We start from the raw sequence: 229,001 nt of genomic DNA, 5'->3' as shown, positions 1-229,001 counted from the left end.
CGCGCCGATGCGGATCACGAGCTCGCGTGCGGCCGCGCGCGGCTTCGTCACGCGCTCGACGCGATAGTCCTCGGGGGCGTGGCAGACGATCGCCGTCATCTGCTGCGTATCGTTGTCTCGATTCGTCATGGTTTCGGTTTGCCTGACTGGGTTCGATGAAATGGGATGCCGGATGAAGCGGCCGGCGAACAGGCGGCGCTCGCGCGCGACGCGCGTGCGCCGCGTCCGCCGCTTCCGCCGCGCAAACAGCAACTGCTGCCGCTCGCCGCGACGCGGCGCATCACGGGCATCACGTGCGTTGCGCGCGTCGCCGCCGCGTGCGTCACTTGCGACGCTCGCGGCCGATGTAGATCGCGAGCAGGATGATTCCGCCCTTGATCACGTTCTGCACGTACGGATTCACGCCGATCATGTTGAGGCCGTTATTCAGCACGCCGAGCAAGAGCGCGCCGATCAGCGTGCCGACGATCGCGCCGCGGCCGCCCGCGATCGACGTGCCGCCCATCACGACGGCCGCGATCGCGTCGAGCTCGAAGCCGACGCCCGCGTTCGGCTGCCCGCTCATCAGGCGCCCGGTCAGCACGACCGCGGCGAGCGCGGACGTGAGCCCGGCGAACGTGTAGACGACGAGCTTCACGCGCGCGACGCGCACGCCGGACAGCCGCGTCGCGTGCTCGTTGCCGCCGATCGCGTACACATAGCGGCCGAACGGCATGCGTTCGAGCATCAGCCACGCGAGCGCGTAGACGACGAGCATCGTCAGCACGGGCATCTGCACGCCGAGCACCTTGCCGCTGCCGAAGAAGCGGACCCAGTCGGGCAGCCCGTCGATCGGATAGCCGCCCGTGTAGATGAGCGCGACGCCGCGCGCGATGCCCATCGTCGCGAGCGTGACGATGATGGGCGGCATCCCGGCGAACGCGACGAAAAAGCCGTTCGCCGCACCGAGCGCGACCCCGACGCCGACGCCCGCGGCGAGCGCCGCCGCGCCGTTGATGCCGGCGACGAGCAGCCCCGCCGTCAGCGTGCCGGACAGCGCCATCACCGAGCCGACCGACAGGTCGATGCCGCCCGTCAGGATCACGCAGGTCATCCCGACGCCGATGATCGCGTTGATCGACACCTGCCGCAGCACGTTCTCGAGGTTCGCGGCGCTCAGGAAGCTGTCGCTCGCGAACACCATCGCGATGCACACGACGACGAGCCCGATCAGCGGATAGAACGTCGTCGAGCGCCTGAGCGCGCCGAATGCCTGCCGCACGCGCGCGCCGGCGGGCGGCGGCGCGTCCGGGCTCGCAAACTGCGCGGCGGGCGCGGGGGGAGGAGACGACGACGGCGTCGTCTGGTTACGCATGTTCATGGTTCGCTCCGCGTGCGTCTGAAGTCGCATAGGTCATCACCGTGTTCGGCTCGATCGCGTCGCCGTCCAGCACCGCTTCGATGCGGCCCTGGCGGAACACCGCGACGCGGTCGCACATCCCGACGATCTCCGGCAGCTCGCTCGAGATCAGCACGATCGCGTAGCCGCGCGCGGTCAGCTCGCGCATCAGCTGGTAGATCTCCGCCTTCGCGCCGATGTCGATGCCGCGCGTCGGCTCGTCGAAGATCAGGATGCGCGCGTGGTGGTTGATCCAGCGCGCGATCACGACCTTCTGCTGGTTGCCGCCCGACAGCGTGTCGACGCGCGTCTCCGGCGTCGGCGCCTTCACGCCGAGCCGCTTCATCAGATCGAACGTCGTGCGCGTCTCGGCCGCCGCGTCGACGAACCAGCGCAGGCTGCGGTGCTGGCCGAGGTTGTTGATCGCCACGTTGTGGCGAATCGAGAACTCGGTGACGAGCCCTTCCGTCTTGCGGCTCTCGGGCAGGAGGCCGATGCCCGCGCGCAGTGCGTCGGCGGGGTCCGCGAGGCGCACCGCGCGGCCGCGCACGCGCATCCGCCGCACGCGCGCGCGTTTCGCGCCGATCAGCGCGAGCGCAGTCGACGTGCGTCCCGAACCGACGAGGCCCGCGAAGCCGAGGATCTCGCCTTCGCGCAGCGTGAAGCGGTTGACGGGGCCGTTCTCGCGCACCTGCAGCGCGTCGACTTCGAGCACGGGCGCGGCATCGCGCGCCGCGGGCGGCTTCGGCGGAAAGCTGTTTTCGATCCGCCGGCCGACCATCATCTCGACGAGCGCGCCGACATCGGTGTGCGCGACGTCCGTCGTGCCGACGTACTGCCCGTCGCGCAGCACGGTGATCCGGTCGCACACCTCGAAGATCTCGTCGAGATGATGCGAGATGAAGATCATCGCGACGCCCTGCCGCTTCAGCTCGCGCATCACGCCGAACAGGTGCGCGGCTTCGGCGGGCGTGAGCGTCGCGGTCGGCTCGTCGAGGATCAGGATCCGCGCGTCGAGCGACAGCGCCTTGCCGATCTCGACGAACTGCTGCTGCGCGACCGACAGCGCGCGCACCGGCGTCGACAGATCGATCGCGATGCGAAGCCGCGCGAAGATGTCCGCCGCCGCGCCGCGCATCCGCGCGCGGTCGCGCAGCCCGAACCGGCCGCGCCACTCGCGGCCGAGGAACAGGTTGTCGACCGCGTTCAGGTCCGGAATCAGGCTGAACTCCTGGAACACGATGCCGACGCCGGCCGAGATCGCATCGTGATAGTTCGCGAAATGCCGCGCCTCGCCGTCGATCGCGATCGCGCCTTCGTCCGGCCGGTAGATGCCGCAGAGAATCTTCATCAGCGTCGACTTGCCCGCGCCGTTCTCGCCGAGCAGCGCGTGAATCTCGCCGCGCGCGACGCGCAGATCGATCCCCTGCAGCGCGACGACGCCGGGAAACCGCTTCGTGATGCCGGCCAGTTCCAATATCGTGTCCATCGCTTCCTCGCTCGCGCTCATGCGCGCCGCCCGCCGCCGCGTGCTCCCCGGCGCGGTGCGGCGCACGCGCCTCGCGCATGTCGTCCGCTCACCAGCTGAAGGTCTTCGCGTTGTCCTTGTCGATCAGCTTCACGTCGACCGGAATCGCCTTCGGCACATTGGCGCCCCACTTCTTCGCGAGCCCGATGCCGATCGCGAGGCGGATCTGGTCGCGCGGGAACTGCGCGGACGTTTCGACGAACTTCGAGTTCGGCTTCTGGATCGCGGCGATCGCCTCGGGCGCGCCGTCGACGCTCGTCAGCTTGATGTCCTTGCCCGACGCCTCGATCGCGGACAGCGCGCCCATCGAGCCGCCGTCGTTGACGCTGAAGACGCCCTTCAGCTTCGGATGCGCCTGAATCATGTTCTCGGTCACGGCGAGCGCGCTCGCGCGTTCCTGCTTGCCGTTCTGCACGTCGACGATCTTCACGTTCGGGAATTTCGCGAGCGCCGCGCGGCAGCCACGCACGCGCTCGAGGATCGGCACGACCGGAATGCCGTCGAGGATCGCGACTTCGCCGCCGCCTCCGATCGCCTTCGCGAGGTACTCGCACGACATCGCGCCCGCATCGAAATTCTTCGAGCCGACGAACGAATCGACCGGGCCGTTCGCGTTCGCGTCGACCGCGACGACGACCGCGCCCGCCTTCTTCGCCGACACGACGGCCGACTGGATGCCCGTCGAATCGGTCGGGTTCACGAGCAGGATGTCGATCTTCTTCTGCAGCATGTCCTCGACGTCGCTCACCTGCTTGCTGACGTCGTGATGCGCGTCGGTCACGATCACCTGCGCGCCGATCGACGCGGCCGCTTCGTTGAGCGCCTTTTGCATCGTCACGAAGTACGGGTTGTTGAGCTCCTGGAACGTCATGCCGATCTTGAGCGGCGCCGCGTGCGCGACGCATGCGCCGCCGAGCGCGAGCGCGAACGCCGCGGCGCGCAGCGCGCGCGCGGCCGGGTTGCCGGAAACCGGCGTCGAGGAAGCGGTAAGCATCATGGTTGTCTCCGTTTTCTAGGTATGCGCGCGCCCCGCGCGCCGCGGAAGCGGCGCGCCGGAATACGCGTGACTGCTGGGTTGCTCGGGAACGCGGTCCGGCTCAGCCGGACAGCAGGACTTCGGGGATCGGACGGGTAGCGCCGCGCGCCTGCGCGGCGGGCACGATCGCCGGCGCGCCGGCGATGCCCGCGCCGCGCTTCGCGGCCGCCTCCGACGCGTCGCGGCTCGCGTCGTTCAGCGCCTGATAGCGGCGAAAGCGCGACGGCGACATTCCTTTCACCGCGAGGAACTGGCGATTGAAGTTCGACAGGTTGTTGAAGCCGCTCTTGAAGCAGATGTCGGTGACGCTCGCGTCGCCGTCCATCAGCAACTGGCAGGCCAGATTGATGCGCATCCGGTTCACGTACTGGACGAACGGCAAGCCCGTGTGCCGCCGGAAGTAATGCGAGAACGCGCTCACGCTCTGTCCGGCGAGCCGCGCGAGATCCGTCTCGCGCAATTCGTTCGCGAGGTTCTTGCCGATGTACGCGAGCACGTGATTGATGCGGGTCGACGCGAAGCTCGACGGATCGGCCTGATACGCGGGACTCGCGAGCAGTTCGCGGTCGGTCGCGTCGACGAGGATCTGCAGCATCGACAGGAACAGCACGATGCGCCGCAGCCCGCGCGCGTGGATCAGCTCGGCGAAGAGCGGCTTGACCGCATCGCTCGTGCGCGCGCCGAACTGCACGCCGCGCCGCGCGTCGGCGAGGAGTCCTTCGACGTGCCGCCACTCGATGAAGCTGTCCGCGCAGCGCGCGACGAACGCCTGGTCGAACTGCACGACGAGATTGCGCTCGGCGATCGTCCTGCCTTCCGGCACGTCGCTGACCCAGTTGTGCGGCAGGTTCGGCCCCATCAGCACGAGATTGCCGGGCCCGAATCCGCCGACGTAGTCGCCGACGAACATCTGGCCCGTCGTCTCGACGATCAGATGCACTTCGAATTCCGGATGAAAGTGCCACCGCACGGTGCGGTACGGGTAGCCATGCGACCACGCCTTGAACGACTCGCCGCGGCGTACGTCGACGACTTCGAGATCGGGCTGCACTCGCTCCTCCTATTCTCCAGACCACGGCGCGCGCGCCGCTCGTCCGATGCGGCGGACGCATCGGTCGACGCTGTCCGCCGTTCGTCTCGTGTAGTGCGAACGATAGTCGCCGGACATGCGGCCGGCCACTAAAAATCAGACACCAGACTGGTATTTTTTTGAATTCGGATGAATGCGGAGGCCGTAGGCGTCAAATTTGGTGCGAAGCAGCAGGTCTTGCGCGCATCCTGCGGCGCGGCAACGCATCGCCGGCTCGGCCGTTCGGCGGGATGACCTGACGATGCCGGGCGCTCCGATCTCCGTCATCGCGAGAGCACGATCGCCGATAAGCAATGCGAGTTTTATTTTGTTTCCAAATTCCGGAATTAAGCCGACAAATCCGGATTTCAATTTTTCAACAAAGATAAATCGTCCATTCGAGATAAATTATCGAATTCGAAGATATAAAACTGCTTCCATGGAGAAAAGAATATTCCGATTGAATTTCTTGCGAAGTGATGCTATAAACCTAACGCCGGGCGCCTTACTATCATGAAAGGCGGTCGGCTAAATCGATATTTTTTAGGAGATTAAAATGGTTCGACTTTTGGCGAAGCTTCTCCACATCACGATCCAAGGCTCCAACGGCGTCAGCCTGGATGCGGTTTCCTCGACGCACGGCACGCCGGGCTTCCAAACCCCGGACGCCCGCGTCATTTCGCGCTTCGGATTCAATTAATTAGCGTCTCGTAAAGCCGATGGGGCATTTCGCCCCATCGGAAAACCGACCATGATGCTAGCCCGCCATTGCCATATCGCGGTATTCGACCAGGCGATCGTCGCGCTCGATATGCGGCGGTCACGATATTTTCTTTATGACGAAGCATGCGCGAGTGCTTTTGCCGACCATTATCTGGATTTCAAGCCGGTCGATACATCGCGCGCATTGAAGCCGTTGATTGACGACCGGATCATCGTCGCCGAATCGCCGGAGCCCGCCCGAAGCCGCATCGCCGATTACCGCGCGTGGCGCTTCGACGCATTCGAGTCGGGCATATGGGCAAGCCGGGTGCTCGGCGAGCGGAGCACTTCCCGTTTCGAATGGCTGCCGTTCTGGCGCATCGTGCGCAGCGCGGCGTCGCTCAAGATGCGCGGTTTTCACGCACTTTCCGCACTCGATCGGCTCGACGCCCGTCCCGCGAACGCCGCGTCCACGGACGGCGACGGCTCGTCGCAAACGGTCGAGCGCTATCTGCGCGCGTCGATCTGGTCGCCCTTTCGCATCACATGCCTGCAAATGTCGCTCGCGCTCGCCACGCATCTGAGGCGGGAGAGCGTGCCCGCTCAACTCGTGATCGGCGTGAGGCCGATGCCGTTCATCGCCCATGCTTGGGTCGAAGTCGACGGGCGCGTGTGCGGCGACGAACCGGACCTGAAAAAGAGCTATGGCGAAATCTATCGAACGCCTCGACCTGACGAACGCGCCGCCCCGGTCGGGCTGGCGGCTTGAACGGCGCGCGTGGACGGACGCGGTCGGATATCGCGGTCTGCTGTCCTGCAACAGCGGACCCGATCGGCCGATCGGCGCGACGTTGCTCGAAGTCGGCGGCCGCGCGTACCTCCGCGACGCGCACTCGAGCCTCGATCGCGCGCTCGCGCGCGCCCGCACGCTGACCGACGCGCGCGACGTCGTCACGCGCGGCGTCTGGGGCGCCTACATCCTCGTGCTCGACGAAGCGGCGACCGGTCGCCGGCTGTTCCTGCCCGACCCGCTGCATTCGGTCCGGCTCTATTACCGGGCGGCCGGGAACGGTCGCGTCGACGTCGATCCGCAGGCGGCGAACCTGCTCGACGGCGCGCCGATCGACTGGAACCTGGACTACCTGATCGAATTCGCGTGCACGCAGTTCGGCCCGCTTGACGAAACGCCTTTCGCGTCGGTCCGCGCCGTGCCGCCCGGATGCGCGCTCATCGTCGACACCGACGGGCGATGCACGATCGAGCGCGCGTGGCTTCCGCGCACGGGCGCCGTTGGCGACGTCCGCGCGTCGTGCGCGGCGGCGCTCGACGACGTCTATTCGAGCATTGCGCGCAGCCATCCGAACGTATGCGCCGCGCTGTCGGGCGGCGTCGACTCGTCCGCGGGCGCGATCTTCCTGCGCAAGGCGCTCGGCGCAGATGCGCCGCTCGCCGCCGTCCACCTGTTCTCCACGTCGTCGCCCGACTTCTACGAGCGCGACATGGCGGCGCGCGTGGCCGATTCGATCGGCGCGGAACTCATCTGCATCGACATCGATCGTCATTTGCCGTTCTCCGAACGGATCGTGCGGACGCCGCCCGCCAGCCTGAGCCAGGACATGCTGTTTCTCGGCATCGACAAGGCGGTATCGGGCGCGATCGGCCCGTCGTCGGTGCTGCTCGAAGGCCAGGGCGGCGATCTGCTGTTCAAGGCGGTGCCGGACGCGAACGCGGTGCTCGACGCGCTTCACGGCAAAGGATGGTCGTTCGCCCTTCGCACGGCGGAGAAGCTCGCGATGCTTCACAACGACTCGATCCCGCGCATTCTGCTGATGGCGGCGAAGATCGCGCTGAGAAGACGGCTGTTCGGGCAGGACGCTTCGGTGTCGCAGCAGACGATGTCGAAGCTGTTCGCGTCGCGCGGGGCGGCCGGGCAGGCGCGCACCCGCACGCCGCGGGATCTCCGCGCGGACACCCCGTCCGACGAGTCGATCTCGGTGCTCGACCGGTTCGTGTCGATCATGACGCCCGTCACCGACGCCGCGTATACGAGCCGGCTCAATCCCTATCTCGCGCAACCGGTCGTCGAGGCGACCTTCGGCCTTCGGAGCTACGACAGCTTCGATCACCGGAACGACCGGATCGTGCTGCGCGAGATCGCATCGGCGCACACTCCCGTCGACGTGCTGTGGCGAAGGACCAAGGGATCGTTCGGCATCGGCTTCGTGAAAGGGATCGTGTCGCATTACGACGCATTTCGCGAACTGCTCCGCGACGGCGTGCTGATGCGAAGCGGCAAGATCGACGAAACCGAACTCGAGCACGCGCTGAAGGCAGTGCGCGTCGGTCAGAACGCGGCCGCGATCAGCCTCGCGCTCGTCGGGTGCGTGGAGGTTTTTTGCGCATCCTGGCAGAATTTCGTCGCGAACCGGCGCGTTGTGGCATGCTGACGAAGCGTTTCGCCGCGCCCCGCGTGACGCTCCCGCCATTGCATCCGTTCCGGCGGCGGATCGCGCCGCCGCGCGCCGAAACGCCGTTTCTCCCGTCCCGAACGCCGGTTTTCCGGCACGATTGCGAATCGACATGAAGCTTGCCGCGCTACGCTCGTTGGCGGACGTCGTCCGCCTGATGTTCGACAAGGAAACGAATGCGAGAAAGCTGATCGCCGCCGGCGTGCTGATCGAGGCGCTGACATCGACTTTCATGCTGCTCGGCCCGGTCACGTTGAAGCTCGCGGTCGACGAGATGTCGCACGCGCATTTCGACGCCGTGAAGGCGTCCGTCGACATCGTGCTGTTCGCCGCGCTGTGGTCCGCGTCCGCGATCTCGTCGATCATCCTGCTCGCGTATACCGGCCGGATCGTCAACGCCGTGTCGAACGCGCTGCTGCGCCGCGCGCTGCACGCGCAGCTCCCGGCGCTCGCCGGCCGCGCATCGTCCGACAGCGGCTATGTGCAGGGTCTCCTCGAACGCTTGCCGTACAGTCTTCAGGTGATCATCGAAGGCGTGCTGTGGAAGATCACGCCCGTCGTGATCCAGCTCGCCGTCGCGCTCGTGCTGATTTCGCTGCTGGTGCCGCTACGCTACGCCGCGATCCTGTTCGCGGTGCTGGCCGCCTATTTCCTGTTCTCCCACTTGTCGGCCGAGCAATACGAGAAGAGCGCGGCCGCGACGAGCGAGGCCGCGGGCGCGCTGTCGACCGCGCTCGGCGACGTGCTCGCGAATGCACCGCGCGTCGTCTACAACGGCGCGGTGCAGCGGGAGATCGACTACGTCGCGGCGAGAGCCGGCGCGCGGCTCGATGTCGGCTGGCGGCGGTCGTGGCTGCTCACGCGCGCGGCCGTCTATCAGTACGGCATCATCGCGTTCGGCATGGCGGCGATGTTCGTGCTGTGCGTGCGCGACATCGCGGCCGGCCGGATCACGCTCGGCGATTTCATGCTGCTGCAGACCTACGTGCTGCAGTTCGCGCTGCCGCTCGGCGCGTACGGATTCGTGCTCCGCCAGGCTGGCGCGGCGCTCGCGAACGTGCGCGAAGCGCTCGAGATCGCCCCCCGGGCGGCCACAGCCGACGCTGTCCGCCTGCAGCCGGGCGGCTCGGCCGCGCACGTCGCGGTCCGCCGGCTAGCGTTTCGCCGGGCGGATCGCTTCGCGATCGAACCGATGTCGTTCGACCTGCCGGCGGGCAGCTACACGGCGATCGTCGGACACAACGGCTCGGGCAAATCCACGCTCGCGAAGATCGTCGCCGGGCTGCTGCCGCCCGACGACGGCGTCGTCGCATACGACGACGTCGACCTGTACGGCGTCGACGACACTGCGCGCAGCGGCTTCGCGCTCTACGTTCCGCAGGACGTCGCGCTCTTCAACCGACCGCTGCGGGAAAACGTCCGCTATTACCCGTCGACGCTCACCGACGACGACGCGACGCGACTGCTCGAACGCCTCGCGTTCCACAAGGACGGGCGGCGCATCGACCTCGACGGCGATGTCGGCGAAGGCGGCGCTCGCCTATCGGGCGGCCAGGTGCAGAAGGTCGAGCTCGTCAGGTTGATGGGCGTCGACGTCCCCGCAATCGTCCTCGACGAAACGACGTCGGGCCTCGATCCGCAAAGCGACGCGCTCGGCATCGCGATGCTTCGCGAGCGTCTTTGCAGGCGCACGACGCTCGTGCTGATCACCCATCGGATCGCGAACGTCGAGGCGGCCGACCAGGTGCTGTTCCTGTCCGCCGGGCGGCTCGTCGCGGCAGGTCCGCATCGGCGCCTCATCGATACCTGCGACGAATACAGGACCTTCTGGCGCCGCCAGCCCGAGCCTGCGGTGTCGAACGCATGACGCCCGGGCATCCGTGCGCGGCGGCCGCCGCCGAATCGCCAAGCGCAAGCCGGTCGAGCGCGATCAGTAGATGAACAGCCGAATCGTCGCCGTCCCGGTAAACGGCCCGATCTTCGGTGCGCCGAACGACTTCAGCACCGCATCGAGCACGACGTTCTGATACGACACGTTCCCCGGCATCTGCGTGAGCACGAACTGCTGGTTGAACGGAATCGCATTGCCGTTCTTGTCCTCGATGCCGATCCCGAAATTGCTGTCGCTCTGCGGCACGAGCAGGCCGTTGCGCACGATCTGCGAGGTCTCGAAGTAGCCATCGACGCGCACCGGTATGCTGCATTTCTTCGTCAGCGCGAGGCTGAACTGCTTGCGCGGCGCAGCAGGAGAAAAGCCGTTGCCGGACGCCTGGATCTGCCCGAACTTCACGATCCCCGGCTCGGGCGTCACCGTCACGTCGACCATGCACGGCGTCGGCTTCAGGTTCTGCAGGCCGCTCAGCCGGTACTGGAAGCTCGGGTTCGTGTTGTTCAGGCCTTTCTCGCCGTCGAACTGGAACACCGTGTACACGTCGCTCGGCGGCTGCACCCACGCGCCCTTCTTGCGCACGACCACCTGGTACGTGATGCTGATCGGAATCTTCGGGCACCGCTTCGCGTTGAAGTCCGCCTGCGAGCACGGCGGCACGGCGAAGCCCGTCGGCACGCCGGTGCCGGGACGGCTGCCCGCGCCGAAGTGGTCGACGCCCTGATAGCGGATGCCGATCTCGAGCCCCCACGCGGCCGGATTCTTGCCGTCCGGATTCGCGTAGAAGTAGATGTTGTCGACGATGCTCAGATTGCCCGCGCCGCCGAGATCCTTGTAGCAATAGCCGTCCGTCGTGCGCGGCGACGAAATCCAGATCACGTAGCCGTCGGGCGCGTCGGTCGGATACGACGCGACGTTGCCGATCGGCTCGGTGAGCGACGTCTGGCCGCTGTTCGTCAGGCAGCGCACCGCCCACGCGGGCTGAGCGAATGCGACGAGGAGCGCCGCGCAGGCCCACGCGAGCCAGCCGGGCATGCGTCGCGGCAAGAAGCGAGTGAACGCGCTCATCGCTTCACGCTCCGGCACGCATTGCCGTCGCACGCGTACTCGACCGTCACCTGGCCGCCGTAGTCGTCGACGTGCGTGACGTGGAGGCCGCCGCCCGCCGACGCCGAGAACGGCACGCTCGCCGCGCCCTTCGGATTCACCATCACCGGATCGAGCGGCTGCGGCGTCTTGTTCGCGCCCGCCGCGAGCGCAACGACCGTGATGTGATACGGCGTCGGGTTGTCGAATACGAGCTGGTGCGCGGCCGGATCGACGCGCAACGTCATCGGCAGCGTCGGGTCCTCATCGCGCGCGGGCTGGACGCCCGCCGGCCGGTAGAACAGTTTCATCTGCGTGTGCAGCGCGATCTGCAGCGCGTTCGGCGTGCCGGTCTTCGGCGGCACCTCGCGGATGTTCAGATAGAACACCGATTCGCGATCGGCCGGCAGCGCGGCGCCCGGCATCCGCGCGATCCGCAGCACGTTGCGCTCGCTCGGCTCGACGCGCTGCAGCGGCGGCACGACCATCAGCGGCGTCGTGATCTTGTTGCCGTGCTCGTCTTCGAGCCACGACTGCACGAGATACGGATACGCATCGCTCTTGTTCGAGATCGTCACGATCGCGGCCTGCTCGCCTTCGTTGAGGATCACGCGGGTGCGGTCCGGCACGATCGCCGCGTGCGCGGCGCCCGCGAGCGCGGCGAGGAGCGCGGCGGCCATGCGCCGTGCGTTCGAAGCGGAAAGGCATCGTGTGGTCATGTTCATCATCGTGTCGAGTCGGTCAGGTCGGTCAGCGCGACGCGTGCTGCGTCGCGGATTCGCAGCCGACGGGCGCGGGCGTGCCGTCGAGCTGCAACGTGTCGGGAAGCGCGGCGGGCGTGCAGATCGTCTTCGCGCCGGCGCGCACGACGAGCTTCGCGCGCGGCTGCACCTGCGTCAGGTACGCGGCCCCTGCCTCGCCGACGATGCCGAGCTCCTTGCCGGTCTCGGCGTCCTGCACCGACGCGCCGAACGGCACCGGCGCGCCGTCGTCGCCCGTCAGCGTGACGAACACGTTGCGCCCGCGCGCCGCGTTGAACTTGATGTAGCCAATCGCGCCGTCCGTCAGCACGGTGCGCTGGATCGGGTTCGTCACTTCGGTGTCGAGGCCGAGCTTGTCGACGCTCACGGTCGCGTCGTACACGTTGTACGGCGATACGCCGTCGATCACCGCGTAGCCGCGCGAATCGGTGCGTGCATACGAGCCGGCGAGCGGCACGCCGGGCACGCCGTCGGTCGATACGAGCAGACGCGTGTCGCCCGCGTTGCCGTTCGCGTGCGCGGTCACGCCGTAGCGCGTCGCGACGAACGAGCCGTCGACTTCGAGCGACGCCGACGCGTACGCGTTCGCGACCGTCGACGCCTGCGCGGTCAACTGGTAAGACGGCGTGCGCTGGCGGAAGCTCGCGTTCGCGGACGCACGGCCGTCGGTCGCGCCGCCGTACACCTGATAAGTGCGGCCGTTCATGCCGTCGTAGATGTAGCCCGCGTTCACGCTCGTGCCGCCCTGGCCCGTCGACACGCTCGACGTGAGCGTCTGGCGCTCGCCGAGCGGCAGCGTCGCCGTTAGCGACACCTGGTTGCCGCCGCCGCCCGCGCCTTGCGTGCGGAACGCGGAGAAGCTCATGTTCACGCTCTTCAGCCCGCCGAGCGAGAACGCGCGCGTGAGCGTCACGCCGATCCGCTGATCGGACGGACGCGACCAGTAGGTCGTCTGGTCGTACGAGAAATAGGTCGACGTATCGCCGAAGCGCTTGGACAGCATCGCCGAATAACGCTGCTTGCCGTTCGCGAGGCCGGACGCGGTCGGGTCGCCCGAGAACTGCTGGAAATTCGTGTAGTCGCGCTCCGAGAAGCGATAGCCGAAGAAGCGCACGTCGGCGTCGAGCGCGTCGAAGTGCTTCGAATAGTTGATGCGATACGAGTTGCCCTGCTTCGTCTGGCCGTTCCACCAGAGCGTCGCGCGCGCGTGCGTGATGTCCGCCGACAGCGCGCCGAAGCGGCCGAAGTCGCGGCCGATGCCGAACGCGACCGACGTATAGCCGGACGCCGCGATGAGACCGCCGTACACGGTCACGTCGAACGGCAGCCCGTACGCAGCCTCGGCAAAGCCGAACCACGGCGTGATGCCCGCGCCGCCGAACGTGCGCGGCTTGCCGATCGCGGTCTTGTAGCGCAACTGGCCTTCGCGCGCGAGAAACGGCACCGATGCGGTCGCGACCTGGAAGCGCTGGACGGAGCCGTCCTCTTCCTCGACGACGACGTCGAGCGTGCCCTGCACGCTCGTATTGAGATTCGACAGCGCGAACGCGCCGGGCGACACCTTCGTCATGTACAGCACGCGGCCGGCCTGCATCACCTTGACGACCGCGTTCGTGCGCGCGACGCCCGCGACGAGCGGCGCGTAGCCGCGCATCGACGGCGGCAGCATCCGGTCGTCGCTCTTCATCGCGACGCCCGACATCGAGAACGTGCTGAAGATGTCCGAATCGACGTAGATCTCGCCGAACGACAGCGTCGACTGCAGCGACGGCAGCGCGCGGTACGCATAGAGCTGATTGAAGCGGAACGTGCGATCCGCGTAGACGGAGCCGCCCGCGTTCGTCTGCGCCTGATAGTCGCCGCGAAAGCGCCACGCGCCCCAGTTCGCGCCGATTGTGCCGTACGCCTGCACCGAGTTGTTCTGCTGCGCGCCGCCGCCGAACGCGTGATTCGCGTTCGCGAGCAAGCGATAGTCGAGCATTGCGCCGTCGACGCCTTCGCTCCAGCGCTCGGGCGGCAGGTACGACGCGTCGGTGAATTCGAGCGCGGCTTGCGGAATCGTGATCTTCAGGCGCCCTTCGCCCTTCTGATAGCGGATCGTCACGCCTTCGATCGCGGCGAGATCCGCGCAGCGGCCGCCCATGAAGCGCGGCATGTCATTGACGAGCGACTGCTTCAGGCCGAACTGCGCAACGAGTTCGGGCGTGATGCATGCGCGCGCGCCGTCCCCTTCGTGCTGCGCGACGAATTCGACCTGCTGGAGGCCGTAGAACACGTCATTGACCTGCACGTCGAGCAGATACGTGCCCGGCAGCGTGAAGTCCGCCTGCGAGAACTGCGACAGGTCGACGTCGTTCGCGCCGTCGATGCTCAGGAACGACGAATTGAACTCCGTCGCCTGGGCATGGCTGCCGGCGACCAGCATGGACACGCAGAAGAAGGAAGGTCTGATTCGCACGCCGACTGACTGAAACGGGATAGGGATCGCGGAAAAAACGGGACAGCGAAAGGCATCGCGCGAAGAAAGGGCGCGCGCCCTTCCCTCGCGATGCGGCTCGGCGAGCCGCGCCGGCTTACTGGTAGCGGACCGTGAAGTTCGCGACGCCGTCGGCCGTGCCCGGCGTGACGCCTGCGGCGGTCGATTCGTACATCGCGGCGAAGCGCGCGACGCTCGTGCCGTTGCTCAGCACGACCGGGCCCTTCTGCTCCGCGCCGTTGTCGAGGTATTCGCCCGACGCCGATTGCAGGCGGATGCCGACGTTCTTCGCCGAGCCGACCGTCGCGATCAGCTTCGGCTGCGTTGCGTTCGACGTGCCCGTGAACGTGAAGTACGCGTTCTGCGCGACGCTCGTGTCGCAATCGACCAGCTTGATGTCGAAGTTCTGCGGGGTCGACTTGTCGCCGGCTGCCTTGAACGTGTTCGCAGGGACGAAGCCGAGACGCACGGTCTGATCCACCGAACCCGCGTCGATGCCGCATGCGCCCGCGACGATCTCGCCCGTGAAGTTGATGGTGCCGGTGCCGGCGGCGAACGCCGACGTGGACAGCGCGGCGCAGGCGGCGGCGGACAGGAGTGCTTTTTTCATGGCTAATTCCGTAACGTGACAATGAGGGTTTGACGATTTGTCGGACGTATTCGCAATGCGTGGAAATGCATCGCAATGCGCTGGCCTTGGCTCGTCGCGACGAATCGCATTATCAAGATGAATCAGAAAGCATTTTGTAAAACAATGTCAAACAATTGCATTACATTAAATTTTCCAACTGCTTGCTAAACGTTTGCCTGCCGAACGATTTTTCGCCCTTTTGCGGCGCTGGGCACATGTGCCGGATTGAATTCAATTCATTGTTTTTATTGATATAAATTCGTCACATCGATCTACTTCACTTGTTGCCGCAAGCGGCCTGCGACATCGCCGCGAGGCATCGAAAAATCAACGTTTTCCCGACATTTCCATAACGGTTGTTAAATTGCAACATTGAATATCTCTTTCGGTTGATTTTGAGATATCGATTGCATCGGGAATTTATGGCGCAATCGTTTGCGTTCCCGCGTAATCGCTCATTTCATATATTTCCATTTATCGCAATCACGCGAATACACATGAATTTGAATTTATTTGGCAATTGAAATGCAAATTCATATTTATGAGATAAGTAAGTTTCCGATTTCATGCGCGCGCAATCGTTTGCCAATTGAAAACGAGCATGGGGGAAACGTTTGCAAATGGACATCGGGCAATAAGGCCGGCGGATTCGGTCGGGTACCGCCCTCGCCCCCCGCTCGAACCGAGCAGCCTCGATGGTCGGCGAATGTGATTGGTCGGCGCGGCGGCGGTCGTCGAATCGATTCGATCGCCGCGCTTGTCGGCGAGATGGCGGCCTGCCGGCACGATCGCGCTCGACGGCGCCGAGCGACAGGCTTGCGAGCATTCGAGCGCCGTCGCCGAGTTCGGCATGGCAGCGATGTGGCCGGATCGATCGCCACGAAAACGCGCCGGGCGCTTTACGTCGATGCCGGGCGGCGGAGATGGAACGGGTGAACGCGAACGTGTGCGTGTCGCGAGGTCGAGCGATTTATTGATTTGCGCAGCGGAACCCGCGGCGGCTCGCGAGCGCGGGTCCTGCGGGCAATATGGAAAGATCGAGGCCGCTGGACGACGGGTGTCGTCCCTCGGGAATCGTCATCGGCTCAACGGAAACCGACGCAACGGAACCGTGGTGCGGACGAGCGATGCGCTCCTCGTTGGGGCAACGCTTCACGGCCGGTTCGGTGAACGCGACGCGCTCGCGTCCATTGCGCATCGGCGCATCACACATCGAATCGGCGAATCGGCGAATCGGCGAATCGGCGAATCGCCAAATCGAATCCGCTCTTCCGGCCGATCCTGCATTGCGCGTGGACGACGACGCGCGCGCCGCCCTGCCGGCCCCGGCAAAATGCGTATCGAAGCGAGCAGGCGTGCGCGGCCCGCTCGCGCTCACGCGCAGGCGTCGCCGCCGCCGCACGCGGCGCGCGACCATCCTCCGCCGAGCGCGCGATACAGTGTGATCGCGTTCGTGAGCCGCAACTGCTTCAAGCGAATCAGTTCCTGCCCGGACTCGAACGTGCTGCGCTGCGCATCGAGCAGTTCCAGATAGCTCGCGACGCCGCTGCCGTAGCGCCGCTCCGCGAGCCTCAGCCGCTCGGCGTCCGCGCCGTACACCGCCTGCTGCGCATCGAGTTGCGCGTCGATCTGATCGCGGGCCGCGAGCGCGTCGGCGACTTCGCGGAACGCGATCTGGATCGTTTTCTCGTATTCAGCGACCGCGATGTGCCTGCGCGCGTCGGCGACGTCGAGGTTCGCGCGATTGCGCCCGCCCGCGAAGATCGGCAGCGTGAGCCGCGGCGCGAACGTCCACACGCTCGCGCCGCCCGAGAAGAGTCCCGCGAACGCGTCGCTGACCGAACCGATCTCCGTCGTGAGCGCGATGCGCGGAAAGAACGCGGCGCGCGCGGCGCCGATGTTCGCATTCGCCGCGACGAGCCGCTGCTCGGCCTGCCGGATGTCCGGCCGCTGCTCGAGCAGATCCGACGACAGCCCCGGCGACACCGCCGCGACCGCGAGCTCGTCGAGCGCGGGCGCATCGGCGCGCAGTGTCGTCCCGAAGTCGCCCGCGAGCAGTTTCAGCGCACTCGTCGCCTGCGTGTGCTCGCGCTCGAGCGCCGCCTTCGACGCGCGCGCCGACGCGACGAGCATCTCGGCCGTGCGCAGCTCGATCGCCGTGCCGGTGCCGGCCGCATAGCGGCGCTGCGTCAGCGCATACGTCGCGTCGCGTGCGGCGAGCGTGCGCCCGGCGAGCTTCAGCTGATCGACGAGCGCGCGTTCGGTCACGTACGCGGACGCGACTTCGGCAATCAGGCTGATGCGCGCCGCGCGCTGCCCTTCGGCCGTCGCGAAGTACTCGGCGAGCGCCGCGTCGGACAGGCTCTTCACGCGGCCGAACAGATCGATCTCGAACGCGCTCACGCCGACGCCTGCGCGATACAGCGTGCTCGTCGCGCTCTCGCGCAGCACCGGGTCGTACTGGCGCGTGCGCTCGTAGCCGAGATTGCCGTCGATCGACGGCAGCCGGTCCGCGCGCGCGACGCCATAGAGGCCGCGTGCTTCCTGAATGCGCAGCGTCGCGATCCGCAGATCGCGGTTGTTCACGAGCGCCGCGTCGATCAGCGCGCGCAGCGACGGATCGGTGAAGTACGCGCGCCAGTCGTCGAGGCGCATGTCGTGCATGTCGTGCGTGTCGTGCATGTCGGCCGCTTCGTGCGCGTCGCCGGCCTCGCGCGTATCACGCATATCGCGCTCGCCACGGTCGGCCGCTGCGGCATCCGATGCCGCGGCGGCCGTTGCCGTCGCGTGTACGCCCCGCGACGCGCCCGCCGCCGAGGGCGCGTAGCGCGCGGGCACGGGCGCCGCCGGCCGTTCGTAGCGCGGCGCGAGCGTGCAGCCCGCGACGAGCGCCGCCGCGAGCGCGATCGGCCACGCCCGCCGCGCATCCGGCTGTCGCAGGCGGCATCGCTTGCCCTGCAAGGGCAGACATTTCATCATCACTTGGTCTCCAGTGCCGCGTGCGCGCTGCCGCGCCGGCGCGAGCCGACGTCGAACACGCGGCCGACGCACACGAAAAAGAGCGGGACGAGGAAGATCGCGAACAGCGTCGCGCTGATCACGCCGCCGAGCACGCCCGTGCCGATCGCGACCTGCGCGCCGGACGCGGCGCCCGTCGCGAACGCGAGCGGCAGCACGCCGACGCCGAACGCGAGCGACGTCATCACGATCGGCCGCAGCCGCAGCCGTGCGGCTTCGAGCGCCGCGTCGGCAAGCGACATCCGTTGCGCAACCAGATCCTTCGCGACCTCGACGATCAGGATCGCGTTCTTCGCCGACAACCCGATCGTCGCGATCAGTCCCACCTTGAAGTAAATATCGTTGGGCATCCCGCGCAGCGTGACGCCCGCCACCGCGCCGATCACGCCAAGCGGTACGACGAGCATCACCGCGAACGGAATCGACCAGCTCTCGTACAGCGCCGCGAGCGCGAGAAACACGACGAGCACCGACAGCGCAAACAGCATCGGCGCCTGCGCGCCCGACAGCCGTTCTTCGTACGACTGCCCGGACCACGCATAGCCGACGCCCGCCGGCAGCGTCGACGCGATCCGCTCGATCGCCGCCATCGCCTCGCCGCTGCTGTGTCCCGCCGCGGCCGAGCCGTTGATCGTGAACGACGGGAAGCCGTTGTAGCGCGTCAACTGCGGCGGGCCCATCGTCCAGCGCAGCGTCGCGAACGCGGACAGCGGCACCATCTCGCCCTTCGAATTGCGCACGCGCAGCTTCGTCACGTCGTCGGGATCGAGCCGGTGCCGCCCGTCCGCCTGCACGATCACGCGGCGCACCTGCGCGCCGTGCATGAAGTCGCCGATGTATTCGGAGCCGAACATCACCGCGAGCGTCGCGTTGATCTCGTCCATCGACACGCCGAGCGCCGACGCCTTCGCGCGATCGATGTCGAGCTTGAGCTGCGGCGCGTCCTGCGTGCCGGCGAACATCAGATCGGTCAGCACGGCGTTCGCGTGCCCTTCGGCGAGCAGCCTCTCGCGCGCGGCGACGAGCGCCGCGTAGCCGAGCCCGCCGCGATCCTGCAGACGGAAATCGAAGCCGCCCGTCGAGCCGAGATCGGGCAAGGCGGGCGAATTCATCGCGAACACCGTCGTGTTCGGCGTGCCCGCGAAGCGTTCGTTGATCCGTGCGACGATCGCCTGCACCTGGTCGTGCGCGCGCTTGCGCTCCTTCCAGTCCTTCAGCGTGACGAAGATCATCCCGCCGTTCGGCCCTTCGCCGTACAGGTTGAAGCCGCCGAGCGCGAACGTGTACGCGCTCGGCTCCTTGTTGCGCACGTATTCCTCGACGCGCCGCACGCTCTGCATCGTCTCCGCGAGCGGCGTGCCCTGCGGGCGGATCACCATCACCATGAAGTTGCCCTGGTCCTCGTCCGGCAGGAACGCGGTCGGCAGCTTCATGAGCAGCAGCACGGCGCCCGCCGTCAGCGCGCCGTACACGACGAGCCAGCGCAGCGGACGCTTCAGCACCTGGCCAACGCGCGCTGCGTAGCGGTTCGTCGCGCGCGCGACGAAGCGGTTGAACCAGCCGAAGAAGCCGCCCTTCTCGTGATGGTCGTCGGCGACGGGTTTCAGCAGCGTCGCGCACAGCGCGGGCGTGAGCGACAGTGCGAGGAACGCCGAGAAGCCGATCGACACCGCGAGCGCGAGCGCGAACTGCCGGTAGATGTTGCCGACCGCGCCGCCGAAGAACGCCATCGGCACGAACACCGACGTCAGCACGACGGTGATCCCGACGATCGCGCCGCTGATCTGCTTCATCGCCTTCACGGTCGCCTCGTACGGCGGCAGTTTCTCCTCGACCATCAGCCGCTCGACGTTCTCGACGACGACGATCGCATCGTCGACGAGGATGCCGATCGCGAGCACCATCCCGAACATCGTCAGCACGTTGATCGAGAAGCCCGCGGCGAGCATCGCGCCGAACGTGCCGAGCAGCGCGACGGGCACGACGAGCGTCGGGATCAGCGTCGCGCGGAAGTTCTGCATGAAGAGGAACATCACCGCGAACACGAGCACGCCCGCCTCGACGAGCGTCGTCACGACCTTGCTCATCGACACGCGCACGAACGACGACGTCTCGTACGGAATCTGGTACGTGACGCCCGCCGGGAAGAACTTCGACAGCGCGTCCATCGTCGCGCGCACGCGCTTTTCGGTCGCGACCGCGTTCGATCCCGCCGCGAGCTTGATGCCCATGCCGGTCGCCGTCTTGCCGTTCACGAACGACGGATAGTTGTAGTCGTTGCCGCCGAACTCGATTTTCGCGACGTCGCGCAGATAGAGCGTCGAGCCGTCGGCGCGCGCGCGCAGCGCGATCGCGCCGAACGCGTCGGGCGTCGACAGCGGCGCGTCGGCGAGCACGGTTGCCGCGATCGGCGCGCTGTCCGGCACCGCGCTGCGGCCAATGTCGCCGATCGTCACGCGCGCGTTGTGCGCGCGCACGGCCGTCGCGATGTCGGATGCCGTCAGATTGAGCGCCGCCATCTTGACCGGGTCCGGCCAGATCCGCATCGCGTATTCGGCGCCCCAGAACTGCACCTTGCCGACGCCTTCGACGCGCCGCAGCGCCTGCACGACGTTCGCCGACGCGTATTCGCCGAGCTGCACGGCCGACATCCGTCCGTCTTCCGACGTGAGCGACACGACGAGCTGGATGTTGTCGGCCGCCTTTTCGACCGAAATGCCGTCGCGCCGCACGGGTTCGGGCAGCCTCGCCTCGACGGTCTTCAGCCGGTTCTGCACGTCGACCGCCGCGAGATCGGCGCTCACGCCCTGCTTGAACGTCAGGTACAGCGACGCCTGGCCGGCGCTGCTCGTCGCCGACGTATACAGGAGGCCGGGCACGCCGTTCATCTCGCGCTCGATCACGGCCGTGACCGATTCCTCGACGACCTGCGCGGACGCGCCCGGATACGTCGCGTAGATGCTGACGACGGGCGGCGCGATGTCCGGATACTGCGCGACGGGCAGCGCGCGAATCGCGAAGATGCCGCCCAGCATGATGAATAGCGAGATCACCCAGGCGAACACCGGGCGATCGATGAAGAAACGAGCCATGATCGAGTTGTGCTTGTCAGGTTTGGCGCTTCGCGGGCGCGGCGGCCGCGCCCGGCCCGGAGGCCGGTTGCGCGGGCGCGTCGCGCTCGACCGCCTTCACGGTCGCGCCTGCTTCGAATTGCGCGGCGTCGTCGACGACGATGCGCTCGCCGCCGTGAAGCCCGCGCGTGACGATCCAGTCGCGGCCTTTCATCTGCGAGGCCTCGACCGTCACGTCGCGAATCTTTCCGTCCTTGTCGACGACCTTGACGGTCGTGCTGTCGGCGGTGCGCAGGAGCGCGTCGCGCGGCACGAGGAACGCGTCGCGCGCGATCGCGCGCTCGAGCGTGATCCGCACGTACGCGCCCGGCAGCAGCTCGCGCTCCGGATTCGGAAAGAGCGCGCGCATCGCGACCGTGTCGGTCGACGGATCGACCGCGAGATCCGCGAACAGCAGCTTGCCCTTGCGCGCATACGTACTGCCGTCCGGGCGCACGAGCGCCACCTCGACGTCCCGCTGCGCGATGCCCGCCGCGCGGCCGCTCTTCACCGCGCGCCGCAGCGACTCGACGTCGGCGGCCGGCTGCGAGAAGTTCACGTAGATCGGATCGAGCTGCTCGACGGTCGTGAGCGGCGTCGCCTGGTCCTGGCCGACGAGCGCGCCTTCGGTGACGAGCGCGCGGCGCGCGCGGCCGTCGATCGGCGCGGTGACGGTCGCGTAGTCGAGCTGCAGTTGCGCACGCGCGAGCTCCGCGCGCGCCGACGCGACGGCCGCCCGCGCCTGCCGCTCGTCGGCGAGCGCCTCGGTGTGATCGCGCTCGCTGACCGCCCGGTCGCGCACGAGCTCGTCGTAGCGGCGCCGCTTGTCGAGCGCCGCGAGATGCGCGGCCTGCGCCTTCTCGAGCGCGCCCGCGGCCGCATCGCGCGCCGCCTTGAACGGCGCGGGATCGATCTTGAACAGCACCGCGCCGCGCTTCACTTCCTGTCCTTCTTCGTACGTGCGCGCGGTCACGATGCCCGCGACCCGCGCGCGCACCTCGGCTTGCCGGTAGGCGTCGAGCCGGCCCGGCAATTCGACCGAGAGCGGCACCGACGCTTTCTTCGCCGTGACGACGGTCGCCTGGCGCGGCGCGGCCGCCTCGCCGCCGCCGTCGCGCTTGCCGCAGCCAACGGCGACGAACGCCGCGACGGCGAGCGCCGCCCACAAGCGGCGCATGCGCGCCCATTCGTATTTCATTGTTTTCCTCGCGATTCGTTCGGCCCGGGACGAACTTGGGGGCCGGTCAGGGAGATCGATTATAATCAGTCGCGACTGATTAAATAATGTCGCTTGATAGAATGTCGCAAGAAAACGACAAGCAATAGAAAGGGAGAGTCGACCTACATGGCCCGCAAGACACGCGAAGAATCGTTGAACACGAAGAACCGGATCCTCGACGCCGCCGAGCTCGTGCTGCTCGAAAAAGGCGTCGGACAGACCGCGATGGCCGATATCGCGGAAGCGGCCGGCATGTCGCGCGGCGCGGTCTACGGACATTTCAAGGGCAAGCTCGAAGTGTGTGTCGCGATGTGCGACCGCGCGTTCTCGCGCGCGGTCGAGGGATTCGAGCTGTCCGACGAGCGCCCCGCGCTCGCAACGCTGCGCCTAGCCGCGTCGCACTACCTGCATCAATGCGGCGAGCCCGGCTCGATGCAGCGCGTGCTCGAGATCCTCTACATGAAATGTGAGCAGAGCGAAGAAAACGCGCCGCTGCTGCGCCGCCGCGCGCTCTACGAATTGCAGGCGCTGCGGATCACGAAGGCGCTGCTGCGCCGCGCGGTCCTCACAGGCGAACTCGACGCGTCGCTCGACGTGCATCTCGCGGGCGTCCATTTCCTGTCCCTGCTCGAAGGCATCTTCGGCTCGATGATCTGGACGACGCGGCTGCGCGGCGACCGCTGGGGCGATGCCGAGGCGATGCTCGACGCGGGCGTCGATGCGCTGCGCGCGTCGCCCGCGCTGCGGCGCGCCCAAGATTGCACGTCACGCGCGCCGGCGCGCGCAATTGCGCACTGAGTGCGCCGACTATCCGCCCCTACATAAAATCGTCAACCGTGCGGAACAATTGCGCGCGCCGCGCGGTCATTCAAGTTGGCGTCGATTCATCATATGGGTTTGAAACCTCGAGAGCCGAATCGCCGTTCGGAGCGGACATCGTCCGCGTCGTTGGGCCGAACGGTGCGCAGCGGGGCGCGGTCCGGTCGTGATCGCGCCCCGCTGCGTTGAACGTCCAGGCGCTGCCGCCCGCTTCGGCGCGAGCCTTTCCGCAGCCGCCCGCCCACCCTCTTTCGTTTCGAACCGCCTTTTTCAAGGATGTGGACACCGTTGGCCAAGCCATTCGCGCATACCGTTTCCGTTTCTTCCGGCGATCCCGCGTCCGCCGCCGGATCGCCGGCCCAGGCCGCCGCCCCCCGCTCGTTCAAACGCAAGCTGCCCGCGGCGAGCACGCTCGCCGCGCTGATCGCATTCGGTCTCGCGGCGCTGCCTGCCGTGTCGAAGTCGCCTGATGCGTCGACCGCGAACGCCGCACGCACACCGCAGCGCGTGCTCGCCGACGCGCCGTTTCCGAGCGCGCAGCGCTTCGTCACAAACGAACTCGAGCGCATGATCGCCGAGCAGGCGCCGCACGCCGATCCGCTGCAGGCACACGCCGATCGAACCGATCCGGCGGGCGCCGACTCGACGCCGGGCCTAACGCGGCCCGGCCTGGCGCGGCCCGGCCTCTTCGCGTCGCTCGCCGAGCATCGCAACGAACTGCTCGGTTACGACGGCCGCGCGTTCTCGCTCGCGGATTCGGTGCTCGCGCCGACCGACGGCGGCGTGCGCTCGGGAGCGATCGAGCAGACGCTTGCCGACACGCTCAATCAGATCGACATCCCGCCCGAAGTGCGGATCCAGATCGGCGACCTGATCTCCGACCGCGTTCATTCGCACGCGAACGCGCAGCCGGGCGATCGCTACCGGATCGCATTCGACGCCGCATCGGGCAAGCCGCGCGTGACCGCGCTCGAGCTGCGCGTCGCGGGCCGCAAGTTCGGCGCGATCTGGTTCAAGCCGCCGGGCGCGGCGGGCGGCGCGTATTACGCATTCGACGGCCAGCCGCTCGACGCGCCCGCGCTCACGATGCCCGTCGTCAGCACGCGAATCAGTTCGTATTTCGGCGAACGCATCCATCCGCTGTCGCACATCCTGCAAATGCACACGGGCGTCGACCTCGCCGCGCCGACCGGCACGCGCGTCGGCGCGGCGGCGGCAGGCGTCGTGTCGTTCGTCGGCTACGATCCCGGCGGCTACGGCAAGTACGTCGTGATCGATCATCCGGACCGCACGTCGACCTACTACGCGCACCTGTCGGCGTTCGCGCCGGGGCTCGAAGCCGGGATGACGGTCGCGCAGGGGCAGCGGATCGGCACGGTCGGCTCGACCGGCGCGGCGACGGGCCCGCATCTGCATTTCGAGGTCCGCGTCGACGATCAGCCGGTCGATCCGCTCGTCGCGCTTGCCAACGCGCAGAACACGCTGTCGGCGATGCAGCTCGACGCGTTCCGTCGCGTCGCGAGCGAAGCGCGCTTCCGGCTCGCGTCGAGCGGCGCGCGGCCGCTCGGCTTCGCGCAAGTCGACGCGCCGCTGTGGGCCGAGTTCGCGACCGATACGTCGACGCTGCGCGCGATCTTCAACACGCACTACGCGTCGTCGTGACGATGCGGTAGCGCAGGAGCCGCGCGCGTCGGCGCGCGAGGCTTCGATTCCGCCCGAGATTCGAGCGGCCGCGTCGTCTTCGGCAAATGCTTGCGCCGTCGTGCGATCCGCCACGCGCATCGCTCTCGATACGGCAATGCGCCGAAACGCCCGTGCAGACGCTGCCCGCGGCACGAACACGTCCCGCGCCCGCACGCCTTCCGCCGGGCGACGCTATCGCGCTATCGCGGCCCGCTCGACGCCGGCTGCGCGGCCGCCGCGCTCGGCGTCTCGCCGCCTTGCGGCGATCCGCGCCGATCGCGCGCGAGCAGCCACGTCGCCGCGACGTCGAGCGCGGTGCAGAGAATCAGATAGATGACGCCGACGAACAGAAAGACCTGCGCGGGATACACCATCAGCCGATTGTTGACCTGCGTCGCGACGAACGACAGCTCCGGCACGCCGACGATATACGCGAGCGACGTGTCCTTCACGAGCGACACCCACTGGTTGACGAACGACGGCGTCATGATCTTCACCGCCTGCGGCAGCAGCGCGTAGCGCACCGTCTGCCAGCGCGTGAGCCCGAGCGACAGGCCCGCCTGCCACTGCCCCGCGCCCGCCGCGCGAATCCCCGCATGCACCGAATGCGCGAGATACGCGCCGCCGATGAGCGACAGCGCGCACACGACGGCCGCGAGCCCCGGCACGTCGGCGTGCAATAGCACGGGCAGCAGGAAGTACGTCCAGAAGATCAGCATCAGCACCGGAATCGCACGGAAAAAACCGATCACGACGACGAGCACGCTGCGCAGCGCGCCCGTGGCGAGCGCGAGCGCGACGCCGCCCGCGACGCCCAGCGCGGCCGACGCGAGCGCCGATGTGATCGCGAGCGCGAGCGACAGCGCGGCGCCGCCGAGCGGGCCGTCCGGGAACGCGCCGACGAGCAGGTACGGCAGGTTGTTCGCGAGTATCGACAGATCCATCGTCAACGCCCCGCGAACGTGCGATCGCGACGCCGGACCGTCCACTGCGCGAGCGCCTCGACGACCGCGACCGCCGCGATGTACAGCACGGTCGACACGCCGAACGCGGCGAAGGTCCTGAAGGTCTCGGTCTCGACCTGGCGCGACGCGTACGACAGCTCGGCGACGCCGATCGCCATCGTCAGCGACGAGTTCTTGATCAGGTTCATGTATTGGCCGAACAGCGGCGGCAACGCGATCCGCACCGCCTGCGGCAGCACGACGAAGCGGAACGTCTGCAGCGGCGCGAGGCCGAGCGCGCTCGCCGCGTGATACTGGCCGGCCGGCACGCCGCGCAGCCCTGCGAGGAACTCCTCGGCGACGAACGCGCTCGTGTAGCAGCTCAAGCCGACCCAGCCGGCAACGAATTCGAACGACGGCCAATGCAGCTCGACGCCGCCCACCGCGATCGCGTGGCGCGCGTTGAGCCAGGCCATCACGGGCTCCGGCAGCAGCGACGCGACGCCGAAATACCAGAACAGGAGCTGCACGACGAGCGGCGTGTTGCGAAACGCGACGACGTAGGCGGCGGCCGCGCGCCTCGGCCACGCGCGCTTCGCATGACGCGCGATCGCCAGCGCGAAGCCCGCGAACGTCGCCGCGACGGCCGCCGCGACCGACAGGCCGAGCGTCAGCAGGAAGCCCTGCCATAACCACATCAGATACTTGGGAGCGAGCCAGGCGTCCATCTTGTCTGCTTGGGGCCGCCCGTGCGGCGGCCGCGTTTGCGTCTCGGGATTGCGCCGGCCTGCGCGCCCGCATGCGGCGCACGTCCGGTGCGAGTGCGGGCCACACGCGGTCTGCATGCGGCCCGTGCCGACCTCTGCGCGATATCGAATGCGCGCGTCGTACGCACGCCCGACCTCGCACGCGTGGCCGCCGAGCGCGGATCGCGCCCGACGCCCGCGCATCGCCGCGCGTATTCAGCGCTTGTTCAATGCTCGTTCAGCACTCGTTCAACGCTTGTCGCCGATCTTGAAGATCCGCGTGAGCGGCGTCTTCGTGCTCGGCCCGAACCACGCGTCGTAGATCCTGCCCGCGCGGCCGCCCGCTTCGAGGCCCTTCAGCGTGTCGTCGACGAACGCGACGAGCCGCGCCTCGCCCTTCGGCACGCCGACGCCCATGTAGTCGTTCGAGATCGTGAACGCCGGGATCTCGTAGTTCTGCTTGTCCGGCACGTTCGCGAGCAGGCCGATCAGCTTCGGGCCGTCCTGCGTGATCGCCTGCACGTTGCCCGCGCGCAGCGCGGCGAACGCGAACGGCGTGTCGTCGTATGCGACGATCGTCGCCTTCGGATACTTGTCGCGCAGCGTGACCTCGTTCGTCGTGCCCTTGTCCGCGCCGATGCGCAGGCCGTTCAACTGGTCGGCCGATTTCAGAACGCCCTTCTTCGCGAGGAACTGCTGGCCCGACGCGAAGTACGGAATGCTGAAGTCGACTTGCTTCGCACGCTCGTCGGTGATCGTGAAGTTCGCGAGCACGAGGTCGACCTTGCCCGACGTCAGGAACGGAATGCGGTTCGCGGGATTGGTCGGCTGCAGCTTCAGCTTGACGCCGAGCTTGTCGGCGAGCGCCTGCGCGTAGTCGACGTCGAGGCCGACGATGCGGTTCGTCTTCGGATCGACAAAGCCGAACGGCGGATTGCTGTCGAACGTCGCGACGCGCAGCACGCCCGCTTTCTTGATGTCGTCGAGGCGGTCAGCGTGCGCGGCCGCATGCGCGGCGATGAGCGAAAAACCGATGAGCCAGGTAGCGAGAGGCTTGAGTTTCATTGGCGATCTCTTGATCTCTTGTTTTGTCGTGAAGCCGGCGCGCGACGCGTCCGGCCGGATGAGCGACGCAGCGTGAAGCGCCGCGAGTCCGTCACCGTATCAGTGCATGCACCGCTTTCGAACCAAGAAATGCTGCTGACCTCAGCAGTTTTCTTGCTATTGCGCGCGGATGCGCGAAGCAAATGCGCGCGGCGCGCTATGTTGCGCGCCCCAGCGCTTGACGCTCACGCGTTCGAGCGCGTCGAACACGCCGTGCTCGACGATCCGTCCGATCACGATCACCGCGGCGAGCCCCGCGAACACGCGGTCCGTATCGAGCGCGTTGCGATTCTGGAAGATGTACCAGCCGAGCCCGCCGCCGCCCGCGCTCGCGCCGAACACGAGCTCGGCCGCGATCAGCGTGCGCCACGCGAACGCCCCCCGCGAGAATCGACGGCAGCGCGGCCGGAATCAGGATCGAGACGACGTGACGCGAGCCCGTCAGCCCGCAATTGCGGCCGACCATCCTGAGCGTCGCGGGCACCGCCTGAAAGCCCGCGAACGTGTTTAGCGGGAGCGGCCAGGGCACCGCGTGCACGAGCACGAACAGCAGGCTGCCCGTGTCGAGGCCGAACCACAGCAACGCGAGCGGCAGCAGCGCGATCGACGGCAGCGGATTGAACATCGCGGCCAGCATCGTCATGCAGATCGCGGCCGATGCGTGTCGTCACCGCCAGCGTGGTCAGCGCGAACGCACAAGCAACGCCGAGCGCATAGCCGCGCAGCAGCACCGACAGCGACACCGCGATCTTCGCCGGCAGCTCGCCGTTCGCGATGCCCTGCGCGAAGGCAAGCGCGGTCGCGCTGAAGGTCGGCAGCAGCAGATCGTTGTCGATCGCGCGCGCGGCGAATTCCCATCCGGCGATCAGCACGAACGCGATCAGCATCTTGCGCAGCCATCCCGCGTCGCGCAGACGAGCGAACGCCGACGGCCGCGCGAGCGGTGCGGAGCCGATGTCGCGCTCGCCGACGGCGGACGGATCGCCCGTCGGAACGGCGCCAGCCGGCGCAGTCGGCGCAAGCGCGATCTCATACTCGTCGCGCACGGGCGGCGCGATCCGCGCGCTCGTATTCGTGCTCATGCGTGCGCTCCATGCTCGTCGAACAACAGCCGATGGATTCGGTCCGCCGTCCGCTGAAAATCCGCGCGCCCGACGCTGCCTTCGGCGAAATGATGGCTGTTGAGCTCCGCGCGCACGCGTCCAGGATGAGGAGACAGCAGCAGAATCCGGTTGCCGATCACGAGCGCCTCTTCGATCGAATGCGTGACGAACAGCAGCGTGAAGCGCGCGTCGTCCCACAGCCGCAGCAGCTCGTGCTGCATCCGCCGGCGCGTGAGCGCGTCGAGCGCGGCGAACGGCTCGTCCATCAGCAGCACGCGCGGCTCCATCGCGAGCGCGCGTCCGATCGCGACGCGCTGCTTCATCCCGCCCGACAGCGTGTGCGGATACGCATCGGCGAACGCGCTCAGGCCCACCTTGTCGAGCGCCGAACCTGCGCGCGCCGCAGCCTCGGCGCGCGGCAGCTTCTTCGCCGCCCGCAGCGGAAACGCGACGTTCTCGAGCACCGTCTTCCACGGCGGCAATTGATCGAACTCCTGGAACACGACGATGCGGTCGGCGCCCGGGCCGCGCACCGGTTCGCCCGCGAGCGTGATCGCGCCCTCGACGGGCGCGACGAAGCCCGCGATCGCCTTCAGCAACGTCGACTTGCCGCAGCCGGACGGCCCCAGCAGCACGAAGCGATCCGCGCCGTAGACGTCGAAGCTCACCTGCTGCATCGCGCGCACAACGCGCTCGCGGCTGCGGTATTCGAGCGTCACGCGATCGACGGCGAGCAGCTTGCCGCACGCCCGCTCGCCGCATCGGCCGGATTCGCAAACAGGGTTGACGGTTCTGCCGCCATGCGCCGCACTCCATCGAGTCCCGCCGGGACGATCAAAAAAAATGCCCGCTGCGAAAGCGGGCGAGAATCCCAGTCAAGGAGGTGTCACACGAACTACGGGTTCAGATTAAGGCTCGTGGGCGCTGCGCACAACGAAGCATTTTCGATATCGATATCGCGAGCGCCGCATTGACGTCACGTCGATGTCACGCCGATGTCGCATTGACATTGCTTCGATGCCGGATGCCGGATGCCGGTCGCATAAATCGCATCGCCGCGCGGCGCACGTCTCGTGCCGAAACGCGCCGAGTGCGACCGGCCGCGCGAAACGCGACGATACACGCATCAACTGCCCTGCGCGGTCGCGGGATCGTCGAAGAAATAATCGCGCCAGGTCTTCGGCTCGTTGCGGATCGCGCCGACGCGATGCATGAACTGCGCGAGCGCGAACGTGTTCTGCGGCGCGATCTTGAACTGCACCTGCGGATCCTTGACGATATTCAGCAGCAGCGCGCGACCCGCCTTCGAGTGGTTCACGCGCAGATACGCGTCGACCGCACCGTCCGGATTCTGCTCGATCAGGTGCTGGTCACGCGCGACGTTCAACAGCAGATAGACGATGCCGAATTGCTCGGCGATCCGGATGCGCCCTTCGGCGCGGGCCGCGGGCGTGGCAAAAACCGAGGCGGCGGCGAGCGCGGCGGCCAGCAAGGCCGCGAGCGAACGTCGGCCGAAAAACGATGCGCGTGTCATGACGACCCCATGAATTCCGTCGAGACAGCGAATCTAGGGGCGCTCGCGCGCACGGGTCAACGAAGCAAATCCGCTACGCTTATCGGCTGCGGCAATAACGACGCGCACATGTAAAAACGGCGCTTCGCGATGATGCGAAACGCCGTTTGCACGCGCGCCGCACGGGCTCCCCGACGCGCCGCCGCTCTCGCTCGAATCGAATCGCGCGGCGAGCGCCGAACCGGACGGCCCCGCCGCGCGGCCGAGCCGCGATCAGGGCTCGTGGCGCAGATACCCTTCCTTGCTCGGATCGCGCATCCGCCACGACACGATGAGCGAGATCGCGCACAGCACGGTCACGTACCAGTAGAAACTCGACTCGCTGCCGACCGACTTGAACCACAGCGCGACGTACTCGGCCGAGCCGCCGAAGATCGCGTTCGCGACCGCGTATGACAGGCCGACGCCCATCGCGCGCACTTCGGGCGGGAACATCTCGGCCTTGATGAGACCGCTGATCGACGTATAGAAGCTGACGATCGCGAGCGCGACGACGATGAGGACGAACGCCGCATACGGGCTCGTCACGCCGCCCAGCGCGTGCATCAGCGGCACCGTGCCGATCATGGCGCCCGTGCCGAACAGGATCATCGACATCCGGCGGCCGATCTTGTCCGACAGCGCGCCGAACACCGGCTGCATCAGCATGTAGGCGAAGAGCGCCGCCGTCATCACGTTGCTCGCCGTCTTCGCGTGCATCCCCGCCGTGTTGACGAGGTACTTCTGCATGTACGTCGTGAACGTATAGAAGATCAGCGAGCCGCCGGCGGTAAAGCCGATCACCGTCAGGAACGCGCCCTTGTGCTGCCACACGCCGCGGATCGTACCGGCATCCTTCGCCTTGCGCGATTCGCTCGTCGACGTCTCGTCGAGCGACTTCCGCAGATACAGCGAGATCAGCGCGGCCGCCGCGCCGACGACGAACGGAATCCGCCAGCCCCACGCCTTCAGTTCGGCGGTCGACAGCGTCTGCTGCAAGATCACGAGCACGAGGAGCGCGCAGAGCTGGCCGCCGATCAGCGTCACGTACTGGAACGACGCGAAGAACCCGCGGCGGCCCTTGAGCGCGACCTCGCTCATGTAGGTCGCGCTCGTGCCGTATTCGCCGCCGACGGACAGCCCCTGAAACAGCCGCGCGACGAGCAGCAGGAACGGCGCGAGCGCGCCGATCTGCGCATAGGTCGGCAGCACCGCGATCACGAGCGAGCCGCCGCACATCATCAGCACCGAGATCATCATCGCGGCGCGGCGGCCGTGCTTGTCGGCGATCCGGCCGAACAGCCAGCCGCCGATCGGGCGCATCAGGAAGCCCGCCGCGAACACGCCAGCCGTGTTGAGCAGTTGCGTCGTCGTGTTGCCGCTCGGGAAGAACGCCGGCGCGAAGTACAGCGCGCAGAACGAGTAGATGTAGAAGTCGAACCACTCGACGAGGTTGCCCGACGATGCGCCCACGATCGCGAGTACGCGGCGCCGGACGTCTTGCCGCGTGACGGCGGCGACGGCGGTCTGATCATTCATGGATGGTCTTTTCCTTGAGGTTCTCTTGGATGGCCTGGCGGTGGTGAACTGCCGCCTTCTTGTTCGACGCACGCGGTGATACCGGTTCCACCTCGGCGTGGCCGCGATTCTAGCGAAATGTAATGTAACTGGCTGCCCGGGATCGCCCGGATGTCGAAAAAATAATTTCCGGTCGCCCGCGCATTCAGCGAAAACGCGAGCCGGATGGCTCGCGTTTCGTGCAAGACTGGGGGCCGCGCGCCGCGGCGACAGAAACGGCAACGGCGGGCGGATCGTGAACGGCGCCAATGGCGGTCGGTCAACGGCGGCGGCGGCGGCGTGCGCGCCGCGCCGTCAGAGCCGGATTTCCGGCGCCGCGTAGCGGCACTCGTAGCGCTTGCGGACCGTTCCCGTCTCGTCGACGCTTTCGATAAACACGTCGAACTGCCAGAGCCGCGCCATGTGCTTGAGCACCTCGTCGCTGTCGTTCGACAGATGGCGGTTGTCGGTCATGAAGTGGCGCAGCGTGAGACTGCGGTCGCCGCGCGTATTGACGGACCACACCTGGATGTTCGGCTCGCGGTGATGGATGTCGTACTGCCGCGACAACGCCTGCCGCACGTACTGGTAGCCGCTGTCGTCGTGGATCGCCGACACTTCGAGCGCGTCGCGCATGTCGTCGTCGAGCACCGAGAACAAGCGCATCTCGCGGATCAGGTGCGGCGACAGATACTGCGCGATGAAGCTCTCGTCCTTGAAGTTGCGCATCGCGTAGTGCATCGCCGGCAGCCACGGGCTGCCGGCGAGTTCCGGAAACCACTTGCTGTCTTCTTCGGTCGGCGACTCGCAGATCCGGCGGATGTCGCTCATCATCGAAAAACCGAGCGCGTATGGATTGATCCCGCTGTAGTACGGCTTCGTCACGGGCGGCTGGTAGATCACGTTGCTGTGCGAATGGAGGAACTCCATCATGAAGCCGTCCGCGAGCTTGCCCTGGTTGTACATCGTGTTGAGCAGCGTGTAATGCCAGAACGTCGCCCAGCCTTCGTTCATTACCTGCGTCTGCCGCTGCGGATAGAAGTACTGGCCGATCTTGCGGACGATCCGGATCACCTCGCGTTCCCACGGCTCGAGGAACGGCGCGTTCTTCTCCGCGAAGTACAGCAGGTTCTCCTGCGGCTCCGGCGGATAGCGCTCCTCCTGCTCCTCGGCGAGCTCGGGCTTCTTGCCGGGCAACGTGCGCCACAGTTCGTTGACCTGCGACTGCAGATATGCCTCACGCTCGCGCCGCAGCTCCGATTCCTTCGCGAGCGACGGCTTCTGCGGCCGCTTGTAGCGGTCGACGCCGTAGTTCATCAGCGCATGGCACGAGTCGAGCAGTTCCTCGACGCGGTCGAGCCCGTAGCGCTCTTCGCATTCGGCGACGTAGTTCTTCGCGTAGACGAGGTAGTCGATGATCGCATGCGCGTCGGTCCACAAGCGGAACAGGTAGTTGCCCTTGAAGAACGAGTTGTGCCCGTACGCCGCGTGCGCGATGACGAGCGCCTGCATCGTCATCGTGTTCTCTTCCATCAGATACGCGATGCAGGGGTTCGAATTGATGACGATCTCGTACGCGAGCCCCATCTGCCCGCGACGGTAGCTCTTCTCGGTCGACAGGAAGTGCTTGCCGAACGACCAGTGACGGTAGTTGACGGGCATGCCGACCGACGCGTACGCGTCCATCATCTGCTCGGCGCTGATCAGCTCGAGCTGGATCGGATAGATGTCGAGCTCGTACTGCTCCGCGACCTGCGAGATATGGGTGTCGTACTCCTCGATCAGCTCGAAGGTCCAATCGGACGGACACGGCAGCGGTTTGCGGTCGGCAACGTTCATACGCGCTTCCTTGAGCCCGCTCGCGGGCGCTCCTGCTCCTGGGTGCTGCTCCGCCGCGTCGGGCGACGCGCCGCACTCGTTTGCGGCAGGTTCCGATGCGTCGTCGCTCTTGCGGCGCGGCTCATAGCCGCGCGCTTCGTTATGCGGATGGCGTGTCGTCATCAGGTTTCCACGTGCTTTTCAAAGAGTTCGCGAAACACTGGATAAATGTCAGCCGCCGACTCCACTTTTTTCATCGCGAGATGCGGTTGCGACAACGCCAGTTGCGCGTACTCGAGCCACAGGTTCTGCTCTTCGGGCGTCACCTGGATGTATGCGAAGTAACGCACCTTCGAGAGGATGTCCTCGTCGAGGATCTTGCGGCACTTCGGCGAATCGTCCGTCCAGTTGTCGCCGTCCGACGCCTGCGCGCCGTAGATGTTCCACTCGGTCGGCGAATAGCGCTCGTCCATCACCTTGCGCATCAGCTCGAGCGCGCTCGACACGACCGTGCCGCCGCTTTCGGTCGAATGGAAGAACGTGTCCTCGTCGACCTCCTCCGCGCGCGTGTGATGGCGGATGAACACGACTTCGATCCGCTCGTAGTTGCGCTTCAGGAACAGGTACAGCAGGATGAAGAAGCGTTTCGCAAGATCCTTGCGCTGCTCGTCCATCGAGCCCGACACGTCCATCAGGCAGAACATCACCGCCTGGCTCGACGGCTGGGGCATCTTCACGCGGTTCACGTAGCGCAGGTCGAACGGATCGATGAACGGAATGCGCCAGATGCGCCCCTTCAGGTGATGGATCGCATCCTCGAGCTGCGCGATCTCGACGCGATGATCGCCCGGCTCCTCCTTCAGCGCGGCAAGCTTTTCCTCGAGCTCGTGCAGTTCGTTGACGAGCGGCGAGCCGAGCGCGATGCGCCGGCCGAGCGCGCTTCGCAGCGAACGCACGACGTCGATGTTGTTCGGCGTGCCCTCGGCCGCCCAGCCCGCGCGAACGTTCTTCCAGCTCGGCACGGTCAGCAGATGGGTCTTGACGAGGCGCGGCAGTTCGAGATCGTCGAAGAAGTACTGCATGAATTCCTCGCGCGACAGCTCGAACACGAAGTCGTCCTGACCTTCGCCTTCGTTGCTCGCCTGGCTGCCGCCGCCTCCGGCGCCGCCCGGCGGACGCGGGATCTTGTCGCCGCGCACGTAGTCGGCGTTGCCCGGATGCACGATCTCGCGCCGCCCGCCCGGCCCGTGCCGGAACGTCGGCTCCGCGATGTCCTTGCGGGGAATCGTGATGCTCTGCGTGCTCTGGATGTCCTTGATGCTGCGATCGCGCACCGCGTCGGACACCGCGCGACGAATGTAGTTCTTGACGCGGCGCAGGAAGCGCTCACGGTTTGCAATGCTCTTGTTCTTGCCGGCCAGTCTGCGGTCGATGATTTGATGAAGCACGCCCTGTCTCCCGCTCGAATGTCGATACGCCGGGACGCACGCCGCGCACACGCGGGGCTGCCGCGATGCGGGCGGCGTCTCTCAAGGTGCCCGCGCGCGGCCGCGCGGGCGTCGCGTTGCGCGCGTCATGACGACTTGCGCACGCGCAGATACCAGTCGCACAGGAGCCGCACCTGCTTCGGCGTATAGCCCTTCGCGACCATCCGGTTGACAAAATCTTCGTGTTTGCGCTGTTCCTCCGCCGAGCCCTTCGCGTTGAACGAAATGACCGGCAACAATTCCTCCGTGTTCGAGAACATCTTCTTTTCGATCACGACGCGCAGCTTTTCGTAGCTGACCCACGCCGGATTCTTGCCGCCGTTCGCGGCCCGCGCGCGCAACACGAAGTTCACGATCTCGTTGCGGAAATCCTTCGGATTGCTGATGCCCGCCGGCTTCTCGATCTTCTCGAGCTCGGCATTGAGCGCGGCGCGGTCGAAGCTCTCGCCCGTGTCGTGATCGCGGAATTCCTGATCCTGGATCCAGAAGTCCGCATACGTGACGTAGCGATCGAAGATGTTCTGACCGTATTCCGAATACGACTCGAGGTACGCGGTCTGGATCTCCTTGCCGATGAACTCCGCATAGCGCGACGCGAGCAGGTCCTTCACGTACGACAGATACTTCTGCTCGGTTTCCGGCGGGAACTGCTCGCGCTCGATCTGCTGTTCGAGCACGTACATCAGGTGCACCGGGTTCGCCGCGACTTCGGTCGAATCGAAGTTGAACACGCGCGACATGATCTTGAACGCGAAGCGCGTCGACACGCCCGTCATCCCTTCGTCGACGCCCGCGTAGTCGCGATACTCCTGATACGACTTCGCCTTCGGATCGGTGTCCTTCAGATTCTCGCCGTCGTACACCTGCATCTTCGAGAAAAGGCTTGAATTCTCCGGCTCGTGCAGGCGCGTGAGCACCGAGAACTGCGCCATCATCTTCAGCGTGCCGGGCGCGCACACAGCCTCGGCGAGCGACGAGTTGCGGATCAGCTTCTCGTAGATCTTGATCTCTTCCGAAACGCGCAGGCAGTACGGCACCTTGACGACGAAGATCCGGTCGAGCAGCGCCTCGTTGTTCCGGTTGTTGCGAAACGCCTTCCATTCGGACTCGTTCGAGTGCGCGAGGATGATGCCGTCGAACGGGATCGCGCCGAATCCTTCGGTGCCCTTGAAGTTGCCTTCTTGCGTCGCGGTCAAGAGCGGGTGCAGCACCTTGATCGGCGCCTTGAACATTTCGACGAATTCCAGGAGGCCCTGGTTCGCGAGGCACAGGCCGCCGGAATAGCTGTACGCATCGGCGTCGTCCTGCGCGTATTGCTCGAGCTTGCGGATATCGACCTTGCCGACGAGCGACGAGATGTCCTGATTGTTCTCGTCGCCGGGTTCGGTCTTCGCGATGCCGATCTGCCGCAGGATCGACGGATAGCGGCGCACGATGCGAAAGCGCCGGATGTCGCCGTTGTACTCGTGCAGGCGCTTGACCGCCCACGGACTCAGGATGCTCTTCAGGTAGCGGCGCGGAATGCCGTACTGCTCTTCGAGAATCGGACCGTCTTCGTCGTAGTCGAACAAGCCGAGCGGCGATTCGTTGACGGGCGAGCCCTTGAGCGAATAGAACGGCACACGCTCCATCAGTTGCTTCAGGCGCTCGGCGATCGACGACTTGCCGCCGCCCACCGGACCGAGCAGGTAGAGAATCTGCTTCTTTTCCTCGAGCCCTTGCGCCGCATGGCGGAAGTAGGCGACGACCTGCTCGATCACCTCCTCCATGCCGTAGAACTCGCGAAACGCGGGGTATACCTTGATCACCTTATTCGCGAAAATCCGCGACAAGCGCGGATCGTTGCGCGTGTCGACCTGTTCCGGCTCCCCGATGGCCGCCAGCATGCGTTCGCCGGCAGTCGCGTACGCCGATGGATCGTTTTTGCAGAGCGCGAGATACTCCTCCAGCGAGAACTCTTCCTCTCGCGTTTTTTCGAAGCGGTTCGCGAAGCTGCTGTAAATATCCATGCTACCTCCTCGCCTGAGTCTGAAGACGATCTTGCCTTCGTATAGATCATGTCGAAGCAGGACCGTTCGATTTCATCCTAAACCCATTTACTTTTTTTTTCACGAACTACTTCAACGGCCTCGCCGCGGTTTTCGACATTGCGGAAAACGCTGCTTGGAAAGCACTTTTTGCTGCTCTAGAATGGTTCTCCCGCTTCGCGCCAACGCTGCATCGGCGCTCTCCATTCAGGCAGCGGATCGTCTCGTCCGTTGACGCTCGCGCGCTCGCCGAACCGCCATCCCGCTTCTTTTCATATACGCGCGACGCGTCGTTTGCGTCGACAGCGCAAATGCGCCGTTACAAATTTTTTGCGGCGCGCGCAACGGTGCGATGCCCCTGACATCGACGCGGACGATCGCGCGAGTCGGAACGCAGTCGAACGCGCGTCGGTCATGCACGTGTCATCGAGGACGCGTGCTCGCCCCATGCCCATCTTCGACATGCGCGTTTCGACCGCGCATGCCGATACGCCGATGCCGCCCTCGATGCACATCGCGAGCCCGCGCATCGGAAAACGCGTGCCGCCCGCGCGCGACGAATGCACGAACACGCGAACGATCGCTTTCGATGCGAAAACGCCCGCTGGCGGCGGGCGTCGTCTTTTCGTCAAATTGGGGATAGATCGTTGTCCGATGCGATTCCTATCTCAAATTAGAAGGTTTCCCAATCGCTATCGCTCGCGGCAGGTGTAGCGGCGGCCGTTGCGCGCGGCGCGGGCTTTGGCTTCGCAGCCGTAGCCGCGTGCACAGGCGTCGCGGGCGATGCGGACGGCGCGGGCTTGAGCGCCGCTGCCGCCACGCTCGGCGCACCGGATGACGCGACGGACCGGATCGGCGCGACGACGCTCGCCGCCTTGTGCGCGACGCCTGCCGCCGGCCGCGTCGGCGCGTGCGAGGCGACGTCGCGCGCGTCGCCGTCGTCGACCCGGAACACCGAGACGGTCGTGCGCAGCCGCGCCGCCTGCTCGTCGAGCGATTGCGCGGCCGCCGCGGCCTCTTCGACGAGCGCCGCGTTCTGCTGCGTGACCTCGTCCATCTGCGACACCGCGCGCGACACCTGATCGATCCCGCTGCTCTGCTCCTCCGACGCGGCCGCGATTTCGCCCATGATGTCGGTCACGCGCCGCACCGCGCCGATCACTTCGCTCATCGTGCGGCCCGCCTCGTCGACGAGCGTCGAGCCCGTGCGCACGCGCTCGACCGACGTGTCGATCAGTTCCTTGATCTCCTTCGCGGCCGCCGACGAGCGCTGCGCGAGGCTGCGCACCTCGCCTGCGACGACCGCGAAGCCGCGCCCTTCCTCGCCCGCGCGCGCCGCCTCGACGGCCGCATTCAGCGCGAGGATGTTGGTCTGGAACGCGATTCCCTCGATGATCGAGATGATGTCGGCAATCTTTGCGGAGCTCTGGTTGATGTCGCCCATCGTGCCGACCACCTGGCCGACGACGGCGTTGCCCTTGTTCGCGATCTCCGACGCGCTCGCCGCGAGCGCGCTCGCCTGCCGCGCGCTGTCTGCGTTGCGCCGCACCGTGCCCGTCAGTTCCTCCATGCTCGACGCCGTCTCTTCGAGCGCCGCCGCCTGCTCCTCCGTCCGCGAGGACAGATCGATGTTGCCCGCGGCAATCTGCTTGGCCGCCGTCGCAATCGACTCGCCGCCGACGCGCACCGAACGCACCATGTCCGCGAGACTCGTCTGCATCTTCGCGAGCCCTTCGAGCAGCAGCCCCATCTCGTCGCGCCGCTCGACGACGATCGAATGACGCAGCTCGCCCGCGGCGATCGCGTCGAAATGGCCGAGCGCATCGGCGAGCGGCCGCGCGATCGCCGCGCGCAGGTTCAGAAAGCAATAGAACGCGATCGCGAGGCCGGCCAGGAGCGACACGATGCTCGCGATCCGGCTCGCCGCGTATACGCTTTGCGCATCGTTGAAATTGATGCTCGCCTGCTTGAGCTGGAACGTACGCAGCGTCTCGCCCGCGACTGCGAAGTCGTTGAAGACCGTCTGCATCCGTTTCGCGGCGGCGAGGATCCTGTCGTGGTCGTTCGCGTTGATGAGGTCGACGAATGCGTCGAGCTCGCGCTGCAGCACCTGCCGTTTCGCCGCAACGTCCTGCGCAAGGCGATCCTCTTCCGCGCTGCGCGGCAGGTCGAGGTATTTCTTCCACCACGAATCGGAAATCCCGCGCATCTGGCGCGCGCGCTCGATCGTCGGCGTCGCGTCGGGCGTGCCCGCGAGCATCACCGCGCGATCGAGCACGAGCCGCTCGCGCGCGGCGAACAGCTCGGCGCTCGCGACGTCGATCGCACTCGGCATCTGGTTCGAGAAGGTTTCGTAATTCGCGTCGTTGGCCTGGCTCATTCCGAACAGGCCGAGCGCGCCGACGACGCACAGCAGGACGGAAAGGAGCGCCATCGTGACGGCGAGGCGCGTCCTGATCGTGAGGTTCTTCAGCAGCATGGTTCTTCCTGTGACGCATCGTGAAGACGACGGGGCTGCCCGACGCAGCCCGCGGCAGCGAAACGTTTGCTCCGCCTGGCTTGTTTACGGCGCTAGACAGGAAGTCTTGATCCGTGCAGCGATCGATCTGAAGAAAATCGTGTTCGCCACATGCACCGGATCGATATTTTCTTTCTTTTTGCTTACGAGAACCGGCGCGGCGTGGCCTGCGTCACGCCGGGTCCGGCGCGAACGCGTCCAGCTCGGCGAGCGTCGGAATCGACGGCTGCGCGCCCGCCCGCGTAACCGACAGCGCCGCCGCGCGCTGCGCGAACAAGATCGCGTCGGGCGGCGCGGCGCCCGCGGCGAGCCGCGCGGCGAAGCCGCCGATGAACGTGTCGCCCGCCGCCGTCGTGTCGACGGGGGTGACACGCGGCGCCGGATAGTGGCGCGCCGCGCCGTCGGCCGTCAGCGCGACCGCGCCCTGCCCGCCAAGCGTGACGATCACGTTGCGCGCGCCCGCTGCCGCGAGCGCTCGCGCGGCCGCCTCGGCGCTCGCCGGATCGCGCACCGGCAGCCCGGTCAGCGCCGCAGCTTCGACTTCGTTCGGGATCAGGTAATCGATGAGCGGCAGCCAGTCGGCGGGCAGCGGACGGACGGCGGGCGCCGGATTCAGCACGACCGTCTTGCCGAGCCGCCGGCCTGCGGCCAGCGCCGCGCGGACCGCGTCCTCGGGCGTCTCCAACTGGCAGATCAGCACGTCCGCGGCCGCGAGCGCCGCCTCGTGCTCGGCGATCGAGTCGGGCGTCACTTCGCCGTTGCTGCCCGCGACGATCACGATCGCGTTCTGGCTCGTGTCGTCGACGACGATGAGCGCGACGCCCGTCGTCGCCGTCGCGCTGACCGACAGCGCGCCGCAATCGATCCCTTCGGCGGCGAGCCCCGCGCGCAGCGCGGCGCCGTGCTCGTCGGCGCCGACGCGGCCGAGCATCGCGACCTGCGCGCCGAGTCGCGCGGCCGCGACCGCCTGGTTGCCGCCCTTGCCGCCCGCCGCCTGCGCGAACGAGCGGCCGGCGAGCGTCTCGCCCGGCTGCGGCAGCCGCGGCGAGCGCACGACGAGATCCATGTTGAGACTGCCGACGACCATCACCCTGCCGCCGCGCGCGGGCGCGGCGCGTTCCGCCGCACGTTCGAGCGCCGCCGTCATCCGCGATACCCGGCGTCGGCCGGCTCCACGTAGACGGTCGTCGATTCGCGCAGCACGAGGCGCGGCGACACGACGCGCCGGCGCTGCGGCGCGCCCGACGCGCCGCCGCCGATCCGCTCGATCAGCGTCTGCGCGGCCATTTCGCCCAATGCGCGCACCGACTGGCCGACCGTCGACAGCGCCGGGTACGTGTAGCGCGACAGCTCGATGTCGTCGAAGCCGATGATCGAGCAGTCGGCCGGCACGCGGATCCCGCGCTCGGCGGCCGCGCGCAGCGCACCAAGCCCCATCAGGTCATTGCCCGCGAAGACCGCGCTCGGGCGCACGGTGTCGAAGAGACGCACGGCCGCGTGATAGCCGCCGATGCACGAGAAATCGCTTTCGGCGATCGCGCCCGGCACGATGTCGACGCCGCGCTCGGCCATCGCGCGGATGAAGCCGTGCACGCGCATCGCGCTCACCGCGGTCGACACGGCGCCCGTGATGCAGCCGATCTTCGCGTGACCGAGCTCGAGCAGATGCCGCGTTGCGAGATACGCGCCGCGCTCGTGGTCGATCTGCACGAGATCGGCGGCGAGCCCTTCGATGTTCCGGTCGACCACGACGAGCGGCTCACGCGTGTCGGCGAGCGTCTGCGCGAGCACCGCGTCGTCGCCCGCCGACGCGATGATGAGCCCGTCGATGCGTTTTTCCTGCAGCACGCGCAGGTAGTTGCGCTGCTTTTCCGGATCGTCGTCCGAATTGCACAGGAACACGCAGTAGCCGGACAGCGCGCATTGATCCTCGATACCACGCGCGAGCTCGGCGAAATACGGGTTCGTGCTGTTCGGCACCACGAGGCCGATGGTGGCCGTCGAGCGTGCCTTCAGCGAGCGCGCGACGGCCGAGGGCACGTAGTTGAGCTCGCGGATCGCCCGCTCGACCTTGGCCCGCACGTCGGCCGACACGGGCCGCGAATTGTTGACCACGTGCGACACCGTCGTAAACGACACGCCGGCGATGGCCGCCACATCCTTGATCGTCGCCATTCCGTTTCTCTCTGGTTCGTTGTTCTTGCTACCCTCGCGCGCGCCGGCTGCGATACGTGTCGAGCACGACGGCTACGACGATCACGGCGCCGGTGATGATGCGCTTGGTCGGTTCGTTCGCGCCGATCTGCGCGAGACCCGCCGCGAGCACCGAGATGATCAACACGCCGAAGAACGTGCTGACAACCGAGCCGCGACCGCCCATCAGGCTCGTGCCGCCGATCACGACGGCCGCGATGACCTGCAGCTCGAGGCCCGCGCCCGCGTTCGGATCGGCGGCTTCGAGCCGGGAGATCTGGAACAGCGCGGCGAGTCCCGCGAGCGCGCCCATCAGCGCGAAAACGATGATTTTATACGGGCGCGGGTTAACCCCGGCCAGTCGCACCGCTTCCTCGTTCGTGCCGACGCCGACGAGATAACGGCCGAACACCGTGCGCGCGAGCACGAATTGCGCGGCGATCATGACCGCGACCGCGATCAGGAACGCGGGCGAGATGCCGAGCGCGATCGGATTCGACAGGAAGTCGAACGCATCGCCGATGTACGCGGTGCGCGAATTCGTCAGTTGGTACGCGACGCCGCGCGCCGCCTCCAGCACGCCGAGCGACACGATGAACGACGGGATCCGCCAGCCGACCGTGACGGCGCCCGTCAACGTGCCCGTCGCGGCGGCCGCCGCGACGCCGGCGAGCGCGGCGGCAAGCGGCGGCCACTGCCAGCGCAGCGCGGCGACGCTCACGACCGACGCCGCGAGCGCGAGCACGGAGCCGACCGACAGGTCGATCCCCGCGATGATGAGGACGAAGGTCATGCCGACCGACAGCACGACGAGATCGGGAATCTGGTTCGCGATCGTGCTGAACGTGTCGTACGTGAGGAAGTGCGCGCTGAGCATCGAGAAAAGCGCGATCAGCGCAAGGAGCGCGAGCGCGAGTCCGACGTAGTTCGACAGGCCGAGCCGCATGCCGGCCGGCTTCGCCGCGACGGCGGCCGCCTGCCCGGACGGGGCGTCGGCGTTTCGGTCGATGGATCGGTCGTTCATCGTGGAAGTCCTGTGTGTTGCTGTCTCGGTGAATTGAGTGGTGAGCCGGCCGCGAACCAGGTTTGCCGCGCCCGCCCCGGTCACGCAGCAGGCCGCCTGTCGTCGAACGGATGCAATACCGCGTCGCGGCGCGCGTAGCCGGCGAATGCCGCGGCGAGGAGCACATCCTGCGTCCACTCGCCGCGCGCGAATACGGCGTCCATGCGCCCCGCCGACATCACGCCGATCCGGTCGCAGATCAGCATCAGCTCGCGCAGGTCGCTCGACACGACGACGATCGCGCGGCCTTCTCGCGCGAGCGCGTCGAGAAGCGCGTAGATGTCGAACTTCGCGCCGACGTCGATCCCGCGGGTCGGCTCGTCGAACAGCAGCACGCTCATGTCGCGCCCGAGCCAGCGGCCGATCGCGACCTTCTGCTGGTTGCCGCCCGACAGCTCCGACACCGCCTGCGCCGGGCCGCGCGCGCGAATCCGCAGTGCGTCGATCCGCCGCACCGCGAGCGCGTTTTCGCGCTGCGCGTCGACGACCCCGCCGCGCGCGACGCGCGTGAGCTGCCCGAGCGACAGGTTCGCCGCGATCGACTGCGGCAGCAGCAGCCCTTCGCCCTTGCGGTCCTCGCTGACGAGCGCGATCCCGTGACGCACCGCGTCGGCGGGCGAGCGGATCGCTGCGGGCCGCGGCGGATCGCCGATCGACACGGTCCCGCCGTCGGCCGCATCCGCGCCGTAAATGAGCCGCAAGAGCTCGGTGCGTCCGGCGCCGATCAGCCCGGAAATGCCGAAGATCTCGCCCGCGCGCACGTCGAACGACACGTCGCGCACCGCGTCGCCGCGCGACAGGCGCTCGACCTTCAGGCGCGGCGCGCCCGGCGTGCGCGCGCCGTGCACCGCCTGCTCGGCGAGCTCGCGCCCGGCCATCAGCGCGACGAGCCGCTCGGTCGGCTGTGCGTCGATCCGGTCGACGTGCACGAGCCGGCCATCGCGAAGCACGGCGACCCGCTCCGCGACCCGCGCGAGTTCCTCGAGCCGGTGCGAGATGTAGACGAGCGCGACGCCTTCGCCCTTCAGCCGCGCGATCTGATCGAACAGCAGTTCGACTTCGCGCGCAGTCAGCATCGCGGTCGGCTCGTCGAGGATCAGCGCGCGGCAGTCGCCCGCGAGGCTGCGCGCGATCTCGACCATCTGCTGATGGCCGATCCCGAGCGCGCCGACAGGCGTGCCCGGATCGAGCGCGTCGAGCCCGACGCGCGCCATCGCCGCGCGCGCGTCGTCGGCGAGCCGCCGGCGGTCGATCACGCCGAACCGGTGCGGCAGGCGGTCGAGAAACAGGTTTTCGGCAACGGTGAGCGTCGGGACGAGGTTGAGCTCCTGCATCACCATCCGCACGCCGAGCGCCTCCGCGTGCGCGCGGCTCCGAGGCGCATACGGCGCGCCCGCGAGCCGCATCGCGCCGGCCGTCGGCGCGACGAGCCCGGCGACGATCTTCGACAGCGTGCTCTTGCCCGCGCCGTTCTCGCCCGTCAGCGCAAGCGCCTCGCCCGGATGCAGCGACAGCGACACGTCGGCGAGCACGGGCTCGGCGTAAGTCTTGCCGATGCCGGTCACGACGAGCGTCGGCGCATCGGGCGTCGAATCTGGGTCGATCGAATCCATCGCGGCCCTGAAGAAATGCGGTTCACGCGATCCGCGCAGCCGCGCGGACGAGGACGCGAGGCGGCCTGAATCACGCTCCGACGTGATAACGGCCGCCTCGCGGCGATCTTGAGCGGCGCGCCGGACGCCGCCGCACCGGGTTACGGCTTCGTCACGAGGTCGACCGGGGTCGCGACGACGCCCGTCATGTCGGCCTGCTTGCGGTGCTCGGCGAGCGCCTTCAACGCCGTATCGATGCCGAACACGGCCTGCTTCGCCGCGTACTGGTCGGCGGTCGCGAGCACGCGGCCGTCCTTCAGCATCGGCTTGATCGCGTTGATGTTGTCGTAGCCGACGACGTACACCTTGCCCTGGCGGCCCGCCGCGCGCACCGCGGACACGGCGCCGATCGCCATGTTGTCGTTGCCGCACAGGAGCGCCTTCAGGTTCGGATATTCGTTGAGCATCGCGGACGCGGCCGCATTGCCCTTGTCGATCTCCCATTCGCCTGACTGGACCGACACGACCTTCGCGCCGCCCGCCTTCATCGCATCCTGGAAGCCCGCGGTGCGCTGCTGCGCGTTGGTCGTCGTCGGCACGCCCTCGACGATGCCGACCGCGTCGCCCGCCTTCAGCCGCTTCGCCAGATAGTCGCCGACCATCCGCGCGCCCTTGCGGTTGTCCGGGCCGACGAACGGCACGTTCAGGCTCTTCGACTTGAGCACGTCCGGATCGAGCCGATTGTCGATGTTGACGACGATGATCCCCGCGTCGACGGCCTTCTTCACGACGGGCACGAGCGCCTTCGAATCGGCGGGCGCGAGCACGATCGCGTCGACCTTCGACACGATCATCTGCTCGACGATGCGGATCTGGCTCGCGGTGTCGGTTTCGTCCTTGATGCCGTTCGTGATGAGATCGAACTGGCTCGCGTTGTGTTTCTGATACTCCTTCGCGCCGTTTTCCATCGTGAGGAAGAACTCGTTCGCAAGCGACTTCATCACGAGGGCGACCTTCGGCTTGTGCGCGGTCTCGGCCCGTGCGACCGAGAACGGCCCGGCAGCGGCGACGGCGACGCAAACGGCCGCGGCGGCTAGCACGCGGCGGCGGAGGCTGACATCCATGCGACTCTCCTGGCAGTGGTTGTTGTCCCGGACGGACCGAGTGTCGTTTTGGCGACGAGCAAACGTTTGCGCAAACCAAACCGACTGGGGCGTTTCGAACCTCTGCGCCACGAAGGGAATACGTCGGAAGAGACTGCCTGCGTACGGTTGGCCGCGCAAACTGCGCATCCCGGTCCTTTTTCTTCATATCGGGAGCGCCTATCGTCAGCTTTTTCTTCGTATTACGCAACGCCGATTCGGACGTTTAAGGGTTTGTTCGGAGAACGTGCGGACAGAAAACGACAGGCGGCGCGGCGGTGGCAGCCATGTGACGGGCGGCCCGCAGCGCGGTTGAGGTAGGAATCGGAGCATCGAATGAGCGCGTTTGCGCTGGCGGCTCGATGACGGCATCCGTCAAATGGCCGGTAGCGGCGACGCGTTTCACTTGTGCTCGACTTGCGCTGGCCGGGCGCGCGGCCAGCGCGAAGGCCAAGGGCCTCGATCCGGCGGTGCGCGATCGGGACATGGCGGTCGGGAAATCGAGAAGTCGGGCGGCGGAGCGGCGCAGCGCGACGACATCGCACGGCGCGAATCGCCGCCGCAACCGCCCGCGCCCGCCCCAGGCTCAGGCCGCTTCCCGCAATTGCCCGGCGATCTCGCCTTCGGACAGATGCGGCGCGAACATCTCGATCAGCCGGTACGCGTACGCGCGCAGGAACGCGCCGCGGCGCAACCCGACGCGCGTCGTGCTCGCCTCGAACAGGTGCTGCGTGTCGAGCGCGACGAGCTCTGTGTCGCGCTGCGCATCGTACGCCATCGCGGCGACGACGCCGATCCCCATCCCGAGCTCGACGTAGGTCTTGATCACGTCCGCGTCGATCGCCGTCAACACGACGTCCGGCACCGCGCCCGCGTTCGCGAACGCCTGGTCGATGTGCGAGCGGCCGGTGAAATCCTGGTCGTACGTGATGATCGGATACTCGGCGATGTCGTCGAGCGTCACGCTCTCGCGGCCGACGAGCGGATGATCCTTCGGCACGACGACGACGTGATGCCACGAATAGCACGGGAACGTGACGATGTCCGGATAGCGGTCGAGCGCCTCGGTCGAGATGCCGATGTCCGCCTCGCCGCTCAGGATCATCTGCGCGATCTGCTGCGGGCTGCCCTGGCGCAGCGCGAGATGCACCTTCGGATAGACGTCGGTGAACTGGCGGATCACCTTCGGCAGCGCGTAGCGCGCCTGCGTGTGGGTCGTCGCGACGACGAGGTGGCCGCTATCCTGGTCCGCGTACTGGCGCGCGACGCGGCGCAGGTTCTCCGCGTCGAGCAGCATCCGCTCGATCAGCTGATGGACGGCCTTGCCGGGCTCCGTGAGGCCCGTGAGACGCTTGCCGCGGCGGATGAAGATGTCGACGCCGAGCTCATCCTCCAGATCCTTGATCTGCTTCGAAACCCCCGACTGCGACGTATACAGCACGTTCGCGACTTCCGTCAGGTTCATGTTCTGCCGCACGGCCTCGCGCACGAAGCGCAATTGTTGAAAGTTCATGGGTAGCCTCTCAGGCGGTGTCTTTGTTGGTTTGAAATCGTCCGTGATCGATCCGCGCGCGGGCGCTCAGCGCGCCGGGAACACGCGCACCGCGCGCGGAACGGCCGTCAGCGCGTCGCCGACGTCGAGCGCGAGCGCGCGCCATGCGTTGCGATCGAGCTCCGCTTCGAGCACGCCGCCCGCGCGCGCGGCGAGTTCGACGCGCACCGAGCCGCCGAGCGGCACGACGCGCCGCACGTCGGCCGTGATGCCGTCCGCGCGCGCGTTAGGCGCGACGAGCTCAAGATCGTGCGGCCGCACATATGCGCGCGCCGGGCCCGCAAAATCCGCGTCGACGGCGATCGCCCCGGCCGCACCGTGCGCGACGAAGCCCTTGCCGCTCACAGTGCCGTCGAGCCGGTTCGCCGCGCCGAGGAACTCGTAGACGAACGCGCTTTGCGGATGGTCGTAGACGTCCTGCGGGCTGCCGACCTGCTCGACGCGGCCGTGATCGAGCACGACGATCCGGTCGGCCACTTCGAGCGCCTCTTCCTGATCGTGCGTGACGAAGATCGTCGAGATATGCAAGTCGTCGTGCAGCCGGCGCAGCCAGCTACGCAGTTCCTTGCGCACCTTCGCGTCGAGCGCGCCGAACGGCTCGTCGAGCAGCAGCACCTTCGGCTCGACGGCGAGCGCGCGCGCAAGCGCGATCCGTTGCCGCTGGCCGCCCGACAGCTCGGATGGATAGCGCTGCGCAAGCCAGTCGAGCTGCACGAGCGACAGCAATTCGTGCACCTTCTCGCGGATCGCGGCCTCGCTCGGCCGCTCGCGGCGCGGCTTCACGCGCAGCCCGAACGCGACGTTCTCGAACACCGTCATGTGCCGGAACAGCGCGTAGTGCTGGAACACGAAGCCGACCTGCCGCTCGCGCGCGCCGACCGACGCGACGTCGAGCCCTTGCAGCACGACCTGCCCCGAATCCGCGTGCTCGAGGCCCGCGATCACGCGCAAGAGCGTCGTCTTGCCGCAGCCGGACGGCCCGAGGAGCGCGACGAGCTCGCCCGCGGGAAAGTCGAGCGTGACGTCGTCGAGCGCGGTGAAGTCGCCGAAACGCTTGTGCAGGTTACGAACGGTGATGCCCATCTGGTTTGCCTCTTTACGAAATCGACGAAGTGACGGCGGCGCTCGGATGCGCGGCGGGCGCGGCGTCGCGGCCGTCCGCGAGTGCGGCGGACAGCCGCCGCTCGGCGAAGAGCTTGAGCGCGAGCGTGACGAGCGCGAGGAGCGCGAGCACCGACGCCACCGCGAACGCGGCCGCGAAGTTGTACTCGTTGTAGAGAATCTCGACGTGCAGCGGCATCGTGTCGGTCTGGCCGCGGATGTGGCCGGACACCACCGACACCGCGCCGAACTCGCCCATCGCGCGCGCGTTGCAGAGGATCACGCCGTACAGCAGGCCCCACTTCACGTTCGGCAGCGTCACGCGGCGGAAGATCTGCCAGCCGGACGCGCCGAGCACGCGCGCGGCCTCCTCCTCGTCGGAGCCCTGCGCCTGCATCAGCGGGATCAGCTCGCGCGCGACGAACGGGAACGTGACGAAGATCGTCGCGAGCACGATGCCCGGCACCGCGAAGATGATCTGCACGTCGTGCGCCTGCAGCCAGGGCCCGAGCCAGCCCTGCGCACCGAACAGCAGCACGTAGACGAGGCCCGAGATCACGGGCGACACCGAGAACGGCAAGTCGATGAGCGTCGTCAGGAGCGCACGGCCCTTGAATTCGAACTTCGCGATCGCCCACGACGCGCACACGCCGAACACGAGATTGAGCGGCACCGCGATCGCGGCGACGATCAGCGTCAGCTTGATCGCCGACCACGCATCCGGATCGGCGAGCGATTCGAGATAGAAATCGAAGCCCTTGCGTAGCGCCTCGAAGAACACGGCGGCGAGCGGCACAACGAGAAAGAGCGCGAGAAACACGAGCGCCGTGCCCGTGAGCAGCCAGCGCACCGCGCGCGGCTCGCTGACGGGGTCGAGGCGGCGGGCGCGCGCATTCGCGTCGGCGGCGGCGGCGCGGCGCGGATCGACGGGCGCGGCGGCGGCGCGGGTCTGAACGACGTCGTGGCTCATCGCGCGCCTCCGAGGGCCGTCGCCGCGTGCGCCGCCGGCGCCGGGCCGCTTGCGCCGCGGCTCGTGCGGCGCTGCAGATACCACTGCAGCGTGTTGATGAGGAGCAGCATCACGAACGACACGACGAGCATCACGACGGCGAGCGCCGTCGCGCCCGCATAGTCGTACTGCTCGAGCTTCGTGATGATGAGGAGCGACGTGATCTCCGACTTCATCGGCACGTTGCCTGCGATGAAGATCACCGAGCCGTATTCGCCGAGCGCGCGCGCGAATGCGAGCGCGAAGCCCGTCAGGAGCGCGGGCGTCACGGCGGGCAGCACGACGCGCCGGAACGTGAGCCAGCGCGACGCGCCGAGGCACGCGGCCGCTTCCTCCTGCTCGCGCTCGAAGTCCTCGAGCACCGGCTGCACGGTGCGCACGACGAACGGCAGGCCGATGAACGTCAGCGCGACGAGCACGCCGAACGGCGTGAACGCGATCTTGATGCCGAGCGGCGCGAGATAGCTGCCGATCCAGCCGTTCTGTGCGTAGACGGCCGCGAGCGAGATGCCCGCGACCGACGTCGGCAGCGCGAACGGCAAATCGACGATCGCGTCGACGAGCCGCTTGAGCGGAAACGCGTAGCGCACGAGCACCCATGCGACGAGAAAGCCGAACACCGCGTTGACGAGCGCGCCGCCCAACGCGGCCGAGAACGTCAGCCGGTACGACGCGAGCACGCGCGGCGACGTCGTCGCCGCGACGAACTGATCCCAGGTGAGCGTCGCCGTCTTCAGAAAAGTGGCGGCGAGCGGAATCAGCACCACGAGGCTCAGATAGGCCAGCGTGATGCCGAGCGTCACGCCGAATCCGGGCAGCGCGCTCGGCTTGCGGAAGGTGAACGTCGTCATGCGGAATGCTCTTCCAGGGTGATGCACATGGGTTCAACGGCTTGACGGACGCGCGATGCCGCCGCGTCCGTCAGCCCGATGTCGTTGTATCGCGGAACGGCGCGCCGATCGCGGCGCGCCGCCCGCCGTCGCTCATTGCGGCTTGTAGATCGAATCGAACACGCCGCCGTCGGCGAAATGCGTCTTCTGCGCATGGGTCCAGCCGCCGAACGTGTCGTCGACCGTATACAGCTTCAGCTTCGGGAACTGCTTCGTGAGCGTGGCCGGCACGTCCTTCGAGCGCGGCCGGTAGTAGTTGCGCGCGGCGATCTCCTGCCCTTCCTTGCTGTACAGGAAGTTCAGGTACGCGTCCGCGAGCCTGCGCGTGCCCTTCTTGTCGACCACCTTGTCGACGACCGCGACGGGCGGCTCCGCGAGAATGCTCGCCGACGGCACGACGATCTCGAACTTGTCGGCGCCGAATTCCTTGATCGACAGGAACGCCTCGTTCTCCCACGCGATCAGCACGTCGCCGATCCCGCGCTGCACGAAGCTCGTCGTCGCGCCGCGCGCGCCCGAATCGAGCACGCCCGCGTTCTTGTACAGCTTCGAGACGAAATCCTTCGCCGTCTGCGCATCGCCGCCCGGCTTGTGCTGCGCGTACGCCCAGGCGGCGAGGTAGTTCCAGCGCGCGCCGCCCGACGTCTTCGGGTTAGGCGTGACGATCGACACGCCCGGCTTCGTGAGGTCGTCCCAGTCCTTGATTCCCTTCGGATTGCCCTTGCGCACGAGGAACACGATCGTCGACGTGTACGGCGACGCGTTGTCCGGCAAGCGCTTCTGCCAATCCCTGTTGACGAGGCCCTTGTTCGCGAGCGCGTCGATGTCGTACGCGAGCGCGAGCGTCACGACGTCGGCCTGAAGGCCGTCGAGCACCGAGCGCGCCTGCGCGCCCGAGCCGCCGTGCGACTGCTTGAAGTTCACCGTTTCGCCCGTCTTCGCCTTCCACTCCTTGCCGAACGCCTGATTGACGTCCTGATAGAGCTCGCGCGTCGGATCGTACGAGACGTTCAGGAACGTCGTGTCCGCGAGCGCCGGCGTGAGCGCGCCGAGCGCCGCCGTCGCGCCGAGCGCGAGTGATGCGATGAGACGACGTATGCCGCCCGCCAGCCCCGTGTTGCGCTTGACCATCCGTTGTTCTCCGTAGGGGTCGTTGTTTGTGATGTTGGGCCAGTCTAACGAACAGGTTTCATCATTAAAAATAATCGTTCCTCATTTTTTAATACTCAAAAGTGGTAACGATTGCTCGATCGATGGCTATCGCGGCCGAAGCGGCGCTGTGACGCAGCCGGATCGCGGCGGAATCGCCGTGATAGCGCCGAATTTCAAGTAACGCTTGAATTTCCCCGGACACTGTATAAAAATACAGCTCACTGTCTATCCATACAGTCATGTCATGATCAAACTCACCGCCCGTCAGCAGCAAGTATTCGACTTGATTCGTCGCGCGATCGAGCGCGACGGCTTTCCGCCCACTCGCGCGGAAATCGCCGCCGAGCTCGGCTTCAGCTCGCCGAACGCAGCCGAGGAGCACTTGCGGGCGCTCGCGCGCAAGGGCGTAATCGAGCTGGCGGCGGGCGCGTCGCGCGGCATTCGCCTGATCGGCGTCGAAGATTCGCCGCACCAGTTGACGCTGCCGCACGCGGCGCTGATGCAACTGTCGCTGCCGCTCGTCGGCCGCGTCGCGGCCGGTAGCCCGATCCTCGCGCAGGAGCACATCTCGCAGCACTACGCATGCGATCCCGCGCTCTTCTCGAGCAAGCCCGACTACCTGCTGAAGGTGCGCGGCCTGTCGATGCGCGACGCCGGCATCCTCGACGGCGATCTGCTCGCCGTGCAGAAGCGGACCGAGGCGAAGAACGGCCAGATCATCGTCGCGCGGCTCGGCGACGACGTCACGGTCAAGCGCCTGATGCGCCGGCCCGGCGGCGTCGAGCTGATCGCCGAGAACCCCGATTACGAGAACATCTTCGTGAAGGCCGGCAGCGCGGAATTCGCGCTCGAAGGCGTCGCCGTCGGGCTGATCCGCCCGGGCGAATTCTGACCGCCACGCAGCCCGCCCGCGGCACCGCCCGTCTTTCCCGCCATTCGACTGGATCTGGAGAACCCTATGGAACGCCTCGCCCGCTTGCTGCCCTTCCGCCAATTCGGCCGCCTGCGCCATCTGCGCGGACGCACGCCGTGTGCGCCACTCGTCGCCGCCCAGCTGCGCAGCGAGGGCGACGCGCAGACGTCGCTGCTGCCGTCCGCACTGCCGGCATTCGCGCGCGTGTCGCTGAACGGTTCGCTCCATCACGCGGAACCCGAGCGGCGCGCGCCGGTTCGTGTCTATCACGGGCCGTCGCGCTTCATCATGGTCGGCACGGTCGATGCGATCTGCCGGATGATCGATCGCTGCATCGCCGAGGAACATTCACTGACGCAACAAGGTCTCTGATCTTCGGAGCCCGTTCGTCCGTCTCGTCGTGGAGGCCGTTTGAATTCTGCCGTGCGCCCGCAAAGGCGATTCCTGAAGCCGGTTTCGATCGTCGTCGCGCTTGTCGTCGCCGCGGTGGCGATCGTCTATGCGTATGCGTCGCCCTATCTCGCGCTCAGGCAGATGAAGCAGGCGATCGATGCGCGCGATGCGCAGGCGATCAGCACCTACGTCGATTTCCCCGCTTTGCGGATCAGCCTGAAGCAGCAGCTCACCGACGAATTGATGCGGCGCATCGACGCGCAAAAGCGCGACAATCCGCTCGCAATCATCGGCGCGCTGATCGGCTCGGCGCTTGTCGGCCCGCTCGTCGATGCTTACGCGACGCCCGACGGCGTCGCCGCGCTGATGAACGGCTTGCCGCCGCGCACGCAATCCGGACAACGGCCACCCGAGTTGAATCGACCCGCCGATCAAGCGGCGAGCCAGGCAGCGCCGGTCGCGTCTGCAGCGAGCGCGTCGGCGGGTAGCCCAGGCAATTCAGTTGCCGCGTCAAGCGACGCGACGCCTGCCGCAAGCAAAACGGCGGCGCAAGCCGCGCCGTTGCCCGTATCCGGTACGCCGTCCGCCGCCGCGAGTTCGCCATCCGGCACGTCACCGCAGACGAGCGCTGCCTACCGGCGCTTCGACGAATTCGTCGTCACGTATCGCCGCGACGACGGCAGCGCGCGCTATGCCGCGATCTTTCGCCGCAGCGGACTCTTCGGTTGGAAATTGTCGGCAGTCAATTTGCACGACGAGTGAATTTGAATCGGCCCGTCGGCCGCACGCCGCGTAAAGCATGCGTGAATGCCGGGCCCGGCGCATGCGTGCGGAAACGGCGGCGATTCAGCGGTCATTTCAAACGATACGAAACGAACCGCCGGAACCAGTCAGCCTTGCTGCTTGGCAAATCGGCTGGAACCGGTTCGATTCGTCACCCGATTAACCGATGGCGAAATGACCCGATGGTGGACATCGGCGATCAAGCGAAGCGACAAATATCGGCCGCGCCCCCGCGCGGTCGATATACGCTCCGTAGCGCCATGCGCCGATGTGTGTCGGTGGCGTAGTCAGCGTCCGGCCGTCGCCGCCGTTGCGTCCTTCGCGCTTTCAGCCTTCTGCTCCGCCGGCGACGAGCACGCGACCAGAATGCTGCACGACACGCGATCGAGCAGTTGCGTGTTGCCCGACCCCATCCACCACCGCGACAAACCGCTGCGGCAGCGATGGCCGACCACGACGAGATCGACGTTGAGCTTCGTCGCGAGATTCGCGATCTCGTCGATCGGGTAGCCGAACGCGAAATGCCCCTGCGCCTGCACGCCATGCTCGGTCAGCCAGTCGACACCCTCTTGCAAGATCTCGCGTGCGGTTTCCTCGAAGCGGCTGCACGCGACGTCGGTCAGCAAGCCGGCGCTTTGCGCGATGCTCGAGCGCATGTCGACGACCGACAGCAAGTGTGTTTCGGCTTTCAGTTCGAGCGCCAGATCGGCGCCGCATCTCAATGCCTTGCGGCCCTCGAGCGTACCGTCGTAGCACAGCAGAATTTTTTTATAGCTAGCCATCTTGGCCTCCCTAATGCGCGACCAGCGCACGAACCCATCATGCTGCGCCGCAATTCCAGATGCAAGCGCTGGAAAACGCTGATTCGCCCCGCACCGCGAACGCGCGATGATGCGATGCACGAAGCCGAGCAATGTGCGCTGTGACGAGGCAAGCGCGCTGAAGCGATGCGATCGATGCACTAGAATGGCCCGTTCGTGTTGCACGATTCCAATCGATATTCACTTGCCCATGTCCGTCGCACCGATCGATTTTCAGGCAGTCGAGAAACACTACGACGGCAAGCTCGTCGTCAACGGCTTGTCCTTTCACGTGCAGCCCGGCGAATGCTTCGGCCTGCTCGGCCCGAATGGCGCCGGCAAGACCACGACGCTCAAGATGCTGCTCGGCATCACGTATCCGGACGCAGGCTCGATCAGCCTGTGCGGCGAACCCGTGCCGTCTCGCGCGCGGCATGCGCGGCGTCGCGTCGGCGTGGTGCCGCAGTTCGACAACCTCGATCCCGACTTCACCGTCCGCGAGAACCTGGTGGTATTCGCCCGCTACTTCGGGCTCGCCGCACGCGAGGCGCGCTCGCTCGTGCCATCGCTGCTCGAGTTCGCGAAGCTCGAGAACAAGGCCGACGCGCGGGTGAGCGAGCTGTCGGGCGGGATGAAGCGGCGGCTCACACTGGCGCGCGCGCTCGTCAACGATCCCGACGTGCTCGTGCTCGACGAGCCGACGACGGGCCTCGATCCGCAGGCCCGGCATCTGATGTGGGAACGACTGCGCTCGCTCCTCGCGCGCGGCAAGACGATTCTGCTGACCACGCACTTCATGGAAGAGGCGGAGCGCCTGTGCCACCGCCTGTGCGTGATCGAGGAAGGCCGCAAGATCGCGGAAGGCGCGCCGCGCGCGTTGATCGAAACGGAGATCGGCTGCGACGTGATCGAAATCTACGGGCCCGATCCCGTGCAGTTGCGCGACGAGCTCGCGCCGCTCGCGGCGCGCACCGAGATCAGCGGTGAAACGCTCTTTTGCTACGTCGACGATCCGGAGCCGATCAACGCGCGCCTGAAAGGCCGCACGGGCCTGCGCTATCTGCACCGCCCCGCGAATCTCGAAGACGTATTCCTGCGGCTGACCGGCCGCGAGATGCAGGACTGAAACAATGGACACTCGCCACTACACGTCGCAGCCGGCCGTCGCGCTTCGCGAGCGCGAATCCGCGTTCGCGCTCGCGCTGCCCGCGAACGCGACCAACTGGATCGCCGTCTGGCGGCGCAACTACCTCGTCTGGCAAAAACTCGCGATCGCATCGATGTTCGGCAATCTCGCCGATCCGATGATCTACCTGTTCGGCCTCGGGCTCGGTCTCGGGTTGATGGTCGGGCACGTCGAAGGCGTGTCGTACATCGCGTTCCTTGCGGCCGGGACGGTCGGCTCGAGCGTGATGATGTCGGCGAGCTTCGAATCGATGTACTCGGGCTTCTCGCGGATGCACGTGCAGCGCACCTGGGAAGCGATCATGCACACGCCGCTGTCGCTCGGCGACATCGTGCTCGGCGAGATCGTCTGGGCCGCGAGCAAGGCGATGCTGTCGGGCGCGGCGATCATGCTCGTCGCCGGCATGCTCGGCTATGCGAAGTTTCCGTCGATGCTGATTGCCCTGCCGGTAATCGCGCTCGCCGGTCTCGCGTTCGCGAGCCTCGCGATGATCGTCACCGCGCTCGCGCCGTCCTACGATTTCTTCATGTTCTATCAGACGCTCGCGCTGACGCCGATGCTGCTCTTGTCCGGCGTGTTCTTCCCGCTCACGCAGTTGCCCGAGTTCGCGCGGCACGTCGCGCACGCGCTGCCGCTCGCGAATGCGGTCGATTTGATCCGCCCGGCGATGCTCGGCCGTCCGGCGCCCGACGTCGCGATCCACGTCGCGATCCTCGCCGCATACGCGGTGGGTGGATTCTTCGTTTGCGCGCGCCTGTTCAGGCGGCGGATGATGCGCTGATGAAACCGGCCTGCCCGGCCGGCTCGCGACGCCCGGGCGCGCGCGAGCCGAATGCCGAGCATGCGGCCTTTCGGCCGCGCCGCGGGCCACGCGCCGCGCGGCCGCGAGCTCGACGATCACTCGTCGTCGTCGCTCCAAGGCATCTCGACGTCGGTCAGGAACGCGACGGTCGCGAGCGGCCCGCCCTCCTGCCGGCCGAGCTTGCCGTCCGCGCGGTGCCATTCGACGCGAAACACCGTGCCCGGATCGTCGGCGAGCAGATACACGGTGCGCAATTCCTCCGGATCGGCATCCTCGACGGGGCCGTCGAACGACACGAGCATCTTCTGCGGCCAGAGTCCGTTGACCGGATCGTAGACGCGCTCGCCCTGCGGAATGTCGATGCTCGCGTCGACGCCGATCGTCGCCGACGCCTCGACGATCATCTTGCCGAGCGCGTTCAGCACGGCGGTCGCTCGTGTGGAGTTGGCCTGGCGAATCGCGAGATCGCCGCGCGTCAGCGCCTGTTCGAGGCGGGGATGTACCTTGTGTTTCGTCATGCGTTTTCCTGATCGCTTCTGCTTCTGAAAATGACGGCCGGCCTCGCTTCCGAGACCGGCCTGATTACGTGCGCGCGGACGGCCGGCGCGTCGGCAATGCGGTCGAATCCGTCGTGCTGGAATCGCCGTGCGGTTGCCGTCAGTCGCCGCCGATCGTGTCCAAATGGAGATCGCCAATCGCCGCGACTGCCGATCTCCGGCCGCCGATCGCGAGATCCAGCCCGGCCACGCCACAGGTGCACCGTGGCCGAAGCGTGTCGACCGAGCGCGCTAATCGAATTTTCCCGACCGATCATCGCCTCCGGATTCGCCGCCCTCAGAACCCGAGCGCGACCGCAGCCAACCCGCCGACCACCCCGAACGCGACAACGAGCGCAGCGACGAGCGCAAGCGTCGCCGGCTTGAACGAGCGCGCGAGCATCGCGAGCGACGGCACGCTGACGGGCGGCAGCGTCATCAGCAGCGCGCCCGCCGGCCCGACGCCCATGCCGAGAGACAGCATCGCCTGGATGATCGGCACCTCGCCCGCGGTCGGAATCACGAACAGCATGCCCGCAATCGCGAACGCGACGATCCAGCCGATCCCGTTGCCGATGTCCGGTCCGATATGCGGGAACAGCCACGCGCGCGCGGCGCCGAGCAGCAGGACGAGCACCAGATATTCGGGCACGAGGCGCACTGTCATGCGCGCGAAGATCTTCATCCAGCGCGCGAACGCGTTGCCGGCCGCCGCCTGCTCGGCGACGAGCTTCGCGCGCAGCGCATCGTCGACGACGCGCGTCTGCTCCCCCGCGAGACGGTTGAGCAGATAGCCGACGCCGAACACCATCGCGACGCCGAGCACGAGCCGCAGCGCGCTCCAGTGCCAGCCGAGCACGAAGCCCATGAACACGAGTGCGGCGGGATTGAGCACCGTGTTGCCGAGCCAGAACGCGACCGCGCCGCCCGGCGACGCGTCGCGCTCGCGCAGACCCGCGACGACGGGCGCCGCGCAGCACGTGCACATCATGCCGGGCAGCGCGAGCAGCCCCCCTGCCGCGACGCTGCCGAAGCCCGTGCCGCCAAGCGCGCGCGCGACCCAATGCGCGGGCAGGAGCGCCTGCACCGCCGAGCCGAGCAGAAGGCCGAGCACCATCGCCTGCCAGATCGCCTTGCCATACGCCCACGCATAGTCGAGCGCCGCCTGCAGCGACGGCTCGGGCGCGCGCGCCGCCGCGCCCATCAGGATCGACTGGCCGATCGAATGATGCTCGGCCGCGACGAACGCCTTGTGATAGTACGGAAACCATTTCACATAGAAGAGGCCCACGACGGCCAACAGGACGAACGTCGCGAGGCCAAGCGCCGGATGGGGGGTGTAGGAACGGGAACTGTTCATGCTGGTCGCCGTAAATGCGTGTGATTGAGCGTTGTTGCGCATCGATGCGAAACGTCGGAAACGGACGTATGCCGCATCGCGGCACGCCGCGGCGGATGGCAGCGCGTCAACGCCTCGATTTCGGATGCGGAATCAAACGCCCGGTTCGGACGAACCGGACCGATAACGGAAAGGCGGGATTATCGCACGCGGCGCGCGATTCTCCGATCAGGGCATATGCGGCAGCGGACGCCGCACGCCCAGCGGGACAAGGCCCGGCGACGCGCGACGCGTCGGCCGGACCGCTTCGCGGCAGCCGTTACGGCGCGGGATTCGGCTGCCGCTCGTGAAGCGCGTCGATTTCGGCGAGGATCTCCGGCGGCAGCTTCACGTCGACGCTCGCGATGTTCTCGCGCAGTTGCTCGAGCGACGTCGCGCCGATCAGGTTGCTCGTCACGAACGGGCGGCTGTTGACGAATGCGAGCGCAAGCTGCGCGGGCGACAGGCCATGCCGCTTCGCGAGCGCGACGTAGCGCGACGTCGCCTGCACCGCGTGGGGCCTGCTGTAGCGCTGGAAGCGCTCGAACAGCGTGATGCGCGCGCCGGCGGGACGCGCGAGCTCTTCGTACTTGCCGGACAGCCAGCCGAACGCGAGCGGCGAGTACGCGAGCAGCCCGATGCGCTCGCGATGGCTGAACTCCGACAAGCCGTTCTCGAACGTGCGATTCAGCAGGCTATACGGGTTCTGGATGCTGACGATGCGCGGCAGGCCGAGCTTCTCGGCCGCCCGCAGGAATTGCGCGATGCCCCAGGGCGTCTCGTTCGACACGCCGACATGCCGCACCTTGCCCGCCTTCACGAAGTCGCCGAGAACGGCGAGCGTCTCTTCGATCGGCACCGTGTACGGATCGTCGATCCACGGATACGCAGGGCGGCCGAACGTCGTCGTGCTGCGGTCCGGCCAGTGCAACTGATACAGGTCGACGTAGTCGGTGCGCAGGCGCTTCAGGCTGCCGTCGAGCGCCGCGGTCAGGTTCTTGCGATCGAACTGGTTGCCCGCACCGCGGATGTGCGTGGGATTGTGCGGCTGGCGCGCGGGGCCGGCGATCTTCGTCGCGATCGTCAGCTTGTCGCGCAGCGTCGGGCGCTTCGCGAGCCAGGTGCCGAGATACGCTTCGGTGCGACCCTGCGTCTCAGCCTTCGGCGGCACCGGATACATCTCGGCGGTGTCGATCAGCGTAACGCCCCGATCGATCGCGTAATCGAGCTGCGCGTGCGCGTCGCTTTCGGTGTTCTGCTCGCCCCAGGTCATCGTGCCGAGACCGATCAAGCTGACTTCGACGCCTGAATTGCCGAGTGTGCGGTATTCCATGCTGGGGTTCCTGTCGCTTCGGATGCAAAGACCCGAAGCTAACACATCGAAACGATTGCTTCAGAACGCGCGTGTCAAGCGTCGCTGTAGCGTCGCTCGCGGCGTCGGCGCGCCGGCGATGCACTCGCATTCGGCACACATTCGCGGTGGCTCGCTGCTCGCCCGATGTCTGACGCCGAGCGCCGGTCACCGATACGCCGCTCACGCCGGCCGCTGGATGAAGCACGTCGCCGACGCGTGCGCGACCACTTTATCGTCCGGCGTCTTCAGGGTTCCTTCGGCGACGCCGAGGCTTTTCGACAGATGGATCACGCGCCCCTCTGCGACGAGATCAACATCACGCGGCACCGGGCGCAACATCTTCACGTGCAGATCGACGGTGCCGTAGCCGACGCCCGGATCGAGCATCGTATGCACCGCGCAGCCCGTGACGGAATCGAGCACCGTCGCGGCGAAGCCGCCGTGCACGCCGCCGAGCGGATTCAAATGGCGTCCGTCGGCGCGCGCGGTCATCTTCACGTAACCGAGCTCGACGCTCTCGGACCGCATCGGGATCGTTTCGGCAATCGACGCTGCGGGCACTTCACCCGCCGCTGCAGCGCGCAGCAGTTCGAGACCGGACATGGACCACGGATTCATCGACATACTCCTCGCAGTGGTAAGGAACGCGGCGCGTCGCGCCTATTAGTTCTAAAAAAGAACTTACGATGACGCCCATTATTGGCACGCGTTCACCGGCTGTCAACACGTGAGCGACGTGGCCGTTTCGAGCGTGCGTTCTATAATCGAACGCACTTCCCCTGTTTTCACGGAAAACGATCATGAAATGGGACGACATCGGCTCGATGCCGTGTTCGGTCGCACGCACGCTCGCCGTGCTCGGCGATCGCTGGACGATGCTGATCCTGCGCAACGCATTTCTCGGCCATCGCCGCTTCGAAGCGTTCCAGACGCAACTGGGGCTCACGCGCCACGTGCTCGCGGAGCGGCTCGCGCGGCTCGTCGACGAAGGGATCTTCACGAAATGCGCGTATCAGGACCGGCCGCCGCGCTTCGAGTACCGTCTGTCGCAGAAAGGCCGCGATCTCTATCCGGTGCTGCTCGCGCTCACCGCGTGGGGCGATCGGTGGAAGGACGACGGCAACGGCCCGCCCGTCGTGCTGCGACACCGGACGTGCGGGCACGTGATGCATCCGGTGATGGTGTGCTCCGAATGCGGGGAATCGATCGATCCGCTGGACGTCGAGCCGCTGCCGGGGCCCGGCTGGATCGAGCGGCAAGTGGACGAGATCGGATGACGACGGGCAACGCACGCTCGATGAAGCACGGCGATGGAACTGCTGCGCTGGGCCGAGCGCGTGCGAACAAGCGCGGCGCAATCGATGCGCATTGCGTCGCGGAATGCCTGCCGCATCGGGATCGCGCTCGCGGAACCCGGCATACGGCCGGTTCGTCACGCTGCTTCTTGGCTCGCGTCAATCCGAGTTTGACCGCCGTCGTTCCGGCCTCGACAGCGGGCGTCTTGGACAACAGACCGCCTTCTCGCTTCCGAAGTGCGGACGATCCCGACCGCGCACGCCCACTGCACCGGCCTCCGCCGATCGAGATCCGCAACGTCCGCGATGATCGACGCGCATCACGCAGAACGCGTTGGTTCGACCGCAGATCATGACAGGGCATGCGAAGGATGTCCGCGCAATCGAACCCCATTTCGCTCGGCAACCCGATGGATTCGACGGCCGGTCACCATGATCGCGTACACGCGCGGCAACTGCCGCTCGAACATCAAGCGACATATTCGACCGCTGAAGACACTGCCCTGCAGTACCGCCGCACCTGTCGACGGCGTCCCACAAAGTCCATCCAGAAGGAATATCGAATGACACGAAAAACGAGCGCCGCGATCGAAACGGCGCGATTGCTCCTCGACACGCTCGATCAACGCGATGCCGAAGGTCTGTTCGACTATCACGGCAATCCCGAAGTCTGGAGATATCAGGGCTGGCGTCCTGCCAGCGTCGCGGATTCCCGCGATTTCATCGCACGTCAGTCGGACATCGCATTCGGCGAGGCCGGCGCGTGGTGCCAACTCGCGATTCGCAGCAAGCCGACGCGCGAATTGATCGGCGACCTCGGCATACGTTTTCCCGCAACCGACACGGAGCCGGTCGAATTCGGCATCTCGCTGAGTCCCGCGCACCAGCGCAAAGGGTACGCACGCGAAGTCATGACGGCTTGCATCGATCTCGCTTTTCGACAATGGGGGCATCGCAGACTCGTCGCGTCCGTCGATCCTCGCAACATCGCAAGCATGGCGCTATTTCAGGCGCTTGGCTTCCGACAAGAGGCGCATCACGTCGAAAGCTACTATCTGCGCGGCGAGTGGGTCGACGACGTGATCTTCGCGATGCTCGCGCGCGAGTGGTCCGCGCATTGCGACAGCGATTCGGATCGGTAGACGTGCGGCTGTCGCAGACAGGCAATGCGCATTCGATCTCGCATCGCGACCGCCGCCGATGCGCGGATTTCCGGCCGCTGCGGTCGAGGCGATTCGAACTCGGCGCGGCTTCTGGCGTCGCCAACGCGCATCGTCGCATCGTCGCATCGTCGCATCGTCGCATCGTCGCATCGTCGCATCGTCGCATCGTCGCATCGTCGCATCGTCGCAGGCGCACGTGCCTCGATCGCGTTTGAGTCCGGATGCAGGCAGCGCGAGCTTCCCCCTTCTCCCGACGTCGAAAGCAAGAAAGTCCGTTGGCCACCCGGCGTCACGACGCGCATTCGCAAGATGTCCGGCATCACGCCGCCGATCAAAAGGCGCTACGCGCAATCTGCACGAGTGCGGCGCAATCCCGAAATACGGCGATCGATTCCAAGGATTGGGACGCCGCGGCGGCCGCTCCGGTAGGCCCAAGTCCGGCACGCAAGCGCCGATCGCTCGCCCGCGGGAGCAAAGAAAAGTTGGGTGGCTCGCCTGGGCTGCTGCGGAAGCTGCGCCGCCCGCTCCGAGATAACCGAATGCCATGCGCAGAGATGATCTGGCGATAGGCAGGCGCGCGCTACCGCACATGCCGCCGATTCTGCCGGAACGCATTCGGCTTGCGCCGTAAACTGCCGAAACGAAGGCCTCGGCGCTGCCGTCGCCCATCCACGCGACGTAACCCGTCGGACGAGCGCGGCGTCCGCTTCTCGCGGGCGACGATGTCTCAACTCTTTCAATTTCGAAAGCAATCCGGCCAATTGGAGTAACATATCGCCTCTTGTATCGAGCGATCGCGCCCTGTCAAGCGCATCCAGCAAGAATTGCCTGGTGCGCGCCGTACCGGAAGGCGCGCGAACAGCCCAGGTACCAGGTCCACTGCTTGCGCGCCGGCGACCGCGCCGTCATTTGCAACACCCGCCGTGCAATTTGGACTCCTCATGAAGAAAAGACGCAACATCACCTCGTACATCGTGATCGCGATGATCCTCGGCATCGCCGTCGGTTATGGCTGCCATAGCGCATTCCCGGATCCGCACGTCGCGAAGGAAATCGCCGGCTACGTATCGCTGCTGTCCGACGTGTTCCTGCGTCTCATCAAGATGATCATCGCGCCGCTGGTGTTCGCGACGCTGACGGTCGGCATCGCGCACATGGGCGATACCGGTGCGGTCGGCCGGGTCGGCGTGAAGGCGCTCGGCTGGTTCTTCATCGCGTCGTTCACGTCGCTGCTGCTCGGCCTGCTGGCCGCGACGGTATTGCAGCCCGGCAGCCATCTGAGCCTGCCGCTGCCCGCCACCGATGCCGCCCTCGACCTGAAGACCGGCTCGTTCACGCTGAAAGACTTCGTGATCCACCTGGTGCCGAAGTCGATCGCCGAGGCGATGGCGAACAACGAGATCCTGCAGATCGTCGTGTTCTCGATCTTCTTCGGCACCGCGCTGTCCGCGCTCGGCGACGCAGGCAAGCGCCTGACCGGCGTGATCGAGGATCTCGCGCAAGTGATGTTGAAGGTCACCGGCGCGGTCATGTGGTTCGCGCCCGTCGCGGTGTTCGCGGCGCTCGCATCGACGATCACGACGGAAGGACTCAGCATCCTGCTCACGTTCGCGAAGTTCATGGGCAGCTTCTATCTCGCACTCGCGCTGCTGTGGGGCGTGCTGACGCTCGCGGGCCTCGTGTTCCTCGGCAAGCGTACGTTCTCGCTGATCCGCCTGATCCGCGAACCGTTCCTGTTGTCGTTCGCGACCGCGAGTTCGGAAGCCGCGTATCCGAAGCTGCTCGACGCGCTCGACCGTTTCGGCGTGAACCGCAAGATTTCGAGCTTCGTGTTGCCGATCGGCTATTCGTTCAACCTCGACGGCTCGATGATGTACTGCACGTTCGCCGTACTGTTCATCGCGCAGGTATACGGCATCGATCTGCCGCTCGGCACGCAAATCACGATGCTGCTTCTGCTGATGCTGACGTCGAAGGGCATGGCCGGCGTGCCGCGGGCGTCGCTCGTCGTGATTGCGGCGACGCTCAACCAGTTCAACCTGCCGGAGGCAGGCCTGCTGCTGATCATGGGGGTCGACATGTTCCTCGACATGGGCCGCTCGGCGACCAATGCGGTCGGCAACTCGATTGCCGCCGCCGTGGTCGCGAAGTGGGAAGGCCAGCTCGACGACCCGCGCGACGATGCAGGCTCCGACGGCGGCGGCGCGGCGTCGCTCGAGCCGCAGCGGATAGCGGAGCGGGTATAGGAATGACGGCCATGTGAAACCGGCTGGCTCGGTATCGTCATGGCCCGCTTCCGAGGGAAATCACGCCCGTCGGCGGCAGCCGGGCGCGCTCCGTTGCACCGCGCGTAGGTGCGCCCCTTTTTTCATCGCGCGCTTGCTCACGCGGAAGGTCGACGACTCGGTGCGCGGCTCGTGGTCCGGGTAGAAGACGTCCTCGGACAGCGTGCGGCGCGTCTCGTGAGTTTTCGTGGTTGTCATAGGTCACGCTCGCAGATTGCGCGCTCTTCGGCGCGCCATTTCACCAGGCCGGGCAGTACACGGCCGCCGGCCGTCACCCATTGCGGCCGGCCGCTATCCGACTCGTTCAACGCGCGGCACGCGCCGCGCCAGTCGCCCGCGCTGAAGCGCTTCGCGGTCGTGCTGCCGCAGTACGCAGCTGGCCCGACGTTGTAAGCAAAGCTCACCGCGGCCGCGAGCTGGTACGTGTGCCCATCCAGGACAGGGGTGCACTTCAGCACCGGCTCGGCGCGTTCGATCAGCCGTTGCTCGAGCCGCGCGCGGCACTCTTCCGGCGTGAAGCGCTGGCCGGCGCGCACGTCCTTCGTGTCGCCGTTACACGCCGTGATGATCCCGATCGGATCGGCGCGTGCGACCAGCACCTCGCCCTCGAACTTCGGGACGATAGAAAGCAAAAGGGCCGCAGTAGCGGCCCCCACAACTCCAGCGAGCGTCTTCTTCGGCACGTTAGCCATCGTGCGTCTCCAGTTCATGAAGGCGCGCCAACGACTCGCGCTCCTCCCGCTTGTCCTTGCGGTACATGTAGATAGCGTTGAGGGTGAACGTGGCCACTGCGGTCACGATACCCACGATGACGCCGATGTCGGTCAGCGTCAGCGACGACGCCAGGGCCACCTCGCTACCCGCGTAGCTAGCGACTTCGGTCGGGCTTGCTCTCATCGATTCCCCGTAATCGGGATAGGGGCGGCCAGTGACCTAGCCGATCCCCTCCCACACCACCCGGCATGCGGGTCCGCACCGGGCGGTTCTACGAATTCGGCGTTGCCGTGTCGGCCGGTCGACATAGCCTCCGAGAAGCCGAACAGGCGCTCACGCAACTGGCCGACACGCTGCCGGCTATGGTGATCGATGCCCTGCACGAGCAATTGCATCGCATCGGCATGCTCACGAAGGACATCGCCGAGATCGAACGCAGATTGACTGTTTGGCAGCGACAAAACGAAGCGGCCACGCGCCTCACAGCCATCCCCGGCGTCGGCCTGCTTAGCGCCACCGCCGCCGTGGCCACAATCGGCGATGCCTGCATGTTTCGCTCTGGGCGCGAATTTGCGGCATTCCTGGGTCTGGTGCCGCGACAAAGCGGCACGGGTGGCCGCCGAACACGAATATCACCTGGCAAACCGGGAGGCGTCCATATAAGTGCGCCCATGCTGGGCGCACCAAAAACACCCCGCTCACGCGGGGTGTTTGCTTTTGCGAGCCGGATGAAACGCCGACTCGCCCGGCCTGAACGCGGCGATCAATGCACGACGCGTTCGAACACGAACTTGCCGTCCCGCACGTCGACCGGAATCACGTCCTTCGGACCGAAGCGGCCTGCGAGAATGAGCTTCGCGACCGGATTCTCGATCTCCTGCTGGATCGCACGCTTGAGCGGCCGCGCGCCGAAGAGCGGATCGTAGCCGACCTTGCCGATCTGCTCGAGCGCCGACTCGGACACGTCGAGCTCCATGTCGAGCTTCGCGAGCCGTTCGTGCAGACGCGCGAGCTGGATCTTCGCGATCGACTGGATGTTGCTGCGATCGAGCGCGTGGAACACGACGACGTCGTCGATCCGGTTCAGGAATTCGGGGCGGAAATGCTGCTTGACCTCGCCCCACACCGCGTCCTTGATCTCTTCCTGCGACGAGCCCGACATCGCCTGGATCAACTGCGAGCCAAGGTTCGACGTCATCACGATCACCGTGTTCTTGAAGTCGACGGTGCGCCCCTGCCCGTCCGTCATCCGGCCGTCGTCGAGCACCTGCAGGAGCACGTTGAACACGTCCGGGTGCGCCTTCTCGATCTCATCGAGCAGGATCACGCTATACGGCTTGCGGCGCACGGCTTCGGTCAGATAGCCGCCCTCCTCGTAGCCGACGTAGCCGGGCGGCGCGCCGATCAGCCGCGCAACGCTGTGCTTCTCCATGAACTCGCTCATGTCGATGCGGATCAGATGCTCTTCGGTATCGAACAGGAAGCCGGCGAGCGCCTTGCACAGCTCGGTCTTGCCGACGCCCGTCGGGCCGAGGAACAGAAACGAGCCGTACGGACGGTTCGGATCGGACAGGCCCGCGCGCGAGCGGCGGATCGCGTCGGCGACCGCGTTGATCGCCTCGTTCTGGCCGACGACGCGCTCATGCAGCTTCTCTTCGATGTGCAGGAGCTTTTCGCGCTCGCCCTGCATCATCCGCGACACGGGAATGCCCGTCGCGCGCGACACGACCTCGGCGATCTCCTCCGCACCGACCTGCGTGCGCAGCAGACGCGGCCGCGTCGGGTTGTGCTGCTCGCTTTCCTCCGCCTGCGTGACCTGCTTGAGGCGCGCCTCGAGCTGCGGCAGCTTGCCGTACTGGAGCTCCGCAACCTTCTCGAGCTTGCCTTCGCGCTGCAGCCGCGTGATGTCGGCGCGCACCTTGTCGATCTCTTCCTTCAGCTGCGCGCTGCCCTGCACGGCCGCCTTCTCCGCCGTCCAGATCTCTTCGAGATCCGCGTACTCGCGCTCGAGCCGCTGGATTTCCTCTTCGATCAATTGCAGGCGCTTTTGCGACGCTTCGTCCTGCTCCTTCTTCACCGCTTCGCGCTCGATCTTCAATTGGATCAGACGGCGATCGAGCCTGTCCATTTCTTCGGGCTTCGAATCGATTTCCATCTTGATCTTCGACGCCGCTTCGTCGATCAGGTCGATCGCCTTGTCGGGCAGGAAGCGGTCGGTGATGTAGCGATGCGACAGCTCCGCCGCGGCGACGATCGCCGGGTCGGTGATCTCGACGCCGTGGTGCAGCTCGTACTTCTCCTGCAGACCGCGCAGGATCGCGATCGTCGCCTCGACGGTGGGCTCGTCGACGAGCACCTTCTGGAAGCGGCGCTCGAGCGCGGCATCCTTTTCGATGTACTTGCGATATTCGTCGAGCGTCGTCGCGCCGATGCAGTGCAGCTCGCCGCGCGACAGCGCCGGCTTCAGCATGTTGCCCGCGTCCATCGCGCCTTCGGCCTTGCCCGCGCCGACCATCGTGTGGATCTCGTCGATGAAGACGATCGTGCGGCCTTCGTCCTTCGCGATGTCGTTGAGCACCGCCTTCAGGCGCTCCTCGAACTCGCCGCGATACTTCGCGCCCGCAAGCAGCGCGGCCATGTCGAGCGACAGCACGCGCTTGCCCTTCAGTGTCTCGGGCACCTCGCCGTTGACGATCCGCTGCGCGAGCCCTTCGACGATCGCCGTCTTGCCGACGCCCGGCTCGCCGATCAGCACCGGGTTGTTCTTCGTGCGGCGCTGCAGGATCTGGATCGAGCGGCGGATCTCGTCGTCGCGGCCGATGACGGGATCGAGCTTGCCCGCGCGCGCGCGCTCGGTCAGGTCGACCGTGTACTTCTTCAGCGCCTCGCGCTGACTTTCCGCATCCTGGCTGTGCACCTGCGAGCCGCCGCGCACCGCGGCGACCGCGGACTCGAGCGCGCGGCGCGTGAGCCCGTGCTGGCGCGCGAGACGGCCCGCCTCGCCCCTGTCGTCGGCGACGGCGAGCAGGAACATCTCGCTCGCGATGAACGTGTCGTTGAGCTTCTGCGCTTCCTTGTCGGCCTGGTTCAGGAGGCTCGCGAGCTCGCGGCCGACCTGAATGTCGCCGCCCGTGCCTGTCACCTGCGGCAGGCGCGAGATCGCTTCGTTGAGCGCGCCTTGCAGCGCCTGGATGTGCACGCCCGCGCGCGACAGCAGCGCGCGCGCGGAGCCGTCCTGCTGCGCGATCAGCGCGGCGAGCACGTGAACGGGTTCGATGTATTGGTTGTCGCGCCCGGCGGCGAGACTTTGCGCGTCCGCGAGCGCCTCTTGGAATTTGGTGGTGAGCTTGTCGATTCTCATGAATGAGACCTCCATTGCGAATAGCAACCAAATGAGGATGGTTATCCGCCTTTCAAGCCGGTTTTTTATTGAGGCACAGCAAAGGGACGCGTCACGCGGGCGCGTGACGGCAACGAGAACACGCGCGGCGGCGACGCGGCCGCGCGCACGAAAGAAGCGTCGGGAATGCGCCGCGCGGCGTCAGCCGGCGACGGTCACCGGCACGCGGAGCTCGGCCGCAGGCACGATCCGCACGGGAGTGAGACCGAGCAGCGCGGCAAGCTGCGATGCCGGCTGCGAGAGCTCGCCGATCGTGTGCTTGTCGAGCTCCGCGAAGAACGCGTCGCGAGCGGCCGCGAACACGCCCTTGAGCCGGCATGCCGACTGGATCACGCAGCTGCGATGCGACTCGGATTCGTCCGCGAAGCAGCCGACGAGCGCGAAATCGTTTTCGGTCTTGCGCACGACTTCGCCGACCGTCAGCGTGGCGGACTGCGCGTTCAGGCGCAAGCCGCCGTTGCGGCCGCGCACCGTCTCGATCCAACCGAGCTCGCCGAGTTGCTGCACCACTTTCATCAAATGGTTCTTGGAAATGCCGTAGGCATCCGAGATCTCCTGGATCGTCGACAAGCCCTCGCCCCGGACCGCGAGGAACAACATGACGCGCAAAGAGTAGTCGGTGTAGTCGGTTAGTCTCATTACGAAATGGATGTTGTGTCAGTGCGATCGGCGCCCACGCGAAAAACGCGTCTGCCATTGCCGATCCGACGACCGCATCATAAGATGCAAGCTGTCAGCACTTTTATTGAGAAGGTGGCCGTTTATTATTGTGCGACAAAATCGCATGCCCGTGCTGCCGTGTTACCCGGCCCTTTTTTTAAATGACCCACGCTTCTTCCGAAATCTCCACTGTCGCCGCTGCGGCGACACGCGCCGCCGAACCGACCCCGGAGAACATTCGTGCGCTCGTCGACGCGTTCTACGAACGCGTGCGCGACGATGCCCTTCTCGGTCCCGTATTCGAGCAAAAGCTCGCCGGACGCTGGGACGAACATCTGCCGAAAATGGGCGAGTTCTGGTCGAGCCTCGTGCTCGGCACGAAGCGCTACCGCGGCAACGTGCAGGCCGCACACCAGCCGCTCGACGGCCTCGAGCCCGCGCATTTCAGCCGCTGGCTCACGCTGTTCCTGAAGACCGTCGAGGCGCGCTACGAACCCGCGGCGGCCGTGCGCTTCATGGAGCCCGCGCTGCGGATCGCGCAGAGCCTGCAATTGAGCCGCTTCGGCTGGGATTACCGGATTCCGGCCGAGCAGCAGGCCATCCTCGACCTGATCGCGCCGAAGCGGCCCGCGGACGACGACGCAGATGCGCGCCGGCCGCGCGGCGAGCCGTTTCCGGCGAAAATCATCGGCCGCGCGGCGCACGACGACGCGTGAGCGAACGGGCCGGCCGCCGGTTCCGGGTTCGCTCGAAACGACCGCGCAGCGCGCCGAAGAAGGGAAAGGAAGAAGCGAAAATTCCTGCCGGAGCCTGACGTTTAAACTTCAATATCGACGCAATCACGAGCACCCGAGCTCAGATTCCGCCGCCGCGTAGTGTCGTGACGCCCGAAAATTGGCGAGCGATCGTCCGCGGAACCGCTCCGGACGCTCGAAATCAAGCTTGCCCGCCCCTTCGCGACGGACGAAGCGATGCTGCCCCCGCCGAAGCCCGATCGGGCGGCACCGCGCCTACGACGATTACTTCGCGTTCCCCGATTCGACGCCCCAGCGCGCGAGCGCCGCATCGTCGACGCTGCGCGCGTCGACCCAGCGCTCGCCCGCGGGCGTCTTCTCCTTCTTCCAGAACGGCGCCTGCGTCTTCAGGTAGTCCATCACGAACTCGCACGACGCGAACGCGTCGCCGCGATGCGCGGATACGGTCGCGACGAACACGATCTGGTCGAGCGGATAGAGCTTGCCGACGCGGTGGACGATCGCCACGTCAATGCCCGGCCAGCGCGCGATCGCGTCGTCCGCGATCGCGGCGAGCGCTTTCTCGGTCATCCCCGGATAGTGCTCGAGCTCGAGCGTGTCGACCTGCTCGCCGTCGTTCAGGTCGCGCACCGTGCCGACGAAGCACGCGACCGCGCCCACCTTCGGATTGCGCGCGCGCAGCGCCGCGATCTCCGTGCTGACGTCGAAGTCGTCCGTCTGCACCCGTACCGTCACCATTGCCGCCTCCTGTCGAGCAGTGTTAGCGCTTGAGCGCTTACTCTGGTCGCATGCAAAGCTCAGCCGCCCGTCACGGGCGGGAAGAACGCGACTTCGCAGCCGTCGGAGATCCGCGTGCCGGCGTCCGTCATCGTGTGGTTGCACGCCATCCGCAGCGCGCGGCCCTCGGCGAGCGCCTCCGCCCACGCACCGCCGCGCGTGCGCAGCCACGCGCGCACGTCGCCCACCGTCGCGACGCCGTCCGGCACCGTCACCGTCTCGCTCGCGACGCCGAGCGCTTCGCGCACGCTCGCAAAAAACTTCAGTTCGATCTTCATCGTCACAACACCGCCCGGCGTCAGCCGAGCAATTCGGAAAAAGGAATGAAACGCACCGTCTCGCCCGCGCTGATCGCGTGGTTCGGCGGATTGTCGATCAGGCCGTCGCCCCACACCGTCGACGTCAGCACGGCCGAGCTCTGGTTCGGGAACAGGTCGAGCCCGCCCGCCGCGTTCACGCGCGCGCGCAGGAATTCATTGCGACGGTCGGCCTTGCTCTGCGTGAAATCGGCGCGCAGCGACACCACGCGCGGCGCGACCTGCGTCGCGCCCGCGACGCGCAGCAGGAACGGCCGCACGAATAGCAGGAACGTGACGAAGCTCGACACCGGGTTGCCCGGCAGACCGATGAAATAGGCTTCGCCGCCGTTCGTGCCGTTCGTGCCGTTCTTCGTGCCGTTCGCCGCGGCCGTAGCGTCACCCGCGCCGGCCGCCCCGCCGCGCCTGATCACGCCGAACGCGAGCGGCTTGCCCGGCTTCATCGCGATCTGCCACAGCGCGAGCCGCCCTTCCGCCTCGACCGCGGGCTTCACGTGATCCTCGTCGCCCACCGACACGCCGCCGCTCGTCACGATCACGTCGTGCTCGCGCGCCGCCTCGCGCAGCGCCGCGCGCGTCGCATCGAGCCGGTCGGGAACGATCCCGTAGTCGGTCACGTCGCAGCCGAGCCGCTCGAGGAGCCCGCGCAGCGTGAAGCGGTTCGAATTGTAGATCGCGCCCGGCTTGAGCGGCTCGCCCGGCATCGTCAGTTCGTCGCCCGTGAAGAACACGGCGACCTTCGCGCGGCGCGCGACCGCGAGCGACGCGCAGCCGACCGACGCGGCGAGCCCCATCGCCTGCGGCGTCATCCGCGTGCCAGCCGGCAGGATCACCGAACCGCGGCGGATGTCCGCGCCCTGCGTGGTGATCCATTCGCCCGCCGCCGGCGTGTGCAGGATGTCCACCTGGTCGCCCGCGGCCTCCGTCTGCTCCTGCATCACGACCGCGTCCGCGCCGGCCGGCACGGACGCGCCCGTGAAGATGCGCGCGGCCGTGCCCGGCTCGAGCGGCTTGGCCGGATGGCCCGCCGGAATCCGCTGCGACACCATGAGGCGCCGCTCGCCGCGCGTCAGGTCGGCAGCGCGCACCGCGTAGCCGTCCATCGCGCTCGTGTTCATCGGAGGAACGTCGAGCGGCGACACGACGTCGGCCGCGAGCACGCGGTTCAGCGCATCGAGCGTCGCGACCGTCTCGGTTTCGGCGAGCGGACGTGCGGCAGCGAGAAGCGCCGCGAGCGCGTCGGCCGTCGACAGCATCGGCGCGCGCGGCGTCTGGGTATTAGGGTGGGACATCGTCGATTGAAATTTTGACCGGATGCCGACATTGTAGCGACGGCTCCGCGCGGGTGTGGACGATCGAATCGGATCGATTCGATCGAGTGCAGCGGCCGTGCGTCGCGAGCGTGATGGCCCGCTGCGTTCGTCCATCGAAAAACGGAGCGCGTCGCCATCACGGGAAGGCGATTGCGGGCGCGATCAGCCGCGCTCGTTGCGCAACCGGAATCCACCCAAACAATACGCCAATCGACAGGTCGAGCAGCGAACACGAACGAAAAAGCCGCGACGCGAGTTCATCCGAAAGTGATCCGATGAATTCGCGCCGCGGCTTTTTTCAGTGCCTTTTGGCACCCGACCGGCATCGAGCGAAGGCACGCTGCGAAGCGCCGCGCGTCAGAGCGTCGCACCCGCCGGCTTTTTCCCTCGCACCCGCGCTGCCTGCGCGCCGCGCGCATCGCGACCGACGCGACCGCCGCCCGCCAGGCGAAGCCAGCGGCACGGCTGCCCCCCCGCCGCCGCCACGCCCGCCCGGGCGTCACGCGCCCGCATGCGCGGCGATGAAGTCCTTCACTTGCTGCGCGCTCGCGTCGACCACTTCGAAACGCTGCGGCAGCGCCTCGAGTCCGTCGAACGCGGCGGGCCGCGAAGGCTCCTGCCCAAGCGCCTCGCGAATCGTCTCGCCGAACTTGATCGGCTGCGCGGTCTCGAGCACGATCATCGGCACGCCCGGCTGCAGATGCTCGCGCGCGACCTTCAGACCGTCGGCCGTGTGCGTGTCGATCGTCGTCCGATAGCGCTCGAACACGTCGCGGATCGTCGCGATCCGGTCCTCGTGCGTGCTGCGGCCCGACACGAAGCCGAACTCGGCGACGCGCGCGAAATCGCCGCTCGCGGCGAGATCGAAGCCGCCCTTTTCCTCGACGTCGCGAAACAGCTGGACGACGCGCGCCGGATCGCGGCCGAGCAGATCGAACACGAAGCGCTCGAAGTTCGACGCCTTCGAGATGTCCATGCTCGGGCTGCTCGTGTGATACGTGTTCTCCGCGCTGCGCACGCGGTACGCGCCCGAGCGGAAGAACTCGTCGAGCACGTCGTTCTCGTTCGTCGCGACGACGAGCTTCTCGACTGGAAGGCCCATCATCCGCGCGATGTGGCCCGCGCAGACGTTGCCGAAGTTGCCTGACGGCACGGTGAACGACACGCGCTCGTCGTTGCGCTTCGTCGCCGTGAAGTAGCCCTTGAAGTAGTAGACGACCTGCGCGACGACGCGCGCCCAGTTGATCGAATTGACCGTGCCGATCTTGTATTGCGCCTTGAACGCGTGATCGTTCGACACGGCCTTCACGATGTCCTGGCAATCGTCGAACACGCCTTTCACCGCGAGGTTGAAGATGTTCGGATCCTGCAGACTGTACATCTGCGCGGTCTGGAACGCGCTCATCTTCTGGTGCGGCGACAGCATGAACACGCGCACGCCCTCTTTGCCGCGCATCGCGTACTCGGCCGCGCTGCCCGTGTCGCCCGACGTCGCGCCGAGGATGTTGAGCGTTTCGCCGTGCTTGGCCAGCGTGTACTCGAACAGATTGCCGAGCAGTTGCATCGCCATGTCCTTGAACGCGAGCGTCGGGCCGTTGGACAGCTCGAGCAGCGCAAGCGGCGCGCCGTTCTCGACGCCGAGCGTCGTGAGCGGCGTGACGTCGGCCGCGTTCCCGCCGTGGCGCGCGTTGCAGTAGACGGCCGCCGTGTACGTGCTGCGCGCGAGCGCGCGCAGGTCGTCGGCGGGGATGTCGTCGCAGAATTTCGACAGGATCTCGAACGCGAGATCCGCGTACGGCAGCGCGCGCCAGCGCGCGAGCTCGTCCGCCGACACGCGCGGATACTCGGCGGGCAAATAGAGCCCGCCGTCGGCGGCGAGGCCGCCGAGCAGGATGTCGGAGAACGTGTGGCGCTCGCCGATGCCGGCGCCGCGCGTGGAGATGTAATTCATGTCGTCCTCAGTTGAGCGCTTCCATGCGCAGCTTCGTCACCTTCGACACGACCGTCTCGAGCGATTCGATGCGCGCGATCGCCGCGTTGACGTTCTTCTCGATCGTCTCGTGCGTGATCAGGATGATGTCGGTCTCGCCGTTCGCGTCGTCGACCTGCTCCGATTCCTTCTGCAAGAGCGCGTCGATCGAGATGCCCGAATCGGCGAGGATGCGCGTGATGTCGGCGAGCACGCCCGTCTCGTCGGCGACGCGCAGGCGCAGGTAGTAGCCGCTCGTCACCTCTTCGATCGGCAGGATCGGCGTGTTCGACAGGCTGTCCGGCTGGAACGCGAGATGCGGGACGCGGTGCTCGGGATCGGCCGTGTGCAGGCGCGTCACGTCGACGAGATCGGCGACGACGGCCGACGCCGTCGGTTCGGCGCCCGCGCCCTTGCCGTAGTAGAGCGTCGTGCCGACCGCGTCGCCGTGCACGACGACCGCGTTCATCGCGCCCTCGACGTTCGCGAGCAGACGCTTCGCCGGAATCAGCGTCGGATGCACCCGCAGCTCGATCCCGCGCTCGGTGCGGCGCGTGATGCCGAGCAGCTTGATCCGGTAGCCGAGCTCTTCCGCGTAACGGATGTCGGTCGCGGCGAGCTTGCTGATCCCTTCGACGTACGCGCGGTCGAACTGCACCGGCACGCCGAACGCGATCGCGCTCATGATCGTCGCCTTGTGCGCGGCGTCGACCCCCTCGATGTCGAAGGTCGGATCGGCTTCCGCGTAGCCGAGCTCCTGCGCGGCCGCGAGCGCGGTCGCGAAATCGAGGCCGCGGTCGCGCATTTCCGACAGGATGTAGTTCGTCGTGCCGTTGATGATGCCGGCGATGTACTGGATGCGGTTCGCGGTCAGGCCTTCGCGCAGCGCCTTGATAATCGGGATGCCGCCCGCGACGGCCGCCTCGAACGCGACCATCACGCCCTTCTCGCGCGCGGCCTCGAAGATCTCGGTGCCGTGCACCGCGAGGAGCGCCTTGTTGGCCGTCACGACGTGCTTGCCGTTCGCGATCGCGCGCAACACCAGCTCGCGCGCGAGGCCCGTGCCGCCGATCATCTCGGCGACGATCGCGATCGACGGATCGTCGACGACCGCGTTGAAATCGTCGCCGATCGACACGCCGTTCGCGTCGCCGTCGAGGGCGGCGAGCGCCTTCGCGGGATTGCGCACCGCGACGCGCGCGATCTCGATGCCGCGCCCGGCGCGACGCTTGATTTCCTCCTGGTTGCGGCGCAGCACCTTGAAGGTGCCGCCGCCTACCGTGCCGAAGCCCAACAGGCCTACTTTGATCGGTTCCATGCTGCGTGTGATCTATTGAGTGAAAAAAGTGGAACGCGCCCGGTCATGCCGAGTGGCGCTTCCGGTAGCCGTCGAGGAAGCGCGCGATCCGCTCGATCGAATCGGTCAGGTCGTCGACGTTCGGCAGGAACACGACGCGGAAATGGTCCGGCGTCGGCCAGTTGAAGCCCGTCCCCTGCACGAGCAGCACACGCTCCTTCAGCAGCAGCTCGAGGATGAACTGCTGGTCGTTCTCGATCGGATAAAGCTTCGGATCGAGACGCGGGAACATGTAGAGCGCCGCTTCCGGCTTCACGCACGACACGCCCGGGATCGACGTGAGCATGTCGTACGCGAGCTCGCGCTGCTTGTAGAGACGCCCGCTCGGCACGATCAGCTCGTTGATGCTCTGATAGCCGCCGAGCGCGGTCTGGATCGCGTACTGGCCGGGCACGTTCGCGCAGAGACGCATCGACGACAGGATGCCGAGGCCCTCGAGGTAGTCGTTCGCGCGGCGGCGGTTCTCGTCCGTGAGACCCGCGACCGACATCCAGCCCGCGCGATAGCCGCACGACCGGTAGCTCTTCGACAGGCTGTTGAACGTGACTGTGATCACGTCCTCGGCAAGCGACGCGAGCGCGGTGTGCGACTGGCCGTCGTAGACGATCTTGTCGTAGACCTCGTCGGCGAAGATCACGAGGCCGTGCTCGCGAGCGATCGCGATCAGCTCGAGCAGCAATTCGTCCGAATAGAGCGCGCCCGTCGGGTTGTTCGGATTGATGACGACGAGCGCCTTCGTGTTCGGCGTGATCTTGCGGCGGATGTCGTCGGGATCGGGCATCCAGCGGTTCGATTCGTCGCAGACGTAATGGACGGGCGTGCCGCCCGACAGGCTCACGGCCGCCGTCCACAGCGGATAGTCGGGCGCGGGCAGCAGCACCTCGTCGCCGTCGTTCAGGAGCGCCTGCGTCGCCATCACGATCAGCTCGGACGCGCCGTTGCCGATGTAGATGTCGTCGAGCCCGACGCCCTTCACGCCCTTTTGCTGCGTGTAATGCATGATCGCCTTGCGCGCGGCGAACACGCCCTTCGAGTCCGAATAGCCGGACGACGTCGGCAGATTGCGGATCATGTCCTGGATGATCTCGTCCGGCGCATCGAAGCCGAACGGCGCCAGATTGCCGATATTCAGCTTGATGATTCGGTGCCCCTCTTCCTCGAGACGCTTCGCGTGCTCGAGGACCGGGCCACGGATGTCATAGCAGACGTTGAGCAGCTTGTTCGACTTCTGAATCGGTTTCACGGCGGACACGTTCCTGGGTAATGCCTGGCGGGCCTGGGGAGCGGGGATCAAAACTGGAGAGCGGCCGGTAGCGCGCTGTCTAGGAATGGCTTCTTGCGGCTGCCGGGCGCGGCTTGTGGCGGCGCGCGACAGAAACGCCGCCCGGGAGCGGCTAAAAAGTTATAATTTAGCGGATTTTGGCCGACTTTCGCAATGCACCAATCCGGCCGCGGCCTCCGCGCGGCAGCGTCCGCCACGACGGCCGCGCGCATCGCGGCTGGCGGCCCGCCCCGTTCGGGGCCGGATCGCCGCGCCGACGCGGCCTTCGCTCCGGCCCTTTTCGACACCGCGGAAAACCGATTTGAAATTACACCAGGACCCGAGCAACACGCTCAACACCGTCACCGGCTACGGCCCCGATTACGTCGACATCAACCTGCGGCGCCACGAAAGCAGCGTGATCGTGCTGCCGGGCGCGCCCGTCGTCGAATGGCCCGTCGCGTCATTCGACGCGCTCACGCCCGAGCTGTTCGCGATGCTGCTCGAGCCTCAGCCCGAGGTGGTGATCTTCGGCAGCGGCGCGCGGCTGCGCTTTCCGCACCCGCGCCTGACGGCACAGCTCACCGCGCAGCGGATCGGCGTCGAAACGATGGATTTCCAGGCCGCCTGCCGCACGTACAACATCCTGATGGCCGAAGGCCGGAAGGTCGCCGCGGCGCTGCTGATCGAACGTTAAGCGAACGTTAAGCCGCCCTGCGCTAAAACACCCTGCGGCGCTTTGCGTCCCGTTTCGCGCCGCGCCCCGCTCGCCGCGGACGACAGCCGCAATCCGCCCGATCCAATCTTACAAACTCAATACGAATCTATGAACGATATGCCGTCGAGGCTACCGCTCAATCCCGCAGCGTCCTTCTCGCTCAATCGCGCCGCGCTCCTCATTCTCGTCGCGGCGCTCGCCGTCGTCTGGTTCGCGCCGCTCGGCCTGCGCCACCTGATCCCGAGCGACGAAGGCCGCTACGCCGAAATGGCCCGCGAGATGTTCGCGACGGGCGACTGGATCACGCCCCGCTACAACGGCTACAAGTATTTCGAGAAGCCGCCGCTGCAGACGTGGCTCAACGCGCTCACGTTCGCGTGGTTCGGCATCGGCGAATGGCAGGCGCGCCTCTACACCGCGCTCGCGAGCTTCGCCGGCGTGCTGGTCGCAGGCTTCACCGGCGCGCGCGTGTTCAACCCGCGCGCGGGCTTCTTCGCCGCGCTCGTGCTCGCGACGTCGCCGTACTGGAACCTGATGGGCCACTTCAACGCGCTCGACATGGGGCTGTCGCTGTGGATGACGGTCACGCTGTGCTCGCTCCTCCTCGCGCAGCGGCCCGGCATCGGGAAGCGCGCCGAGCGCGGCTGGATGTGGCTCTGCTGGGCGTCGATGGCGCTCGCAGTGCTGTCGAAGGGCCTGATCGGCCTGATCCTGCCGGGCGCCGTGCTCGTCCTCTACACGCTCGTGTCGCGCGACTGGGCGCTGTGGAAACGCCTCTACCTCGTGAGCGGCCTCGCCATCTTCTTCGCGATCGCAACGCCCTGGTTCGTGCTCGTGCAGTCGCGCAACCCCGAGTTCCTCAACTTCTTCTTCATCGTCCAGCAGTTCCGGCGCTACCTAACGCCCGAGCAGAACCGCCCCGGCGCGATCTACTACTTCGTGCCGGTGCTCCTCATCGGCTTCCTGCCGTGGCTGTCCGTCAGCGTGCAGAGCATCCGCCACGCGCTGCGCATCCCGCGCCAGCCGAACGGTTTCTCGCCGATGCTCGTGCTGATCGTCTGGAGCGCGTTCATCTTCGTGTTCTTCAGCGCGTCGCACTCGAAGCTGATCTCGTACGTGCTGCCCGTGGCGCCCGCGCTCGCGCTGATGATCGGCGCGTATCTGCCGCTCGTGTCGCGCGAGCAGTTCCGCCGCCATCTGTTCGGCTATCTGGTGTTCCTCGTCGCCGCTGCGTTCGGCACGCTGTTCCTCGCGCGGCTCGGCGACGCGCGCACGCCGAACGTGCAGTACCTGGCGTTCCAGAAGTGGGTGTACGCGGCGCTCGCCGTCGCGTTCGCGCTCACGCTCGTCGCCGTGTGGCTCAATCGCCGCGGCCGTGCGGGCATCGCCGCTGCGGCGCTCGCGTTCGGCGCCGGCTGGCTGCTGCTCGGCACGATCGGCGGCACCGGTCACGACACGTTCGGCCGCTACAGCTCGGGCGCGCTCCTCGCGCCCGCGATCCGCGCGGAGCTCGCGAAGCTGCCGCCCGACACGCCGTTCTATTCGGTCGAGACGCTCGACCACACGCTGCCCTTCTACGTCCGCCACACGACGATCATGGTCGCGCGCCAGGACGAGCTCTCATTCGGCATCTCGGTCGAGCCGGACAAGTGGATTCCGACCGTCGCCGAGTGGGAAGCGCGCTGGCGCGCCGATCGGTACGCGCTCGCGCTGATGTCGCCCGACCGCTACAGGCAGTTGTCGGAGGCGGGCCTGCCGATGCGCGTGGTCGCACAAGACAACCGGCGCGTCGTCGTCGAAAAGCCGCAACCCTGATACCGAAGGACGCGAATCGATGAATCCCGTCTCCCTCTTTTGCATCGTCACGGGCGTGATGCTGAACGCGTGCGCGCAACTGCTGCTGAAGGCCGGCGTGCGCGCCGTTGGACACTTCGAATTCACCCGTGCGAACATTGTGCCGATCGGCTTCAAGATCGCGACCCAATTGCCGATCATCGGCGGCCTCGGCTGCTACGTGCTCTCCGTCGTCGTGTGGATCGTCGGGCTGTCCCGGGTCGACGTGTCGGTCGCGTATCCGATGCTGTCGCTCGGCTACGTCGTCAACGCGTTCGCCGCGTGGTACCTGTTCGGCGAGGTGCTGTCGGTGCAGCGCCTCGTCGGCATCGGCATCATCCTGATCGGCGTGTTCGTGCTCGCGCGCAGTTGACGCGGCCGCACGCGGCCGAAGCGCATGACGCACGTCGGGTGCACCGACAAAAAGTGACGCACCCGTTTCGGCAGCCGGTGTTAAATGCGCGTGTCGGGCAGCGCCCGACTCCTTTCACACGACAACGAGCGAAGCTTACATGAGCCAGACTTCCGTTCCTTTCCTGCCGTTCGTCAAACCCGAGATCGACGAGGAGACCATTCAGGGCGTGGCCGACGTGCTGCGCTCCGGCTGGATCACGACCGGCCCGCAGTGCCAGCGCTTCGAAGCCGCGCTGTCCGAATTCTGCGGCGGGCGACCCGTGCGCGTGTTCAACTCGGGCACGGCGACGCTCGAGATCGGCCTGCGGATCGCGGGCGTCGGCTGCGGCGACGAAGTGATCACGACACCCGCGTCGTGGGTCGCGACGAGCAACGTGATCCTCGAGACGGGCGCGACGCCCGTGTTCGTCGACATCGATCCCGCGACGCGCAACCTCGATCTCGACCTCATCGAAAAGGCGATCACGCCGCGCACGAAGGCGATCATTCCGGTCTATCTCGCGGGCCTGCCCGTCGACATGGATCGCCTCTACGCGATCGCGCGCGCGCATGGCCTGCGCGTGATCGAGGACGCCGCGCAGGCGCTCGGCTCGACCTGGAAAGGCCAGCGCATCGGCGCACTCGGCGACATCGTGTCGTTCAGCTTCCATCCGAACAAGAACATCACGTCGATCGAAGGCGGCGCGCTCGTGCTCAACGACGAAGCCGAGGCGGCGCTCGCGCAGAAATACCGGCTGCAGGGAATCACGCGCACGGGCCATGACGGCATGGACTGCGACGTGCTCGGCGGCAAGTACAATCTGACCGATGTCGCGGCGCGCGTCGGCCTCGGCCAGTTGCCGCACCTCGAACGCTTCAACGCGACGCGGCGCGCGCTCGCGCGCCGGTATTTCGACGCGTTCGCGGGCGGTCCGGCGCTCGCGCTCGGCGTCGGGCTGCCCGTCGCGGACTTCGAGAACGGCAACTGGCACATGTTCCAGATCACGCTGCCGATCGAGAAGCTGTCGATCTCGCGCGGCGAATTCATGGAGCAGCTGAAGCAGCGCGGCATCGGCTCGGGCGTCCATTACCCGGCCATTCATCTTTTCACGCTGTACCGCGCACGCGGCTTCAAGGAGGGCATGTTCCCCCACGCCGAGCGCTTCGGCGCGACGACCGTCACGCTGCCGCTCTTCACGCAGATGAGCGGAGAGGACGTGCAACGGGTCGTCGACGCCGTCAACCAGATTTGCGAACAATACGGAAAATAAGCGGACATGAGTCACCCTGAAACACGCGCGACGAATCCTGAAGTCTCGATCGTCATCCCCGTGTACAACGAGGAAGCCGGACTCGCTGCGCTCTTCGCGCGGCTCTACCCGGCGCTCGACGCGCTCGACACGTCGTACGAAGTGATCCTCGTCAACGACGGCAGCCGCGACCGCTCGGCTGCCCTCCTCGCCGACCAGTTCCGCGTGCGTCCGGACACGACGCGCGTCGTGCTCCTGAACGGCAACTACGGCCAGCACATGGCGATCCTCGCGGGCTTCGAGCAGTCGCGCGGCGAGATCGTCGTCACGCTCGACGCCGACCTGCAGAACCCGCCCGAAGAAATCGGCAAGCTGGTCGCGAAGATGCGCGAAGGCTATGACTACGTCGGCTCGATCCGGCTGCAGCGCCAGGACAGCCTGTTCCGCCGCAAGGCGTCGGCCGCGATGAACCGGCTGCGCGAGCGCATCACGCGGATCAAGATGACCGACCAGGGCTGCATGCTGCGTGCGTACAGCCGCCACATCATCGATACGATCAACCGCTGCGGCGAGGTGAACACGTTCATTCCCGCACTCGCGTACACGTTCGCGCAAAACCCGACCGAAATCGAGGTCGCGCACGAAGAGCGCTTCGCGGGCGAATCGAAATACTCGCTGTACAGCCTGATCCGCCTAAACTTCGATCTCGTCACGGGCTTTTCCGTCGTGCCGCTGCAATGGCTGTCGTTCATCGGCGTGATCCTGTCGCTCGGCTCGGCCGGACTCTTCGTGCTGCTCGTCGTGCGGCGCTTCATCGTCGGCGCGGAAGTGCAAGGCGTGTTCACGCTCTTCGCGATCACGTTCTTCCTGCTCGGCGTGATCATCTTCGCGCTCGGCCTGCTTGGCGAATACATCGGACGAATCTATCAACAGGTCCGCGCGCGACCGCGCTACCTGATCCACACCGTGCTCGAGGCGCGCGACGGCAAGCCCGGCGTCACGCTGCCGATCGAGCGCCGCGAGGCCGCGCGATGAAGCCGCGCGCCGTCGTCTTCGCGTATCACAACGTCGGCGTCCGCTGCCTGCAGGTGCTGCTCGCGCGCGGCGTCGACGTCGCGCTCGTCGTCACGCACGAGGACAGCCCGACCGAGAACATCTGGTTCGGCAGCGTCGCGTCGGTCGCGGCCGAGCACGGGATTCCCGTCGTCACGCCCGCCGATCCGAAGCGCGCCGAAGTGCGCGAAGCGGTCGCGAGCGCGAAGCCAGACTTCATCTTCTCGTTCTATTACCGGCACATGCTGCCCGCCGACCTGCTCGCGCTCGCCGCGCGCGGCGCGTACAACATGCACGGATCGCTCTTGCCGAAGTACCGCGGCCGCGTGCCGACGAACTGGGCGGTGCTGAACGGCGAGACCGAAACGGGCGCGACGCTGCACGAGATGGCCGCGAAGCCCGACGCGGGCGCGATCGTCGGCCAGACCTCGGTGCCGATCCTGCCCGACGACACCGCCGCGCAAGTGTTCGACAAGGTCACGGTCGCGGCCGAGCAGACGCTCTGGCGCGTACTGCCCGCGCTGATCGCGGGCGAGGCGCCACACCTGCCGAACGATCTGTCGCAAGGCAGCTACTACGGCGGGCGCAAGCCCGAAGACGGCCGCATCGATTGGTCGCAGTCCGCCGCGCAAGTCTACAACCTGATCCGCGCGGTCGCGCCGCCGTATCCGGGCGCGTTCGCCGACCTCGACGGCGCGCGCTTCGTGATCGCGCGCGCGCGCCTCGCGGCCCCCGGCTCGGCTGCCGCACGCGCGGCCGTCGATTTGCCGCCGGGCCTGCACGTAAGCGATAATGCGCTGTTCGGCGTTTGCGGCGACAGCCGCGCCGTCTCCATTCTCGAACTGCGCCGACAGCGCGACGGCGGCGAAACCGTGGTTTCCCCGGCGGAATTCGCTCAGTTCATTCATTCCTCCCGTCATTCATGAAAGCTAAAAAAGTCCTGATCCTGGGTGTGAACGGCTTCATCGGCCATCACCTGTCGAAGCGCATTCTCGAAACCACCGATTGGGAAGTGTTCGGCATGGACATGCAGACCGACCGGCTCGGCGATCTCGTCAAGCACGAGCGGATGCATTTCTTCGAAGGCGACATCACGATCAACAAGGAGTGGGTCGAGTATCACGTGAAGAAGTGCGACGTGATCCTGCCGCTCGTCGCGATCGCGACGCCCGCCACTTACGTGAAGCAGCCGCTGCGCGTGTTCGAGCTCGACTTCGAGGCGAACCTGCCGATCGTGCGCTCGGCCGTCAAGTACGGCAAGCACCTCGTGTTTCCGTCGACGTCCGAGGTGTACGGCATGTGCGCCGACGAGCAGTTCGACCCGGACGCGTCCGCCCTCACCTACGGCCCGATCAACAAGCCGCGCTGGATCTACGCGTGCTCGAAGCAGCTGATGGACCGCGTGATCTGGGGCTACGGGATGGAAGGCCTGAACTTCACGCTGTTCCGTCCGTTCAACTGGATCGGCCCGGGCCTCGACTCGATCTACACGCCGAAGGAAGGCAGCTCGCGCGTCGTCACGCAGTTCCTCGGCCACATCGTGCGCGGCGAGAACATCAGCCTCGTCGACGGCGGCTCGCAGAAGCGCGCGTTCACGTACGTCGACGACGGCATCAGCGCGCTGATGAAGATCATCGAGAATCTGAACGGCATCGCGACCGGCAAGATCTACAACATCGGGAATCCGAACAATAACTTCTCGGTGCGCGAACTCGCCAACAAGATGCTCGAGCTCGCGGCGGAATTCCCCGAGTACGCGGATTCGGCGAAGCACGTGAAGCTCGTCGAGACGACGTCGGGCGCGTACTACGGCAACGGCTATCAGGACGTGCAGAACCGCGTGCCGAAAATCGAGAACACGATGCAGGAGCTCGGCTGGGCGCCGCAGTTCACGTTCGACGACGCGCTGCGCCAGATCTTCGAGGCGTACCGCGGCCACGTCGCCGACGCGCGCGCGCTCGTCGAGCAGCACGGCTAAAGAGGCATCATCGCTTGGCTCGCATCGTTCTCAAGATCGACGTCGACACGCTGCGCGGCACGCGCGAAGGCGTGCCGAACCTCGCGCGCATCTTCGATCGCTTCACCGCGCGCGCGACGTTCCTCTTCAGCCTAGGCCCGGATCACACCGGCTGGGCGATGCGCCGCGTGCTGCGGCCGGGCTTCCTGAAGAAGGTGTCGCGCACGTCGGTCGTCGAGCATTACGGCGTCAAGCAGCTGCTGTACGGCGTGCTGCTGCCCGGCCCCGACATCGGCCGTCGCGCGACGGCCGAGATGCGTGCGATCCACGAAGCCGGCTTCGAATGCGGGATCCATACGTGGGATCACGTGTACTGGCAGGACAACGTTCGCGAACGTCCGCGCGACTGGACCGTGCGCGAGATGCGCAAGAGCCGCGAGCGCTTCATCGACATCTTCGGCGCGCCGCCCGTCACGCACGGCGCGGCCGGCTGGCAGATGAACGACGCGGCGTTCGAGCAGATCGACGCATGGGGCATGCGCTACGCGTCGGACGGCCGCGGCCACTCGCCGTATCTGCCCGTCGTCGAAGGCAAGACGCTCGCGCACGTACAGATGCCGACGACGCTGCCGACGCTCGACGAGATTCTCGGCATCGACGGCATCGACACCGGCAACGTCGCCGCGCATCTGCTCAAGCACACCGAACGCAATCCGCACGACCAGGTGTTCACGCTGCACGCGGAACTCGAAGGACAAAAGCTCGCGCCCGTGTTCGAGCAACTGCTCGCGGGCTGGCGCGCGCAAGGCCACACGTTCGCGACGATGGGCGACTATTACGCGACGCTGGACCGCGCCGCGCTGCCATCGTACCCTGTCGCGTGGGGCGAAATCCCCGGCCGCTCCGGCGAACTGATCGTTCAGCCCGACTGAACGAAAGCCGCCCGCCGCCCCCCGTCTCGCATCGCCACGCGCGGCCCGCCGTCCGCGCTCTTCCATAACAACAGGAGAAACACGTGTCCGTCGAAGTCGACCGTCAAGTTCCCGATTTCACCGCGCCTGCCACGGGCGGCGGGTTTTCGCTATCGGGCATCAAGGGCAAGAAGCTCGTGCTGTACTTCTATCCGAAGGACAACACGCCCGGCTGCACCACCGAGGGCTTGCAGTTCCGCGACCTGTATCCGAAGTTCGAGAAGGCCGGCGCGGAAATCGCAGGCGTGTCGCGCGACAGCCTGCGTTCGCACGACAACTTCAAGGCGAAGCTCGAACTGCCGTTCCCGTTGATTTCTGATCCCGACGAAACGCTCTGCACGCTGTTCGGTGTCATGAAATTGAAGAAAATGTATGGCAAGGAAGTACGCGGAATCGAGCGCTCGACGTTCGTCATCGACGGCGAAGGCGTGTTGCGCCACGCATGGCGCGGCGTGAAGGTGCCGGGTCACGTCGACGACGTGCTGAGTGCTGTACAAGCGCTTTGAGGCGCGCTATATTGGGCCGCAATGAATGCCTGTCCGACCCATTTTTCTCGTAGCTGCGCCGGTGGTCGAAACGATGCGTCCACGCATCTGACGCGCAGCACGACGGTTAGAGCCGAGCCGCTTGTCCCTGTTCGGGGGAGCGGCTTTTTTTATGGTTTTCGGGTCGGCCGATCCGCGCCGGCCGTCCAACGCGTCAAGGAGACGATCGAAATCTAGGCGAACCGGCGATTCGAACCCCATGTGCGCCACTGCGCGCAAACTGCGCGCGCCAAGCGTCGCAGGATGCGAACGGCGGCGCATGCCTGCGACACGATTCCTCCCGAGGGACACCATGCCTTTGCCTACTCCCCCCAGCAAGCTCGGCAGCCTGCTGCCACCCGACGAATACAAGGCGAAAGCGCGGCCTGCGAAAGCCGCGAAGCAATCCGCCTCCGGGAGCCCCGCTCACGCCGTCGCGACCGACTATCACGCGGCGAACGTAGCCGATCCGATGGTGGTTGCCGCCAATACCGCCGCACCACTGCGCGCAGTCGCACAGGCGGAAGCCGCAAGCGCCGCCGAGCCGCGCGCACGCAGGACGAAGCAAACCGCCGCGCTGCTGCAGCCGGTGCCCGCCGCGCCCAACGCCCCGGTCGCGCGCTCGTCGAAGACCGATGCGACGAAGCCCGCAGCGACCGCCGCGGCCGCACCGCGCGCGGCGGCGAAGACGCGCGGGCGCAAGGACGCCGAAATCGAGATGCAAAAGCTCTTCGTGCTCGACACGAACGTGCTGATGCACGATCCGAGCAGCCTGTTCCGCTTCGAGGAGCACGACGTCTATCTGCCGATGATGACGCTCGAGGAGCTCGACAATCACAAGAAGGGGATGTCGGAAGTCGCACGCAACGCGCGTCAGGTGAGCCGCACGCTCGACGCGCTCGTCGCCGACGGCGGCCCGATCTCGGCCGGCATTCCGCTCGCGCGCCTCGGCAGCCGCGAGGCGCTCGGCCGCCTGTACTTCCAGACGACGCTCACGAGCATCGAGCCCGTCGAAGGCCTGCCGCAAGGCAAGGCCGACAACCAGATCCTCGGCGTCGTGCGCGCGCTGCAGCGCGAGCGGCCGGATCGCCAGGTCGTGCTGGTGTCGAAAGACATCAACATGCGGATCAAGGCGCACGCGCTCGGCCTGCCCGCCGAAGACTACTTCAACGACCAGGTCCTCGAAGACAAGGATCTCCTCTACACCGGCGTGCGCGAACTGCCGCAGGACTTCTGGACGAAGCACGCGAAGGGAATGGAGAGCTGGCAGGACACGAAGACGGGCACCACGTACTACCGCGTGACGGGGCCGCTCGTCGTGTCGATGCTCGTCAACGAGTTCGTCTACCTCGAACCGCAAAACGGCGAGCCCGCGTTCCATGGGCTCGTGCGCGAGCTGAACGGCAAGACGGCGCTCCTGCAGACGCTGCGCGACTACAGCCACCACAAGAACAACGTGTGGGGGATCACCGCGCGCAACCGCGAGCAGAACTTCGCGCTGAACCTGCTGATGAACCCCGAGATCGACTTCGTCACGCTGCTCGGCCAGGCCGGCACCGGCAAGACGCTCGTCGCGCTCGCGGCGGGCCTCGCACAGGTGCTCGACGACAAGCGCTACAACGAGATCATCGTCACGCGCGCGACCGTGCCCGTCGGCGAGGACATCGGCTTTTTGCCGGGCACCGAGGAAGAGAAGATGCAGCCGTGGATGGGCGCGTTCGACGACAACCTCGAAGTGCTGCAGAAGACCGACGACGCGGCAGGCGAATGGGGCCGCGCGGCGACGCAGGAGCTGATCCGCTCGCGCCTCAAGGTGAAGAGCATGAACTTCATGCGCGGGCGCACGTTCGTCGACAAGTACCTGATCATCGACGAGGCGCAGAACCTGACGCCGAAGCAGATGAAAACGCTCGTCACGCGCGCGGGTCCGGGCACGAAGATCATCTGCCTCGGCAACATCGCGCAGATCGACACGCCGTACCTGACGGAAGGCAGTTCGGGCCTCACGTACGTCGTCGACCGCTTCAAGGGCTGGGGCCACAGCGGCCACGTGACGCTCGCGCGCGGCGAGCGCTCGCGCCTCGCCGACTACGCGTCCGACATCCTGTGACGACACGCTGACAGCCGCGCCGAGCGGCCCCAGCGCGACGCGGCGCCTGATTCGTCAGGCGCCGCTTTTTTCATTTCGGGGGTCGAATCATCTGCGAGCAGCCGTTCGTCTTGCACAACATTTACGCGCACAACTTCAAGTAATTTCTCAAGAATTCTTGCGAAAGCCCCGTCGGACGCACTACTATCGCGATTAACCGTCGTCATACGATTGGCGAGCGCAGCGCGTTCGCCCGCCTCTCATGCTGCGTCTTTCGCTGTCCGTTCTCGTGATCTCACTGCTCGCGGCCTGTTCGACCGCGCCGCAGAAGTCGGCGCGCTCGTCGTCCGGCATGGCGATCACCACGCCGCGCGCATACGCGCCGCCGCGCGGCTTCCCGAACTTCGTCGACCACAGCGTCGGTCGCGAGGAAATCTCGATCCAGGCGATGAGCCTAGTCGGCGTCCCGTACCGCTGGGGCGGCAACACGCCCGACAGCGGCTTCGACTGCAGCGGCCTCGTGCGCTACGTCGTCGACCGCGCGGCAAGCGTCAATCTGCCCCGCACAACGGCCGACATGAGCTCGATCGGCGAATCGATCGATCCCGACGGCATCGCGCCCGGCGACCTGATCTTCTTCAACACGTCGGGCCGGCCGCATTCGCACGTCGGCATCTACGTCGGCAAGCTGCGCTTCGTGAACGCGCCGTCGACGGGCGGCACCGTGCGGCTCGACTACCTGACGAATCCGTATTGGGCGAAGCGCTTCGACGGCATCCGGCGCGTCGCCGCGCCGAAGGCGAAGCCGACGCCGTTCGATGCGCCGACCTACCAGGCAAGCCGGCAGCCGGACGCCTCGCCGCGTACAGCCGTGGTGGCGGCGCCGGCAGCTCAATCGGCTCAATCGATCTACGCGGCGAATGCCGCCGCGCAACCGGTCGCTCGCGCGACCACGCCGACCACGCCGTCCGCTTATGCGGCGAATGCGAACGCGCAGTCTTCGGTGCGTAACGCCACGTCTGGCGCAGCGCCGGCTTATGCGGCGAATTCGTCGGCACCGGACGCGGCTACGCCCGCGCCCGCCGTCACGTCGACCGCATTGCCCATGCGCGCAGCGCCCGTCGCGACGGCGTCCGCCGACCCGTACGAGCCGCCGCCGTCCGCGATGTCCGCCGCGCAGCGGCAGGCGCAGGCGCAGGCCGCGGGCGCGGCGTCGCCCGCGTCGGTCGATCCGATCAACGCCGCAGCGGACGCGTTCGAGCCGCCGCCGCCCACCGCGCGCGCTGCAGCCCGCCAGGCACAGCTCGCCGCGCCAGGCAGCGTGCAGATCCTGCGCGCGTCGACTGCGCCCGGCTCCGCAAGCACCGCCCCTACTAGCACGAGCGACGACCCGATTGCTCGCTTCGCGAACGGCAGCTACTGAACGGCCGGACCGGGTCTCGCGGTCGGCGAGCGGTCCGGCAGCGTTCGGCCGCCGTCGTTCCGGCCGCAGACGAGCGCTCCGTCTTCCTCTCGATGTCGAACGGCGCGCAGATATGCGCCGGCCGCCAAGCAATGCGCGGCATTCCGCACTCCATATCGGCTCTTCCCGATCGGTCGATAACCGCTGCGGCCGTTCCTCGGTCCCTTCGCCCTTCCATTCCCGTTCCCTCGAACGGTCGAACGCCTGAACGCCAAAACAGCGACGCAAAACGCCGCACAAAACCCAGGCGCGTGCCCCGCGCGCTTCGCTCAGGCTACGCCAGCGTCCGAATCGAATTCGAAATTCCCCGCGCGCAGTCGATCACCGCGGGCGCGAGCCGCTGCTCGGCGTCGGCGAGCGTCCAGCGGCTCGACGGCGCGACGACGTGCACCGACGCGACCGGCCGCCGCTCGCCGTCGAGCACGGGCGCCGCGATCGTCATGTCGCCGATGAACAGTTCCTCGCGATTCGACGCGTAGCCGTTGCGCCGCGCGCCGCCGAGCAGCGCCTCGATCGCACCGATGTCGGTGACCGTGTATTGCGTGTGCGCGACGCGCTCGCTCGCCTCGAGCAGCGCATGCGCGTCGCCGTCGGGCAGCGCGCTCAGATAAGCGCGGCCCGACGCCGTGCAGTACATCGGAATGCGGCTGCCGATCGGCATGTGGATCGGCACGAATTTCGTACAGACGAAGCGCGCGACGTACACCATGTCGACGCCGTCCGGCTCGGTCAGATTCGTCGTCTCGCCCGTCACGTTCGTGAGCTCCGACAGGAACGGGTTCGCTACGTCGATCAGCGTATCGGCCGCCAGATAGTTGAAGCCGATCTGCATCACGCGCGGCGTCAGCTGATAGCGGCGCGTGCGCGGATGCTTCCTCACGTAGCCGAGCCGCTCGAGCGTGTAGATCATCCGCTGCGCAGAGCTCTTCGTGATCGACGTCGCCTCGGCGACCTCCGGCAGCGTCATTGTCCGCCGCTGCGCACTGAACGCGCGCAGCACCGCGATTCCCTTCTCCAGCGACTGGTTGAAAAGCGCGCCGGGGGCGTCGCGCTGATCGTTCCCCGCTTCCGGTAGCGGCCGGCGTGCTGCTTCGCTCATGGAAAGGCCCAATGGTGTTTGCTTAATCGACACACTAGTATATCGAATAACGATACGCAAAAATCTATTATCGATATTTTTGATTCGAATATGATTGCCATCACGATGTTGGTCGATTTTCAAACGGCAGTCGCTCCACGGAGGCAACCATGATCCAGTTCACCAAGCGCTTCTTCCTCGGCCTCGTCGTCGCGGCCGCCCCGCTCGTGTCGAGCGCCGCGCCGCCCGTCTACGCGGTCGGCGCGACGTCGACCGGCGTGCCGTTCACGTTCCTCGACGTGAAGACGAACTCGATCCAGGGCCTCCTCGTCGACGCGATCACCGCGACCGGCAAGGCGGCCGGCTTCGACGTGAAGATCGAGCAGACGACGTTCTCCGCGCTGATCCCGTCGCTCACGACGAAGAAAATCGACGTGATCTCGGCCGCGATGCTGAAGACGCCCGCGCGCGAGCAGGTGGTCGACTTCTCCGACACTGTCTATGCGTACGGCGAAGGCCTCGTCGTGCGCGCCGACGACACTGGCAAGTACACGACGATGGACGACCTGAAAGGCGAGATCGTCGGCGCGCAGGTCGGCACCGCGTTCGTCGACGCGCTGAACAAGAAAGGCATCTTCAGGGAAGTGCGCACGTACGACTCGATCGCGGACATCATGCGCGACGTCGCGCTCGGCCGAATCAAGGCGGGCTTCGGCGACCGCCCGATCCTGTCGTACCAGTTGCGCAGGAACCCCAATCCGAAGCTGCGCCTCGTCGACGGCTATCAGTCGACGGTCACGGGCAACGTGTGCTTCATCGTGCGCAAGGGCGACCGCGAGACGCTCGACCGCTTGAACGCGGGCCTGAAGAAGATCAAAGCCGACGGCACGCTCGCGCAGCTCGTGAAGAAATGGCAGGTCGAGTGATGCGCGGCCCGTTCGCGTAAGGAGGCATGCCGATGTTCATCCAGAACCTGCTCGACTTCCTGCCGATCCTGCTGAAAGGCGCGGTCGTCACGATCGAGATCACCCTCTGTGCGTTCATGCTGAGCTCGGTGCTCGGGCTCGCGCTCGCGCTGATGCGCGTGTCGTCGAACCGCGCGCTCTCGCATGCGGCGGCCGCGATCGTCAACGTGATCCGCGGCCTGCCGATCATCGTTCAGCTGTTCTACATCTATTTCGTGCTGCCCGATCTCGGCGTGCAGCTCTCCGCATTCCAGGCGGGCTTCATCGGGCTCGGGATCGCGTACTCCGCGTATCAGGCGGAGAACTTCCGCGCGGGCATCGAGGCGATCGACCGCGGGCAGATCGAGGCCGCGCAGTCGATCGGCATGCGCGGCGCGATGATCATGCGCCGCGTCGTGCTGCCGCAAGCATTCCGGATCGCGCTGCCGCCGTATGGCAACACGCTCGTGATGATGCTGAAGGACTCGTCGCTCGCATCGACGATCACGGTCGCCGAAATGACGCGCGCCGGACAACTAATCGCGTCGTCGACGTTCCAGAACATGACGGTGTACACGCTCGTCGCGCTGCTCTATCTCGCGCTCAGCCTGCCGCTCGTCTACGGACTGCGGCGCATCGAACGCCGTCTCGGCATCAAGGGGAAGCGATGATTCGCATTCAGGACGTACACAAGCGCTTCCACGATCAGGAAGTACTCAAGGGCGTGAGCCTTCACGTCGACGCAGGCGAAGTGGTCTGCCTGATCGGGCCGTCGGGCTCGGGCAAATCGACGCTCCTTCGCTGCATCAACGGCCTCGAGACGCACGACGCCGGCGCGATCTCGATCGAAGGCCGGCTGGTCGACGCGAGTTCGCGCGAGATCCACGCGCTGCGCACGCAGGTCGGCATGGTGTTTCAGCGCTTCAATCTGTTCCCGCATCGCACCGCGCTCGAGAACGTCTGCGAAGGACCGCTCTACGTGAAGAAGGCGCCGCGCGACGCGGCGCGCGCGAACGCGTTGCGCCTGCTCGAGAAGGTCGGGCTCGCGCATCGCGTCGACGCGTATCCGTCGCAGTTGTCGGGCGGCCAGCAGCAGCGCGTCGCGATCGCCCGCGCGCTCGCGATGGAACCGCGCGCGATCCTGTTCGACGAGCCGACTTCCGCGCTCGATCCGGAGCTCGTCGGCGAAGTGCTCGGCGTGATGCGCCAGCTCGCGAACGACGGAATGACGATGATCGTCGTCACGCACGAGATGGGTTTCGCGCGCGAAGTCGCGGATCGCGTCTGCTTCCTGCACGACGGGCGGATCTGCGAGTCGGGCCGCGCGGCCGACGTCCTCGAATCCCCACAGCATCCGCGCACGCGCGACTTCCTGCGCCGGATGCTCGGCGCCTCCGATACGGCCGCCTCTTCACCATGACCCAAGCTGCCGCAGCAGAACCGCTGCCGCCTTCGCTGTGGGCGGCGACGGCGCCGCCCGGCGTCGACACGCCGCCGCTCGCCGAATCGACGCGCGCCGACGTCGCGATCGTCGGCGCCGGCTACACTGGATTATCGAGCGCCCTGTATCTCGCCGAGCGCGGCGCGACCGTGCGCGTGATCGACGCGCACGAGCCCGGCTGGGGCGCGTCGGGCCGCAACGGCGGCCAGGTGATCCCGGGCCTCAAGTACGACCCCGACGAACTGCTGCGCCGCTTCGGCCCGCGCGATGGCGAGGCGCTGATCGAAATGGCGGGCGGTGCCGCCGACATCGTCTTCGATCTGATCGACAAGCATGCGATCGCGTGCGATGCGACGCGCGCCGGCTGGGTCCAGCCGACCCATTCGGCCGCGCTGCTCGACACGCTGCACGCACGCGCGCGTCAGTGGGAAAAGCGCGGCGCAACGGTCGAACTGCTCGATCGAGAAGCGGTCGCGCGCCGGCTCGGCACGCACGCGTTCGTCGGCGGCTGGATCGACAAGCGCGCCGGCAGCGTGCAGCCGCTCGCGTATGCGCGCGGGCTCGCTCGGGCGGCGCAGGCCGCGGGCGCGACGCTGCACGGCGGCACACGCGCCGCGCGCATCGAGCACGGCGCGAGCGGCGGCTGGCGCATCCACACCGCGCACGGGCCGGCGATCGACGCGCAGCAGGTGCTGCTCGCGACGAACGGCTATACGGACGGCCTGTGGCCCGGCCTCGCGCAATCGGTGATCGCGGCGAACAGCTTCATCGTCGCGACCGAGCCGCTGCCCGACGCGCTCGCGCGCACGATCCTGCCGGGCGGCGAAGTCGCGTCCGACTCGCGGCGGCTGTTGCTCTACTTTCGGAAGGACGCATCGGGACGCCTGCTGATCGGCGGCCGCGGGCCGTTTCGCGAGCCGCGCGGCGCGGCGGACTGGGCGCATCTCGAGCGCTCGGTGAAGCTGATGTTTCCGCAGCTGGAGAACGTCCGCCACGAATACCGCTGGGCCGGTCGGATCGCGATCACGCGCGACTTCCTTCCGCACGTCCACCGTCCGGCGCCGGGGCTCACGATCGCGCTCGGCTACAACGGCCGCGGCATCGCGCTCGCGACGACGCTCGGCCGGCATCTCGCCGCCGCGATGAGCGGCGCCGCGCGCGCGCTGCCGCTCGCCGCGACACCGGTCAGGCCGATTCCGCTGCATGCGCTGCAGCGTCTGTACATCAGCGCGGGCGTCGCGTGGTACGGGCTGCTCGACGCGCTGTCGTAACAGCGACGATCGCCTCGCCCGCGCAACGCGCGCCCATCAAAGACGATGCGCCGCAGCCTTTCGGCATGCGGCGCATCGTCGTTTTCGGCGACGCGCGGCGTCGAGCCGCGCGGTCGGCCGGATCAGGCCGTCAGAACACCCGGTGGCCGATCCACCAGCCGGCCGCCGCGATCAGCGCCGACGCGGGAATCGTCAGCACCCACGCCCACACGATGTTGCCCGCGACGCCCCAGCGCACGGCCGACAGCTTGCGCGTCGCGCCGACGCCGACGATCGCACCCGTGATCGTATGCGTGGTCGATACCGGAATGCCCATCCAAGAGGCGACGAACAGCGTGAGCGCGCCGCCCGTCTCCGCGCAGAAGCCGCCGACCGGCTTCAGCTTGGTGATCTTCTGGCCCATCGTGCGGACGATCCGCCAGCCGCCGAACAGCGTGCCGAGCCCCATCGACAGGTAGCACGCGCCGATCACCCACACGGGCGGCGCGTCGGACGTCGCGGACGCGTAGCCCGACGCGATCAGCAGCATCCAGATGATGCCGATCGTCTTCTGCGCGTCGTTGCCGCCGTGGCCGAGGCTATAGAGGCTCGCGGACAATAGCTGCAGCCGCCTGAAGCGCCGGTCGACCTTGCTTGGCGCGGTCCTGAAGTACAGCCACGACACGCCGAGCATGAACAGCGACCCGAGAATGAAGCCGAGGAGCGGCGAGATGAAGATAAACGCGACGGTCTTCATCAGCCCGTCGATGTTGAGCGATCCCCAGCCCGACTTCGACACCGCGGCGCCGACGAGCCCGCCGATCAGCGCATGCGACGAGCTCGACGGAATCCCGTAGTACCACGTAATGATGTTCCAGCCGATCGCGCCGAACAGCGCGCCGAACACGACGTAGTGATCGACGATGCTCGCGTCGATCGTGCCTTTGCCGACGGTCTGCGCGACCTTCAGGTGGAAGATGAAATACGCGATGACGTTGAATGCCGCCGCGAACACGACGGCCTGCTGGGGCTTCAGCACCCCGGTCGACACGACGGTCGCGATCGAGTTCGCGGCGTCGTGGAAGCCGTTCATGAAATCGAACACGAGCGCGACGAGCACGAGCGCCGCGACGGCCCACAAGGCGAGTTGTATCGAATGCATCGTGATCCGCTCAGGCGTTTTCCAGCACGATGCCTTCGATGATGTTCGCGACATCCTCGCACTTGTCGGTGATCTGCTCGAGCAGCTCGTAGATCGCCTTCAGTTTGATGAGCGTCTTGACGTCGTCTTCCTCGCGGAAGAGCTTCGACATCGCCGCGCGCAGCACGCGGTCAGCCTCCGATTCCCAGCGATCGATCTCCTCGCACGCCTTCAGGATCTGGCTCGACTGCTTCATGTCCGACAGCAGCGCGACGGCCGCCTGCACGTGCTGCGCCGACTGCGTGACGATGTGCGCGAGCTGGCTCGCCTCGGACGTCACCGACTGCACGTCGTACAGCGACACGGCGGTCGCGACGTCCTCCATCAGGTCGAGGATGTCGTCCATCGTCGTGATCAGCTTATGGATTTCGTCGCGGTCGAGCGGCGTGATGAACGTCTTGTGCAGCAGGTCGATCGCTTCGTGCGTCAACTTGTCTGCGGCCTTCTCGGCCGATTGCACATTCTGCTTGTGAATCTCGGCGTCCGCGAGATTGTCGATCAGAAGTTCGAGCTCGCGTCCGCCGGAGACGATGTAATTCGCGTGCGCGTTGAAGATTTCGAAGAACTTGCCCTCGGTGGGCATGAATCGACCGAACATGGGATTCCTGAAAGATGGTCAAACGGCTGTCACAAAAACCGGCGACATTGTACTGTTTTACCGTTGCCCGCCAAGCGCCCGATTGCGACGACGGCGACGAGATACAACGTTTTGCGAAATTGGGGTTTACATCCGGCGCTACTCGCCGTAGAAGTTTTGCGCCCCTGCAAAATTGTCGAACTTCGTGTATTGACCCAGGAACGTGAGTCGAACGGGACCGATCGGGCCGTTACGCTGCTTGCCGATGATGACCTCGGCCGTGCCCTTGTCGGGGCTGTCCGGGTTGTACACTTCGTCGCGGTAAATGAACAGGATCACGTCCGCGTCCTGTTCGATTGCGCCCGATTCCCGCAAGTCCGACATCACCGGCCGCTTGTTCGGCCGCTGCTCGAGCCCGCGATTGAGCTGCGATAGCGCGATTACCGGCACATCGAGCTCCTTCGCGAGGCTCTTCAGCGATCGCGAAATTTCCGAGATTTCGGTCGCGCGGTTCTCGCCCTGCGACGAGCCCGTCATCAGCTGCAGGTAGTCGACGATGATGAGCCCGAGCTTGCCGCACTGGCGCGCGAGGCGCCGCGCGCGCGAGCGCAGTTCCATCGGATTCAGGCCGCCCGTCTCGTCGATGAAGAGTTGCGCCTCGCTCATTTTCTGCACCGCATGCGTGAGCTTCGGCCAATCCTCGTCGGTGAGGCGCCCGGTTCGCATCCGATGCTGGTCGAGCCGGCCGACCGAGCCGAGCATCCGCATCACGAGCTGCGTGCCCGGCATTTCCATCGAGAACACCGCGACGGGCAGCCCGTACTCGACAGCGACGTATTCGCCGATGTTCATCGATAACGCCGTCTTACCCATCGACGGCCGGCCGGCGACGATGATCAGCTCGCCGCCGTGCATGCCGGACGTCATCCGGTCGAGATCGACGAAGCCCGTCGGCGTGCCCGTCACGTCGCTCGGATTCGCCGTGTGATAAAGCGTGTCGATCCGCTCGACGACCTGCGTGAGGAGCGGCCCGATCTCGAGGAAGCCCTGCGTGCCGCGCGCGCCGTCCTCGGCGATCGAGAACACCTTCGACTCGGCCTCGTCGAGCAGTTGGCGGACTTCCTTGCCCTGCGGATTGAACGCGTCGGCCGAAATTTCGTCGGCGACCGACACGAGCCGGCGCAGCACCGCGCGATCGCGGACGATTTCCGCATAACGGCGAATGTTCGCGGCGCTCGGCGTGTTCTGCGCGAGCGCGTTCAGGTACGCGAGCCCGCCGACGTCTTCCGCCTTGCCGGACGTCGTCAGCGCCTCGTAGACGGTCACGACGTCGGCCGGGCGCGTCGACGCGATCAGACGGCCGATGTGCTCGAAGATGATGCGGTGGTCGTACCGGTAGAAGTCGCCTTGCGACAGGAAGTCGGCGATCCGGTCCCAGGCGCCGTTGTCGAGCAGCAGGCCGCCCAGCACCGACTGCTCGGCCTCGATCGAGTGAGGCGGGACTTTCAGCGATTCGATTTGGGGATCTTTCGGCGCGTTCATGGCTTCGGATTATCGCGAAATGGGCGCGGCTTCGCCAGCGGGCGTCGGGAACGCCGAGAAACGAAAAAAGGCAGGAACCGGTTGCCCGGGCCCCTGCCCTTCATGTCGGGCGGCGTGCGCCGCCCGTAGAGACTGCATGTCGCTTACGCGTGATCGCCGATCACGTTGACCGTCACGTCGACGACGACGTCGGTGTGCAGCGCAACTTGCACGCCATGCTCGCCGATCATCTTCAGCGGGCCTTCCGGCATGCGCACTTGCGCCTTCTCGACTTCGTAGCCCGCCTTCTTCAGCAGTTCCGCGACGTCGCCGTTCGTGACCGAGCCGAACAGACGGCCGTCGACGCCCGACTTCTGCGTGATTTCGAACGACTGGCCGCTCAGCTTCTCGCCGACCGCTTGCGCGGCGGCCAGCTTCTCGCCGGCGACCTTTTCGAGTTCCGCGCGGCGGACTTCGAATTCAGCGATCGCGTCCTTCGTCGCGCGGCGTGCCTTGCGGTTCGGGATCAGGAAGTTGCGAGCGTAACCGTCCTTGACCTTGACGATATCGCCGAGGTTGCCCAGATTGGCGACTTTTTCCAACAGAATGATTTGCATTCGAATTCTCCTTATTGCGTCGCCTGATTACGCCTTGTGCTGATCCGTGTACGGCAGCAGCGCGAGGAAACGCGCGCGCTTGATCGCCGTATCCAGCTGGCGCTGATAGTGGGCCTTCGTGCCCGTCAGACGCGCCGGCGTGATCTTGCCGTTCTCGCCGATGAAGTCCTTCAGCGTTTCCGTGTCCTTGTAGTCGATCTGCTCGACGCCGGCTGCCGTGAAGCGGCAGAACTTCTTGCGCTTGAAGAGCGGGTTTTGTTGCTGACGACGCTTGTCGAATTTCTTACCAGTGGGGCGGGCCATGTTCAGTCCTTTCCAATGTCCTGCAATGCTGTGATGTGAAACACCAAGGTTCTCGCGTTACGGCTCTTTTTCGCCAGAAAACCTGTGAAGAGCGTCTCGACGCCCATCTCGCAGCCTTCCAGCTTGCCGCTCGCCTCGCCTGCCGCCACGGCCGGGATCGTCAATTCGACCTGCCGGGCGATGCCTGCTTCGACGACTTCCGTGCGATGCTGCAACGTGGCGCTTGCGATCGGAACGCCGGCGGGGGTGTACCGCACCGGTTCACGCTCGACGACGCTCGCCGTCAATTGCAGCCTGTTCACGAAAGCGACGCGCTCCTTTCCTGGTGGCTTGTTGCGTTAAGCCTGCGCTTCGGTCGGCTGAGCGGCAGCCGCCTTCTTGGCTTCTTCGCGCTGAACTTCCTTCATCATCGGCGACGGACCGGTTTCGGCCTTCTTCATCTTGACGATGAGGTGACGCAGCACGGCGTCGTTGAACTTGAACGCGTGTTCGAGTTCGTCGAGCGTCGCCTGGTCGCACTCGATGTTCATGCAGACGTAGTGAGCCTTCGCGAGTTTCTCGATCATGTAGGCCAGTTGGCGGCGGCCCCAGTCTTCGACGCGGTGGATCTGGCCACCATGCGACGTGATCGTGGACTTGTAGCGCTCGATCATCGCGGGCACTTGCTCGCTTTGATCGGGGTGCACGATGAAGACGATTTCGTAATGACGCATACACACTCCTTGTGGATTGAAGCCACCCGGGCGTCGGAACCGGTGTGACAAGTGAGAAGCCAAATATTCTAACCCGGATATGGGTCGCGTGCAAGATTCATCGATGATTCGCCGCGCGATTCGGCCGTGTTTTCAACGACTTGGGCAGGCGGCCGCTTGGCATCGCCGGGCCGGCGCGGCGTTCGTCGCGCGATCGAACTGGATCTTGACGGGGTCGCATCGCGCGCGGCGCCGTCATTCGGTTCGCGGCGCCGCGACGCGCGCGGTCAGCGCCGTCCTGAACGCCGCGAGCGCGGACGGCTCCGCATCGGTCACCGCCCACCACGTCATGCCCGCCGCGTCCCAGCGGTCGAGCGCGTAACCCTGCGACACGGTCGCGTAAGGCGCCGCCCCGCCCTCGCCCGACGGCCACGGCCGCACGTAGACGTCGATCACGTGCTGCCGGTAGCGGTACACGAGTACCGCGACGCGACGCTGCCCGATGTAATCAAGCCGGCCGCCCGCGAGCGTGAAGCCGCTTGCGCTCAGGTCGACGACGGGCGGCGCGTAGTCGAGGCGCCCGTTGAACCATGGCTTGACCGTGTGCCGGTCGGTCGAGATCACGTCGATGTCCCGCGACGACAGGCCGGCCCGCACGTGGCTCGCGACGATTTCGTCGACGATGCGCTCGGTCGCCGCGCGGCGCGTGCCGACCGTGAGGCCGGCCGCCGCGGCAAGCGCGATCGCCAATGCGACGCCCCAGCCGAGGCCGGGCAGCGCGGCGGCGCGCGGACGCGGCCAGCGGACTGCCGGGCCGGCGGGCGCGCCGCGGGGGCCAGGCCGGCTGAACCAGCGCCATGTTCGCGCGGCGGGCGGGCCGCCATCAGGAGCCCTGACGTCCGGAAGCGGCGCGTCCGGAACCGGCAATCCCGCGACGATGCGGGCGCGCAGCGCGTCCGACGCGCGATGGTATTCCGCCTGCCTCACCGCCCGACCGAGCGCGACGAGCCGGTCGCGCTCGAGGCGGCACGCGTCGCAGCCGTCGACGTGCCGCTCGACCCGCAACGCGTCGGGCGCGGAGAGTTCGCGGTCGACGTCCGCGTCGAGCAGCGCGCGCGTTTCGTTACAGTCCATCAATGGCCTCCGATGCGGTTCCGGACGGCGGCGCGCCCCCTTCGCCAGCCGCCGCGCGCGCGCTCGCCTGCGCCTGCGCGCGGCCAGCGCGCGGCGCCGGCACGTCGTGCGCGTCGCCGAGCAACGCGGCGAGACGCCTGCGCGCCCGCGCGAGCCGCGACATCACCGTGCCAACGGGCACATCGGTAACCGCCGCGATCTCGCGGTAACTCAAATCCTCCATTTCGCGCAGCACGAGCACCTCGCGATACTCGGGCGGCAGCTTCGCGAGCGCGTCGTTCACGCGGTGGACATCTTCGCTGCGCATCAGGAGCGCGAGCGGATCCTCGGCCGCCGGGTGCCAGTCGTCCGGCGAATCCGCGGCGTCGAGCGCGTCGGCCGACGCGACTTCGCGCGCGTTCGCCCGCCGCCGCCATTCGGTGTACCAGGTGTGGCGCACGATCGTCAGCAGCCACGGCCGCGCATTGTCGCCGCGGCACGAATCGAGAAAGCGGAACGCACGCATGCACGCCTCCTGCACGACGTCATCCGCGTCGCTCGCGTTGCCGCACAGCCAGCGCGCGAGGTTGTACGCGGCGTCCAGATGCGGCAGCGCGAGCGCCCGGAAGCGCTCGCCGCGCGCCGCCACGTCGCCCGTATCGTCCATGTCGCCCGCGTCACGTTCGTCGACCATCCGGCCGAATTGACCCACGTCGCCTCCCCTGGATGCGCGGCCGCCGGCCGCTCGCGTCCGGCGCACGACGCCGCCGGAAACGGCACGCACGCGGTCAAGCATCCCTACCGCCCATCGATCCAGTTTATTCCCGCCGCCCGCGCGCGGAGACGAAAAATAAACCGGGAATACTCGCCGCGCGGCGACGGTATGACAGGTACGTACCGTCACTTGCGAAGGAGCCGCCATGCCGAACCCGACCCCGTCCCTGAAGCGCCGCGATTTCCTGCGCCTCGCCGCATGTGGAGGCGGCGTCGCGTTCGCGTCCGCGCTGCCCGGCTGGAGCCTCGCCGCCGACGGCGGCGCCGATTTCTTCTTCGCCCAGCTCTCCGACGCGCACTGGGGCTTCACCGGCCCCGCGATCAACCCCGACGCGCACGGCACGCTGCCGAAGGCAATCGAAGCGGTCAACGCGCTGCCCGTCGCGCCCGACTTCGTGATGTTCACGGGCGACCTCACGCACACGACCGACGATCCCGCCGAGCGCCGCGAGCGGATGCGGCAGTTCCAGTCGATCGTCGCGCAATTGAAGGTGAAGCCGCTCCACCTGATGCCGGGCGAGCACGACGCGAGTCTCGACGCGGGCGCCGCGTACCGCGAGATCTTCGGCGACACGCACTACGCGTTCGATCACAAGGGCGTGCATTTCGTCGTCGTCGACAACGTGTCGGATCCGGCCGGCCGCGTCGGCGATGCGCAGATCGACTGGCTCGCGCAGGATCTCGCGCGGCAGCCGAAGGACGCGCGCATCGTCGTGTTCACACACCGGCCGCTCTTCGATCTCGCGCCGCAGTGGGACTGGGCGACGCGCGACGGCGCGAAGGTCGTCGACGTGCTGATGCCCTATCCGAACGTCACCGTGTTCTACGGGCACATCCACCAGGAACATCACGCGATGACGGGCCATATCGCGCATCACGCGGCGCGCTCGCTGATGTTCCCGCTGCCCGCGCCCGGCTCGCAGGACAAGCGCCTGCCGGTGCCGTGGGACGCCGCCGCGCCGTATCACGGGCTCGGCTGGCGCGAGGTGCGCGTCGGCGACGCGACGCGCGCGCTTGCGCTGACCGAGATGCCCGTCGGCGCGAAGCAACCGCAACCAGCCGTCTGAGGAGCGAGCGATGCGCCATTTTTTTTTCGATCCGCATGCGCTTCGCGGCCGGACGCCGGCGACGGCGGCGTCCGCATCGCGCCGCCGCTGGCTGCTCATCGCGGGCGGTGCGGCGCTTGCCGCGCTCGCGGGCGTCGACATGTCGCGCGTGCGCGCCGCCGAGCCGCGCGTGATCAAGGTTCACGCGCGGCGTTTCGTGTTCACGCCGGACCGGATCGCGCTTGCGCCGCACGAATCGGTCGTGTTCGAACTGACCGCGCAGGACACCGTGATGGGCTTTTCGATCCCGCAGTACGGCGTGCGTGCGGACGTGCCGCCGGGCGCGGTCGTGCGCGTCGCCGCGCAGGCGGGCGACGCGGGAACGGTTCAGTTCCTGTGCGACATCTTCTGCGGCTCCGGGCACGAGACGATGAACGGCGTGCTCGTCGTCGGGTAGCGCGGAGACCGACCGGCATCGGCTGATCGGCTGATCAATTGGCGAACTGGCGAACTGGCGAACTGGCGAACTGGCGAACTGGCGAACTGGCGAACTGGCGAACTGGCGAACTGGCGAACTGGCGAACTGGCGAACTGGCGCCGCGCGCGAAAGAACGCGCGCGCGGCGCCCGGCGCGCTCACTCGGCGCCTTCCCAATATCCGGGCCGCGCGTACACGTCGCGCAGATAGTCGATGAAATAGCGAACCCGCGCCGGCACGTAGCGCTGCTGCGGATAGACGGCGAGAATGTCGTAGTCGGGCAGCGCGTATTCGTCGAGCACGGTTTCGAGCTCGCCGCGCGCGAGCTGCTGCGCGATCTCCCACGTCGAGCGCCAGCCGAGTCCGAGCCCCTCCGACACCCAGCGGTGCAGCAGCTCGCCGTCGTTGCAGTCGAGCGTGCCCGACACGCGCATCGTCACGAGCTTGCCGTTGCGCCGGAAATACCAGCCGCGGTTCTGCCCGCCCTGCAGGTTGAACGCGAGGCAGTTGTACGCCGCGAGGTCGTCGAGCGTCTTCGGCCGGCCGTGCCGGCGGAAATACTCGGGCGTCCCGCACACGACGCGCCGGTTCGACGCGAGCTTCACCGCGACGAAGTTCGGATCGACCGCGCCGCCGATCCGGATCGACAGGTCGTAGCCCTCGCGCACGAGATCGACCACGCGATCAGTCAGGTTGAACGACATCTGCAAGTCGGGCTTGTCGGCGACGAACGCGGGCGCGAGCGGCGCGACGTGCTTGCGGCCGAACGCGGCGGGCGCCGACACGATCAGGTGCCCGCTCACCGCGCGGCGCCCAGCCACGATCTCGTTCTCCGCCTGCGCCCACTCGGAGAGGAGCCCGCGGCAGTGTTCGAGGAACGCCGCGCCGTCTTCGCTGACGACGAGCCGGCGCGTCGACCGGTATATCAGCTTCACGCCGAGCCGCCTCTCGAGCGCGTCGATCCGACGCCCGAGCACGACAGGCGACACCCCTTCCTCGAGCGCGGCCGCCGCGAGACTTCCCGCGTCGGCGACCCGCACGAAGGTTTCGATCTGCTTGAACCGGTCCATCCGCTGTCTCCTGCCCGCCCGACGCCGCCGCATGCGCCCGGCATTCGATACTTTTAGTTTCGAAATAAGCGACTCGAGCGAATCTTATCAAACCTTTCCTGCGTCCCTAAAGTGTCTTCGACACCAGCGATACCCGCGATTCGCATCGAACAAGGAGACATTTCATGGCCAGGATGAGAGCCGTCGACGCCGCCGTGCTCGTGCTCGAGAAGGAAGGCGTGCAGACCGCGTTCGGCGTGCCGGGCGCCGCGATCAACCCGCTGTACTCGGCGCTGCGCCGCTCGGGCGCGATCGGGCACGTGCTCGCGCGGCACGTCGAAGGCGCGTCGCACATGGCGGAAGGCTACACGCGGGCCGCGCCCGGCAACATCGGCGTGTGCATCGGCACGTCGGGCCCGGCCGGCACCGACATGATCACGGGCCTCTACTCGGCATCGGCCGACTCGATCCCGATCCTCGCGATCACCGGCCAGGCGCCGCGCGCGCGGCTCCACAAGGAAGATTTCCAGGCGGTCGACATCGAATCGATCGCGAAGCCCGTCACGAAATGGGCGGTCACGGTGCGCGAGCCGGCGCTCGCGCCGCGCGTGTTCCAGCAGGCGTTCCACCTGATGCGCTCGGGCCGCCCGGGCCCCGTGCTGATCGATTTGCCGATCGACGTGCAATTGGCCGAGATCGAATTCGACATCGCGACCTACGAGCCGCTGCCCGTCTACAAGCCGCGCGCGACGCGCGCGCAGATCGAGGCCGCGCTCGCGATGCTGAACGACGCCGAGCGCCCGCTCATCGTATCCGGCGGCGGCGTGATCAACGCGAACGCCGAGCACCTGCTCGTCGAATTTGCGGAAACGCTCGGCGTGCCGGTGATTCCGACGCTGATGTCGTGGGGTGTGATTCCCGACGACCATCCGCTGATGGCGGGCATGGTCGGCCTGCAGACGTCGCACCGCTACGGCAACGCGACGCTGCTCGCGTCCGACTTCGTGCTCGGCATCGGCAACCGCTGGGCGAACCGCCACACGGGCAGCATCGACGTCTATACGAAGGGCCGCAAGTTCGTCCACGTCGACATCGAACCGACGCAGATCGGCCGCGTGTTCGGCCCCGATCTCGGGATCGCGTCGGATGCGAAGGCGGCGCTCGAACTGTTCGTCGAGCTCGCGCGCGAATGGAAGGCGGCGGGCAAGCTGAAGGATCGCGGCGCATGGGTCGCCGACTGCCAGCAGCGCAAGCGCACGCTGCAGCGCAAGACGCATTTCGACGACGTGCCGGTCAAGCCGCAGCGCGTGTACGAAGAGATGAACAAGGCGTTCGGCCGCGACACCTGCTACGTGAGCACGATCGGGCTGTCGCAGATCGCTGCCGCGCAGTTCCTGCACGTATTCAAGGCGCGCAACTGGATCAACTGCGGCCAGGCGGGCCCGCTCGGCTGGACGATTCCCGCCGCGCTCGGCGTGCGCGCGGCCGATCCGCGGCGCCCGATCGTCGCGCTGTCGGGCGACTACGATTTCCAGTTCATGATCGAAGAGCTCGCGGTGGGCGCGCAGTTCAAGCTGCCGTACGTGCACGTCGTCGTCAACAACTCGTATCTCGGCCTGATCCGCCAGGCGCAGCGCGCGTTCGACATGGACTACTGCGTGCAGCTCGCGTTCGACAACGTCAACGCGCCCGAATTGAACGGCTACGGCGTCGACCACGTGGCCGTGGCCGAAGGGCTCGGCTGCAAGGCGCTGCGCGTGTTCGAGCCGGAAGAGATCGCGCCCGCGCTCGAACGCGCGCGGCAGATGACGGCCGAGTTCAGCGTGCCCGTCGTCGTCGAAGTGATCCTCGAGCGCGTGACGAACATCTCGATGGGCGCCGAGATCGACGCGATCAACGAGTTCGAGGATCTCGCGGACAAGGCCGAGCATGCGCCGACCGCGATCTCGCTGCTCGACTGATGCGTGCCGCCTTCATTGCTTTGCGCCATTGATCAGCTTCGCCGATCAATTTGATCGACTTGCCCAACTGACCGACCAGCGAGACCACCGACATGCCGAAATTCGCAGCCAATCTGACGATGCTGTTCAACGAGGCGCCGTTTCTCGACCGCTTCAAGGCGGCGGCCGACGCGGGCTTCGATGCCGTCGAGTTCCTGTTCCCGTATCCGTACGCGAAGGAAGAACTCGCCGAGCGGCTCGAAGCAAACCGCCTGCGACTCGTGCTGCACAACCTGCCTGCGGGCAACTGGGACCAGGGCGAGCGCGGGATCGCGTGCCTGCCCGATCGCGTCGGCGAATTCCGGGACGGCGTCGGCCGCGCGATCGAGTATGCACACGCGCTGAAGGTGCCGCAGGTGAATTGCCTCGTCGGCATTCCGTCGGCGAGCCAGAAGCGCGACACGACGCTCGTCACGATCGTCGAGAACCTGCGCTTCGCCGCCGCCGAATTGAAGCAGGCGGGCATTCGCCTGCTCGTCGAGCCGTGCAATTCGTACGACATCCCGGGCTTCGCGCTGAACCGCTCGGCCGATGCGCTCGACGTGATCCGCGCGGTCGGCTCCGACAATCTGTTCCTGCAGTACGACATCTATCACATGCAGCGAATGGAGGGCGAGCTCGCGGCGACGATCAGGCAGCACATTGGATCGATCGCGCACGTCCAGCTCGCGGACAACCCGGGCCGCCACGAGCCCGGCACGGGCGAGATCAACTACGCGTATCTGTTCGATCTGCTCGACGCGCTCGGCTACGACGGCTACGTCGGCTGCGAATACAAGCCGCGCACGACGACGGCCGAAGGTCTCGGCTGGCGGCGGCGGATCGCGCACGTCGACGCGAAGCACGCACGCAGCGCCGCTTGATCCGGCTCGCACGCGAGCGCATCCGCTCATTCCGAACGCACGATTCACAGGATTCACAGGAGACACTGCAATGGCAACGATCGGCTTCATCGGCCTCGGCATCATGGGCGCGCACATGGCGCGCAACCTGCTCAAGGGCGGTCACCGCCTCGTCGTGAACGGCGCGTATCCGGTGCCGGCCGACCTGCGCGATCGAGCGCAAGTCGTCGCGGATTCGACGGCCGTCGCGCAGGCGTCGGAAATCGTGATCGCGATGGTGCCCGACACGCCCGACGTGCGAAACGTGCTGTTCGCCGACGACGGCGTCGCGAAGGGCCTCGCCGCCGGCAAGCTCTTGATCGACATGAGCTCAATCTCGCCGCTCGACACGCGCGACTTCGCGAAAGAGATCAATGCACTCGGCTGCGACTATCTCGATGCGCCCGTGTCGGGCGGCGAAGTCGGCGCGCGCGATGCGACGCTCACGATCATGGTCGGCGGCCCGCAACGCGCGTTCGAGCGCGCGAAGCCGCTCTTCGATCTGATGGGCAAGAACGTCTCGCTGATCGGCGACAACGGCGCGGGCCAGACCTGCAAGGTCGCGAATCAGATCATCGTCGCGCTGAACATCGAAGCGGTCGCCGAGGCGCTGCTGTTCGCCGCGCGCTCGGGCGCCGATCCGGAGCGCGTGCGCCGCGCGCTGATGGGCGGCTTCGCGTCGTCGCGCATTCTCGAGCTGCACGGCGAACGGATGACGAAACGCACGTTCGACCCGGGCTTCCGAATCGACCTGCATCGCAAGGACCTGAATCTCGCCCTCGACGGCGCGCGCCGGATGAACATCGCGCTGCCGCATACGGCGAGCGCGCAGCAGCTCCTCGGCGTGTGCGCGGCGAACGGCGGCGGCGCGTGGGATCACTCGGCGATCGTGCGCGCGCTCGAGATCATGTCGAACTTCGAAATCGGCGAGCCGCCGAGCGACGCGAAGGTCGCCTGAGCGATCGCACCGGCGCGATCCGTCGAATCGTGCGACGCGGGGCGCGACGAAGCGCGAATGCAAGCTCGCACGCGCGTCGTTCGCGCGAGCGGGAACAGGATCGCGATGTCGCCGGCCTTCGCCGCGACATCGACGCCTATCACGACAACGAGTCGTCCGCGTGACGCTCGATGCAATCGAATGCGATGCGTGCGCGACGCATCCTCGATGGGGCGCCTCGCCGCGTGCGGCATGCACGCGACGAGGCAAATGAAGCCGCTTTCGGCTGAGAGCGGCGGGTGGGTCCGCAGCGGCACTCGGCGTCGACGGGGAAGCCTTGGTCGGTCAGACGTCGTCGTCGGGTGTCCGTCTGTCGGATTCGTCATAGCGCGTATTACATTTCTTTACGTTCGCCGAAGCGATTTTTCATGCAATTTGCAACGCGAGCGCCTACACTTTCGCGACGCCTTTCGAGAAGCTTCGCACCGCTGCGGTGCTTCTCGCGACTTCACGGCGCATCTTTTTTCAATCACCTGAAGGAGTGTTGCGATGGGTCTTCTTTCGTTCATCAAAGAGGCGGGTGAAAAACTGCTCGGCAAGAGCGACGAGCAAGCCGCAGCCGATCCCGCCGCCGCCAATCAGACGGCCGCCGATGCGATCAAGAACTACATCTCCGCACAGGGTCTCGACACGTCGAACCTGACGGTCGCATTCGACGGCGCGTCGCGCACCGTCACGCTGTCGGGCAGCGTCGCGGACCTCGACACGAAGGCCAAGGTCAAGGTGGCGGCGGGCAACGTGCAGGGCGTCGCGGGCGTCAACGACGACGACCTGCAGCCGGACGATCCGCAAGTGCAGTACCACGACGTCGTCTCCGGCGACAACCTGTGGAAGATCGCCGAGAAGTACTACGGCGACGGCTCGAAGAACGACGTGATCTTCCAGGCGAACCGCCCGATGCTGTCGAGCCCGGACAGGATCTACCCGGGCCAGAAGCTCGTCATTCCGCCGCAGTCCTGAACGACGCGCGCGCAGCGGGCATCATGAAAAAAGCGGACTTGCGGGTCCGCTTTTTTCTTGCGCGTCGATGTTTCCTCCGAATCGATTCGACGCGCGATTCGACGCGGTGCGCTGCGGCCCGCTCGGCAAGCCGCGCGCTGCGCGCGCCGATCAATACGTGTCGAATATCTGCTGCAATTCGTGCACGCCGGCGACGCCCGCTGTGAGTGCGAGCATCAGCAATACGCGCGCCTTGTACGGGTTGAGCGAGCCCGCGCTCACGAAGCCGAGCGCGTCGTCGTTCGCTGCGCCGTTGCGCATCACGTGGCCCGAGCCGACGCGCGACGCGCGCACGACCGCGACGCCCTTCGCCGCCGCCTCGGCGAGCGCCGTCTGCAGCGTCGCGTGGATCGATCCGTTGCCCGTGCCCGCGACGACGAGCCCGCGCGCGCCCGCGGCGACGCATGCGTCGACCATCGCGCGCGATGTGCCCGCGTAGCTGACGATCACCTCGACCTGCGGCCATGCCGCGCCGATCGAAAAGCGCGAGTCGAGCGTGTGCGGGCGAGTCGCGCGGCGCGCGAATTCGATGCGGCCGTCCTGCACCCAGCCGAGCGCGCCGAGTTCCGGCGAATGAAACGCGTCGACCGCGTAGGTGCTCGTCTTCACGACGTCGCGCGCGCTATGGATCCGGTTGTTGAATGCGACGAGCACGCCCTGCCCGCGCGCCGCCGTGCTGCCTGCGACCGCCACCGCGTTCAGCAGGTTGAGCGGGCCGTCGGACGACAGCGCGGTCGCGGGCCGCATCGCCGCCGTCATCACGACGGGCTTCGCGGTCTTCACGGTCAGATGCAGCAGGTACGCGGTTTCTTCGAGCGTGTCGGTGCCGTGCGTGATCACGATGCCGTCGATCGCGTCATTGGCGGCGAGCGCGTCGATCCGCTCGGCGAGCGTCGTCCATAGTGCGGGCGACAAGTCCTTGCTGTCGATGCTCGCGATCTGCTCGGCCTCGATCGTCGCGATCTGCGCGAGCGCGGGTACCGCGGCAAGCAGCCGGTCGACGCCGAGCGCGCCCGCCTGGTAGCCGGCCGTCTGCGCGGCGTCGGGCGCCGCGCCCGCGATCGTGCCGCCCGTCGCGAGGACGGCGATGCGTGGCAGCGCGCGCGGCGCCGCGCTCGAAACGTTGGGGGTATTGGAAGATGTCGGTGCGTTCATGGCCGCGATTGTAACGGCAGCGGACCACTGTCCGGCAAGGGCGGAGTTATCCCGAGTGCGCGGGCGCGCGGCCCAAGCCGCACGCGCCGGGTGTGCGGTGCGCGTCACAATCGTTCGCACTCCCGCGCGATGCGTTCGCATCGCGCCGATTCGCATGCGCCGCGCCGGCTCGCGTTATCTCGAAATAGACAGATTCGACGGCATCGCCGCGCGGCCCGGCTTCGCCCGGGTACACGGCGCCGGCATCGGGCGTCCGCCCGAAAAGCCCGCGGCGTCGAAATGTTTACAATCTTTCTAAAAACAATTCGGCCGCAGCGGTTGGCCGCATCCTGCGCCGGGCCGCCGCGCCCGCTTCACGCGAAAAATAGCGCACCGCTCGTTTTCCCGAGTATTTTGTCGTTTCAGCGCCGATTTGCCATAATGCAAACCGCGACCCGCGCAGCCGCGCGATTCGCGGCTTATCGAACAAGATGCAATTCACCCACTGGGAGTGTCCAATGAAGATCCGATCGCTGATGGCCGCGCTGCTCGTCGGCGGCATGCTGGCTTCGCCCGCGTTTGCCGCAAACAGCCAACAGGACAAGATGAAGGCCTGCAACGCGCAGGCTGCCGGCAAGACGGGCGACGAGCGCAAGGCATTCATGAAGGACTGCCTGTCGGCGAAGCCGGCGAAGAAGATGTCGCAGCAGGAAAAAATGAAGGCCTGCAACACGCAAGCCGCCGGCAAGACGGGCGACACCCGCAAGGCGTTCATGAAGGACTGCCTGTCGGCGAAGCCTGCCGCCTGACGCCTCCAGCGAATCGGCACGATGCCGCGCACCGTTTCGACGGGCGCGGCATTTTATTTTGCGGCGCACGCGTCGGCGCGCGGCCGACTGCGGCATTTGGCCGCATTTTCTTCTATGATGGCTGCAGCGCGGCCCTCCCCACTCAAAAGAATTGCCATCGGGCCGCCCTCATGACGGATGCGCACCGCGCATCAAACGGAGGCACGGGATGGCATGGAGACAAAGCCGCTGGTTCCGCCGCTGGCTGATCGTAATCGTGTTCTGGGCGGTGCCCGTCGCGATCGTCGCCGTGCGTGAGATCCGCGAGGAGATGGCCTACAACCACGCCGACCTCAAGCTCGCGCTGACGACCTGGGAACTCACCGACGCGCAACGCGCGGCGGGCGCGGCGGCGGTCTGCCGTGGCGAGCCGGACGAAGCGCGCGCGGCGGGCTGCCCTGCCGACGTGCTGGCGGCGAACGCACGCCGCCAGCAGGAGGCGCGCGACGAATTCGCGGTGCGCAGGCATACGCTCGCGAGCTATCTGTGGCATGCGTTCGTCGGCTACTGGATCGTCCCCGCCGCGTTCCTGTTCGCGTGCGGCGTGGTGATCGGCCTCGTGCGCCGCGCACTGAGGCGCCCACCCATCAAGCCGCCCGTTTCCCATCACTGAAGTTGCGCAGTACGAGACATCGTTCACCGAAGCAAACCTTGGCCCAGGACAACGCGCGCATACGGGCGCCGTCGCACAATGAAATGCGATTTGACGGTCTTTCACCTTACAGCGGTAAGGCGAAGCGATTCGCTGTGTTATAAAGTCCCGCGTGACATGCCCGTTCGCGGGAATCACGCTGATCTACACTTGATGGAGAAAGACGATGCAGAAACGCAATCTCGTGTTGAAAGCCGCCGCCGCGCTCGTCGTGGGCAGCTTGGCGCTCGCCGGTTGCACGACGACGCCGGACAAGCCCGCCACCGCCGCGACCAACGCGTCGAAGCGTCAAGCCATCGATGCAAGCGTCGACGCGACGCTGTCGCGCCTGTACTCGACGGTGCCCGGCTCGCGTGAACTCGTCGCGAAGTCGCGCGGCGTGCTCGTGTTCCCGGACGTGATCCAGGCGGGTCTCATCATCGGCGGCCAGACCGGCAACGGCTCGCTGCGCGTCGGCGGTGCGACGGTCGGCTACTACAACACGTCGTCGCTGTCGGTCGGCCTGCAGGCAGGCGCGCAGTCGAAGGCGATCGTGTTCCTGTTCATGACGCAGGACGCGCTCGACAAGTTCCGCGGCTCGGAAGGCTGGGCCGCAGGCGCCGACGCATCGGTCGCGCTCGTGAAGATGGGTGCGAACGGCGCGATCGACACGACGACGGCGACTGCGCCCGTCGAAGTAGTCGTGCTGACGAACGCCGGCCTGATGGGCGACGTGTCGATCAGCGGCACGAAGGTCACGAAGCTGAAGATCTGACGCCGACACGCCTGGCCGCCGCACCGACGGCAAGCGGCGGCCGCCGCGAAAACGGCGATGCGCTTTCATGCGCATCGCCGTTTTTTTGTGCGCCGTCCGATGGTCCGATCCGACGACCGGCCGCGCGCGGCGGGCGGCGCGATACGCGCAGCCCTCGTTCGCTCAAGACGCCGAATCGATTACCTTGAAGCGCGCGCGCTTCTGCGCGCGAATCAGCGATTGATAGACGTCGACGTATTGCTGCGCCATCCGGCGCGACGTGAAGCGCTCTTCGAAGCGCGCGCGCACGCGCTCGCGCGACAGCGTGTGCAGCCGGTTCACGGCCGCGACGGCGCTGATCTCGTCCTCGACGATGAACCCCGACATACCCTCGTCGATTACCTCCGGCACCGCGCCGCGATTGAACGCGATGACGGGCGTGCCGCACGCCATCGCTTCGATCATCACGAGGCCGAACGGCTCGGGCCAGTCGATCGGGAACAGCAGCGCATGCGCGCCCGACAGGAACGCGGCCTTCTCGTGATCGGCGATCTCGCCGATGTACTCGACATGCGGCAGCGCGAAGAGCGGCTTGATCTCGCGCTCGAAATACTCTTCGTCCGCCGCATCGATCTTCGCGGCGATCCGGAGGCGCATCCCGCAGCGCTGCGCGATCCGGATCGCCGTGTCGACGCGCTTTTCCGGCGAGATCCGGCCGAGGAACGCGAGATACGACTGCTCGACGGGCTGCGGCGTGTAGAGCGTCTCCGGCAGCCCGTGGTAGACGGTCGTCAGCCACTTCGCCTGCGGCATCGGCTGACGCTGCGCGTTCGAGATCGAGATCACGGGCGCGGTGTCGAACGTGTCGAACACCGGCTGCTGCTCGGGCAGATCGAGACGGCCGTGCAGCGTCGTCACGAACGGCGTTTCCTGACGCTTGAAGACCGAGAACGAGTAGTAGTCCATGTGGAAATGGAGCACGTCGAAGTCTCGAGCGCGGCGCGCGACGGTCTCCATCAGCAGCATGTGCGGCGCGATCCGGTCGCGAATCGACGAATCGAGCCGCAGCGCGCGCGGCCATACCGCGTCGAGCTTCGCGCGCGTGATCGAGTCGCCGCTCGCGAACAGCGTCACGTCATGGCCCAGGTCGACGAGCGCCTCGGTGATGTACGACACGACGCGCTCGGTTCCGCCGTACAGCTTCGGCGGCACCGACTCGGTCAACGGGGCGATCTGCGCAATTCTCATGGGTACGATCTCCAGTGGCGGCCAGCCAGCGAGCCGGCGTCGGGCAGCGCCCGCAAACTGTCATTATTGGCGATTGACGCGCGACCCAGCGGGCCGATTGCATTTTTTGGGGCTTGTTACAGGCGGGATACACTCGGACCAGCCGCATGTTTGCAGCCGCGGCGGGCATTGTCCAGCAACATGGTCCTTTTTGGCGATTTTCGCCGCGTTTTGCCGGGGCCCGGCGTTCGGATAGGCGGCGTCGTGGTGCGCCGCAATACGCCGTACGACGCCGCGCTTGACCGCTTCGGCCGCTTATCTCGCTTGTCGCCTCCAGCCCTCGTACCGCCGACCTTCGACACCGCCGGCCGCTCGGGACTTGCCGATCGTCACGCATCACGCGTCGCTCGCCGCTCGTGAGTGCTCAACAGGCGCTCGTGAGCCCGACCGTCGCGCCCGGTTGCCCAACTCGGTGCCATGCCGAGCGAGCGAGCGAACGAACGAACGAACGAACGAGCCAATCATACGCCCACGCCCCGCGCCCCCCACGGCCGCCGCGCCGCCCTCGCCTGCCTTGTAAGCGCGGGCGGACGCGCTCACCGCGCCGGCCACTTCCACGCCGGCCGGTCGAGCGCATCCGCATCGACGATCCGCGTCGCGCCCAGCTCTTTCTCGAGCACGATCGAATGGCTGCGCGGCTCGCGTTCGAGCGACGCGACGAGACGCGCCGCATGCGACACGACGATCACCTGCGAACGCTCGGCCGCCTGCGCGATCAGCCGGCCGAGCGCGGGCAGCAAATCCGGATGCAGGCTCGTCTCCGGTTCGTTCAGCACGAGAAGCGCCGGCGGACGCGGCGTCAAGAGCGCCGCGACGAGCAGCAGATAACGCAGTGTGCCGTCCGACAACTCGGCCGCGCGCAGCGGCCGCAACAGCCCCGGCTGCCGCATCAGCACCTCGAAGCGGCCGCGCTTGCCGGGATTGTCGATCTCGATCCGTGCGCCGGGAAACGCGTCGTCGATCGCCGCATCGAGCGCCGCGGCCGCGCCGATCTCGTAGATCGTCTGCAGCGCGGCCGCCAGATCGCCGCCGTCGTCGGACAGCACCGGCGTATGCGTGCCGACCTGGGGAAGCCGCGCGGGCGCGAGCGCGTCGGTGCGGAAATGATCGTAGAAGCGCCACGAGCGAATCCGCTCGCGCACCGCGATCATCTCCGGCGCGCCGCGCGGGTCCGAGAACTCGGTCATCATGCTGTCGAAGCTCGCGACGGGCTGCGGCACGGCCTGCCAGTCGCCCGCTTCGTCGCGCGTGCGAAGCTGCGCACCGCGCCGGTCGACGAGGAGCGTCGACGGCCGCGGCATCGCCCCGGCCCAGATGCACTCGCGCTTGACGACCGGATCGAGCCCGAACTCGGTCTCGCCGTTCGGCGGCGGCAGCCCGAGGTCGATCGCGTAGCCGAAGTCGTCGCACGCGAAGCCGAGCTTCAGGCTCACCGGCTCGCTGCGGACCGTGCCCGTCACCGGCATCTCACCCGTCAGCATCCCGCGGGAGAAGCGCTCGGGCCCCGCCCACAGCGTCGACGGCAGCCCGCCCTCGCGCGCAAGCGACGGAATCACGCGGCCTTGCGCGGTATCCGCGAGCAGGCGCAGCGCGCGATACAGGCTCGACTTGCCGCTGCCGTTCGGCCCGGTGATCACGTTGAGCGTCGCGAGCGGCACGATGAGTTCGCGCAGCGATCGGTAATTGGCGATGGCGAGTGCGGTGAGATGCGGCATCGGAAGGAAAATCGATTGAATCGGCGAATCGAAAATGAATGAAGCGAACGTGGATCGAAGCGTGTGCGAGCCGGTCCGGAGCCGGCGAGCGTCACGGACCGCTTCCGTGACGTTTCAGCCCCGCACACGATGCGCACTGCGGCACGCCCGACGCCACGCCGCCCGTCGCGACGCGCTCCGCTCGATTACGGCGCGCGCGGCGCGCTGGTCTCCGACGCCGTCGGATCGGCCGCGGTAAACGCCGCGGTGCTCGCGGCCGGTTCGAGTACGCGCTCACCCGGCTGCGGCTCGCGCGCGGCCGCGCCGGGCGTCGTCCATTCGGCGCGCTCGCGCGGCAGGCAATGCGGATAGTGCGCGTTGATGAACGCGACGAGCCCCTCGCGCACGCGGCAGCGCAAATCCCACGCGAGCGACGAATCGCGCGCGCTGACGAGCGCGCGCAACTGCATCGAGCGCTCGGTCGCGTCGGTCACCTGCAGCACCTGCACGCGGCCGTCCCATTCGGGCGCGGCGGCGACGATCCGCGCAAGCTCCGCGCGCAGCGGATCGAGCGGCAACCGGTAGTCGACGTACAGGAACACCGTGCCGATCAGCTCGGCGCTGCTGCGCGTCCAGTTCTGAAAAGGATTCTCGATGAACCACTGCAGCGGCACGACGAGCCGCCGCTGGTCCCACAGGCGCACCGATACGTAAGTGCCCGTGATTTCCTCGATGCGCCCCCACTCGCCCTGGATGATGACGACGTCGTCGAGCCGGATCGGCTGCGACAGCGCGATCTGCAGCCCGGCGATCAGGTTGCCGAGCACCGGGCGCGCGGCGATGCCGGCGACGAGGCCCGCGACGCCCGCCGATGCGAGCAGGCTCGCGCCGACCTGCCGCACGTTCGGGAACGTCATCAGCGCGGCGCCCGTGCCGATGACCACGATCAGCACCATCACGGTCCGCGCGAGCACGCGGGTTTGCGTGTGGATGCGCCGCGCCTCCAGGTTGTCAGACGTATCGATCGGATGCGCGCGGATGATCGCGTCGCCGACCGCGGCGGCGAGCCGCATCAGCAGCCACGTCAGCGACACGATCGTGCCGACCGCGGCGAGCGTGCGCAGCCCGGCCGCGTGCGGCAGCGCGTCGGCGACCTGCAGCCACAGGAATTCGAGCGCAAGGAACGACAGCAGGACGAGCGACGGCCGGTCGACGTACGACACGATCACGCTCATGAACGGATAAGGCCGCGCGATCGGCACTACGATGCGCGCGCCGATCCGGTGAATGCCCGCGACCACGAGCACCACGAGCGCCGACACGACGAGCGTGCCGAGCCAGGTATGAAGCGGCGCATCGGCAATGCGCCACAGGTCGTCGATCGTCATCATGCGCGCCGTGTCTAAGTCAGGTTCGCGGGGAACGCGTCTCCGCGCTGGGGCGGCGGCCGGCCCGGATCAATAGCTGCGGCAGGGAAACGCCTTGCCGAGCCCGAGCGACACTGCCGTGCTCGCGTTGTAGTCGGCGAGCTTCGGATTCTCCGCGATGTACTTGCGCACCGCGTCGGTCATCTGCTGCGCCTTGATGTCGGGCGGCAGGCAGAAGTACTGGCCGACGCGCGGCCCGGTCGTGCCGCCGATCGCGTCGATCGTGTTGTAGACGCCGTCCGCCGCGCCTTCGATGTACGCCGCGCACGATGCCCGCGATTTGACGTCGGTCTTCGCGCACAGCTTGTCGAGGTCGCCGGCCGTAAAGGCGGCCGCTGTCAGCGGCACGGCGAACGCGGCGGCACAAAACATAGCCCGCAACATGAATCTTCCTTATGTCAGAAGGCGAAACCGCCGATACGACGAAAGGCGCGGCAGGACGCCGCGCCGAAAACCGTTATTTTGCACTCTTTTGCGCGTTCGGCGCTGGCGCGTCGCCGATGCGCACCGTGCGCTTCGACAGGATCGCGGTCGCGTCCGGCGCGTTGTAGTGCTTCGCGAAGTCGAGCGCGGTGATGCCGAGCTGGTTTTTCAGCGCGGGATCGGCGCCCTGGTCGAGCAGCAGCGTGACGGTCGGGCCGTGGTTGCCGCGCGCGGCCATCATCAGCGGCGTCGTACCGTTCGGCGACGCGGCGTCGATGTACGCGGACTTGTCGAGCAGGTACTTGACGACGTCGTCGTTGCCGTTCGTCGCCGCGTAATGGAGCGGCGCCCAGCCCTTCTTGCTCACTTCGGCGCCCTTGTCGACGAGCAGCTTCACGAGCGGCAGATCGCCGTTCAGCGCGGCGAGCATCAGCGCGTTCTCGCCCGCCTTGTCTTCCTTGTCGAGATCGACGTTCGGCGCAGCGGCGAGCGCGGCGGCGACCTGATCGGACTTCTCGCGCGCGGCGACCACGATGAGCGGATCGCCGTTCGGCGCAATCGTGTTCGGGTCGAGGCCGTTCTTCAGTTGTTTCGAGATGTCCTTGATGTCGTCGAACTTGACGGCCTTCACGATCCCGTCGAGCGACTCCGCGTGCGCGGACGCCGCCGCGAGCACGCCGAGCCCGCCCGCGACCGCGAGCGTGCGCAGCACGGCACCCATCGCGCACTGTTTCGACAAGTATTTGATCGACTTCATTTTTTCAGCTCCTACCCCTGGTTGACTGGGCTGGCGTCGCCCGCGCGGGCGATCTTGAACAGCCGGAAAAAGTTCCGCGACGTCGCGGCGGCGAGCGCCTCGTCGGTCATCCCGCGTTGCGCCGCGATAAAGCGTCCGACATAACTGACGTACGCAGGTTCATTCGGCTTGCCGCGATACGGCACGGGCGCAAGGTACGGCGAATCGGTCTCGATCAGCAGACGGTCGAGCGGCACGCGCCGCGCGACGTCCTGCACGTCGGTCGCGTTCTTGAACGTGACGATGCCGGAGAGCGAGATGTGGAAGTTCTGCGCGAGCGCCGCTTCGGCGACGGGCCACGGCTCGGTGAAGCAGTGCATCACGCCGCCCGGCACGCTCGCGCGCTCCTCGGCCATGATCCGCAGCGTGTCTTCCGACGACGCGCGCGTATGAACGATGAGCGGCTTGCCCGTCGCGTGCGCGGCGCGGATGTGCGTGCGAAAGCGCTGGCGCTGCCATTCCATGTCGGCGATCGAACGGCCGTCGAGACGGTAGTAGTCGAGACCCGTCTCGCCGATCGCGACGACCTTCGGATGCGCGGCGAGCTCGACGAGCTCGGCGAGCGTCGGCTCCTTCGCGTCCTCGTGATCCGGATGCACGCCGACCGACGCGAAGACGTTGTCGTGATCGCGCGCGATCGCGAGCACCGACGGCAGCGTCTCGAGATCGACCGACACGCAGAGCGCGTGCGTGACGCCGTGCTCGCGCATGTTGTCGAGCACTTGCGGCAGACGGTCGGCGAGCCCTTCGAAATTGATGTGACAGTGAGAATCGACGAACATGATGAATTCCTTGCTGCGCGCGGCGGCGGCCCGGCGGATAAACCCGCGCGCGCTTACGCGTCGACGAGCCGCCTGCCGACGATCACGAGATCGCGCTCGACGCCGTCGAGCACCGCGACGCGCGGCAGCGTGCCCCAGGTCGAAAAGCCGTGGCGCGCGAAGAGCCGCAGGCTCGGCTCGTTATGACCGAAGATGAAGCCGAGCGCCGTGTGGACGCCGAGCTCGGGCGCCTTCGCGAGCGCGAGTTCGAGCAGCTTGCCGCCGAGCCCCTTGCCGCGCGCGGTCTCGTCGAGATAGATGCTGATCTCCGCCGTGTGGCCGTATGCGGGACGGCCGTAGAAATCGGAGAAGCTCAGCCACGCGATCACCCGCCCCGCTTCCTCGACGACCCACAGCGGCCGCGCGTGCGGATTGTGCGCGTCGAACCATGCGCGGCGGCTGTCGACCGTCACGGGCTCGGTATCGGCCGTCACCCGGCGCGACGCGACCGTCGAATTGTAGATCGCGACGATATCGGACAGATCGTCGGGCGTGGCGTCGCGGTAGGCAAGCTGAGTCATGGATGGCGATTCGATGGGCGAAACGGTTGGGCAGGACTACGCGAACAGCTCGCGGTAGCCGAGAAACAGCTCTTCGAACACGAGGCGCGCGCCGAGCGGATGGTTCTCCACCGCGCGCTGCCGCGTGACCGTCTTCTGGAAGCGCGCGAACGCGTTCGCGTCGAGCGCCGCCGCGCAGCGCGCGAGCGCCGCCCGCTGCGCGGGGAAGTAGCGCGGCGCGCCCGCCGCGCGCTCGGCGAGCAGATCATACAGCCAGCGCTGCAGCCAGCCGAGCACGACAGGCACGGGCAGCTTCTGCAGCGTCTCGCCGCACGCGAACGGATCGCACGCGGCGCCCGCCGCGAGCTGCGCGAGCGTCCAGTCGCGCAGCGGCCGGTTCTCGTCGCTCGCGAGCGCGAGCGCGGCGAGCGGCGCGCCGCCCGCTTCGGCGAGCAGCGCATTCGCATCGGCGACGTTCTGCGCCGCGAGCCAGGCCGCGGCCGCGTCGGGCGCGGGCACCGTCATCGGCCACTGGCGGCAGCGGCTCACGATCGTCGGCAGCAGCCGGTCGATGCGCGCGGACACGAGCAGGAACACGACGCCCGCGGACGGCTCCTCGAGCGTCTTCAGCAGCGCGTTCGCGGCCGCGACGTTGAGCGCCTCGGCCGGATACAGCACGACGACGCGCGCGCCGCCGCGATGCGACGCGATCCCGCAGAAGTCGACGAGCGCGCGCACCTGCTCGATCTTGATTTCCTTGCTGGGCGTCTTGGTCTTCTTGCCGCCTTCGTCGGCGTCGGCGGCCTTCGGCTCGTCGGCCGCGCCCGGCAGCTCGCCCGCGAGCGCCTCCGGCACGACGATCCGGTAATCGGGATGATTGCCCTGCTCGAACCACGTGCAAGCGGCGCACGCGCCGCACGGCTCGCCGCGCTCATGCGGCGCCTCGCACAGAAAACCCTTCGCGAGATGCTGCGCGAAGGCGAGCTTGCCGATCCCCGCCTGGCCGTACAGCAGCAGCGCGTGCGGCCAATGCGCGCGCAGCGCCTGTAGGCGGTTCCAGTCGTCGGTCTGCCACGGATAGATCATCGTTCGCGTCTTCCTTTCGTCACAGCGCGGCGAGCACGCCTTCGAGCTTCTTGCGGATCTGCGGAATCGGCTCGCTCGAATCGATAATCGCGAAACGATGCGGCGCCTCCTGCGCGCGGCGCAGGTACTCGGCGCGGGTGCGCGCGAAGAACGCGTCGGACTCGCTCTCGAACTTGTCAGGCATTCGCACCGCGCCGCGGCGCGCGCTCGCGACTTGCGGCTGCACGTCGAACAGCACCGTCAGGTCCGGCTGGAAACCGCCCTGCACCCAGCGCTCGAGCGCCTCGAGCTTGTCGCGCGGCAGCCCGCGCCCGCCGCCTTGGTACGCGAACGTCGCGTCGGTGAAGCGGTCCGACACGACCCAGTCGCCGCGCGCGAGCGCGGGCTCGATCACGAGCGCGAGATGCTCGCGCCGGCCGGCGAACATCAGGAGCGCCTCGGTCTCGAGATCCATCGGCTGGTTGAGGAGAATCTCGCGCAGCGTCTCGCCGAGCCGCGTGCCGCCTGGCTCGCGCGTGACGACGACGTGCTTGCCGCTTTGCCCGAGCCTTTCCTGGAGCCGGTCGCAGAACCACTGCAGATGCGTGGTCTTGCCCGCGCCGTCGATCCCTTCGAACGTGATGAATTTGCCACGCGCCATTCATTGACCTCGTATGTATTTGTCCACGGCTTTGTTGTGATCCCCGAGCGTGTCGGAAAAAACGCTCGTGCCGTCGCCCTTCGCGACGAAATAGAGCGCGGACGTCGCCGCGGGGTTCACCGCGGCGTAGAGCGCCGCCTCGCCCGGCAGCGCGATCGGCGTCGGGGGCAGCCCGCGGCGCGTGTAGGTATTGTACGGAGTGTCGGTCTGCAGATCGCGCTTGCGCAGCCGCCCGGCGTACGCGTCGCCCATTCCGTAGATCACCGAAGGATCGGTCTGCAGCGGCATCCCGACCCGCAGGCGGTTCGCGAACACGCCCGCGACGAATCCGCGATCGGCCGCGTGCCCCGTCTCCTTCTCGACGAGCGACGCAATCGTCAGCGCTTCGTAAGGCGTCTTGAACGGCAGGCCGGGCCGGCGCGCCGTCCACGCGTCGGCGAGGCGCATCTGCATCAGCTTGTACGCGCGGCGATAGACGTTCAGGTCGCTCGTGCCCTTGTCGAACAGATAGGTATCCGGAAAGAACAGGCCCTCGCCGCTGCCACGCGCGACGGCCTCGTCGGGCGCGCCGATCGCGCGCAGCAGCTCCGCGTCGCTCATCCCGGCGCTCGCGTGCGCGAGCGCGGCGTTCGCGTCGAGCTCCGCGCGCATCCGCCGGAACGTCCAGCCCTCGATCACCGTGACGACGGACTCGTTGACGTCGCCGCGCGCGACCTTCTGCAGCACCTCGTAAGGGGTCACGCCCGTCTTGAATTCGTAGTTGCCGGACTTGAGCCGGCTCGACAGCAACAGCACGCGCGTCATCGCGACGAAGAGCCTCGGCTCGACGGGCACGCCGCCGTGCGCGAGCTGCAGCGCGACGCCGCGCACGCTGCTGCGGGGCTTGATCGTGACGTCGAGGGTCGGCGCGGCGAGTGCGAGGGGCCGGGTGGCCCAGTAATAGGCGCCGCCCGCGCACGCGGCGCCCAGCAATACGACGGCGAGCGCCGCGAGCGCGGCGCACTTCTTCAGTAGGGACATGCGGAACGTGAATCAGGTAAGACTCATATAATACTTGCTCGCCTCTGCCAAAGTCAGGATTGACTGTTCCCTCATTCCATGAGCACACCGATCGCCTCCCCGGCCACGCAGGCCGCCGTTCCCGCCGCGCTGCCGGCGCTGCCCCGTCCGCCCGCCGGCGATTTCGCCGCCGCGCTCGGGCGCGGCGCGTTCGCGGTGCTCGAACAGTTCGGCATCGTCGATGTGACGGGCGCCGACGCCGCCACGTTCCTGCACAGCCAGTTGACGAATGACATCGAACATCTCGACGCCGCGAGCGCACGCCTCGCCGGCTACTGCTCGCCGAAGGGGCGCCTCCTCGCATCGTTCCTCGCGTGGCGCGCCGGCCACGACGTGCGCCTCCTCGTGTCGAAGGACGTGCAGCCCGCGGCGCAGAAGCGCCTGTCGATGTTCGTGCTGCGCGCGAAGGCGAAGCTCGCCGACGCGAGCGACGCACTCGTCGCGGTCGGCTTCGCGGGCGACGTGCGCGCCGCGCTGTCGGGCGTCTTCGACGCGCTGCCGGACGGCGTCCATACGAAGGTCGACGCGCCCGCCGGCGCGCTGATCCGCCTGTCCGACGCGGCCGGCCGCGCGCGCTATCTGTGGATCGGCACGCGCGTCGAGCTCGACGCGTGCCTGCCCGCGCTCGAAGCCGCGCTGCCGCGCGTGTCGGCCGCCGTCTGGGACTGGCTCGACGTGCGCGCGGGCGAGCCGCGGATCACGCGGCCCGCCGTCGAACAATTCGTCCCGCAGATGGTCAACTTCGACGTGATCGGCGGCGTCAATTTCCGCAAGGGCTGCTATCCGGGCCAGGAAGTCGTCGCGCGCAGCCAGTACCGCGGCACGATCAAGCGCCGCACCGCGCTCGCGCACGTCGCGGTCGACACCGACGCCGCGCACGCGGGCGTCGAGCTCTATCATTCGGACGACCCCGGTCAGCCGTGCGGGATGATCGTCAACGCGGCGGCGGCGCCCGAAGGCGGCGTCGACGCGCTCGTCGAGATCAAGCTCGCCGCGCTCGAGAGCGGGTCGGTCCACCTGGCTTCCGCGAGCGGTCCGACGCTCGCATTCCTGCCGCTTCCTTACGCGTTGCAAGCCGAAGCCTGACTGCCGCGCGCCGCCGGACGACACGCGCCGCAACGCGCCGTCCGGCCTCACCCAGCGAGGATATCGCCCGATGTGCCTGATCGTATTCGATTGGCAGCCCGACGCCACCCACGGCCCGGTGCTGACGCTTGCCGCGAACCGCGACGAATTCTTCCGCCGCACGAGCGCGCCGCTGTCCTGGTGGAGCGACGCGCCGAACGTGCTGGCGGGCCGCGATCTCGAAGGCGGCGGCACGTGGCTCGGCGTCGCGCGCGACGGCCGCTTCGCCGCGCTCACCAACTATCGCGCGCCGTTCGACATCCGCGCGGGCGCGCCCACGCGCGGCAAGCTCGTCTCCGAGTTCCTCGCGGGCAACAACGTTGCGCCGCTCGACTTTCTCGCGATCGTCGCCGAAAAGGCCGTGTTCTACAACGGCTTCACGCTGCTCGTCGGCGACGCCGTGCGCGGCGAGCTCGCGTGGTACTGCAACCGCCCGGCCGACGCGCAGCCGGCGCCCGACGCCCCCGCGCTCGTCGCGCCCGGCGTGCACGGGCTGTCGAACGCGCGGCTCGATGCGCCGTGGCCGAAGCTCGTCGCGAAGCGCAGCGAGCTCGGCACGCTGCTCACGGGCGACGCGGCCGCCCCCCTCGACGCGCTGATCGAGATGATGCGCGACACCCGCGAGGCCGCCGACGACGCGCTGCCGCGCACGGGTATTCCGCTCGAGCGGGAGCGCGCGCTGTCTGCGGCGTTCATCGAGACGCCCGAATACGGATCGCGCGGCACGACCGCGTTGCGGGTCGCGCGCGATGTCGAGGGACGGCTGAGGTTCGACGTCAAGGAGCGCTGCGACGACGACGGCTCGCACCGGATCGTGCGGCCGGGCACGTTCGAGCGGGCGTTCACGTTCGACGTCGACGAGGGCGGCGCCGCGCGGCGGTGACGGGTTCGGGACTCGGGACTCGGGACTCGGGACTCGGGACTCGGGACTCGGGACTCGGGACTCGGGATTCGGGATTCGGGATTCGGGATTCGGGATTCGGGATTCGGGATTCGGGATTCGGGATTCGGGATTCGGGATTCGATCAGCATAGGTCGCCGTATCAAAATCGGCGGTCGCGGTGAAATCGCGGCCGTTCATCGCATGCCGCCGCCCCGCGTCCAGCCTGACCGACCGGACGGCAAACGGATCGTGCTCCGTCCCGCCTTGCACGCGTCACGCGCGCCGATTCGGCGCCCACGCGCGACGCCGGACCGCTCACGGCTCGCGCGCCATCTCGATATGCTGCACGCCCGCCTCGACGAACGGCTCGCCGACGATCCGAAAACCGAGCCGCAAATAGAACGCGACCGCGCGCTGCTGCGCGTAAAGACGCACGAGCGCGTCGCCGCGCACCCGCGCTTCGGCGAGAAGCGCATGCAGAAGCCGCGAGCCGACGCCGCGGCCGCGCGCGTCGGCGAGCACCGACACCCGGCCGATCGCGCCCGTCGGCAGCAACCGCCCCGTCGCGACCGCGCGCCGCGCGCCCGCCACCCGGTCGACCAGATACGCGACCGCGTGCCGCGCATGCGGATCGTCGTCGTCGAGGTCGAGCTCGGCCGGGATGCGCTGCTCGCGCACGAACACGGTATCGCGGATTCGCGACGCGTCGCAGCCCAGCCGTGACCAGTCGCCGGTTTCGATCTCAATGCTGTCCATGTGCCGCGTCCTCGTTAGCCAGCGCGCGTCGGGCGTTGCGCACTGCGTTCACGCCCCGCGTATCCGGCGGTTTCGCGCCGCGCCGCCGGTCGCAGCCGATCGCAACCGCAAGCGGCAAAATCGATGCAGATATCGCCTGTCGAATGCCACGCCGCGGCAATCGGCCGATCGCCAGCATCCGCCGCCCGGCCGACCCTACCCGCCCTCGCAGCCGCCACGAATCTCGCTCGACCGGTGAAGCTCGTCCAGTTCGCGAAGCCCGCGCCCGGCCCCGCCGATCGCCTCGCTCGCGTTCAAGCTCAATCGCCCTCGAACGCTGCGCGCAACGCAGAAGCCGCGTCCGCATGCGCAAGACGCACTTCCGGCACGAAGCCGCCCATCTTGAAGAACTCGTGAATCATCCCCGCATACGCGACGAGCGTCACCTTGTTGCCCGCGGCACGCAGCTTGTCCGCGTACGCGTCACCTTCGTCGGACAACGGATCGTACTCCGCCGTCGCGATCCACGCAGGCGCGACGCGCTCGAACGACGGCGCGCCGCGCGTGCCGTCGAGCGGCGCGAAGCGCCAGTCGTCGCGGTCCGACGCGTCGCGCACGTAGTGCGTGAAAAACCACTGGATCGTGTCAGCCGACAGCAGATAGCCCTTCGCAAGCCGTGCGTGCGATTCGGTCTGCTGGTGCCCCGTGGTCCCCGGATAGATCAGCAGTTGCAGCGCGAGCGCGATTCCGCGGTCGCGCGCGAGCACCGCGCACACGGTCGCGAGCGTGCCGCCCGCGCTGTCGCCGCCGACCGCGAGCCGCTCCGGATCGATCCCGAAGCTCGACGCGCGCGCGTGCAGCCACACGAGCGCGTTCTCCGCGTCATCGACCGCAGTCGGGAACCGGTGCTCCGGCGCAAGCCGGTAGTCGACCGACAGCACCGCACAGCGTGCGTCGCGCGCGAACATCCGGCACAGCGCGTCGTGCGTGTTCACGCTGCCGACCGTGAAGCCGCCGCCGTGATAGTAGACGAGCGCGGGCAGCGGCTCGGCGAGGCTCGGCTCGACGGGCAGATAGAGCCGCGCGCCGAACGCGCCGCCATCGCGCGACGGCAGCCGCAGGTCTTCGACCGAGAACATCGGTGCTGCCGCGACGTCGAGGATCGGCGCGCTCTTCTCGTAGGCCGCGCGCGCCTGCGCGGGCGTCTGTTCATGATAATCGGGACGTTTCGCGCGCTCGATCATGTCGAGCACCTGCGCAATCTTCGGGTTCAGCGGCATCGTAAAAGGCAAACGGCGGGCAAACGGCGCGAACGCGCCGACGGAAAGCTCGGGACACGCGCCGTATGATGCCACGGCCCATCAGACGAGCGCGACGAGCTGCTTGCCGAAATTGCGTCCGTTGAGCAGCCCGAGCAGCGCGTCGGGTGCGCGCTCGAGCCCCTGCGCGATCGTCTCGCGGTAATGCAGCTTCTTCTGCGCGACGAGCGCGGCGAGCTGCGCGAGCGCCTCCGGCCACACGTCGAAATGCTCGGACACGATGAAGCCCTGCACGAGAAGCCGCTCGCGCAGGATCAGCGCCGGGTTCGCGAGCGGCGCCGACGCGCCGTCGTACACCGAGATCATCCCGCACATCGCGACGCGGCCGAACGGATTCATCAGCGCGAGCGTCGCGTCGAGCACCGCACCGCCGACGTTCTCGAAATAGCCGTCGACGCCGTTCGGCGCGGCGGCCGCGAGATCGTCGGCGAGCCGGCCCGCCTTGTAGTCGACGCATGCGTCGAAGCCGAGCGAATCGACGACGTAGCGGCACTTGTCCGCACCGCCCGCGATGCCGACCGCGCGGCAGCCGGCGAGCTTCGCGAGCTGCCCGACGACGCTGCCGACGGCGCCGCTCGCCGCGCTGACGACGATCGTCTCGCCCGCACGAGGCCGGATGATCCGATTCAGGCCATACCACGCGGTCACGCCGGGCATGCCGACCGGCCCGAGATACGCGGACAGCGGCACGTGCGTCGTGTCGACCTTGCGCAGTTCCTTGCCCGTCGACGTGCCGTACGCTTGCCAGCCATAGGCGCCGACCACCTTGTCGCCGACCGCGAACGCCGGATTCCGCGACTCGACGACCTCGCCCGCTGTGCCGCCCCCCATCACTTCGCCGAGCGGCTGCGGCTCCGCGTAAGACTTTCCCGCGTTCATCCGCCCGCGCATGTACGGATCGACGGACAGGAAATGATTGCGCACGCGCACCTCGCCGTCGGCGAGCGGCGCGAACGGCGTCTCGACGAGCTTGAAGTTGTCGATGCTCGCCTCGCGCTCGGGGCGCGACACGAGCAGTACCTGCCGGTTGATCTGTGACATCGCCTGCCTCCTCGTGCATCGCGGCGCGCTTTGCCGCGCGCCAATGGCAAACGGCCCCGCCGATGGGCGGGGCCGTTCGGATGCGTCATGCGTCGCTCGGGCCGGGATGCGCGCCCGGATCCGTGCGGGTGCGCTGCCGCGCGATGTCGCGGCCGACCGCGAGCCGCTTCATGTACTTGAACGTGCCGAGCGCCTTCGCGACGAAGTTGCCCGCGCTGTCGCGGACCTCGCCTTCGCAGTACGCCATCGTCGTCGAGCGGTGCAGCACGCGGCCGTACGCGCGCAGCTCGCCGCGCCCGGGCTGCATGAAGTTCACCTTCATCTCGACCGTGACGACGCCGACGCCGTCGTCGGTCAGGCTGCGCGCGGCCATCGCGAGCGCGACGTCGGCGAGCGTCATCGTGACGCCGCCGTGCGCGATGTTCCACGTGTTCATGTGCTGCTCGGCGAGCGGCAGCACGATCTCGCTCGCACCGTCCTTCGCGGATACGAGCTGCACGCCGAGCGCATCGACGAACGGGCTCTCGATCACCGGCTCGTGGCCGGTCGTGGCGGAACCGGCGCTCATCGTGCTTCGTCGACGAGGTAGTCGATGCACTCGCGGCTCTCGCGCACCGCGCCGACGAACTTCTTCACTTCCTCGTGCACCGGATGCACCTGGTATGCGTCGAGCGAAGCCTTGTCGGCGAAGTCGGAGACGAGCACGACGTCGCAGGTCGCCTCGAGACCGGGCGTCGCGACCCCGATTTCGAGAGCAAGGAGGCCCGGCACGATGCCGCGGCACGCCTCGAGCTTCTCCTTCAGCTTCTGCGCGTTCTGCGCACGCGTCGCGCCTTCGGCCGATTCCTTCAGTTTCCACATCACAATATGCCTAATCACTCTGTTCGCTCCAGTTCGCAATCGTCCGGGAATCAGCCCCGATCCCTCGCCTGGCGGACTTCACCCGGCACGTCTTGGTTCGCCTATGTTCGCTCGAAATCGCCATCGCCCGGAACAGCACCGGATAAGGGAACCGGACATCATGCCGACCTCGTCGACACGACACGATACCCGGTTTTACCGCGCTGCCCAGCGACGTCGAGATCAGGCAGGCCGAGGCAGACGACAAGCCTACCAAACTTGCCGGCTCCAATGGATTTATCGCGAACCTCGAAGTCAGCGCACCCCGCGCGACGTTCCGGCAAAATCGCGGCGATCGTCCGGCGCGTCGACGATCGCGGTTCGCCGTCGGTGGCGTTCGCGTTTCGCCAGGACGTCCCATCCGCATTGCGGATACGCGGTGATCACGTTGCGGACCGGCGCCGAGCCGGCCGGGGCGCAACAGGGCGAATTCGTCAGGCTGCCGACCGAAAACGCCCGCGCCCGCGTCGAGCGCCGCGCGCTCAGGCGATCGTTCGAGTTTCGAGATATTCGCTGCAATCAGATCAAGGTCGAGTGCGGATCGTGGAAGCACGCCGCATGCATCGATCGCTATTTTCCCGATTCAACCATAGCGAGTCCTGAGCCATTCCTTGGCCCATATCTGCGCATATGCGATTGCTTCGTCGCGCTGGTCGAATCCCTTCAGGTCGCCGCTCATGAGTACGTCGGACTCGATCCCGTCACGATCGACTTCGATGATCCTGGCGTGAGCCATATACTCGCCGTCGGCCCGCCGCGGCGTCGGGTCGATACGAAATAGTGTCGAATTGAATTGCATTCTGCCCTCCCGGTTGGCGTTGCATCGACCTTCGCGGACGCAACACTGAAGACACAGAGCCATCTAAGTCAGACGCGCTTTCCGGGATACCGGACTCACCTTGCTCGGCGGATCGGCCACGCTGCAATTGCGTCGTCGCCAATGGGAAAGACGTCGTCGTCAGTTGGACCGACGGAATCCAACATCCTTTCGTGCGAAATACGGCTCGACGGCACGATATCGCGTACGGCCCCAGCCGATCCGCCGCGATTCCTCCTACCATGTTAGGCGAGCCGCGACGTCGGCCATGCGCGGATCGCCTCGATGCTTTGATCGACGACAATGCGCCCACTCGCGCAAATCCCGAAGCCGTCGGCGAGGACCGCGCACGGGCGCTTGTCCTCAAGCGTGCAACAGCATTCCAGTGCGTTCAGCGAGCGTCCGTTGCTCGCCACGATTTGGGTCGATGACGCGCTCCGCGTCACGCAACGAAGCCGTACATGCATCACCTGCACTCGAAAATGGGAGTCGCCGACGAGCCTGAACAATATCTACAATGCCGGCAAGCTGCTCGGCGTCACTCCCCGGCAAACCCCGGACAAACCGGTGACGCCGCCGTCGCAACCGCAACGGTCGTTCCAGATGGAAGGCGTCATCGACGGGAAGACCGACCCCGCGAAAGCCAGCCTCCGTGCGCCGCTCGTCAAGTCGCCGCCGACCTACCGACGCTGCTGACGCACGCATTGCCGCATGCTCCCGGCCGCAAGCCGAATCGGCGAACCCCGTTCGCGCGCGGCCACGCATCGTGTGACGGCGCGGATCGCCGCGCCATCGCCCGTGGCGAGCATGGTCGTTCAAACGACGAAAAGCAGCCCGAGCCAGCCGCCGATCGCCGTGCAACAAGCCTGTCCGGCAGGTTTATCAAACGATGCGCACCGCCTATACTCGACGCTAATCGATAACGATTCGGCGATACGAGGCAGCGCGCAATTCGACGCGGCGGCGACGCCATCCCGACGATTCCGCACTGGGGTTTCACGATCGAAACCAAGACCAGCCCTGCGGAGGTCGCCGTGAACACTGCCTTCACCGCCCAGCAAACGCCTCGCGTCGTCGCCACGATCACGCGAATCTACGCCGCGTGCCTGCTGATCGGCTTCGCGCTCGCGCCTGCGTTCGTGATCGCGTATCTGCGGTTCTTCATCGATCCCCGCCTGACTTTCGAGAATCATCACGTCCACGAACTGACGACCGCCGCCGCGACGCTTGCCGATCTCTTCGTCACCTACGTGGCCTGGCGCTGCTATCTGTCGTCGGGCGAGCCGCTGCTGCGCTGGCTCACGCTCGGATTTCTCGGCTTCGCGCTGATCTATTCGCTGCACGGCGCATTCACCGGCATGGCGCACCACGACATCTGGCTGTTCCTGCTGTACGGACCGGCGTCGCGCCTTGTGATGTCGCTCCTGCTGCTCGTCGGGCAGTTGTCGTATTTCAAGGACGCCGATCTGCCCGCGCACCGTCGCCGCCTTGCGATCTGGCTGCCGTGGATCGCCGGCATCGTCGTCATCTGCTTCGCCGTCGCCGCGATCTCGCGATCACCGATCGCCGGCAATCCCTGGATGCACGCATCGATGGAAGGCGGCGCGATGGTCGTGTCGCTCATCAACGTCGCGCTCTTGCTCGTACGACGCATCCGCACACCGCTGATGCTCATCTATGGAATCTCGGTGACGTCGTTCGCGCTGTCGTCGGTCGCGTTCATTCTCGGCAAGCCGTGGAACCACATGTGGTGGCTCGCGCATGCGATCTTTGCGGGCGGCTTCTTCCTGCTGAGCATCGGCGTCGTCCAGGCGTTCCAGACGACCCGCTCGTTCGCGACCGTGTACAGCCAGCAGGATCTGGTGGCGCGGCTCGCCGAATCGATGGCGCGCACCGAAGGCGTGCTGCAGGAGCTCAAGCGGACCAATCAGAAGCTCCAGCATCTCGCGACCACCGATTCGCTGACGGGCGCGTCGAACCGGCGCAAGTTCATCGAGCAGATGCAGACGGAAATCGCGCGCGCGCAACACGACGGCACGTCGTTCTCGCTGCTCGCGCTCGACCTCGACAACTTCAAGAAGATCAACGACAACTACGGTCACCAGGTCGGCGACGTCGTGCTGCGCAGCTTCGTTCAGCAGTGTCTCGCCACGATTCGCCCGCACGATCACATCGCGCGAGTCGGCGGCGAGGAGTTCATGGTGCTGTTGCCGCAGATGCGCGCGGACGTCGCGCGCAAAATCGCGGAGCGCGTGCGGACGGCGATCGCGAAGACGTCGTTCGGCGTCGACAGCGAGCACACGCCCGTGACCGTAAGCATCGGCGTGTCGCAGTATGGGCGCGACGGCGATACGGTCGACGAGATTCTCGGCGTCGCCGACGAGCGGCTCTATCGCGCGAAGCGCGAGGGGCGCAATCGCGTCGTCGCCGATTAGCGCGGCGGGCGGGCGCAATCAAACGGATGGGGCGAATTTCGTTCGGCGCGGCGCTGCGGGTCGCAGGCGTCGTGCGCACACGTCACGCGCATCGCCGCGATGCGACGCGGAGCGCGAACGGCGCGCTTGCCCGCCGCATGCGATGCGACGCAGGCCGATGCCGCCCGGCTCCGGCCCGCAAGCGCCCGACGTCCCGCCGTCAAACCACTTCGAACAATCCCGCCGCGCCCTGCCCGCCGCCGATGCACATCGTCACGACGACGTACTTCACGCCACGCCGCTTGCCTTCGATGAGGGCGTGGCCCGTAAGACGCGCGCCCGATACGCCGTACGGGTGGCCGACCGCAATCGCGCCGCCGTTCACGTTCAGCCGATCGTCGGGAATCCCGAGCGTGTCGCGGCAATAGAGCACCTGCACCGCGAACGCTTCGTTCAGCTCCCACAGACCGATGTCGGACACCTTGAGTCCCGCCTGCTTCAGCAGCTTCGGCACCGCGTAGACGGGCCCGATGCCCATCTCGTCCGGCTCGCAGCCGGCGACCGCGAAGCCGCGGAAGACGCCGAGCGGCGCAAGCCCTTCGCGTTCCGCGACCTTCGCGTTCATCACGACGCACGCGGCCGCGCCGTCCGAGAACTGGCTCGCGTTGCCCGCGGTGATCACGCCGCCCGGCAGTGCCGGACGGATCTTCGCGACGCCTTCGAGCGTCGTGTCGGCGCGGATGCCCTCGTCGGCCGCGAGCGTCACTTCTTTCGTGTAGAGGCGTCCCGTCGCCTTGTCGACAACGCCCGCACGCACGGTGATCGGCACGATCTCGTCATCGAAGCGCCCCGCCGCCTGCGCGGCCGCCGCGCGCAACTGCGAATTCACGCCATACTCGTCCTGGCGCGCCTTCGAGATGCCGTAGCGCTTCGCGACGGTTTCGGCCGTCTGCAGCATCGTCCAGTAAATCTCCGGCTTGTGCGCGTCGAGCCAGCCTTCGCGCAGCATGTGGCGGTTCATCTCGTTCTGCACGCACGAGATCGATTCGACGCCGCCCGCGACGAACACGTCGCCCTCGCCCGCGATCACGCGCTGCGCGGCGAGCGCAATCGTCTGCAATCCCGACGAGCAGAAGCGGTTCACGGTCATCCCCGGCACGCTGACGGGCAGCCCCGCGCGCAGCGCGATCTGCCGCGCGATGTTCGCGCCCGTCGCGCCTTCGGGGTTCGCGCAGCCGATCAGCACGTCTTCGACGCGCGCGGGATCGAGCTTCGCCCGCTCGACGGCGGCCGCGACCACGTGGCCGCCGAGCGTCGCGCCGTGCGTCATGTTGAACGCGCCGCGCCAGGATTTCGCGAGCCCGGTGCGGGCGGTCGATACGATTACGGCTTCGGTCATCCGAGTCTCCTGATTCTGAATTCTGTGTGTCGATGCGATGAAATGGGTAACGGCGGCGTCTACGGATTGACGTCGGCGGACTGCACGCGGGCGACGCCCGCCGCCGCGAGCGACGTCCACGCGCGTGCGAGCGAGCCGTCGAGATCGATCGCGCGGGACGCGTCTTCGATCACGGCGGCCTCGAAGCCCGCCGCGCGCGCGTCGAGCGCGGACCACGCGACGCAATAGTCGGTCGCGAGCCCGCAGCACCACACGCGCTTCACGCCAAGCTCGCGCAGGCAGCCGGCGAGACCCGTCGGCGTCTTCCGATCGGCTTCGACGAACGCCGAGTAGCTGTCGACGGAGGCGTCATGTCCCTTGCGGATCACGAGCCGCGCATGCGGGATGTCGAGATCGCGATGCAGCGCGGCGCCTTCCGTGCCTTGCACGCAGTGCACGGGCCACAGCACCTGCTCGCCGTACGGCAGCGCGATCGTCGAGAACGGCGCGCGGCCCGGATGGTTCGCCGCGAACGACACATGGCCGCGCGGATGCCAATCCTGTGTCAGCACGACCTGATCGAAGCGCGCGGCGAGGCGGTTGATCGCCGGCACGACTTCGTCGCCGTGCGCGACGGCAAGCGCGCCGCCCGGCATGAAATCGTTCTGCACGTCGATCACGAGAAGGACATCGTCGGTGCGCTGCATCGTGGTGCTCCGTCAATGGGCGACGCCGCCGCACGTCACGAGTTGAATCCGCGTCCGCTCGCAGCGAGCTCGACGATCGACGGCGCGATCTGCCACGCGTCGCCGTTCGCGCGCTCCGCGTAGCCGCGCATCGCGCGCTCGACGTTGTAGAGGCCGACCGTGTCGGCGTACAGCATCGGGCCGCCGCGCCAGAGCGGAAAACCGTAGCCCGTCAGGTAGACCATGTCGATGTCGGACGCCTTCGACGCGATCTTCTCTTCGAGGATCTTCGCGCCTTCGTTGACGAGCGCGTAGACGAGCCGCTCGACGATCTCGGCGTCGCCGATCTTGCGCCGCTCGACGCCGCGCTCCTTCGAATACGCGGCGACCATCTCGTCGACGAGCTTCGACGGCTGCGCCTTCCGCTCGCCCGGCACGTAGTCGTACCAGCCCGCGCCCGTCTTCTGGCCGAAGCGGCCCTGCTCGCACAGGCGATCGGCGATCTTCGAGTAATGCAGATCCGGTTGCTCGACGTAGCGGCGCTTGCGGATCGCCCAGCCGATGTCGTTGCCGGCCAGGTCGCTCATCCGGAACGGCCCCATCGCGAAGCCGAATTTCTCGATCGCGCGGTCGACCTGCGCGGGCAGCGCGCCTTCCTCGAGCATGAAGAGCGCCTGGCGGATGTACTGCTCGACCATCCGGTTGCCGATGAAGCCGTCGCACACGCCCGACACCACCGCGGTCTTCCGGATCTTCTTCGCGATCTGCATCACGGTCGCGAGCACGTCCTTCGCGGTTGCTTCGCCGCGCACCACTTCGAGCAGCTTCATCACGTTCGCCGGGCTGAAGAAGTGCATGCCGACGACGTCCTGCGGCCGCTTCGTGAACGCGGCGATCTTGTTGACGTCGAGCGTCGACGTGTTCGACGCGAGGATCGCGCCCGGCTTCGCGACCGCGTCGAGCCGCTCGAACACCTGCGCCTTCACGGCGAGCTCCTCGAACACCGCTTCGATCACGAGATCGGCATCCTTCAGGTCGTCGTACGCGAGCGTCGGCTTGATGAGCGCCATCCGCGCGTCGAGCTTCTCCTGCGTGAGCTTGCCCTTCTTCACCTGCGCATCGTAATTCTTGCGGATCGTCGCGAGCCCGCGGTCGAGCGCGTCCTGCTTCGTCTCGAGCAGCGTGACGGGCAGCCCCGCGTTCAGGAAGTTCATCGCGATCCCGCCGCCCATCGTGCCCGCGCCAATCACGGCCACCGACTTGATGTCGCGCACCGGCGTGCCGGCCGGCACGTCGGGAATCTTGCTCGCCGCGCGCTCTCCGAAGAACGCATGGCGCAGCGCGCGGCTCTCCGGCGTCTGCACGAGCGCGATGAAACAATCGCGCTCGAACGCGAGGCCCTTGTCGAAACCTTGCAGCACGCCCGCCTCGATCGCGTCGATGCACTTGTGCGGCGCCGGATAGTGCTGCGCGAGCGCCTTCACGCTGTTGCGCGCGAACTGGATGAAGCCCGCCGCGTTCTCGTGGACGATCTCGCGGTCGCGCACGCGCGGATGCGGGCCGCTCGCCGCACCGACCTTGCGCGCGAACGCGACGGCCGCGTCGAGCAGATCGCCCTCGACGAGTTCGTCGAAGAGCCCGCTCTTCGCGAGTTGCTCGGACGGCACGGGGGCGCCCGACACGATCATGTTGAGCGCGGTCTCGAGGCCCACCGCGCGCGGCAGGCGCTGCGTGCCGCCCGCGCCCGGCAGGATGCCGAGCTTCACTTCGGGCAGCGCGATCTGCGCGCCGGGCGACGCGATCCGGTAGTGCGCGCCGAGCGCGAGCTCGAGGCCGCCGCCCATCGCGACGCTGTGGATCGCGACGACGACGGGCTTGCCGCTCGCCTCGACCGCGTCGATCACGGTGTGCAGCGTCGGCTCCTGCAGCGCCTTCGGCGTGTTGAATTCGGTGATGTCCGCGCCGCCCGAGAACGCGCGGCCCGCGCCCGTGAGCACGATCGCCGCAACCGACGGGTCGCGCCGCGCGCGTTCGAGCCCTTCCATGATGCCGAGCCGCGTCGACAGACCCAGCCCGTTGACGGGCGGATTGTTGAGCGTGATGACGGCGACGCCGTCGCGAGTCGTGTAGTCCACTGCCATCTGCCTGCCTCCATGCGTATGCGCGGCCGGTGCGGCGGCGCCAGCTTTGATACGGTCATTGTCCGCCAACGGCCGAAAGGCCGCGCGGTCGATGCGCCGTTTTCTGAGAAACAGAGGCAGGATACAACAAAAAAGAACGATCGTTCAATTTAGTGGCGGCCCGCGCGGCGATGCACGCGCGGGCCCGTTTCGCGGACGCTCAGGCGCCGACGGCCGTCGGCAGCACGTGGCCCCGGAACTGCTCGCGCAGCTTGAGCTTCTGCAGCTTGCCCGTCGCCGTGTGCGGCAGCGCGTCGACGAACGCGACGTCGTCCGGAATCCACCATTTCGCGACCTTGCCCTCGTAGAACGCGAGCAGCGCGTCGCGCGTCACGTCCATTCCGGCGCGCCTGACGACGACGAGGAGCGGCCGTTCGGTCCACTTCGGATGCGCGCACGCGATACACGCGGCCTCGGCGACGGCCGGATGCGCGACCGCGACGTTCTCGATGTCGATCGAGCTGATCCACTCGCCCCCCGACTTGATCACGTCCTTGCTGCGGTCGGTGATCTGCAGGAAGCCGTCGGCGTCGATCGTCGCGACGTCGCCCGTCGGAAACCAGCCGTCGACGAGCGGCGACCCGTCGATGCCGAAATAGCGATCGATCACCCACGGGCCGCGCACCTGCAGGTCGCCGAATGCGACGCCGTCCCACGGCAGCTCGCGGCCGTCCTCGCCGACGATCCGCATGTCGATCCCGTAGATCACCCGGCCCTGTTTCCCGAGGAGCCGCCGCTGCTCATCGACGGGCCGCTGCGACTGCGCCCAGTTGAGCTTCGACAGCGTGCCGAGCGGCGACAGCTCCGTCATCCCCCACGCGTGGATCACGCGCACGTCGTAGACGTCCTCGAACGTCGTCAGCATCGACGGCGGACACGCGGAACCGCCGATCACCGTGCGATTGAGCGTCGAGAAGCGCACGCCGGCCTCGCGCATGTAGTTGAGGAGGCCGAGCCAGACGGTCGGCACGCCCGCCGAGAACGTCACGCGCTCGGCTTGCATCAATTCGTACAGCGACTTGCCGTCCAGATCCTTGCCCGGCAGCACGAGCTTGCTGCCGGTCAGCGCCGCCGTGTACGGCAGGCCCCATGCGTTGACGTGGAACATCGGCACGACGGGCAGCGCCGCGTCGAGCGACGACAGCCCCATCGCGTCGGGCAGCGCCGCGCCGTACGCGTGCAGCACCGTCGAGCGATGCGAATAGAGCGCCCCCTTCGGATGGCCGGTCGTGCCCGACGTGTAGCAGAGCGACGACGCCTGCCGCTCGTCGAGGAGCGGCCATGCGTAATCGCCGTGTTCCGCGCCGACGAGCGTTTCGTAGCAGAGATACGGCGTCGCGCCCTTCGGCAGGTGCGCGTCGTCCGTCATCGCGATCCAGCCTTTCACGTTCGGGCATTGCGGCGCGAGCTGGTCGACGAGCGGCGCGAAGGTCAGGTCGAAGAGCACGTAGCGGTCTTCGGCGTGATTGACGATGTACGCGATCTGCTCGGGAAAAAGGCGCGGATTGATCGTGTGGCAGACGGCGCCCATCCCGCTGATTCCGTAATACGCCTCGACGTGCCGGTAGCCGTTCCATGCGAGCGTTCCAATCCGGTCGCCGCCGCCCACGCCCAGGCGGATCAGCGCCTGCGCGAGCCGTTTGGAACGCATTTCGCAATCGCGATAGGTATAGCGGTGAATGTCGCCCTCGACGCGCCGCGATACGATCTCGACGTCGCCCGCATGCCGCGCCGCATGCGCGATCAGCGACGACACGAGAAGCGGCATATCCATCATCTGGCCCAGCAACGGCTTACCCATCGTCTTCCTTCTCCCTGAAGTATTTTTCCGATACGGTCTGCTGCGAACGGCTCGACGGCGCGCGGACGGCTTCAAGCGCCCCGCGCGGCGCGGACTTACAATATCGGCTAACTTACAGATCAGCAATATGTCGTTTTCCAGAAGCGAGGCCGCACCGGCCGCTCCTCTTCCCGATCTCGCCGCGACGCTCGCCGCGCCGCGCGACGATGCGTTCCTGCAACTCGGCGCCGCGTTCCTGACGCGGCTGCCCGCCGCGCCCCTGCCCGCGCCATACGTCGTCGGCTTCTCCGGCGAAGCGGCGCGGATGCTCGGGCTCGATCCCGCGCTGCGCGACGCGCCCGGCTTCGCCGAGCTGTTCTGCGGCAATCCGACTCGCGACTGGCAGCCGGCGTCGCTGCCGTACGCATCGGTCTACTCGGGCCATCAGTTCGGCGTGTGGGCGGGCCAGCTCGGCGACGGACGCGCGCTCACGATCGGCGAGATCGAGCACGGCGGCGGCCGCTACGAGCTGCAGTTGAAGGGCGCGGGCCGCACGCCGTATTCGCGGATGGGCGACGGCCGCGCGGTGCTGCGCTCGTCGGTTCGCGAGTTCCTGTGCTCGGAGGCGATGCATCATCTCGGCATCCCGACGACGCGCGCGCTCACCGTGATCGGCTCCGATCAGCCGGTGATCCGCGAGGAAATCGAAACCTCGGCGGTCGTCACGCGCGTCGCGAAGAGCTTCGTGCGCTTCGGCCATTTCGAGCACTTCTTCGCGAACGACCGGCCCGATCTGCTGCGCGCGCTCGCCGATCACGTGATCGACCGTTTCTATCCGTCGTGCCGCGACGCCGACGATCCCTATCTCGCGCTCCTCGCGGAAGCGACGCGGCGCACCGCGGAGCTCGTCGCGCAATGGCAGGCGGTCGGCTTCTGCCACGGCGTGATGAACACCGACAACATGTCGATCCTCGGCGTGACGATCGACTACGGCCCGTTCGGCTTCCTCGACGCGTTCGACGCAAAGCACATCTGCAATCACTCGGACACGCACGGCCGCTACGCATACCGGATGCAGCCGCGCATCGCGCACTGGAACTGCTTCTGTCTCGCGCAGGCGCTCTTGCCGCTCTTCGGCCTCCATCGCGACGCGCCGAACGAAGACGCGCGCGCCGAGCGCGCGGTCGAGGACGCGCACGCGGTGCTCGGACGCTTTCCCGAGCAGTTCGGCCCCGCGCTCGAACGCGCGATGCGCGCGAAGCTCGGCCTCGAGCTCGAACGCGACGGCGATGCGGCGCTCGCGAACCAGTTGCTCGAGATCATGGACGCGAGCCATGCCGATTTCACGCTGACGTTCCGCCACCTCGCGCGCGTGTCGAAGCACGACGCGCGCGGCGATGCGCCGGCGCGCGATCTCTTCATCGATCGCGACGCGTTCGATCGCTGGGCGAACCTCTACCGCGCGCGCTTGTCGGACGAAGCGCGCGACGACGCGACGCGCGCAGCCGCGATGGACCGCGCGAATCCGAAATACGTGCTGCGCAACCATCTCGCGGAAACGGCGATCCGCCGCGCGAAGGAGAAGGACTTTTCCGAAATCGAGCGCCTCGCGGCCGTGCTGCGGCGCCCGTTCGACGAGCAGCCGGAATATGACGCCTACGCGGCGTTGCCGCCCGACTGGGCGAGCGCGCTCGAGGTGAGCTGCTCGTCGTGACGCCGCGCCGCGGGCCGCGCGACGTTGCGCGGCCGCCCCGCGGGCGTTCCGCATGAATCCATCAGGAGAATAGAAGATGTCAGGAGATCGAGACGACCGGCGTTATCCGTATCAGGAGGACGACGCCGAGCTGCGCGGCCGGCTTTCGCCGCTGCAATACGAAGTCACGCAGCATGCGGCGACCGAGCGGCCGTTTACGGGCGAGTACACGGACACCGAGGACGCAGGGATCTACCACTGCATCGTCTGCGGCACCGCGCTCTTCGAATCCGGCGCGAAATACCACTCGGGCTGCGGCTGGCCCAGCTACTTCAAGCCGATCGACGGCGAGGTCATCGACGAGAAGATCGACTACACGCACGGGATGACGCGCGTCGAAGTGCGCTGCAACCATTGCGGCGCGCATCTCGGCCACGTGTTCGAGGACGGCCCGCGCGACAAAACCGGATTGCGGTACTGCATCAACTCGGCTGCGTTAAACTTCGAGGCTAAACCCGAGCGGAAGTGAGCCTGCGCCGGCCCCGAAAGCCGGCCGGCGCGCGCGCCGCGACGGGCGTCCCTACAACGGTGGCGGGTCACGCGCCCGCCACGCAGCCGCGAGCACCATGAAATTTCTGTTCGATCTGTTCCCGATCATCCTGTTCTTCGCCGCCTTCAAGGTGTGGGGCATCTTCACGGCGACCGCTGTCGCGATCGCCGCCACCCTCACCCAGGTGGCCTGGGTCGCCTTCCGGCACCGGAAAGTCGACACGATGCTGTGGGTGAGTCTCGGCGTGATCGTCGTGTTCGGCGGCGCGACGCTCGTGCTGCATGACGAGAAGTTCATCCAATGGAAGCCGACCGTCCTCTACTGGCTGTTCGCGGCCGGCCTCGTCGCCGCGCGCTATGCGTTCGGCAAGAACCTGATCGAGAAGATGATGGGCAAGCAGCTCACGCTGCCCGATCCGGTCTGGGACAAGCTGAACCTCGCGTGGGCCGCGTTCTTCGCGGCGCTCGGCGTGACGAACCTGTACGTCGTGCGCAACTTCAGCGAATCGCAATGGGTCAACTTCAAGCTGTTCGGCACGACGGGCGCGATCGTCGTCTTCGTCATCCTGCAAAGCCTCTGGCTCGCGAAATACCTGAAGGAGGAGTGACGATGGGCGAGACCATCCTGCACGCCGCACCGGCCGAGCGCATCGCGCTCATCGAGACGCGTCTTTCCGCCGCGCTCGCCCCCGAATCACTCGACGTGCGCGACGACAGCGCGCAGCACGCGGGACACGCAGGCGCCGTCGCGGGCGGCCACTATACGGTCACGATCGTGTCGGCCGCGTTCGCCGGCAAGACCCGCGTCGCGCGGCATCGGCTGGTGTATGATGCGCTCGCCGATGCCATGCAGCGCGGCATTCACGCGCTCGCGATCGTTGCGTATACGCCAGAAGAATATCTAGAGTCTTCACGTTCTCAATAAGTCCGTCTCATTAGGAACTTCCCGATGATCCTGAAATCTCCCCGTCTGTGGGCCGCGGCAGCCGCTCTCGCAGCCGCTCCGGCTTTCGCCCAGAACATCGCCGTCGTAAACGGCACGCCGATTCCGAAGTCGCGCGCCGACGCGATGATCGCGCAACTCGTTCAGCAAGGTCAGCAGGACACGCCGCAGCTCGAGCAGGCGGTGCGCCAGGAACTCGTCAACCGCGAAATCCTGATGCAGGAAGCGATCAAGCGCGGGATTCCGAATCGTCCGGACGTAAAGGCGCAGATCGTCGTCGCGCAGCAGACCGCCGTGCTGCGCGCGCTGATCGAGGATTTCCTGAAGAAGAACCAGCCGAGCGACGCCGAGCTGAAGGCGCGCTACGACGACCTCGTGAAGAGCGCGGCGGGCCGCGAGTATCACCTGCACCACATCCTCGTCGACAACGAGCAGCAGGCGAAGGACCTGATCGCGAAGATCAAGGGCGGCGCGAAGTTCGAGGATCTCGCGAAGCAATTCTCGAAGGACCCGGGCTCGGCGAAGAACGGCGGCGATCTCGACTGGTCCGATCCGAAGGCATACGTGCCGGAATTCGCAGCGGCCGCGCAGCAGCTGCAGAAAGGCCAGATGACGGATGCGCCGGTGAAGACGCAGTTCGGCTGGCACATCATCCGCGTCGACGACATCCGCAGCATCACGCCGCCGCCGTTCGAGCAGGTCAAGCAGCAGATCGCGCAGCAGATGGTCCAGCAGAAGCTGCAGGCGTTCGAGGAAGGCCTGCGTCAGCAAGCGAAGGTCCAGTAACGATCGCCGCTTCGACACCGCATATTGCACGCGGCCGAACGTCGTAAAAAAAGCCGCTCCAAAATTGGAGCGGCTTTTTTGCATGCGGCGCAGACGAAACGTCGGTGTCGCGGCATCGCCGAATCGCCTTCGCATTCACGAGGCTCGCGCGGCGGACCGGCCGGTCGCACGAGCAGCAGAGTGCGCCTCGGCCGCACCCTTGCGGCAGCCGACCGCCCGACCGGCGCCGCGAAGAACGATGCCCCGTCTAGCGCCTGCGCTCAGCCGAGCCAGCGGCGCGCGTTGCGGAACACGCGCAGCCAGGGGCTCGCCTCGCCCCAGCCTTCCGGATGCCAGCTCATCGTCACCGTGCGATGGACACGCTCCATGTGCGGCATCAGCACCGTGAAGCGGCCATCCGCCGTCGTCACCGACGTGATGCCGGCGGGCGAGCCGTTCGGGTTGAACGGATAGCGCTCGGTCGCGTTGCCGCGGTGGTCGACGAAGCGCATCGCGACCGCGACGCTGCTTGCATCGCCCTGCTGCGAGAAGTCCGCATAGCCTTCGCCGTGCGCGACCGCCACCGGAATCCGCGAGCCTTCCATGCCGGCGAAGAAGATCGACGGCGAGCGCTGCACTTCGACGAACGACAGGCGCGCCTCGAACTGCTCGGACTTGTTGCGCGTGAACTTCGGCCACGCTTCGGCGCCCGGGATCATCGACGCGAGGCTCGACATCATCTGGCAGCCGTTGCAGATGCCGAGCGCGAACGTGTCGGGCCGCGCGAAGAACGCGGCGAACATCTCGGCCAGCTGATCGTTGAAGCGGATCGTCTTCGCCCAGCCTTCGCCCGCGCCCAGCACGTCGCCGTACGAGAACCCGCCGCACGCGACCGCCCCCGCGAAATCGGCGAGCGACGCACGGCCCGCGAGCAAGTCGCTCATGTGGACGTCGTGCGTGTCGAAGCCCGCGCGATCGAACGCGTAGGCGGTCTCCAGATGCGAGTTCACGCCCTGCTCGCGCAGAATCGCGACGCGCGGCCGCGCGCCCGTCGCGACGCTCGGAAAGGCGCCCCCTTGCGAGATGAACGGCGCGGCGACGTCTTCCGCCGGATCGAACGACAGCACGGGCGACAGGCCCGGGTCTTCCGCGTCGAGGATCGCGTCGTATTCGGCGTCCGCGCAGGCCGGGTTGTCGCGCAGCCGCGCGATCCGCCAGCTCACTTCGGCCCACGCGCGCTGCAGCTCGACGCGCGGCGCTTCGTAGACCTTCTTCGCATCGCGGTACACCTCGATCGCGTCGGTCTCGTTGACCGCGCCGATCACGTGCGAGCACGCGGACAGGCCATGCTCGCGCAGCACGCCGAGCACCGCGTCGCGGTCTTCCGCGCGCACCTGGACGACCGCGCCGAGCTCTTCCGAGAAGAGCGCGCGAATCGTCCGGTCTTCGCGGCGGCCGCTCGTCTGCTTCGCCCAGTCCTTCGCATCGCCGTAATCGGATTCGTGCTGCGCATCGAGCGTCAGCATGTCGACGTTCAGCGACACGCCCGCGTGCCCCGCGAACGCCATTTCGCAGACGGTCGCCCACAGGCCGCCGTCCGAGCGGTCGTGGTACGCGAGCAGCTTGCCTGCGCCGTTCAGCGACTGGATCGCCGCGAAGAAGCGCTTCAGGTCTTCCGGATCGTCGACGTCGGGCGCCGCGTCGCCGACCTGCTGCGTGACCTGCGCGAGAATGCTGCCGCCCAGGCGATTCTTGCCGCGGCCGAGGTCGATCGCGATCAGCACGCTCGCGCCGACGTCGGCGATGCGGCGCAGCTCCGGCGTCAGATGCCGGCGCACGTCCTCGACGGGCGCGAACGCCGAGATGATCAGCGACACCGGCGCGACGACTTCCTTCGCAACGCCATCCTCGTCCCACTTCGTCTTCATCGACAGCGAATCCTTGCCGACCGGGATGCCGATGCCGAGCGCGGGGCACAGCTCCATGCCGATCGCCTTCACGGTGTCGAAGAGCTTCGCGTCCTCGCCTTCGGTGCCGCACGCGGCCATCCAGTTCGCGGACAGCTTCAGCTTGTCGAGCGACGCGATCGGCGCGGCCGCGATGTTGGTGATCGCCTCGCCGACCGCCATCCGGCCCGACGCGGGCGCGTCGATCACCGCGAGCGGCGTGCGCTCGGCCATCGTCATCGCCTCGCCCGCGAAGCCCGCGTAGTCGAGCGCGGTGACCGCGCAGTCGGCGACGGGCACCTGCCACGGGCCGACCATCTGGTCGCGCACCGACGTGCCGCCGACCGTGCGGTCGCCGATCGTGATGAGGAACGACTTGCTCGCGACGGTCGGGTGCTTGAGCACGTCGCGCGCGACGTCGGCGAGCGACACGCCCGTCACGTCGACGCTCGCACGCGCGGCCGCGACGCGCTTCACGTCGCGGTGCATCCGCGGCGGCTTGCCGAGCAGCACCTCCATCGGCATGTCGACCGGATAGGCTTCGACGCCCGTCGCCTGATCGTCGACGAGCTGCAGTCGGCGCTCGTCCGTCGCGACGCCGACCACCGAGAACGGGCAGCGCTCGCGCGCGCAGATCGCCTCGAAGCGCGGCAGCTCGGCCGGCGCGATCGCCAGCACGTAGCGCTCCTGCGCCTCGTTCGACCAGATCTCGCGCGGCGACAGGCCCGACTCCTCGAGCGCGACCTTGCGCAGCTCGAAGCGCGCGCCCTTGCCTGCGCCGTCGACGATCTCGGGGAACGCGTTGGACAAGCCGCCCGCGCCGACGTCGTGGATGCTGAGGATCGGGTTCGCGTCGCCGAGCTGCCAGCAGCTGTTGATCACTTCCTGCGCGCGCCGCTCGATTTCCGGATTGCCGCGCTGGACCGAGTCGAAATCGAGTTCGGCCGTGTTCGCGCCCGTCGCCATCGAGCTCGCCGCGCCGCCGCCCATGCCGATCCGCATGCCGGGGCCGCCGATCTGGATGAGGAGCGAGCCGGCCGGCACGTCGTGCTTGTGCGTGTGCGCGTCGGAGATGTTGCCGATGCCGCCCGCGATCATGATCGGCTTGTGATAGCCGCGCACCTGGCCGCCGACGTTCTGCTCGTAGACGCGGAAGTAGCCGCCGAGGTTCGGGCGGCCGAATTCGTTGTTGAACGCGGCGCCGCCGAGCGGGCCGTCGATCATGATCGAGAGCGGCGACGCGATCCGGTCCGGGCGGCCGTACGGGCCATGCGGCGCGTCGGCATTGCGCTCGCCGACGGGCTGCGCGGCGTCGCGCGCGTTTTCCCACGGCTGGCGCGCGTCGGGCAAATCGAGGTTCGACACCGTGAAGCCCGCGAGGCCCGCCTTCGGCCGCGCGCCGCGGCCCGTCGCGCCTTCGTCGCGGATCTCGCCGCCCGCGCCGGTCGCCGCGCCCGGGAACGGCGAGATCGCCGTCGGGTGGTTGTGCGTCTCGACCTTCATCAGCGTGTGCGTGAGCTCGGTGTGGCGACCATAGCGCTCGGCGGGCTCGCCCGAGCCGTTCGCGCCGCGCGGGAACCAGCGTTCGGCCAGCGCGCCCCGCATGATCGACGAGTTGTCCGAATACGCGACGATCGTGCCTTGCGGGCTCATCTTCTCGGTGTTGCGGATCATCGCGAAGAGCGACATGTCCTGCGCCTGCCCGTCGATCGTCCACTGCGCGTTGAAGATCTTGTGGCGGCAGTGCTCGCTGTTCGCCTGCGCGAACATCATCAGCTCGACGTCGGTCGGGTTGCGCTCGAGCTTCTTGAATGCGTCGACGAGGTAGTCGATCTCGTCGTCGGCGAGCGCGAGGCCGAGCTCGACGTTCGCGCGCCCGAGCGCGCCGCGGCCCTGCGCGAGCACGTCGACCGTCGCGAGCGGCTTCGCCGGCAGCTCGTCGAACAGATGGCGCGCATCGTCGCGCGAGCCGACGACGCTTTCCGTCATCCGGTCGTGCAGCGCCGCCGCGACCGCCGCGCGCGCGTCGGCCGACAGCGCCTTCTTCGCGCCGACGCCCAGAATGCCGGCCTTGAGCGTCACCGTGAACTCGATTCCGCGCTCGATCCGCCGCACGCGCGACAGCCCGCAGTGCTGCGCGATGTCGGTCGCCTTGCTCGCCCACGGCGACACGGTGCCGAAGCGCGGCAGCACGACGAACGTGTCGGTCGCGCCCTTCTCGGCGGCGGGCTCGAACGGCGCGCCGTAGTGCATCAGCGCGTCGATGCGCGCGTTGTCGTCCGCGGCGAGCGGCTCATGCGCATTGACGAAATGCAGATACTGGCCGCGGACCGCGACGATGTCGCCGTCGATTTGCCGGAGCGCATCGAGCAGGCGGGTTTGACGGAAATCGGAAAGCGCCGAAGCACCGGGAAAACACGAGAAGTGAGCCATGGGCTGGACTGACGTCGATGAGTCGCGCAAGCTGGCGACGTGGGGCGTAAGGAAGGCCGTAATTATACCCGGAAGTCGCCCGCCGAACGGCCGCCCGCATGCGCCCGCCCGCATGCATCGAGCCGCGCCGCGCGCACCCGCACCGGCCGGCGCGCGTCATTTGGCGCTATCATGCGCGCTTCACCAGGCCGGGCACGGCCTGCCACGCGGATCTTCAATCGGGCCGGATGCGGCGCCTGTCATCGAATCGAACATGGATGTAATCGTCATCGGCGGAGGCATGGCCGGCATCGCCACCGCCTACCAGTTGCGCGCGGCCGGCCATCGCGTGTGCGTCGTCGAACGCCACGCGACGGTCGCGCAGGGCGCGAGCTACGGCCAGGGCGGCGCCCTGCTGCCGACGCCGCTCGACGTGTGGTTCGGCCCGACCTTCATGCGCGAGCGGCGCGCGCAGAAGAGCGGCATCGTCTACAGGCCGGGCTTCAACGGCGCGCTGCGGCGCTTCACGCGCCGCCTCGACGCGTTGCGCGAGCCCGCCGCGTTCGCCGCGCAGTACGCGAAGCTGCGGCCGCTCGTCGAACTGTCGCGCGATGCGATCGCCGACGTCGAAGCCCGCTTCGGCCTTGAATTCGAGCAGAAGAGCGGCGTGCTGCACGTCGTGCGCGAGCAAGCCGAATGGGACGACGCACAGCCCGCGCTCGACCTGATGCGCGACCTCGGCCTGCCTTACGAGACGCTCACGCCCGCCGCATGCGCGGCGCTCGAGCCGTCGATGCCGACCGAGCCCGCGTTCGCGGGTGGCGTGCTGTTCGCGCAGGAACGCACGGCGAACTGCCCGCTCTTCGTGAAGCTCGTCAAGCAGGTGCTCGACGAGCGCGACGTGCAGTTCCGGCTCGGCCGCGCGGTCGCCGCGATCCGCACCGACGCGAAGCGCGCGGCCGTCGAGCTCGCGCCCGACCCGGCCGACCCGCGCGCGGCGAAATCGAAGGAAGTCGACGTGGTCTCGGCCGACGCGATCGTCGTCGCGGCGGGCACCGAGAGCCTCGCGCTCGTCGAGCGGCTCGGCGTGCACGCGCCGCTGCATCCGGTGCGCGTCCACACGCTGACGGCGCCCCTCGCGTACGAGGAGCACGCGCCGCATCTGAGCATCGTCGATTCGGTCAAGCGGATCACGATCACGCGGCTCGGCCAGCGGCTGCGGATCGGCGGCGGCGCGGTGCTGCAAAGCGCGAAGGACATCGCGCGGCCGCTGCCTGAGCCGCTGTCGGAAGCGGCGCTCGCGCTCCTCGGCCAGGCGACGCACGACTGGCTGCCCGGCACCGCGAAGATCTCCGCCGCGCGCGCGTGGCAAGGCGCGAAGCTCCTGTCGCCGGACGGTCTGCCGGTCGTCGGGCCGACGGCCGATCCGCGGATTTTCGTCAACTTCGGCCACGGCCCGGCGGGCTGGGGCCTCGCGTTCGGGTCTGCTAAAGTGGTGGCGGATTACGTCGGCGGCGGCGCGCAGCGCGTGCCCGCCGACACGCTCGCCGCGCTGCGCGCGGAGCGCTTTGCCACCTGACGCCACCCGGCTGCACGCGGGCGGCGCGTGATCGCGAGCCGCCCATGATCGTCACTACCGATTCTCCCCTGCTTCACTCGTCCGATCCGTTCGACGCGCCGCCGATTCACGCGAGCGAGCCGCTCCTGACCGTCGCCGAGCTGCGCGGCGTCGAAACCGGGGCCGCCGCAGCGCTACCGCCGCACACGCTGATGGACCGCGCGGGCAAGTCCGCCGCGCAATGGCTCGCCACGCGGCTCGTCAGCGACCCGCGGCCCGTCTGGTTCGCGGTCGGCCCCGGCAACAACGGCGGCGACGCGCTCGTCGCCGCGGCCGAGCTGCGGCGGCTCGGCTTCGCGGCCGACGTCTGGATGCCGATCGAAGCGAAGCCCGACGACGCGCGCTGGGCGCTCGAACGCGCGCGCGCGGCGAACGTGCCGATCGACGACGCGGCGCCCGGATCGTTCGACGGCTACGGCTGGCTCGTCGACGGCCTGTTCGGCATCGGCCTCGCGCGGCCGCTCGACGGCGCGTTCGCGGCGATCGCACAGCGGATGGCGGCGCGCGCGCGGCACACGGGCCGCGTGCTCGCGCTCGACGTGCCGAGCGGCCTCGACAGCGACACCGGCGTGCACGTCGGCGCGGGGCCCGCTGTCGCGGCGACCGACACGCTGTCGTTCATCGCCGCGAAGCCCGGCCTCTACACCGGCGACGGGCGCGATCTCGCTGGCGAGATTCACGTCGCGCCCCTCGATCTCGACGCGCTCGCCGCGCCCGCGATCCGGCTGAACGCCCCCGACCTCTTCGGCGCGCGCCTGCCCGAACGCGCGTTCGCCTCGCACAAGGGCACGTACGGCAGCGTCGCGATCGTCGGCGGCGACACCGGCATGTGCGGCGCGCCGATCCTCGCCGCGCGCGCGGCGCTCTTCGCGGGCGCGGGCAAGGTCCACGTCGGCTTCGTCGGCGCGGGCGCGCCGCCGTACGATCCGCCATATCCGGAGCTGATGCTGCATCCCGCCGACGCGCTGCCGGCCGCCGCGCTCACCGCGCTCGCGATCGGTTGCGGGCTGGGCGCGAGCGAGCGCGCCGCGCGCACGCTCGCGGCGCTGCTGCCGCTCGATGCGCCGAAGCTGATCGACGCCGACGCCCTGAACCTGATCGCGAAGACGCCCGAGCTCGCCGATGCGCTCGCCGCGCGCGGCCGCGCGGGCGACGCCGCGGTCCTCACGCCACATCCGCTCGAAGCCGCGCGCCTCCTCGCGACCGATGCGGCCGACGTCCAGCGCGACCGCGTCGCGGCCGCCCGCGCGCTCGCCGCACGCTTCTCGGCGGTCGTCGTGCTGAAGGGGTCCGGCACCGTGATCGCCGCGCCCGACGGCCGCGTCGCGATCAACCCGACCGGTAACGCGGCGCTCGCCACCGGCGGCACGGGCGACGTGCTGGGCGGCCTGATCGGCGCGTTCCTCGCGCAGCGGATGCCGCGCTTCGAAGCCGCGCTCGCGGGCGTCTACCTGCACGGGCTCGCCGCCGAGCGGCTGTGCGCGGCGGGCGCGGGCCCGGCGGGCACGGCCGCGGGCGAGCTCGCGGCCGTGGTGCGCGTGCTGATCAATCGGCTGTTTTATACGCGGCCCGCCACGCCGGGCCAAGCGCCGCTATACTGATCGTCCCGCCGTAGGCGGGCTCCTCGTCCGCCCGCATGCCGCGCGCCGGCATGCGGGCGCGGCCTTCCCCGATTCGTGCTGTTTCGCTCCTGATCGCCATGACGCTGAATTCGCTCCCCGTTTGGCCCGCGCTGCAAGCGCACTACGAAGAGATCCGCGACGCGCATCTGCGCGACTGGTTCGCCCTCGCCAACGATCCCGCCCCCACGCGCGCCGAGCGCTTCACGTTCGAAGGCGGCGGCCTCGCCGCCGACTTCTCGAAGAACCGCATCACCGACGCGACGCTGCGTCTTCTCGTCCAGCTCGCGCGCGAAGCGGGCGTCGAAGCGCGCCGCGACGCGATGTTCGCGGGCGAGATCGTGAATCCGACCGAGGGCCGCGCCGCGCTGCACACCGCGCTGCGCGCGAATTCGCCCGACGCGCCGTTCCACGCGCAGGTCGCGGCCGAGCGCGCGAAGATGGCGCGTTTCGCCGACGCGGTGCGCAGCGGCGCGTGGACGGGCTACACCGGCAAGCGGATCCGCCATGTCGTGAACATCGGCATCGGCGGCTCGGACCTCGGGCCGAAGATGGTCGTCCATGCGCTGCATCACGTCGCGACGCCCGACATCTCGACGCACTTCGTGTCGAACGTCGACGGCGCCGATCTCGCGCGCGTGCTCGAGCAGATCGATCCGGAAGAGACGCTCGCGATCATCGTGTCGAAGACCTTCACGACGCTCGAGACGATGACGAACGCGCGCTCGCTGCGCGACTGGTTCGTCGCGAAGGGCTGCCCGGAGAACGCGCTCGCGAAGCACTTCGTCGGCGTGTCGGCGAATCCCGCCGAGGTCGTCAAGTTCGGCATCGCCGAGACGAACGTGTTCGAGATGTGGGACTGGGTCGGCGGCCGCTATTCGCTGTGGTCGGCGGTCGGCCTGTCGATCATGATCGCGATCGGGCCGGAGCGCTTCGACGAGCTGCTCGCCGGCGCGCACGACATGGACGAGCACTTCCGCATCGCGCCGCTCGAACGCAACCTGCCGGTGCTGCAGGGCCTCGTCGGCATCTGGTATCGCCATTTCTTCGGCGCGCAGAGCTACCTCGTCGCGCCGTACTCGGAAGCGCTGCATTACCTGCCGTCGTATCTGCAGCAGCTCGAGATGGAGAGCAACGGCAAGTCTGCGCAAATCGACGGCGCGTTCGTCGACTACCCGACGTCCGCCGTCACCTGGGGCGAGCCCGGCACGAACGGGCAGCACGCATTCTTCCAGATGCTGCACCAGGGCCCGACGCTCGTGCCGATCGACTTCATCGCCGTGCTCACGCCCGAGCATCCGTTCGCGAGCCATCATCCGAAGCTGCTCGCGAACTGCTTCGCGCAGAGCGAGGCGCTGATGCTCGGCCGCACGCTCGACGAAGCGCGCAAGATCGCCGGCCCGGACAAGCCCGAGCTCGCGCCGCACCAGACGTTCCCGGGCAACCGGCCGACGACGACGCTGCTCGTCGACGCGCTCACGCCGCGCACGCTCGGCGCGCTAATCGCGCTGTACGAGCACAAGGTGCTCGTACAGGCGGCCGTATGGAACATCAATCCGTTCGATCAGTGGGGCGTCGAGCTCGGCAAGATCCTCGGCAAGGTCGTCGAGGCCGATCTTACGGCCGCGCAAGCCGATCCGGCGAAGCACGATTCGTCGACGTCGACGCTGATCGCGCGCGCGCGAAAGGCGCTGGGTCGATAGGCAAGACGCGCGGCGACGGGCGCTGCGGCCGCGATGCGCCGTCGTCGTGCCGCTCGGTGCGCGCGATGCATCGATTCCGAGCGGCCCGGCTGCCGGTCTTAGGGTCTTGCGGTTTCACAGCATCGGCTTCTCTGCGCCGCGCAAGCCGAACGCCGTCCCACAGCACAGGCGCCCGCAGCATCGCCGAATCGGTCCGCGACGGGCAAGTTCGCCGACCGCCGGCCGATGACCGCCCGACGCACCGGCGTCAAGCCTGCGCTGCTCCCCGCGTCAGCTCGCCTCGTGCCGCACGTGATCCGCGCCGTGCAAATGCCCCGCTTCGAGCACGACCGTCGTGCCGCAGCGGCGCGCGAGTTCGGGATCGTGCGTGACGAGCACGAGCGTCGCTCCGTGCGTGCGATTCAGCTCGAACATCAGATCGATGACCGCATGGCCCGTCGCCGCGTCGAGACTGCCCGTCGGCTCGTCGGCGAACAGCAGCGCCGGACGCGTGACGAATGCGCGCGCGAGCGCGACGCGCTGCTGCTCGCCGCCCGACAAGAGCTTCGGATAGTGGCCGGTGCGCGCGCCGAGCCCCACTTCCTCGAGCAACGCGCGCGCGCGCTTCGCGGTCTCGCGCGCGCCGACACCGCCCTGCAGCTCGAGCGGCAGCATCACGTTCTCGAGCGCGGTCAGATGCGGCATCAGTTGAAACGACTGGAACACGAAGCCGACCGTGCCGTTGCGCAGCGCCGCGCGTGCGTCCTCGTCGAGCTGGCCGAGATCCTGGCCGAACAGGCGAACCGTGCCCTCGGTCGCGCTGTCCAAGCCGGCGAGCAGGCCGAGCAGCGTCGATTTGCCCGATCCGGACGCCCCGACGATCGCGACGCTGCTACCCGCACGGACCGTCAGGTCGATGCCGTCGAGAATCGTCAGTTCGCCGACGGCATCGGTGACACGCTTGCACACATTCCGTACTTCGATGATCGGATCGGTAATCTTGAGCATGAAACGCACTTTTCGCTGGAAGGTCGGCGCAACGCTCGCCGTGATCGCGACGTTCGGCGGCCCGGCATCCGCCGCAACGAATGCCGCGCCGTTGACGGACGCTCACGGCGGCAAGCCGGTGATCGTGGTGCTCGGCGACAGCCTGTCGGCCGAGTACGGCCTGCCGCGCGACACGGGCTGGGTTGCGCTGATGCGCACACGCCTCGCGGCCGAGCGGATCGATTATAGCGTCGCAAACGCAAGCATCTCCGGCGACACGACGAGCGGCGGCCGCGCGCGGCTGCCTGCGGTGCTCGCGCGGCTCAAGCCCGCCGTCGTCGTCGTCGAGCTCGGCGCGAACGACGCGCTGCGCGGCGTGCCGCTCACCGCGACCGAAAGCAATCTGCGCGAGATCGTCGCACAGGCGCGGCAGGCGCGCGCGCAGGTACTGCTCGTCGGCATGTACGTGCCGCCGAACTACGGGCCCGACTACACGCAGAAATTCCACGGCGTCTACACGGCGCTCTCGAAGGAGATGCGCGTGCCGCTCGTGCCGTTCCTGCTCGCCGGCATCGAGAACAAGCCCGACATGTTCCAGGCCGACCAGATCCATCCGACACAGGCCGCACAGCGCCGGTTGCTCGACAACGTATGGCCGGCGCTCAAGCCGCTGTTGCGCGCGTCGTCGCATTGATACGCTGATGCGCGGAGACGCCGAGCGCCGAGCGCCGACACGCCGGCCGATACGACACGCCGACACGCCGATGCGGCTTCGCATCGCGCCGCCGCCCTCGCCCGCTGCTCTGGCCATAGCGCCCGACATCGCTCGACGAATCGAGCCCCGAACGCCCGCTGAGCCGCCCGAGACTGTCGAGTTCGCAGAAATGAAACAGCCCCGCGCGATGGCGGGGCTGTTTCCTCATCGAACCGGCGCGCTCGCGCACACCGTTCGTCGTCAGTTCGAGCCGTCCTTCGCGATGTCGGCGGCCGAGCCGTAGAGCTTGACCTTCGAGCGCGCGCGCAGCGACGCGAGATACGCCTCCGTCTCGCTTTGCGCGTACACCTGCGCGAGCTGCTGCTGAGCGGCTCCGAGGCGCTGATCGTCGACGGGCGCCGCGGCCGCGACCGAATTCACGCGGAAGATCGCATAGCCGTCGCTGCCGAGATCGACACCGACGTACGCAGGCAGCGTCTTCGGATCGACCTTGTAGATCGCGCTCACCGCCGCGGGCGGCAGCCCGTGCGCTTGCGTGCGCGAGATCTTGTCGGCCGCGGCGAAGCCCGCCGTCGACTTCGACTTGCGCAACTCCGCGAGCTTCGCTTCGCCGTCCTGCTTCGCGAGGCGCGCCGCCTCTTCGGCGACCACCTTCGCGCGCACCAGATCCTTGATCGCGTCGAGCGCGGGCACGACCGACGGCTGGTGATTCGTCACGTGCGCGGCAATCAGCGTGTTGTTGCCGACGTCGATCGCCTGCGTGTTGTTGCCGTTCTTCACCGAATCGACGGCGAACACGGCCGCGAGGAACTTCGCGTTGTTGAGCGGGCTGTCGGGCGGCAGCGCCGGGTTCGGCTGCGGCGACACCGTCGCGGTCTGGACCGTCAGCTTGTACTTGTCGGCGGCCGGCTGCAAACTCTTCGCCTTCTCGTACACGGTCGACGAGAAGCCTTCCGCGTTGTCGGCGAACGCCTTCGCCGCGAACTGCTGCTTCAGGTCGGCGGCGATCGAATCCTTCACCTCCGCGAGCGGCTTCACGACGGCCGGCTTCACGTCGGTCGCCTTCAGGATGTGGAAGCCGAAGTCGCCTTGCACGACGCCGCTGATTTCATCCTTCTTCAGCGCGAACGCGGCGTCGTCGAACGCAGTGCCGCCCGCGGTCGAGCCGCGCGTGATGAAGCCGAGGTCGCCGCCCTTCGCGGCCGACGGCGCATCCTGCGAGTTCTTCTCGGCGATCTGTGCGAACTGGTCCGGATGCGCCCTCACTTCAGCGAGCAACTGCTCAGCCTTCGCCTTCGCGGCCGCCTTGTCGGCCGCGCTCGCGTCCTTCGCCGCGGCGATGAAGATGTGGCTCACGCGCACCTGCGCGTCGGTGCGGTAGTGCGCGATGTTGTCGTCGTAGTACTTCTTGATGTCGACGTCGCTCGGCTGCGCCGCCGCGGCGGCCGTCGCCTGCGAGTAGACGAGGTACTGGATCGTCGCCGTCTCGCGCGTCGCGAACGCTTGCTTGTGCGCGTCGTAATAGGCGGAGATCTGCGCGTCGGTCGGCTGCACCTTCGCCGCGTAATCGGCCGACTTCAGCACCATCGGCTGCACCTCACGCTGCTGCTCGGCGAGTTCGGTCAGGCGGCGCGCGACGCTCTTCGGCGTGAACGCGCTCGACACGATGCTCGTCGGAATCTGCTGCAGCGCGAGGCTGTAGCGCACGCGCTCCTGGTATTGATCGGGCGTCATGCCTTGCATCGCGAGCATCTGCGTGTAGCGCTCGGCATCGAATGAACCGTCCGGCTTCTTCAGCGACGAGATCACAGGATCGCCGAGGAGCGTCTGGCGCACCGCGCCGTCCGATGCGGTCAGGTGCAGGCGCTGCGTCTCGTCGGCGAGCGCGCGCTGCTGGATCAGTCCGTCGAGCAGTTGCTGACGGCGCTCCGGCGTGTCGAACGCCTTCATGTCGAACTGCGCGCCGAGCGCCTGGCGCGCCTGGTCGATCTGCTGGCGCAGCATGCCGTCGAACTCGGCACGCGTGATCTTGTGTCCGTTGACGGCCGCGACGTTCGCGCTTTCGTCGAAGAACCCACGGAAACCCTGAATGCCGACGATCCCAAGCCCCGGCAGCACGATCAGGAGCAGGAAGAACATCATCAGGCGCTGGTGATTGCGAAAGAAATCGAGCATGCGTGACGGCGTGAGCTGGACAAAACGCCCGATATTACAACAGCGGGCAAGAAAAAAGGCGAACCGGAGTTCGCCTTTCGGGATGATGGCGGAGCGGACGGGACTCGAACCCGCGACCCCCGGCGTGACAGGCCGGTATTCTAACCGACTGAACTACCGCTCCTTGGTCTTGCTTGCATGCGGGGAATGGCACCGAACCGCATGCCGAGGCGCCCGGCTCGCTCGAACCCTGGGCGGGCAAGGCGCGCACTCGGCGCACTCGGCCGGACCCAGCAGCTACCGCGACAGCGCGACAATCTGCAATGGTATCCGAAGCTGTCGTTCGGGCGCAACGGCAATTTATTTGTTTGCCGCTTGCGATTCGGGGCACGATCTACGACGGACCACGCCTCACGAATTGCCAATCGCCACTCACGGCCCCCGCCTTCCGTCGACGATGTGAAACGCGCGAGTTGCCGGCCTCATCGGCAACGGCAACCGGCATGAAAGCCAAAGCGCGAATCGCACCGTGTCGCACCGCCAACCGACCGCCGCCGCACGCCGACAATCGCCCGGCCGAGACGAGCGCGAAAAATCGCGCCGCCCGGGCGGGATCGTCGACGGTCGCCGTGCCGGCCAGCACCGCATCGAGCGGCACCGATGACGCGGCCCCGGAGAACTGCTCGAACGCCTCGTCCGTGGTACGCGTAGACGACGGCAGGCCCGCCGCCCATCATCACCACGACGCCGGCGGCGTCGAGAATCTCGCGATCGGACGCGCCCGCATGTAACGCTTCGTGCACGTAGTAGCCAATACAGTCGTCGATATAGTCGTCGCATTGCGCCGCGATCGCGATCAGCTGCTTGTCGCGTTCGTCGATCGCGCTACCCGCGAGCGCCGGCCGATGCATTCGGAAGAATCCGTCGAGCACGGGTCCGAGCGGACTATTCGCCGGCCTGCCCAGCATCACCTGAAATTCAGGTGATATTGCTCGGGATTGATTTTCCTCATCTTCGGTCTCGTGGCGGCCTGTCTACGACAGCCGGAGCATGGTCCCGGCCAGCCCGCCGCGCGTCGAGCGCCACGGCACGGCCGAGGAACCACAATCGAGGCACGGCGCTCCATGCGAAGCGCGTTCACGCGGCGTCGCCAGCATGACGAAAATGCGTTCGCCACGAAACGACTGTGTGCGGGCGGCCGGTCCGCCGAATGATGCGCGTCAACGCAGCTCGACGTCCTGCGCATTCGCGCGCGGCGCTCATCGACGCCAATACGCGCGAACGAGCTGTTCGTCGAGGCTGTATTTCAGGTCGAGCGAGCCCTGATATGCGGACTTGAGCGCCGAGCCGAGATTGCGCGCCAGATGGACGTCGGTGGTGGTCACGACCGTCGCGCCGTCGTCGGTGTCGATCGACATGATCCTCTGCATCGGGTGCCCCTCGCGCGTACGCTCCTCGTGATGGCGCAGCAACTGGAGCAGCTCGGACAGATGCTCGTTGGCGAATGGTCCGTCGATATGGAGATAGCCGGCCGGCAGACGCTCGGCGGTACGCTGACAGGCGCCGCATTGATGCTCGTGCGCGTCGTCGGGACGCGCGAGCCACTGCCAGCGCCCGGCGCTGAAGACCGCGCCACAGGTCGGGCACACCGTCGGCTCGCGCAGTTTGCGACGCATCGCATAAGGATCTTGCGCGAGCCCGGGATAAACCTCTTCGTGACTGCCTGCCTTGAAAGGCCGCGTGCGATGGTTCATGGAGACGCTCCTTGCATGACACCGAACGAATGCAACGACAACCTCAGCCTATGGCAGGTGTCCGCGCCGACGTTGACCTGAGTCAACGAAGCCATGCCGCGCATCGGGCGCTCGCGCACCGAGCGCTGCGGTGTGCGACGCTCGCGTTCATACCATGCGCGTCGCACCTTTCCCGCTCACGCAAGATGCGCCGCCGCATCACGGCGCACGCGCGCCGTGAATGCACCTCGCGCCCGTCCGAACGCAATCGCCCAGCGTTGATCGACGTCAAGCCGCAATTCGGGCCACGGCGAACAATGAACGCGTCGCCGCCCGCAAGGATCCGAGCCGCGCGAATCCGCTTCGCGCATCGTCCGTGGTCGACGACGCATACGCACGACCAACTTCGTTTTTCACCGAGTACAACAATGAAATTACCGCTCGAAATCTCGATTCAAGGCATGCCTCGCTCCGACACGCTCGAAGAGGCCGTCGCCCGCCACGCCGCCAAGCTCGAACGCTATTGCGCCGACATCATCCGCTGCCGGGTCAGCGTGATCCTCGACGACAAGCACAAGCACCGGGGCAAGCCGTTCGACGTGCACATCGACGTGACGATCCCGGGGCGCGAGCTCGTGTCCAATCGCGAATCCGACGAGGACGTGTACGTCGCGTTGCGCGACGCGTTCAAGAATGCCGAGCGGATGCTCGACGACGCGGTGAACAAGCGCCAGGATCGGACGAAGCAGTCCGTGTGATGTGGTGCGGCATCGCCGCCGGCCTCGCGCGCCACGAGCCGCGCCGCGGCGGGCCGTGAGTGCGCGGCGCCCGCCCGCACATGCGAGCCGACGACGCTGCACCCATGGCACGGCACCCATGGCATCTTGAGGCCAGCCGAACGACGCCAAACGATCGCAGCGTGGCGCCGCAATACGCGCCCCGGCGTCGTCATCGCTGTAATTCGGCGACTGGCCGGGAGCGGCGCCTTCAAGCGAGCCGCGTTTCTCCAACGGCGCCGCAAAACAAAAAACCCGCAAAGGCAATCGCCATGCGGGTTTCAGTCATTGCTGCAGTCTTCTTCGGGTTGCGTCGAACGCGTGTCGCGAAACGGAACTGGTGGGTGCTGAGAGGCTCGAACTCCCGACCTACGCCTTGTAAGGGCGCCGCTCTACCAACTGAGCTAAGCACCCGCTCCGGATTCACACCGTTCTAGACCGGGGCATCGCCCCTTCAAATAACAAGCCCATCAGTTTAGCGCATCCTTTAGTGCTTTGCCAGCCCTAAATTTAGGCATGTTCGCCGCGCGGATCTCGATCGCCTCGCCAGTACGCGGGTCGCGGCCGACGCGCGCAGCGCGCTTGCCGACCTCGAACGTGCCGAAGCCGACGAGCGTCACCGCGCCGCCCTGCTGCAGCGCGCTCGTGACGCCGCTGAGCAGCGCGTCGAGGGCACGCGCCGCCGCCGACTTCGACAGGTCCGCCTGCCTTGCGATATGTTCGATCAATTCGGTCTTGTTCATCCACGCTCCGTAGCCGGTCGGGTTGTTCGTCGCTCGGCGCGCAAGCAGGAAAAAAGCGCCGCGCGCCGCTCCCATCCATTAGAGGAAACCGAAACGAAAACGTCAAGACGCGTCCGCCGCTAGCAGACTCGCTCGCGAGCGCAACCTGCCGTCGCGTACAAAAACAATGCCCACGGCCTCGCGGCCGTGGGCTTGTCAGCGAAGCGCGAACTACCTGCGCGCACTCAGTGCTTGACGACCTCAGTCGAGCCGGCATCCTTCGCGGGTTCCGCGACGGGCGCCGCCGCCTTCGCCTCTTCCTCGGGCAGCGCGCTCGGCAGACGTTCGAGCGCGAGTTCGAGCACCTTGTCGATCCAACGGACCGGCACGATTTCGATCGCGTTCTTCACGTTGTCCGGAATGTCCGCGAGATCCTTCACGTTCTCTTCCGGAATCAGCACGAGCTTGATACCGCCGCGGTGCGCTGCGAGCAGCTTCTCCTTCAGACCGCCGATCGGCAGCACCTCCCCGCGCAGCGTGATCTCGCCCGTCATCGCAACGTCGGCGCGCACCGGAATGCCCGTCAGCACCGACACGAGCGCCGTCGTCATCGCGATGCCGGCGGACGGACCGTCCTTCGGCGTCGCGCCTTCCGGCACGTGAATGTGGATGTCCTGCTTTTCGAACGCCTCGTCCTTGACGCCGAGCCGTCGCGAGCGCGAGCGCACGACCGAGCGCGCGGCCTCGACCGACTCCTTCATCACGTCGCCGAGCGAGCCCGTACGAATCACGTTGCCCTTGCCGGGCATCACGGCCGCCTCGATCGTCAGCAGATCGCCGCCCACTTCGGTCCATGCGAGACCCGTGACCTGGCCAACCTGGTTCTCCTTCGCGGCAAGACCGAAATCGTACTTGCGCACGCCGAGGAACGTGTCAAGGTTCTCGCCGTCGACCTTGATCGCGCCCGTCGCCTTCTTCAGCAGCAGCATCTTCACGACCTTGCGGCAGATCTTCGAGATTTCGCGCTCGAGCGACCGCACACCGGCTTCCCGCGTGTAGTAGCGGATGATGTCGCGAATCGCCTGCTCGGCGACATCGATCTCGCCCTCCTTCAGGCCGTTGTTCTTCTTCTGCTTCGGCAGCAGGTAGCGCTGCGCGATGCTGACCTTTTCGTCCTCCGTGTAGCCCGACAAACGGATCACTTCCATCCGGTCGAGGAGCGGCGGCGGAATGTTCAGCGAGTTCGACGTCGCGACGAACATCACGTCCGACAGATCGAAATCGACCTCGACGTAGTGGTCGGCGAACGTGTGGTTCTGCTCCGGATCGAGCACTTCGAGCAGCGCCGACGACGGATCGCCGCGGAAATCCATCCCCATCTTGTCGACTTCGTCGAGCAGGAAGAGCGGATTGCGCACGCCGACCTTCGACAGGCTCTGCAGGATCTTGCCCGGCATCGAGCCGATGTAGGTCCGACGGTGACCGCGGATCTCGGCCTCGTCGCGCACGCCGCCCAACGCCATGCGGACAAACTTGCGGTTCGTCGCGCGCGCGATCGACTGGCCAAGCGAGGTCTTGCCGACGCCCGGAGGCCCGACGAGGCACAGGATCGGTGCCTTCACCTTGTCGACGCGTTGCTGCACCGCGAGGTACTCGAGGATCCGTTCCTTGACCTTCTCGAGGCCGTAGTGATCCTCGTCGAGGACCTTCTCGGCGTTGGCCAAGTCGTTGTTGACCTTGCTCTTCTTGCGCCACGGCAGCGCGATCAGCGTATCGATGTAGTTGCGCACGACGGTCGCTTCCGCCGACATCGGGGACATCAGCTTCAGCTTCTTGAGCTCGGCATCGGCCTTCTTCTTCGCTTCCTTTGGCATGCGCGCGGCGTTGATGCGCTTCTCGAGTTCCTCGAGATCGGCGCCTTCCTCGCCTTCGCCCAGTTCCTTCTGGATCGCCTTGACCTGTTCGTTCAGGTAGTACTCGCGCTGGCTCTTCTCCATCTGGCGCTTCACGCGCCCGCGGATGCGCTTTTCGACCTGCAGGATGTCGATCTCCGCCTCGAGCTGGGCGAGCAGGTGCTCGAGCCGCTCGATGACCGGGAACATCTCGAGGATGTGCTGCTTCTGGTCGAGTTTGAGCGGCAGGTGCGCCGCGATCGTGTCTGCGAGCCGGCCTGCCTCGTCGATACCCGACAGCGACGTCAGAATTTCAGGCGGGATCTTCTTGTTCAGCTTCACGTACTGATCGAACTGCGACACGATCGCGCGGCGCAGCGCTTCCGTCTCGGCGCTGTCGGCGTGGTCCGGTTCGAGCGGCATCACTTCGCACGAGAACTGCGTCTCCTGCTCTTCGATCGAGAGCGCCTGCGCGCGCTGCAACCCTTCGACCAACACCTTCACGGTGCCGTCGGGCAGCTTCAGCATCTGCAGGATGTTCGCGATGCAGCCGACGTCGTACATGTCTTTGTCGGTCGGCTCATCCTTTGCGGCGGTCTTCTGAGCAACAAGCATGATGTGCTTGCCGCCTTCCATTGCCACCTCGAGAGCCTTGATCGACTTCGGCCGGCCCACGAAGAGCGGGATCACCATGTGCGGGAAAACGACGACGTCCCGCAGCGGCAGCAGCGGGAGCGTAGTGCGTTCCGGCGGGAGAAGTTGGGTGCCTGACATTTCATTTCCCCATGAGTGGAATCAATTATTCGGTAAGTAAGGCCGGCACAGCGGATTGCAAGCCTTCAGCGCGTGGGAAATATTCAGTAAAAAAGTTACCGTGCGGTTCGAGTCAGAGTTACCCACAAGATAAACGAAAAAAAGCCGTTCACGATTCCATGAACGGCTTTTTTGCTCACGAAACTTCAAAGCCGATCAATTCGAACCCGCCACTTTCGGCGTGTCCTCATAAATGAGTAACGGTTTGCCGTCCCCTTCGATGACATTGTCGTCGATGATCACCTTGCCGACCCCTTTGAGGGTCGGTAGTTCGTACATCACGTCGAGGAGCGCCTGCTCGATGATCGAACGCAGCCCACGCGCGCCCGTCTTGCGACGGATCGCCTTACGGGCGACCGCCTGCAGCGCGTCCGGGCGAATTTCGAGTTCGACCCGCTCCATCGCGAACAGCTTCTGATACTGCTTGACGAGCGCGTTCTTCGGCTCGACGAGGATCTTCATCAGCGCGGCTTCGTCGAGCTTGCCGAGCGTCGCGACCACGGGCAGACGGCCGATCAGCTCGGGGATCAACCCGAATTTGATCAGGTCTTCCGGCTCAACCTCGCGCAGCACTTCGCCCGCGTCCCGCTCCTGCTTGCTCTTCACGGTCGCGCCGAAGCCGATGCCGGTCTTCTCGGTGCGGTCGGTGATCACCTTCTCGAGGCCGTCGAACGCGCCGCCGCAGATGAACAGGATGTTCGTCGTGTCGACCTGGATGAAATCCTGGTTCGGGTGCTTGCGGCCGCCCTGCGGCGGCACCGACGCCATCGTGCCCTCGACGAGCTTCAGGAGCGCCTGCTGGACGCCCTCGCCCGACACGTCACGGGTGATCGACGGGTTGTCCGACTTGCGGCTGATCTTGTCGATCTCGTCGATGTAGACGATCCCGCGCTGCGCCTTCTCGACCTCGTAGTTGCAGTTTTGCAGCAGCTTCTGAATGATGTTCTCGACGTCCTCGCCGACGTAGCCGGCTTCCGTCAGCGTGGTCGCGTCGGCGATCACGAACGGCACGTTCAGAAGGCGCGCGAGCGTCTGCGCGAGGAGCGTCTTGCCGGAGCCCGTCGGGCCGATCAACAGGATGTTGCTCTTCGACAGTTCGACGTCGTCCTTCTTGTCGAGATGCTTCAAGCGCTTGTAGTGGTTGTAGACGGCGACGGCGAGGATCTTCTTCGCGCGTTCCTGCCCGATCACGTATTGATCGAGGATGTCGCGAATCTCCTGCGGGCTCGGCAGGTCGGATTTGGACAGGCTGGCTTCGACGCCCACCGCGGCCGCTTCGTCGCGAATGATCTCGTTGCACAAATCGATGCATTCATCGCAGATGAACACCGACGGCCCCGCGATGAGTTTTTTCACCTCATGCTGGCTTTTGCCGCAAAACGAGCAATACAACAGCTTCTCGCTGTTCGAACCTTTTTTGTCCGCCATGAATTAGAGCCTCCGGACACGTGAGTTACATGATACGCCGTTTGTCCCCGATACCATGACCTGGTAAATACTCGGGAGACGGCGGCGATGTTCTTTTGCCGCAGATGCTCGGGGCGTGTGGCGGGTGCCGCGCCTATTGGGGCGGCACCCCACTAAAGCTTACGGGCGCTTGATCGACACATGGTCGATCAGCCCGTACGCCTTCGCATCTTCGCTGGACATGAAATTATCACGGTCGGTGTCGCGCGCGATGCGCTCGACGTCCTGACCGGTGTGTTGGGCGAGCAGGTGGTTCAGGCGGTCCTTCAAGTAGAGGATCTCGCGTGCCTGGATCTCGATGTCCGACGCCTGGCCGCGCGCGCCGCCGAGCGGCTGATGGATCATCACGCGCGCGTTCGGCAGCGCATAGCGCTTGCCCTTCGCGCCCGACGCGAGCAGGAACGCGCCCATGCTGGCCGCGAGGCCCATGCAGAGCGTCGACACGTCCGGCTTGACGAACTGCATCGTGTCGTAAATCGCCATCCCGGCCGAAACCGAGCCGCCCGGGCTGTTGATGTAGAGGCTGATGTCCTTGTCGGGATTCTCGCTTTCGAGGAACAGAAGCTGCGCGACCACGAGATTCGCCGTCTGGTCGTTCACTTCGCCGACCATGAACACAATGCGCTCTTTCAGGAGTCGCGAGTAGATGTCGTACGAACGCTCGCCGCGACCGCTCGTCTCGACGACGATCGGCACGAGCCCGAGCGCTTGCGCCTCGAAATCCCGCGGGGCTTGCGAAGCCAACGTGTCAAGCAATTGAGCGCGATTAATCATTCAATGAGCCTTGTCCGAGAATGAGTATTGAACGGCAGGAAACGAGCCGGAGAACGTCGCACGCGGCGCCGCATCATGAAAAAACGGCGTGCCGGCCGTCGCTCCGACAGCCGGCACGCCGCTAGAGCAACACTTATGCTTGCGCCGTTGCGCTCGCCAGTGCTTCGAAGCTTACTTCCTTGTCCGTCACCTTCGCCTTGCCCAGCACGAAATCGACGACGTTGCTCTCAACGACGAACGCTTCCATTTCGGCAAGGCGCTGCTGATTCGAATAATACCAGCGGACCACTTCCTTCGGGTCTTCGTAGCTCTTCGCGAATTCGTCGACTTCCGCACGGATCTGCTCCGGCTTCGCCTCGAGGCCGTTCGCCTTCACCAGCTCGGCCAGCACAAGGCCGAGCTTCACGCGGCGCTCGGCCTGATCGGCGAACATTTCGGCCGGAATCGGCGCATCCTTCGCGTTCGGCACGCCGCGCTGCGAGAGATCCTGACGAGCCATCTCGACGAGGCGCTGCTGGTCCTGCTCGATCAGCGCCTTCGGCACGTCGAGCTCGGAAATCTTCAAGAGCGCGTCCATCACCTGGTTCTTCACGATCGACTGCGTGCGGCGCTTCGCCTCGCGCTCGAGGTTTTCCTTGATCTCGCCGCGCATCTTGGTCAGATCGCCGTCCTCGACGCCGAGCGACTTCGCGAAATCGGCGTCGATCGCCGGCAGGTGCGGCCACTCGACCTTCTTCGTCGTGACCGTGAACTGCGCGGTCTTGCCCGCCACGTCCTTGCCGTGGTAGTCGTCCGGGAACTTCAGGTCGAATTCGCGCGACTCGCCCGTCTTCAGGCCGAGCGCCGCCGTCTCGAATTCGGGCAGCATCCGCCCTTCGCCGAGCACGAACACGAAGTCTTCGGCCGTGCCGCCCTGGAATGCGACATCGTCGATCTTGCCGACGAAATCGACCGTCACACGGTCGCCGTTCTGCACCGCCGTGTCCGCGCCGCCGTCGCCGTGCTCGCCGCCTTCGCCGCGCGCGTGGAAGTGCACGCGCTGCTTGCGCAGGATGTCGAGCGTGCGGTCGATTTCGGCGTCGCCGATCGACGTCGTCGAGCGCTCGACTTCAGCCGTCTCGAGCGCGCCGATCTTCACTTCCGGGTACACCTCGAACGTCGCGTCGAACGCGTACGCGCCCTCCGCTGCGTCCTGCTTCGGCTCGAAGCTCGGCTGGCCCGCGACGCGCAGGTTCTCCGCGCGGCTGATCGTGAAGAACTCCTGACCGATCTTGTCGCTCAGCACCTCCGCCTCGACCTGGCCCGCATACTGCTGCGCGACCATCTTGAGCGGCACCTTGCCCGGGCGGAAGCCCGGCATGCGCACGTTCTTCGCGAGTTTCTGAATACGGGCGTCGATCTCCTTCTGCACGACATCCTTCGGCAGGGAGATCGTCACGCGGCGTTCGAGCTTGCCGAGGTTTTCAACAACGTTAGCCATGGCTTCAATCGTCCTAAAATTATTCGAGCGAATCGGTTTTTCCTTGCCGTGCCAGCCTTGCGACGGACGCGCTGTCGCGCACCGTCCGTTCGCTCGTGCGAGCGCATCGGGCGCAGGCCGCGCTGGCGGCTCGCTCAGCCCCGCGTGCGACTCCCGCGTGCAACTTTCCGCATGCGACTCGTTCGGCGGCTTGGAGCAACGGCTTTGGCCGGAAGAATCGACTATTCTAGCAAACTATTTTCCTCTCACCGCGAGTTCAGGCGGTGGCGCGCCGCAGCATCGCGCACGCGGCGCCCTCCGTGCGATCCCGGACATGCGCGGCGCGGTATCCCGCAGCCGCGGGCCATCGGGTAAGCTCCCTTTTCGATCCCCGCCGGTCCTCGCGCCGCTCGCATGTCCACCGCATCCACCGTGCCCGCCCGCGCGATCCGCCCGTCATCACGAACGACATCCGGAGACACCATGCCGCAGCATTCGCCCGCGCCCGTCGTCGTCATTGCGCCCGACTCGTTCAAGGGGTCGCTATCCGCCGAACAGGTGGCGAACGCGATCGCCGCGGGCGTCGCGCGGGCGCGCCCCGACGCCGTCGTGCGGCGCTGCCCGATGGCGGACGGCGGCGAAGGCACGCTCGACGCGCTCCTCGCGCACGGCAGCACGCGCCGCACGCTGCGCGTGCCCGGCGCGTCGCTCGCGCCGCGCGACGCGGCCGTCGGCCTCATCGACGCGCGCACGGCGATCGTCGAGACGGCGGAAATCGTCGGCATCACCGATCCGGCCGGCATGAGCGCGCCCGTCGCCGCGCGCAGCACGCGGGGCCTGGGCGACGCGATCCGCGCCCTTCTCGACGAAGGCGTACGCACGTTCTACGTCGCGCTCGGCGGCAGCAGCACGAACGACGCCGGCGCAGGCCTGCTCGCCGGCCTCGGGCTGCGCGCGTTCGACGCGCACGGCCGCGAGATCGAGCCGACGCCCGAGCGGCTCGCGCACGTCGCGAGCGTCGACGTCGCCGAGCTCGACGCGCGCCTTGCCGAGACGTCGTTCGTCGCGATGTCCGACGTCGACAATCCGCTCACGGGCGAGCACGGCGCGACCGCCGTGTTCGGCCCGCAAAAGGGCGTGACGCCCGCGCAGGTCGCGCCGCTCGACGCGGCGCTCGACCATTTCGCGACGCTCGTCGAGGCGGCGCTCGACCGCCGTCCCACGGGGACTTCCGCCGGTCGCGCCCGCGATCTGCCCGGCGCCGGCGCGGCGGGCGGGCTCGGCTTCGCGCTGCACGTGCTCGGCGCGCGCTTCGAGCCGGGCGCCGATGTCGTCGCGCGGCAGATCGGCCTCGACGCGGCGCTCGCGGGCGCGAACTGGATGATCACGGGCGAAGGCCGCTCGGATGCGCAGACGCTGCACGGCAAGGCGCCGTTCGTCGCGTGCCGGCACGCGCGCGCGGCAGGCGTGCCAGCGACGCTGCTGTCGGGCGCGGTCGATGCGGCGGCGCTGCCGCAATTGTCTGGTCATTTCGACGGCTGCTTCTCGCCTGCGCCCGGCCCGATCACGCTCGACGTCGCGCTGCGCGACGCCGCGCGCCTGCTCGAGAACGAGGCCGAGCAACTGACGCGGCTGCGCTACGGCCGGGTCTGACACGCTCGGCACGTGCGGCCCGCGCGGGCGGCACCGTTGACCGCACGCCGCGATGCGGCAACAATCGGGCCCGCACCCCTCATTCAGGACACGACATGACAGGCAGCAAAGTCGGGCTCGACCAGTTCATGACCTACCGGATGCACGTGCTGAACAAGCTCTCCGACCGCGGCATCGGCGATCTGTATCAGACGAAGCTCGGCGTATCGCTGCCCGAGGCGCGGATCATCGCGTCGGTCGGCGCGTTCGGGCCGTTCTCGATCATGGAGCTCGCGCGGCGCGCGAACCTCGACAAGAGTCAGGCGAGCCGCGCGGCCGAGGCGCTGATCCGGCGCGGGCTCGTCAAGCGCAGCCCGAGCGACGCCGACGGACGCGTCGTGCTGATCGCGCTCACGCCGGCGGGCGCCGCGCTCAACCGGAAAATCATGCCGATCGCGCAAAAGTGGAACGCCTTGCTGCTCGATTGCCTGAGCGAAAGCGAGAAAGCCGCATTCAGCCGCGCGCTCGACAAGATCATCGCCGGCGCGCGGGAACGGGCGGATTGAACGCTCGACGGGCGGGCGGCCGAACCCGCTTGGTACGCGCGGGCGTCGGGTCCGTGAGTCGGGTAGTCGCGGCGGTAACGATTCGTTCGCGTTTTCTGCCGGCTGTTCGCCCACGTCGGAATTCGGAGAATCGGCTGATCGGCTGATCGGCTGATCGGCTGATCGGCTGATCGGCGAGCATCGCGGCTTCGCGTCGACGACACGCGCCCGAGCGTTGCCCGCCCCGCTCGCGCGGATGGACGCAGCGCCGTCGCGCGGCGCCTTCACGAGCCGCCCGCGTCGATCGGCCACCGCCCGCCGCACGACACGTCACAGCCCGGAATTGAACGCACGCTGCCGCAGCAGCCCGAGCACCGCGTCGCAATACGGCGTCGGCACGCAGAGCTTGCGGCCGAGCTCCGGGAACACGCCCAGAATCGGCCCGATCTCGAGCGGCCGCCCCGTCTCCAGATCCTGCAGCATCGACGTCTTGAACGCGCCGAGCTGGCGCGTCACCGCGATCCGCTCCGGACCGCTCATCCCGGCCGACAACCCGAGCCGCGCACCGATCGCGTCGGCCTCCTCCATCATCCGCAGCGCGAGCTCGTGCGTATGCGGATCGTCGAGCAGGCGATCCGCCGCCGAGCCCGTCAGCGCGCTCAGCGGATTCATGTTCATGTTGCCCCAGAGCTTCGCCCAGATGTCGGTGCGAATGTCGGCCGAGCGCTCGACGTCGAAGCCGCCCGCCGCGAGCGCGTCGGCGACGTGCGCGGTCGGATCGCGCAGTTCGGGCCGCGGCGCGCCGACGATCAGCCGGTTGCCGCGCCCGCGCACGACGACGCCCGGCTCGCGCGTCGCCGACGAAAGATGGACGACGCAACCGACCGAGCGCGCAGGCGGCAGCGCCGCGGCCGTCGCGCCGCCCGGGTCGACCGCGTCGAGCACGACGCCGTCGAGCGGCCCGCCGAAGCCGTCGAAAAACCACCACGGCAGGCCGTTCATTGCGGCGACGATGATCGTCCGCGGCCCGACGAGCGGCGCGAGGCGCGCGGCGACGCCGGGCAGCGCCTGCGCCTTCAGCGCGACGACGATGTAATCCTGCACGCCGAGCGCGTGCGCGTCGTCGCTCGCGCGCAACGCGACCGCCGCCTCTTCGCCCGACCTGCCCGCCTCGCCGACGATCCGCAGCCCGCGCTCGCGCAACGCGTCGAGCGTCGCGCCACGCGCGAAGGCGCTCACGTCCCAGCCCGCGCGCGCCAACGCCGCCGCGAACAATCCGCCGATCGCGCCGATCCCGACGATCGCCGCGCGCACCGGTGCTCGATCCATATGCATGCCTCCTCGTTCGATGAAGCGACGAGCATAGAGCCGAATAGTTGCGGTCACAACCATTTCGCGGGGCGATGCCAGGCTCGGATCGCGCGTCACCCGCCGCCGTCGCGCTCCGCGCCGATTCCTTCAGCAGCGCGATCGATCTCGCCGAGCACGCCCGAGATCTGGCTCTTGTCGTGCATCCCGAGCTTGCGATACGCGCAGCGCAGATAATGGCGCACGGTAGCGGGCGCGATCTCCATCTGCTGCGCGACTTCCTTGTGCGAGCGCCCTTCGCCGTAATAGCGGATCGCCGCGAGCTCGCGCGGGCTCAGGCGGTCGAGCAGCGAGCGAGGCCGCACCTCCAGCTGGAACAATCCGGCGACGGGCATGCAGCGCATTCGCAGCGCATCGCCCGAGTACGCCTGCGACGCATGGCGGCGCATGTGATCGACGAGCGCCGGCGGCAGCCGCGAGCCGCTCCAGTCGGGCCACTCGGTTCGCAGCACCGCGCCGAAGCCGGCGTCCGCGTGATGCAGTACGCCGAAGTTGTCGCAGATCGCGCGCACCGTCGACGCGGCCGCCTCGCTGCGCAAGCGGCTCAATTGCGCGGCGCGATTGATCGTCAATGCGGCCGCGAGGTGTGGAATGACGTCTTCGTAGCGGCGCGCGTCGTCTTCGGTAAACTGACGATTCAAGCCCTGCCGGTAGATCGACATGAACGTCGTGAGTCCGAAACGACGGTCGAGCGTGCACACGCACATGAGCTGAGCAAGCCCGTACTTGACGCACCAGTCGCGAAACCGGCCGTCGAGTCCCGGTTCGACGACCGACAGGATCGCCGCCTGGCCGTACGCGCCATGCAAGGTGCGATGCGCGAGCGGATCGCAATCGCGCACGCGCTTCCAGTCGGTGAAGAACTCGTGCGGCAGCCGGTACAGATAGCTGTTGTGCATCACGGGGCCGGTCGGCGTGTGGTTCGCGACGCCCGTCCATCCGGCGTCGAACGGCAGATAGCGCGACAGCAGCTGGAAGAACCGGCATTCGAATTCGCCGATCGACGCGCGGCTCGCAACCGCATACAGGTCGAGCAGGAACAGGCTCAGCTCGCGAGACGCCGCGCCCGGCGTCTGCGTGACGCCGTCGAAGTCGCGCCTGCGCAGCGCAAGCGGCGGCCACGCGGCGGCGTCGAGCACGATTGCCGCCGGCACGTCGCGCAGCGCATCGATGTCCTGCCGGATTCCCGCTCTGATCGCCACCACTGACCGCTCCCTTGCCCGCCCGTATCGCCGGCCTTGCGCGCTTCGATGAGCGATCGATTATAGCCGTCGGTCTTTTTTGAAAACCGCCCGCGCACGACCGCGCGAATGCCCCATCCATTTGAACGGTATCGGTGCGCTGCTGCGCCGCAGCATCCGCGCCGCCGCCCCGGGACCGCGCATACGCACCGGCGCGACGGCATTCAGGACGCCTCGAGGGTTTCCCGCACCGTTCATCTGAACGGCTTTGCAGCGGCATCGCTGCTACCGACACTGCGGATGCCTCCCACAAAAACGATCACCCGGTTTGGAGAAACGAAGCGATGAGGACGTTCAGGCACACACGCAGACGACGCGCGCTCGCGGCAACCGCGACGCTCGCCGCGCTATCCGGGTCGACGCATGCCCAGTCGACGCTCACGCTGTACGGCGTCGCCGATGCCGGCATGCAATATCTGTCGCATGCCGACGGCCAAAAAGGCGCATGGCGGCTGCAGAATTACGGAATCCTACCGTCCCAGATCGGCCTGAAAGGCGAAGAGGATCTCGGCGGCGGCTGGCGCGCGCGCTTCAAGCTCGAGCAAGGCATCAACCTGAACGACGGTACGGCGACGGTGCCGGGCTACGCGTTCTTTCGCGGTGCGTACGTCGGCATCGGCGGCCCGGTCGGCACCGTCACGCTCGGCCGTCAGTTCAGCACGCTGTTCGACAAGACACTCTTCTACGACCCGCTCTGGTACGCGGCGTACAGCGGCCAGGGCGTCCTCGTGCCGCCGTCGGCGAACTTCATCGACAACTCGATCAAGTACCAGTCGGCGACGTTCGCGGGCTTCGACGTCGAGGCGCTCGCCGCGACGGGCGGCATCGCCGGCAACACGCGCGCCGGCCGCGTGCTCGAACTCGGCGGACAGTTCACGAGCAACGGGCTGTCGGCGAGCGCCGTCGTGCATCAATCGCACGGCACGCTCGACGCCGGCGTCGACCGCTCCGCGCAGCGGCGCGAGATCGGCACGTTCGCCGCGCACTATGCGTTCGCGTCGCTGCCGCTCATCGTCTATGCGGGCGTCGAGCGCCTGACGGGCGATCTCGATCCCGCGCGCACGATCGTCTGGGGCGGCGCGCGCTATCAGACGAGCGGACGCCTCGGCTTCGCGGGCGGCGTCTATCACACCGATTCGCCGACGCCGCAGATCGGCCACCCGACGCTCTTCATCTCGAGCACGACCTATTCGCTGTCGAAGCGCACCGTCGCATACCTGAATCTCGGCCACGCGAAGAACAGCGGCCGGAGCGCGCAGACCGTCTACGAATACGACCCGACGCCGCTCGCCGGCACATCGCAGTGCGGCGCGATGCTCGGCATGTACCACGTTTTCTGAATCGAGCCTTCGAGATCACGACCATGAAAACACTGCTACAAGATTCCACGCTGCCGTCTGCGACACCGTCCGACGACGCGCCCGATTTCACGAGCGGCACGCTCGCCGCGCTCGTCGCGTTCGCTGCGATCACGCCGCTCCTGCTGCTCGTCGCACCCGTCGTCGCCGGGCAGCTCGGCGTGCAGCTCGGACTATCGGCGTCGCAGATCGGCACGTACTTCTTCGTCGAGCTGGGCGCGTTCAGCCTCGCGACGCTGCCGTCGTATCTGTGGCTCGGGCGCATCGACGCGCGGCGCGTCGCGTGGTGCGCGACCGCCGCGTTCTGCGTCGGCAATCTCGCGACTGCCGTGACGATGCCGGACTTCGTCCCGCTCCTCGCGCTGCGCGCGGTAACGGCGCTCGGCGGCGGCACGCTGATGGTGCTCTGCATGACGAGCGCCGCGGCGAGCGGCAATAGCGATCGCGTCTACGGGCTCTGGGTCGTCGGCCAGTTGATCGCGGGCGCGGCCGGTCTCTTTCTGCTGCCGCATCTGTTCGATGCAGTCGGATTGCGCGCGCTGTATGCAGTGCTCGCCGCGCTCGCGCTGTGCGCGGCGCCGCTCGCGAACCGCTTTCCGGCCGTGCCGCGCGCGCGTCCCCGGCGCGCCCGCGGCGCACGTCCGGATGCGTCGCGCGCACCGACCGCGCTCGCGATCGGCGGCGTGCTGACGTTCTATCTCGCGATCGGCGGCGTGTGGACCTTCGCGAACAAGGCCGCGGCCGCGGTCGGCTTCGACGCGCAGGCGAGCGGCACTGTGCTCGCGATCGCGAGCCTGATGGGGATCGCGGGCGCCGCGCTCGCGTCGTACCTAGGCGGCCGCGCCGCGCGGCGCGCGATGCTCTACGTCGGATACGGCATCCTCGCCGCATCGCTCGTCATGCTCGCGGCGATGCCCAACGCATCCGGCTACACGACGGCGATCTTCAGCTTCAAGTTTGCGTGGACGTTCGTCCTGCCGTTCATTCTCGCGAGCGTCGCGGCTGTCGATACGACGGGACGCCTGATCGCGACGCTCAATCTTGTGATCGGCGCGGGGCTCGCCGCCGGACCGCTCGTCGCCGGGCTGCTGCTCGACGGCGGCGGCACGCTGCGCGCGCTGTTTACGATCGCCGCAATCGTGTCCGTCGTCTCGCTCGCGGCGCTGCTGCGCGTCGAGCGCGGCGCGCATTGACGCCGCATGTCGTTTCCTCCCTTCCTTCATCGCTTCAGCTCATCGCAATGAAAAAAACCGCTTTCTTCACCGACGAACGCACTTTCTGGCACACGGGCGGCGCGCACGCGCTGTTCTTTCCGGTCGGCGGCTGGGTGCAGCCGCCGTCGAGCGCGGGCTATGCGGAATCGCCCGACTCGAAGCGGCGACTGCTGTCGCTCGTGCACGCATCGGGGCTCGCCGCACGTCTCGACATGCAAAGCGCGCCCGCGGCAACCGACGCCGATCTGCTGCGCATTCATCCCGCGCATTACCTCGAAGTGTTCAAGCGCGCGAGCGACGCGGGCGGCGGCGAGCTCGGCGAGCTCGCGCCGTTCGGCAAGGGCAGCTACGAAATCGCGGCGCTGTCGGCGGGGCTTGCGCTCGCCGCCGTCGACGCCGTGCTCGCCGAGCGCGCGGCAAACGCATTCTCGCTGTCGCGCCCGCCCGGCCACCATTGCCTGCGCGACAAGCCGATGGGCTTTTGCCTCTTCGCGAACATTCCGATCGCACTCGAGGCCGCGCGCGCGACGCACCGGGTCGAGCGCGTCGCCGTGATCGACTGGGACGTGCATCACGGCAACGGCACGCAGGCGATCTACTATGACGATCCGCACACGCTGACGATCTCGCTGCATCAGGACCGCTGCTTTCCGCCCGGCTACAGCGGCGCCGACGAGCGCGGCGCGGGCGCGGGCGTCGGCGCGAACGTCAACGTTCCGCTGCTCGCGGGCGCGGGCGACGATGCGTACCGCTACACGTTCGAGCGGATCGTGCTGCCCGCGCTCGACGCGTTCAAGCCGGAGCTCATCGTCGTCGCGAGCGGGCTCGACGCGAACGCGGTCGACCCGCTCGCGCGAATGCAATTGCACAGCGACAGCTACCGGTTCATGACGCATGCGGTGAAGGAAGCCGCGCAGCGGCACTGCGGCGGGCGGCTCGTCGTCGTTCACGAAGGCGGTTATTCGGAGGCCTATGTACCGTTTTGCGGACATGCGATCGTCGAGGCGCTGTCGGACATGCGCACCGACGTCGCCGATCCGATGCTCGAGCTCGCGATCGCGCAGCAGCCCGGCGAACGCTTCAACGCGTTTCAGCGGCAATTGATCGACGAGATGGCGACGCGCTTCGGCTACTGACGAAACGAAACCAGACGAAACGATGCGGCGCCGCGCGGCGCCGCGCCTCTTCATTCGACGTCACAAAGTTCTCGGCGAAGCGGCGAAAAATCGCGCCGATGCCGTTACACTCTCGTCCTCCTCAGTTTCGAGCGTCCAAGAATCACATGCAGTTGCAAAAGCGGCTCGCCGCCGCGTGTCTCGCCGCCGTTTTCCTGTCTGCTGCGCCGCCCGCCGTCAGCAAGACGAATTCCGAATCGCTGCTTACCCGCCTCTTCGACCTGATCGCCGACGCACTGCCGTCGCCCGCGAAGGAGGCGCCCGCCGGGCAGGTCGTCGAAGCCGCGTTTTCGCCCGACGGCGGCGCCGAGGCGCTCGTGTTGAAGGTGATCGGCGCGTCGCGCGCGTCGATCCGCCTCGCGGGCTATTCGTTCACGTCGCCGAAAGTCGTGCGGGCGCTGCTCGACGCGCATCGCCGCGGCGTCGACGTCGCGCTCGTCGTCGACAACGACGGCAATCGCTCGAAGGCGTCGAAGCAGGCGCTCAACCTGCTCGTCAACGCGAAGGTGCCGACGCGCACGATCGACCGCTATGCGATCCATCACGACAAATACATCGTCGTCGACGGCCGCCATGTCGAGACGGGCTCGTTCAACTACAGCGCAGCCGCGGCCGCGCGAAATTCGGAGAACGTGCTCGTCGTCTGGAACAATCCGGCGCTCGCCGCGCAATACCTGAAGCATTGGCAGAACCGGTTCGATCAGGGGGCCGACTATCGGTCGACTTATTGATCGGTTGTTCGTGCGGGCGAGCCGCATGCGCAGCGGCAGCGGAAGCAGAAAGCCCGGCGGCCGCTCGAACATGCGATCGCCGAGCAATGCATTCGCCAAGCGATACGTTCTCCGCGTGCAATTCCAGCCCCGCGGCGACTCGGCAGCGCACGGCGAATGGCGCCCGGCGAACTGCCGCCGCGAATCAGACGTCCGTCCACCGGTCGCGGCCTGCCCGCGATACGTCCCTTCGCGATCGATCAGATTCCAGACGGTGACATCCTCGATCCAGAAGCGCCGTCCCGACTTCGAAATCCGCAAGCCGCGATAGCCGGTCGCGAAGCCTCGCGTGCGCACCGACTCGAGCAGCCTCGCGCGCTCGTCGCGATTCGGGTGCTCCGCGGACAGATCTGCATACCTATGTGGATTCAACCCTGCCGAGCCTCCAATCCGCTGCGCGTTGACAACACCGCCCACGCATCCTCACGCATGAAGCGGTTCACCGACATTACCGCACCATCGCCTCTCACCGTGTGAAACCATCCAGCTGGCAAAATGAGCAACTCACCGGGGTGTAATTCACACTCGATCGATTTTGCTCGCTTTGCGAGTGGAAACTTCGTCAGATCTGGCCGAAATGGATCAAATCTCGCAATCTGGAACATATTGAAGCAGGCGCCTGGATATAGATATTCTGCGTCGTCCGGTCTGTATAGTACGAATCTCTTTGAGCCTATTACTTGGCCAATAAATGCATGTAAAAAAACACGATGCAAGCGAGTGCATGCGCTGAAATCCCGGCGCCCCATCCATAATTGCGGCCGCGTAAAACATTTTCGGTTCAGCAACGGGAACTCGAACATTTCATGCATGGGCCCGGGCAGTAAGCACCCGCCGCTGTAGACGCCGGACGCGTCGCCATCCAAAGTGGCATCGATCAACGCCCCCAAGGTCGACAGGCCCAGCGTGGCCCCAAGAATATCGGCATCCAGTCCAGCGAGCTGGCAGGTCGCCAAACCTTTGCTGGAGTTCGTCGAACGTCGTCCGCCAGCCCGAAGCATTGAGCATCGCCGTTAGAATCACCGGCGTCCCTCCATGCAATATCTGCATCAATTGCCTTGCATCGATGGTTGCCATTCGATGCACTTCGGTCTCGGGCGAAGCCAGATTTGTCACCTGCAAAGTCAGATCGCGCAAGCGGGTCCGGCCGCTATCCGCTTCCGGCTGCGCAGCATGAGCGATGAGAGAAACCAAAGCGCGATTCCCAGTCACCTTGACGGTATCCTCCAAGGTTGCGTATGGCTGCCCGATCAGCATACGAAATACTGCGGCGGACATTTCGACCACAGCGTCCGGCGCTTCGCACACGCCATCAAGAAATCTGATGTTTTCTGAAATATCCGCATAAAATTTTCCATCGGCTTCGTCGGACACGATGAATTGCACGATACCACCCTGATACCCCGGCAAAAAATTCCGGCTGATATGTCGACAAATAATTGATTTGAGGTTGCAAAATAATTCCATTTTTGTCGATTGATTTAAATATATGGAGCGCTGGCCGCGCGCAAAGCGTGACGCACGAGTGTACGCATCGGCGAAAGGCCGGAATACAAAGTGCGCCATATGGCAAGCCGGCCGCGCAGTCTTTCGCAAGATCAGCATGCGCAGCGCAAGCGCTTCGAATTCACCCTATGAGAACGATGGTCAATCGGGATGAACATCGACTCAAATCAAAACTCACTTCGATTCGCGCGCGTTTTCCTCAAGCGCGCGCCTCAGGCTCAACGGACGCATGTCTATCCACGTCTTTTCGATGTAATCGAGACATACCGCTTTCTTGCCACTCACGCCCACTGTTTTCCAGCCATCCGGCACTGCCTTGCAAACCGGCCAGATCGAATACTGTTCTTCATGATTGATGACAACGTTAATTCGGTATCTTCATGATCCCAACTCATTTTTCATTCTCCTTGACAAAGCTAATTTGCATATCTTTCATATGCACGATTGTGTCGGCCACACCGAAATAGTCACTGTCATGCGTCACAACGATGACCAGTTTCTTCATCGCCGCCAGTTCGGGCAGGAACCGTCGATAGAACAATTCCCGACGGCTCTTGTCTTGATCCGCAGCCCATTCATCGAAAATACAAACCGGCTTATCGTCGGCCGGCAGATTGACCAGCGCCAGCCGCTTTCGCTGCCCCTGGGAAAGGCGCGGAGCCGATTGCCAGCCGCCCGCCGCGGACAATTTGTCCTCGAGCCCAAGCAGCTGAATCCATTGGCTCAACATCGGGCTTCGTGCCGAACCGGCCGTCTCAAAGGGCATGACAAAAAAATCGCTATGGATCGCGCTGACGCACCGCCGCAGCATCAAGGCCGCATCCAGGCCGAGCGCGACATCGTTCAGCAGCACAGATCCTTCGTTCGCCGCATAAAGCCCCGATAACAATTTCGCCAGCGTCGTCTTGCCCGAGCCATTGCCGCCTGTGACGAACACGATTTTTCCGGCGGTCAACTGCAAATCGATCGGGCCGATCGATACAGGCTGCTCATTCGCGTCGACGGGTGAAGTTGACCCGCAAAAACGGACACCTATTCTTGTTGGAGAGGAGGTGCCGTCATGGGCAAGCATCGGAAAGCGTACCCGGCGGAGTTCCGGGCGCAGATGGTGGAGCGAGTGAAGGCAGGACGTACGCCGGAGGAATTGGCGCGCGAGTTCGAGCCGACGGCGCAGAGCATCATCAACTGGGTCGCGCAGGCCGATCGTGATTCGGGCGTGCGCCAGGATGGACTGACGACGGCCGGGCGGCAGGAATTGACTCGGCTGCGTCGTAAGGTGCGCCAACTCGAGATGGAGCGCGACATACTCTCTCACGCGGCTGCCTGGTTCGCCCGGGAGACGGGGGCCGTACCGCCGAAGGGTACGGATTCATGAAGGCGAACCGGGCCCGCTGGCCCATTGCCACGATGGCGCGGCTGCTGCGAGTCTCCACCAGCAGCGACTATGCGTGGCTCGTGCGAGAGCCGTCGAAGCAGGCATGCAGCGATGCGCAGTTGCTCTCGCGTATTCGCACGCTGCACACGAGCTCGCGCGGCACCTATGGCGCGCCGCGTATCCATGCTCAGCTCAAACGCGAAGGCGCACATGTCGGGCGCAAGCGAGTCGCGCGGCTCATGCGTCTGGCGGGCCTGTGCGGGGCCAGTCGCAGGCAATGGATGCACTACGCGCCTACGCGCGGGAGCACGGCGTGCCCCTGATCTGGTGCGTCGCCACTTCAGCGCCGCAGCGCCGAACGTGCTGTGGGTGGCCGACGCCACCTACATTCCGACCAGCGAGGGATTCCTGTATCTGGCCGTCGTGCTCGATGTGTTCAGCCGCCGCATCGCAGGCTGGGCAATGTCCAATCATCTGTACACGGAACTGATGCTGCGTGCGCTCGATATGGCGCTCGCGCAACGTCGCACTCGCGGAGTCATTCTGCATTCCGATCAGGGCTGCCAATATACGTCCAGGCGCTGTCGCGAGGCCGGCGTGCAGCCTTCGATGGGCACCGCTGGCGACTGCTACGACAACGCGATGTATGAATCCTTCTTCGGCACGCTCGAATCGGAAATACTCATGCGCGAGCACTTCGAGACGCACGAACAGGCGCGCGCGTCTGTTCTGGTTCCTCGAGGGCTGGTACAACCTGCGCCGTCTACACAGCAGCATCGGCTACCGTTCACCGCTCGAATTCGAAGACGAGCACACGAAAAATAAAAACGCGTCCCCGTGCGGGTTGCCCATCGCCGGGCAGCGTCGTGGTCGTGATAGGCGACCCGCCGCCCGCCCGTGGACAACCCGCGACTTACCTGCTTAACGGAGGTTAAATCGCCATATCGATTGCTACTGCACATCTGTCCGTCAAAGCGGGGCAACTTCAGACCTCGGGCGCGTCCAGCGCCTACTCAGCACCGCGTTCGCCGGCGAGCACGCTGTAACCCTCGCGTCCTCCCCACGCCCCTTTTCCGGGGCGCAGTCCCTGGCCCATCCGGACCGGATATCTGGTAGCCTTTACCAGAGGCAAAAAGGCCACGCACCTTGCGGTACGTGGCCTTCATCTTTGGTGGTGCGTGAGGTCGGACTCGAACCGACACAGGATTTCTCCCGTCAGGACCTAAACCTGGTGCGTCTACCAATTTCGCCACTCACGCACGCGAAAAATGCTGCGCCGAACAGGCTTGCGCGTCGCTGTCGCGACCGCCCGAAAAGCGCGAGCGCAAGATTTTAACCGATCTCCCTCCGCTTGTCTCTAGCGGCCGACCTCTCCCTTGCCGCGATGCTAAAATTCGTTGATGTCTCCGCGAGGCGGCCGCGACGTCGTGCCGTCGAACGGCCCCGCACCCGTCCGAGCCGATCTCGCCCCACTCGTTCCTGTCCCCGTGAATTTCGACGAATACTGCCAGCAGAAAGCCGCAGCGCCCGGCTCCAGCATCTACTATGCGCTGCGCCAGGCGCCGCTCGCGCGCCAGCCGCTCGTCGCCGCGCTCTTCGCGCTGCGACGCGAGCTCGAACAGACGGTGAAGGAAGTCAGCGATCCGACCATCGGCCACACAAAGCTCGCCTGGTGGCAAAAGGAACTCGCCGCGCTCGCGGCCGGCAATCCGTCGCACCCGGTATCGCAGGCGCTCGCCGCGCACCATCCTGACATTGCACGCGAAGTCGACGCGCTTCAGACGCTCGTCGCCGGCTACGGGATGGATCTCGAGCAGGCGCGCTATCTGGACTTCGCGAACCTGCGCCGCTACGTCGACCATACGGGCGGCACGTTCGCGGGGCTCGTCGCGCGCGCGAGCGCGAGTCGGCCGGCCGCGGACGACGCGCGCTGGGCGCAGCCGCTCGGGCACGCGCTGACGCTCGCGCAATTCGTACAGGATTTGGGGCAGGACGCGCGCCACGGCCGCATCTACATTCCGATCGACGAACTGCAGCGCTACGGCGTGACGGCGGCCGACCTCCTCAACCGCCGCTACAGCCCCGCATACACCGAGTTGATGCGTTTCCAGGCGTCGCGTGCGCGCGATGCGCTCAACACGTCGCTGTCCGGCATCCCCGCCGACGAGCGTCGCGCGCAGCGCACGCTGCGCGCGCTCGGCGCGCTCGCGCTCGCGGTGCTCAACGAGATCGAGCGCGACGGCTTCCAGGTGCTGCACCAGCGGCTCGCGCTCACGCCGATCCGCAAGCTGTGGATCGCATGGCGCGCCGCGCGGCGCCGCTGACGCGCGCCGCCCGTCACGCGCGCAACAACGGCAACGGCTCGAAGCGCTGCTGCAGGACGCTCGTCGCATCGAGCCCCCACCACGGACCGAGCACCATCGCGTAGAGCTGACGAAAGTCGACCGCGACGGGCAGGTTGCCGTTGCCATCGAGCCGCGCGAGCGCGGGCGGCGCGCCGTACAGGCCGCCGCGCACGCGCCCGCCCATCACGAAATGCGGCGCGGCCGTGCCGTGATCGGTGCCGTTGCTCTGATTCTCCCGCGCGCGCCGGCCGAACTCCGCATACGTCATCACGAGCGTGTCGTTCCAGCGCCCGAGCTCGGTCAATGCCGAGCGCATCGCGACGAGCCCTTCCGCCAGTTGCTTCAGCAATCCCGCCTGCTGGCCGGGCTGGTTCTGGTGCGTGTCGAAGCCGCTCAGCGTAAGGCGCAGCACCGCGACGCCCTGCCCCGGCATCGGCGCGCGCTGCGGCGTGTCGCACGCGGCGAGCACCTGCATCGCGGTCTTCACCGACGTGCCGAACGGCCCGGCCGGAAACGCGGTCGCGAGCGCGGGCGCGCCCGCGTGCGGACGCAGCCGGTCGGCCGCCTTGACGATATCGTTCTCCACGTCGATCACGTGGGCGAGCGCGGGATTGCGTTCGCGCAGCGACACGGGCTGCACGAGCCGCGCCTCGCGGATGAACTGCGTGGGATTGACGAGCGCGATCGCGCGCGCGCCGTTCGCGAGCGGCCCCATCTCCGCGCTGCCGAGCACGACGCCGTCGGCGGCAAAGCCGGGCGGCACGCTCGCCTGCGCGAACGCGCGCGTGAGCCAGCCTTCGCGCAGATACTGATCGGCGCGCGACGCGGTATCCCAGATCTCGATCGAGCGGAAATGCGACAGATTCGGCTGCGGATAGCCGACGCCGTCGACGATCGCCAGCCGCTCATCGCGCCAGATCGGCACGAGCGGCGCGAGGGCCGGATGCAGCGCGCTGCGCTCGTCGAGCTGCACGACCTGCTCGCGCTTGACGCCGATCGTCGGACGCAGCGTGCGGTATAGCGAATCCGCATACGGGATCACCGTGTTGAGCCCGTCGTTGCCGCCCTTCAGCTCGACGAGAATCAGCAGGTTCGAATAGCTCGCGGCGCCCGATGCACGCGCAAACGCGCCGTGCACGGCAGACGCCGCGCCGGCCGCCGTAGCCGCGAACGCGTGCGGCATCGAGAGCGATGCACCCGCGGCCCCGGCGAGACTCGCCAAGGCCAGAAAATCCCGTCGTTTCATCCTGCTTTCCTCGTTCTGCGTTCGACGCGCCCCGCAGTTCGCCGCGTCGCGCGGCATCGCCTCGTCGTCGTTTTCATGTTCGCTACTTCAGTTGATATGCTGGGTCCATTAGCAACGCCTGCAAATACGCGCTGCTCGTCGCGCCGGCCTCGATCGCCGCGACGGGCGAAATCGGCAACACCGCGTGCTGCATCTGCAGCTCCGTCGACAGGTCCGGCTGCGCCTGCGGCTTCGTCCGATACGCGGCGAGCCACGCGTCGAGATCGAAGCGCATTCCTCGACGCATCGGCGCCAGCTTGCCTGCCATGTCGTGGGAACCGGGCGCCGCGCGCATGCCGGGCGCCTCCGTCGCGCGCATCATCTGCTCGACGAATTGCTTGCGCGCAAGCAGCGTCGAGCTGTTGATCCAGATCGCGCCGCCCGGCCAGCCCTTCACGTTCGGCGGGTAGAACAGGTTCTGGCCGAGCGTGCGCAGCGTGTTCGCGAGCGGCGCGGCATCGCCATAGCCGACGTCGAAGAGCCGCACGGTGCCGGCCACGAACTCCGCCGGCGACTTGACGAGCACGCCACGATTGCGATCGGCCCAGAACGCATCCGACGACAGCAGCCCCGCGAGCGCCGCCTTGATGGCGTAGCCGCTCTGCCTGAATCGCGCGGCGACGTGCTCGACGACGTCGGAATCGGGCGTATCGGAGATGAATTCGCGCCACAGCTTCGCAACGACGAAGCGCGCGGTTTCGGGACGGGCGAGCAGGATGTCGAGCACCGCGTCGCCGTCGAAGCGCCCGGCTTCGCCGAGCACGGTCTTCACGCCGTCGTCGTGAACGTTCGGCCGGAACGCGTACGCGAGCGTATCGGGATCGAGCCCCCAGCCGGTGTACGCGCGCGCGGCCTCGGACACGTCGCGCTGCGTATAGTGGCCTTCGCCGAGCGTGAAAAGTTCCATCACTTCGCGCGCGAAGTTCTCGTTCGGCCGCCCCTTGCGATTGCTCGCGCCGTCGAGATACTGCAGCATCGCCGGATCTTTCGCGACGCCGTGCAGCATCGCGCCGAAGTTGCCGAGCGCATCGGCGCGCAGCAGCGCGTTTTGCGCCGCAATCGTTTGCGGAAACGGTACCTTGTCCTGGCCGGACGTGAAGTGGTTGTGCCAGAAGAGCGTCATCCGCTCGGTGAGCGGCGACGGCGTCACGAGCATCTCGCGCACCCACCACGCGCGCAACTCGTCGTAGCGGCGGTTGCGCAACTGCTGCTCCGCGCGCCGCTCGTCGGGCGTGAACGCGGCGCGCGCCGCGCGCGACGGCGGCAACTCGCGCACCCAGTCGGGCGGCGGCGTGACGCTTTGCGTGCGCGTGCCGGCGAGCAATTCGGCGAGCGCTTGCGCGCGCGTCATTCCGACGAAATGCGCGACGTCGCGCGGCGGCGGCGAGAAGCCGGTGCGCGTCAGCAGGAAGCGCGCGTCGTCCGCGTCGAGAAGCGTCTGCAACGAGGCCGGCATCCGGTCCGCCTTCGCCGGGGCCCGCCCGGCCGTGCTCGAATCGCTCATCGTCGACCGTTCTCCGAAAGAGGAAAACCACGACAGCTCGCACGGCGCGCGACCGTCGGTAATGGCGATTCAACGGCTCGCGACGATGCGCAGTTGACGATCGAATTGATACGGAATTTTTCAGGGCGGCCAGCGCCCGGCGACGCGCAGGATTTAACGATTCAACGCTTGTAAAGTTCGCGGACCGCGTCTTCGATGTGCTGGCGCAAGAGATGCCGTTCTTCCGGCGTCATGTGGCCGTCGCGGCGCCGCTGATCGAGATCGGGCGGGACAGCGGCCGAGCGGGAGGGAGGCTCGGCGCGATCGGGCGACGCGGCACGCGCCGGTGCGCCCTTGCCGCGCGGCATCTTGTGCGACGACGCGGCGCCGCGGTCCGGGCGCTGCGCACAGGCGAACTCCGAAGCGAGGAAGCCGACGCATGCGAGCGCCAGCACGAACGCCGTCTTCGTCGGCCGCATCACTGGCCTCGCCTCTTTCGTCGTTTTGTTCCCTTCGTCACGCGGCAACCGGCTACCTTTGGCACACGTACAAACCCTGCGAGAATCGGGCGTGCAAACCATGTAAATGTTAAGTGGAGGGAGTATCCACCGAATGTCGTCTTCGAGTAAAGGAGTCTGTCGCGACTGTCTTTACTCGGCACAATAGCGCGGGTAAATTTTGTAACTGACTGTAACCCGTCGAAAGCCGCAAGCTCGCGGTTTTTCCTAATCGCGATAAGATGCCACTCATGGAAACGAAAAACCCCTCGAAAATTCTCGTCGTCGACGACGACCCGCGCCTGCGCGATCTGCTGCGCCGCTATCTCGGCGAGCAGGGTTTCAACGTGTACGTCGCCGAGAACGCGACGGCGATGAACAAGCTCTGGGTGCGCGAACGTTTCGATCTACTCGTGCTCGACCTGATGCTGCCGGGCGAGGACGGCCTGTCGATCTGCCGCCGCCTGCGCGGCAGCAACGACCGCACGCCGATCATCATGCTCACCGCGAAGGGCGAGGACGTCGACCGCATCGTCGGCCTCGAGATGGGCGCCGACGACTACCTGCCGAAGCCGTTCAATCCACGCGAGCTCGTCGCACGCATTCACGCGGTGCTGCGCCGCCAGGCGCCCGCCGAACTGCCGGGCGCGCCCTCCGAGACGACCGAGGTGTTCGAGTTCGGCGAGTTCTCGCTGAACCTCGCGACGCGCACGCTCACGAAATCCGGCCAGGAGATTCCGCTCACGACGGGCGAATTCTCGGTGCTGAAAGTGTTCGCGCGCCATCCGCGCCAGCCGCTGTCGCGTGAAAAGCTGATGGAGCTCGCGCGCGGCCGCGAGTACGAAGTGTTCGACCGCAGCCTCGACGTGCAGATCTCGCGCCTGCGCAAGCTGATCGAGCCGGATCCGGGCAGCCCGCGCTTCATCCAGACGGTGTGGGGTCTCGGCTACGTGTTCATCCCCGACGGTGCGGCCTGATTTCTGTTTCGACGCGGCACACGCCTCCGACGCCACGCCTTTGACGCCAGTTAGACAGCCAGTCCTATGCGTATCGACCGGCGCCTTTTGACGCTCGTGTTCGGCGGGCTGTTCTGGCGCACCTTCCTGCTGATCGCACTGTTGATCGCAGTGAGTCTTGCTGCGTGGTTCCAGAGCTTCCGGGTGATCGAGCGCGAGCCGCGCGCGCAGCGCGTCGCGCTGCAGCTCGTCGCGATCGTGAAGCTCACGCGCACGGCCCTCCTCTATTCCGATCCCGACCTGCGCCGCGCGCTGCTGCAGGATCTCGAGAGCAACGAGGGCGTGCGCGTCTATCCGCGCGAAAAGACTGACAAGTTCAAGCTGCAGCCCGACGAGTCGCTGAACCGGCTGATCGAGCACGACATCCGCAGCCGCTTGGGCGACGACACGGTGATCGCGCAATCGGTCAACGACATCGCCGGCGTGTGGATCAGTTTCAAGATCGACGACGACGACTACTGGGTCGCGCTCGACCGCGATCAGCTCGACACCGTCACCGGCCTGCAATGGGCGGGCTGGGGCCTCTTCGCGCTCGCGCTGTCGCTGTTCGGCTCGGCGTTCATCACGAGCCTCGTGAACCAGCCGTTCTCGCGGCTCGCGCTCGCCGCGCGCAAGGTGGGCTCCGGCCAGACGCCGGAGCCGCTGCCCGAGCGCGGGATGGGCGTCGCCGCCGACACCAACCGCAGCTTCAACCAGATGGTGCGCGACCTCGAGCAACTCGAGGCGGACCGCGCGCTGATGCTGGCGGGGATCTCGCACGACCTGCGCACGCCGCTCGCGCGGCTGCGCCTCGAGACCGAGATGAGCCCGTCCGACCAGGCGACAAAGGACGCGATGGTCGACGACATCGAGCAGATGGACCGCATCATCGCCGCGTTCATCGACTACGCGCGCCCCGCGCAGCGCACGCCGGAGCCCGTCGACCTGTCGCACGTCGCGCGCGAGGTCGCCGCGCGGATCGTGAGCGAAGACGGCGTGCAGCTCGACATACGCCTCGCGCCCGCCGCCGTCATCGAGGCGGACGAGACGGACATGCGCCGCGTGATCGGCAATCTCGTCGAGAACGCGCGCAAGTACGGGCAGAGCAGGAAGGACGGCGTCGCGCGCATCCTGCTCGAGACGCGCGTGACGCACGCGCGCGTCGAGCTCGTCGTCGCCGACGAAGGCCCCGGCATCCCCGAGGATCAGTTGCCGCTCGTGATGCGCCCGTTCTACCGCGTCGACACCGCGCGCAGCAAAGCCGACGGCACCGGGCTCGGAATGGCGATCGTGCTGCGCCTCGTCAACCGCTACCGCGGCACGCTGCGGCTGCGCAACCGCACGCCGGACGCCGGCCTCGAAGTCACGCTGGAGTTTCCGAGCGCGAAAGCGCGTGCGGCCGCGTGACGCACGACGAATCCCTCACTCGATGATCGAACCCTATCGGCATCTTTGAAAATTCCTATGAGGTTCGTTAGTTAAAATCTATTGATAGAAAAATTTAATAGAGTTATAGTTTTCCCTATGCTGTCACGGAGACGTTGCAGCGCATCGGTAGCTTGACCGCAGGTAGCCGTTTTTCCCAACTCACACAGGAGCATCCGCATGAAAACCGTGGGCGATAAACTCGAAGCTTTCACCGTTGTAGCCGCGAAGCCGGGCTTCAACAACCATGAAGAAAATGGCCAGTCGGCCTTCGAGACGGTCACCGAAGCGTCGTTCCCGGGCAAGTGGAAGGTCGTCTACTTCTACCCGAAGGACTTCACGTTCGTCTGCCCGACGGAAATCGTCGAATTCGCGAAGCTCACGAAGCAGTTCGAAGAGCGCGACGCCGTCCTGCTCGGCGGTAGCTCGGACAACGAATTCGTCAAGCTCGCATGGCGCCGTGAGCACAAGGATCTCGACAAGCTGAACCACTACTCGTTCGGCGACGTCAAGGGCGAGCTGATCGACCAGCTCGGCGTGCGCGACAAGGAAGCCGGCGTGGCGCTGCGCGCGACGTTCATCGTCGACCCGGACAACACGATCCAGCACGTGTCGGTGAACAACCTGAACGTCGGCCGCAGCCCGGAAGAAATCCTGCGCATTCTCGACGGTCTGCAAACGGACGAACTCTGCCCGTGCAACCGCGCGATCGGCGGCGCGACGCTGTAAGCGTTCGATGCACGAAAGCCCGCAGCGCTGCGTCATGCCTGCGGGCTTTTTTAACGGCCCAATCATAGGAGATATCAATGGAATTCATCGAATCGATTAAGGCTCAGATTCCCGACTACGCGAAGGACATTCGCCTGAACCTCGACGGTACGATCTCGCGCTCGTCGCTCGAAGGCGCCGACGCGGTCGGCGCGGCGCTCGCGGCGGCGTTCGCGGCGAAGAGCACCGTCCTCGTCAACGCGATCCGCGAAGCGGGCGTGCTGTCGCCCGAGGAAATCCACGCGGCGCTGACGGCAGCTGCGCTGATGGGGATGAACAACACCTGGTATCCGTATGTCGAGATGGCCGACGACGGCGACCTGAAGACGCAGCGCGCCGAGCTGCGGATGGGCGCGTATGCGTCGCACGGCGGCGTCGACAAGCGCAAGTTCGAGATGTACGCGCTCGCCGCGTCGATCGTCGGCAAGTGCCACTTCTGCGTGAAGTCGCACTACGCGCTCCTGAAGAACGAACAAGGCATGACCGTCACGCAGCTGCGCGACGTCGGCCGCATCGCGTCGGTGATCAACGCCGCCGCGCAGGTGATCGCCGCCGAAGGCAAGTGAATGCGATGACGGTGCGATGACGGCCGTCGCCGCAACAAAAAACGCCGCGCGCATCCGTCGCGTGGCGTTTTTGTTTGTGCTCGCGCACCAGGTCGGCGGCGCGGCAGGTGCGCGCCGGACCTCCGGGTCGGTCTTTTTTTCGGCGCTTTGCGTCCTTGCGCGCAACGTGGCTCGCCGCATGGCTTGCTTCGTCGCACGTCGGATTACATCGACCGCATGGTTTGAACCGCTTCGAACGCGCCAGGCGTCTACGCCTTTTCGAGCATCTGCGGCGATTCGCCGATTCGGTGATTTCCTTCGCGCCGATCGCTTCCCGGCGCCCCGCCAGCAGCGGGGCCTCGCGCCGCCGTTCAGGCCGCTCGAACCGCCCAAGCCGCCAGGCCGCCCAGCGGTCGATTATGCCGCCGCCTCGCGCACGACGAGCGCCGCCGCCTGCGCCTCGACGCCCTCGCCGCGTCCAAGGTAGCCGAGCTTCTCGTTGGTCTTCGCCTTCACGTTCACGCGATCGAGCGGCAAGCCGAGATCGGCCGCGATGTTCGCGCGCATCGCGTCGATGTGCGGCGCGAGCTTCGGCGCCTGCGCGATGACGGTGCTGTCGACGTTGCGGATCGAAAAGCCCGACTGCGCGACGCGCGCCGCGCATTCGCGCAGCAGCGCGCGGCTGTCGGCGCCCTTGAAGCGCGGATCGGTGTCGGAGAAATGACGGCCGATGTCGCCGAGCGCCGCCGCGCCGAAGAGCGCATCGGTGATCGCGTGCAGCAGCACGTCCGCGTCCGAGTGGCCGAGGAGCCCGCGCTCGTACGGGATCGTCACGCCGCCGATGATGAGCGGCCGCCCGGGAACGAGCTGATGCACGTCGTAGCCTTGTCCGATTCTGAAATCCATGTGATTCGATCCGAGTGTGATGCGATGATGAAAATACGGTTCAGGAAGCGCGCGCCGGATGCGCGAGGATCGCTTCCGCGAGGTCGAAATCCTCCGGATACGTGACCTTGAAGTTGCGCAGGCTGCCCTGCACGACGCGCGGCGCATGGCCCGCCCATTCGATCGCGCTCGCTTCGTCAGTCAGGTCGTGGCCGTCGAGCTGCGCGCGCTGGATCGCGTCGCGCAGCATCCCGATGCGGAACATCTGCGGCGTCTGCGCCTGCCAGAGGCCGGCGCGCGGCTCGGTGCGCTCGATCGCGTCGGTGCCCGCCGGCACGCGCTTCAACGTATCGGCGACCGGCAGCGCGACAATGCCGCCGACGGGATCGTCCTTCAGCGTGCCGATCAGCGTGCGGATCAGCGCAGGCGTGATGCCGGGGCGCGCGGCGTCGTGCACGAGCACCCAGTCGGCGTCCGTCGCGCCGAATTCGGCGAGCTGGATCAGCCCGTTCATCACCGACGCCTGCCGCGACGCGCCGCCGCAGCGCCGCACCGCGAAGCGCAGGCCGGCGAAGCGGCGCGCGTCGAAATGAGAATCGTCGGGCGAGATCACGACGAGCGTCTGCGCGAACTCGCTGCACGCGTCGAACGCGGCGAGCGTGTAGTGCAGCAGCGCGCGTCCGGCGAGCGTGCGGTATTGCTTCGGCAGCGCGGAGCCGGAACGGCTGCCGGTGCCGGCGCACGGAATCAGGGCGAATAGTCGGGAGGTCACGGGAAAAAACGCAGGAAAAGATGAAATCGAAGGACGGATTTTATAATACGTCTTTCGCCGTGATGAGCCGCGCCGAGCTCGTCCCCATCCGGCGTCCGCCAACCAGCCGCTCGTTATGTCAGACAACGCCTCCCCATCGCAGTCCCCCGTCGCGCTCGTCAAAGCGGGCCAGCGCTTCGCGTTCGACGGTGCGCACGGCTCCGCCGACGCGCTCGTCATCGCCCGCTACCTCGCCGTGCATCGCGCGCAGGTGCCGCTTCTCGCCGTGATCTGCGCGAACGCAGTCGACGCGCAGCGGCTCGCGCAAGAGCTCGGCTACTTCGCGCCCGACACGCGCGTGCGCGTGCTTCCCGACTGGGAGACGCTGCCGTACGACACGTTTTCGCCGCACCAGGATCTCGTGTCCGAGCGCCTCGCGACGCTGCACGACCTCGGCGAAGGCCGTTGCGACATCCTGCTCGTGCCCGCGACGACGGCGCTCTACCGGATGCCGCCCGCGTCGTTCATGGCCGCCTATACGTTCGCGTTCACGCAGGGCGAGCGGCTCGACGAGGCGAAGCTGAAGGCGCAGTTGACGCTCGCGGGCTACGAGCACGTGAGCCAGGTCGTGCGGCCCGGCGAATACTGCGTGCGCGGCTCGCTGATCGACCTGTACCCGATGGGCTCGCCGCTGCCGTACCGGATCGACCTGTTCGACGATCAGGTCGACTCGATCCGCGCGTTCGATCCGGACACGCAGCGAAGTCTCTACCCGGTGCGCGACGTGCGCCTCCTGCCCGGCCGCGAGTTCCCGTTCGACGAGGCCGCGCGCACCGCGTTCAGAAGCCGCTGGCGCGAGACGTTCGAAGGCGACCCGAGCCGCGCGCCGATCTACAAGGACATCGGCAACGGCGTGCCGTCGGCCGGGATCGAATACTATCTGCCGCTCTTCTTCGACGAGACGGCGACGCTCTTCCACTATCTGCCCGACGGCGCGCATCTCGTGTTCGCGGGCGATCTCGACGCGGCGATCAAGCGCTTCACGAACGACACGAAGCAGCGCTACGCGTTCCTGTCGCACGACCGCGAGCGGCCGATCCTCGAGCCGCAGCGCCTTTTCCTGTCCGACCAGGATTTCTACGCGTTCGCGAAGCCGTTCGCGCGCATCGCGCTGCCCGCGCAGCCGTCGGGCGGCTGGGCCGCTCCGCTGCCGAGCCTCGCGCTCGACCGCCATTCTGACGCGCCGCTCGCCGCGCTCGCCGCGTATCTCGACACGACGGAAAACCGCGTGCTCTTCACCGTCGAATCGGCAGGCCGCCGCGAGACGATCGCACAACTGTTCGCCGAGCACCGTCTGCGGCCCGCGGGCAGCGACAGCTTCGCCGCGTGGCTCGAAAGCGACGAACGCTTCGCGCTCGGCGTCGCGCCGCTCGCCAACGGCTTCGCGGTGCCGGGCGAAGGCTACGCGATCGTCACCGAGACCGAGCTGTACGGCGCGCTCGGCCGCCGCGCGGGGCGCCGCCGCCAAGAGCAAGCAAGCAACGTCGATGCGATGGTGCGCGACCTGTCCGAGCTGAAGGTCGGCGACCCGGTCGTTCATGCGCAGCACGGCATCGGCCGCTACATGGGCCTCGTGTCGATGGATCTCGGCGAAGGCGACACCGAGTTCCTGCATCTCGAATATGCGGGCGACAGCAAGCTGTACGTGCCCGTCGCGCAACTGCACGTGATCTCGCGCTACAGCGGCGCGGACCCGGACAGCGCGCCGCTGCACGCGCTCGGCTCCGGCCAGTGGGAGCGCGCGAAGCGCCGCGCCGCGCAGCAGATCCGCGACACCGCGGCCGAACTGCTGAACCTGTATGCGCGCCGCGCGGCCCGCGAGGGCCACGCATTCGCGCTCGAGCCGCGCGATTACGTGAAGTTCGCCGAGAGCTTCGGCTTCGAGGAGACGCCCGACCAGGCCGCGGCGATCGCGGCCGTGATCGGCGACATGACGAGCGGCAAGCCGATGGACCGCCTCGTGTGCGGCGACGTCGGCTTCGGCAAGACCGAAGTCGCGCTGCGCGCGGCGTTCATCGCGGTGATGGGCGGCAAGCAGGTCGCGCTCCTGTCGCCGACCACGCTGCTCGCCGAGCAGCACACGCAGACCTTCATCGACCGCTTCGCCGACTGGCCGGTACGGGTCGCCGAGCTGTCGCGCTTCAAGTCGACGAAGGAAGTGAACGCGGCGATCGCGCAGATCAACGAAGGCAGCGTCGACATCGTGATCGGCACGCACAAGCTGCTGTCGTCGGACGTGCAGTTCAAGCGGCTCGGCCTCGTGATCATCGACGAGGAGCACCGCTTCGGCGTGCGCCAGAAGGAAACGCTGAAGGCACTGCGCGCGGAGGTCGACGTGCTGACGCTGACCGCGACGCCGATCCCGCGCACGCTCGGGATGGCGCTCGAGGGGCTGCGCGATTTCTCGGTGATCGCGACCGCGCCGCAGAAGCGGCTCGCGATCAAGACCTTCGTGCGGCGCGAGGAAGAAAGCGTGATCCGCGAGGCGATGCTGCGCGAGCTGAAGCGCGGCGGCCAGGTGTATTTCCTGCACAACGAGGTCGAGACGATCGAGAATCGTCAGGCGATGCTGGAGGCGCTCGTGCCCGAAGCGCGGATCGTGATCGCGCACGGCCAGATGCACGAGCGCGAGCTCGAACGCGTGATGCGCGATTTCGTCGCGCAGCGCGCGAACGTGCTGCTCTGCACGACGATCATCGAGACCGGCATCGACGTGCCGAGCGCGAACACGATCATCATGCACCGCGCGGACAAGTTCGGCCTCGCGCAGCTTCACCAGTTGCGCGGGCGCGTCGGCCGCTCGCATCACCAGGCATACGCGTACCTGCTCGTCCACGATCCGCAGGCGCTGACGAAACAGGCGCAGCGACGGCTCGAAGCGATCCAGCAGATGGAAGAGCTCGGCTCGGGCTTCTATCTCGCGATGCACGATCTCGAGATCCGCGGCACGGGCGAGGTGCTCGGCGACAAGCAGTCGGGCGAGATCCACGAGATCGGCTTCCAGCTCTACACCGAGATGCTGAACGACGCGGTGAAGGCGCTGAAGAACGGCAAGGAGCCCGACCTCACCGCGCCGCTCGCCGCGACGACCGAGATCAACCTGCACGCGCCCGCGATCCTGCCCGCCGACTATTGCGGCGACGTGCAGGAGCGGCTGTCGCTGTACAAGCGGCTCGCGAACTGCGAGCACGGCGATTCGATCGACGGCATCCAGGAGGAGCTGATCGACCGCTTCGGCAAACTGCCGCCGCAGGCGCACGCGCTCGTCGAGACGCACCGGCTGCGGCTTGCCGCGAAGCCGCTCGGGATCGTGAAGATCGATGCGAGCGAGGCGGCGATCGGGCTGCAGTTCGTGCCGAATCCGCCGATCGATCCGATGCGCATTATCGACATGGTGCAGAAGCACCGGCACATCAAGCTCGCCGGCCAGGACAAGCTGCGGATCGAGACGCGCACGCCGGATCTCGCGGTGCGCGTGTCGACGGTCAAGGAAACGCTGCGCGCGCTCGGCCAGCCGACCCAGCCGCGCGCGCAGGCGGCCGCGCGCTAGCGGCCGAGGCGCGCCGGTCCGGCGGCGCTATTGCCGAGCGAAATCGACGGCGACGCCGTCGATCCACGCGCGCAGCTCGTCGATGCCGATCTCGCCGCCGCTGTCGACGAGCCGGCCGATCTCGTCCGCGTACGCGATCATCGCGCGCCGCGCGCTCGGCTGCGTCGCGGCCGACAGGAATTCGGCCTTCTCGATCGCCATGCCGCGCTCGAGCGGCAGCGAGCCGCCCTCGTAGATCGCCCGCTTGACCGCGCGAATCGAGTGGCTCGGCCGGCGCGCCATGCGCTCGGCAAGCGCCTCGGCCTCCGCGCGCAATTGCTCGCCCGGCACGACGCGGTTCACGAGCCCGAGCGCGAGCGCCTCGCGCGGCGACAGCAGCCGGCCGTCGAGGCAAAGCTCGATCGCGCGCGCGACGCCGACCGTGCGCGCGAGCATCTGCGTGCCGCCGCCGCCCGGCAGCAGCCCGATGTAGATTTCCGGCTGCCCAAGAACGTGGCCGCGGTCGGCGTCGCCGTCCGCCATCACGCGCAGGTCGCACGCCTGCACCATCTCGCAGCCGCCGCCCATCGCACGCCCGTTGACGGCCGCGACGAACACCTTGTCCATCGCGCGCATCTGCGCGGTCACCTCGTGGAACAGGTTCATCTGCGCGACGCCCGCCATCGGCGTACGCTCGACGCAACGGCGTGCGCCCGGCACGCGGCTCAACGCGGATTCGACGCGCATCGCGGCGTCCGTGACGGCGGCCGGCAGCGGCACCGCCATTCCCTCGGCGGCCGCCTTGATCTCGCCGACGTCGAAATGCGTGAGGAACGCATCGGGCACCGCGCTCGCGAGGATGACCGCGCCGACGCCTGCGTCGTGCTCGAGCCCGTCGAGCACGCCCTTCAGCTCGCGCATCATCGCGGTCGTCAGAAAATTGAACGGCGGATGATCGAACGTGATCGTCAATACGCGATCCTTGCGCTCGATACGCAGATATTTCATTTTTCTCTCCCTTTCCTGCCACGCGTCGATTGCGACGCGACCGGCCGCGCCCGATGCCGGCCGCGCCCTTCCCGGCGCGCCGTCGCGAGCGCCGCGCGCCGCTGTTTCCCGCGGCGGACGCCGCGCCGGCCGCCGCGGCTCACGGCTCACGCACGTTCGCGTCATGCCCGGCCATATTAAGTTCCAAAATAGAACTAAATCAAGCCTTTTCATCGATACGATGACGTCCCCGCCAATACGCAAACGTCGGCGGCGCGCAAGCGCCCACATCCGCGCAGGCGGACGACGCGCGATGCTGCGCCGCAAAGCGGCGTGTGAGCGCGCCCCCTGTCGTTTTTGAGTATGATCTTTGCATTCCTCTGCCTCCCTGCCGGAGTTCCGCCATGTCCGTTCTCGACGCAACGGCACCGTCCGCGTCCGCTTCCACGTCGTCCACCGAACCGCTCAGCCTGTCTTGGGTAAAAAGACTCGTGTCGATCGACACCACGAGCCGCGTGCCGAATCTCGGTCTCATCGAAATGGTCCGCGACACCCTCGCCGCGGCCGGCGTCGCGTCGACGCTCACGCACGACGCCCGCGACGGCTGGGCGAACTTGTTCGCCACCCTCCCCGCCCACGACGGCGCGACCGACGGCGGCATCGTGCTGTCGGGCCACACCGACGTCGTGCCGGTCGACGGCCAGCAGTGGGACAGCGATCCGTTCAAGCCGGAAGTCCGCGACGGCAAGCTCTACGGGCGCGGCACCTGCGACATGAAGGGTTTCATCGGCGCGGCGCTCGCGCTCCTGCCCGAGATGCAGGCGGCCAGGCTCGCGCAGCCGATCCATTTCGCGCTGTCGTTCGACGAAGAGATCGGCTGCGTCGGCGCGCCGCTGATGCTCGCCGACCTGAAGGCGCGCGGAATCGCGCCCGCCGGCTGCATCGTCGGCGAGCCGACCGGCATGCGCCCCGTGATCGCGCATAAGGGCATCAACGTCTACCGTTGCTGCGTGCGCGGCCACGCGGCGCATTCGTCGCTGACGCCGAAGGGCTTGAACGCGATCGAATACGCGGCGCGCCTCATCTGCCACATTCGCGATCTCGCCGACGAATTCCGCGCGCAGGGTCCGTTCGACGAGCGGTACGACGTGCCGTTCACGACCGCGCAAACGAGCCTCATCCAGGGCGGCAACGCGGTCAACACGGTGCCCGCCGAATGCCAGTTCTCGTTCGAGTTCCGCAACCTGCCGACGCTCGATCCCGACGCGATCTTCGCGCGCATCGACGCATACGCGCGCGACACGCTGCTGCCGCGGATGCGCCGCGAGCATCCGAACGCGGCGATCGAGTTCTCGAAGGTCGCCGCGGCGCCCGGCCTCGACGCGGCCGAGCAGGCGGCGATCACGCAGCTCGTGCGCTCGCTCACCGCCGATCAGGAGAAGCGCAAGGTCGCGTACGGCACCGAAGCGGGCCTGTTCCAGCGCGCGGGCATTCCGAGCGTCATCTGCGGGCCCGGCTACATCGAGCAGGCGCACAAGCCGAACGAGTTCGTCGAACTCGATCAGCTCGCGTCGTGCGAGCGCTTCTTGCGCAAGCTCGTGCACGGCATGACGCTCGCTTGATGCGGCGCGCCGCCGCGAGCTTCGTTCCGGCCGGGCGATCGGCCTCCGTCATCGATACGCGCACGCACATGCCGACTTCAACTCACCGCCCCGCTCACCTGACGATCAACGGCGAGCCGATTCCGACACTCGACGAGATCGCCGCGCAGCACTTCGCGCTCACGCCATGGCTGACGCGCACACCGGTGTTCGAGCGCGCCGATCTGCCGTCGCTCGACAACACGCACGTGAACTTCAAGTTCGAGCTTCTACAGGCGAGCGGCAGCTTCAAGGCGCGCGGCGCGTTCACGAATCTGCTCGCGCTCGGCGAGGACAGGAAGAGCGCGGGCGTCACCTGCGTGTCGGCGGGCAACCATGCGGCGGCCGTCGCCTATGCGGCGATGCGGCTCGGCGCGAGCGCGAAGGTCGTGATGTTCGACACGGCGAGCCCGGCGCGCATCGCGCTGTGCCGCCAGTACCAAGCGGAAGTCGTGATGGCGTCGAGCCCCGCCGAGGCGTTCGAGATCGTGCGGCGAATCGAGGCCGAGGAAGGCCGCTTCTTCGTGCATCCGTTCAACGGCTATCACACGATCCTCGGCACCGCGACGCTCGGCTACGAATGGGCGACGCAAACGCCCGACCTCGACGCGGTGATCGTGCCGATCGGCGGCGGCGGCCTCGCGGCCGGCACGTCGACCGCGCTGCGGCTCGCGAATCCGCGCGTGCACGTGTACGGCGTCGAGCCCGAAGGCGCGGACGCGATGAGCCGCAGCTTCGCCGCGAATCACCCGATCCGGATGGGCGCGATGCACACCATCGCCGATTCGCTGATGGCGCCGCACACCGAGGAGTACAGCTACGAGCTGTGCCGCCGCCATGTCGACCGGATCGTCACGGTATCGGATGACGCGCTGCGTGCGGCGATGCTCTATTTGTTCACGCATCTGAAAGTGGCGGTCGAGCCTGCGTGCGCGGCCGCGACGGCCGCCCTCCTCGGGCCGCTGCGCGAGACGCTGCAAGGCAAGCAGGTCGGCGTGCTGCTGTCGGGGACCAACATCGATTCGACAGCGCTCGCCGCGCATCTCGAGCATGCGCGGCTGCATCGAACGCCGCGGCCGTGATGCCAGTTATCCCCAGTTCATGTTGAAGAGCATGTTGAAAAGCCGCGGACAAGCACGCTAACGCGTTGTTCGCGCGGCGTTTTCGGGAAGCGCCGCGAAATGCGTCGCCGGCCGGCCGGGCGGCCCGGCGATACGACGCGGTTATCCCCAGTTTTTGTTGAAAGGGCTGTTGATAAGCATGGGGCAGCCACGCTAACTGCTTGATCCGATTCGGATCGCCCGCCCCGGTGCAGCGCGTTGCACGATCGAGTCGCACCGGCTGCACGTCGCGCCGGGCGCCATGTTTTCCACAGATCGTGTTGACAGGCTTGTTGATAAGCGGCCGAACAACTGCGCAAGTGCTTGAGCGTGCAGCGCTTTGCACCGGCGCTCGCGTACGCGGCGTTGCGTGCGCGGCGCGCGGGCATCGAGCTTTGCGAGATCGCGCGGCGCACGCACGCGCACTCGCGGCTGGGCGGCTGCAAGGCCGGTCGACCACGATCATCGACGAGGATCATCCGATGCGTTCTTCGCGTTCGATTTGGATCGGCATCGCGCTCTGCGCGGCCGTCGCGTCGCTGCCGGGATGCGCGAGCGCGCCGCCCTCGGCCGCAAGCGATCCGCTTTGCGCGCACGCGGGCGGCACGCGCGAATTGCAGGCGGACTTGCTATTCGGCCGCGACGTAGCAGGTCGCGGGCCCGTCACCGGCGCGGAGCGCGAGCGCTTCGTCGCCGACGTCGTCACGCCGCGCTTCCCTGACGGCCTCACGACATGGGATACGCATGGCCAATGGCGCAATCGCGCGACGGGCGACATCGCGCGCGAGGAAAGCTTCGTGATCCGTATCGTTGCCGCCGACTCGCCCGCGACGCTCGACAGTCTCGCCGCGATCCGGCGCGCTTACGTCGAGCGCTTCCATCAGCAATCGGTCGGGCTGGTGCTGGCTCGCGTGTGCGCATCGTTTTGAGCGTACCGAGCCGACGGCGCCGCACCGATCGCGTCGCTTCCGCCAGCGCGATCGATGCGGCTCGAAACGGCTCAAAGCGACCCGAAGCGACCCGAAGCGCCCCGAACGCACGGCCTCGCAGCGGCGCTGCATCGAGCGTGTCGCACGACGTGCGTCACCCGGGCACGTCGACCTGAAGCCGCATACGCGGCGGCGCCGGTTCGACGCTTCACGAAAGAAGGCCCGCGCACGCCGCCCGCAAACGCGGCCGCGCGGCGCCGTCACCGAAGAAGCGGCCGATTCCCGATCGCGTCGACGAAAAAAACGGGCGCCGCCGGCGCCCGTCTTCATCGGGAGGTCAAGGCTTGTTGCCTTCGAACATGTCGATGATCTGCCGCTTCTCCTCCGGCGTCACCGGCGGCGGCGTCAGACCTGCCGCGCCAGCCGAGCCGAGCGCATCGTTCGCGTTCACGGTCGGGCTCGCGGCCGGGTTGAAGTCGACGTTCGCGACGAAGCCCGCGCCCGGCGTGCGGTCTGCGTAGTACAGCTCGCCGTCGATCGTCGTCAGCCCGTCCGGCATCGCCATCTGCTGCTCCGGCACGCCGGAAAGCGCGGTGCGCATGTAGTTCACCCAGATCGGCAGCGCGAGCTGCGCGCCGAATTCGCGGCTACCCAAACTCTTCGGCTGGTCGAAGCCCATCCACGCGACCGCGACGAGAGATTGCTGATAACCGGCGAACCACCCGTCCTTCGCGTCGTTCGTCGTCCCGGTCTTGCCTTGCAGGTCGCCGCGCCCGAGTGCGTTCGTGCCCGCACCGGTGCCGGCCGTCGCGACCGTATGCAGCAGGCTGTTCATCACGTACGCGTTGCGCGGGTCGACCGTGCGCGTCGCGGTCGAGCCCGCGACGACGGGCTGCGACTTTTGCAGCGTCTGCCCGCGCGCGTCGTCGACCTCGGCGATCAGGTACGGGTCGACCTTGTAGCCGCCGTTCGCGAACACCGCGTAGCCGGACGCGAGCTGCAGCGGCGTGACGAGGCCCGCGCCGAGCGCCATCGGCAGATACGGCGGCGTCTTCGCGGGATCGAAGCCGAAGCGCTGCGTCACGTAGTCCTGCGCATACGACGTGCCGATCGACGCGAGGATCCGGATCGACACGAGGTTCTTCGAGCGCTGCAGCGCGGTGCGCATCGACATCGGACCATCCGGCTGATCGTCGTCCTTCGGCTCCCACGGCTGGCCGCCCGGCACGCTCGGCGGGAAGTATAGCGGCGCATCGTCGATGATCGTCGCGGGCCCGAGGCCCTTTTCGAGCGACGCCGAATAGATGAACGGCTTGAAGCTCGAGCCCGGCTGCCGCCACGCCTGCGTCACGTGGTTGAACTTGCTCTTGTTGAAGTCGAAGCCGCCGACGAGCGAGCGGATCGCGCCGTCCTGCGGCGCGATCGCGACGAGCGCGCCTTCGACCTGCGGCAGTTGCACGATCTGCCATGCGCCCTTCGCGTCCTTCATCGCGCGCACGATCGAGCCCGGCTTGATCTTCAGCGCGGCCGACGCGCGCGAGCTCAGCGCCCCCGCCGCGAAGCGCAGCCCGGCGCCGTTGATCGTCGTCGTCGCGCCGCCGACGAACTGCACCTCGACCACCGTCGGCGACGCGGCGAGCACGACGGCCGACTGGAGATCGCCGTTGTCCGGATGATCGGCGAGCGCGTCGTCGATCGCCTCGTCGCGTTCGTCGCCCGCGGGCGGCAGCGCGACGAAGCCTTCCGGGCCGCGATAGCCGTGGCGGCGCTCGTAGTCCATGATCCCGCGGCGCACCGCCTGGTACGCGGCTTCCTGGTCAGCCGCGTTGATCGTCGTCGTGACGGTCAGGCCGCGCGTGTAGGTTTCGTCCTTGTACTGCGCGTACATCATCTGCCGCACCATCTCGGCGACGTACTCGCCGTGCACCGCGTACTGATTGCCCGGCGTGCGCGTGTGGATCTCTTCCTTCACCGCCTGATCGTACTGCTGCTGCGTGATGTAGCCGATCTCGCGCATCCGCTTCAGGATGTATTCCTGGCGCACCTTCGCGCGCTTCGGATTGACGACCGGGTTGTATGCGGATGGCGCCTTCGGCAGGCCCGCGAGCATCGCCGCCTCGGCGAGCGTGATGTCCTTCAGGTCCTTGCCGAAGTACACGCGCGCGGCGGCCGCGAAGCCGTACGCGCGCTGGCCCAGATAGATCTGGTTCATGTACAGCTCGAGGATCTGGTCTTTCGTCAGCGCCTTCTCGATCTTGTAGGCGAGCAGCATTTCATAGATCTTGCGCGTGTACGTCTTCTCGCTCGACAGGAAGAAATTGCGCGCGACCTGCATCGTGATCGTGCTCGCGCCCTGCCGCGCGCCGCCGTGCAGGATGTCGGCGACGCCCGCGCGCAGGATGCCGAGGAAGTCGACGCCGCCGTGCTCGTAGAAGCGGTAGTCCTCGATCGCGAGCACCGCCTTCTTCATCACGTCGGGGATGTCCTGGAAACGCACGAGGCTGCGGCGCTCCTCGCCGAACTCGCCGAGCAGCACGTGGTCCGCGCTGTAGACGCGCAGCGGCACCTTCGGCTGATAGTTCGTGAGCGCGTCGAGCGACGGCAGCTGCGGCCCCATCACGACGAGCGCGTAGCCGACGATCAGCGCGCCGACAACGAGGAGCGTCGCGAACAGCCCGGCGAACCACAGCGCGACGCGCGAGCCGAACGTGCGCGAACCGCCGTCGCCGCCGCCCGTGCGGCGCTCCGCGCGGTCGTCGTCATCGTCATCGGTGTAGTAGGCGCCGGCGGGCGAACGTCGTAGCGAATAATGGTGCTCGTTCGTGGCGCGGGAGGAAGACGGTCGTTTGATAATAGGCATGTCGGATTGGCGGCGCACGAGGCGCGCCTCGAACGCATGCGAGGCGCGTGCGCGGAACGATAGACGTAGCGTCGTGGAGCGTATCACGTCGACGGATCCCGGCGCGCGTCGGTCCATACGGCGTCCGGTCCGCAGCGTGACAGCGCATTTTAATGAAATCGACGGGCGCCCTTCAGGATTTTTTGTAAAAAATCCTCGAATTCGTTGCGGCGCGCACCGTCGCGCGCCGCGAACGCTCCTATGATGAAGGCGGAACGCCGAGCGCCTTTCGCTTTCGTTTTGAAAGGCGCTCGCGCGAAAATATTGCGTTCGATGCACTGGAAATTTCCGTCGCCCGTCCGCATTTTCGGTTCCGGCCAGCGGCGTTCGCGCCGCCCATTGGAGCCCGCGTTTAAGCGGTGTTTAAGCGAACCGGTGGTGTAATATCCGCCGACGCCAACCGCCTCGCGCCGCTGCGAAGCCTCGCACGCGATGCGCGACGCGCGCATCGTTCATTACTTACGGAGGAATCCATGTCGCTTTTCGACTCTATTTCGCGCACGATCAAAGGTCTGCTGAACGACGCGGCGGACTCGGTGCAGGATCCGTCGCGCGACGCGCGGCAGATCGTGCGGGAGCTCGACGACAGCATCGGCCGCGCGGAAAACTCGCTGATCGAGATCGAAGCGCAGGTCGCGACGCAACGCAGCAAGCGCGACACCGCCGACGAGCGCGCGAAGAAGTACGAAGACGGCGCGAAGCGCGCGCTGCAATCGGGCGACGAAGGCCTCGCACGCGAAGCGCTCGCCGCGCAGGCGAACGCCGAGGCCGAGCGCGACGCGCTCGCACGCGAACTCGAGACGCTCGAGCCGTCGGTCGACAAGCTCAAAGGCCAGATCGCCGACATGCGCGGGCGCCGCAACGACCTGAACGCGCGCTCGAACATCCTGCAGGCGAAGCAGGAAATCGCGCAGGCGAAGGACGTCGCGGCCACCGCGCTCGGTGGGATCGGCGGCAAGAACCTGTCCGAGGACTTCCAGAAGCTCGAGGACAAGGTCGCGCTGTCGAACGCGCGCTCCGACGCGCGCCTGAATTCGGCCGACACGAACAGCGGCCGTGCGCTCGAAGACAAGCTCGCCGCGCTGAACAAGGGCCCGTCCGTCGAGGACCGCCTCGAAGCGCTGAAAAAGCAACTGAACACGCCGGCGCAGTAACGGCGGCACGTCGCCCGCCGGCGCTTCGCGACGCGGCGGCGGTGCGCATCGAACGCGCCCGCCGCCGCGCGCGAAAATCCGCAAGGAGACGGGCCGAGCGCCCGAACCGATCATGAAAAAGCTTCTCGCAGCCGTCGGATTGTCGCTGATCCTCGCGTCGGCCGCCGCCAGCGCGGCGGTGCCGTCGCTGCAGCAAATCCAGCAATCGATCGCGCAAGGCAACTGGCAACGCGCCGACGCGCAGCTCTCGCAAGTGATCGACGCGTATCCGGACAACGCGCGCGCCCGCTATCTGTACGGCCAGGTGCTCGACCGCGAAGGCCGCTCCACCGAGGCGCTCGCGCAGATCGAACGCGCGAAGTCGCTCGATCCTCAGTTGCGCTTCACCGATCCGTCGCGCTTCGCGCAAACGGAAGCGCGCGTGCGCGCCGATGCGCGCCGCGTGGCCGCGCAGTCGCCGCGGTCGGCGACGTCGGGCGGCATGCTCGTTGCACCGCAGACGCAAGCGCAGGCGCAGTCGCAGTTCGCCGCGGCGCCCGCCGCGCCCGTGCATCGCGGACCGTCGACGGGCATGTGGATCGGCATCGCGGTGCTGATCGGCGCGATCGCACTCGTGCTGCGCTGGACGCTGCGCCGCGCGCGCTCGACGGACGACAAGCGCGCCGATGAAGAGCGCCGCGCGCAATTGAAGCGCGCGACCGACGTCCTCAACGACGTGCGCCCGCTCAAGCTCGACGCGCGGCTGTCGACGGCGCCCGGCGCCACCGCGCTCAACGGCGAGATCGAAGCGCTCGAAGCGCAGGCGCGCGAGCTCGTCGAGACGTTGTCGAACGGCAAGAATCCGGCGCCGCCGTACCGACTCGAAGAATTGGAGAAACAATTCGCGAGCCTGAAGGCGCGCGTCGAAGGCCGCCCCGATCCGAACGCGACCGCGGCGGGCGCGCCCGGCAACTCGGGCTCGGTATTTGCTCAGGAGGCCGATCGACTGACGGGCGCGCCAGGCCAGCCGCCCTACTCGCCGTATCCGCCGCAACCGCAGCAGCCGCCCGTCGTGATCCAGCAGGGCGGCGGTTTCGGCGGCGGCATGGGCGGCCTGCTGACGGGCGTGCTGCTCGGCCAGGCGATGTCGCACGGCCGCGACCGAGTGATCGAGCGCGATGTGATCGTCGACGACGAAGGGCGGCGCCGCGCGGCCGATCCGGGCGTCGACTTCGGCCAGGGAAACAGTTGGGACAGCGGCGGCTCCGACGGCGGCGGCGTCGATCTCGGCAGCAGTGGCGACGATTGGAGCAACAACGGTTGACGATGCACCGTTAGAACGACGAAATGGGCCGGAAACGGCCCATTTTCTTATCGATTCCCTTTGTTAAGATTTCTCAGATGAACTACCGATAAAGGATCGGGTTCGTTATGATGACGGCCATCAACGTGCCGTAACGAATCGTTGCGCTGCGCCCCATTTCATTTTCGACAGGAGCAAACCGCCCATGAGCATCATCCAGGAATTCAAGGAATTCGCCGTCAAGGGCAACGTCATGGATCTCGCCATCGGCGTGATCATCGGCGGAGCGTTTTCGAAGATCGTCGACTCGGTGGTGAAAGACCTCATCATGCCCGTCATCGGCGTGCTGACGGGCGGCCTGGATTTCTCGAACAAGTTCGTGCTGCTCGGGCAGATTCCGCCGTCGTTCAAGGGCAATCCGGAATCATTCAAGGATCTGCAGGCGGCGGGCGTCGCCGCGTTCGGCTACGGCTCGTTCATCACCGTGCTGATCAACTTCGTCATCCTTGCGTTCATCATCTTCCTGATGGTCAAGTTCATCAACAAGCTGCGCAAGCCGGCCGAGGCCGCCCCCGCCGCGACGCCGGAAGACGTGCTGCTGCTGCGCGAGATCCGCGATTCGCTGAAGCAGCGCTGAACGCATGCAACGCACGATCGCAACCAAGCCCGCTTTGCGCGGGCTTTTTTTTTGGTCGTCCGGATGATCTCGGGCGCCACGCGCGATGCGGCGCCGCGCGCGGCGGCAGAGAATACCCGAATCATTTTTTTGCGACGTTCGGTCGCACGCGCGGCGCTACCGGGTCTATCATGGAAACTCAACGACAGTGCAGGCGCAAAAGCGCTGGCTTTGGCGATCGTAGGCTCTCACCCGGTTCGGTCGACGCACGGCAATGTGGCATCGGCGAACTTCGTGAAGCCGGCATTTTCGTATGCTATAAAAGATCGACATGCGGCGCGCATAGCCGGGAGTGGGTCGCATGAGGATGCCGCATTTCTTGCAATTGTTTTTGAGGCGAGTGTTTATGTCCTTCCCGAAAAAACGCCGACGCACGCAACCGGACGGCCAGGAATCGTTCCTCGCGGTGCTGCGCCATGCGAAGCCGTTCGCTCAGCTCGACACGAAGATCGCGCGCGCCCGTGCGCAGGACGAGCCCGTGCTCTACGCGCACGTGCTGCCCGGCCTCGACGTCCTGCTCTGCAGCGTACGCGGCGCGCAACCGCCGTATCCCGCGATCGCCGAACTGCGCAAGCGCTGCATCGAATCGATCGCCAACGCGCTCGAGCAGCCGCTCGACGGACTCGAGAACGGCGGCTACTGGTACGAAGCGAACGGATTCGGCTTCCTCGTGTTCGCGAGTCGCGCCCGCGCGCGCATTCTGCCCGAATTTGGTGCGGGCGTGAAAGCCGGGCTGCGAAGCGGAATCGGACAGCCGAACGCCGGCGACACGACGCCTCGCTCGCTGTAGTCATCGCCACATGACACGGGCCGTTTGAAACGGCCCGTTTCTTCATCGGGACGCCGCCTCGCGATCGTGCGGCGGGGTATGTTGTCGACGTGCGCGTGTCGCTTGCGCGTCGGCTACTCGCTCCGTCTCGTCCGCGGACGCACGATGTCGATGAACGCCGCGAAATCGGCTTGCGCGAGCCCCATCGCCGCACCGAGTCGCAGCACTTGCTGCACCGTCGCCGCGACGGGCATCACCGCACCCGCGTCGCGCGCCGCGTCGGCAATCGCATCGACATCCTTCTGGAACGTCTTCAGCGCGCCGATCGGCGGATGGCCGCCGCTCGTCATCCTCGGCACGAACGTCTGCAGCAGCACCGAATCCGCCCAGCCGCCCGCGAGCGCTTCGGCGAGGCGCGCCGCGTCGATGCCGCTCGCCTGCGCGAGCCCCACCGCCTCCGCGATCGCGGTGACGGTCGCCGTCACGATCGCCTGATTGCACAGCTTCGCCGTCTGCCCCGCGCCCGCGTCGCCGAGATGCGTGACGCGCGACGCATACGCGCCGATCAGCTCGCGCACCGCGTCGACGTCCGCGAGCGGGCCGCCCGCCATCACCGCGAGCGTGCCCGCTTCCGCGCCCGGCACGCCGCCCGATACCGGCGCGTCGACCCAGCTCACGCCGAGCGCCGCCGCACGCGCCGCATACGCGCGCGTCGCCGCGGGCGGAATGCTCGAATGATCGACGATACGCCGCACGCGGCGCGTGGCGGCATCGCCCGCGAGCACGCCAAACGCGCCGAACACGACGTCGCCGACCGCAGGCGCGTCGAGCACGCAAAGCACCACCGTCTCCGCACACGCGGCAAGCTCGACCGGCGTATCGACAACCTGCGCGCCGTGTCCGGCGAGCGCGTCGGCCTTCTCGCGCGTGCGGTTCCATACGTGCACCCGATGGCCGGCCAACAGCAAATGCCGAATCATCGGCGCACCCATCAAGCCCGGTCCGCAAAATCCCACGTCCACGTCTTCCCCTTTCCTCTCGTTCGAATACCGATTGAAGTTGCCGCCCATCATACCTATCACTCAGGAAGGCATGCGCGAGAACGACAGATGCGCGCACCGCGGCTGGACCGAACGTCGAACGCTTCATTGGAGAACGTCATGAACGACCACGTCTACAAACTGATCGAGCTCACCGGCTCGTCACGCCAATCGAGCGACGACGCGATCCGCAACGCGATCACAAAGGCCGCGAAGACCGTGCGCAATCTGCACTGGTTCGAAGTGACCGACATGCGCGGGCACATCGAAGGCGACCAGGTGATTCACTGGCAAGTGACGCTCAAGGTCGGACTGCGCATCGAAGACTGAACGGCTACGCCGGGTGCGGCGTCGAACGGTCGTTTGGAACGCTCGCACCGTGCGCACGGACGGCGCATCGCAAACGCGCGACGCGCGTCGAGCGCGCTTTTGCCGCTTTCATGCGGCGCGTGCTCGGCGAGCCGCTTGCGTTGGGCGTCATGCGTTCGGCTCGTCTGCCGGCCGGCGTCGCGGAGAAGCGTGACGCGCGAGCGCGATTCGCTCGTTCGCCGTGTTCGCCGTGTTCGACGTGTTCGACGTGTTCGACGTGTTCGACGTGTTCGACGTGTTCGACGTCGTGCCGATCATCGAGGTCGGCGGCAATTCGAGAACGCCTCTGTCGGCAATCCGCAACCGGCAGTCGGCAGTCGGCAGTCGGCAGTCGCCGGCGGGCGGCGGGCGCCCCGGACAAGGCGCACGCCACGCGCGAAGCGCATCGCGCGACGTGCCCGACTCTTCGTCGTCCTTTCGGCGTCCTTCACGCCCCGTCACGCCGTCCCTTTTTTCGCTGTCTTCGTCGCCCGCCTTCATCGCCTTTACGCGCCAAGGCCGCAAGCACACCGCCCGCCGCGCGCAACGTTCGCGCCCCGCCGATCACGCACGCCGCGCGAAGCGATTCGAAAAAGCCGCGCTTGACGCTCCTTTATGTCCATATTAAAAACCATATACCCCCATCCCCAATCGATCAGCCTACACATATAAATGGAGAGAGCATGAGCCAGCAACGCGAGGCGATCGACACGTATCTTTTGCGCGTCCTGCATACCTTATTGATGGAGCGCAGCGTGACGCGCACGGCCGTCAAACTGAACCAGTCGCAGCCGGCGATCAGCGCCGCGCTGCGCCGCCTGCGCGACATCACGGGCGACCCGCTCCTCGTGCGCGGCAAGTCCGGCATGGTGCCGACCGAGTACGGCCTGCGCCTCCTCGAGCCCGTGCAGAACGCGTTGCGCGAGATCGAGCGGATCAAGTTTCAGCAGCACAATTTCGATCCGGCGACGTCGATTCGCTGCTACCGGATCGGCTGCCCCGACTATCTGAACGTGCTGTTCGTGCCAACCGTCGTCGAACGCTTCCGGCAGGCCGCGCCGAACGCGACGCTCGAATTCCATTCGCTCGGCCCCGCGTTCGACTACGAACTCGCGCTCGAGGACGGCAAGCTCGACATCGTCGTCGGCAACTGGCCGGAGCCGCCCGAGCAACTGCACCTGTCGAACCTGTTCGTCGACGAGATCGTCTGCCTGATGAGCAACACGCATCCGTTCGCGAAGCGCGGCGGTCTCACGCTCGACCAGTACCTGAATGCGCCTCATCTCGCGCCGACGCCGTACTCGGTCGGCCAGCGCGGCGCGATCGACGTTCATCTCGCGCGCGAGCGCCTGAAGCGCCACGTCGTCGTCACGCTGCCGTACTTCAATCTCGCGCCGTACGTGCTCGTGAAGTCGGATCTGATCTTCACGACGACGCGGCTCTTCGCCGATCACTACGCGAAGTTCCTGCCGTTGTCGGTCGTGCCCGCGCCACTCGACTTCCCGCCGATGCAGTACTACCAGCTCTGGCACGAGCGCTGTCATTACTCGGACGAAGTGCGCTGGCTGCGCGGACTCGTCGCCGAGGCGACCCGCACGCTGATCGACATGTGAGCGCGCAGGCTGCGCGATCCGCGGCGCAAGCGGCGCGCATCGCGCAATCGACGGCGAAGTCGTTTGCGCAGCGCGCCGTCGATTGCTCAGCCGAATGCGCTGCCGACTGTGCGGCCGAATGTGCGGCAGATTGCGCCGTCGATTGCACTGTCGATTGCGCACCCGAGGAGCGGCAGAATACACCGCTCAGCGTGCGGCTTCATAGAGTGTGCGCGCAAGCGCGTTGTGCCGCGCGACGAGCGGCTCGATCTCGAGCGTCGTCAAGCGCCCTTCCCGCACGACGACGCGCCCGTTGACGACGCTGTACGCCGCCTGCGACGGCGCGCAGAACACGAGCGCCGCGACGGGATCATGCAACGCGCCCGCAAACTGCGTCGCGCGCAAGTCGAACGCGACGAAATCCGCCGCCATGCCGGGCGCAAGCGCGCCGATATCATCGCGGTTCAGTACGCGCGCGCCGCCCAGCGTCGCGATCTCGAGCGCATCGCGCGCCGTCATCGCATCGGCCCCGAAGCCGACGCGCTGCAGCAACAGCGCCTGCCTCACCTCGGCGACCATCTGCGCGCCGTCGTTCGACGCGGAGCCGTCGACGCCGAGTCCGACCGGCACGCCCGCGACACGCATCCGTTGCACGGGCGCGATGCCGGACGCAAGTCGCATGTTCGAGCACGGGCAATGCGCGACGCCCGTGCCGGTGCGCGCGAAGAGCGCGATGCCCGGCTCGTCGAGCTGCACGCAGTGCGCATGCCACACGTCGCGCCCGACCCAGCCGAGATCCTCCGCGTATTCGGCGGGCGTCATCCCGAACTTCTCGCGGCTGTACGCGACGTCGTTGACGTTCTCAGCGAGATGCGTGTGCAGCGACACGCCATACTCGCGCGCGAGCGCCGCCGCATCGCGCATCAGCCCACGGCTCACCGAGAACGGCGAGCACGGCGCAACGACGACGCGCAACATCGCGTAGCGGCCGTCGTCGTGATAGGCCTCGATGACGCGCTGCGTGTCGCGCAGGATGTCCGGCTCCCGCTCGACGACCGAGTCGGGCGGCAGCCCGCCGTCGCGCTGGCCGACGCTCATGCTGCCGCGGCTCGCGTGAAAGCGCATGCCGATGCGCCGCGCGGCCGCGATGCTGTCGTCGAGCCGGCTGCCGTTCGGATAGATGTACAGATGATCGCTCGACGTCGTGCAGCCGGACAGCAGCAGCTCGGCCATCGCGGTCAATGCCGACACCTCGATCATCTCCGGCGTCAGGTGCGCCCAGATCCGATACAGGCTCGTGAGCCAGCCGAACAGCTCGGCGTTCTGCGCGGCGGGAATCGCGCGCGTGAGGCTCTGGTACATGTGGTGGTGCGTGTTGACGAGCCCTGGGATCACGAGATGGCCGCGCAGGTCGAGCACCTCGTCCGCGTGCGCGGGCAACTCGGCGCTCGGCCCGACCGCGACGATCCGGTTGTCTTCGACGTAAAGGCCCGCGTCGCGCAGCTCGCGGCGCGCGCCGTCCATCGTCACGAGCACGTCGGCGTGCTCGACGAGCAGCGTCTTCGGACGGGGCGGGGTAAGGGATTGCGCGCCGTCGCGCACGCTCGGGTGTCGTTCCATCGTCGTTCGATCTCCGTATCGTTCCGCCGTCGAGGCGGTGCGTCCTGCTCGAACGCGACGCGCGGCACGCACCGCGCCGCCGCGTCCGTTCGAACGCCCTGGCCCGGTTACCCGGCGTACCCGCCGTCTTCGGGGTGCGCGGCCGCCGCGATCCTCGTCGGACCGCCGGGCGCCTGCGCACCGGCCGAGCATCGCGCAACGCGGCGCGCGGCGCAAGCGGGCCGCGCGCATGTCCGTCTTCACGCAGCCAATATGTTCGTCTACCCTCGATCATGGGACCACGCAAAGACGCGCCGTATCGTCCGAGCGCCGTCCGCGCTCGCTCCGGCGCGCATGGACGCGCCGTCATGCGGCGCGCATTATCTTCGTTATCGCTCACGGTTTCCTGTCCGAACCTTTTTACAATGGCTGCACGGCGCTCGCTTCGATCCGCCGACGGGTATGTAGCCACTGACGTGGAGCCTCGATCCGCCATAGTCTCATCGGATCGAGCCGCCGCCGATCCTCGCAACTACACAAGGACATTGCGAATGGGAAAGCTCACTACCCACGTACTCGACACCGCGCACGGCCGTCCGGGCGCCGCGATCAAGATCGAACTCCATACGCTTTCGGGCAACGGATACCGCCTGCTGAAGACCGTGCTCACCAATGACGACGGCCGTTGCGATGGGCCGCTCCTCGAAGGCGACGCGCTCACGGCCGGCACCTACGAACTCGTGTTCCACGCGGGCGACTACTTCGCCGCGCAGGGCGTCGCGCTGCCCGAGCCGCGCTTCGTCGATCTCGTCGTGCTGCGCTTCGGCATCGCCGATCCCGCCGCGCACTATCACGTGCCGCTTCTCGTGTCGCCGTGGTCGTACAGCACCTATCGCGGCAGCTGACCACGTATCGCTGCCCACATACGACAACGATCGACTCAGGAGACGTTTCATGGAAGGCTTCATCACCGACTGGCTGAATCTCGCGATCCGCTGGCTGCACGTCGTCGCCGCGATCGCATGGATCGGCGAGTCGTTCTACTTCGTCGCGCTCGACAACAGCCTGAAGCCGCCGAAGGACGCGCAGCTGAAAGCGCGCGGCGTGTTCGGCGAGCTATGGCACGTGCACGGCGGCGGCTTCTACAACATGCAGAAATATCTCGTCGCGCCGCCCGAGATGCCGGAAGACCTGCACTGGTCGAAATGGCCGTCTTACACGACGTGGATGTCCGGCTTCGGCCTCTTCTTCGTGCTGTACCTGCTCGCACCGAACACGTATCTGATCGACAGGAACGTGCTCGACATGGGCCCCGTCGTCGCGGTCTCGGCCGCGCTCGGCATCCTGCTCGCGGGCTGGATCGTCTACGACTCCGCGTGCCGCCTGCTCGGCAACCGCGACGAGCTGCTCGGCGTGTTCGTCGGCGTCTACGTGGTCGCGGCCGCGTATCTCGCGTGCCACGTGTTCTCAGGCCGCGCCGCGTATCTGATCGTCGGCGCGATGCTCGCGACGATCATGACGGCCAACGTGTTCTTCGTGATCATCCCCGGCCAGCGCAAGATGGTCGACAAGCTGCTCAAGGGCGAAACGCCCGATCCGATCTACGGCAAGCGCGGCAAGCAGCGCTCCGTGCACAACACGTACTTCACGCTGCCCGTCGTGTTCGCGATGCTGTCGAACCACTACGCGATGACGTATGCGAACCAGTACAACTGGATCGTGCTCGTCATCATCATGCTCGCGGGCGCGCTGATTCGTCAGTTCTTCGTGATGCGCCATCGCGGCCAGCAGCTCTGGTTTCTGCCGCTCGGCGGCGTCGCGCTGATGGTGGTCGCGCTCGTCGCGACGATGCCGAAGCCGATCGCGCCCGAGGCGCACGCCGCGAATGCGCCGAAGGTGGCGATCAAGGACATCGCGCCGATCCTGCAGCAGCGCTGCGTCGCGTGCCACTCGGCAAAGCCGACGCTGATGGGCAGCGCGCCCGCCGGCGTGATGTTCGACACGTCCGACGAGATCGCGCAAAACGCGCCGCGGATCTATCAGCAGGCGGTGCGGCTGAAGGCGATGCCGATCGGCAATGTCACGCACATGACCGACGGCGAGCGCATGCGGATCGCCGCATGGTTCGAGAGCGGCGCGATGAAATAGACGTGTGAAGACGTTTGACGGAGCACTGGATCGGCCGGCCGCCTGACGGTTCGGCAGTTCCGTGGTTCGGACCAACGATCGCCATGCTTTTCAGGCTCGTTTTGCGAGCCTGTTTTTTTGACGGGCATCCCTCTTTTCGAACCGGAACCGCGTCGATGCGGCGCGATGTTGACGCGATCGCGCTCCGATCGTTCAGTGCAAACCGTCCGGCAAGCTCGGACCGTTTCCGCGCGATCGTGACCCGCTTGGGTCATGCACGAATTCGAATCCTCAACGTTGAGCGCCGTTCCACGCTTGCGCCGCGCTCAATCGCGCGCGGCGGCAAGCGCTTCCCGTTGCAGTGCGACGAGCGCGCGCTCGCCGTCTTCGAGCGGCACGAAGATGTGATCGTGATGCGCGGCGGAAGCCCGATGCAAACGATGTGACGCAACGTACTGCACATCGCATCGCGCCGCATCGGCGACTCCGCGCCACGCATCGCGACGCGCAGCCTCAAGCCGACACCAAGCGCAGCGCATCCTCCGTCAGCCACAGCGACTCTGGCAGCCGCTGCTCGTTCAGATTGAGCCCGTCGCCGCCGCGATCGACGACGATGAAATCGCTGACGCCCTGAAGCGCGATGAGCGGATGGTGCCAGACGCCCTTCGCGTAGTTGACGCCTTGCCAGCCGCGCGTGACGAACGCGCGGATCTTCGCCGGATCGAGCTCGCCCGCGGGCGCGACGACGACGAGATACGGCGCGTCGGCGAGCGGCACGAACGCCTGGCTGCCGAGCGGATGCCGCTCGAGCATCGTCACCTCGAACGGCAGCGTGCGCGGCTGTCCGCGAAACAGGTTCACGAGCGGCCGCCCGCGTTCATCGGCCACGTCGACGCGCGCGAGATCGTGAAAGCGCATCGTCGTGCCGAGGTTGATCGGGATCTGCTTCGCGCCGTCCGTCTCGATGACGTCGCCGAACGGCGCGAATGCGGCGCGGGTCAACGGTTCGATCGCGAGCGTCTTCATTGGTCGAGCGTGCCCCACACGCGCAGGCGCGACACGCCGCCATCCGGAACGATGTTCAGGCGCACGTGCGTGACGGACCCGAGCGCGGCGAGCTCCGTTTCGAAATAGTGCTGCTTGTCCATCTGCAGCTTCTGCTCGCCGAGCAGCACCGGCCAGAACATCGCCTGCGTGACGAGCGAGCTGTCGGTGCCGCCCGTCACGTATGCGGCCTGGATCGAGCAGCGATCCGGATAATTGCCCTTGAAGTGCGCGGTGTCGATTTCGATCTTGCGGATCACGCCCGGCTGCGCGAGCGCGATGATCGCCCAGTCGTTGCCCGGCTCGCGGCGACGGCGCGTCTCCCAGCCGTCGCCCATGTTCACGCCGCGGCCCGGCAAAAGCAGGCTCGACGCGAGGCCGAAGTGCTGGTTGTTCGCCGCGACGACGTAGCCGCCGTTCTCCATCGCCGCGAGATCGAACCGCTCGGACTTGCTCGCGCCTGCCCAATCGAGCTGCGGCTGGCCGTACACGCGCAGCCGCGCGATGCCGCCGTCCGGATAGATGTTCACGCGCAGATGCGTGTACGCGTTCGCATCGCGCGCTTCGACGTAGTGATGGCTGTTGCCCTGCAGCGTCGTCGACGGGACGACGTCGACCCACTTGGTCGCTTCGTTCGGCGCGCCTTCGGAAACGTGCGCGGCTTCGATCGACGCGGCGGGCGGGAAATTGCCGGTGAAGTGGCTCGTGTCGATGTCGAAGCCCTTGATCACGCCGGGACGCGCGAGCTTCACGATGCACCAGTCGTAGCCTGTCGTACGCTTGCGGCGCGTCTCCCAGCCGTCCATCCATTTGCCGTGATCGTCGTACTTGCCCGGAATGAAGACGGCCGGCTCCGGATTCAGCATGCGCTCCTTCGGCGCGAAGAAATCGTCGCTCGCCTCGAGCGCCTGCGCACCGAGACGCGGATCGGCCAGATTCACGTAGCGCCGCGTGAACTCGGGTGCGTTCGGATCGGAAAGCGGAAGTGCCATCGTATTGTCCTTGTCGTGAAGCGTGATGCGTGATGCGGATGAGTGGAAAGCCGTCGCCGCACGTCGTCGCGTGCGTGCGCGGCGGGAAACGCGGCGCGCCGTGCGCACCGCGGCGGATGTCGTCGCGGCGAACGTGCCGCGCCGCGCATCGCCTGATTCGTTTTTGCTTCGCCGAAAGCCGCTTCGCCGCGCGTGGCGGCATCGCCCCGCGCCGCGCCGGCCGCGGCGTTCAGCCGCCGCTCATGCGTCGATCAGATCGTCGAGCCTGAAGCGCGCGATCCGATAGATCTGCTCGAGGTTCGCGCGCAATTCCTCGTCGCGCGAATGATCGATGCGCGCCTCGAAGTTCGCGATGATCCCGTGCCGGTCGTAGCCGCGCACCGCGAGGACGAACGGAAAGCCGAACTTCTCGCGATACGCGCGGTTCAGCCGCTGCAGCTTGTCGAACTCCTCCTGCGTGCAGCGATCGAGGCCCGCGCCGCTCTGCTCGCGCGTCGATTCGGCGGTCAGTTCGCCGTGCACCGCCGCCTTGCCGGCGAGCTCCGGGTGCGCGTTGACGAGCGCGAGCTGCCGCGCATCGCCCGCGGTCTCGACCGCGCGCCTCATCGTCCGATGCAGCGTGTCGATGCTGTCGAACGGGCGCGCCTGCGCGGCCGCCTCGGCGACCCACGGCGAATGCTCGAAGATGCCGGACAGCGCCGCGACGAACGCATCCGTCAACATCGCATTCAATTGATCGAGCGTGTAGCGCATCGCCTTTATCATGCGTCCCCCTCGTGTCGAGCGGGCTGATACGGATGATGCTCGCGCCAGTGCCGCGCGATGTCGACGCGGCGCGTCACCCACACGCGATCGTGCCGCTCGACGTGATCGAGGAAGCGCTGCAGCGCGCGAAAACGGCCGGGGCGGCCGAGCAGCCGGCAGTGCATGCCGATCGACATCATCTTCGGCGCTTCGTCGCCCTCCTCGTACAGCACGTCGAAAGCGTCGCGCAGATAGTGGAAGAAATGATCGGCGGTATTGAAGCCCTGCGGCGTCGCGAAGCGCATGTCGTTCGTGTCGAGCGTATACGGGACGATCAGTTGCGGCGCCGTCGCGCCGCCCGGCATCTCGACGTCCATCCAGAACGGCAGGTCATCGCCGTAGTAATCGGAGTCGTACAGGAAGCCGCCGTATTCGGCGACGAGCCGGTGCGTGTTCGGGCTGTCGCGGCCCGTATACCAACCGAGCGGGCGCACGCCCGTCACGCGCTCGATCGCTTCCATCCCGAGCTTCATGTGCTCGGCCTCGCGCTCGGGCGTCATGTCCTGATAATGGATCCAGCGCCAGCCGTGGCACGCGATCTCGTGGCCGAGCTCGACGAACGCGCGCGCGAGCTCCGGATGCCGCTCGATCGCCATGCCGACGCCGAACACGGTGAGCGGCAGCCCGCGCTTCTCGAACTCGCGCAGGATGCGCCACACGCCCGCGCGCGCGCCGTATTCGTAGATCGACTCCATGCTCATGTGGCGCGCCGGATACGCGGCCGCGCCGACGATCTCGGACAGGAACTGCTCGGATGCGGGATCGCCGTGCAGCACGCAGTTTTCGCCACCTTCCTCGTAGTTGAGCACGAACTGCACCGCGACGCGCGCGCGGCCCGGCCAGTTCGCCTGCACCGGATGTCGGCCGTAGCCGATCAGATCGCGTGGATAGTTGGGATCGAATGCCATGATTGGATGCGAAGTGATGCCCCGTCAGCAAGTTCGCGCCGGCCGCGCCGCGCCTGGAAACTGGCGCTGCTCGGCCGGTGCGAAGGATGGCCCAGTGTAGCGAAAACGCCCGGGACCGCCCATACGGGCGCACGGATAGTGCATGTCAGACGGAATGTATGTGCGGTTGCGGAAAAACGTCGGAGGTCGCCGCGGTGGGTTCCACCGCGGCGGGCGTCGCAGCGCCTGCGGACGCAGACACAGACGCGGCATGCGCGGGCGCGCCGCCGGGGCTGAAGCGCGCGAACTCGCCGTCGTAGCGTTTCGTGAGCGGCCGCGCGAAGTCGCCGCGCTTCGCGGTCGAGAGCTTGAGCGCAATCAGCGCCTCTGCCCATTTGACGGCGGCCGTCACGCCCTCGACCACAGGCGCGCCGATCGCCGCCTCGATCTCGTGCGCGAATTCCGCCATCCCCGCGCAGCCGAGCACGATCGCATCCGCGCCGTCCTCGGCGAGCGCGCACCGGCTTCGTCGACGATCACGCGGCGCGCGGCCGAGCCGGGCTTGTCGAGATCGAGCACCGCGACGTCGGTCGCGCGCACGTTGCGGCAAAAGCGCTTCATCCCGTACCGGAATCACTTCGGCGCCGTGATACCTGACGCCGCCGAGATTGAGGCCGATGTTGCGCCAGCCCGCACGCCACACCATATAGCCCGCAGGCGGTCGAAGTAGGCGATCGGCATGACGCGGTTCATCAGCAGGCGGCTGTTGCGCCACCATCGCCGACTGTTCGCGGCCACCCGGCGGGCACCCTTCCGCAGTTGCGCCTCACTTCGCTCGCTGTGGTCAGCTCGCGGCGGGACTTTCGTCCATATAAGTGCGCCCATGCTGGGCGCACATGAAAAAAGGCGCCCGAAGGCGCCTTTTCGTTCCGCATCCGCATGCGCACGACGCGACGTTCACGCCGCGAGGCACGGATAGTCAGACATCGTGAGTCTGAAGCCGTGCTCGTTCGCGACAAGCTCCGCGCGCGCGCCGAACGGCAGCGTCAACAGATCGGGCACGTGGCCGAACTGCAGCCCCGTGACGACCGGAATGCCGATCACGCCGCGCACCTGATCGATCATCGTCTGCATGTCGTAGCCGTTGTCGTACTCGAACGGGCGCGCGCCCGTGAACTGGCCGAGCACGAGCGCCTGCTGGCGCGCGAGGATGCCCGCGAGATGAAGCTGGTAGATCATCCGCTCGATCCGAAACGGCTGCTCGTTGACGTCCTCGACGAACAGGATCCCGCCTTCGATCTGCGGCATGTACGGCGTGCCGACAAGCGACGAGACGATCGCCAGATTGCCGCCCCACAGCGTGCCCGACGCGTTGACGACTTGCGTCTGCGGCACGTCGGAGACGATCGTCGTCGACGGCTGCGTGAGCGTCTGCCAGAAATGCGCGAGCGTGAACTCGCTCGGCGCCTCCGCACCGAAATCGGCGGACAGCATCGGCCCGCCGAACGTCTTCACGCGCGCCTTCGCGTAGAGCGCGAGCTGGATGGCAGTGAAGTCGCTGTGGCCGACGAGCGCGATCGGCCTGTCGCGCAGCCGGCTTTCAAGCCCGCGGTAATCGAGCCCGTGCAGGATCCGCGCGGCACCGTAGCCGCCGCGCACCGCGAGGCCGATGTCGGGCAGCGGCAGCGACGGGTCGGCGAGCCGGTTCAGATCGCCCGCGCGCTCGCCGTCGGTGCCGGCGAAGCGCTGATAGCGACGCTGCGTTGCATCGAGATTCTCGATGCGATGCTGCCCGACGCTCAGACGTTCGAGCGCACGGTCGATGGCGGCGGGGTCGTGCGGATAACCGGAGGGAGCGAGGAGACGGATGGTGCGCGGCGTGCGGGACGTGGAAATCATGAATTCGCTGGGAAGAATCGATCAGACGTATTTAGAGGCGCCCCGCGCCGCTCGGTTCATTCGTCGCGCGGCGGCGCGTCGGGCGCCTGCTGCGCGCGGCGGGCCTCGCGGATCGCCTGCCGCCGCTCCGCGAAAAACGATCTGAGCGCCGCGCCGCATTCGTCGGCGAGCACGCCGCCTTCCACCGTCGTGTGATGGTTCAGGCGCGCATCGGCGAACGCGTCGACGACGCTGCCGCACGCGCCCGTCTTCGGATCGGTCGCACCGTACACGACGCGCGCGATCCGCGCGTGCATGATCGCGCCCGAGCACATCAGGCAAGGCTCGAGCGTCACGTACAGTTCGCAGCCCGGCATCCGGTAATTGCGCAGCGCGCGCGCGGCGGCGCGCAGCGCGGCCATCTCGGCATGAGCGGACGGATCGTGGCCGCCGATCGGGTGGTTGAAGCCGCGGGCGATTACCTCGTCGCCGCGCACGATCACCGCGCCGACCGGCACTTCGCCTGCCGAGCGCGCTTCCTCGGCGGCTTCGAGCGCCAGGCGCATGTAGCGGCGATCGCGCTCGGCGTCGGCCGACGCGAGCGGCGATTGCGGTTCGTCGGGCGGAACCGGCAGAACGCCGACTGCTGGCGCGTCGGCGGGCCTCACATCGGCCCCGCTTCGCCCTGCGCGTCGCCGAGCACGCGCTCGGACAGACGCTCGGCGATGCGGCGGCAGTATTCGCGCGGCACGACCATCGGGCCGCCGCGCAGCGACTCCAGCGCCATGTCGAGGGCGAGCATCTTCGCCTGCAGACGACAACGCGTCGCGCGATCGCTGACCGCGCGCAGTTCGTCCTGCAGGTTGCGCAGCGCCCGCAGTTGCTCGACCGCGGGCGGCACGAAGCCCGCGTTCTTCAGGATCCGATTCGCGACGCGCACCTCTTCCGGAACGAGCAGATCGTCGTCCAGTTCCATCGGCGCGCCGGCGCCCGGCAAATCGTCGAACGCCCCCCGCGCGGCGGCAGCGGCAATGCGTTGTTCGACTAGAGCGTCAAGCAGTTTCATCGGGGTTTCATAACAATGCGGCATGCGGATTTTAGCAGGCGGCGCGCCGAGGTCCAGCCCGTCCGAGCAAATGCTCGATATCCGGACCCGGACGCGGGGAAAGGCGCTATTCTTGCTGCGGCCTCTCCAACCGCGCGGCGCTTGCCGCTCCGCGCTCGCTCAGGGCAACGAAGCAATGTCGATCGCCGCTCGGCGCCGTGTTCGCGCCCTCGTTTTTGCCGCTTCGCTCGTCGCCGCCGGACTGTCGTCGGGCTGCGGCGCGATGTGCGGAGGCGTCGGCGGCAATGGCGGGTTTGCGGGCGGGTGTGCGACCGGAGTGAGGTTCTAAGGTTTCAGGCGCAACGGAACCCGCGGCAAAAGCGGATTCGGGCGGCGAGACACCGGCCGCTCGCGGTATGGCCGACGACGGGCGGCTGTCAATGACGATTTTTCGCTCGTTCGGCTTCGTTCGGCTTGCGAAGACTAGACTAGCGGTCGCCATCGCTCGTCCTTGCCTTCCGCTACCTGCTTCTTGCGCCTCGCCGGTGCCCCGGCTCGTTTCGTGCGCCGCAATCCGACAGCCGACGCTTCGCCATACATACGCGCTTCGCGACCGGCTCGGTCAACCCCATCTTTCGGGCCAGATACGCCGACGACATGCCCGTCGCCTCATCGTCGACGAACATAGCCCTGGTATAGTGTTTTACGCTATTTGAAACGTACGAAGCCCAATGCGCACAAGGTTTTCATAGCGATTTTAAGTTCCATCGAGAGCGAAACCCTACACTAGCGCCTTCCGGACTCTGCCCCAGCAAGTTTTTCCCTGTTCCGGCATCACCCTCATTCCCGGTCAGTGAGTCACCGGGTCACCGAATCGCCCCAGAATCACCGCCCACAGACGCCGCCGACGACAGCGTCTGCGCGCCGGCCGCGCGTCAGCGCCCGCCGAGATAATCCATCTTGCCGAGCGGCACGCCCTTGTAGCGCAGGATGTCGTACGCGGTCGTCGTATGAAAATAGAAATTCGGCAGCGCGAAACCGAGCAGGTACGATTTGCCGTCGAACGTCATCACGCCGTCCCGCAGCGGCAGCTCGATCGTGCGCGTTTCGCTGCCGTCGAGCTGCACCGGCTGGATCGTCTTCAGGAAATCGATCGTTTTGCCCACGCGCGCGCGCAGTTCGGCAAACGTCGTTTCCGTATCGGCGAACGACGGCACCGCAATGCCCGCGAGCCGCGCGCCGCATCCCTTCGCGGTATCGCTCGCCCGCTGGACCTGCGCATCGAGCGAGTACATGTCGTCGCGAAGCCGCGCACGAACCAGTTCGGCCGGATCGATGCCCTGCGAGCGCGCGTGCGCATCGCCCTTGTCGAGCACGGCCGATAGGTTGTTCAAGCCGCGAATCAGCGCGGGAATCGAGACGTCGTACATCGACAGTGCCATGGCTTCTCCTTGACGGGTTCGTTGATCGTTCGCGGGACGGCCGGCTACGGCCGACATCGGCTCCGTAGCATAGACCGGATCGGCCCGCCCACGCTCGCCGTCGCGCGGCGGCATTCGGCGGCATTCGGCGGCACGCGGGGTGCGCGGGGTGCGCGGGGTGCGCGGGGTGCGCGGGGTTGCGGGTCGCGCGGCGTGCGATACGCACGGGACGACTTGGAAGACTCACGGCTTCGAACCCGCTTTCCTGCTGACGCGCCGTTCGCCGCGTTCACGATCCCGCCTCCGCATCGAGCCTTGCACCAACATCTTGCATCATCTAGTTGCATTTTAAAACCATCAGATTTACTCTACTAAATAGTTTCATTTTGCAACCATAAAAACGGAACGCCTGCATGCAAGCTCCCCGAGCGGCGCCTGCCGCCTCTTCGATTCGCACGATCGATTCCCCGGCGGCGTCTGCGACGCTGCCGCGCGGCGCAGTCGCGCTGTTCGCTTGCGCGGGCGGCCTGAGCGTCGCCAACGTCTATTACGCGCAGCCGCTCCTCGACGCGCTCTCCGCCGAGCAAGGCTCCCATGCGGCCAATATCGGCCTGGTGCTCGAACAACGGCCTCAGCCTTGAGGCAGGTGAGTACAGCCGATAAGAGCAACGAAATTACGGCGATTCTGGAGCTGCTGGCCGCCCGTAACATGGCCAGCCTACGCAAGATCACGCTCAATCTTGCCCGGCTGGCTCAGAACCGCCAGCCGAAAAAGCTCAGCTTGAAGAACATCCGTAACCTCGCGGCTTGGGACACCGTCATGCGCGACGCCATCCTCGGCCTTGCCTGACGCACGTCTTCATGCGGAAGCCCTGGTAGGATAATGGCTTTTCGAGCCACAGTCGGCGATCTTCCCATGGGTGCCGCACCCATCATCTTGTACCGATGCCCCTCGACTACCCTACCCTCGATGCGCTGCGCACGCGGCACCCCGCCTGGCGCCTGTTACGCTCCGATCATGCGCCGCTCGCGGTCAGTTTCCTGCATCGAGTGTTCGTCGCACCAAACGTACGCGTCGTGGCGGCTCCTGTTCTTGCCGAAGCACTCGAGGACGAGCTTTATGGGTTGCGCGAACTGCTCGGCGAAGGCGCTTTCCCGAAGCCCGCGCTCGAATATCTGAACGACTGGGCTGGCCCCGAAAAGGGATGGTTGCGCAAGTTCTATCGCCCAGGTTCCGATGAACCGCAGTTCGACCTGACCCCCGCTGCGGAGAAAGCGATCGCGTGGCTCGGCACGCTGACGGAACGCAGCTTTGTCGGCACGGAATCGCGGCTCCTGACACTTTTCGAGCTGCTGCGGCAGATGGGCGAAGGCAGCGAGGCGGATCCGGAAAAGCGTCTTGCCGAGCTCCACGCGCGGCGCGGCCAGATCGACGAAGAAATCGCTCGTGTGGAGGCGGGTGACGTCCGGCTGCTCGACGATGCCGCGCTCAAGGATCGCTTTCAGCAATTCATGCAGATGGCGCGCGAACTGCTCACGGACTTCCGCGAAGTCGAACAAAATTTTCGGCTGCTGGACCGGCATGTACGCGAGCGAATCGCGCTCTGGGAAGGATCGAAGGGCGCGCTCATCGAGGAAATCATGGGCGAGCGCGACGCGATCGCCGATTCGGATCAGGGCAGCAGCTTCCGGGCGTTTTGGGACTTCCTGATGTCGAGCCGCCGTCAAGAGGAACTCTCGGAACGGCTCGAGCGCGTGCTCGAGTTGCCCGCGATCATGGAAATGCGGCCCGACGCGCGCATGCGGCGCGTTCACTATGACTGGCTGGAAGCGGGCGAACATACACAACGCACCGTTGCGCAGCTCTCGCAGCAGCTTCGACGCTTCCTCGACGATCGAGCGTGGCTAGAAAACCGCCGCATCATGGACATTCTGCGTGGTATCGAAACGAAAGCGCTTGCGCTGCGCGAAGCGCCTCCGCCAGGCGCCGTCACGGAGATCGAGACCGCATCCGCTGATATCGAGCTGCCAATGGAGCGCCCGCTTTACGTGCCGGCGCTGCGCCCTCTCATCACCAACGTCGCACTCGAGACCGGCGAGACGGACCTCGATCCCTCTGCACTCTACACGCAGATCGTCGTCGATCGCGCGCGCCTCGCAGGCCACATCCGCCGATGCCTCCAAGATCGGCCGCAAGTGACGCTTGCCGAATTGGCCGCGTCACAGCCGCTCGCGCATGGGCTCGCCGAGCTCGTCGCCTATATGCAACTGGGCGCCGAAGCGGGATCATTTCGGGCGACTGTCGACGAAACCATCTCCGATACCATCGAATGGCAGGCGAACGACGCCAACGGAACAGTAATCGTCAAGCGTGCGACCATGCCGCGCGTGATTTTCACAAGGTAGAGATGACGGAAGAACAGCAAGCCTCGTCGCTTGGTCGAGGTGATTTGCCGGCGGTTGCCATCGCGTTGCTCAAGGGCGTGGTTTATCGCGATGGAAACGAGCGCCTCTGGGCCGCGCTGCTCGAATTGCAGACACACGTGCGCGACTACGTCGCCGTGCTCGGCCTCGAACTGGTCGTGGACGAGGCGGAAGGCTACGCCTTCGTAAAAAGCCGCGCCGAGCACGACGCCGAAGCCGGCGTCGACCAGACCAAGCTACCCCGGCTCGTTGTCCGGCGCCCACTCTCGTTCCCCGTGAGCCTGTTGCTCGCACTGCTTCGAAAGAAACTGGCGGAATGGGATGCCGGCGGCGGCGACACACGGCTCGTTCTTGCACGCGAGGACATCGTCGAACTCGCACGCGTATTCCTTCCCGCGAGTACTAACGAGGCACGCCTGGTCGATCAGATCGATACACACGTGAACAAGATCGTCGAACTGGGCTTCCTGCGCCGGATGAAGGCCACGAGCGGGCCACCGACATTCGAGGTACGGCGTATTCTCAAAGCATTCGTCGATGCGCAATGGCTGCTCGATTTCGACGCGCGGCTCGCGGGCTATCGGGCGCACCTTCAAGATTCGACGGTTTCGGACCAACGGGAGAGTCGCGATGAATGAACCGCGCGCGCTCAGCTTCGATTTTGCCGCCGACGACATCCTGACGGGCTTTCGCCTCGAGCGGCTCGAAGTTTTCAACTGGGGAACTTTCGACGAGCGGGTCTGGGTGCTGCGGGCCGATGGCCGCAACGGCCTGCTGACAGGAGACATCGGTTCCGGCAAGTCGACGCTCGTCGACGCCGTCACCACGCTCCTCGTGCCCGCGCAGCGCATCGCCTACAACAAGGCGGCGGGCGCGGACAGCAAGGAACGCACGCTGCGCTCGTATGTGCTCGGCTACTACAAGTCGGAGCGCAACGAGGTCACTGGGACCGCCAAGCCCGTGAGTCTGCGAGATCACAACAACTATTCGGTGATCTTGGGGGTATTTCGTAACGCCGGATACGATGCCACGGTCACACTCGCACAGGTGTTCTGGATGAAAGACGCGCAGGCTCAACCCGCGCGATTCTTCGTCTGTGCCGAGCGCAATCTCTCGATCGCAGCCGACTTCTCGCGCTTCGGCACCGACATCGCACAACTGCGCAAAAAGCTGCGAGGATTGGGTGCCGAAATCGAGGACACGTTTCCGAAATACAGTGCCTGGTTCCGGCGGCGCTTCGGGATCGAAAGCGAGCAGGCGCTCGAGCTCTTTCATCAAACGGTATCGATGAAATCGGTGGGCAATCTCACCGACTTCGTACGCAGCCACATGCTCGAGCCGTTCGAGATCGCACCGCGCGTCGACGCATTGATCACTCACTTCGACGATCTGAATCGCGCGCACGAGGCGGTACTGAAAGCCAAACGCCAAGTGGAACTGCTGACACCGCTCGTAGACGACTGTGACCGCCACAGCGAGCAAGGACATGCTCTCGACGGCTGGCGAGCGTGCCGTGAAGCATTGAAGCCCTACTTCGCTGGACTCAAGCTCGGCCTCATCGAGCGCCGCCTTCAATTGCTCGATGAGGATCATGCGCGGGCGACCTCGCGAAAGGCCCGGCACGAAGAAGCGCGAGACCAGACGCGTCAGCGCGTGGACGATTTGCGCCGCGCCGTGGCCGAACAAGGAGGCGATCGTATCGCACAGCTCAATGTCGAAATGCGCGAGCAGGAGCGAGAAAGTGCGCGGCGCCGCGAACGCGCGCAACGCTATGCCGCCATCGTTACGTTGCTCGGCGAAACCGAGGCCACGGATGAGGCTGCATTCGTTTCCCAGCGCCAGCGTCTGGCCGAGCAGCGCGGCTCGCTCGTCGACGACGAAGCGCAAAAGCAAAATGCGATTACCGAATGGAGCGTGGCATTCCGCGAAGGGAAAGCGCGGCGTGATCTGCTAGAGGACGAAATAGCGAGCCTGAAAGCCCGACGCAACAACATCCCGAAGGAACAAGTCGCGATGCGATCGAGCCTATGCTCGGCGCTCGGTCTGGAGGAAGATGCCCTGCCGTTCGCGGGCGAACTCATTCAGGTGCGTAAGGACGCGCGCGATTGGGAGGGCGCCGCCGAGCGCGTACTACGCAACTTCGGCCTGTCGCTGCTCGTGCCCGACGAACATTATGCGAACGTCGCGGCGTGGGTCGATCACACTCATCTCCGGGGGCGGCTCGTCTACTTTCGCGTGCGCGCCGAACGCGCCGCGCGCGTAGTCGAGGCCATGGAGTTACACCGCGACTCGCTCGCGCACAAGCTCGCGATCAAGCCCGATTCGCTGTTCTACAGCTGGCTCGAGCGCGAAATCGGCCGCCGTTTCGACTATGCATGCTGCGATACGCAGGAGCAGTTCCGGCGCGAGACGCGCGCGATCACGCATGCTGGCCAAGCGAAAGCGCCGGGGGAACGCCACGAAAAAGACGATCGCCACGCGCTTGACGATCGCAGCCGCTACGTACTCGGTTGGAGCAACACGGCCAAAATTGCGGCTCTCGAAGCACAACGGCGAGCGCTCGAGGTTCGGCTCGGCGAGATCGGGCAACGACTGGGAGAGGCCCAAAGCGAGCACGCCAAGGTGCGAGAGCAACTCGAAGCACTCGCGCGTGCCGGCGAGTTCGTCGAGTTTCGAGAAATCGATTGGCCGAGTTGCGCCGCTGCAATCGCGCGCCTTGCAGACGAAAAAGCGCGCCTCGAATCGGCAAGCGACGCCCTCGCGGAGCTAACGGCTCAATTGGACTCGGCGCAATTGGCGTTGAAGGGAAGTGAAGCGGCGATCTCGGAAACCGACTCGGAACTGGGCGGCATACTGGCCAAGCGGGAGGCAGCCCAAGCGTTGCTCAGCGAGACGCACGCGCTCGTTGAGCAAGTCAATGCCGAACTTGCAGGGCGAATCGAGGCCTTGCGAGCGGAGATTCTCGGCGAACACCAGCTTTCCGTCGAGTCGTGCGACAACCGCGAGCGGGACGTGCGCGAGGCATTGACAACCCGCATCGACAACGAAACGAAGTCGCTCGGCCGCCTTGCCGAACGAATCGTCAAGGCCATGGCGGCCTTCAAGGATGCCTACAAGCTCGAAACTGCCGACTTCGATGCGAGCCTCGACGCGAGCTCAGAGTACCGTGACATGCTCGCGCGGCTGCAAGCGGACGATCTGCCGCGCTTCGAGGCGCGTTTCAAAGAGCTGCTCAACGTCAATACGATCAACGAGATCGCCAACTTCCACGCCCAGCTCGCGCGCGAACGGGAGACGATCAAGGCACGCATCGAGCGCATCAACGAATCGTTGCGACAAATCGACTACAACGCGGGCCGATACATCGTCCTCGAGAGTCAGCCCAGCCCCGACGCCGAGATCCGCGAATTCCAGGGCGACCTGCGCGCTTGCACCGAGGGCGAACTCACCGGCTCGGACGATAGCCAATACTCGGAAGCCAAGTTCCTGCAAGTCAAACGGATCATTGACCGCTTCCGCGGCCGCGAAGGGTTGACCGAGCAGGACCGGCGATGGCGCGCCAAAGTGACCGACGTGCGCAACTGGTTTCTGTTCGCCGCCAGCGAGCGTTGGCGCGAAGACGACAGCGAATACGAGCACTACTCGGACTCCGGCGGTAAATCGGGTGGCCAGAAGGAAAAGCTCGCCTATACGATCCTTGCCGCGAGCCTCGCCTATCAGTTCGGCCTCGAATGGGGCGCCGTGCGTTCTCGATCGTTCCGCTTCGTCGTCATCGACGAAGCGTTTGGCCGAGGCTCCGACGAATCGGCGCAGTATGGTCTCACATTGTTTCAGAAGCTGAACCTGCAACTGCTGATCGTCACGCCACTGCAGAAGATTCACATCATCGAGCCGTTCGTTTCGAGCGTCGGATTCGTTCAGAACGAGGGCGGACGCGCGTCGAGGCTGCGCAACCTGTCGATCGAGGAGTACCGCGCGCGCAAGGCGGAGTTCGAGCAATGAATTGGACAACGGCCGCCGAACTGCGCGTCCGCCTCCAACGCCTGTGGGAGCGCGGCGAATGGCTGCGAAGCCTCGTGGACGGCACCGAGGGGCTATTTCCGCTACGTCTGCCGATAAAAGGCCCGAGCTCGTCCGAATTGGCCGAACGCTTCGACGCGGTACGCGCATGGATCACGGAGATTGCCGCGACACCGCGCGTACGCATCGAATGGCGAGAAATCAATCATCGAATTCTCGGCCTGCAGCGCGTGCCACAAGCAGCTTGGGTCGACGGTCTGGACGATGCGCTCGCTGTCGCCGGCAAGCGCCGCGACGCAGCGCAGTTCGAGCGGCTGCTCGAAATCACACGCTCCCGCCAGCCGAAGCTCACCACGTGGCTTGCGCAGCGCCCGTTGCAAGCGCTCGAATTCGCCGGCGATTGGGAACGGCTGCTGGCAGTCGTCGATTGGCTGCAAGCCCATCCGCAGCCGGGCGTCTATCTTCGCCAAGCCGAAATCGCCGACGTCGACACGAAATTCATCGAGGCGCGGCGCGGCGTCCTCGCCCAATGGCTCGATCTCGTGCTGCCGTCCGAGGCAATCGACAGCAGCCGGACAGGCGCCGCCCAATTCGCTGCTCGCTACGGGTTCCGCGAGAAGCCGCCTCGGATTCGCTTTCGCGTGCTCGATGAGAGGCTCGCCGTTCTGCCCGGCATGGGCCGGCCCGACATCGCACTCGACGCCGACAGCTTCGCGCGCCTCGCGCTGCCGTGCCGCCATGTGTTCATTACCGAAAACGAGATAAATTTTTTGGCGTTTCCCGACGTTCCGCAGTCGATCGTGCTTTTCGGGGCGGGCTACGGTTGGGAAGCGCTAGAGTCGGCGCGATGGCTCACGGACTGTGCGCTCCACTACTGGGGCGACATCGACACGCACGGCTTTGCCATTCTCGATCAATTGCGCCGCCGATTCAGGCACGTCGGCTCGTTCTTGATGGACCGCGCGACACTGATGGCGCATGAAGCGTTCTGGGGAGACGAAGGCGATCAGGTCATACGCGATCTGCCGCGACTCACGGCGCAAGAGCGCGAACTCTTTGACGACCTGCGTGACAACCGGATTCGTCATGGATTACGGCTCGAGCAAGAGCGCGTGGGATTCGGGTGGGTCAGGGCGGCGCTAGAGGAACGGGCTTGCGCTTAGCTCTTACCCAATCTCACCGCCACGCACGACTCGAATGCGCCCCGAAGAAGCCGCCTCGACGATACCTGCCCCCAACTCCCAGGTTCAGCGACTTCGGTTTGCGCTGCCGTTGAGCAAAGCATCCGAGATCGTCGACAGCATCTCGGTCAGCCGTCTTGCCGTCTCGGCCGATGGCAGCGGCAACCTGAGACTTCGCTCGCCCGTCACGGCATCGCGCTCGACCCACGGGTGTGCGGCAACCGCGCCATCACCTGGCTCACTCAACGCCGACGCCAGCACCGCGCCGAACTGCAGCAACCCTGACCACGGCTCGAAGGACGCGCCTCGTTGTGCAGTATCGACGGTCGAAGCTTGAGGCCGCTCTCCGGCACCGGCGAGCTCGGTTTCCACGACGCTCGCGTCACGCGCCACGATGCCAGACACGGCGGCGCCGCTCGCAGCTTCCTCTGCCGCGGCCATGACCCCGCTCTCCCCCATGCGCCCCGTGACATTTTCGACGTCCTTCATGAAACGGGTCAGGCGCGACCCGCCGAGCAGAATTTCGCTGGCGCCGCCGTCGAGGATGCCCTTCGCCAGCGAGCGCTTGAAAGCGAGCACCGACAGCATGCCCTCCTCGATCGTTCCCTTCGCGACGTAATTGACGACTCGTACCGGCTTTTTCTGGCCCAACCGATAGATGCGCGCGATGCGCTGCTCCAGCACCGCCGGGTTCCACGGCAGATCCATGTTCACGAGCGTCGACGCGTGCTGAAGGTTGAGCCCTGTGCTGCCTGCGTCCGTCGACAGAAACACCCGACAGTCCGAATCGTCCCGAAAGCGCTGCACCAGCGCGGGCCGATTTTCCGACGGCACGCCGCCATGGAAGCTGACGTAACCGATACCGAGCTTCTCGAGCCGGCGAATGACGATCTCATGCGTGCGCGTCCATTGACTGAACACCACGACTTTCTCGTCCGGCTGCGTGAAAAGCGACTCGAACAGCGTCACCAGCTCGTCGGCCTTCACGCCATGATCGGTTTCCTGGTCCAGCAGATAGGTGCTGTTGCACGACATGCGCATGTTCTGCAAAGCACAGGTGAGGCGCCTCTGGTCTTGATCTGACAGAAACCTCGTATTACGCCAGCGCCGGACGATCTTGGCCACGATGTCCGCGTTTTCCATGTGATACGCCATCTGCATCTCGGTCATCGGCACCAGCAGATTCTGGTCGGTGCGCCCGGGCAACTGCAGCAGCACCTCGGACTTGCGGCGCCGTATCATGATCGGCGCCAGGGTCTGGCCGATCTCGTCGAGGCCCGTGTATCCCGTCACGCGTCCCGCCTCGTCCTTGACCTGATGTTCGTGCAGCAGCTTCCACGTGGGCCCGAGACGGTGCTGGTCGACGAACTGAACGATGGAAACGAGTTCCTCCAGCTTGTTCTCGAGAGGCGTACCCGTTAGCACGGCGGCATAGGGGCTGTCGATTCGCTTGAGAGCTTTCGCCGCAATGGTGTTCCAGTTCTTGATACGCTGCGCCTCGTCGACGATGATCAGTTCCGGCGCCCACGCGGAAATCATGTCGAGGTCCGATTTCAGCTTCTCATAGTTGGTGATCTTGTAGAGATCCTGGCCCGCATATTCGCCCCGCCTCTGGGCAAGGCCGCCCGTGATCACCCTCGATGCGCGGCCGGAGAACCGCATGATTTCGCTCTGCCACTGATACTTGAGCGAAGTCGGGCAAATCACCAGCACTTTCGACACGCCAAAATGCCGGATCAGGATTTCCGCCGCCGCGACGGCCTGCACCGTCTTGCCGAGGCCCATTTCGTCGCCGATCAAGGCGCGCCCGGCACGCACGGCGAACAATGCGCCTTCGGCCTGGTAAGGGTAGAGCGGCACCTTGAGCAGCTTCCTCAGCGAGGGCGTCGCCGCTCCTTGCGGAAACTGCCCATCGAGCATCATGGCACGGCGCGCCGCGTCGTTACGGCCGGCGATGAAATCGAGAGCGTCGTCGTGGGCGCGCAATTCGTGCCCGGCCTTCGCCACACTGGAAAGAAAGCGCCCGAGATCTTCGAAACGGTCCTCCGGCAAATGCCATCGCCGAGACTCGTCGAACAAAGCGGCAGCCGCTTTGGCCACCTTTGCCGGACAATCCGTGCCGGCGCGAAAATGGACCGCTCGCCCTCCCTCGTTGCGTAAATACAGCTCCGAGAATGCGGGCTGATAACCACGGGCGAAGGCCGCCTTTGCGCCGCGCTTGCGCAGTAGTCGCGACAAGGCGAATTCAATGTGCTTGCAGGTGCCGAGTTCGTTGGTGGCGTAATCGGCACAGGCGCAGAAGTTGTCGCCCGGGCGGGCTCCACGAATCGACACGCGATAGCTGGAGTTCGACGCCGGATTGCCGACGCGGAATTCCGAGAAATACGTCTCCGTCCCGAGATTCTCCAGCGAGAACGTCTGTTCTTGCCCGAATTTCCGACGCAAGGCGCGCTGCCAGTCGGCGGGCGACATGTGATCGGGGGCGTGGGTGCGGGAAAGCTTCGGGGATCGATGTGACTTGGTGGAAGAGCGTTTGCTGGTCATGACTTGGTGTGATGTTCGCGCGACCGACCCACTCTATCAACGCGAAGTCCAGCGGGTTTCGGATTGCCTCCCACGCGGACAGCTCCAGATCAATCCGCCCAACGGCTGGATCCGCCACCGGAGTCCGTAACGCGTCCTTGATTACCTACCGGCTCGGTAGAACGGAGAGCGCTCACAGTATACCCGGGCCCCGTCCTCCATCGCCACAGATTCGGTCCTCCGCCTGGCGACGGCAGGATTCGTTGTACAGCGAATATGACTGGCTCATTCACCGACTTCCCCCAGAAGGCTGTGCCGATCGATCGCCAACCGTTGCTGCGCGCCCGCGATCTGGTCAAACAAGGCCTGCCGACCATGGTACTCAGCCGGCTCGTTGCGGCGGGCAAGCTGGAACGCGTCGTCCGTGGCGTCGTAATCGGTAACTCCCCGACGTTCTTGCGACCTCAGGCGATCCGATGCAAAGGCGAGCGCAGCGGATTACCCATCTTTCCTTCCTCCTTGCGTGGGCTTTACACACTCAGCAAGGGATCCATTTTTTTCGGGCAAGCTCACACGTCTTCGGAGGGGTTGTCCACCTTCTCGCCGTGCAGGATGGCGAAGGCATAGACCTGCTTCACGATGTCGCGGATGTGTACCGCGGTGGCGGGCGCACCGCGGGCCTTCACTTTGTTGCAGAGAGCGTGCAAGTCATCGGCGGTGATTTCGTTGAGCTGCCGGTTCTGGAAGGCCGAAGGATGTCCCGATCGACGATGCTCTTGCGCATCGCCTTCGTGCTGTCGGCCATCCGAGCCCCGGCCAGCCATTTCTCAGTCATGTCGCCGAAGGTCTTGGCGGCGGTCAGCCGGCGCTTCTCGCGTTGCTTCTCCAGCGCGGGGGACTGGCCCTGGGTGACGGTCTTCTTGGCGTCGATCAGCTTTTCGCGGGCCAAGGCCAACGAGACGCCAGCCGGCCCGTAGCGGCCGATGGTCAACGTCTCGCGGCGGCCGTTGAGACGGTAATCGTAGCGGAAGGTGACGGTACCGACGGGCGATACCGTCACATACATTCCGTCTCGGTCAAAAGCCTTGTAAGTCTTGGACTTAGGCTTGAGGTTACGCAGTGCAGTGTCGGTGAGCATCGAGGTTTTTTCTCCGCTTCGCAACGGCTTTTACCGTCAGGGGTCAGGAGACCTGCTGATGCTCGGAAAGCCGCATAAAACCAGCTTTCCCGAGAAGACTTTTACCGTCAAAGACGGCTTTGGTCTGGATAGTGATCGGGAGGGTCTTAATCCGGCCGTCGGTTCTTACCGCCAGCTCTACCGCCAACTTGTTCTGTTGGCCGGCGATAGCCACCGATAGCCATCGCGACGCATTTTTTACAAATCAATACGTTACGTTAGTTTTTCAATAGCTAGCGATAGTTCCCGAAGGATCTAATTTCACTCCCACTCGATTGTCGCCGGCGGCTTGCCCGACACGTCGTACACGACCCGGTTGATTCCGCGCACTTCATTGATGATCCGATTCGACACGCGGCCGAGCAGCGCATACGGCAGATGCGCCCAATGCGCGGTCATGAAGTCGGTGGTCTGCACGGCGCGCAGCGCGGTCACGTAGTCGTACGTGCGGCCGTCGCCCATCACGCCGACCGATTTCACCGGCAGGAACACCGCGAACGCCTGGCTCGTCAGGTCGTACCAGCTCTTGCCGACCTGCGACGGCTCGCAGAGGCCCGCCGCCGCATCCTGCCCGGTCGCGCTCGTCGCGCGGAGTTCTTCGATGAAGATCGCGTCGGCGCGGCGCAGCAGTTCCGCATAGTCGCGCTTCACTTCGCCGAGGATCCGCACGCCGAGGCCCGGGCCCGGGAACGGATGGCGATACACCATCTCCGCCGGCAAGCCGAGCGCGACGCCCAGTTCGCGCACCTCATCCTTGAACAGGTCGCGCAGCGGCTCGAGCAGCTTCAGGCCGAGCGTCTCCGGCAGGCCGCCGACGTTGTGGTGGCTCTTGATCGTCGTCGCCTTCTTCGTCTTCGCGCCGCCCGATTCGATCACGTCCGGGTAGATCGTCCCTTGCGCGAGCCATTTCGCGTTCGTCAGTTTCTTGGCCTCGGCCTGGAATACCTCGACGAACTCGCGGCCGATGATCTTGCGCTTGGCCTCCGGATCGGTGACGCCCGCGAGATGGCCGAGGAACTGCTCGGACGCGTCGACGTGCACGACCTTCGCATGCAGACGGCCTTCGAACATATCGAGCACCATCTTGCCTTCGTCCAGGCGCAACAGGCCATGATCGACGAACACGCAGGTCAGCTGATCGCCGATCGCGCGGTGGATCAGCGCGGCCGCGACGCTCGAATCGACGCCGCCCGACAGGCCGAGGATCACTTCCTCGTCGCCGACCTGTTCACGAATGCGCGCGACCGCCTCCTCGATGTGATCGCGCATGATCCAGTCGGGCGCGGCGCCCGCGATGTCGAGCACGAAGCGCTCGAGCAGTTTGCGGCCCTGCAGCGTGTGCGTGACTTCCGGGTGGAACTGCACTGCGTAGTAGCCGCGCGCCTCGTCGGCCATGCCGGCGATCGGGCAACTCGGCGTCGACGCCATCAGCGCGAAGCCGGGCGGCAGCTCGGCGACCTTGTCGCCGTGGCTCATCCACACCTTCAGCATCCCGTGGCCTTCCGGCGTCGTGAAATCCCGGATGCCGTCGAGGAGGCGCGTGTGGCCCTGCGCGCGCACTTCCGCGTAGCCGAATTCGCGATGGTCGCTC

General features: G+C 66.8%; 203 protein-coding genes, 3 tRNA genes and 11 pseudogenes (2 of these 217 running past the window's edge). 88 read left to right on the top strand and 129 right to left on the bottom strand.

What is annotated here, in order from left to right:
* The 6 genes from WS70_RS08865 to WS70_RS31420 all read right to left on the bottom strand — a co-directional run.
* Positions 1-129, bottom strand: partial view of an alcohol dehydrogenase catalytic domain-containing protein gene (locus WS70_RS08865; RefSeq protein WP_059597139.1) — the 5' end (the start) only. The gene continues 963 nt to the left of window position 1, outside the view; 129 of the gene's 1,092 nt are visible here — the first part of the coding sequence; it begins with the start codon at positions 127-129; the stop codon falls past the left edge of the window.
* Between the two features lie 193 nt (positions 130-322).
* The gene (locus tag WS70_RS08855; protein WP_059597041.1) at positions 323-1,360 is read right to left on the bottom strand and encodes an ABC transporter permease; all 1,038 of its coding nucleotides are present in this window, start codon (positions 1,358-1,360) and stop codon (positions 323-325) included.
* Positions 1,347-2,867, bottom strand: coding sequence for a sugar ABC transporter ATP-binding protein (locus WS70_RS08850; protein WP_082722233.1), 1,521 nt, complete (start codon positions 2,865-2,867; stop codon positions 1,347-1,349). The genes WS70_RS08855 and WS70_RS08850 overlap by 14 nt, the downstream gene beginning before the upstream one ends.
* 88 nt (positions 2,868-2,955) lie before the next feature.
* Positions 2,956-3,903, bottom strand: a complete 948-nt coding sequence (locus WS70_RS08845; RefSeq protein WP_059470106.1) for a substrate-binding domain-containing protein — start codon at positions 3,901-3,903, stop codon at positions 2,956-2,958.
* Between the two features lie 100 nt (positions 3,904-4,003).
* The gene (locus tag WS70_RS08840; RefSeq protein ID WP_059470107.1) at positions 4,004-4,993 is read right to left on the bottom strand and encodes an AraC family transcriptional regulator; all 990 of its coding nucleotides are present in this window, start codon (positions 4,991-4,993) and stop codon (positions 4,004-4,006) included.
* A 135-nt stretch (positions 4,994-5,128) separates the two neighbouring features.
* Positions 5,129-5,383, bottom strand: coding sequence for a hypothetical protein (locus tag WS70_RS31420; protein WP_159082873.1), 255 nt, complete (start codon positions 5,381-5,383; stop codon positions 5,129-5,131).
* 184 nt (positions 5,384-5,567) lie between these two features.
* Here WS70_RS31420 and capA point away from each other — a divergent pair, with 184 nt between their 5' ends.
* The 4 genes from capA to WS70_RS08820 all read left to right on the top strand — a co-directional run bounded on the left by capA (position 5,568) and on the right by WS70_RS08820 (position 10,048).
* Complete coding sequence (gene capA / locus WS70_RS08835; protein WP_108033920.1) at positions 5,568-5,711, top strand: capistruin family lasso peptide; 144 nt, start codon at positions 5,568-5,570, stop codon at positions 5,709-5,711.
* 51 nt (positions 5,712-5,762) lie between these two features.
* Positions 5,763-6,482 carry a lasso peptide biosynthesis B2 protein gene (locus tag WS70_RS08830; RefSeq protein WP_059597140.1) on the top strand — a complete coding sequence of 240 codons (720 nt, stop codon included), beginning with the start codon at positions 5,763-5,765 and terminating at the stop codon, positions 6,480-6,482.
* Positions 6,418-8,160 (top strand): lasso peptide isopeptide bond-forming cyclase, encoded by a 1,743-nt coding sequence (locus WS70_RS08825; RefSeq protein ID WP_059597043.1) that lies wholly within the window; start codon positions 6,418-6,420, stop codon positions 8,158-8,160. Before WS70_RS08830 ends, WS70_RS08825 begins: the two co-directional genes overlap by 65 nt.
* A gap of 133 nt (positions 8,161-8,293) precedes the next feature.
* Positions 8,294-10,048, top strand: coding sequence for an ATP-binding cassette domain-containing protein (locus WS70_RS08820; RefSeq protein WP_059597044.1), 1,755 nt, complete (start codon positions 8,294-8,296; stop codon positions 10,046-10,048).
* A gap of 63 nt (positions 10,049-10,111) precedes the next feature.
* Here WS70_RS08820 and WS70_RS08815 read toward each other — a convergent pair whose 3' ends face one another.
* The 9 genes from WS70_RS08815 to WS70_RS08775 all read right to left on the bottom strand — a co-directional run bounded on the left by WS70_RS08815 (position 10,112) and on the right by WS70_RS08775 (position 22,349).
* Positions 10,112-11,137: a fimbrial protein gene (locus WS70_RS08815; protein ID WP_059470110.1), complete on the bottom strand. Its 1,026-nt coding sequence runs from the start codon at positions 11,135-11,137 to the stop codon at positions 10,112-10,114.
* Complete coding sequence (locus WS70_RS08810) at positions 11,134-11,883, bottom strand: fimbrial biogenesis chaperone (protein WP_059597045.1); 750 nt, start codon at positions 11,881-11,883, stop codon at positions 11,134-11,136. The genes WS70_RS08815 and WS70_RS08810 overlap by 4 nt, the downstream gene beginning before the upstream one ends.
* Before the next feature lie 22 nt (positions 11,884-11,905).
* Positions 11,906-14,374 (bottom strand): fimbria/pilus outer membrane usher protein, encoded by a 2,469-nt coding sequence (locus WS70_RS08805; RefSeq protein ID WP_082722219.1) that lies wholly within the window; start codon positions 14,372-14,374, stop codon positions 11,906-11,908.
* Positions 14,375-14,489: 115 nt separating this feature from the next.
* Positions 14,490-15,002: a fimbrial protein gene (locus WS70_RS08800; protein WP_059470113.1), complete on the bottom strand. Its 513-nt coding sequence runs from the start codon at positions 15,000-15,002 to the stop codon at positions 14,490-14,492.
* A gap of 481 nt (positions 15,003-15,483) precedes the next feature.
* Positions 15,484-15,849, bottom strand: a complete 366-nt coding sequence (locus tag WS70_RS08795) for a hypothetical protein (protein WP_159082872.1) — start codon at positions 15,847-15,849, stop codon at positions 15,484-15,486.
* 144 nt (positions 15,850-15,993) lie between these two features.
* The gene (locus WS70_RS31415; protein ID WP_159082871.1) at positions 15,994-16,401 is read right to left on the bottom strand and encodes a hypothetical protein; all 408 of its coding nucleotides are present in this window, start codon (positions 16,399-16,401) and stop codon (positions 15,994-15,996) included.
* Positions 16,398-18,002, bottom strand: coding sequence for an efflux transporter outer membrane subunit (locus WS70_RS08785; protein ID WP_059597048.1), 1,605 nt, complete (start codon positions 18,000-18,002; stop codon positions 16,398-16,400). Before WS70_RS08785 ends, WS70_RS31415 begins: the two co-directional genes overlap by 4 nt.
* The gene (locus WS70_RS08780; protein ID WP_059470116.1) at positions 18,002-21,133 is read right to left on the bottom strand and encodes a multidrug efflux RND transporter permease subunit; all 3,132 of its coding nucleotides are present in this window, start codon (positions 21,131-21,133) and stop codon (positions 18,002-18,004) included. The genes WS70_RS08785 and WS70_RS08780 overlap by 1 nt, the downstream gene beginning before the upstream one ends.
* Before the next feature lie 16 nt (positions 21,134-21,149).
* Complete coding sequence (locus WS70_RS08775) at positions 21,150-22,349, bottom strand: MexX/AxyX family multidrug efflux RND transporter periplasmic adaptor subunit (RefSeq protein ID WP_059597049.1); 1,200 nt, start codon at positions 22,347-22,349, stop codon at positions 21,150-21,152.
* A 147-nt stretch (positions 22,350-22,496) separates the two neighbouring features.
* Here WS70_RS08775 and WS70_RS08770 point away from each other — a divergent pair, with 147 nt between their 5' ends.
* Together WS70_RS08770 and WS70_RS08760 are read left to right on the top strand one after the other, a co-directional pair.
* Positions 22,497-23,168 (top strand): TetR family transcriptional regulator, encoded by a 672-nt coding sequence (locus WS70_RS08770; protein WP_059597050.1) that lies wholly within the window; start codon positions 22,497-22,499, stop codon positions 23,166-23,168.
* A 309-nt stretch (positions 23,169-23,477) separates the two neighbouring features.
* Positions 23,478-24,851 carry a M23 family metallopeptidase gene (locus WS70_RS08760; protein WP_059597051.1) on the top strand — a complete coding sequence of 458 codons (1,374 nt, stop codon included), beginning with the start codon at positions 23,478-23,480 and terminating at the stop codon, positions 24,849-24,851.
* Positions 24,852-25,072: 221 nt separating this feature from the next.
* Here WS70_RS08760 and WS70_RS08755 read toward each other — a convergent pair whose 3' ends face one another.
* The 21 genes and pseudogenes from WS70_RS08755 to WS70_RS08650 all read right to left on the bottom strand — a co-directional run bounded on the left by WS70_RS08755 (position 25,073) and on the right by WS70_RS08650 (position 51,401).
* Positions 25,073-25,816: an amino acid ABC transporter permease gene (locus WS70_RS08755; protein WP_059470120.1), complete on the bottom strand. Its 744-nt coding sequence runs from the start codon at positions 25,814-25,816 to the stop codon at positions 25,073-25,075.
* 2 nt (positions 25,817-25,818) lie between these two features.
* The gene (locus WS70_RS08750; RefSeq protein WP_059597141.1) at positions 25,819-26,544 is read right to left on the bottom strand and encodes an amino acid ABC transporter permease; all 726 of its coding nucleotides are present in this window, start codon (positions 26,542-26,544) and stop codon (positions 25,819-25,821) included.
* A 267-nt stretch (positions 26,545-26,811) separates the two neighbouring features.
* Positions 26,812-27,627 carry an ABC transporter substrate-binding protein gene (locus tag WS70_RS08745; protein WP_059470121.1) on the bottom strand — a complete coding sequence of 272 codons (816 nt, stop codon included), beginning with the start codon at positions 27,625-27,627 and terminating at the stop codon, positions 26,812-26,814.
* Positions 27,628-27,783: 156 nt separating this feature from the next.
* Positions 27,784-28,748: pseudogene (locus WS70_RS08740) on the bottom strand (ABC transporter permease).
* A pseudogene (locus tag WS70_RS08735) lies at positions 28,745-29,571 on the bottom strand (ABC transporter ATP-binding protein). Before WS70_RS08735 ends, WS70_RS08740 begins: the two co-directional pseudogenes overlap by 4 nt.
* 324 nt (positions 29,572-29,895) lie before the next feature.
* Positions 29,896-30,129 (bottom strand): annotated as a pseudogene (locus WS70_RS33800) (ABC transporter substrate-binding protein); the annotation flags it as partial.
* A gap of 426 nt (positions 30,130-30,555) precedes the next feature.
* Positions 30,556-31,860 carry an MFS family transporter gene (locus WS70_RS08725; RefSeq protein WP_059597053.1) on the bottom strand — a complete coding sequence of 435 codons (1,305 nt, stop codon included), beginning with the start codon at positions 31,858-31,860 and terminating at the stop codon, positions 30,556-30,558.
* Positions 31,861-32,193: 333 nt separating this feature from the next.
* Positions 32,194-33,879 (bottom strand): SpoVR family protein, encoded by a 1,686-nt coding sequence (locus WS70_RS08720; RefSeq protein WP_059470125.1) that lies wholly within the window; start codon positions 33,877-33,879, stop codon positions 32,194-32,196.
* The gene (locus WS70_RS08715; protein ID WP_059470126.1) at positions 33,879-35,144 is read right to left on the bottom strand and encodes a YeaH/YhbH family protein; all 1,266 of its coding nucleotides are present in this window, start codon (positions 35,142-35,144) and stop codon (positions 33,879-33,881) included. Before WS70_RS08715 ends, WS70_RS08720 begins: the two co-directional genes overlap by 1 nt.
* A 125-nt stretch (positions 35,145-35,269) precedes the next feature.
* Positions 35,270-37,192 (bottom strand): PrkA family serine protein kinase, encoded by a 1,923-nt coding sequence (locus WS70_RS08710; RefSeq protein WP_059470127.1) that lies wholly within the window; start codon positions 37,190-37,192, stop codon positions 35,270-35,272.
* 691 nt (positions 37,193-37,883) lie between these two features.
* Positions 37,884-39,689 (bottom strand): methyl-accepting chemotaxis protein, encoded by a 1,806-nt coding sequence (locus tag WS70_RS08700; RefSeq protein ID WP_059597055.1) that lies wholly within the window; start codon positions 39,687-39,689, stop codon positions 37,884-37,886.
* Positions 39,690-39,900: 211 nt separating this feature from the next.
* The gene (gene rbsK / locus WS70_RS08695) at positions 39,901-40,875 is read right to left on the bottom strand and encodes a ribokinase (RefSeq protein ID WP_059597056.1); all 975 of its coding nucleotides are present in this window, start codon (positions 40,873-40,875) and stop codon (positions 39,901-39,903) included.
* Positions 40,872-41,903: a LacI family DNA-binding transcriptional regulator gene (locus tag WS70_RS08690; RefSeq protein WP_059470131.1), complete on the bottom strand. Its 1,032-nt coding sequence runs from the start codon at positions 41,901-41,903 to the stop codon at positions 40,872-40,874. Before WS70_RS08690 ends, rbsK begins: the two co-directional genes overlap by 4 nt.
* 28 nt (positions 41,904-41,931) lie before the next feature.
* Positions 41,932-42,945, bottom strand: a complete 1,014-nt coding sequence (locus tag WS70_RS08685; protein WP_059597057.1) for an ABC transporter permease — start codon at positions 42,943-42,945, stop codon at positions 41,932-41,934.
* Positions 42,946-43,025: 80 nt separating this feature from the next.
* Positions 43,026-44,597, bottom strand: coding sequence for a sugar ABC transporter ATP-binding protein (locus WS70_RS08680; RefSeq protein WP_059597058.1), 1,572 nt, complete (start codon positions 44,595-44,597; stop codon positions 43,026-43,028).
* Between the two features lie 140 nt (positions 44,598-44,737).
* The gene (locus WS70_RS08675) at positions 44,738-45,700 is read right to left on the bottom strand and encodes a sugar ABC transporter substrate-binding protein (protein WP_059470134.1); all 963 of its coding nucleotides are present in this window, start codon (positions 45,698-45,700) and stop codon (positions 44,738-44,740) included.
* Positions 45,701-46,304: 604 nt separating this feature from the next.
* Positions 46,305-47,231, bottom strand: a complete 927-nt coding sequence (locus WS70_RS08670) for a CysB family HTH-type transcriptional regulator (RefSeq protein WP_059470135.1) — start codon at positions 47,229-47,231, stop codon at positions 46,305-46,307.
* Between the two features lie 66 nt (positions 47,232-47,297).
* Positions 47,298-48,353: a sulfate/molybdate ABC transporter ATP-binding protein gene (locus WS70_RS08665; protein ID WP_059470136.1), complete on the bottom strand. Its 1,056-nt coding sequence runs from the start codon at positions 48,351-48,353 to the stop codon at positions 47,298-47,300.
* A gap of 13 nt (positions 48,354-48,366) precedes the next feature.
* A complete protein-coding gene (gene cysW / locus WS70_RS08660; RefSeq protein ID WP_059470169.1) occupies positions 48,367-49,341 on the bottom strand; it encodes a sulfate ABC transporter permease subunit CysW in 975 nt (324 codons plus the stop codon).
* Positions 49,338-50,231, bottom strand: a complete 894-nt coding sequence (gene cysT, locus WS70_RS08655) for a sulfate ABC transporter permease subunit CysT (RefSeq protein ID WP_059470137.1) — start codon at positions 50,229-50,231, stop codon at positions 49,338-49,340. The genes cysW and cysT overlap by 4 nt, the downstream gene beginning before the upstream one ends.
* 132 nt (positions 50,232-50,363) lie before the next feature.
* Entirely contained in the window at positions 50,364-51,401 is a 1,038-nt protein-coding gene (locus WS70_RS08650) for a sulfate ABC transporter substrate-binding protein (protein ID WP_059470138.1), read from the bottom strand.
* A gap of 265 nt (positions 51,402-51,666) precedes the next feature.
* Between WS70_RS08650 and lexA the strand changes: the two genes are divergently transcribed.
* The 3 genes from lexA to WS70_RS08630 all read left to right on the top strand — a co-directional run bounded on the left by lexA (position 51,667) and on the right by WS70_RS08630 (position 53,490).
* A complete protein-coding gene (lexA, locus tag WS70_RS08640; protein ID WP_059470140.1) occupies positions 51,667-52,314 on the top strand; it encodes a transcriptional repressor LexA in 648 nt (215 codons plus the stop codon).
* A 66-nt stretch (positions 52,315-52,380) separates the two neighbouring features.
* Positions 52,381-52,707, top strand: a complete 327-nt coding sequence (locus WS70_RS08635; protein WP_059597059.1) for a hypothetical protein — start codon at positions 52,381-52,383, stop codon at positions 52,705-52,707.
* A gap of 39 nt (positions 52,708-52,746) precedes the next feature.
* On the top strand, positions 52,747-53,490 hold the full coding sequence (locus WS70_RS08630; protein ID WP_059597060.1) for a DUF2939 domain-containing protein: 744 nt from the start codon (positions 52,747-52,749) through the stop codon (positions 53,488-53,490).
* Between the two features lie 308 nt (positions 53,491-53,798).
* Here the strand turns inward: WS70_RS08630 and WS70_RS08625 are convergent, their stop codons facing one another.
* The gene (locus WS70_RS08625; RefSeq protein WP_059470143.1) at positions 53,799-54,293 is read right to left on the bottom strand and encodes a universal stress protein; all 495 of its coding nucleotides are present in this window, start codon (positions 54,291-54,293) and stop codon (positions 53,799-53,801) included.
* 229 nt (positions 54,294-54,522) lie between these two features.
* On the opposite strand from WS70_RS08625, the gene nodI reads away from it, so the two are divergent.
* Both nodI and WS70_RS08615 read left to right on the top strand, forming a co-directional pair.
* Positions 54,523-55,437, top strand: a complete 915-nt coding sequence (gene nodI / locus WS70_RS08620) for a nodulation factor ABC transporter ATP-binding protein NodI (RefSeq protein ID WP_059597061.1) — start codon at positions 54,523-54,525, stop codon at positions 55,435-55,437.
* A gap of 4 nt (positions 55,438-55,441) precedes the next feature.
* Entirely contained in the window at positions 55,442-56,278 is an 837-nt protein-coding gene (locus WS70_RS08615; protein ID WP_059470145.1) for an ABC transporter permease, read from the top strand.
* A 116-nt stretch (positions 56,279-56,394) separates the two neighbouring features.
* Here WS70_RS08615 and WS70_RS08610 read toward each other — a convergent pair whose 3' ends face one another.
* The 4 genes from WS70_RS08610 to WS70_RS08595 all read right to left on the bottom strand — a co-directional run bounded on the left by WS70_RS08610 (position 56,395) and on the right by WS70_RS08595 (position 60,185).
* Positions 56,395-56,817: a hypothetical protein gene (locus WS70_RS08610; protein ID WP_010103912.1), complete on the bottom strand. Its 423-nt coding sequence runs from the start codon at positions 56,815-56,817 to the stop codon at positions 56,395-56,397.
* Positions 56,818-57,133: 316 nt separating this feature from the next.
* On the bottom strand, positions 57,134-58,195 hold the full coding sequence (locus WS70_RS08605) for a permease (protein ID WP_059470147.1): 1,062 nt from the start codon (positions 58,193-58,195) through the stop codon (positions 57,134-57,136).
* 298 nt (positions 58,196-58,493) lie between these two features.
* Complete coding sequence (locus tag WS70_RS08600; RefSeq protein WP_059470148.1) at positions 58,494-59,546, bottom strand: NADP(H)-dependent aldo-keto reductase; 1,053 nt, start codon at positions 59,544-59,546, stop codon at positions 58,494-58,496.
* Positions 59,547-59,747: 201 nt separating this feature from the next.
* Entirely contained in the window at positions 59,748-60,185 is a 438-nt protein-coding gene (locus tag WS70_RS08595) for a PaaI family thioesterase (protein WP_059470170.1), read from the bottom strand.
* Between the two features lie 182 nt (positions 60,186-60,367).
* Here WS70_RS08595 and WS70_RS08590 point away from each other — a divergent pair, with 182 nt between their 5' ends.
* The 3 genes from WS70_RS08590 (at position 60,368) to WS70_RS08575 (ending at position 64,271) form a co-directional block, all read left to right on the top strand.
* Complete coding sequence (locus tag WS70_RS08590; RefSeq protein WP_059597062.1) at positions 60,368-60,844, top strand: winged helix-turn-helix transcriptional regulator; 477 nt, start codon at positions 60,368-60,370, stop codon at positions 60,842-60,844.
* A 581-nt stretch (positions 60,845-61,425) separates the two neighbouring features.
* Entirely contained in the window at positions 61,426-62,004 is a 579-nt protein-coding gene (locus WS70_RS08585) for a GNAT family N-acetyltransferase (protein ID WP_059597063.1), read from the top strand.
* A gap of 962 nt (positions 62,005-62,966) precedes the next feature.
* Positions 62,967-64,271, top strand: coding sequence for a dicarboxylate/amino acid:cation symporter (locus WS70_RS08575; protein ID WP_059597064.1), 1,305 nt, complete (start codon positions 62,967-62,969; stop codon positions 64,269-64,271).
* Between the two features lie 233 nt (positions 64,272-64,504).
* On the opposite strand, the gene WS70_RS08570 is transcribed toward WS70_RS08575, so the two are convergent.
* Together WS70_RS08570 and WS70_RS08565 are read right to left on the bottom strand one after the other, a co-directional pair.
* The gene (locus WS70_RS08570; RefSeq protein WP_059597065.1) at positions 64,505-65,002 is read right to left on the bottom strand and encodes a lysozyme; all 498 of its coding nucleotides are present in this window, start codon (positions 65,000-65,002) and stop codon (positions 64,505-64,507) included.
* Positions 64,995-65,207 (bottom strand): HP1 family phage holin, encoded by a 213-nt coding sequence (locus tag WS70_RS08565; RefSeq protein ID WP_059470988.1) that lies wholly within the window; start codon positions 65,205-65,207, stop codon positions 64,995-64,997. Before WS70_RS08565 ends, WS70_RS08570 begins: the two co-directional genes overlap by 8 nt.
* A 65-nt stretch (positions 65,208-65,272) precedes the next feature.
* On the opposite strand from WS70_RS08565, the pseudogene WS70_RS33795 reads away from it, so the two are divergent.
* Positions 65,273-65,602 (top strand): annotated as a pseudogene (locus WS70_RS33795) (IS110 family transposase); the annotation flags it as partial.
* 185 nt (positions 65,603-65,787) lie between these two features.
* Here the strand turns inward: WS70_RS33795 and clpB are convergent.
* Both clpB and WS70_RS08550 read right to left on the bottom strand, forming a co-directional pair.
* Positions 65,788-68,385: an ATP-dependent chaperone ClpB gene (gene clpB / locus WS70_RS08555; protein ID WP_059471005.1), complete on the bottom strand. Its 2,598-nt coding sequence runs from the start codon at positions 68,383-68,385 to the stop codon at positions 65,788-65,790.
* A 180-nt stretch (positions 68,386-68,565) separates the two neighbouring features.
* Positions 68,566-69,063 (bottom strand): Rrf2 family transcriptional regulator, encoded by a 498-nt coding sequence (locus WS70_RS08550; protein ID WP_059470989.1) that lies wholly within the window; start codon positions 69,061-69,063, stop codon positions 68,566-68,568.
* Between the two features lie 182 nt (positions 69,064-69,245).
* Between WS70_RS08550 and WS70_RS08545 the strand changes: the two genes are divergently transcribed.
* Positions 69,246-69,800 carry a group III truncated hemoglobin gene (locus WS70_RS08545; protein ID WP_059470990.1) on the top strand — a complete coding sequence of 185 codons (555 nt, stop codon included), beginning with the start codon at positions 69,246-69,248 and terminating at the stop codon, positions 69,798-69,800.
* Positions 69,801-70,103: 303 nt separating this feature from the next.
* Here WS70_RS08545 and moaE read toward each other — a convergent pair whose 3' ends face one another.
* The 6 genes from moaE to WS70_RS08515 all read right to left on the bottom strand — a co-directional run bounded on the left by moaE (position 70,104) and on the right by WS70_RS08515 (position 76,815).
* Positions 70,104-70,577 carry a molybdopterin synthase catalytic subunit MoaE gene (moaE, locus tag WS70_RS08540; protein WP_059470991.1) on the bottom strand — a complete coding sequence of 158 codons (474 nt, stop codon included), beginning with the start codon at positions 70,575-70,577 and terminating at the stop codon, positions 70,104-70,106.
* Between the two features lie 59 nt (positions 70,578-70,636).
* Positions 70,637-70,894: a molybdopterin converting factor subunit 1 gene (gene moaD / locus WS70_RS08535; protein WP_059597067.1), complete on the bottom strand. Its 258-nt coding sequence runs from the start codon at positions 70,892-70,894 to the stop codon at positions 70,637-70,639.
* Between the two features lie 20 nt (positions 70,895-70,914).
* The gene (locus WS70_RS08530) at positions 70,915-72,189 is read right to left on the bottom strand and encodes a molybdopterin molybdotransferase MoeA (protein WP_472297997.1); all 1,275 of its coding nucleotides are present in this window, start codon (positions 72,187-72,189) and stop codon (positions 70,915-70,917) included.
* A 556-nt stretch (positions 72,190-72,745) separates the two neighbouring features.
* On the bottom strand, positions 72,746-74,197 hold the full coding sequence (gene thrC / locus WS70_RS08525; protein ID WP_059597069.1) for a threonine synthase: 1,452 nt from the start codon (positions 74,195-74,197) through the stop codon (positions 72,746-72,748).
* A 7-nt stretch (positions 74,198-74,204) separates the two neighbouring features.
* The gene (locus WS70_RS08520; RefSeq protein WP_059597070.1) at positions 74,205-75,533 is read right to left on the bottom strand and encodes a homoserine dehydrogenase; all 1,329 of its coding nucleotides are present in this window, start codon (positions 75,531-75,533) and stop codon (positions 74,205-74,207) included.
* Between the two features lie 43 nt (positions 75,534-75,576).
* Positions 75,577-76,815 (bottom strand): pyridoxal phosphate-dependent aminotransferase, encoded by a 1,239-nt coding sequence (locus WS70_RS08515; protein ID WP_059471006.1) that lies wholly within the window; start codon positions 76,813-76,815, stop codon positions 75,577-75,579.
* A 340-nt stretch (positions 76,816-77,155) separates the two neighbouring features.
* Between WS70_RS08515 and WS70_RS08510 the strand changes: the two genes are divergently transcribed.
* The 9 genes from WS70_RS08510 (at position 77,156) to WS70_RS08470 (ending at position 85,514) form a co-directional block, all read left to right on the top strand.
* The gene (locus tag WS70_RS08510) at positions 77,156-77,530 is read left to right on the top strand and encodes an Mth938-like domain-containing protein (protein WP_059597071.1); all 375 of its coding nucleotides are present in this window, start codon (positions 77,156-77,158) and stop codon (positions 77,528-77,530) included.
* Positions 77,531-77,659: 129 nt separating this feature from the next.
* Positions 77,660-79,366 (top strand): glycosyltransferase family 39 protein, encoded by a 1,707-nt coding sequence (locus WS70_RS08505; protein ID WP_059470997.1) that lies wholly within the window; start codon positions 77,660-77,662, stop codon positions 79,364-79,366.
* A 19-nt stretch (positions 79,367-79,385) separates the two neighbouring features.
* A complete protein-coding gene (locus WS70_RS08500) occupies positions 79,386-79,757 on the top strand; it encodes an SMR family transporter (protein ID WP_004192320.1) in 372 nt (123 codons plus the stop codon).
* A 139-nt stretch (positions 79,758-79,896) separates the two neighbouring features.
* The gene (locus tag WS70_RS08495; protein WP_059470998.1) at positions 79,897-81,048 is read left to right on the top strand and encodes a DegT/DnrJ/EryC1/StrS family aminotransferase; all 1,152 of its coding nucleotides are present in this window, start codon (positions 79,897-79,899) and stop codon (positions 81,046-81,048) included.
* A 6-nt stretch (positions 81,049-81,054) separates the two neighbouring features.
* Entirely contained in the window at positions 81,055-82,062 is a 1,008-nt protein-coding gene (locus WS70_RS08490; protein WP_059470999.1) for a glycosyltransferase, read from the top strand.
* Positions 82,059-83,006, top strand: a complete 948-nt coding sequence (locus WS70_RS08485) for a formyltransferase (RefSeq protein ID WP_059597072.1) — start codon at positions 82,059-82,061, stop codon at positions 83,004-83,006. Before WS70_RS08490 ends, WS70_RS08485 begins: the two co-directional genes overlap by 4 nt.
* On the top strand, positions 83,003-84,058 hold the full coding sequence (locus tag WS70_RS08480; protein ID WP_082716137.1) for a bifunctional UDP-4-keto-pentose/UDP-xylose synthase: 1,056 nt from the start codon (positions 83,003-83,005) through the stop codon (positions 84,056-84,058). The genes WS70_RS08485 and WS70_RS08480 overlap by 4 nt, the downstream gene beginning before the upstream one ends.
* A 14-nt stretch (positions 84,059-84,072) precedes the next feature.
* Positions 84,073-84,969, top strand: coding sequence for a polysaccharide deacetylase family protein (locus tag WS70_RS08475; RefSeq protein WP_059597073.1), 897 nt, complete (start codon positions 84,073-84,075; stop codon positions 84,967-84,969).
* Between the two features lie 83 nt (positions 84,970-85,052).
* Entirely contained in the window at positions 85,053-85,514 is a 462-nt protein-coding gene (locus WS70_RS08470; protein ID WP_059471003.1) for a peroxiredoxin, read from the top strand.
* 193 nt (positions 85,515-85,707) lie between these two features.
* Here the strand turns inward: WS70_RS08470 and WS70_RS08465 are convergent, their stop codons facing one another.
* Positions 85,708-85,962 carry a hypothetical protein gene (locus tag WS70_RS08465; RefSeq protein ID WP_159082870.1) on the bottom strand — a complete coding sequence of 85 codons (255 nt, stop codon included), beginning with the start codon at positions 85,960-85,962 and terminating at the stop codon, positions 85,708-85,710.
* Between WS70_RS08465 and WS70_RS08460 the strand changes: the two genes are divergently transcribed.
* Positions 85,846-87,642 (top strand): PhoH family protein, encoded by a 1,797-nt coding sequence (locus WS70_RS08460; RefSeq protein ID WP_059597074.1) that lies wholly within the window; start codon positions 85,846-85,848, stop codon positions 87,640-87,642. The two genes, WS70_RS08465 and WS70_RS08460, sit on opposite strands and share 117 nt — an antisense overlap.
* A 241-nt stretch (positions 87,643-87,883) precedes the next feature.
* Positions 87,884-89,044 carry an NlpC/P60 family protein gene (locus WS70_RS08455; protein ID WP_059469142.1) on the top strand — a complete coding sequence of 387 codons (1,161 nt, stop codon included), beginning with the start codon at positions 87,884-87,886 and terminating at the stop codon, positions 89,042-89,044.
* Positions 89,045-89,357: 313 nt separating this feature from the next.
* Here the strand turns inward: WS70_RS08455 and WS70_RS08450 are convergent, their stop codons facing one another.
* Positions 89,358-90,182: an IclR family transcriptional regulator gene (locus tag WS70_RS08450; RefSeq protein WP_059597075.1), complete on the bottom strand. Its 825-nt coding sequence runs from the start codon at positions 90,180-90,182 to the stop codon at positions 89,358-89,360.
* A 149-nt stretch (positions 90,183-90,331) separates the two neighbouring features.
* On the opposite strand from WS70_RS08450, the gene WS70_RS08445 reads away from it, so the two are divergent.
* Genes WS70_RS08445 through WS70_RS08430 form a run of 4 tightly spaced genes read left to right on the top strand, consistent with a single transcriptional unit; the run spans position 90,332 to position 93,817 of the window.
* A complete protein-coding gene (locus tag WS70_RS08445; RefSeq protein ID WP_059597076.1) occupies positions 90,332-91,087 on the top strand; it encodes an ABC transporter substrate-binding protein in 756 nt (251 codons plus the stop codon).
* A gap of 32 nt (positions 91,088-91,119) precedes the next feature.
* The gene (locus WS70_RS08440) at positions 91,120-91,776 is read left to right on the top strand and encodes an amino acid ABC transporter permease (protein ID WP_059597142.1); all 657 of its coding nucleotides are present in this window, start codon (positions 91,120-91,122) and stop codon (positions 91,774-91,776) included.
* Entirely contained in the window at positions 91,773-92,525 is a 753-nt protein-coding gene (locus tag WS70_RS08435) for an amino acid ABC transporter ATP-binding protein (protein ID WP_059597077.1), read from the top strand. The genes WS70_RS08440 and WS70_RS08435 overlap by 4 nt, the downstream gene beginning before the upstream one ends.
* On the top strand, positions 92,522-93,817 hold the full coding sequence (locus WS70_RS08430; RefSeq protein ID WP_059597078.1) for an NAD(P)/FAD-dependent oxidoreductase: 1,296 nt from the start codon (positions 92,522-92,524) through the stop codon (positions 93,815-93,817). Before WS70_RS08435 ends, WS70_RS08430 begins: the two co-directional genes overlap by 4 nt.
* A gap of 130 nt (positions 93,818-93,947) precedes the next feature.
* Here the strand turns inward: WS70_RS08430 and WS70_RS08425 are convergent, their stop codons facing one another.
* The 10 genes from WS70_RS08425 to WS70_RS08380 form a co-directional block, all read right to left on the bottom strand.
* Positions 93,948-94,958, bottom strand: coding sequence for an inorganic phosphate transporter (locus WS70_RS08425; protein ID WP_059469141.1), 1,011 nt, complete (start codon positions 94,956-94,958; stop codon positions 93,948-93,950).
* Positions 94,959-94,968: 10 nt separating this feature from the next.
* Positions 94,969-95,595: a DUF47 domain-containing protein gene (locus WS70_RS08420; RefSeq protein WP_010103114.1), complete on the bottom strand. Its 627-nt coding sequence runs from the start codon at positions 95,593-95,595 to the stop codon at positions 94,969-94,971.
* 138 nt (positions 95,596-95,733) lie between these two features.
* Positions 95,734-97,116: a replicative DNA helicase gene (locus WS70_RS08415; RefSeq protein ID WP_059469140.1), complete on the bottom strand. Its 1,383-nt coding sequence runs from the start codon at positions 97,114-97,116 to the stop codon at positions 95,734-95,736.
* Between the two features lie 9 nt (positions 97,117-97,125).
* Positions 97,126-97,254, bottom strand: a complete 129-nt coding sequence (locus WS70_RS32760; RefSeq protein WP_082715882.1) for a DNA helicase — start codon at positions 97,252-97,254, stop codon at positions 97,126-97,128.
* Positions 97,255-97,259: 5 nt separating this feature from the next.
* The gene (rplI, locus tag WS70_RS08405; RefSeq protein WP_059469139.1) at positions 97,260-97,712 is read right to left on the bottom strand and encodes a 50S ribosomal protein L9; all 453 of its coding nucleotides are present in this window, start codon (positions 97,710-97,712) and stop codon (positions 97,260-97,262) included.
* 27 nt (positions 97,713-97,739) lie between these two features.
* The gene (gene rpsR, locus WS70_RS08400; RefSeq protein WP_004193360.1) at positions 97,740-98,015 is read right to left on the bottom strand and encodes a 30S ribosomal protein S18; all 276 of its coding nucleotides are present in this window, start codon (positions 98,013-98,015) and stop codon (positions 97,740-97,742) included.
* 2 nt (positions 98,016-98,017) lie between these two features.
* Entirely contained in the window at positions 98,018-98,317 is a 300-nt protein-coding gene (gene priB, locus WS70_RS08395; RefSeq protein WP_010103106.1) for a primosomal replication protein N, read from the bottom strand.
* A 36-nt stretch (positions 98,318-98,353) separates the two neighbouring features.
* Complete coding sequence (gene rpsF, locus WS70_RS08390; RefSeq protein ID WP_006026202.1) at positions 98,354-98,728, bottom strand: 30S ribosomal protein S6; 375 nt, start codon at positions 98,726-98,728, stop codon at positions 98,354-98,356.
* 234 nt (positions 98,729-98,962) lie between these two features.
* Positions 98,963-99,841 (bottom strand): anti-sigma factor family protein, encoded by an 879-nt coding sequence (locus tag WS70_RS08385; RefSeq protein WP_059469138.1) that lies wholly within the window; start codon positions 99,839-99,841, stop codon positions 98,963-98,965.
* A complete protein-coding gene (locus WS70_RS08380) occupies positions 99,831-100,532 on the bottom strand; it encodes an RNA polymerase sigma factor (RefSeq protein ID WP_059597143.1) in 702 nt (233 codons plus the stop codon). The genes WS70_RS08385 and WS70_RS08380 overlap by 11 nt, the downstream gene beginning before the upstream one ends.
* A gap of 208 nt (positions 100,533-100,740) precedes the next feature.
* Between WS70_RS08380 and WS70_RS08375 the strand changes: the two genes are divergently transcribed.
* Together WS70_RS08375 and WS70_RS08370 are read left to right on the top strand one after the other, a co-directional pair.
* Entirely contained in the window at positions 100,741-101,661 is a 921-nt protein-coding gene (locus tag WS70_RS08375; RefSeq protein WP_059469137.1) for a metallophosphoesterase family protein, read from the top strand.
* 10 nt (positions 101,662-101,671) lie between these two features.
* A complete protein-coding gene (locus WS70_RS08370; protein WP_059469136.1) occupies positions 101,672-102,097 on the top strand; it encodes a cupredoxin domain-containing protein in 426 nt (141 codons plus the stop codon).
* 178 nt (positions 102,098-102,275) lie between these two features.
* Here the strand turns inward: WS70_RS08370 and WS70_RS08365 are convergent, their stop codons facing one another.
* Complete coding sequence (locus WS70_RS08365; RefSeq protein WP_059597079.1) at positions 102,276-103,187, bottom strand: LysR family transcriptional regulator; 912 nt, start codon at positions 103,185-103,187, stop codon at positions 102,276-102,278.
* 164 nt (positions 103,188-103,351) lie between these two features.
* On the opposite strand from WS70_RS08365, the gene gcl reads away from it, so the two are divergent.
* From gcl to lysM, 4 genes are all read left to right on the top strand, one after another.
* Complete coding sequence (gene gcl / locus WS70_RS08360) at positions 103,352-105,127, top strand: glyoxylate carboligase (protein ID WP_059597080.1); 1,776 nt, start codon at positions 103,352-103,354, stop codon at positions 105,125-105,127.
* Positions 105,128-105,219: 92 nt separating this feature from the next.
* Complete coding sequence (gene otnI, locus WS70_RS08355) at positions 105,220-106,029, top strand: 2-oxo-tetronate isomerase (protein WP_059597081.1); 810 nt, start codon at positions 105,220-105,222, stop codon at positions 106,027-106,029.
* A 70-nt stretch (positions 106,030-106,099) separates the two neighbouring features.
* A complete protein-coding gene (locus tag WS70_RS08350) occupies positions 106,100-107,005 on the top strand; it encodes a 2-hydroxy-3-oxopropionate reductase (RefSeq protein WP_059597082.1) in 906 nt (301 codons plus the stop codon).
* 528 nt (positions 107,006-107,533) lie between these two features.
* Positions 107,534-108,004, top strand: a complete 471-nt coding sequence (gene lysM / locus WS70_RS08335; RefSeq protein WP_010103083.1) for a peptidoglycan-binding protein LysM — start codon at positions 107,534-107,536, stop codon at positions 108,002-108,004.
* A 150-nt stretch (positions 108,005-108,154) separates the two neighbouring features.
* Here the strand turns inward: lysM and WS70_RS08325 are convergent, their stop codons facing one another.
* Positions 108,155-109,198 carry an asparaginase gene (locus WS70_RS08325; RefSeq protein WP_059597083.1) on the bottom strand — a complete coding sequence of 348 codons (1,044 nt, stop codon included), beginning with the start codon at positions 109,196-109,198 and terminating at the stop codon, positions 108,155-108,157.
* 497 nt (positions 109,199-109,695) lie between these two features.
* Between WS70_RS08325 and WS70_RS08315 the strand changes: the two genes are divergently transcribed.
* The 3 genes from WS70_RS08315 to WS70_RS08305 all read left to right on the top strand — a co-directional run bounded on the left by WS70_RS08315 (position 109,696) and on the right by WS70_RS08305 (position 111,431).
* The gene (locus WS70_RS08315; protein ID WP_059471289.1) at positions 109,696-109,986 is read left to right on the top strand and encodes a PsiF family protein; all 291 of its coding nucleotides are present in this window, start codon (positions 109,696-109,698) and stop codon (positions 109,984-109,986) included.
* 208 nt (positions 109,987-110,194) lie between these two features.
* On the top strand, positions 110,195-110,638 hold the full coding sequence (locus WS70_RS08310; RefSeq protein ID WP_059597084.1) for a hypothetical protein: 444 nt from the start codon (positions 110,195-110,197) through the stop codon (positions 110,636-110,638).
* Positions 110,639-110,843: 205 nt separating this feature from the next.
* Positions 110,844-111,431 carry a BPSL1445 family SYLF domain-containing lipoprotein gene (locus tag WS70_RS08305; protein WP_059471287.1) on the top strand — a complete coding sequence of 196 codons (588 nt, stop codon included), beginning with the start codon at positions 110,844-110,846 and terminating at the stop codon, positions 111,429-111,431.
* 162 nt (positions 111,432-111,593) lie between these two features.
* Here WS70_RS08305 and WS70_RS08300 read toward each other — a convergent pair whose 3' ends face one another.
* The 10 genes from WS70_RS08300 to mltG all read right to left on the bottom strand — a co-directional run bounded on the left by WS70_RS08300 (position 111,594) and on the right by mltG (position 121,104).
* The gene (locus WS70_RS08300; protein WP_059471286.1) at positions 111,594-112,658 is read right to left on the bottom strand and encodes a glycosyltransferase family 4 protein; all 1,065 of its coding nucleotides are present in this window, start codon (positions 112,656-112,658) and stop codon (positions 111,594-111,596) included.
* Between the two features lie 575 nt (positions 112,659-113,233).
* Positions 113,234-114,412, bottom strand: coding sequence for an AAA family ATPase (locus WS70_RS08295; RefSeq protein WP_059597085.1), 1,179 nt, complete (start codon positions 114,410-114,412; stop codon positions 113,234-113,236).
* A gap of 185 nt (positions 114,413-114,597) precedes the next feature.
* Positions 114,598-115,782, bottom strand: coding sequence for a mechanosensitive ion channel family protein (locus WS70_RS08290; protein ID WP_059471284.1), 1,185 nt, complete (start codon positions 115,780-115,782; stop codon positions 114,598-114,600).
* A gap of 66 nt (positions 115,783-115,848) precedes the next feature.
* Positions 115,849-116,202, bottom strand: coding sequence for a Rap1a/Tai family immunity protein (locus tag WS70_RS08285; protein ID WP_004192506.1), 354 nt, complete (start codon positions 116,200-116,202; stop codon positions 115,849-115,851).
* Positions 116,203-116,275: 73 nt separating this feature from the next.
* Positions 116,276-116,998, bottom strand: a complete 723-nt coding sequence (locus tag WS70_RS08280; protein WP_059597086.1) for an ankyrin repeat domain-containing protein — start codon at positions 116,996-116,998, stop codon at positions 116,276-116,278.
* An 11-nt stretch (positions 116,999-117,009) separates the two neighbouring features.
* Positions 117,010-117,819 (bottom strand): TatD family hydrolase, encoded by an 810-nt coding sequence (locus WS70_RS08275; protein ID WP_059597087.1) that lies wholly within the window; start codon positions 117,817-117,819, stop codon positions 117,010-117,012.
* 53 nt (positions 117,820-117,872) lie between these two features.
* Complete coding sequence (locus WS70_RS08270; protein ID WP_059597088.1) at positions 117,873-118,379, bottom strand: GNAT family N-acetyltransferase; 507 nt, start codon at positions 118,377-118,379, stop codon at positions 117,873-117,875.
* A gap of 36 nt (positions 118,380-118,415) precedes the next feature.
* Complete coding sequence (locus WS70_RS08265; RefSeq protein WP_059471280.1) at positions 118,416-119,444, bottom strand: DNA polymerase III subunit delta'; 1,029 nt, start codon at positions 119,442-119,444, stop codon at positions 118,416-118,418.
* 19 nt (positions 119,445-119,463) lie between these two features.
* The gene (gene tmk / locus WS70_RS08260; RefSeq protein WP_059471279.1) at positions 119,464-120,084 is read right to left on the bottom strand and encodes a dTMP kinase; all 621 of its coding nucleotides are present in this window, start codon (positions 120,082-120,084) and stop codon (positions 119,464-119,466) included.
* A complete protein-coding gene (mltG, locus tag WS70_RS08255; protein WP_059471278.1) occupies positions 120,085-121,104 on the bottom strand; it encodes an endolytic transglycosylase MltG in 1,020 nt (339 codons plus the stop codon).
* A 78-nt stretch (positions 121,105-121,182) separates the two neighbouring features.
* On the opposite strand from mltG, the gene ygfZ reads away from it, so the two are divergent.
* Both ygfZ and WS70_RS08245 read left to right on the top strand, forming a co-directional pair.
* Positions 121,183-122,229 (top strand): CAF17-like 4Fe-4S cluster assembly/insertion protein YgfZ, encoded by a 1,047-nt coding sequence (ygfZ, locus tag WS70_RS08250; RefSeq protein ID WP_059597089.1) that lies wholly within the window; start codon positions 121,183-121,185, stop codon positions 122,227-122,229.
* A gap of 70 nt (positions 122,230-122,299) precedes the next feature.
* Entirely contained in the window at positions 122,300-123,151 is an 852-nt protein-coding gene (locus WS70_RS08245) for an NRDE family protein (RefSeq protein ID WP_059597090.1), read from the top strand.
* Positions 123,152-123,466: 315 nt separating this feature from the next.
* Here WS70_RS08245 and WS70_RS08235 read toward each other — a convergent pair whose 3' ends face one another.
* From WS70_RS08235 to WS70_RS32755, 6 genes are all read right to left on the bottom strand, one after another.
* Positions 123,467-123,907, bottom strand: coding sequence for a GNAT family N-acetyltransferase (locus WS70_RS08235; RefSeq protein ID WP_059471275.1), 441 nt, complete (start codon positions 123,905-123,907; stop codon positions 123,467-123,469).
* A 299-nt stretch (positions 123,908-124,206) separates the two neighbouring features.
* Positions 124,207-125,166, bottom strand: a complete 960-nt coding sequence (locus WS70_RS08230; RefSeq protein WP_059597091.1) for an alpha/beta hydrolase — start codon at positions 125,164-125,166, stop codon at positions 124,207-124,209.
* A gap of 81 nt (positions 125,167-125,247) precedes the next feature.
* Positions 125,248-126,246: an NADP-dependent oxidoreductase gene (locus WS70_RS08225; RefSeq protein WP_059597092.1), complete on the bottom strand. Its 999-nt coding sequence runs from the start codon at positions 126,244-126,246 to the stop codon at positions 125,248-125,250.
* 85 nt (positions 126,247-126,331) lie between these two features.
* Positions 126,332-126,814, bottom strand: coding sequence for a PaaI family thioesterase (locus WS70_RS08220; RefSeq protein WP_059471272.1), 483 nt, complete (start codon positions 126,812-126,814; stop codon positions 126,332-126,334).
* Entirely contained in the window at positions 126,811-127,125 is a 315-nt protein-coding gene (locus WS70_RS08215; protein ID WP_059471271.1) for a Dabb family protein, read from the bottom strand. The genes WS70_RS08220 and WS70_RS08215 overlap by 4 nt, the downstream gene beginning before the upstream one ends.
* Positions 127,126-127,729: 604 nt before the next feature.
* Complete coding sequence (locus WS70_RS32755; protein WP_059471270.1) at positions 127,730-127,945, bottom strand: hypothetical protein; 216 nt, start codon at positions 127,943-127,945, stop codon at positions 127,730-127,732.
* A 423-nt stretch (positions 127,946-128,368) separates the two neighbouring features.
* Between WS70_RS32755 and WS70_RS31405 the strand changes: the two genes are divergently transcribed.
* On the top strand, positions 128,369-128,659 hold the full coding sequence (locus WS70_RS31405) for a hypothetical protein (protein ID WP_156438115.1): 291 nt from the start codon (positions 128,369-128,371) through the stop codon (positions 128,657-128,659).
* A gap of 338 nt (positions 128,660-128,997) precedes the next feature.
* The gene (locus WS70_RS08200) at positions 128,998-130,398 is read left to right on the top strand and encodes a GGDEF domain-containing protein (RefSeq protein WP_059597095.1); all 1,401 of its coding nucleotides are present in this window, start codon (positions 128,998-129,000) and stop codon (positions 130,396-130,398) included.
* 199 nt (positions 130,399-130,597) lie between these two features.
* Here WS70_RS08200 and WS70_RS08190 read toward each other — a convergent pair whose 3' ends face one another.
* The 4 genes from WS70_RS08190 to WS70_RS08170 form a co-directional block, all read right to left on the bottom strand.
* On the bottom strand, positions 130,598-131,776 hold the full coding sequence (locus WS70_RS08190; protein WP_059471267.1) for an acetyl-CoA C-acyltransferase: 1,179 nt from the start codon (positions 131,774-131,776) through the stop codon (positions 130,598-130,600).
* Positions 131,777-131,835: 59 nt separating this feature from the next.
* The gene (gene pncA, locus WS70_RS08185) at positions 131,836-132,462 is read right to left on the bottom strand and encodes a bifunctional nicotinamidase/pyrazinamidase (protein WP_059471266.1); all 627 of its coding nucleotides are present in this window, start codon (positions 132,460-132,462) and stop codon (positions 131,836-131,838) included.
* A gap of 35 nt (positions 132,463-132,497) precedes the next feature.
* On the bottom strand, positions 132,498-134,582 hold the full coding sequence (locus tag WS70_RS08180; protein WP_059471265.1) for a 3-hydroxyacyl-CoA dehydrogenase NAD-binding domain-containing protein: 2,085 nt from the start codon (positions 134,580-134,582) through the stop codon (positions 132,498-132,500).
* Between the two features lie 199 nt (positions 134,583-134,781).
* Positions 134,782-136,422 (bottom strand): 3-(methylthio)propionyl-CoA ligase, encoded by a 1,641-nt coding sequence (locus WS70_RS08170; protein WP_059597096.1) that lies wholly within the window; start codon positions 136,420-136,422, stop codon positions 134,782-134,784.
* Positions 136,423-136,549: 127 nt separating this feature from the next.
* Here WS70_RS08170 and WS70_RS08165 point away from each other — a divergent pair, with 127 nt between their 5' ends.
* From WS70_RS08165 to WS70_RS08145, 5 genes are all read left to right on the top strand, one after another.
* Positions 136,550-138,115, top strand: a complete 1,566-nt coding sequence (locus WS70_RS08165; RefSeq protein WP_059597097.1) for a protein adenylyltransferase SelO — start codon at positions 136,550-136,552, stop codon at positions 138,113-138,115.
* 76 nt (positions 138,116-138,191) lie between these two features.
* Positions 138,192-138,623, top strand: a complete 432-nt coding sequence (gene msrB / locus WS70_RS08160; RefSeq protein ID WP_059471262.1) for a peptide-methionine (R)-S-oxide reductase MsrB — start codon at positions 138,192-138,194, stop codon at positions 138,621-138,623.
* Between the two features lie 97 nt (positions 138,624-138,720).
* Positions 138,721-139,251, top strand: a complete 531-nt coding sequence (locus tag WS70_RS08155; protein ID WP_059471261.1) for a septation protein A — start codon at positions 138,721-138,723, stop codon at positions 139,249-139,251.
* A gap of 2 nt (positions 139,252-139,253) precedes the next feature.
* On the top strand, positions 139,254-139,568 hold the full coding sequence (locus tag WS70_RS08150) for a BolA family protein (RefSeq protein WP_059471260.1): 315 nt from the start codon (positions 139,254-139,256) through the stop codon (positions 139,566-139,568).
* A gap of 24 nt (positions 139,569-139,592) precedes the next feature.
* Complete coding sequence (locus tag WS70_RS08145; RefSeq protein ID WP_059471259.1) at positions 139,593-140,372, top strand: peptidylprolyl isomerase; 780 nt, start codon at positions 139,593-139,595, stop codon at positions 140,370-140,372.
* 260 nt (positions 140,373-140,632) lie between these two features.
* Here the strand turns inward: WS70_RS08145 and purL are convergent, their stop codons facing one another.
* Positions 140,633-144,730 carry a phosphoribosylformylglycinamidine synthase gene (gene purL / locus WS70_RS08140; protein ID WP_059471258.1) on the bottom strand — a complete coding sequence of 1,366 codons (4,098 nt, stop codon included), beginning with the start codon at positions 144,728-144,730 and terminating at the stop codon, positions 140,633-140,635.
* A 253-nt stretch (positions 144,731-144,983) separates the two neighbouring features.
* On the opposite strand from purL, the gene WS70_RS08130 reads away from it, so the two are divergent.
* The 3 genes from WS70_RS08130 to pgi all read left to right on the top strand — a co-directional run bounded on the left by WS70_RS08130 (position 144,984) and on the right by pgi (position 149,649).
* Positions 144,984-146,288 (top strand): FAD-dependent oxidoreductase, encoded by a 1,305-nt coding sequence (locus tag WS70_RS08130; RefSeq protein ID WP_059597098.1) that lies wholly within the window; start codon positions 144,984-144,986, stop codon positions 146,286-146,288.
* A 44-nt stretch (positions 146,289-146,332) separates the two neighbouring features.
* Positions 146,333-147,928, top strand: coding sequence for an NAD(P)H-hydrate dehydratase (locus tag WS70_RS08125; RefSeq protein ID WP_059471256.1), 1,596 nt, complete (start codon positions 146,333-146,335; stop codon positions 147,926-147,928).
* Positions 147,929-148,026: 98 nt separating this feature from the next.
* Positions 148,027-149,649 (top strand): glucose-6-phosphate isomerase, encoded by a 1,623-nt coding sequence (pgi, locus tag WS70_RS08120; RefSeq protein WP_059471255.1) that lies wholly within the window; start codon positions 148,027-148,029, stop codon positions 149,647-149,649.
* 270 nt (positions 149,650-149,919) lie between these two features.
* Here the strand turns inward: pgi and WS70_RS08115 are convergent, their stop codons facing one another.
* Positions 149,920-150,636 carry an ABC transporter ATP-binding protein gene (locus tag WS70_RS08115; protein WP_059471254.1) on the bottom strand — a complete coding sequence of 239 codons (717 nt, stop codon included), beginning with the start codon at positions 150,634-150,636 and terminating at the stop codon, positions 149,920-149,922.
* Here WS70_RS08115 and WS70_RS08110 point away from each other — a divergent pair.
* Positions 150,635-151,309: an arylesterase gene (locus WS70_RS08110; protein ID WP_059471253.1), complete on the top strand. Its 675-nt coding sequence runs from the start codon at positions 150,635-150,637 to the stop codon at positions 151,307-151,309. The genes WS70_RS08115 and WS70_RS08110 overlap by 2 nt on opposite strands.
* 261 nt (positions 151,310-151,570) lie before the next feature.
* Here WS70_RS08110 and WS70_RS08100 read toward each other — a convergent pair whose 3' ends face one another.
* The 4 genes from WS70_RS08100 to WS70_RS08085 form a co-directional block, all read right to left on the bottom strand.
* Positions 151,571-153,505: a SurA N-terminal domain-containing protein gene (locus tag WS70_RS08100; protein ID WP_059597099.1), complete on the bottom strand. Its 1,935-nt coding sequence runs from the start codon at positions 153,503-153,505 to the stop codon at positions 151,571-151,573.
* An 86-nt stretch (positions 153,506-153,591) separates the two neighbouring features.
* Positions 153,592-153,668, bottom strand: a tRNA-Asp gene (locus tag WS70_RS08095).
* A gap of 298 nt (positions 153,669-153,966) precedes the next feature.
* Entirely contained in the window at positions 153,967-154,416 is a 450-nt protein-coding gene (locus tag WS70_RS08090) for a carboxymuconolactone decarboxylase family protein (protein ID WP_226382820.1), read from the bottom strand.
* Between the two features lie 327 nt (positions 154,417-154,743).
* Positions 154,744-155,238 (bottom strand): BCAM0308 family protein, encoded by a 495-nt coding sequence (locus WS70_RS08085; protein WP_059471251.1) that lies wholly within the window; start codon positions 155,236-155,238, stop codon positions 154,744-154,746.
* Positions 155,239-155,645: 407 nt separating this feature from the next.
* Here WS70_RS08085 and WS70_RS08080 point away from each other — a divergent pair, with 407 nt between their 5' ends.
* Positions 155,646-155,975 (top strand): HPF/RaiA family ribosome-associated protein, encoded by a 330-nt coding sequence (locus tag WS70_RS08080; protein WP_059471250.1) that lies wholly within the window; start codon positions 155,646-155,648, stop codon positions 155,973-155,975.
* Positions 155,976-156,331: 356 nt separating this feature from the next.
* On the opposite strand, the gene WS70_RS08070 is transcribed toward WS70_RS08080, so the two are convergent.
* The 6 genes from WS70_RS08070 to tig form a co-directional block, all read right to left on the bottom strand.
* Positions 156,332-156,407: transfer RNA gene (locus WS70_RS08070), tRNA-Val, on the bottom strand.
* A 56-nt stretch (positions 156,408-156,463) separates the two neighbouring features.
* On the bottom strand, positions 156,464-156,736 hold the full coding sequence (locus tag WS70_RS08065; protein ID WP_059471297.1) for an HU family DNA-binding protein: 273 nt from the start codon (positions 156,734-156,736) through the stop codon (positions 156,464-156,466).
* Positions 156,737-156,960: 224 nt separating this feature from the next.
* Positions 156,961-159,381: an endopeptidase La gene (gene lon / locus WS70_RS08060; RefSeq protein ID WP_059471249.1), complete on the bottom strand. Its 2,421-nt coding sequence runs from the start codon at positions 159,379-159,381 to the stop codon at positions 156,961-156,963.
* A gap of 195 nt (positions 159,382-159,576) precedes the next feature.
* On the bottom strand, positions 159,577-160,848 hold the full coding sequence (clpX, locus tag WS70_RS08055) for an ATP-dependent Clp protease ATP-binding subunit ClpX (RefSeq protein WP_059471248.1): 1,272 nt from the start codon (positions 160,846-160,848) through the stop codon (positions 159,577-159,579).
* A gap of 159 nt (positions 160,849-161,007) precedes the next feature.
* Entirely contained in the window at positions 161,008-161,661 is a 654-nt protein-coding gene (gene clpP / locus WS70_RS08050) for an ATP-dependent Clp endopeptidase proteolytic subunit ClpP (protein ID WP_025989765.1), read from the bottom strand.
* Positions 161,662-161,794: 133 nt separating this feature from the next.
* The gene (tig, locus tag WS70_RS08045; RefSeq protein WP_059597100.1) at positions 161,795-163,141 is read right to left on the bottom strand and encodes a trigger factor; all 1,347 of its coding nucleotides are present in this window, start codon (positions 163,139-163,141) and stop codon (positions 161,795-161,797) included.
* A gap of 462 nt (positions 163,142-163,603) precedes the next feature.
* Here tig and WS70_RS08035 point away from each other — a divergent pair, with 462 nt between their 5' ends.
* Both WS70_RS08035 and WS70_RS08030 read left to right on the top strand, forming a co-directional pair.
* Positions 163,604-164,773, top strand: coding sequence for a glycerate kinase family protein (locus tag WS70_RS08035; RefSeq protein WP_059597101.1), 1,170 nt, complete (start codon positions 163,604-163,606; stop codon positions 164,771-164,773).
* A gap of 95 nt (positions 164,774-164,868) precedes the next feature.
* Positions 164,869-165,318 carry a MarR family winged helix-turn-helix transcriptional regulator gene (locus tag WS70_RS08030; protein WP_059471245.1) on the top strand — a complete coding sequence of 150 codons (450 nt, stop codon included), beginning with the start codon at positions 164,869-164,871 and terminating at the stop codon, positions 165,316-165,318.
* Between the two features lie 309 nt (positions 165,319-165,627).
* Here WS70_RS08030 and WS70_RS08025 read toward each other — a convergent pair whose 3' ends face one another.
* On the bottom strand, positions 165,628-166,626 hold the full coding sequence (locus tag WS70_RS08025) for a 2-dehydropantoate 2-reductase (protein WP_082722225.1): 999 nt from the start codon (positions 166,624-166,626) through the stop codon (positions 165,628-165,630).
* A gap of 95 nt (positions 166,627-166,721) precedes the next feature.
* Positions 166,722-167,867 (bottom strand): helix-turn-helix transcriptional regulator, encoded by a 1,146-nt coding sequence (locus tag WS70_RS08020; protein ID WP_059471243.1) that lies wholly within the window; start codon positions 167,865-167,867, stop codon positions 166,722-166,724.
* A 323-nt stretch (positions 167,868-168,190) separates the two neighbouring features.
* On the opposite strand from WS70_RS08020, the gene WS70_RS08010 reads away from it, so the two are divergent.
* The 4 genes from WS70_RS08010 (at position 168,191) to WS70_RS07995 (ending at position 172,384) form a co-directional block, all read left to right on the top strand.
* Entirely contained in the window at positions 168,191-169,246 is a 1,056-nt protein-coding gene (locus WS70_RS08010) for a porin (RefSeq protein WP_059597103.1), read from the top strand.
* Positions 169,247-169,269: 23 nt separating this feature from the next.
* Entirely contained in the window at positions 169,270-170,457 is a 1,188-nt protein-coding gene (locus WS70_RS08005) for an MFS transporter (RefSeq protein WP_059471241.1), read from the top strand.
* 47 nt (positions 170,458-170,504) lie between these two features.
* Positions 170,505-171,614, top strand: coding sequence for a class II histone deacetylase (locus WS70_RS08000; protein WP_059597104.1), 1,110 nt, complete (start codon positions 170,505-170,507; stop codon positions 171,612-171,614).
* Positions 171,615-171,760: 146 nt separating this feature from the next.
* Complete coding sequence (locus WS70_RS07995) at positions 171,761-172,384, top strand: phospholipase D family nuclease (protein ID WP_059471239.1); 624 nt, start codon at positions 171,761-171,763, stop codon at positions 172,382-172,384.
* A gap of 180 nt (positions 172,385-172,564) precedes the next feature.
* Here the strand turns inward: WS70_RS07995 and WS70_RS07990 are convergent.
* The 5 genes and pseudogenes from WS70_RS07990 to WS70_RS07975 form a co-directional block, all read right to left on the bottom strand.
* Positions 172,565-172,768: pseudogene (locus WS70_RS07990) on the bottom strand (MEKHLA domain-containing protein); the annotation flags it as partial.
* Positions 172,769-172,791: 23 nt separating this feature from the next.
* On the bottom strand, positions 172,792-173,172 hold the full coding sequence (locus WS70_RS32750) for a cupin-like domain-containing protein (RefSeq protein WP_236861873.1): 381 nt from the start codon (positions 173,170-173,172) through the stop codon (positions 172,792-172,794).
* 55 nt (positions 173,173-173,227) lie between these two features.
* Positions 173,228-174,028: a hypothetical protein gene (locus WS70_RS32745; RefSeq protein ID WP_226382819.1), complete on the bottom strand. Its 801-nt coding sequence runs from the start codon at positions 174,026-174,028 to the stop codon at positions 173,228-173,230.
* Between the two features lie 75 nt (positions 174,029-174,103).
* Positions 174,104-174,324 (bottom strand): annotated as a pseudogene (locus WS70_RS33985) (MbtH family protein).
* Positions 174,321-175,001: an ATP-binding cassette domain-containing protein gene (locus WS70_RS07975; protein ID WP_226382818.1), complete on the bottom strand. Its 681-nt coding sequence runs from the start codon at positions 174,999-175,001 to the stop codon at positions 174,321-174,323. Before WS70_RS07975 ends, WS70_RS33985 begins: the two are co-directional and overlap by 4 nt.
* On the opposite strand from WS70_RS07975, the pseudogene WS70_RS07970 reads away from it, so the two are divergent.
* Positions 174,990-176,229 (top strand): annotated as a pseudogene (locus WS70_RS07970) (IS3 family transposase). The gene WS70_RS07975 and the pseudogene WS70_RS07970 sit on opposite strands and share 12 nt — an antisense overlap.
* Positions 176,230-176,476: 247 nt before the next feature.
* On the opposite strand, the gene WS70_RS07965 reads toward WS70_RS07970, so the two are convergent.
* Positions 176,477-176,563: transfer RNA gene (locus tag WS70_RS07965), tRNA-Leu, on the bottom strand.
* A 228-nt stretch (positions 176,564-176,791) separates the two neighbouring features.
* Here WS70_RS07965 and WS70_RS07960 point away from each other — a divergent pair.
* A complete protein-coding gene (locus WS70_RS07960; protein WP_059470552.1) occupies positions 176,792-177,628 on the top strand; it encodes a squalene/phytoene synthase family protein in 837 nt (278 codons plus the stop codon).
* 13 nt (positions 177,629-177,641) lie between these two features.
* Here the strand turns inward: WS70_RS07960 and WS70_RS07955 are convergent, their stop codons facing one another.
* The 4 genes from WS70_RS07955 to WS70_RS07940 form a co-directional block, all read right to left on the bottom strand.
* The gene (locus WS70_RS07955; RefSeq protein ID WP_059470562.1) at positions 177,642-178,895 is read right to left on the bottom strand and encodes a DUF1501 domain-containing protein; all 1,254 of its coding nucleotides are present in this window, start codon (positions 178,893-178,895) and stop codon (positions 177,642-177,644) included.
* A gap of 82 nt (positions 178,896-178,977) precedes the next feature.
* Entirely contained in the window at positions 178,978-180,390 is a 1,413-nt protein-coding gene (locus tag WS70_RS07950; RefSeq protein ID WP_059597144.1) for a DUF1800 domain-containing protein, read from the bottom strand.
* A gap of 209 nt (positions 180,391-180,599) precedes the next feature.
* Positions 180,600-180,896 (bottom strand): hypothetical protein, encoded by a 297-nt coding sequence (locus WS70_RS07945; RefSeq protein WP_059470551.1) that lies wholly within the window; start codon positions 180,894-180,896, stop codon positions 180,600-180,602.
* Complete coding sequence (locus WS70_RS07940; protein WP_010104413.1) at positions 180,896-181,078, bottom strand: hypothetical protein; 183 nt, start codon at positions 181,076-181,078, stop codon at positions 180,896-180,898. Before WS70_RS07940 ends, WS70_RS07945 begins: the two co-directional genes overlap by 1 nt.
* Before the next feature lie 78 nt (positions 181,079-181,156).
* On the opposite strand from WS70_RS07940, the gene ompR reads away from it, so the two are divergent.
* The 4 genes from ompR (at position 181,157) to WS70_RS07920 (ending at position 184,668) form a co-directional block, all read left to right on the top strand.
* On the top strand, positions 181,157-181,891 hold the full coding sequence (ompR, locus tag WS70_RS07935) for an osmolarity response regulator transcription factor OmpR (RefSeq protein ID WP_004192636.1): 735 nt from the start codon (positions 181,157-181,159) through the stop codon (positions 181,889-181,891).
* A gap of 66 nt (positions 181,892-181,957) precedes the next feature.
* Positions 181,958-183,316 carry an ATP-binding protein gene (locus WS70_RS07930; RefSeq protein WP_059597106.1) on the top strand — a complete coding sequence of 453 codons (1,359 nt, stop codon included), beginning with the start codon at positions 181,958-181,960 and terminating at the stop codon, positions 183,314-183,316.
* A 198-nt stretch (positions 183,317-183,514) separates the two neighbouring features.
* Positions 183,515-184,063, top strand: a complete 549-nt coding sequence (locus tag WS70_RS07925; RefSeq protein ID WP_059470549.1) for a peroxiredoxin — start codon at positions 183,515-183,517, stop codon at positions 184,061-184,063.
* A 77-nt stretch (positions 184,064-184,140) separates the two neighbouring features.
* Positions 184,141-184,668, top strand: a complete 528-nt coding sequence (locus WS70_RS07920; RefSeq protein WP_059470548.1) for a carboxymuconolactone decarboxylase family protein — start codon at positions 184,141-184,143, stop codon at positions 184,666-184,668.
* A gap of 396 nt (positions 184,669-185,064) precedes the next feature.
* Here the strand turns inward: WS70_RS07920 and ispF are convergent, their stop codons facing one another.
* Positions 185,065-185,553, bottom strand: a complete 489-nt coding sequence (gene ispF / locus WS70_RS07915) for a 2-C-methyl-D-erythritol 2,4-cyclodiphosphate synthase (protein ID WP_059470547.1) — start codon at positions 185,551-185,553, stop codon at positions 185,065-185,067.
* A gap of 40 nt (positions 185,554-185,593) precedes the next feature.
* Positions 185,594-186,304 (bottom strand): 2-C-methyl-D-erythritol 4-phosphate cytidylyltransferase, encoded by a 711-nt coding sequence (ispD, locus tag WS70_RS07910; RefSeq protein WP_059597107.1) that lies wholly within the window; start codon positions 186,302-186,304, stop codon positions 185,594-185,596.
* A 115-nt stretch (positions 186,305-186,419) separates the two neighbouring features.
* On the opposite strand from ispD, the gene mfd reads away from it, so the two are divergent.
* Complete coding sequence (mfd, locus tag WS70_RS07905) at positions 186,420-189,893, top strand: transcription-repair coupling factor (protein WP_059470545.1); 3,474 nt, start codon at positions 186,420-186,422, stop codon at positions 189,891-189,893.
* Between the two features lie 27 nt (positions 189,894-189,920).
* Here mfd and WS70_RS07900 read toward each other — a convergent pair whose 3' ends face one another.
* On the bottom strand, positions 189,921-190,880 hold the full coding sequence (locus WS70_RS07900) for an enoyl-CoA hydratase/isomerase family protein (RefSeq protein WP_059597108.1): 960 nt from the start codon (positions 190,878-190,880) through the stop codon (positions 189,921-189,923).
* 383 nt (positions 190,881-191,263) lie between these two features.
* Between WS70_RS07900 and argE the strand changes: the two genes are divergently transcribed.
* The 3 genes from argE (at position 191,264) to WS70_RS07880 (ending at position 194,528) form a co-directional block, all read left to right on the top strand.
* Entirely contained in the window at positions 191,264-192,481 is a 1,218-nt protein-coding gene (argE, locus tag WS70_RS07895; protein ID WP_059470543.1) for an acetylornithine deacetylase, read from the top strand.
* A gap of 68 nt (positions 192,482-192,549) precedes the next feature.
* On the top strand, positions 192,550-193,581 hold the full coding sequence (locus WS70_RS07890; protein ID WP_059597145.1) for a threonine/serine dehydratase: 1,032 nt from the start codon (positions 192,550-192,552) through the stop codon (positions 193,579-193,581).
* A 500-nt stretch (positions 193,582-194,081) separates the two neighbouring features.
* Positions 194,082-194,528: a DUF3574 domain-containing protein gene (locus WS70_RS07880; protein ID WP_059597146.1), complete on the top strand. Its 447-nt coding sequence runs from the start codon at positions 194,082-194,084 to the stop codon at positions 194,526-194,528.
* 337 nt (positions 194,529-194,865) lie between these two features.
* Here WS70_RS07880 and WS70_RS07875 read toward each other — a convergent pair whose 3' ends face one another.
* Both WS70_RS07875 and WS70_RS32325 read right to left on the bottom strand, forming a co-directional pair.
* Positions 194,866-197,388 (bottom strand): penicillin-binding protein 1A, encoded by a 2,523-nt coding sequence (locus tag WS70_RS07875; protein WP_059470558.1) that lies wholly within the window; start codon positions 197,386-197,388, stop codon positions 194,866-194,868.
* 149 nt (positions 197,389-197,537) lie between these two features.
* Positions 197,538-197,876: a hypothetical protein gene (locus tag WS70_RS32325; protein WP_197419233.1), complete on the bottom strand. Its 339-nt coding sequence runs from the start codon at positions 197,874-197,876 to the stop codon at positions 197,538-197,540.
* A 24-nt stretch (positions 197,877-197,900) separates the two neighbouring features.
* On the opposite strand from WS70_RS32325, the gene WS70_RS07865 reads away from it, so the two are divergent.
* The 4 genes from WS70_RS07865 to WS70_RS07850 all read left to right on the top strand — a co-directional run bounded on the left by WS70_RS07865 (position 197,901) and on the right by WS70_RS07850 (position 201,329).
* Positions 197,901-198,581 (top strand): PspA/IM30 family protein, encoded by a 681-nt coding sequence (locus WS70_RS07865; RefSeq protein WP_059470542.1) that lies wholly within the window; start codon positions 197,901-197,903, stop codon positions 198,579-198,581.
* Between the two features lie 112 nt (positions 198,582-198,693).
* Positions 198,694-199,884, top strand: coding sequence for a tetratricopeptide repeat protein (locus WS70_RS07860; RefSeq protein ID WP_059597109.1), 1,191 nt, complete (start codon positions 198,694-198,696; stop codon positions 199,882-199,884).
* A 184-nt stretch (positions 199,885-200,068) separates the two neighbouring features.
* Positions 200,069-200,500 (top strand): large conductance mechanosensitive channel protein MscL, encoded by a 432-nt coding sequence (mscL, locus tag WS70_RS07855; RefSeq protein WP_059470540.1) that lies wholly within the window; start codon positions 200,069-200,071, stop codon positions 200,498-200,500.
* Positions 200,501-200,885: 385 nt separating this feature from the next.
* Positions 200,886-201,329 carry a hypothetical protein gene (locus WS70_RS07850; protein WP_059470539.1) on the top strand — a complete coding sequence of 148 codons (444 nt, stop codon included), beginning with the start codon at positions 200,886-200,888 and terminating at the stop codon, positions 201,327-201,329.
* A gap of 113 nt (positions 201,330-201,442) precedes the next feature.
* Here the strand turns inward: WS70_RS07850 and WS70_RS07845 are convergent, their stop codons facing one another.
* On the bottom strand, positions 201,443-202,381 hold the full coding sequence (locus tag WS70_RS07845; protein ID WP_059470538.1) for an NAD(P)-dependent oxidoreductase: 939 nt from the start codon (positions 202,379-202,381) through the stop codon (positions 201,443-201,445).
* Positions 202,382-202,468: 87 nt separating this feature from the next.
* Here WS70_RS07845 and WS70_RS07840 point away from each other — a divergent pair, with 87 nt between their 5' ends.
* The 3 genes from WS70_RS07840 to WS70_RS07830 all read left to right on the top strand — a co-directional run bounded on the left by WS70_RS07840 (position 202,469) and on the right by WS70_RS07830 (position 204,309).
* The gene (locus WS70_RS07840; RefSeq protein ID WP_059470537.1) at positions 202,469-202,678 is read left to right on the top strand and encodes a dodecin; all 210 of its coding nucleotides are present in this window, start codon (positions 202,469-202,471) and stop codon (positions 202,676-202,678) included.
* A 265-nt stretch (positions 202,679-202,943) separates the two neighbouring features.
* The gene (locus tag WS70_RS07835; RefSeq protein ID WP_159082868.1) at positions 202,944-203,324 is read left to right on the top strand and encodes a hypothetical protein; all 381 of its coding nucleotides are present in this window, start codon (positions 202,944-202,946) and stop codon (positions 203,322-203,324) included.
* Positions 203,325-203,379: 55 nt separating this feature from the next.
* Complete coding sequence (locus WS70_RS07830) at positions 203,380-204,309, top strand: LysR substrate-binding domain-containing protein (RefSeq protein WP_059470535.1); 930 nt, start codon at positions 203,380-203,382, stop codon at positions 204,307-204,309.
* A 186-nt stretch (positions 204,310-204,495) separates the two neighbouring features.
* Here WS70_RS07830 and WS70_RS07825 read toward each other — a convergent pair whose 3' ends face one another.
* Positions 204,496-205,908 (bottom strand): 8-oxoguanine deaminase, encoded by a 1,413-nt coding sequence (locus WS70_RS07825; RefSeq protein WP_059597111.1) that lies wholly within the window; start codon positions 205,906-205,908, stop codon positions 204,496-204,498.
* A 530-nt stretch (positions 205,909-206,438) separates the two neighbouring features.
* Here WS70_RS07825 and uraH point away from each other — a divergent pair.
* The 3 genes from uraH to WS70_RS33785 all read left to right on the top strand — a co-directional run bounded on the left by uraH (position 206,439) and on the right by WS70_RS33785 (position 208,460).
* Complete coding sequence (gene uraH / locus WS70_RS07815) at positions 206,439-206,792, top strand: hydroxyisourate hydrolase (RefSeq protein WP_059597112.1); 354 nt, start codon at positions 206,439-206,441, stop codon at positions 206,790-206,792.
* A gap of 49 nt (positions 206,793-206,841) precedes the next feature.
* Positions 206,842-208,035: a urate hydroxylase PuuD gene (locus tag WS70_RS07810; RefSeq protein WP_059597113.1), complete on the top strand. Its 1,194-nt coding sequence runs from the start codon at positions 206,842-206,844 to the stop codon at positions 208,033-208,035.
* Positions 208,036-208,118: 83 nt separating this feature from the next.
* Entirely contained in the window at positions 208,119-208,460 is a 342-nt protein-coding gene (locus WS70_RS33785; protein WP_159082866.1) for a hypothetical protein, read from the top strand.
* Between the two features lie 67 nt (positions 208,461-208,527).
* On the opposite strand, the gene WS70_RS07800 is transcribed toward WS70_RS33785, so the two are convergent.
* The 10 genes and pseudogenes from WS70_RS07800 to WS70_RS07750 all read right to left on the bottom strand — a co-directional run bounded on the left by WS70_RS07800 (position 208,528) and on the right by WS70_RS07750 (position 216,106).
* Positions 208,528-209,040: an ureidoglycolate lyase gene (locus tag WS70_RS07800; protein WP_059470530.1), complete on the bottom strand. Its 513-nt coding sequence runs from the start codon at positions 209,038-209,040 to the stop codon at positions 208,528-208,530.
* Positions 209,037-210,050, bottom strand: a complete 1,014-nt coding sequence (alc, locus tag WS70_RS07795) for an allantoicase (RefSeq protein WP_059597115.1) — start codon at positions 210,048-210,050, stop codon at positions 209,037-209,039. The genes WS70_RS07800 and alc overlap by 4 nt, the downstream gene beginning before the upstream one ends.
* A gap of 240 nt (positions 210,051-210,290) precedes the next feature.
* On the bottom strand, positions 210,291-210,815 hold the full coding sequence (gene uraD / locus WS70_RS07790) for a 2-oxo-4-hydroxy-4-carboxy-5-ureidoimidazoline decarboxylase (protein ID WP_082716069.1): 525 nt from the start codon (positions 210,813-210,815) through the stop codon (positions 210,291-210,293).
* Positions 210,812-211,762 (bottom strand): allantoinase PuuE, encoded by a 951-nt coding sequence (gene puuE, locus WS70_RS07785; RefSeq protein WP_059597116.1) that lies wholly within the window; start codon positions 211,760-211,762, stop codon positions 210,812-210,814. The genes uraD and puuE overlap by 4 nt, the downstream gene beginning before the upstream one ends.
* Positions 211,763-211,907: 145 nt before the next feature.
* Positions 211,908-212,371 (bottom strand): annotated as a pseudogene (locus tag WS70_RS07780) (aspartate/glutamate racemase family protein); the annotation flags it as partial.
* Between the two features lie 84 nt (positions 212,372-212,455).
* Positions 212,456-212,548: pseudogene (locus tag WS70_RS33780) on the bottom strand (reverse transcriptase domain-containing protein); the annotation flags it as partial.
* A gap of 150 nt (positions 212,549-212,698) precedes the next feature.
* Positions 212,699-213,640: a muramoyltetrapeptide carboxypeptidase gene (ldcA, locus tag WS70_RS07770; protein ID WP_059470526.1), complete on the bottom strand. Its 942-nt coding sequence runs from the start codon at positions 213,638-213,640 to the stop codon at positions 212,699-212,701.
* A gap of 56 nt (positions 213,641-213,696) precedes the next feature.
* On the bottom strand, positions 213,697-214,287 hold the full coding sequence (gene tadA / locus WS70_RS07765) for a tRNA adenosine(34) deaminase TadA (protein WP_059470525.1): 591 nt from the start codon (positions 214,285-214,287) through the stop codon (positions 213,697-213,699).
* On the bottom strand, positions 214,284-214,685 hold the full coding sequence (locus WS70_RS07760; protein WP_059470524.1) for a DnaJ family domain-containing protein: 402 nt from the start codon (positions 214,683-214,685) through the stop codon (positions 214,284-214,286). Before WS70_RS07760 ends, tadA begins: the two co-directional genes overlap by 4 nt.
* Positions 214,686-215,599: 914 nt before the next feature.
* The gene (locus WS70_RS07750) at positions 215,600-216,106 is read right to left on the bottom strand and encodes a DUF1993 domain-containing protein (RefSeq protein WP_059470522.1); all 507 of its coding nucleotides are present in this window, start codon (positions 216,104-216,106) and stop codon (positions 215,600-215,602) included.
* 373 nt (positions 216,107-216,479) lie between these two features.
* Between WS70_RS07750 and WS70_RS07740 the strand changes: the two are divergent.
* From WS70_RS07740 to WS70_RS07715, 6 genes and pseudogenes are all read left to right on the top strand, one after another.
* Positions 216,480-216,705, top strand: a pseudogene (locus WS70_RS07740) (MFS transporter); the annotation flags it as partial.
* A 26-nt stretch (positions 216,706-216,731) separates the two neighbouring features.
* Positions 216,732-216,935 carry a hypothetical protein gene (locus WS70_RS07735; RefSeq protein WP_226382817.1) on the top strand — a complete coding sequence of 68 codons (204 nt, stop codon included), beginning with the start codon at positions 216,732-216,734 and terminating at the stop codon, positions 216,933-216,935.
* A 95-nt stretch (positions 216,936-217,030) separates the two neighbouring features.
* The gene (locus WS70_RS07730) at positions 217,031-218,491 is read left to right on the top strand and encodes a DUF3375 domain-containing protein (protein ID WP_059597119.1); all 1,461 of its coding nucleotides are present in this window, start codon (positions 217,031-217,033) and stop codon (positions 218,489-218,491) included.
* Between the two features lie 2 nt (positions 218,492-218,493).
* On the top strand, positions 218,494-219,147 hold the full coding sequence (locus WS70_RS07725) for a DUF4194 domain-containing protein (protein ID WP_059470518.1): 654 nt from the start codon (positions 218,494-218,496) through the stop codon (positions 219,145-219,147).
* Positions 219,140-222,511 carry an ATP-binding protein gene (locus tag WS70_RS07720; RefSeq protein WP_059597120.1) on the top strand — a complete coding sequence of 1,124 codons (3,372 nt, stop codon included), beginning with the start codon at positions 219,140-219,142 and terminating at the stop codon, positions 222,509-222,511. Before WS70_RS07725 ends, WS70_RS07720 begins: the two co-directional genes overlap by 8 nt.
* Complete coding sequence (locus WS70_RS07715; protein ID WP_059470516.1) at positions 222,508-223,692, top strand: Wadjet anti-phage system protein JetD domain-containing protein; 1,185 nt, start codon at positions 222,508-222,510, stop codon at positions 223,690-223,692. The genes WS70_RS07720 and WS70_RS07715 overlap by 4 nt, the downstream gene beginning before the upstream one ends.
* An 84-nt stretch (positions 223,693-223,776) precedes the next feature.
* Here WS70_RS07715 and WS70_RS07710 read toward each other — a convergent pair whose 3' ends face one another.
* Positions 223,777-226,254 (bottom strand): DEAD/DEAH box helicase, encoded by a 2,478-nt coding sequence (locus WS70_RS07710; RefSeq protein WP_059597121.1) that lies wholly within the window; start codon positions 226,252-226,254, stop codon positions 223,777-223,779.
* A 255-nt stretch (positions 226,255-226,509) separates the two neighbouring features.
* Between WS70_RS07710 and WS70_RS33575 the strand changes: the two genes are divergently transcribed.
* A complete protein-coding gene (locus WS70_RS33575) occupies positions 226,510-226,860 on the top strand; it encodes a type IV toxin-antitoxin system AbiEi family antitoxin domain-containing protein (protein WP_082722228.1) in 351 nt (116 codons plus the stop codon).
* Here WS70_RS33575 and WS70_RS07695 read toward each other — a convergent pair.
* Positions 226,806-227,371, bottom strand: a pseudogene (locus WS70_RS07695) (tyrosine-type recombinase/integrase); the annotation flags it as partial. The gene WS70_RS33575 and the pseudogene WS70_RS07695 overlap by 55 nt on opposite strands.
* Between WS70_RS07695 and WS70_RS31390 the strand changes: the two are divergent.
* Positions 227,364-227,591 (top strand): hypothetical protein, encoded by a 228-nt coding sequence (locus tag WS70_RS31390; RefSeq protein ID WP_156438037.1) that lies wholly within the window; start codon positions 227,364-227,366, stop codon positions 227,589-227,591. The pseudogene WS70_RS07695 and the gene WS70_RS31390 sit on opposite strands and share 8 nt — an antisense overlap.
* Positions 227,592-227,671: 80 nt before the next feature.
* Here the strand turns inward: WS70_RS31390 and guaA are convergent, their stop codons facing one another.
* Positions 227,672-229,001 carry the 3' portion of a glutamine-hydrolyzing GMP synthase gene (guaA, locus tag WS70_RS07690; protein ID WP_059597122.1) on the bottom strand. It continues 290 nt past the right edge of the window, so 1,330 of the gene's 1,620 nt are visible here — the last part of the coding sequence; the start codon falls outside the window, past its right edge — the gene reads right to left on this strand; its stop codon occupies positions 227,672-227,674.

The sequence above is a fragment of the Burkholderia mayonis genome (genome assembly GCF_001523745.2).
Taxonomy (GTDB): Bacteria; Pseudomonadota; Gammaproteobacteria; order Burkholderiales; family Burkholderiaceae; genus Burkholderia; species Burkholderia mayonis.
The sequence above is the reverse complement of the archived record's forward strand: the minus strand, read 5'-3'. Positions and strand labels throughout refer to the sequence as shown.

Excerpts from the sequence above, each read along its gene's own strand:
- WS70_RS08035 (WP_059597101.1), top strand. The coding sequence starts at position 163,604 with ATGCCGCAGCATTCGCCCGCGCCCGTCGTCGTCATTGCGCCCGACTCG.
- rpsR (WP_004193360.1), bottom strand. The coding sequence starts at position 98,015 with ATGGCCCGCCCCACTGGTAAGAAATTCGACAAGCGTCGTCAGCAACAA.
- WS70_RS08545 (WP_059470990.1), top strand. The coding sequence starts at position 69,246 with ATGACCCACGCTTCTTCCGAAATCTCCACTGTCGCCGCTGCGGCGACA.
- alc (WP_059597115.1), bottom strand. The coding sequence starts at position 210,050 with ATGGCACTTCCGCTTTCCGATCCGAACGCACCCGAGTTCACGCGGCGC.
- WS70_RS32755 (WP_059471270.1), bottom strand. The coding sequence starts at position 127,945 with ATGCAATTCAATTCGACACTATTTCGTATCGACCCGACGCCGCGGCGG.
- WS70_RS08520 (WP_059597070.1), bottom strand. The coding sequence starts at position 75,533 with ATGGAACCGATCAAAGTAGGCCTGTTGGGCTTCGGCACGGTAGGCGGC.
- puuE (WP_059597116.1), bottom strand. The coding sequence starts at position 211,762 with ATGGCATTCGATCCCAACTATCCACGCGATCTGATCGGCTACGGCCGA.
- WS70_RS08610 (WP_010103912.1), bottom strand. The coding sequence starts at position 56,817 with ATGACGAAACACAAGGTACATCCCCGCCTCGAACAGGCGCTGACGCGC.
- WS70_RS08845 (WP_059470106.1), bottom strand. The coding sequence starts at position 3,903 with ATGATGCTTACCGCTTCCTCGACGCCGGTTTCCGGCAACCCGGCCGCG.
- uraD (WP_082716069.1), bottom strand. The coding sequence starts at position 210,815 with ATGATAAAGGCGATGCGCTACACGCTCGATCAATTGAATGCGATGTTG.
- lysM (WP_010103083.1), top strand. The coding sequence starts at position 107,534 with ATGGGTCTTCTTTCGTTCATCAAAGAGGCGGGTGAAAAACTGCTCGGC.
- WS70_RS08575 (WP_059597064.1), top strand. The coding sequence starts at position 62,967 with ATGAAGAAAAGACGCAACATCACCTCGTACATCGTGATCGCGATGATC.
- WS70_RS08780 (WP_059470116.1), bottom strand. The coding sequence starts at position 21,133 with ATGGCTCGTTTCTTCATCGATCGCCCGGTGTTCGCCTGGGTGATCTCG.
- WS70_RS08435 (WP_059597077.1), top strand. The coding sequence starts at position 91,773 with ATGATTCGCATTCAGGACGTACACAAGCGCTTCCACGATCAGGAAGTA.
- rplI (WP_059469139.1), bottom strand. The coding sequence starts at position 97,712 with ATGCAAATCATTCTGTTGGAAAAAGTCGCCAATCTGGGCAACCTCGGC.
- WS70_RS07850 (WP_059470539.1), top strand. The coding sequence starts at position 200,886 with ATGTCCTTCCCGAAAAAACGCCGACGCACGCAACCGGACGGCCAGGAA.
- WS70_RS08795 (WP_159082872.1), bottom strand. The coding sequence starts at position 15,849 with ATGCTCGCAAGCCTGTCGCTCGGCGCCGTCGAGCGCGATCGTGCCGGC.
- WS70_RS08130 (WP_059597098.1), top strand. The coding sequence starts at position 144,984 with ATGGATGTAATCGTCATCGGCGGAGGCATGGCCGGCATCGCCACCGCC.
- WS70_RS08505 (WP_059470997.1), top strand. The coding sequence starts at position 77,660 with ATGAACGATATGCCGTCGAGGCTACCGCTCAATCCCGCAGCGTCCTTC.
- mscL (WP_059470540.1), top strand. The coding sequence starts at position 200,069 with ATGAGCATCATCCAGGAATTCAAGGAATTCGCCGTCAAGGGCAACGTC.
- WS70_RS08085 (WP_059471251.1), bottom strand. The coding sequence starts at position 155,238 with ATGAACCATCGCACGCGGCCTTTCAAGGCAGGCAGTCACGAAGAGGTT.
- WS70_RS07875 (WP_059470558.1), bottom strand. The coding sequence starts at position 197,388 with ATGCCTATTATCAAACGACCGTCTTCCTCCCGCGCCACGAACGAGCAC.
- WS70_RS08615 (WP_059470145.1), top strand. The coding sequence starts at position 55,442 with ATGGACACTCGCCACTACACGTCGCAGCCGGCCGTCGCGCTTCGCGAG.
- capA (WP_108033920.1), top strand. The coding sequence starts at position 5,568 with ATGGTTCGACTTTTGGCGAAGCTTCTCCACATCACGATCCAAGGCTCC.
- WS70_RS08570 (WP_059597065.1), bottom strand. The coding sequence starts at position 65,002 with ATGGCTAACGTGCCGAAGAAGACGCTCGCTGGAGTTGTGGGGGCCGCT.
- WS70_RS07865 (WP_059470542.1), top strand. The coding sequence starts at position 197,901 with ATGTCGCTTTTCGACTCTATTTCGCGCACGATCAAAGGTCTGCTGAAC.
- WS70_RS08625 (WP_059470143.1), bottom strand. The coding sequence starts at position 54,293 with ATGGCTAGCTATAAAAAAATTCTGCTGTGCTACGACGGTACGCTCGAG.
- WS70_RS08600 (WP_059470148.1), bottom strand. The coding sequence starts at position 59,546 with ATGGAATACCGCACACTCGGCAATTCAGGCGTCGAAGTCAGCTTGATC.
- WS70_RS08750 (WP_059597141.1), bottom strand. The coding sequence starts at position 26,544 with ATGGACGCCTGGCTCGCTCCCAAGTATCTGATGTGGTTATGGCAGGGC.
- WS70_RS08720 (WP_059470125.1), bottom strand. The coding sequence starts at position 33,879 with ATGACGACACGCCATCCGCATAACGAAGCGCGCGGCTATGAGCCGCGC.
- WS70_RS08785 (WP_059597048.1), bottom strand. The coding sequence starts at position 18,002 with ATGATGAAATGTCTGCCCTTGCAGGGCAAGCGATGCCGCCTGCGACAG.
- WS70_RS32325 (WP_197419233.1), bottom strand. The coding sequence starts at position 197,876 with ATGCGCGCGTCGCGCATCGCGTGCGAGGCTTCGCAGCGGCGCGAGGCG.
- WS70_RS08420 (WP_010103114.1), bottom strand. The coding sequence starts at position 95,595 with ATGTTCGGTCGATTCATGCCCACCGAGGGCAAGTTCTTCGAAATCTTC.
- WS70_RS08110 (WP_059471253.1), top strand. The coding sequence starts at position 150,635 with ATGAAACGCACTTTTCGCTGGAAGGTCGGCGCAACGCTCGCCGTGATC.
- WS70_RS08305 (WP_059471287.1), top strand. The coding sequence starts at position 110,844 with ATGCAGAAACGCAATCTCGTGTTGAAAGCCGCCGCCGCGCTCGTCGTG.
- ispF (WP_059470547.1), bottom strand. The coding sequence starts at position 185,553 with ATGGATTTCAGAATCGGACAAGGCTACGACGTGCATCAGCTCGTTCCC.
- WS70_RS08100 (WP_059597099.1), bottom strand. The coding sequence starts at position 153,505 with ATGCTCGATTTCTTTCGCAATCACCAGCGCCTGATGATGTTCTTCCTG.
- WS70_RS08155 (WP_059471261.1), top strand. The coding sequence starts at position 138,721 with ATGAAATTTCTGTTCGATCTGTTCCCGATCATCCTGTTCTTCGCCGCC.
- WS70_RS08810 (WP_059597045.1), bottom strand. The coding sequence starts at position 11,883 with ATGATGAACATGACCACACGATGCCTTTCCGCTTCGAACGCACGGCGC.
- WS70_RS08375 (WP_059469137.1), top strand. The coding sequence starts at position 100,741 with ATGCCGAACCCGACCCCGTCCCTGAAGCGCCGCGATTTCCTGCGCCTC.
- WS70_RS07975 (WP_226382818.1), bottom strand. The coding sequence starts at position 175,001 with ATGCTTGCCCATGACGGCACCTCCTCTCCAACAAGAATAGGTGTCCGT.
- WS70_RS08350 (WP_059597082.1), top strand. The coding sequence starts at position 106,100 with ATGGCAACGATCGGCTTCATCGGCCTCGGCATCATGGGCGCGCACATG.
- ldcA (WP_059470526.1), bottom strand. The coding sequence starts at position 213,640 with ATGATTTCCACGTCCCGCACGCCGCGCACCATCCGTCTCCTCGCTCCC.
- rbsK (WP_059597056.1), bottom strand. The coding sequence starts at position 40,875 with ATGACGGCGGCGCTCGAACGTGCGGCGGAACGCGCCGCGCCCGCGCGC.
- WS70_RS08670 (WP_059470135.1), bottom strand. The coding sequence starts at position 47,231 with ATGAACTTTCAACAATTGCGCTTCGTGCGCGAGGCCGTGCGGCAGAAC.
- WS70_RS07920 (WP_059470548.1), top strand. The coding sequence starts at position 184,141 with ATGGAATTCATCGAATCGATTAAGGCTCAGATTCCCGACTACGCGAAG.
- WS70_RS08490 (WP_059470999.1), top strand. The coding sequence starts at position 81,055 with ATGAGTCACCCTGAAACACGCGCGACGAATCCTGAAGTCTCGATCGTC.
- WS70_RS08495 (WP_059470998.1), top strand. The coding sequence starts at position 79,897 with ATGAGCCAGACTTCCGTTCCTTTCCTGCCGTTCGTCAAACCCGAGATC.
- mltG (WP_059471278.1), bottom strand. The coding sequence starts at position 121,104 with ATGTCCCTACTGAAGAAGTGCGCCGCGCTCGCGGCGCTCGCCGTCGTA.
- WS70_RS08685 (WP_059597057.1), bottom strand. The coding sequence starts at position 42,945 with ATGAACGACCGATCCATCGACCGAAACGCCGACGCCCCGTCCGGGCAG.
- moaE (WP_059470991.1), bottom strand. The coding sequence starts at position 70,577 with ATGGTGACGGTACGGGTGCAGACGGACGACTTCGACGTCAGCACGGAG.
- WS70_RS08280 (WP_059597086.1), bottom strand. The coding sequence starts at position 116,998 with ATGAAGTCGATCAAATACTTGTCGAAACAGTGCGCGATGGGTGCCGTG.
- WS70_RS08775 (WP_059597049.1), bottom strand. The coding sequence starts at position 22,349 with ATGAAATACGAATGGGCGCGCATGCGCCGCTTGTGGGCGGCGCTCGCC.
- WS70_RS07900 (WP_059597108.1), bottom strand. The coding sequence starts at position 190,880 with ATGAAATATCTGCGTATCGAGCGCAAGGATCGCGTATTGACGATCACG.
- uraH (WP_059597112.1), top strand. The coding sequence starts at position 206,439 with ATGGGAAAGCTCACTACCCACGTACTCGACACCGCGCACGGCCGTCCG.
- WS70_RS08725 (WP_059597053.1), bottom strand. The coding sequence starts at position 31,860 with ATGAATGATCAGACCGCCGTCGCCGCCGTCACGCGGCAAGACGTCCGG.
- WS70_RS07725 (WP_059470518.1), top strand. The coding sequence starts at position 218,494 with ATGACGGAAGAACAGCAAGCCTCGTCGCTTGGTCGAGGTGATTTGCCG.
- WS70_RS07760 (WP_059470524.1), bottom strand. The coding sequence starts at position 214,685 with ATGAAACTGCTTGACGCTCTAGTCGAACAACGCATTGCCGCTGCCGCC.
- WS70_RS07800 (WP_059470530.1), bottom strand. The coding sequence starts at position 209,040 with ATGAAGACGCTCGCGATCGAACCGTTGACCCGCGCCGCATTCGCGCCG.
- WS70_RS08270 (WP_059597088.1), bottom strand. The coding sequence starts at position 118,379 with ATGACTCAGCTTGCCTACCGCGACGCCACGCCCGACGATCTGTCCGAT.
- WS70_RS08500 (WP_004192320.1), top strand. The coding sequence starts at position 79,386 with ATGAATCCCGTCTCCCTCTTTTGCATCGTCACGGGCGTGATGCTGAAC.
- clpX (WP_059471248.1), bottom strand. The coding sequence starts at position 160,848 with ATGGCGGACAAAAAAGGTTCGAACAGCGAGAAGCTGTTGTATTGCTCG.
- WS70_RS08855 (WP_059597041.1), bottom strand. The coding sequence starts at position 1,360 with ATGAACATGCGTAACCAGACGACGCCGTCGTCGTCTCCTCCCCCCGCG.
- WS70_RS08365 (WP_059597079.1), bottom strand. The coding sequence starts at position 103,187 with ATGGACCGGTTCAAGCAGATCGAAACCTTCGTGCGGGTCGCCGACGCG.
- WS70_RS08675 (WP_059470134.1), bottom strand. The coding sequence starts at position 45,700 with ATGGATGTCAGCCTCCGCCGCCGCGTGCTAGCCGCCGCGGCCGTTTGC.
- WS70_RS08180 (WP_059471265.1), bottom strand. The coding sequence starts at position 134,582 with ATGGCAGTGGACTACACGACTCGCGACGGCGTCGCCGTCATCACGCTC.
- WS70_RS08635 (WP_059597059.1), top strand. The coding sequence starts at position 52,381 with ATGGAACGCCTCGCCCGCTTGCTGCCCTTCCGCCAATTCGGCCGCCTG.
- WS70_RS08755 (WP_059470120.1), bottom strand. The coding sequence starts at position 25,816 with ATGGATCTGTCGATACTCGCGAACAACCTGCCGTACCTGCTCGTCGGC.
- WS70_RS08565 (WP_059470988.1), bottom strand. The coding sequence starts at position 65,207 with ATGAGAGCAAGCCCGACCGAAGTCGCTAGCTACGCGGGTAGCGAGGTG.
- lexA (WP_059470140.1), top strand. The coding sequence starts at position 51,667 with ATGATCAAACTCACCGCCCGTCAGCAGCAAGTATTCGACTTGATTCGT.
- WS70_RS08690 (WP_059470131.1), bottom strand. The coding sequence starts at position 41,903 with ATGGCGACGATCAAGGATGTGGCGGCCATCGCCGGCGTGTCGTTTACG.
- WS70_RS33575 (WP_082722228.1), top strand. The coding sequence starts at position 226,510 with ATGACTGGCTCATTCACCGACTTCCCCCAGAAGGCTGTGCCGATCGAT.
- WS70_RS08315 (WP_059471289.1), top strand. The coding sequence starts at position 109,696 with ATGAAGATCCGATCGCTGATGGCCGCGCTGCTCGTCGGCGGCATGCTG.
- WS70_RS32750 (WP_236861873.1), bottom strand. The coding sequence starts at position 173,172 with ATGGGGCGCCGGGATTTCAGCGCATGCACTCGCTTGCATCGTGTTTTT.
- WS70_RS07860 (WP_059597109.1), top strand. The coding sequence starts at position 198,694 with ATGAAAAAGCTTCTCGCAGCCGTCGGATTGTCGCTGATCCTCGCGTCG.
- ygfZ (WP_059597089.1), top strand. The coding sequence starts at position 121,183 with ATGAGCACACCGATCGCCTCCCCGGCCACGCAGGCCGCCGTTCCCGCC.
- WS70_RS07720 (WP_059597120.1), top strand. The coding sequence starts at position 219,140 with ATGAATGAACCGCGCGCGCTCAGCTTCGATTTTGCCGCCGACGACATC.
- WS70_RS33785 (WP_159082866.1), top strand. The coding sequence starts at position 208,119 with ATGCTTTTCAGGCTCGTTTTGCGAGCCTGTTTTTTTGACGGGCATCCC.
- WS70_RS08430 (WP_059597078.1), top strand. The coding sequence starts at position 92,522 with ATGACCCAAGCTGCCGCAGCAGAACCGCTGCCGCCTTCGCTGTGGGCG.
- WS70_RS08800 (WP_059470113.1), bottom strand. The coding sequence starts at position 15,002 with ATGAAAAAAGCACTCCTGTCCGCCGCCGCCTGCGCCGCGCTGTCCACG.
- WS70_RS08300 (WP_059471286.1), bottom strand. The coding sequence starts at position 112,658 with ATGAGAATTGCGCAGATCGCCCCGTTGACCGAGTCGGTGCCGCCGAAG.
- WS70_RS08265 (WP_059471280.1), bottom strand. The coding sequence starts at position 119,444 with ATGATCTATCCGTGGCAGACCGACGACTGGAACCGCCTACAGGCGCTG.
- WS70_RS08480 (WP_082716137.1), top strand. The coding sequence starts at position 83,003 with ATGAAAGCTAAAAAAGTCCTGATCCTGGGTGTGAACGGCTTCATCGGC.
- WS70_RS08115 (WP_059471254.1), bottom strand. The coding sequence starts at position 150,636 with ATGCTCAAGATTACCGATCCGATCATCGAAGTACGGAATGTGTGCAAG.
- WS70_RS08190 (WP_059471267.1), bottom strand. The coding sequence starts at position 131,776 with ATGACCGAAGCCGTAATCGTATCGACCGCCCGCACCGGGCTCGCGAAA.
- pncA (WP_059471266.1), bottom strand. The coding sequence starts at position 132,462 with ATGCAGCGCACCGACGATGTCCTTCTCGTGATCGACGTGCAGAACGAT.
- tig (WP_059597100.1), bottom strand. The coding sequence starts at position 163,141 with ATGGCTAACGTTGTTGAAAACCTCGGCAAGCTCGAACGCCGCGTGACG.
- thrC (WP_059597069.1), bottom strand. The coding sequence starts at position 74,197 with ATGAATTACATCTCCACGCGCGGCGCCGGCATCGGCGAGCGCCACACG.
- WS70_RS07730 (WP_059597119.1), top strand. The coding sequence starts at position 217,031 with ATGCCCCTCGACTACCCTACCCTCGATGCGCTGCGCACGCGGCACCCC.
- WS70_RS08825 (WP_059597043.1), top strand. The coding sequence starts at position 6,418 with ATGGCGAAATCTATCGAACGCCTCGACCTGACGAACGCGCCGCCCCGG.
- WS70_RS08275 (WP_059597087.1), bottom strand. The coding sequence starts at position 117,819 with ATGTTCGTCGATTCTCACTGTCACATCAATTTCGAAGGGCTCGCCGAC.
- WS70_RS08745 (WP_059470121.1), bottom strand. The coding sequence starts at position 27,627 with ATGAAACTCAAGCCTCTCGCTACCTGGCTCATCGGTTTTTCGCTCATC.
- WS70_RS08235 (WP_059471275.1), bottom strand. The coding sequence starts at position 123,907 with ATGGACAGCATTGAGATCGAAACCGGCGACTGGTCACGGCTGGGCTGC.
- WS70_RS08665 (WP_059470136.1), bottom strand. The coding sequence starts at position 48,353 with ATGGGCATCACCGTTCGTAACCTGCACAAGCGTTTCGGCGACTTCACC.
- WS70_RS08225 (WP_059597092.1), bottom strand. The coding sequence starts at position 126,246 with ATGTCACAGATCAACCGGCAGGTACTGCTCGTGTCGCGCCCCGAGCGC.
- WS70_RS07950 (WP_059597144.1), bottom strand. The coding sequence starts at position 180,390 with ATGCCGGCCTCGTTGCAGACGCTTCTCGACGCGGACGACGCGCGCTTC.
- WS70_RS08680 (WP_059597058.1), bottom strand. The coding sequence starts at position 44,597 with ATGGATTCGATCGACCCAGATTCGACGCCCGATGCGCCGACGCTCGTC.
- WS70_RS08650 (WP_059470138.1), bottom strand. The coding sequence starts at position 51,401 with ATGGTCAAGCGCAACACGGGGCTGGCGGGCGGCATACGTCGTCTCATC.
- WS70_RS08165 (WP_059597097.1), top strand. The coding sequence starts at position 136,550 with ATGTCGTTTTCCAGAAGCGAGGCCGCACCGGCCGCTCCTCTTCCCGAT.
- pgi (WP_059471255.1), top strand. The coding sequence starts at position 148,027 with ATGACGCTGAATTCGCTCCCCGTTTGGCCCGCGCTGCAAGCGCACTAC.
- WS70_RS08170 (WP_059597096.1), bottom strand. The coding sequence starts at position 136,422 with ATGGGTAAGCCGTTGCTGGGCCAGATGATGGATATGCCGCTTCTCGTG.
- WS70_RS08455 (WP_059469142.1), top strand. The coding sequence starts at position 87,884 with ATGCTGCGTCTTTCGCTGTCCGTTCTCGTGATCTCACTGCTCGCGGCC.
- WS70_RS08150 (WP_059471260.1), top strand. The coding sequence starts at position 139,254 with ATGGGCGAGACCATCCTGCACGCCGCACCGGCCGAGCGCATCGCGCTC.
- WS70_RS08850 (WP_082722233.1), bottom strand. The coding sequence starts at position 2,867 with ATGGACACGATATTGGAACTGGCCGGCATCACGAAGCGGTTTCCCGGC.
- WS70_RS08245 (WP_059597090.1), top strand. The coding sequence starts at position 122,300 with ATGTGCCTGATCGTATTCGATTGGCAGCCCGACGCCACCCACGGCCCG.
- WS70_RS08310 (WP_059597084.1), top strand. The coding sequence starts at position 110,195 with ATGGCATGGAGACAAAGCCGCTGGTTCCGCCGCTGGCTGATCGTAATC.
- WS70_RS07710 (WP_059597121.1), bottom strand. The coding sequence starts at position 226,254 with ATGACCAGCAAACGCTCTTCCACCAAGTCACATCGATCCCCGAAGCTT.
- nodI (WP_059597061.1), top strand. The coding sequence starts at position 54,523 with ATGTCCGTCGCACCGATCGATTTTCAGGCAGTCGAGAAACACTACGAC.
- WS70_RS07845 (WP_059470538.1), bottom strand. The coding sequence starts at position 202,381 with ATGATGGGCGGCAACTTCAATCGGTATTCGAACGAGAGGAAAGGGGAA.
- WS70_RS08000 (WP_059597104.1), top strand. The coding sequence starts at position 170,505 with ATGAAAAAAACCGCTTTCTTCACCGACGAACGCACTTTCTGGCACACG.
- WS70_RS08440 (WP_059597142.1), top strand. The coding sequence starts at position 91,120 with ATGTTCATCCAGAACCTGCTCGACTTCCTGCCGATCCTGCTGAAAGGC.
- WS70_RS07930 (WP_059597106.1), top strand. The coding sequence starts at position 181,958 with ATGCGTATCGACCGGCGCCTTTTGACGCTCGTGTTCGGCGGGCTGTTC.
- WS70_RS08065 (WP_059471297.1), bottom strand. The coding sequence starts at position 156,736 with ATGAACAAGACCGAATTGATCGAACATATCGCAAGGCAGGCGGACCTG.
- WS70_RS08025 (WP_082722225.1), bottom strand. The coding sequence starts at position 166,626 with ATGGATCGAGCACCGGTGCGCGCGGCGATCGTCGGGATCGGCGCGATC.
- WS70_RS08325 (WP_059597083.1), bottom strand. The coding sequence starts at position 109,198 with ATGAACGCACCGACATCTTCCAATACCCCCAACGTTTCGAGCGCGGCG.
- clpP (WP_025989765.1), bottom strand. The coding sequence starts at position 161,661 with ATGATTAATCGCGCTCAATTGCTTGACACGTTGGCTTCGCAAGCCCCG.
- WS70_RS08010 (WP_059597103.1), top strand. The coding sequence starts at position 168,191 with ATGAGGACGTTCAGGCACACACGCAGACGACGCGCGCTCGCGGCAACC.
- WS70_RS08450 (WP_059597075.1), bottom strand. The coding sequence starts at position 90,182 with ATGAGCGAAGCAGCACGCCGGCCGCTACCGGAAGCGGGGAACGATCAG.
- msrB (WP_059471262.1), top strand. The coding sequence starts at position 138,192 with ATGTCAGGAGATCGAGACGACCGGCGTTATCCGTATCAGGAGGACGAC.
- argE (WP_059470543.1), top strand. The coding sequence starts at position 191,264 with ATGTCCGTTCTCGACGCAACGGCACCGTCCGCGTCCGCTTCCACGTCG.
- WS70_RS08220 (WP_059471272.1), bottom strand. The coding sequence starts at position 126,814 with ATGAGCGCCGGTTCCGCCACGACCGGCCACGAGCCGGTGATCGAGAGC.
- WS70_RS08005 (WP_059471241.1), top strand. The coding sequence starts at position 169,270 with ATGAAAACACTGCTACAAGATTCCACGCTGCCGTCTGCGACACCGTCC.
- WS70_RS08125 (WP_059471256.1), top strand. The coding sequence starts at position 146,333 with ATGATCGTCACTACCGATTCTCCCCTGCTTCACTCGTCCGATCCGTTC.
- purL (WP_059471258.1), bottom strand. The coding sequence starts at position 144,730 with ATGGCTCACTTCTCGTGTTTTCCCGGTGCTTCGGCGCTTTCCGATTTC.
- WS70_RS07880 (WP_059597146.1), top strand. The coding sequence starts at position 194,082 with ATGCGTTCTTCGCGTTCGATTTGGATCGGCATCGCGCTCTGCGCGGCC.
- WS70_RS32760 (WP_082715882.1), bottom strand. The coding sequence starts at position 97,254 with ATGCAGTCTCTACGGGCGGCGCACGCCGCCCGACATGAAGGGCAGGGG.
- WS70_RS08425 (WP_059469141.1), bottom strand. The coding sequence starts at position 94,958 with ATGCATTCGATACAACTCGCCTTGTGGGCCGTCGCGGCGCTCGTGCTC.
- WS70_RS07955 (WP_059470562.1), bottom strand. The coding sequence starts at position 178,895 with ATGAAACGACGGGATTTTCTGGCCTTGGCGAGTCTCGCCGGGGCCGCG.
- WS70_RS08415 (WP_059469140.1), bottom strand. The coding sequence starts at position 97,116 with ATGAACGCGCCGAAAGATCCCCAAATCGAATCGCTGAAAGTCCCGCCT.
- WS70_RS08700 (WP_059597055.1), bottom strand. The coding sequence starts at position 39,689 with ATGCTGCTGAAGAACCTCACGATCAGGACGCGCCTCGCCGTCACGATG.
- WS70_RS07810 (WP_059597113.1), top strand. The coding sequence starts at position 206,842 with ATGGAAGGCTTCATCACCGACTGGCTGAATCTCGCGATCCGCTGGCTG.
- gcl (WP_059597080.1), top strand. The coding sequence starts at position 103,352 with ATGGCCAGGATGAGAGCCGTCGACGCCGCCGTGCTCGTGCTCGAGAAG.
- WS70_RS08585 (WP_059597063.1), top strand. The coding sequence starts at position 61,426 with ATGACACGAAAAACGAGCGCCGCGATCGAAACGGCGCGATTGCTCCTC.
- WS70_RS08385 (WP_059469138.1), bottom strand. The coding sequence starts at position 99,841 with ATGGACTGTAACGAAACGCGCGCGCTGCTCGACGCGGACGTCGACCGC.
- WS70_RS07840 (WP_059470537.1), top strand. The coding sequence starts at position 202,469 with ATGAACGACCACGTCTACAAACTGATCGAGCTCACCGGCTCGTCACGC.
- WS70_RS08770 (WP_059597050.1), top strand. The coding sequence starts at position 22,497 with ATGGCCCGCAAGACACGCGAAGAATCGTTGAACACGAAGAACCGGATC.
- WS70_RS08285 (WP_004192506.1), bottom strand. The coding sequence starts at position 116,202 with ATGTTGCGGGCTATGTTTTGTGCCGCCGCGTTCGCCGTGCCGCTGACA.
- WS70_RS08595 (WP_059470170.1), bottom strand. The coding sequence starts at position 60,185 with ATGAATCCGTGGTCCATGTCCGGTCTCGAACTGCTGCGCGCTGCAGCG.
- WS70_RS08605 (WP_059470147.1), bottom strand. The coding sequence starts at position 58,195 with ATGAACAGTTCCCGTTCCTACACCCCCCATCCGGCGCTTGGCCTCGCG.
- WS70_RS08370 (WP_059469136.1), top strand. The coding sequence starts at position 101,672 with ATGCGCCATTTTTTTTTCGATCCGCATGCGCTTCGCGGCCGGACGCCG.
- WS70_RS08295 (WP_059597085.1), bottom strand. The coding sequence starts at position 114,412 with ATGCCGCATCTCACCGCACTCGCCATCGCCAATTACCGATCGCTGCGC.
- WS70_RS08485 (WP_059597072.1), top strand. The coding sequence starts at position 82,059 with ATGAAGCCGCGCGCCGTCGTCTTCGCGTATCACAACGTCGGCGTCCGC.
- WS70_RS08290 (WP_059471284.1), bottom strand. The coding sequence starts at position 115,782 with ATGATGACGATCGACGACCTGTGGCGCATTGCCGATGCGCCGCTTCAT.
- WS70_RS08145 (WP_059471259.1), top strand. The coding sequence starts at position 139,593 with ATGATCCTGAAATCTCCCCGTCTGTGGGCCGCGGCAGCCGCTCTCGCA.
- rpsF (WP_006026202.1), bottom strand. The coding sequence starts at position 98,728 with ATGCGTCATTACGAAATCGTCTTCATCGTGCACCCCGATCAAAGCGAG.
- mfd (WP_059470545.1), top strand. The coding sequence starts at position 186,420 with ATGTCAGACAACGCCTCCCCATCGCAGTCCCCCGTCGCGCTCGTCAAA.
- WS70_RS07890 (WP_059597145.1), top strand. The coding sequence starts at position 192,550 with ATGCCGACTTCAACTCACCGCCCCGCTCACCTGACGATCAACGGCGAG.
- WS70_RS07715 (WP_059470516.1), top strand. The coding sequence starts at position 222,508 with ATGAATTGGACAACGGCCGCCGAACTGCGCGTCCGCCTCCAACGCCTG.
- WS70_RS07945 (WP_059470551.1), bottom strand. The coding sequence starts at position 180,896 with ATGCGGCCGACGAAGACGGCGTTCGTGCTGGCGCTCGCATGCGTCGGC.
- cysW (WP_059470169.1), bottom strand. The coding sequence starts at position 49,341 with ATGAGCCACGACGTCGTTCAGACCCGCGCCGCCGCCGCGCCCGTCGAT.
- WS70_RS07750 (WP_059470522.1), bottom strand. The coding sequence starts at position 216,106 with ATGGCACTGTCGATGTACGACGTCTCGATTCCCGCGCTGATTCGCGGC.
- WS70_RS08710 (WP_059470127.1), bottom strand. The coding sequence starts at position 37,192 with ATGGATATTTACAGCAGCTTCGCGAACCGCTTCGAAAAAACGCGAGAG.
- WS70_RS08080 (WP_059471250.1), top strand. The coding sequence starts at position 155,646 with ATGAAATTACCGCTCGAAATCTCGATTCAAGGCATGCCTCGCTCCGAC.
- cysT (WP_059470137.1), bottom strand. The coding sequence starts at position 50,231 with ATGACGACGTTCACCTTCCGCAAGCCGAGCGCGCTGCCCGGATTCGGC.
- WS70_RS07995 (WP_059471239.1), top strand. The coding sequence starts at position 171,761 with ATGCAGTTGCAAAAGCGGCTCGCCGCCGCGTGTCTCGCCGCCGTTTTC.
- WS70_RS32745 (WP_226382819.1), bottom strand. The coding sequence starts at position 174,028 with ATGCTGATCTTGCGAAAGACTGCGCGGCCGGCTTGCCATATGGCGCAC.
- WS70_RS08590 (WP_059597062.1), top strand. The coding sequence starts at position 60,368 with ATGAAATGGGACGACATCGGCTCGATGCCGTGTTCGGTCGCACGCACG.
- WS70_RS08460 (WP_059597074.1), top strand. The coding sequence starts at position 85,846 with ATGCCTTTGCCTACTCCCCCCAGCAAGCTCGGCAGCCTGCTGCCACCC.
- WS70_RS08815 (WP_059470110.1), bottom strand. The coding sequence starts at position 11,137 with ATGAGCGCGTTCACTCGCTTCTTGCCGCGACGCATGCCCGGCTGGCTC.
- clpB (WP_059471005.1), bottom strand. The coding sequence starts at position 68,385 with ATGAGAATCGACAAGCTCACCACCAAATTCCAAGAGGCGCTCGCGGAC.
- WS70_RS07925 (WP_059470549.1), top strand. The coding sequence starts at position 183,515 with ATGAAAACCGTGGGCGATAAACTCGAAGCTTTCACCGTTGTAGCCGCG.
- WS70_RS08820 (WP_059597044.1), top strand. The coding sequence starts at position 8,294 with ATGAAGCTTGCCGCGCTACGCTCGTTGGCGGACGTCGTCCGCCTGATG.
- otnI (WP_059597081.1), top strand. The coding sequence starts at position 105,220 with ATGCCGAAATTCGCAGCCAATCTGACGATGCTGTTCAACGAGGCGCCG.
- WS70_RS08030 (WP_059471245.1), top strand. The coding sequence starts at position 164,869 with ATGACAGGCAGCAAAGTCGGGCTCGACCAGTTCATGACCTACCGGATG.
- WS70_RS08445 (WP_059597076.1), top strand. The coding sequence starts at position 90,332 with ATGATCCAGTTCACCAAGCGCTTCTTCCTCGGCCTCGTCGTCGCGGCC.
- tmk (WP_059471279.1), bottom strand. The coding sequence starts at position 120,084 with ATGGCGCGTGGCAAATTCATCACGTTCGAAGGGATCGACGGCGCGGGC.
- WS70_RS08550 (WP_059470989.1), bottom strand. The coding sequence starts at position 69,063 with ATGAGACTAACCGACTACACCGACTACTCTTTGCGCGTCATGTTGTTC.
- WS70_RS07825 (WP_059597111.1), bottom strand. The coding sequence starts at position 205,908 with ATGGAACGACACCCGAGCGTGCGCGACGGCGCGCAATCCCTTACCCCG.
- ompR (WP_004192636.1), top strand. The coding sequence starts at position 181,157 with ATGCCACTCATGGAAACGAAAAACCCCTCGAAAATTCTCGTCGTCGAC.
- WS70_RS07830 (WP_059470535.1), top strand. The coding sequence starts at position 203,380 with ATGAGCCAGCAACGCGAGGCGATCGACACGTATCTTTTGCGCGTCCTG.
- moaD (WP_059597067.1), bottom strand. The coding sequence starts at position 70,894 with ATGAAGATCGAACTGAAGTTTTTTGCGAGCGTGCGCGAAGCGCTCGGC.
- WS70_RS08530 (WP_472297997.1), bottom strand. The coding sequence starts at position 72,189 with ATGCTGTCGACGGCCGACGCGCTCGCGGCGCTTCTCGCTGCCGCACGT.
- WS70_RS08230 (WP_059597091.1), bottom strand. The coding sequence starts at position 125,166 with ATGCCGCTGAACCCGAAGATTGCGCAGGTGCTCGACATGATCGAGCGC.
- WS70_RS08830 (WP_059597140.1), top strand. The coding sequence starts at position 5,763 with ATGATGCTAGCCCGCCATTGCCATATCGCGGTATTCGACCAGGCGATC.
- lon (WP_059471249.1), bottom strand. The coding sequence starts at position 159,381 with ATGTCAGGCACCCAACTTCTCCCGCCGGAACGCACTACGCTCCCGCTG.